At 48.3% G+C, this 230686-nt stretch carries 227 protein-coding genes, 1 tRNA gene and 1 pseudogene (2 of these 229 cut by a window edge); 117 read left to right on the top strand and 112 right to left on the bottom strand.

Annotation, left to right across the window (positions count from 1 at the left end; translation table 11 throughout):
- From cas4 to cas3, 7 genes are all read right to left on the bottom strand, one after another.
- Positions 1 to 432: the 5' portion of a CRISPR-associated protein Cas4 gene (gene cas4, locus KME11_05375; GenBank protein MBW4514638.1), read on the bottom strand. 183 nt of this gene lie to the left of the window's left edge; 432 of the gene's 615 nt are visible here — the first part of the coding sequence; its start codon is at positions 430 to 432; its stop codon lies off the left edge, out of view.
- A 29-nt stretch (positions 433 to 461) separates the two neighbouring features.
- Positions 462 to 941 carry a DUF29 domain-containing protein gene (locus tag KME11_05370; protein ID MBW4514637.1) on the bottom strand — a complete coding sequence of 160 codons (480 nt, stop codon included), beginning with the start codon at positions 939 to 941 and terminating at the stop codon, positions 462 to 464.
- Positions 942 to 981: 40 nt separating this feature from the next.
- Positions 982 to 2118 carry a type I-C CRISPR-associated protein Cas7/Csd2 gene (gene cas7c / locus KME11_05365; GenBank protein MBW4514636.1) on the bottom strand — a complete coding sequence of 379 codons (1137 nt, stop codon included), beginning with the start codon at positions 2116 to 2118 and terminating at the stop codon, positions 982 to 984.
- Between the two features lie 51 nt (positions 2119 to 2169).
- Positions 2170 to 3912, bottom strand: a complete 1743-nt coding sequence (gene cas8c, locus KME11_05360; protein MBW4514635.1) for a type I-C CRISPR-associated protein Cas8c/Csd1 — start codon at positions 3910 to 3912, stop codon at positions 2170 to 2172.
- Complete coding sequence (gene cas5c, locus KME11_05355) at positions 3909 to 4580, bottom strand: type I-C CRISPR-associated protein Cas5c (GenBank protein ID MBW4514634.1); 672 nt, start codon at positions 4578 to 4580, stop codon at positions 3909 to 3911. The genes cas8c and cas5c overlap by 4 nt, the downstream gene beginning before the upstream one ends.
- 151 nt (positions 4581 to 4731) lie before the next feature.
- Positions 4732 to 4962, bottom strand: coding sequence for a hypothetical protein (locus KME11_05350; protein ID MBW4514633.1), 231 nt, complete (start codon positions 4960 to 4962; stop codon positions 4732 to 4734).
- A 225-nt stretch (positions 4963 to 5187) separates the two neighbouring features.
- On the bottom strand, positions 5188 to 7401 hold the full coding sequence (gene cas3 / locus KME11_05345) for a CRISPR-associated helicase Cas3' (GenBank protein ID MBW4514632.1): 2214 nt from the start codon (positions 7399 to 7401) through the stop codon (positions 5188 to 5190).
- 350 nt (positions 7402 to 7751) lie between these two features.
- On the opposite strand from cas3, the gene KME11_05340 reads away from it, so the two are divergent.
- The 3 genes from KME11_05340 to KME11_05330 are packed head-to-tail and all read left to right on the top strand — an operon-like array spanning position 7752 to position 9133.
- The gene (locus KME11_05340; GenBank protein MBW4514631.1) at positions 7752 to 8732 is read left to right on the top strand and encodes a hypothetical protein; all 981 of its coding nucleotides are present in this window, start codon (positions 7752 to 7754) and stop codon (positions 8730 to 8732) included.
- A gap of 27 nt (positions 8733 to 8759) precedes the next feature.
- Complete coding sequence (locus tag KME11_05335; protein MBW4514630.1) at positions 8760 to 9014, top strand: hypothetical protein; 255 nt, start codon at positions 8760 to 8762, stop codon at positions 9012 to 9014.
- The gene (locus KME11_05330; GenBank protein MBW4514629.1) at positions 8990 to 9133 is read left to right on the top strand and encodes a hypothetical protein; all 144 of its coding nucleotides are present in this window, start codon (positions 8990 to 8992) and stop codon (positions 9131 to 9133) included. Before KME11_05335 ends, KME11_05330 begins: the two co-directional genes overlap by 25 nt.
- A gap of 319 nt (positions 9134 to 9452) precedes the next feature.
- On the opposite strand, the gene KME11_05325 is transcribed toward KME11_05330, so the two are convergent.
- The 8 genes from KME11_05325 to KME11_05290 all read right to left on the bottom strand — a co-directional run bounded on the left by KME11_05325 (position 9453) and on the right by KME11_05290 (position 19901).
- A complete protein-coding gene (locus tag KME11_05325; GenBank protein MBW4514628.1) occupies positions 9453 to 10289 on the bottom strand; it encodes a hypothetical protein in 837 nt (278 codons plus the stop codon).
- 73 nt (positions 10290 to 10362) lie between these two features.
- On the bottom strand, positions 10363 to 10557 hold the full coding sequence (locus KME11_05320) for a hypothetical protein (GenBank protein MBW4514627.1): 195 nt from the start codon (positions 10555 to 10557) through the stop codon (positions 10363 to 10365).
- A gap of 29 nt (positions 10558 to 10586) precedes the next feature.
- Positions 10587 to 12800, bottom strand: a complete 2214-nt coding sequence (locus KME11_05315; GenBank protein MBW4514626.1) for a nitrate reductase — start codon at positions 12798 to 12800, stop codon at positions 10587 to 10589.
- Between the two features lie 220 nt (positions 12801 to 13020).
- Positions 13021 to 13851, bottom strand: a complete 831-nt coding sequence (locus tag KME11_05310) for a nitrate ABC transporter ATP-binding protein (protein MBW4514625.1) — start codon at positions 13849 to 13851, stop codon at positions 13021 to 13023.
- A gap of 45 nt (positions 13852 to 13896) precedes the next feature.
- The gene (locus tag KME11_05305; GenBank protein ID MBW4514624.1) at positions 13897 to 15939 is read right to left on the bottom strand and encodes a nitrate ABC transporter ATP-binding protein; all 2043 of its coding nucleotides are present in this window, start codon (positions 15937 to 15939) and stop codon (positions 13897 to 13899) included.
- Between the two features lie 29 nt (positions 15940 to 15968).
- Positions 15969 to 16808: a nitrate ABC transporter permease gene (ntrB, locus tag KME11_05300; protein ID MBW4514623.1), complete on the bottom strand. Its 840-nt coding sequence runs from the start codon at positions 16806 to 16808 to the stop codon at positions 15969 to 15971.
- A 163-nt stretch (positions 16809 to 16971) separates the two neighbouring features.
- The gene (locus tag KME11_05295) at positions 16972 to 18300 is read right to left on the bottom strand and encodes an ABC transporter substrate-binding protein (GenBank protein ID MBW4514622.1); all 1329 of its coding nucleotides are present in this window, start codon (positions 18298 to 18300) and stop codon (positions 16972 to 16974) included.
- Between the two features lie 53 nt (positions 18301 to 18353).
- Complete coding sequence (locus tag KME11_05290; GenBank protein ID MBW4514621.1) at positions 18354 to 19901, bottom strand: ferredoxin--nitrite reductase; 1548 nt, start codon at positions 19899 to 19901, stop codon at positions 18354 to 18356.
- A 470-nt stretch (positions 19902 to 20371) separates the two neighbouring features.
- On the opposite strand from KME11_05290, the gene KME11_05285 reads away from it, so the two are divergent.
- Positions 20372 to 21913, top strand: coding sequence for a hypothetical protein (locus KME11_05285; protein MBW4514620.1), 1542 nt, complete (start codon positions 20372 to 20374; stop codon positions 21911 to 21913).
- A gap of 118 nt (positions 21914 to 22031) precedes the next feature.
- Here the strand turns inward: KME11_05285 and gatB are convergent, their stop codons facing one another.
- The 4 genes from gatB to KME11_05265 all read right to left on the bottom strand — a co-directional run bounded on the left by gatB (position 22032) and on the right by KME11_05265 (position 28759).
- Positions 22032 to 23516, bottom strand: coding sequence for an Asp-tRNA(Asn)/Glu-tRNA(Gln) amidotransferase subunit GatB (gene gatB, locus KME11_05280; protein MBW4514619.1), 1485 nt, complete (start codon positions 23514 to 23516; stop codon positions 22032 to 22034).
- 74 nt (positions 23517 to 23590) lie between these two features.
- Positions 23591 to 25327 (bottom strand): aminodeoxychorismate synthase component I, encoded by a 1737-nt coding sequence (gene pabB / locus KME11_05275; protein MBW4514618.1) that lies wholly within the window; start codon positions 25325 to 25327, stop codon positions 23591 to 23593.
- Position 25328: 1 nt separating this feature from the next.
- Positions 25329 to 26954: an alpha/beta hydrolase gene (locus KME11_05270; protein MBW4514617.1), complete on the bottom strand. Its 1626-nt coding sequence runs from the start codon at positions 26952 to 26954 to the stop codon at positions 25329 to 25331.
- Positions 26951 to 28759, bottom strand: coding sequence for a fatty acyl-AMP ligase (locus KME11_05265; GenBank protein ID MBW4514616.1), 1809 nt, complete (start codon positions 28757 to 28759; stop codon positions 26951 to 26953). The genes KME11_05270 and KME11_05265 overlap by 4 nt, the downstream gene beginning before the upstream one ends.
- Positions 28760 to 28887: 128 nt before the next feature.
- Between KME11_05265 and KME11_05260 the strand changes: the two genes are divergently transcribed.
- The 14 genes from KME11_05260 (at position 28888) to KME11_05195 (ending at position 41910) form a co-directional block, all read left to right on the top strand.
- On the top strand, positions 28888 to 30111 hold the full coding sequence (locus KME11_05260; GenBank protein MBW4514615.1) for a glycosyltransferase: 1224 nt from the start codon (positions 28888 to 28890) through the stop codon (positions 30109 to 30111).
- Between the two features lie 84 nt (positions 30112 to 30195).
- Positions 30196 to 32301: an AMP-binding protein gene (locus KME11_05255; protein MBW4514614.1), complete on the top strand. Its 2106-nt coding sequence runs from the start codon at positions 30196 to 30198 to the stop codon at positions 32299 to 32301.
- Positions 32302 to 32499: 198 nt separating this feature from the next.
- On the top strand, positions 32500 to 32841 hold the full coding sequence (locus KME11_05250; protein MBW4514613.1) for an RNA-binding protein: 342 nt from the start codon (positions 32500 to 32502) through the stop codon (positions 32839 to 32841).
- 124 nt (positions 32842 to 32965) lie between these two features.
- Positions 32966 to 33154 (top strand): 30S ribosomal protein S21, encoded by a 189-nt coding sequence (gene rpsU, locus KME11_05245; GenBank protein ID MBW4514612.1) that lies wholly within the window; start codon positions 32966 to 32968, stop codon positions 33152 to 33154.
- An 860-nt stretch (positions 33155 to 34014) separates the two neighbouring features.
- On the top strand, positions 34015 to 34233 hold the full coding sequence (locus KME11_05240; GenBank protein MBW4514611.1) for a ribbon-helix-helix domain-containing protein: 219 nt from the start codon (positions 34015 to 34017) through the stop codon (positions 34231 to 34233).
- A gap of 254 nt (positions 34234 to 34487) precedes the next feature.
- Positions 34488 to 36047 (top strand): hypothetical protein, encoded by a 1560-nt coding sequence (locus KME11_05235; protein MBW4514610.1) that lies wholly within the window; start codon positions 34488 to 34490, stop codon positions 36045 to 36047.
- Positions 36044 to 36805, top strand: a complete 762-nt coding sequence (locus tag KME11_05230; GenBank protein ID MBW4514609.1) for a hypothetical protein — start codon at positions 36044 to 36046, stop codon at positions 36803 to 36805. Before KME11_05235 ends, KME11_05230 begins: the two co-directional genes overlap by 4 nt.
- A gap of 39 nt (positions 36806 to 36844) precedes the next feature.
- On the top strand, positions 36845 to 37069 hold the full coding sequence (locus KME11_05225) for a hypothetical protein (protein MBW4514608.1): 225 nt from the start codon (positions 36845 to 36847) through the stop codon (positions 37067 to 37069).
- Positions 37059 to 37721 carry an alpha-ketoglutarate-dependent dioxygenase AlkB gene (locus KME11_05220; protein MBW4514607.1) on the top strand — a complete coding sequence of 221 codons (663 nt, stop codon included), beginning with the start codon at positions 37059 to 37061 and terminating at the stop codon, positions 37719 to 37721. The genes KME11_05225 and KME11_05220 overlap by 11 nt, the downstream gene beginning before the upstream one ends.
- The gene (locus KME11_05215) at positions 37718 to 38227 is read left to right on the top strand and encodes an ASCH domain-containing protein (protein MBW4514606.1); all 510 of its coding nucleotides are present in this window, start codon (positions 37718 to 37720) and stop codon (positions 38225 to 38227) included. The genes KME11_05220 and KME11_05215 overlap by 4 nt, the downstream gene beginning before the upstream one ends.
- A complete protein-coding gene (locus KME11_05210; protein ID MBW4514605.1) occupies positions 38224 to 40353 on the top strand; it encodes a hypothetical protein in 2130 nt (709 codons plus the stop codon). Before KME11_05215 ends, KME11_05210 begins: the two co-directional genes overlap by 4 nt.
- Entirely contained in the window at positions 40350 to 40565 is a 216-nt protein-coding gene (locus KME11_05205) for a hypothetical protein (GenBank protein ID MBW4514604.1), read from the top strand. The genes KME11_05210 and KME11_05205 overlap by 4 nt, the downstream gene beginning before the upstream one ends.
- 81 nt (positions 40566 to 40646) lie before the next feature.
- The gene (locus KME11_05200; protein ID MBW4514603.1) at positions 40647 to 41534 is read left to right on the top strand and encodes a hypothetical protein; all 888 of its coding nucleotides are present in this window, start codon (positions 40647 to 40649) and stop codon (positions 41532 to 41534) included.
- Between the two features lie 97 nt (positions 41535 to 41631).
- Positions 41632 to 41910, top strand: coding sequence for a hypothetical protein (locus tag KME11_05195; GenBank protein MBW4514602.1), 279 nt, complete (start codon positions 41632 to 41634; stop codon positions 41908 to 41910).
- On the opposite strand, the gene KME11_05190 is transcribed toward KME11_05195, so the two are convergent.
- Positions 41822 to 43360: a DUF882 domain-containing protein gene (locus KME11_05190; GenBank protein ID MBW4514601.1), complete on the bottom strand. Its 1539-nt coding sequence runs from the start codon at positions 43358 to 43360 to the stop codon at positions 41822 to 41824. The genes KME11_05195 and KME11_05190 overlap by 89 nt on opposite strands.
- A gap of 61 nt (positions 43361 to 43421) precedes the next feature.
- Between KME11_05190 and KME11_05185 the strand changes: the two genes are divergently transcribed.
- From KME11_05185 to KME11_05175, 3 genes are read left to right on the top strand one after another with little or no spacing between them, the layout of a single operon-like run.
- Positions 43422 to 43733 (top strand): hypothetical protein, encoded by a 312-nt coding sequence (locus KME11_05185; protein MBW4514600.1) that lies wholly within the window; start codon positions 43422 to 43424, stop codon positions 43731 to 43733.
- Positions 43734 to 43778: 45 nt separating this feature from the next.
- Positions 43779 to 44237 carry a hypothetical protein gene (locus KME11_05180; GenBank protein MBW4514599.1) on the top strand — a complete coding sequence of 153 codons (459 nt, stop codon included), beginning with the start codon at positions 43779 to 43781 and terminating at the stop codon, positions 44235 to 44237.
- Positions 44194 to 44697 carry a hypothetical protein gene (locus KME11_05175; GenBank protein ID MBW4514598.1) on the top strand — a complete coding sequence of 168 codons (504 nt, stop codon included), beginning with the start codon at positions 44194 to 44196 and terminating at the stop codon, positions 44695 to 44697. Before KME11_05180 ends, KME11_05175 begins: the two co-directional genes overlap by 44 nt.
- On the opposite strand, the gene KME11_05170 is transcribed toward KME11_05175, so the two are convergent.
- Positions 44685 to 47081 carry a hypothetical protein gene (locus KME11_05170; protein MBW4514597.1) on the bottom strand — a complete coding sequence of 799 codons (2397 nt, stop codon included), beginning with the start codon at positions 47079 to 47081 and terminating at the stop codon, positions 44685 to 44687. The two genes, KME11_05175 and KME11_05170, sit on opposite strands and share 13 nt — an antisense overlap.
- A gap of 58 nt (positions 47082 to 47139) precedes the next feature.
- On the opposite strand from KME11_05170, the gene KME11_05165 reads away from it, so the two are divergent.
- From KME11_05165 to KME11_05140, 6 genes are all read left to right on the top strand, one after another.
- Positions 47140 to 47610: a GPW/gp25 family protein gene (locus KME11_05165; GenBank protein MBW4514596.1), complete on the top strand. Its 471-nt coding sequence runs from the start codon at positions 47140 to 47142 to the stop codon at positions 47608 to 47610.
- Positions 47611 to 47721: 111 nt separating this feature from the next.
- On the top strand, positions 47722 to 48243 hold the full coding sequence (locus KME11_05160; GenBank protein ID MBW4514595.1) for a hypothetical protein: 522 nt from the start codon (positions 47722 to 47724) through the stop codon (positions 48241 to 48243).
- Positions 48244 to 48501 (top strand): hypothetical protein, encoded by a 258-nt coding sequence (locus KME11_05155; GenBank protein ID MBW4514594.1) that lies wholly within the window; start codon positions 48244 to 48246, stop codon positions 48499 to 48501.
- A gap of 185 nt (positions 48502 to 48686) precedes the next feature.
- Positions 48687 to 59675: a phage tail tape measure protein gene (locus KME11_05150; protein ID MBW4514593.1), complete on the top strand. Its 10989-nt coding sequence runs from the start codon at positions 48687 to 48689 to the stop codon at positions 59673 to 59675.
- A gap of 32 nt (positions 59676 to 59707) precedes the next feature.
- The gene (locus KME11_05145) at positions 59708 to 60358 is read left to right on the top strand and encodes a hypothetical protein (protein ID MBW4514592.1); all 651 of its coding nucleotides are present in this window, start codon (positions 59708 to 59710) and stop codon (positions 60356 to 60358) included.
- Entirely contained in the window at positions 60297 to 62273 is a 1977-nt protein-coding gene (locus tag KME11_05140; protein ID MBW4514591.1) for a phage terminase large subunit family protein, read from the top strand. Before KME11_05145 ends, KME11_05140 begins: the two co-directional genes overlap by 62 nt.
- A 113-nt stretch (positions 62274 to 62386) precedes the next feature.
- On the opposite strand, the gene KME11_05135 is transcribed toward KME11_05140, so the two are convergent.
- Positions 62387 to 62641 (bottom strand): hypothetical protein, encoded by a 255-nt coding sequence (locus tag KME11_05135; protein ID MBW4514590.1) that lies wholly within the window; start codon positions 62639 to 62641, stop codon positions 62387 to 62389.
- Positions 62642 to 62772: 131 nt separating this feature from the next.
- Here KME11_05135 and KME11_05130 point away from each other — a divergent pair, with 131 nt between their 5' ends.
- Positions 62773 to 63216, top strand: a complete 444-nt coding sequence (locus KME11_05130) for a hypothetical protein (protein ID MBW4514589.1) — start codon at positions 62773 to 62775, stop codon at positions 63214 to 63216.
- An 87-nt stretch (positions 63217 to 63303) separates the two neighbouring features.
- Here the strand turns inward: KME11_05130 and KME11_05125 are convergent, their stop codons facing one another.
- Together KME11_05125 and KME11_05120 are read right to left on the bottom strand one after the other, a co-directional pair.
- Positions 63304 to 63981: a hypothetical protein gene (locus KME11_05125; protein ID MBW4514588.1), complete on the bottom strand. Its 678-nt coding sequence runs from the start codon at positions 63979 to 63981 to the stop codon at positions 63304 to 63306.
- Entirely contained in the window at positions 63968 to 64255 is a 288-nt protein-coding gene (locus KME11_05120; protein MBW4514587.1) for a helix-turn-helix domain-containing protein, read from the bottom strand. Before KME11_05120 ends, KME11_05125 begins: the two co-directional genes overlap by 14 nt.
- A gap of 106 nt (positions 64256 to 64361) precedes the next feature.
- Here KME11_05120 and KME11_05115 point away from each other — a divergent pair, with 106 nt between their 5' ends.
- The 11 genes from KME11_05115 to KME11_05065 all read left to right on the top strand — a co-directional run bounded on the left by KME11_05115 (position 64362) and on the right by KME11_05065 (position 76848).
- Positions 64362 to 65837 (top strand): hypothetical protein, encoded by a 1476-nt coding sequence (locus KME11_05115; protein MBW4514586.1) that lies wholly within the window; start codon positions 64362 to 64364, stop codon positions 65835 to 65837.
- A gap of 193 nt (positions 65838 to 66030) precedes the next feature.
- Positions 66031 to 68298: a hypothetical protein gene (locus KME11_05110; protein MBW4514585.1), complete on the top strand. Its 2268-nt coding sequence runs from the start codon at positions 66031 to 66033 to the stop codon at positions 68296 to 68298.
- Positions 68299 to 68300: 2 nt separating this feature from the next.
- The gene (locus KME11_05105; GenBank protein ID MBW4514584.1) at positions 68301 to 68996 is read left to right on the top strand and encodes a hypothetical protein; all 696 of its coding nucleotides are present in this window, start codon (positions 68301 to 68303) and stop codon (positions 68994 to 68996) included.
- The gene (locus KME11_05100) at positions 68996 to 70009 is read left to right on the top strand and encodes a hypothetical protein (GenBank protein ID MBW4514583.1); all 1014 of its coding nucleotides are present in this window, start codon (positions 68996 to 68998) and stop codon (positions 70007 to 70009) included. Before KME11_05105 ends, KME11_05100 begins: the two co-directional genes overlap by 1 nt.
- Before the next feature lie 23 nt (positions 70010 to 70032).
- Positions 70033 to 71175 (top strand): hypothetical protein, encoded by a 1143-nt coding sequence (locus tag KME11_05095; protein MBW4514582.1) that lies wholly within the window; start codon positions 70033 to 70035, stop codon positions 71173 to 71175.
- Positions 71176 to 71206: 31 nt separating this feature from the next.
- Positions 71207 to 71956 (top strand): hypothetical protein, encoded by a 750-nt coding sequence (locus KME11_05090; protein MBW4514581.1) that lies wholly within the window; start codon positions 71207 to 71209, stop codon positions 71954 to 71956.
- The gene (locus KME11_05085) at positions 71949 to 74090 is read left to right on the top strand and encodes a hypothetical protein (GenBank protein MBW4514580.1); all 2142 of its coding nucleotides are present in this window, start codon (positions 71949 to 71951) and stop codon (positions 74088 to 74090) included. The genes KME11_05090 and KME11_05085 overlap by 8 nt, the downstream gene beginning before the upstream one ends.
- A 17-nt stretch (positions 74091 to 74107) precedes the next feature.
- Complete coding sequence (locus tag KME11_05080; protein ID MBW4514579.1) at positions 74108 to 74341, top strand: hypothetical protein; 234 nt, start codon at positions 74108 to 74110, stop codon at positions 74339 to 74341.
- Positions 74342 to 74435: 94 nt separating this feature from the next.
- Complete coding sequence (locus KME11_05075; GenBank protein ID MBW4514578.1) at positions 74436 to 74942, top strand: hypothetical protein; 507 nt, start codon at positions 74436 to 74438, stop codon at positions 74940 to 74942.
- Between the two features lie 58 nt (positions 74943 to 75000).
- Positions 75001 to 75294 (top strand): hypothetical protein, encoded by a 294-nt coding sequence (locus KME11_05070; GenBank protein MBW4514577.1) that lies wholly within the window; start codon positions 75001 to 75003, stop codon positions 75292 to 75294.
- 57 nt (positions 75295 to 75351) lie between these two features.
- Complete coding sequence (locus tag KME11_05065) at positions 75352 to 76848, top strand: M23 family metallopeptidase (protein MBW4514576.1); 1497 nt, start codon at positions 75352 to 75354, stop codon at positions 76846 to 76848.
- Between the two features lie 92 nt (positions 76849 to 76940).
- On the opposite strand, the gene KME11_05060 is transcribed toward KME11_05065, so the two are convergent.
- Complete coding sequence (locus tag KME11_05060; protein MBW4514575.1) at positions 76941 to 77117, bottom strand: NblA/ycf18 family protein; 177 nt, start codon at positions 77115 to 77117, stop codon at positions 76941 to 76943.
- A 49-nt stretch (positions 77118 to 77166) separates the two neighbouring features.
- Between KME11_05060 and KME11_05055 the strand changes: the two genes are divergently transcribed.
- Positions 77167 to 77526, top strand: a complete 360-nt coding sequence (locus KME11_05055) for a hypothetical protein (protein MBW4514574.1) — start codon at positions 77167 to 77169, stop codon at positions 77524 to 77526.
- 54 nt (positions 77527 to 77580) lie between these two features.
- Here KME11_05055 and KME11_05050 read toward each other — a convergent pair whose 3' ends face one another.
- Entirely contained in the window at positions 77581 to 78156 is a 576-nt protein-coding gene (locus KME11_05050; GenBank protein MBW4514573.1) for a C39 family peptidase, read from the bottom strand.
- A gap of 443 nt (positions 78157 to 78599) precedes the next feature.
- Here KME11_05050 and KME11_05045 point away from each other — a divergent pair, with 443 nt between their 5' ends.
- The 16 genes from KME11_05045 (at position 78600) to KME11_04970 (ending at position 92405) form a co-directional block, all read left to right on the top strand.
- On the top strand, positions 78600 to 79562 hold the full coding sequence (locus tag KME11_05045) for a hypothetical protein (GenBank protein MBW4514572.1): 963 nt from the start codon (positions 78600 to 78602) through the stop codon (positions 79560 to 79562).
- Between the two features lie 187 nt (positions 79563 to 79749).
- Complete coding sequence (locus KME11_05040) at positions 79750 to 80334, top strand: class I SAM-dependent methyltransferase (protein ID MBW4514571.1); 585 nt, start codon at positions 79750 to 79752, stop codon at positions 80332 to 80334.
- 4 nt (positions 80335 to 80338) lie between these two features.
- Positions 80339 to 81514 (top strand): hypothetical protein, encoded by a 1176-nt coding sequence (locus KME11_05035; protein MBW4514570.1) that lies wholly within the window; start codon positions 80339 to 80341, stop codon positions 81512 to 81514.
- Between the two features lie 35 nt (positions 81515 to 81549).
- Positions 81550 to 81969, top strand: coding sequence for a hypothetical protein (locus KME11_05030; protein ID MBW4514569.1), 420 nt, complete (start codon positions 81550 to 81552; stop codon positions 81967 to 81969).
- 3 nt (positions 81970 to 81972) lie between these two features.
- Positions 81973 to 84102: a hypothetical protein gene (locus KME11_05025; protein ID MBW4514568.1), complete on the top strand. Its 2130-nt coding sequence runs from the start codon at positions 81973 to 81975 to the stop codon at positions 84100 to 84102.
- Positions 84103 to 84108: 6 nt separating this feature from the next.
- Positions 84109 to 84342, top strand: coding sequence for a hypothetical protein (locus KME11_05020; GenBank protein ID MBW4514567.1), 234 nt, complete (start codon positions 84109 to 84111; stop codon positions 84340 to 84342).
- Positions 84342 to 85709, top strand: a complete 1368-nt coding sequence (locus KME11_05015; GenBank protein MBW4514566.1) for a hypothetical protein — start codon at positions 84342 to 84344, stop codon at positions 85707 to 85709. The genes KME11_05020 and KME11_05015 overlap by 1 nt, the downstream gene beginning before the upstream one ends.
- Positions 85709 to 86125, top strand: coding sequence for a hypothetical protein (locus tag KME11_05010; GenBank protein MBW4514565.1), 417 nt, complete (start codon positions 85709 to 85711; stop codon positions 86123 to 86125). Before KME11_05015 ends, KME11_05010 begins: the two co-directional genes overlap by 1 nt.
- A gap of 6 nt (positions 86126 to 86131) precedes the next feature.
- Positions 86132 to 86404 carry a hypothetical protein gene (locus KME11_05005; GenBank protein ID MBW4514564.1) on the top strand — a complete coding sequence of 91 codons (273 nt, stop codon included), beginning with the start codon at positions 86132 to 86134 and terminating at the stop codon, positions 86402 to 86404.
- A complete protein-coding gene (locus KME11_05000) occupies positions 86404 to 87633 on the top strand; it encodes a phage portal protein (GenBank protein ID MBW4514563.1) in 1230 nt (409 codons plus the stop codon). The genes KME11_05005 and KME11_05000 overlap by 1 nt, the downstream gene beginning before the upstream one ends.
- 151 nt (positions 87634 to 87784) lie before the next feature.
- Positions 87785 to 89284, top strand: coding sequence for a hypothetical protein (locus KME11_04995; GenBank protein ID MBW4514562.1), 1500 nt, complete (start codon positions 87785 to 87787; stop codon positions 89282 to 89284).
- Positions 89285 to 89317: 33 nt separating this feature from the next.
- On the top strand, positions 89318 to 90382 hold the full coding sequence (locus KME11_04990; GenBank protein MBW4514561.1) for a hypothetical protein: 1065 nt from the start codon (positions 89318 to 89320) through the stop codon (positions 90380 to 90382).
- Positions 90383 to 90421: 39 nt separating this feature from the next.
- Positions 90422 to 90766 (top strand): hypothetical protein, encoded by a 345-nt coding sequence (locus KME11_04985; GenBank protein MBW4514560.1) that lies wholly within the window; start codon positions 90422 to 90424, stop codon positions 90764 to 90766.
- Between the two features lie 9 nt (positions 90767 to 90775).
- Positions 90776 to 91405: a hypothetical protein gene (locus KME11_04980; GenBank protein ID MBW4514559.1), complete on the top strand. Its 630-nt coding sequence runs from the start codon at positions 90776 to 90778 to the stop codon at positions 91403 to 91405.
- Between the two features lie 17 nt (positions 91406 to 91422).
- Positions 91423 to 92022, top strand: a complete 600-nt coding sequence (locus KME11_04975) for an HD domain-containing protein (GenBank protein ID MBW4514558.1) — start codon at positions 91423 to 91425, stop codon at positions 92020 to 92022.
- Positions 92022 to 92405, top strand: a complete 384-nt coding sequence (locus KME11_04970; GenBank protein ID MBW4514557.1) for a hypothetical protein — start codon at positions 92022 to 92024, stop codon at positions 92403 to 92405. The genes KME11_04975 and KME11_04970 overlap by 1 nt, the downstream gene beginning before the upstream one ends.
- On the opposite strand, the gene KME11_04965 is transcribed toward KME11_04970, so the two are convergent.
- Complete coding sequence (locus KME11_04965) at positions 92406 to 93113, bottom strand: hypothetical protein (protein MBW4514556.1); 708 nt, start codon at positions 93111 to 93113, stop codon at positions 92406 to 92408.
- Between KME11_04965 and KME11_04960 the strand changes: the two genes are divergently transcribed.
- The 6 genes from KME11_04960 to KME11_04935 all read left to right on the top strand — a co-directional run bounded on the left by KME11_04960 (position 93112) and on the right by KME11_04935 (position 99190).
- Positions 93112 to 93621, top strand: a complete 510-nt coding sequence (locus KME11_04960) for a hypothetical protein (GenBank protein MBW4514555.1) — start codon at positions 93112 to 93114, stop codon at positions 93619 to 93621. The two genes, KME11_04965 and KME11_04960, sit on opposite strands and share 2 nt — an antisense overlap.
- A 5-nt stretch (positions 93622 to 93626) precedes the next feature.
- Positions 93627 to 94688, top strand: a complete 1062-nt coding sequence (locus KME11_04955) for a hypothetical protein (GenBank protein ID MBW4514554.1) — start codon at positions 93627 to 93629, stop codon at positions 94686 to 94688.
- Positions 94689 to 94707: 19 nt separating this feature from the next.
- A complete protein-coding gene (locus KME11_04950; protein ID MBW4514553.1) occupies positions 94708 to 94935 on the top strand; it encodes a hypothetical protein in 228 nt (75 codons plus the stop codon).
- Positions 94936 to 95154: 219 nt separating this feature from the next.
- On the top strand, positions 95155 to 95553 hold the full coding sequence (locus tag KME11_04945) for a hypothetical protein (protein MBW4514552.1): 399 nt from the start codon (positions 95155 to 95157) through the stop codon (positions 95551 to 95553).
- A gap of 58 nt (positions 95554 to 95611) precedes the next feature.
- On the top strand, positions 95612 to 98617 hold the full coding sequence (locus tag KME11_04940) for a hypothetical protein (GenBank protein MBW4514551.1): 3006 nt from the start codon (positions 95612 to 95614) through the stop codon (positions 98615 to 98617).
- Positions 98618 to 98698: 81 nt separating this feature from the next.
- Positions 98699 to 99190, top strand: coding sequence for a hypothetical protein (locus tag KME11_04935; GenBank protein ID MBW4514550.1), 492 nt, complete (start codon positions 98699 to 98701; stop codon positions 99188 to 99190).
- Here the strand turns inward: KME11_04935 and KME11_04930 are convergent.
- Positions 99177 to 99683, bottom strand: a complete 507-nt coding sequence (locus KME11_04930) for a hypothetical protein (GenBank protein MBW4514549.1) — start codon at positions 99681 to 99683, stop codon at positions 99177 to 99179. The genes KME11_04935 and KME11_04930 overlap by 14 nt on opposite strands.
- Before the next feature lie 67 nt (positions 99684 to 99750).
- Positions 99751 to 99948: an NblA/ycf18 family protein gene (locus tag KME11_04925; protein ID MBW4514548.1), complete on the bottom strand. Its 198-nt coding sequence runs from the start codon at positions 99946 to 99948 to the stop codon at positions 99751 to 99753.
- A 66-nt stretch (positions 99949 to 100014) separates the two neighbouring features.
- On the opposite strand from KME11_04925, the gene KME11_04920 reads away from it, so the two are divergent.
- From KME11_04920 to KME11_04905, 4 genes are read left to right on the top strand one after another with little or no spacing between them, the layout of a single operon-like run.
- A complete protein-coding gene (locus KME11_04920) occupies positions 100015 to 100647 on the top strand; it encodes a radical SAM protein (protein MBW4514547.1) in 633 nt (210 codons plus the stop codon).
- Positions 100647 to 101090, top strand: a complete 444-nt coding sequence (locus KME11_04915; GenBank protein ID MBW4514546.1) for a hypothetical protein — start codon at positions 100647 to 100649, stop codon at positions 101088 to 101090. The genes KME11_04920 and KME11_04915 overlap by 1 nt, the downstream gene beginning before the upstream one ends.
- A gap of 60 nt (positions 101091 to 101150) precedes the next feature.
- Entirely contained in the window at positions 101151 to 102020 is an 870-nt protein-coding gene (locus KME11_04910; GenBank protein MBW4514545.1) for a ParB/Srx family N-terminal domain-containing protein, read from the top strand.
- Positions 102004 to 102915 (top strand): hypothetical protein, encoded by a 912-nt coding sequence (locus KME11_04905; protein ID MBW4514544.1) that lies wholly within the window; start codon positions 102004 to 102006, stop codon positions 102913 to 102915. Before KME11_04910 ends, KME11_04905 begins: the two co-directional genes overlap by 17 nt.
- A gap of 125 nt (positions 102916 to 103040) precedes the next feature.
- On the opposite strand, the gene KME11_04900 is transcribed toward KME11_04905, so the two are convergent.
- Positions 103041 to 103238 (bottom strand): hypothetical protein, encoded by a 198-nt coding sequence (locus tag KME11_04900; protein ID MBW4514543.1) that lies wholly within the window; start codon positions 103236 to 103238, stop codon positions 103041 to 103043.
- Positions 103239 to 103260: 22 nt separating this feature from the next.
- On the opposite strand from KME11_04900, the gene KME11_04895 reads away from it, so the two are divergent.
- The gene (locus tag KME11_04895) at positions 103261 to 103602 is read left to right on the top strand and encodes a hypothetical protein (GenBank protein MBW4514542.1); all 342 of its coding nucleotides are present in this window, start codon (positions 103261 to 103263) and stop codon (positions 103600 to 103602) included.
- Here KME11_04895 and KME11_04890 read toward each other — a convergent pair.
- The 6 genes from KME11_04890 to KME11_04865 form a co-directional block, all read right to left on the bottom strand.
- Positions 103599 to 103994: a DUF488 domain-containing protein gene (locus KME11_04890; protein ID MBW4514541.1), complete on the bottom strand. Its 396-nt coding sequence runs from the start codon at positions 103992 to 103994 to the stop codon at positions 103599 to 103601. The two genes, KME11_04895 and KME11_04890, sit on opposite strands and share 4 nt — an antisense overlap.
- 2 nt (positions 103995 to 103996) lie before the next feature.
- The gene (locus tag KME11_04885) at positions 103997 to 104203 is read right to left on the bottom strand and encodes a hypothetical protein (protein ID MBW4514540.1); all 207 of its coding nucleotides are present in this window, start codon (positions 104201 to 104203) and stop codon (positions 103997 to 103999) included.
- Between the two features lie 96 nt (positions 104204 to 104299).
- Positions 104300 to 106063, bottom strand: a complete 1764-nt coding sequence (locus tag KME11_04880) for an AAA family ATPase (GenBank protein ID MBW4514539.1) — start codon at positions 106061 to 106063, stop codon at positions 104300 to 104302.
- Between the two features lie 64 nt (positions 106064 to 106127).
- Positions 106128 to 106325 (bottom strand): DUF2997 domain-containing protein, encoded by a 198-nt coding sequence (locus tag KME11_04875; GenBank protein ID MBW4514538.1) that lies wholly within the window; start codon positions 106323 to 106325, stop codon positions 106128 to 106130.
- Positions 106325 to 106780, bottom strand: coding sequence for a DUF1257 domain-containing protein (locus tag KME11_04870; GenBank protein MBW4514537.1), 456 nt, complete (start codon positions 106778 to 106780; stop codon positions 106325 to 106327). Before KME11_04870 ends, KME11_04875 begins: the two co-directional genes overlap by 1 nt.
- Positions 106767 to 108056: a hypothetical protein gene (locus tag KME11_04865; GenBank protein ID MBW4514536.1), complete on the bottom strand. Its 1290-nt coding sequence runs from the start codon at positions 108054 to 108056 to the stop codon at positions 106767 to 106769. Before KME11_04865 ends, KME11_04870 begins: the two co-directional genes overlap by 14 nt.
- Positions 108057 to 108259: 203 nt before the next feature.
- Here KME11_04865 and KME11_04860 point away from each other — a divergent pair, with 203 nt between their 5' ends.
- A complete protein-coding gene (locus KME11_04860; GenBank protein ID MBW4514535.1) occupies positions 108260 to 108625 on the top strand; it encodes a hypothetical protein in 366 nt (121 codons plus the stop codon).
- On the opposite strand, the gene KME11_04855 is transcribed toward KME11_04860, so the two are convergent.
- Together KME11_04855 and KME11_04850 are read right to left on the bottom strand one after the other, a co-directional pair.
- Positions 108576 to 109508 (bottom strand): hypothetical protein, encoded by a 933-nt coding sequence (locus KME11_04855; GenBank protein MBW4514534.1) that lies wholly within the window; start codon positions 109506 to 109508, stop codon positions 108576 to 108578. The genes KME11_04860 and KME11_04855 overlap by 50 nt on opposite strands.
- Positions 109509 to 109569: 61 nt before the next feature.
- The gene (locus tag KME11_04850; GenBank protein ID MBW4514533.1) at positions 109570 to 109719 is read right to left on the bottom strand and encodes a hypothetical protein; all 150 of its coding nucleotides are present in this window, start codon (positions 109717 to 109719) and stop codon (positions 109570 to 109572) included.
- A gap of 179 nt (positions 109720 to 109898) precedes the next feature.
- Here KME11_04850 and KME11_04845 point away from each other — a divergent pair, with 179 nt between their 5' ends.
- The 5 genes from KME11_04845 to KME11_04825 all read left to right on the top strand — a co-directional run bounded on the left by KME11_04845 (position 109899) and on the right by KME11_04825 (position 113634).
- On the top strand, positions 109899 to 110369 hold the full coding sequence (locus tag KME11_04845; protein MBW4514532.1) for a hypothetical protein: 471 nt from the start codon (positions 109899 to 109901) through the stop codon (positions 110367 to 110369).
- 121 nt (positions 110370 to 110490) lie between these two features.
- Complete coding sequence (locus KME11_04840) at positions 110491 to 111270, top strand: sigma-70 family RNA polymerase sigma factor (GenBank protein ID MBW4514531.1); 780 nt, start codon at positions 110491 to 110493, stop codon at positions 111268 to 111270.
- 29 nt (positions 111271 to 111299) lie between these two features.
- Positions 111300 to 112250, top strand: a complete 951-nt coding sequence (locus KME11_04835; protein MBW4514530.1) for a pGP6-D family virulence protein — start codon at positions 111300 to 111302, stop codon at positions 112248 to 112250.
- A 347-nt stretch (positions 112251 to 112597) separates the two neighbouring features.
- Positions 112598 to 113182, top strand: a complete 585-nt coding sequence (locus KME11_04830; protein MBW4514529.1) for a hypothetical protein — start codon at positions 112598 to 112600, stop codon at positions 113180 to 113182.
- A gap of 137 nt (positions 113183 to 113319) precedes the next feature.
- Complete coding sequence (locus KME11_04825; protein MBW4514528.1) at positions 113320 to 113634, top strand: hypothetical protein; 315 nt, start codon at positions 113320 to 113322, stop codon at positions 113632 to 113634.
- On the opposite strand, the gene KME11_04820 is transcribed toward KME11_04825, so the two are convergent.
- The 9 genes from KME11_04820 to KME11_04780 form a co-directional block, all read right to left on the bottom strand.
- A complete protein-coding gene (locus KME11_04820; protein ID MBW4514527.1) occupies positions 113620 to 113982 on the bottom strand; it encodes a hypothetical protein in 363 nt (120 codons plus the stop codon). The two genes, KME11_04825 and KME11_04820, sit on opposite strands and share 15 nt — an antisense overlap.
- Positions 113983 to 114118: 136 nt before the next feature.
- A complete protein-coding gene (locus tag KME11_04815) occupies positions 114119 to 114505 on the bottom strand; it encodes a hypothetical protein (protein ID MBW4514526.1) in 387 nt (128 codons plus the stop codon).
- Complete coding sequence (locus KME11_04810; protein ID MBW4514525.1) at positions 114498 to 116249, bottom strand: hypothetical protein; 1752 nt, start codon at positions 116247 to 116249, stop codon at positions 114498 to 114500. The genes KME11_04815 and KME11_04810 overlap by 8 nt, the downstream gene beginning before the upstream one ends.
- On the bottom strand, positions 116249 to 116590 hold the full coding sequence (locus tag KME11_04805; protein MBW4514524.1) for a hypothetical protein: 342 nt from the start codon (positions 116588 to 116590) through the stop codon (positions 116249 to 116251). The genes KME11_04810 and KME11_04805 overlap by 1 nt, the downstream gene beginning before the upstream one ends.
- Positions 116591 to 116606: 16 nt before the next feature.
- Positions 116607 to 116951, bottom strand: coding sequence for a hypothetical protein (locus KME11_04800; protein MBW4514523.1), 345 nt, complete (start codon positions 116949 to 116951; stop codon positions 116607 to 116609).
- Positions 116952 to 116954: 3 nt separating this feature from the next.
- Positions 116955 to 117248 carry a hypothetical protein gene (locus KME11_04795; protein MBW4514522.1) on the bottom strand — a complete coding sequence of 98 codons (294 nt, stop codon included), beginning with the start codon at positions 117246 to 117248 and terminating at the stop codon, positions 116955 to 116957.
- A 45-nt stretch (positions 117249 to 117293) separates the two neighbouring features.
- Complete coding sequence (locus KME11_04790) at positions 117294 to 117725, bottom strand: hypothetical protein (GenBank protein ID MBW4514521.1); 432 nt, start codon at positions 117723 to 117725, stop codon at positions 117294 to 117296.
- Between the two features lies 1 nt (position 117726).
- Positions 117727 to 118491, bottom strand: a complete 765-nt coding sequence (locus KME11_04785; protein MBW4514520.1) for an SH3 domain-containing protein — start codon at positions 118489 to 118491, stop codon at positions 117727 to 117729.
- A gap of 49 nt (positions 118492 to 118540) precedes the next feature.
- Entirely contained in the window at positions 118541 to 119158 is a 618-nt protein-coding gene (locus KME11_04780) for a hypothetical protein (protein MBW4514519.1), read from the bottom strand.
- Positions 119159 to 119913: 755 nt separating this feature from the next.
- Between KME11_04780 and KME11_04775 the strand changes: the two genes are divergently transcribed.
- The 5 genes from KME11_04775 (at position 119914) to KME11_04755 (ending at position 122354) form a co-directional block, all read left to right on the top strand.
- Positions 119914 to 120156: a hypothetical protein gene (locus tag KME11_04775; protein MBW4514518.1), complete on the top strand. Its 243-nt coding sequence runs from the start codon at positions 119914 to 119916 to the stop codon at positions 120154 to 120156.
- Positions 120153 to 120800 (top strand): hypothetical protein, encoded by a 648-nt coding sequence (locus KME11_04770; GenBank protein MBW4514517.1) that lies wholly within the window; start codon positions 120153 to 120155, stop codon positions 120798 to 120800. Before KME11_04775 ends, KME11_04770 begins: the two co-directional genes overlap by 4 nt.
- Positions 120751 to 121227: a hypothetical protein gene (locus KME11_04765; GenBank protein MBW4514516.1), complete on the top strand. Its 477-nt coding sequence runs from the start codon at positions 120751 to 120753 to the stop codon at positions 121225 to 121227. The genes KME11_04770 and KME11_04765 overlap by 50 nt, the downstream gene beginning before the upstream one ends.
- Complete coding sequence (locus tag KME11_04760) at positions 121187 to 121909, top strand: hypothetical protein (protein MBW4514515.1); 723 nt, start codon at positions 121187 to 121189, stop codon at positions 121907 to 121909. The genes KME11_04765 and KME11_04760 overlap by 41 nt, the downstream gene beginning before the upstream one ends.
- A gap of 223 nt (positions 121910 to 122132) precedes the next feature.
- Positions 122133 to 122354 (top strand): hypothetical protein, encoded by a 222-nt coding sequence (locus KME11_04755; protein MBW4514514.1) that lies wholly within the window; start codon positions 122133 to 122135, stop codon positions 122352 to 122354.
- Between the two features lie 151 nt (positions 122355 to 122505).
- Here the strand turns inward: KME11_04755 and KME11_04750 are convergent, their stop codons facing one another.
- Together KME11_04750 and KME11_04745 are read right to left on the bottom strand one after the other, a co-directional pair.
- On the bottom strand, positions 122506 to 122907 hold the full coding sequence (locus KME11_04750; GenBank protein ID MBW4514513.1) for a hypothetical protein: 402 nt from the start codon (positions 122905 to 122907) through the stop codon (positions 122506 to 122508).
- Positions 122904 to 123158, bottom strand: coding sequence for a helix-turn-helix transcriptional regulator (locus KME11_04745; protein ID MBW4514512.1), 255 nt, complete (start codon positions 123156 to 123158; stop codon positions 122904 to 122906). The genes KME11_04750 and KME11_04745 overlap by 4 nt, the downstream gene beginning before the upstream one ends.
- 207 nt (positions 123159 to 123365) lie before the next feature.
- On the opposite strand from KME11_04745, the gene KME11_04740 reads away from it, so the two are divergent.
- The 3 genes from KME11_04740 (at position 123366) to KME11_04730 (ending at position 124742) form a co-directional block, all read left to right on the top strand.
- Complete coding sequence (locus KME11_04740; GenBank protein ID MBW4514511.1) at positions 123366 to 123656, top strand: hypothetical protein; 291 nt, start codon at positions 123366 to 123368, stop codon at positions 123654 to 123656.
- A gap of 240 nt (positions 123657 to 123896) precedes the next feature.
- Positions 123897 to 124286 carry a hypothetical protein gene (locus tag KME11_04735; GenBank protein MBW4514510.1) on the top strand — a complete coding sequence of 130 codons (390 nt, stop codon included), beginning with the start codon at positions 123897 to 123899 and terminating at the stop codon, positions 124284 to 124286.
- 108 nt (positions 124287 to 124394) lie between these two features.
- Positions 124395 to 124742 (top strand): hypothetical protein, encoded by a 348-nt coding sequence (locus KME11_04730; protein MBW4514509.1) that lies wholly within the window; start codon positions 124395 to 124397, stop codon positions 124740 to 124742.
- 267 nt (positions 124743 to 125009) lie between these two features.
- On the opposite strand, the gene KME11_04725 is transcribed toward KME11_04730, so the two are convergent.
- The 8 genes from KME11_04725 to KME11_04690 all read right to left on the bottom strand — a co-directional run bounded on the left by KME11_04725 (position 125010) and on the right by KME11_04690 (position 130498).
- Entirely contained in the window at positions 125010 to 125213 is a 204-nt protein-coding gene (locus KME11_04725; protein ID MBW4514508.1) for a hypothetical protein, read from the bottom strand.
- Complete coding sequence (locus KME11_04720) at positions 125185 to 126240, bottom strand: phosphoadenosine phosphosulfate reductase family protein (protein ID MBW4514507.1); 1056 nt, start codon at positions 126238 to 126240, stop codon at positions 125185 to 125187. The genes KME11_04725 and KME11_04720 overlap by 29 nt, the downstream gene beginning before the upstream one ends.
- Positions 126149 to 127273: a hypothetical protein gene (locus tag KME11_04715; protein MBW4514506.1), complete on the bottom strand. Its 1125-nt coding sequence runs from the start codon at positions 127271 to 127273 to the stop codon at positions 126149 to 126151. The genes KME11_04720 and KME11_04715 overlap by 92 nt, the downstream gene beginning before the upstream one ends.
- Complete coding sequence (locus tag KME11_04710; protein MBW4514505.1) at positions 127270 to 127470, bottom strand: hypothetical protein; 201 nt, start codon at positions 127468 to 127470, stop codon at positions 127270 to 127272. The genes KME11_04715 and KME11_04710 overlap by 4 nt, the downstream gene beginning before the upstream one ends.
- Complete coding sequence (locus KME11_04705; GenBank protein ID MBW4514504.1) at positions 127463 to 127846, bottom strand: hypothetical protein; 384 nt, start codon at positions 127844 to 127846, stop codon at positions 127463 to 127465. The genes KME11_04710 and KME11_04705 overlap by 8 nt, the downstream gene beginning before the upstream one ends.
- A 142-nt stretch (positions 127847 to 127988) precedes the next feature.
- Positions 127989 to 128216 carry a hypothetical protein gene (locus KME11_04700; protein ID MBW4514503.1) on the bottom strand — a complete coding sequence of 76 codons (228 nt, stop codon included), beginning with the start codon at positions 128214 to 128216 and terminating at the stop codon, positions 127989 to 127991.
- Between the two features lie 73 nt (positions 128217 to 128289).
- Positions 128290 to 129735, bottom strand: coding sequence for a DEAD/DEAH box helicase (locus tag KME11_04695; protein MBW4514502.1), 1446 nt, complete (start codon positions 129733 to 129735; stop codon positions 128290 to 128292).
- Complete coding sequence (locus tag KME11_04690) at positions 129686 to 130498, bottom strand: hypothetical protein (protein ID MBW4514501.1); 813 nt, start codon at positions 130496 to 130498, stop codon at positions 129686 to 129688. Before KME11_04690 ends, KME11_04695 begins: the two co-directional genes overlap by 50 nt.
- Positions 130499 to 130657: 159 nt before the next feature.
- On the opposite strand from KME11_04690, the gene KME11_04685 reads away from it, so the two are divergent.
- Positions 130658 to 131683 (top strand): hypothetical protein, encoded by a 1026-nt coding sequence (locus KME11_04685; GenBank protein MBW4514500.1) that lies wholly within the window; start codon positions 130658 to 130660, stop codon positions 131681 to 131683.
- A 640-nt stretch (positions 131684 to 132323) separates the two neighbouring features.
- Here KME11_04685 and KME11_04680 read toward each other — a convergent pair.
- A complete protein-coding gene (locus KME11_04680) occupies positions 132324 to 132998 on the bottom strand; it encodes a hypothetical protein (protein ID MBW4514499.1) in 675 nt (224 codons plus the stop codon).
- Positions 132999 to 133105: 107 nt separating this feature from the next.
- On the opposite strand from KME11_04680, the gene KME11_04675 reads away from it, so the two are divergent.
- Positions 133106 to 133444, top strand: coding sequence for a hypothetical protein (locus tag KME11_04675; GenBank protein ID MBW4514498.1), 339 nt, complete (start codon positions 133106 to 133108; stop codon positions 133442 to 133444).
- Positions 133445 to 133458: 14 nt separating this feature from the next.
- On the opposite strand, the gene KME11_04670 is transcribed toward KME11_04675, so the two are convergent.
- Positions 133459 to 134577, bottom strand: a complete 1119-nt coding sequence (locus KME11_04670) for a hypothetical protein (GenBank protein MBW4514497.1) — start codon at positions 134575 to 134577, stop codon at positions 133459 to 133461.
- Positions 134578 to 134696: 119 nt separating this feature from the next.
- Positions 134697 to 134770 (bottom strand) — tRNA-Pro (locus tag KME11_04665).
- 194 nt (positions 134771 to 134964) lie between these two features.
- Here KME11_04665 and bioD point away from each other — a divergent pair.
- Together bioD and sir are read left to right on the top strand one after the other, a co-directional pair.
- Positions 134965 to 135675: a dethiobiotin synthase gene (gene bioD, locus KME11_04660; GenBank protein MBW4514496.1), complete on the top strand. Its 711-nt coding sequence runs from the start codon at positions 134965 to 134967 to the stop codon at positions 135673 to 135675.
- 145 nt (positions 135676 to 135820) lie between these two features.
- Complete coding sequence (gene sir, locus KME11_04655) at positions 135821 to 137734, top strand: sulfite reductase, ferredoxin dependent (GenBank protein MBW4514495.1); 1914 nt, start codon at positions 135821 to 135823, stop codon at positions 137732 to 137734.
- 31 nt (positions 137735 to 137765) lie between these two features.
- Here sir and KME11_04650 read toward each other — a convergent pair whose 3' ends face one another.
- Positions 137766 to 139160 carry a S8 family serine peptidase gene (locus KME11_04650; protein MBW4514494.1) on the bottom strand — a complete coding sequence of 465 codons (1395 nt, stop codon included), beginning with the start codon at positions 139158 to 139160 and terminating at the stop codon, positions 137766 to 137768.
- A 1133-nt stretch (positions 139161 to 140293) separates the two neighbouring features.
- Between KME11_04650 and KME11_04645 the strand changes: the two genes are divergently transcribed.
- The 4 genes from KME11_04645 to KME11_04630 all read left to right on the top strand — a co-directional run bounded on the left by KME11_04645 (position 140294) and on the right by KME11_04630 (position 145529).
- Positions 140294 to 141646 carry an ABC transporter substrate-binding protein gene (locus KME11_04645; GenBank protein MBW4514493.1) on the top strand — a complete coding sequence of 451 codons (1353 nt, stop codon included), beginning with the start codon at positions 140294 to 140296 and terminating at the stop codon, positions 141644 to 141646.
- A 68-nt stretch (positions 141647 to 141714) separates the two neighbouring features.
- Positions 141715 to 142551 (top strand): nitrate ABC transporter permease, encoded by an 837-nt coding sequence (ntrB, locus tag KME11_04640; GenBank protein ID MBW4514492.1) that lies wholly within the window; start codon positions 141715 to 141717, stop codon positions 142549 to 142551.
- A gap of 64 nt (positions 142552 to 142615) precedes the next feature.
- On the top strand, positions 142616 to 144619 hold the full coding sequence (locus tag KME11_04635; protein ID MBW4514491.1) for a nitrate ABC transporter ATP-binding protein: 2004 nt from the start codon (positions 142616 to 142618) through the stop codon (positions 144617 to 144619).
- Positions 144620 to 144680: 61 nt separating this feature from the next.
- Positions 144681 to 145529, top strand: a complete 849-nt coding sequence (locus tag KME11_04630; GenBank protein ID MBW4514490.1) for a nitrate ABC transporter ATP-binding protein — start codon at positions 144681 to 144683, stop codon at positions 145527 to 145529.
- Positions 145530 to 145620: 91 nt separating this feature from the next.
- Here KME11_04630 and KME11_04625 read toward each other — a convergent pair whose 3' ends face one another.
- Positions 145621 to 147333: a hypothetical protein gene (locus KME11_04625; GenBank protein MBW4514489.1), complete on the bottom strand. Its 1713-nt coding sequence runs from the start codon at positions 147331 to 147333 to the stop codon at positions 145621 to 145623.
- Between the two features lie 488 nt (positions 147334 to 147821).
- On the opposite strand from KME11_04625, the gene KME11_04620 reads away from it, so the two are divergent.
- Complete coding sequence (locus KME11_04620) at positions 147822 to 148139, top strand: hypothetical protein (GenBank protein ID MBW4514488.1); 318 nt, start codon at positions 147822 to 147824, stop codon at positions 148137 to 148139.
- On the opposite strand, the gene purE is transcribed toward KME11_04620, so the two are convergent.
- Positions 148136 to 148675, bottom strand: coding sequence for a 5-(carboxyamino)imidazole ribonucleotide mutase (gene purE, locus KME11_04615; protein ID MBW4514487.1), 540 nt, complete (start codon positions 148673 to 148675; stop codon positions 148136 to 148138). The genes KME11_04620 and purE overlap by 4 nt on opposite strands.
- Before the next feature lie 14 nt (positions 148676 to 148689).
- Here purE and nagA point away from each other — a divergent pair, with 14 nt between their 5' ends.
- The 3 genes from nagA to glgX all read left to right on the top strand — a co-directional run bounded on the left by nagA (position 148690) and on the right by glgX (position 152970).
- On the top strand, positions 148690 to 149898 hold the full coding sequence (nagA, locus tag KME11_04610; GenBank protein MBW4514486.1) for an N-acetylglucosamine-6-phosphate deacetylase: 1209 nt from the start codon (positions 148690 to 148692) through the stop codon (positions 149896 to 149898).
- Positions 149899 to 149980: 82 nt separating this feature from the next.
- On the top strand, positions 149981 to 150664 hold the full coding sequence (gene bchM, locus KME11_04605; GenBank protein MBW4514485.1) for a magnesium protoporphyrin IX methyltransferase: 684 nt from the start codon (positions 149981 to 149983) through the stop codon (positions 150662 to 150664).
- A gap of 179 nt (positions 150665 to 150843) precedes the next feature.
- Positions 150844 to 152970, top strand: coding sequence for a glycogen debranching protein GlgX (gene glgX / locus KME11_04600; GenBank protein ID MBW4514484.1), 2127 nt, complete (start codon positions 150844 to 150846; stop codon positions 152968 to 152970).
- On the opposite strand, the gene KME11_04595 is transcribed toward glgX, so the two are convergent.
- From KME11_04595 to KME11_04580, 4 genes are read right to left on the bottom strand one after another with little or no spacing between them, the layout of a single operon-like run.
- On the bottom strand, positions 152960 to 153406 hold the full coding sequence (locus KME11_04595; protein MBW4514483.1) for a DUF202 domain-containing protein: 447 nt from the start codon (positions 153404 to 153406) through the stop codon (positions 152960 to 152962). The two genes, glgX and KME11_04595, sit on opposite strands and share 11 nt — an antisense overlap.
- Positions 153393 to 154682: a bifunctional folylpolyglutamate synthase/dihydrofolate synthase gene (locus tag KME11_04590; GenBank protein ID MBW4514482.1), complete on the bottom strand. Its 1290-nt coding sequence runs from the start codon at positions 154680 to 154682 to the stop codon at positions 153393 to 153395. Before KME11_04590 ends, KME11_04595 begins: the two co-directional genes overlap by 14 nt.
- Positions 154683 to 155264: a metal-dependent hydrolase gene (locus KME11_04585; GenBank protein MBW4514481.1), complete on the bottom strand. Its 582-nt coding sequence runs from the start codon at positions 155262 to 155264 to the stop codon at positions 154683 to 154685.
- Between the two features lie 33 nt (positions 155265 to 155297).
- A complete protein-coding gene (locus KME11_04580) occupies positions 155298 to 156074 on the bottom strand; it encodes a proteasome-type protease (GenBank protein MBW4514480.1) in 777 nt (258 codons plus the stop codon).
- Positions 156075 to 156148: 74 nt separating this feature from the next.
- Here KME11_04580 and KME11_04575 point away from each other — a divergent pair, with 74 nt between their 5' ends.
- From KME11_04575 to KME11_04560, 4 genes are all read left to right on the top strand, one after another.
- Positions 156149 to 156355: an RNA-binding S4 domain-containing protein gene (locus tag KME11_04575; GenBank protein ID MBW4514479.1), complete on the top strand. Its 207-nt coding sequence runs from the start codon at positions 156149 to 156151 to the stop codon at positions 156353 to 156355.
- 125 nt (positions 156356 to 156480) lie between these two features.
- Entirely contained in the window at positions 156481 to 156885 is a 405-nt protein-coding gene (gene psbU / locus KME11_04570; protein MBW4514478.1) for a photosystem II complex extrinsic protein PsbU, read from the top strand.
- A gap of 276 nt (positions 156886 to 157161) precedes the next feature.
- On the top strand, positions 157162 to 158832 hold the full coding sequence (gene nadB, locus KME11_04565) for an L-aspartate oxidase (GenBank protein ID MBW4514477.1): 1671 nt from the start codon (positions 157162 to 157164) through the stop codon (positions 158830 to 158832).
- 642 nt (positions 158833 to 159474) lie between these two features.
- On the top strand, positions 159475 to 161592 hold the full coding sequence (locus tag KME11_04560; protein ID MBW4514476.1) for a response regulator: 2118 nt from the start codon (positions 159475 to 159477) through the stop codon (positions 161590 to 161592).
- On the opposite strand, the gene KME11_04555 is transcribed toward KME11_04560, so the two are convergent.
- Positions 161589 to 161825 carry a hypothetical protein gene (locus KME11_04555; protein ID MBW4514475.1) on the bottom strand — a complete coding sequence of 79 codons (237 nt, stop codon included), beginning with the start codon at positions 161823 to 161825 and terminating at the stop codon, positions 161589 to 161591. The genes KME11_04560 and KME11_04555 overlap by 4 nt on opposite strands.
- Positions 161826 to 162237: 412 nt before the next feature.
- Between KME11_04555 and cobO the strand changes: the two genes are divergently transcribed.
- Positions 162238 to 162915, top strand: a complete 678-nt coding sequence (cobO, locus tag KME11_04550; GenBank protein MBW4514474.1) for a cob(I)yrinic acid a,c-diamide adenosyltransferase — start codon at positions 162238 to 162240, stop codon at positions 162913 to 162915.
- 100 nt (positions 162916 to 163015) lie between these two features.
- Here cobO and KME11_04545 read toward each other — a convergent pair whose 3' ends face one another.
- The 4 genes from KME11_04545 to KME11_04530 form a co-directional block, all read right to left on the bottom strand.
- The gene (locus KME11_04545) at positions 163016 to 163219 is read right to left on the bottom strand and encodes a phycobilisome linker polypeptide (protein ID MBW4514473.1); all 204 of its coding nucleotides are present in this window, start codon (positions 163217 to 163219) and stop codon (positions 163016 to 163018) included.
- 205 nt (positions 163220 to 163424) lie between these two features.
- On the bottom strand, positions 163425 to 163910 hold the full coding sequence (apcB, locus tag KME11_04540) for an allophycocyanin subunit beta (GenBank protein ID MBW4514472.1): 486 nt from the start codon (positions 163908 to 163910) through the stop codon (positions 163425 to 163427).
- Positions 163911 to 164001: 91 nt separating this feature from the next.
- Positions 164002 to 164487: an allophycocyanin subunit alpha gene (gene apcA / locus KME11_04535; GenBank protein ID MBW4514471.1), complete on the bottom strand. Its 486-nt coding sequence runs from the start codon at positions 164485 to 164487 to the stop codon at positions 164002 to 164004.
- Between the two features lie 332 nt (positions 164488 to 164819).
- Positions 164820 to 166331, bottom strand: coding sequence for a UbiD family decarboxylase (locus tag KME11_04530; GenBank protein MBW4514470.1), 1512 nt, complete (start codon positions 166329 to 166331; stop codon positions 164820 to 164822).
- Positions 166332 to 166648: 317 nt separating this feature from the next.
- Here KME11_04530 and KME11_04525 point away from each other — a divergent pair, with 317 nt between their 5' ends.
- The 6 genes from KME11_04525 to KME11_04500 all read left to right on the top strand — a co-directional run bounded on the left by KME11_04525 (position 166649) and on the right by KME11_04500 (position 172876).
- Entirely contained in the window at positions 166649 to 168754 is a 2106-nt protein-coding gene (locus KME11_04525; GenBank protein MBW4514469.1) for a PAS domain-containing protein, read from the top strand.
- A 105-nt stretch (positions 168755 to 168859) separates the two neighbouring features.
- Positions 168860 to 170866 carry a GAF domain-containing protein gene (locus KME11_04520; GenBank protein MBW4514468.1) on the top strand — a complete coding sequence of 669 codons (2007 nt, stop codon included), beginning with the start codon at positions 168860 to 168862 and terminating at the stop codon, positions 170864 to 170866.
- 12 nt (positions 170867 to 170878) lie between these two features.
- Positions 170879 to 171271 (top strand): response regulator, encoded by a 393-nt coding sequence (locus KME11_04515; protein ID MBW4514467.1) that lies wholly within the window; start codon positions 170879 to 170881, stop codon positions 171269 to 171271.
- 6 nt (positions 171272 to 171277) lie between these two features.
- A complete protein-coding gene (locus tag KME11_04510) occupies positions 171278 to 171670 on the top strand; it encodes a response regulator (protein MBW4514466.1) in 393 nt (130 codons plus the stop codon).
- Between the two features lie 117 nt (positions 171671 to 171787).
- Entirely contained in the window at positions 171788 to 172270 is a 483-nt protein-coding gene (locus tag KME11_04505; protein MBW4514465.1) for an NYN domain-containing protein, read from the top strand.
- A 288-nt stretch (positions 172271 to 172558) separates the two neighbouring features.
- Positions 172559 to 172876, top strand: coding sequence for a hypothetical protein (locus tag KME11_04500; protein MBW4514464.1), 318 nt, complete (start codon positions 172559 to 172561; stop codon positions 172874 to 172876).
- 15 nt (positions 172877 to 172891) lie between these two features.
- Here KME11_04500 and argC read toward each other — a convergent pair whose 3' ends face one another.
- Entirely contained in the window at positions 172892 to 173950 is a 1059-nt protein-coding gene (gene argC, locus KME11_04495) for an N-acetyl-gamma-glutamyl-phosphate reductase (protein ID MBW4514463.1), read from the bottom strand.
- Positions 173951 to 174278: 328 nt separating this feature from the next.
- Between argC and ribA the strand changes: the two genes are divergently transcribed.
- Positions 174279 to 175994, top strand: a complete 1716-nt coding sequence (ribA, locus tag KME11_04490; GenBank protein ID MBW4514462.1) for a bifunctional 3,4-dihydroxy-2-butanone-4-phosphate synthase RibB/GTP cyclohydrolase II RibA — start codon at positions 174279 to 174281, stop codon at positions 175992 to 175994.
- A 19-nt stretch (positions 175995 to 176013) separates the two neighbouring features.
- Here ribA and KME11_04485 read toward each other — a convergent pair whose 3' ends face one another.
- Positions 176014 to 177138, bottom strand: a complete 1125-nt coding sequence (locus KME11_04485; GenBank protein MBW4514461.1) for a site-2 protease family protein — start codon at positions 177136 to 177138, stop codon at positions 176014 to 176016.
- A 660-nt stretch (positions 177139 to 177798) separates the two neighbouring features.
- Between KME11_04485 and KME11_04480 the strand changes: the two genes are divergently transcribed.
- A complete protein-coding gene (locus KME11_04480; protein ID MBW4514460.1) occupies positions 177799 to 178455 on the top strand; it encodes a Crp/Fnr family transcriptional regulator in 657 nt (218 codons plus the stop codon).
- 80 nt (positions 178456 to 178535) lie between these two features.
- On the opposite strand, the gene rlmN is transcribed toward KME11_04480, so the two are convergent.
- Positions 178536 to 179612: a 23S rRNA (adenine(2503)-C(2))-methyltransferase RlmN gene (rlmN, locus tag KME11_04475; GenBank protein MBW4514459.1), complete on the bottom strand. Its 1077-nt coding sequence runs from the start codon at positions 179610 to 179612 to the stop codon at positions 178536 to 178538.
- A gap of 71 nt (positions 179613 to 179683) precedes the next feature.
- Complete coding sequence (larE, locus tag KME11_04470) at positions 179684 to 180505, bottom strand: ATP-dependent sacrificial sulfur transferase LarE (protein MBW4514458.1); 822 nt, start codon at positions 180503 to 180505, stop codon at positions 179684 to 179686.
- Between the two features lie 128 nt (positions 180506 to 180633).
- On the opposite strand from larE, the gene KME11_04465 reads away from it, so the two are divergent.
- On the top strand, positions 180634 to 181197 hold the full coding sequence (locus KME11_04465) for a Uma2 family endonuclease (GenBank protein MBW4514457.1): 564 nt from the start codon (positions 180634 to 180636) through the stop codon (positions 181195 to 181197).
- Here KME11_04465 and aroQ read toward each other — a convergent pair whose 3' ends face one another.
- The 5 genes from aroQ to KME11_04440 form a co-directional block, all read right to left on the bottom strand.
- A complete protein-coding gene (gene aroQ, locus KME11_04460; GenBank protein ID MBW4514456.1) occupies positions 181198 to 181635 on the bottom strand; it encodes a type II 3-dehydroquinate dehydratase in 438 nt (145 codons plus the stop codon).
- Positions 181636 to 181780: 145 nt separating this feature from the next.
- Entirely contained in the window at positions 181781 to 181918 is a 138-nt protein-coding gene (locus KME11_04455) for a hypothetical protein (protein ID MBW4514455.1), read from the bottom strand.
- Between the two features lie 168 nt (positions 181919 to 182086).
- A complete protein-coding gene (mdh, locus tag KME11_04450) occupies positions 182087 to 183037 on the bottom strand; it encodes a malate dehydrogenase (GenBank protein ID MBW4514454.1) in 951 nt (316 codons plus the stop codon).
- 41 nt (positions 183038 to 183078) lie between these two features.
- Positions 183079 to 183291 carry an NAD(P)H-quinone oxidoreductase subunit O gene (locus KME11_04445; protein MBW4514453.1) on the bottom strand — a complete coding sequence of 71 codons (213 nt, stop codon included), beginning with the start codon at positions 183289 to 183291 and terminating at the stop codon, positions 183079 to 183081.
- Between the two features lie 79 nt (positions 183292 to 183370).
- Complete coding sequence (locus KME11_04440; protein ID MBW4514452.1) at positions 183371 to 184192, bottom strand: hypothetical protein; 822 nt, start codon at positions 184190 to 184192, stop codon at positions 183371 to 183373.
- Between the two features lie 303 nt (positions 184193 to 184495).
- Between KME11_04440 and KME11_04435 the strand changes: the two genes are divergently transcribed.
- A complete protein-coding gene (locus KME11_04435; protein ID MBW4514451.1) occupies positions 184496 to 186034 on the top strand; it encodes a SagB/ThcOx family dehydrogenase in 1539 nt (512 codons plus the stop codon).
- Between the two features lie 41 nt (positions 186035 to 186075).
- On the opposite strand, the gene KME11_04430 is transcribed toward KME11_04435, so the two are convergent.
- Positions 186076 to 186687 carry a pentapeptide repeat-containing protein gene (locus KME11_04430; GenBank protein ID MBW4514450.1) on the bottom strand — a complete coding sequence of 204 codons (612 nt, stop codon included), beginning with the start codon at positions 186685 to 186687 and terminating at the stop codon, positions 186076 to 186078.
- A gap of 173 nt (positions 186688 to 186860) precedes the next feature.
- Here KME11_04430 and KME11_04425 point away from each other — a divergent pair, with 173 nt between their 5' ends.
- A complete protein-coding gene (locus KME11_04425) occupies positions 186861 to 187424 on the top strand; it encodes a Uma2 family endonuclease (protein MBW4514449.1) in 564 nt (187 codons plus the stop codon).
- On the opposite strand, the gene KME11_04420 is transcribed toward KME11_04425, so the two are convergent.
- From KME11_04420 to hisF, 21 genes are all read right to left on the bottom strand, one after another.
- Positions 187405 to 188034: a helix-turn-helix transcriptional regulator gene (locus tag KME11_04420; GenBank protein MBW4514448.1), complete on the bottom strand. Its 630-nt coding sequence runs from the start codon at positions 188032 to 188034 to the stop codon at positions 187405 to 187407. The two genes, KME11_04425 and KME11_04420, sit on opposite strands and share 20 nt — an antisense overlap.
- Before the next feature lie 31 nt (positions 188035 to 188065).
- Positions 188066 to 188566 carry a pentapeptide repeat-containing protein gene (locus KME11_04415; protein MBW4514447.1) on the bottom strand — a complete coding sequence of 167 codons (501 nt, stop codon included), beginning with the start codon at positions 188564 to 188566 and terminating at the stop codon, positions 188066 to 188068.
- A 62-nt stretch (positions 188567 to 188628) separates the two neighbouring features.
- A complete protein-coding gene (locus KME11_04410; protein MBW4514446.1) occupies positions 188629 to 190032 on the bottom strand; it encodes a 16S rRNA (cytosine(967)-C(5))-methyltransferase in 1404 nt (467 codons plus the stop codon).
- Positions 190032 to 192326, bottom strand: a complete 2295-nt coding sequence (locus KME11_04405; GenBank protein ID MBW4514445.1) for an HDIG domain-containing protein — start codon at positions 192324 to 192326, stop codon at positions 190032 to 190034. The genes KME11_04410 and KME11_04405 overlap by 1 nt, the downstream gene beginning before the upstream one ends.
- A 381-nt stretch (positions 192327 to 192707) precedes the next feature.
- Positions 192708 to 193403 (bottom strand): hypothetical protein, encoded by a 696-nt coding sequence (locus tag KME11_04400; GenBank protein ID MBW4514444.1) that lies wholly within the window; start codon positions 193401 to 193403, stop codon positions 192708 to 192710.
- A 10-nt stretch (positions 193404 to 193413) separates the two neighbouring features.
- Entirely contained in the window at positions 193414 to 194211 is a 798-nt protein-coding gene (locus KME11_04395) for a creatininase family protein (protein MBW4514443.1), read from the bottom strand.
- A 100-nt stretch (positions 194212 to 194311) separates the two neighbouring features.
- Complete coding sequence (locus tag KME11_04390) at positions 194312 to 196681, bottom strand: PBP1A family penicillin-binding protein (GenBank protein ID MBW4514442.1); 2370 nt, start codon at positions 196679 to 196681, stop codon at positions 194312 to 194314.
- Between the two features lie 290 nt (positions 196682 to 196971).
- Positions 196972 to 197973 carry a chlorophyll synthase ChlG gene (chlG, locus tag KME11_04385; protein ID MBW4514441.1) on the bottom strand — a complete coding sequence of 334 codons (1002 nt, stop codon included), beginning with the start codon at positions 197971 to 197973 and terminating at the stop codon, positions 196972 to 196974.
- Positions 197974 to 198083: 110 nt separating this feature from the next.
- The gene (locus KME11_04380; protein MBW4514440.1) at positions 198084 to 198485 is read right to left on the bottom strand and encodes a transcriptional regulator; all 402 of its coding nucleotides are present in this window, start codon (positions 198483 to 198485) and stop codon (positions 198084 to 198086) included.
- Complete coding sequence (locus KME11_04375; GenBank protein MBW4514439.1) at positions 198469 to 198768, bottom strand: type II toxin-antitoxin system HigB family toxin; 300 nt, start codon at positions 198766 to 198768, stop codon at positions 198469 to 198471. The genes KME11_04380 and KME11_04375 overlap by 17 nt, the downstream gene beginning before the upstream one ends.
- A 97-nt stretch (positions 198769 to 198865) precedes the next feature.
- Complete coding sequence (locus KME11_04370; GenBank protein ID MBW4514438.1) at positions 198866 to 199021, bottom strand: hypothetical protein; 156 nt, start codon at positions 199019 to 199021, stop codon at positions 198866 to 198868.
- A 124-nt stretch (positions 199022 to 199145) separates the two neighbouring features.
- A complete protein-coding gene (locus tag KME11_04365; GenBank protein MBW4514437.1) occupies positions 199146 to 200504 on the bottom strand; it encodes a tetratricopeptide repeat protein in 1359 nt (452 codons plus the stop codon).
- Complete coding sequence (locus tag KME11_04360) at positions 200455 to 201816, bottom strand: ATP-binding protein (protein MBW4514436.1); 1362 nt, start codon at positions 201814 to 201816, stop codon at positions 200455 to 200457. Before KME11_04360 ends, KME11_04365 begins: the two co-directional genes overlap by 50 nt.
- Positions 201817 to 201889: 73 nt before the next feature.
- On the bottom strand, positions 201890 to 202351 hold the full coding sequence (locus KME11_04355; GenBank protein MBW4514435.1) for a hypothetical protein: 462 nt from the start codon (positions 202349 to 202351) through the stop codon (positions 201890 to 201892).
- Positions 202352 to 202485: 134 nt separating this feature from the next.
- The gene (locus tag KME11_04350) at positions 202486 to 203064 is read right to left on the bottom strand and encodes a Uma2 family endonuclease (protein MBW4514434.1); all 579 of its coding nucleotides are present in this window, start codon (positions 203062 to 203064) and stop codon (positions 202486 to 202488) included.
- A 77-nt stretch (positions 203065 to 203141) separates the two neighbouring features.
- Positions 203142 to 204242, bottom strand: coding sequence for an ArsA family ATPase (locus KME11_04345; GenBank protein MBW4514433.1), 1101 nt, complete (start codon positions 204240 to 204242; stop codon positions 203142 to 203144).
- A gap of 122 nt (positions 204243 to 204364) precedes the next feature.
- Positions 204365 to 204559 (bottom strand): DUF2862 domain-containing protein, encoded by a 195-nt coding sequence (locus KME11_04340; protein MBW4514432.1) that lies wholly within the window; start codon positions 204557 to 204559, stop codon positions 204365 to 204367.
- Between the two features lie 81 nt (positions 204560 to 204640).
- The gene (locus KME11_04335; protein MBW4514431.1) at positions 204641 to 205888 is read right to left on the bottom strand and encodes a competence/damage-inducible protein A; all 1248 of its coding nucleotides are present in this window, start codon (positions 205886 to 205888) and stop codon (positions 204641 to 204643) included.
- Between the two features lie 24 nt (positions 205889 to 205912).
- Positions 205913 to 206962 (bottom strand): undecaprenyl/decaprenyl-phosphate alpha-N-acetylglucosaminyl 1-phosphate transferase, encoded by a 1050-nt coding sequence (locus tag KME11_04330; GenBank protein ID MBW4514430.1) that lies wholly within the window; start codon positions 206960 to 206962, stop codon positions 205913 to 205915.
- Positions 206963 to 207184: 222 nt separating this feature from the next.
- A complete protein-coding gene (locus tag KME11_04325; GenBank protein ID MBW4514429.1) occupies positions 207185 to 207478 on the bottom strand; it encodes a hypothetical protein in 294 nt (97 codons plus the stop codon).
- Positions 207479 to 207639: 161 nt separating this feature from the next.
- Positions 207640 to 208437, bottom strand: a complete 798-nt coding sequence (gene hisF, locus KME11_04320) for an imidazole glycerol phosphate synthase subunit HisF (GenBank protein ID MBW4514428.1) — start codon at positions 208435 to 208437, stop codon at positions 207640 to 207642.
- Positions 208438 to 208756: 319 nt separating this feature from the next.
- Between hisF and KME11_04315 the strand changes: the two genes are divergently transcribed.
- Positions 208757 to 211546 (top strand): cation-translocating P-type ATPase, encoded by a 2790-nt coding sequence (locus KME11_04315; protein ID MBW4514427.1) that lies wholly within the window; start codon positions 208757 to 208759, stop codon positions 211544 to 211546.
- A 108-nt stretch (positions 211547 to 211654) separates the two neighbouring features.
- Here KME11_04315 and KME11_04310 read toward each other — a convergent pair whose 3' ends face one another.
- Positions 211655 to 212005: a zinc ribbon domain-containing protein gene (locus tag KME11_04310; protein MBW4514426.1), complete on the bottom strand. Its 351-nt coding sequence runs from the start codon at positions 212003 to 212005 to the stop codon at positions 211655 to 211657.
- Between the two features lie 12 nt (positions 212006 to 212017).
- Complete coding sequence (locus KME11_04305; GenBank protein ID MBW4514425.1) at positions 212018 to 212320, bottom strand: TIGR03792 family protein; 303 nt, start codon at positions 212318 to 212320, stop codon at positions 212018 to 212020.
- Between the two features lie 161 nt (positions 212321 to 212481).
- Between KME11_04305 and KME11_04300 the strand changes: the two genes are divergently transcribed.
- Together KME11_04300 and KME11_04295 are read left to right on the top strand one after the other, a co-directional pair.
- The gene (locus KME11_04300) at positions 212482 to 212805 is read left to right on the top strand and encodes a phasin family protein (GenBank protein MBW4514424.1); all 324 of its coding nucleotides are present in this window, start codon (positions 212482 to 212484) and stop codon (positions 212803 to 212805) included.
- A gap of 146 nt (positions 212806 to 212951) precedes the next feature.
- A complete protein-coding gene (locus KME11_04295; GenBank protein ID MBW4514423.1) occupies positions 212952 to 213452 on the top strand; it encodes an FKBP-type peptidyl-prolyl cis-trans isomerase in 501 nt (166 codons plus the stop codon).
- Positions 213453 to 214073: 621 nt separating this feature from the next.
- On the opposite strand, the gene sat is transcribed toward KME11_04295, so the two are convergent.
- Entirely contained in the window at positions 214074 to 215246 is a 1173-nt protein-coding gene (sat, locus tag KME11_04290; protein ID MBW4514422.1) for a sulfate adenylyltransferase, read from the bottom strand.
- Between the two features lie 461 nt (positions 215247 to 215707).
- On the opposite strand from sat, the pseudogene KME11_04285 reads away from it, so the two are divergent.
- Both KME11_04285 and KME11_04280 read left to right on the top strand, forming a co-directional pair.
- Positions 215708 to 217180: pseudogene (locus KME11_04285) on the top strand (Fic family protein).
- A 138-nt stretch (positions 217181 to 217318) separates the two neighbouring features.
- Positions 217319 to 217465, top strand: a complete 147-nt coding sequence (locus KME11_04280) for a DUF1272 domain-containing protein (GenBank protein ID MBW4514421.1) — start codon at positions 217319 to 217321, stop codon at positions 217463 to 217465.
- 41 nt (positions 217466 to 217506) lie between these two features.
- Here KME11_04280 and mnmA read toward each other — a convergent pair whose 3' ends face one another.
- The 4 genes from mnmA to KME11_04260 all read right to left on the bottom strand — a co-directional run bounded on the left by mnmA (position 217507) and on the right by KME11_04260 (position 225577).
- A complete protein-coding gene (mnmA, locus tag KME11_04275) occupies positions 217507 to 218553 on the bottom strand; it encodes a tRNA 2-thiouridine(34) synthase MnmA (protein ID MBW4514420.1) in 1047 nt (348 codons plus the stop codon).
- Positions 218554 to 218650: 97 nt separating this feature from the next.
- Positions 218651 to 224203, bottom strand: coding sequence for a DUF4347 domain-containing protein (locus KME11_04270; GenBank protein ID MBW4514419.1), 5553 nt, complete (start codon positions 224201 to 224203; stop codon positions 218651 to 218653).
- 378 nt (positions 224204 to 224581) lie between these two features.
- The gene (locus tag KME11_04265; GenBank protein ID MBW4514418.1) at positions 224582 to 224944 is read right to left on the bottom strand and encodes an endonuclease domain-containing protein; all 363 of its coding nucleotides are present in this window, start codon (positions 224942 to 224944) and stop codon (positions 224582 to 224584) included.
- 204 nt (positions 224945 to 225148) lie between these two features.
- Entirely contained in the window at positions 225149 to 225577 is a 429-nt protein-coding gene (locus tag KME11_04260) for a hypothetical protein (GenBank protein MBW4514417.1), read from the bottom strand.
- Between the two features lie 562 nt (positions 225578 to 226139).
- Here KME11_04260 and msrB point away from each other — a divergent pair.
- The 3 genes from msrB to KME11_04245 all read left to right on the top strand — a co-directional run bounded on the left by msrB (position 226140) and on the right by KME11_04245 (position 227277).
- Positions 226140 to 226634: a peptide-methionine (R)-S-oxide reductase MsrB gene (gene msrB / locus KME11_04255; protein ID MBW4514416.1), complete on the top strand. Its 495-nt coding sequence runs from the start codon at positions 226140 to 226142 to the stop codon at positions 226632 to 226634.
- A gap of 100 nt (positions 226635 to 226734) precedes the next feature.
- The gene (locus KME11_04250; GenBank protein ID MBW4514415.1) at positions 226735 to 226911 is read left to right on the top strand and encodes a hypothetical protein; all 177 of its coding nucleotides are present in this window, start codon (positions 226735 to 226737) and stop codon (positions 226909 to 226911) included.
- A gap of 78 nt (positions 226912 to 226989) precedes the next feature.
- On the top strand, positions 226990 to 227277 hold the full coding sequence (locus KME11_04245; GenBank protein MBW4514414.1) for a hypothetical protein: 288 nt from the start codon (positions 226990 to 226992) through the stop codon (positions 227275 to 227277).
- Between the two features lie 38 nt (positions 227278 to 227315).
- Here the strand turns inward: KME11_04245 and KME11_04240 are convergent, their stop codons facing one another.
- Both KME11_04240 and KME11_04235 read right to left on the bottom strand, forming a co-directional pair.
- The gene (locus KME11_04240) at positions 227316 to 227942 is read right to left on the bottom strand and encodes a chemotaxis protein CheW (GenBank protein ID MBW4514413.1); all 627 of its coding nucleotides are present in this window, start codon (positions 227940 to 227942) and stop codon (positions 227316 to 227318) included.
- A gap of 12 nt (positions 227943 to 227954) precedes the next feature.
- Positions 227955 to 230686 carry the 3' portion of a response regulator gene (locus tag KME11_04235; GenBank protein ID MBW4514412.1) on the bottom strand. The gene runs 355 nt beyond the window's last position, so only the last 2732 of its 3087 coding nucleotides appear in the window; its start codon lies beyond the right edge, outside the window; its stop codon occupies positions 227955 to 227957.

The raw sequence follows: 230686 nt of genomic DNA, 5'->3' as shown, positions 1-230686 counted from the left end.
CCGCAGCGCTAGCTCAAACTGCACCTCCCGCCGCCGCCGTGATCCGTGATGAAAAATTGCCCCAGCAGGAATTTCGCAGCCCATCATTTCTTCTAAACACAGCGCCTGGGCGCAAAGCTGGACATCATCGGCATCCCGTCCCTTTTTGGAACCCGCCTTATACTCCACCGGATAAGGTCTACCGTCTGGGGAAAACTCCACCACATCCGAAATCCCTTTCAGACCTAGCTTGTGAGAGTAGAGTGGTAGCGATCGCTCCACACGTATGCCCTCCTCGATCGCCTCATCCCCCGGCGTATGAACCTTCTCATGCACCCGCAATCCTCGCAGCGTATAAATATTTTCTGTCCAAGATTGTTCAATATGAATCAATGCACATTGCCGAGGACAAAACACAAAATGCTGAAGTGCACTCAGCATCACATACTCCATCTCATCGAAAGCCATAAATTATTTAGCCGTTATTGGGCAACATCGGGAGCATCAATCCAAAAATCTGAACGCAGCACATCTACCAAAGCATAGGGGCACTGTTCAGGAAAAGTAGCGATCGCCAGTTGGGTTTCATCCGCTGCTTTTACACGAGCTTGTTGATAGGCTCCCTCAAGCAGATCTGGAACGAGTCCTTTGAGACTGGGGCTATCTTCCAGAACCAACTCAAGCTGAATGCGTTGTTCGGTAATCGTCGATTGCCAGCTATGGCTGCGGCGCTCAGACTGAAACTGCCATTTCAGTAGATGAATCAGCAACACTCGTAAACGGCTAGCCAACTCACGTTTTTCCGATCGCCCCACACTCTCAATTTCCTCCGCCAAGTTTTCTATATCAAGCTGATCGAATCGCCCTTCTCGCAGGGCAGTCGCCATCTGCTGTGTCCATAGGAAGAAGTCTTGCTCATACAAATCAGTTGCTTCAACTTCAGAGAGCGATCGCTCTAACATGGCTCAATCTCCCAGACGACAACTGCCTCCATCATACTGCTTACACCAACTGCGTCAGACGCACACCGCTAGGCAGATTGACATCATCAATCGTCACCCCATAATCTCCAAACTGACGAGGAACCGTGCCTTCATGATTTAACGCTACAGCAATTCGCTCAAACAATTTGTGCGCCGGAGCATTGCCCAGTTTCGACTCATGACTAAACACATATAGCCCACGCGGAGCCATCATTCCCCGGCTGGCGGAGCGATCGAACTCCCACATTTTGACCAGCGCATCCCAGAACAGTTCGAGATCTTTAGCGGTTACACCCGTTTGATCAGCTAAGCACGGCGAATAAAAGCCGTAACCTTTGTACAAGCCATAAGGGATTAAAGTCTTACGCCCAATGGTTTGCAGCTTTTCTCGATCTTTCGCATCGGTTACTGCAACACGAGTCACCGCCAAATCAACTGGCTGCACCGGATCAAGCGATCGCGCAAACGTTAGCTGCATTGCGCCCCGAACCTGTCCCGCATTCAGCCCTGTAGACATTACCGCCCCAAACATCCGCACATCATAGAAGTTGGCACACATCCACTTTTTCGCCTTTTCAGCATTGGCACGATTTTTGTCGGGCTTACCCGCTTTTTTCACCAAGTCTTTAATAAACTTGCTCAGTGCCTTAGTTTGGGTGAACAATTCTGCAACCGTATCCAGTTCATAGAAAACTTTCAGCTCATCTTCTGAAAGTTCACCACTGTATTCCAGCGTTGCATCTACCTCACCCGATTCTTCATCGTTATCCACAAACTTAAACGCAGGCGGTAGATAGGGCTGCACTTCCCGCAACGCTGCCAGAACTTTATCGTCTACTTTTTCTTTAGCAGACTTTCCGATCGCAATACCCTCCGCCACATAAGCCCGACGGATTTGGTCATTCAAAACACCATGATGTTCCACAAAGATTTTCAACCGTTCTTTTTCTCCCTCAGCCGCCTCATATTCGGCATAGGTTGCAATGTAATTCCGCACCTTGCGTTTGAGAGAAACATCCGTCACTAAACCTTGAGAGGTTTCGACATCGGTACGAGGCATGTTGCCACCATCGGGATCACCGTTGGGATTACCATCGATAACATCAAACAAAAGAACAAAATCGTGACGGTAGCTGGGATTGAGATGGTGAGTCATGAGGAATATCTTACGGATGAGTTTGAAACAAAAATGAGAATAACCTTGCCGCTATTTTTCAGCTTTAGTCGCTTCAGCTTTGGCTTTTGCCGCTGCACGATCGCCCGCTCGTTGGTGGTAATACCCCAACCCAAATAGCCCCTGCTGCTGCAAATTCAGCGTCTTTGGGAACATGGGCAATCTCAGCGTAATGTCTTCAACTCTCTCTTCCAGAGCTTTGCAAGTTCCGGGTGTAGTTTTCCGCAGCTTAGAAAAGTGTGCCCTTGCGCCTCGTAGCAGCGGCGGAAAGGCAACGCTGGGCGTGCTAGATGCTGCCCCATAGTAGCGATCGGTCAACGATGCATTGACCGATCCGATCGCCGATCGCTGAATCGCTTCCAGTACTGCTAACAATCGCCCACAAGAGTAAGCTGCTAAGTCATTCCCCTGTAAATTAGGATTGGGATTTAACTGTTCCATATTCGTCATCATGTCTCTTCGTTTTAAATCACTTGAAAAAATCAGCTTCAGCAACACTGCACGCGGATAGTTAATTTTCTGTTCATCGACCCGGTTACGGCGAATCAATTTCATGAGCAAATCATCAGGGAGGCGATCGCCATGCAAAGCACAACGAATCAACGCCATCGGTGCAGAAGCCTGCATTTCCTTAGAAGCATCTCGGTAGACACTAGCCGCCAAAGTATAAACGCTGAACGGACGCGACTCTGCACCATAGGCATCAACTAACTGTTGATATTGAAACCATCGATGCAGGTTTTCCTGAACATTAGGAACCGTTGTTTCTAGCCAATCTCTTACTACTGCTCTCGCGTTACTAGCAGTGAGTGCCAACGCATAGAACTTGTTAACTTTCTCGTCATTTAAGCTCAAAGACTGTTGAGCGTTGAATGGTGACTTGAACAAGGCTTCTACTTCTTCAGCTTTAGGCTGACTTAAATAAGCTAGTGGGCTAAACGCCGTCTTCTCTCTAGTCCAGAAAACGTAAGCAGTTGAGCCAATATAAATCCGCGACTGTGGATCACTAATCAACCCATTTAACGCTTTAGCAAACTTTTCTGCCGCATCACGAGAGATCGGAGAAGTCAGTGAATTCTGCAAGCCATAAGACATAAAGGGGGCAGAGTTCGCTGAAACCAAAGCCGTTCCAGAAGGTTGCCCCCCAATTAAACCTTTCACCAGAAACGGCAATCGGGCTTCAACCACGCATTCCTCACCCGTAACCAAGCAAGTCATGATCGGATTTTTGCCCCCGGATTCGTCTCCACTGTCACTCGCCGTGTATTTCCCCCAAAACTCCTCCACCCGTTTTAGCCTGTAGTCAGCAGCAGCCGGAATAATCGCCCCTACCCGGAAGGTCACCACTTCACTAGGATCAAAATCTTTGTGCTTCAGTAATTCTGCTTTAACTGGCTCCAATTCATCAGAATTGAGAAATCGTAAAACAGCTTGAACGCTAGGTTCTTGAGTCACATCAACGCAAGTTTGCAGCAATTGCTTAAATTGCTCGTGACATTCCACCACGCGTTCAGGCTTAGACGTTGCTCGTCCAATCCCCAAAACATACTCGCCCGTATCTGCCAAAAGCTTAGGCTTTACGCCAACCGTCCGCCCAATGTGCGGTGCAATGGTCGGTGTCCCTCGCTTGGCTTCTTTCGTTTTGAGGCAGACAATGCCCTCATAATTACCTGCTTCGGTCAAGCTAATCCACCATGCCACCTTTGTTTCGCCATACATGGTCGGCGGCAAACTCATGCGATTTTCAGCGTAATCTTTGAGTTTAGAAAGAATCATGTCGGCACACTTAATACACCATTGTCCAACCGTGCTCGAAAAAACTTGGGCTGAGCTTTGCCCTTGGTCACTCTTGCACCTGATTCATCGTGAGTAAAATATTCTAGTGTTGGTGAATCAGTAGTGACCGTAAATTCTACGTCTAGCAGCATCAAGCCCAACTCATCGCTGTAGGAAATGGGATGATCATCCGGTTCGGGTTCGCCGAAGAAAGCGCTGAACTCGCGTGTTCCTAAATAGGGCTGATGGTGACACTGCCCTTTTTTGATTCGCCGCCGAAATTGATCTCGATATTTCGCCTCGTTCTCGTTGGCGTGAGCTTTGAGTTCAACATCAGCTTTAATTAGATATGCCACATCACGTAATCCTAACGTATGGCGTTGAGCGCGATCGTCATCCGCAAAATAGCGATAGTTTTCGCTCTTAGCAGAACTTGGACTTTGCCAACTATTAATCTCGTTCCGCACAATCGAAAAATGCTGAATCGGCTTCAGCACCTCAATTTCTCGTACCTTCCAACAAAATTCTGGCTTCCAAAACACTGCTTCCAAAACGCCTTTTGCTGCGCTCGGAGTCATGACCGGATAACTCACGCGCTCTGCCCCAAATTCTGGACGGGTGAAGCAAGCGTAGTCAGCCCAAACTTTCACCATTAACGGTGGACTCATTGATATCCTCTAAACAAGGGTACACGACATTCCCAGACGTAATATTGGTTCAGAGGTTATTGCGATCGCCTCAAGAGCTTGAAAAAACGTCGGTAGTAATTCTACGTATAGTAAACATGAACTCTGACCATCTACGAAATCGTAGATTCCTCTAGTCATAATTCCCAAAACTCTCACGTTGATTGCATATTGCCTCGCCATAATTAGAATATGGATTCACCAAGCTTTGCATCTCACAAATTTGATTTTCTTGAGTTGTCACAATTTGACTAACCAATGATTCAATGTCAGAAATATCTTGCTGGAGCGCTTCAGCCCTGCTCTGCAAAGCTCGTAATTGCCTAAAGAAATAGGTTGATTGGTTCTTCGATTCAATAGACACAGAATTTGCCTCTCCAGTAATTTAAGCTGCTGCCAGTATCATAACGTGAAAGTATCAAACTTACTATTTTTTTGGGGGCAAAAGCCCCCTACTATCAGCCAGTATCATGAACGTGTTCCAATCCTCATCTAAGCGAAACACACTTAGATGCCTATGCGATTTCACCTTATCACTATTGGGGATCTGTTAAAGCAGTTGCTTAAGGATCGTCCCATCCCGCATATTTTATTGCCAAATCAAATCCGCCGGATCACGAACGATCGCCTCATCCCCAATTGCAATCCCTTTTAACCGCCTGTCATAATGACCTAACCAAAGCCAAATTCCCGGCGCAATCTCCTCCCGCAATTCCTCTGTGGTCTTAAAGTCTCGGTTTCGCAAGCTAACTAAATAAGGCTGGAGCGATCGCACATCTCCTGCCCGCAAGCCGCGCCGCCGCACCTGCTGAACTATCTCACCAGCCCGATCATCATATTCCACCAATACGGCTGTCGTATCATCTGGAATCATCTGAAAACGCGCTGCCACCTCTGGAAAATCATACGCCGCCCGATATTTTTGTACCTCCTGCGCATCCGTATTTAACCCCTGATACAGCCGCCGAAAATAATCCTCAAAGATACTCGGATCATTCCAGTCAAGATTTTCACAATTCAGCAAAATCGAGGTTTCCTCAAAGGCTTTGCGATATTCTCCATGTGGCATTTTGCCATCTTGGGGATAAAACACAATAACCTGTCCTTTTTCCAGTCTGCGCCCTTCCCGATTACAACGTCCCGCTGCCTGGACAATCCGATCTAACGGCCCGATCGCCCGATATACTACTGGAAAATCTAGATCTACACCTGCCTCTACCACCTGTGTGGATACAAGGGTACAAGGCTGAGGATGACTAAAATTAAGGCGATCGCGCACCTGCTGTAACACTTTACGTCGATGTTGACCACACAACAATGTGGATAGATGAAATACCCCATCTGCCTCACCTGTATCCATAGCATCTAACACAGCCAACGCATCTTTGCGAGTATTCAAAATTACCAGCGCTTGCTCATGCTGCTGAACCTCTTGTGCGACATCTGCCCAACTCCACTTTACCGATGGCACCGCATATTCCACTCGGCTCAATGCCGTAAAATGATGCTTTGCCAGATTGACAGGTACAATGTCTCGCACTGTTCCCTCAGCAAATCCCTCTAAATAAGGCGTTTCACCTTCCAATGCGGGTTGAGTTGCGGTACATAGCACTACGCTGACATGATACTGCCGACACAGTTCTTTCAGAACGCTGAGAATTGGTTTTAGTAACCCAGCAGGTAACGTTTGCACTTCATCTAGAATAATGACACTGTTAACAATATTGTGAAGCTTACGGCAACGACTTGTGCGATTAGCAAATAAGCTCTCAAAGAGTTGCATTGTTGTGGTGACAATAAGTGGAGCATCCCAATTTTGTGTCGCCAATCGGGCTTGCGCTTGACGCGATCGCGCATCTTCTTCGTTCCCCTCATCCGGCTTCACAGCACTGTGATGCTCTAGCACTGCATTTTGTCCAAAAATGCCGCGATAAACATCTACAGTTTGTTCAATAATGCTGGTGTAAGGTACTGCTACAATGACGCGATCGAGATGGTGTTTTACTGCATGAGCCAAAGCAAACGCCAGACCGCTCCGGGTTTTACCACCGCCTGTAGGCACAGCTAAACGAAACACTCCTGGCTCCAGAGCGGCAGCCTCTAAACAAGTTTGGTACACCTGCGATCGCACTTGATTAACAGGCGTATTCTGAACATCTCTGAGCAATTTATTTTGATTAATTTGTAATGCTTTCCACAGATCTGCTGCCTTGGCGATCGATGCTCTTTGTCTTGTAGTTTCAGAATCAAAATGTGTTTCTGTATCCAAATAATCAGCATCTACCAAACAGGAAAAAAGTAGCCTGAGCAACAGTTCATACCCATACTCGTCTTGAACCAGTGCCAGTAATTGCTGGCTAGCTTCTGGTGACACCTCAAAGCTAATCTCTTCAGCCGCAGCGTTCTGCAAAATCTCTTGATAAGCAGTAGCATTTATTTGCGCCAGCCTGTTCTGCATATGAGTCACTTGCGGCAAACCACCATGATGTCCATAGATTAGCTGGGTAATCGGCTCAAACTTTTCTGCTGCTAGCTTTGCACCATAAATTGCATGGGGAATTCGGCTGAGCGGTGCTGGTACTCCTAAGCGAGACGCTACTTCACACTGTGATAAATAGGCTTGAAACTCAGAATTATATTTACCTAAGTCATGCCAAAGTCCTGCATAGTAACCCACTTCACCTGCCTGAAACTTAGCAGCTAACAATCTGGCTCTGATTGCTACTTTCTTGAGATGGGCGTTGAGTGGATGCCATTCCTGACTCTCGTTGGGTGTATGAGCAGAAAATATTGGCTTTGTCATGAGTTCCATCCTTGAAGCATAGTTAGCAAGTATAGAGCTTAGGAAATATTACTATCAAATAGCACCCATGGCTAATCAATCCTCATGTGATCAAAATCAGCTACTCCGCAATGTGAAGTGGGCAATGTAGAGTAAGCAATCAAAGCGCGTTTTATTAATTCTGCCTTCGAAGAAACATTGAGATTACAAAGCTTGAAACTCTCTAATCCATAGGCATCCTAGAGCTAATGGATATCTTGATAAAAACGTTCTAAAATTAATATTAATGCCGTTACTATCACCGCTACTCTCATCATTCCCTCTGGTATACAGGGTTAGGTATGCTACTCAACCTTATCTTGAGCCATCTAATGACTTCCCAACTCGATCGCATTGAACGTTTACTGCTTGAAACAAAACTGGGCTTCAGTAGTGGTAGCCAACGAGTGCCCGTCTATTGCAACCGTTCTAAAGGTGGGCTTTGGTACACCTTAGATAAAGTTGGCGATGACCTGGTGCCGAGAACCATTGAAGGCGATCGCCTCACTTGCTATCTCGAAGGCTTGTTAATTAAGTCTGTCACCCGCAAGAAGAAGGGTGAGTGCGATAAGTTCCGGCTTTATGTGCAGGGCGATCGCCCTTATGTCTTAGAGTCCGGCTGGTCAACTCTGCCCAAAGAACAATCTTTCGCTAAGAGCTTGGTCTGGACAATTGCGCACATGACTCAGCAGCAATTACAACAGCCGATCATCTTAAACCCGCATCCAGGAGAAGAGGATGGCGTGATGTTTTGCCGCATGATTCAAGAGGGCAAATCTATTTATGTTGAACGCCAGGGTGAACCAAATTGGGATGATGTGTTAGAACGAGCGATCGCAAATTTGGAACACGCTACAGGGCGCAGTTTCCGAGAGAAACCAGAAGAAGCACTGCTGGAAGAAACGCCCCCCGACCCTTTAGCTCAAGTGCCACCCTCAGAGATGCCGTTGATGGATAGAGTTAATCACCTGCTCAAGCGTCTGGATGACATTGAAAAATGCCGTCAGTTCTATCACTGGATCACCGATAGAGCGGTCTGGAAGCAAGTTAATGAGGTTCCGGCAACGGCATCCTCCGTCAAGCAAGAATTGGCAAAGGCGATCGCCAATCTCGCGCCTGACGATTTAAGCCCTGTCCGCGCCCTGACTGATGTTCAGCTTAACAGGCTGGGCTGGGAAGCCGAGAAGACTCAAAATACCTTGTTGCAGCGGTATGGCAAGCGATCGCGATCTGCATTAGGCGTGTCCGAGCTTTATTTGTTTCTTTGGTATTTAGAAGGGCAGCAGCAGGCAAGTTTGCAGAGAGTTGGGTAGGGAGAGAATGAACATGGCGATCGCATTTTGAGAGGGCGATCGCCTCTAGCGTTTAATGACACACGGGTGTTTGTGCCTGTCATAAGGTCGCGCACAAACATTTTAGGGAGTTTAGAACTGGGTCATCTCTGCGGGCGTTGGCGGCAGCTTTATCAGGCTCTCTATGCATACAAGGGTTGGCGGTTGCGATCGCCTCTGATCGCAATTGATGACGACGAGGATATTAGTCATATCTCTGAAGCAGAATTTAACAACCTTTGCCAGACATTCAAACCCATTTGAATGTCTGGTTGAATACACCTCAGTTTCGCCCCATCGATCGCCAACTGCGACAAAACCTGGAAAAACCTTTCACAGCCAGTAAGGCAAGCAGTTGGGACAAACGGTCTACGACTGGCTGATTCGTCCGTTAGAACCTGCGTTGCAGACACAGTCAATTACACGCTCACGTTTGTGCTTAATGGATCACTGCACAATGTTCCAATAGCAGCGCTGTACGTTGATCCTGCCTGTGTTCGCACTTTCACCTGCACCGCTACTTTTGCCAGACTTAGACTTCGGCTCCCTCAGTTACCTTCTCGATACGTTTTCACAGTAAACCACTACCAAGAGACGATCGTACTCAATCGCTTCGGTCATGAATCTATGGTGCTACAATTTAGCCGTCAGTTAGGTAGTTTGTACTGTATCAGAGTTAGTAGAAGAAGTATACGCTTTATCTTACCGATCGCCCACCATCAAATAAGCTGCATCCACCACCATTCCGACCAACGTTACCGAGTTGTTCGTTGGAGCCACCAAGCGATCGCGTCCTACCTGATCCAAATAATCAAATCGCCCCGATACAAACACAACGATCGCTGCCTGAACCATCATTGCTTTGACTAAATCGACTTGCCGTCGCACCTGCTGTTCCTTTTCCATTGGAGATGATTCAGCAAAGATACGCCCCTGACCATCTTGCCAATTATTCAAATCCACTACCACTACATCTATATCGCGTCCTCGCTGGGGCTGAGTGCAAAACTGCACCTGAAACCCTCGGGTTTCTAATAATGCTAACTCTCGCGGCTGCATTTGTGCGTCTAGCAACCAATACGCCACTTGCGCTCGATCGACCACACTTTCGCGTTCTAGCGATCGCCGCACAACATCAATGCGATGATCTGCGATCGCTGCCATTCTCTCCTCCACCTGTCGAGTCACTGCCGCCTTCGCTGTATCCTTTGCCTCCTTCAAACTCTTCCCAAATAAAAACGTCAAAATTCCGATGCCTAGCGCCGACAAAATCCCGACAAAATAAACGCCATCCTTCATGGCGCTAACAAAGGTCTTAAAGCTCTCACTCAACTTCTGATTTTCATCTGCCAACAGCTTCAGCTTCTCGGTAAACTCTGCCCCCTGCCGCGCATTTTCCCTCGCCAAAAACTCAAGCTGCTGTCGCAAAAACTCGACTTGTGAGGTTGCAGCCCCATCAGGCGTTTGCGCCAGCCCGTGCCAGCCGTGCAAACTGTGAAATCCATCTAAGATAGCTAGCCCGTTTACCAACCCATTCATATGCCACACTCACAATCTCTCCCCAAATAATACAGGGGTTAGCGAAGGGGGAGCCGCTAGAGGCGTACATTATTTAATAGAAACTAGAGCTTGCTACAGAGATTTTCTTGATACAAACAATGCCAATTAGCTTAAGTGTCCATTCCGCCGCAAAATAATTTATCACATCATAGATTGTGATGCGCGTGCCAGAAATCGTTAATTCATGTCCTGTACGTCCGATCGCAGCTTGTTCATCATTGAATGTTGGATTAGATGTTGAAGTCATACTCGTTCACTGCTCGGAGATTCACGTATTTATCTCACAGCCGTTAAACTTTCAGCCCGATCGCCACTCTTTTGAGGTTGCACTTTAACCAGTTGGACAGCACAAGCTTTAAGCTCCGGTTGCTTAGAAATAGGACAGCATTCTGGGTGCGTCATCGCATTTGCTTCAGCATGGTCTGCCCACAATTCGCCCCAGTGCATGGGCACAAAAACTGTCCCTGGACTAATGGCTTTCGTCAGCTTTACCGGGAACCGAGCTTTCCCCCGCCGCGATTTCACCTCGACCCAATCTTTGTCTTTAATGCCCAGCGCCCTTGCATCTTTAGGATGAACTTCGAGAAATGGGTGGGGGTGCATTTTTTGAAGTTTTTCAATCCGTCCAGTGCGGGTTAAGGTGTGCCAATGCCCGTACAGTCGTCCGTTGGTTAATACCAGCGGATAGCGTTCATCGGGGGGTTCTGCTAAGCCGCGCGAGTGGAAAGCCACAAACCGTGCTTTTTGATCGGGAGTATGAAACTTGAGGTCGGTGTATAAACGGCTGGAAGCAATGGCGACCGATGCAATATCCCATTTTTCTTGAGGGTCTTCTAGCGGGCAAGGCCATTGAATCGCCCCTTGTATTCGCAGGCGATCGTGGCTTAACCCTGTCATGTCGCAAGGGCGACCTGCGGTCATTTGCACAAACTCTTGGTAAACTTCAGCCGATCGCCAGAAGCTAAATTGTTTTTCAAACCCCAAGCGCCGCCCCACTTCGGCAAAGATTTCCCAGTCGGCTTTAGCTTCTCTGGGCGCAGAACGGAACGCCGGACAAAGGGTGACGCGGCGTTCGGAGTTGGTCATTGCGCCCGTTTTTTCGCTCCACTGCGTTGCAGGCAGCAGAATGTGGGCGTAGGCAGCGGTTTCTGCCGGATAGTATGCATCTTGGTAAATGGTGAGGGGCGATCGCTTTAATGCAGCTTTAGTGCGATCGATATCAGGCATACTGACGGCAGGGTTAGTTGCCGCTACCCAAAGAAACTGCACGGCTCCTGTTTCTAGCCCCGTGATCATTTCCCAGGCGGTTCGTCCTGGTTCGGGTGAAATATCTCCCTCTTGCAGTCCCCACAATTTTTCCACTTCAGCGCGATGTTCTGGATTTTTGACCAGGCGATATCCTGGCAAAAGATGAGACAATCCACCCGTTTCGCGTCCACCCATGGCATTCGGTTGTCCGGTTAGAGAAAAGGGCCCAGCGCCCGGTCTGCCGATTTGTCCGCTCATTAAATGGAGATTAATTAAAGAGCAGACTTTAGCGGTGCCTTCTGAAGATTGGTTGACACCCATCGACCACATTGACAGGACATTGTTGGCGTTTGCCCAATATTCTGCCGCCGTTTCCAACATCCGTGTCGAAATACCGCAGCGTTTTGCCACCAGTTCTGGTGGATAGAAGTTCGCAATTTTTTCAAATTCACGGAAGCCTGTGGTGTGAGCGTCAATGAATTGTTGGTCGAAGCAGCCCCAGCGTAAGAGCAAATTGCCAATGCCATTGAGCAAATCCACGTCAGTACCAGGACGAATGGCTAAGTGCAAATCAGCGGCTTCGGCGGTTGCCGTTTTGCGAGGGTCAACCACAATTAATTTAACGTTGCGATTTTTTTTGTGGTACTTCTCGAAGCGATTAAAAATAATGGGATGACAGTCAGCAGTATTTGTCCCTATTAAAAAAGCGCAGTCGGTTTTTTCCAGGTCGTCGTAACAGCAAGGGGGACCATCGGCACCAAAACTTTGAATGTAACCGGACACGGCGGAAGACATGCACAAGCGAGAGTTCGCGTCAAAATTATTGGTGCCCAAACAGCCTTTCATTAGCTTTTGTGCAAGGTAGTAATCTTCGGTTTGAAACTGCCCAGAACCGTACATGCAAAGCGCATCTGCACCATGGGTGTGCCGTACAGCCTGAATATGGCTGACGATGCGATTCAGGGCTTCATCCCAGCTAACCCGCCGAAAAGGTTGGTCTAACGACTCGCGCATCATGGGGTATTGGAGCCGATCTTTATTCAGTGATTCGGTAATGGTTGCGCCTTTAACGCAGACCATGCCTTCACTGGAGGGATGGGAGCGATCGCCCCGCACCTGCCACATGGGGTTACCTTCACTGTCTCGGCTTACCGGTTTACCGGGCTGGGCTGGCGGCAACACTTCCAACCCGCAGCCTACCCCACAATAAGGACATAATGTTTTAACTGAATCTGTTGCCATCGGAGTTGCCTCCAACCCTGAGAATATATTCTGCGATCACATCTGCACCATAGCGAGAAAAATGGGCAATATCCGCTACTTTTGCTACTAAACCTGCTCAGCCCACCGGAAACCGCCCAAAATGAATGCAACAACTGCATGACCTGATTACACGCAGTTATTGCATTCACAGGAATTGAACTTAGGACTCAAAATTATTGAGCAGAAAAGCGAAGAGGAACTACTCGCTATGGGCATAGCGGCTGAACAAGAAGTCTAGCGCCTGGTTGCGGAGTGCGTAGTAGCGTGGGTCATCCATAATTTGACTGCGATTACGAGGTCGAGCAAAAGGAACCGTCATGATTTCACCAATTTTTGCGCTAGGGCCGTTGGTCATCATGACGACGCGATCGGCAAGAAATAATGCCTCATCAATGTCGTGGGTAATCATCATGATAGTGACGCGATGATCAGTCCAAATTTGCAATAGTTCTTCTTGCAGTTCTTCTTTGGTGATGGCATCCAGGGCACCGAACGGTTCATCCAAAACTAATACCTCTGGATAGGTGGATAAAGCCCGGGCGATCGCTACTCGCTGCTTCATCCCACCCGAAATTTGACCCGGCTTTTTATTTGCCGCTTCCTCCAGTCCCACCATGGCTAAGTGCTTGTGAACTAGCTCAGTTTTCTCTGCTTTCGACTTATCAGGATGAACAGCTTTAACTGCCAAATACACATTCTCAAACACGGTTTTCCAGGGCAGCAAACAGTAGTTTTGAAACACTACCATGCGATCGGGCCCTGGGCGCTCAATCACCTCTCCCTTCAGCCTGACTTCGCCGCTAGAAGGTTGACGAAATCCAGAAACCATGTCGAGCAACGTTGATTTACCGCAACCCGAGTGACCAATGACGCAGACGAATTCGCCTTCATCGACCGTGAGACTGATGCCATCTAAGACGGTATAAGCGCCTTTGGGGGTGTCGTAAACCTTAGAGACGTTGTTGATGTCTAGGAAGGGTTGGGGCACGGTAGTCGGAGAATGAATCACAGTTTCTGAGTATGTTTGCATAAGGATTCAGGGGGATCTGACGAGGGTATGTTGATGAGTTGTAGGCTAAACAGCGGTCTTAACAGCAGCAGGAATGGGTTCGTCGATCAGAATTTCTTCGATTTGAATGTTTCCGTGGATGTCGAGGCTATTAAGATAATCGATCGGCCTATCGGGGTTAAAAACCTTGCCGTCAAATAGCTCAATTGGATGGCGATCGGGTTCTTGATCCGGTAAGTCGAGATCTCTAGCCGCCTGACTATAGATATCAACTCGCCGGACTCGCTCTAAGATTTCGACCCAGTTTTTAGGGAAGGAAGTAATGCCCCAGCGCGCCAATTGAGTCAACACCCACAGTCCTTCAAATCGACTGGGGCAAGCGCTCTTTTCGATGTAGAACTGATGGTATCGCGGGAGGATCTGCGGAAGCTCATCCGTACCGCGATTGAAAGGCCCGACCAAACCGGGGCGGATGTACTCGAGATTAGTGCCAATGTAATCAGGCTTGCTCAGCAGTTTGACAATTTCTTCCCGATTGCGAGGGTCGTCGCAATACATGCAGGCTTCCAGCAGGGCTGTCACTAAGGCGATATGGGTGCGAGGATGTTGGCTATCCCAATCTTCCCGCACACTCAGCATTTTCTCAGGATGCCCGGGCCAAACGTCTAAATCTGTGGCAATCACAAAACCATGCCCTTCCTGGACGGCGCGAGAGTTCCAGGGTTCGCCAGCGCAGAAGCCGTCAATGTTACCCGACAGTAGGTTGGAGACCATCTGCGGAGGGGGAAGGATGACTAAATTGACATCTTTATCCGGATCGATACCTGCGGATGCCAACCAGTAGCGCGTCATCAGATTCTGCATTGAGGCAGGGTGAACCACGCCCAGGGTATAGATTTTGTCAGGATCTTTGGCGATCGCTGCTTTAAAGTCCTGGAGCGATCGCACCCCCTGATCATAGAATCGCTTGTCTAGCGTAATAGCATTGCCGTTCCGGCTCAAAATTAAGCCACTGACCATCGGCATCGGCGGGTTGCCATCGCATCCTAGGGTCATGGCGAGGGGCATTCCTGCCACGACCTGCGCTGCATCTAATCGCTTATTGGCAAGACCATCTGCGATCGCTTTCCAACTCGGCTCCCGGCTCAGGGTGACTTGGGTTAACCCATGCTTCTCAAAAAAGCCTTTTTCCTTTGCCACGACTAAGGGCGCACAGTCATTCACAGCCGCAAACCCAATGTCTAGATTCACCTTCTCTAACCCATTGCCTGCAACCACCCCCACAGGTTGACTTTTGCGCTTTTTAGCGCGCTTTTGCTGGTTGAGGAAGTAAATCATTTCGCTGCGTAGAGCATAGTAGCTAGGATGATTAACGACCTCCATGCGGGTGCGCGGACGAGGAATTTTTACCTCTAGAATTTGACCGATATGCGCTTCTGGACCGTTCGTCAGCATGACCACCCGATCGGATAGAATCAACGCCTCGTCAATATCATGGGTCACCATTAAGCAGGTCATGCCGGTTTGCTCGGCAATGTGCATCAGCTGCTCTTGCAAGCCGCCTCGGGTTAAGGCATCTAGTGCGCCAAAAGGTTCGTCTAGCAGCATCACTTTGGGGCGAATGGCGAGGGCACGGGCGATCGCCACGCGCTGTTTCATCCCACCCGATAATTCGTGCGGACGTTTGTCTGCTGCCGGTTCCAAGCCTACTAGTTTAATGTGCTGCTCAACTAGGGCGTGTCGTTCGGCTGCCGGAAGATGCTTCAGGGCTGCATTAACGCCCAGGGCAATATTCTGGCGCACGGTTTTCCAGGGCAACAATGAATAGTTTTGAAACACCACCATGCGATCGGGCCCGGGTCGGGTAATTACCGAGCCTTCTAAAACAACGCCGCCTGTCGTGGCATTATCTAACCCGGCCACAATGTTGAGCAGGGTTGATTTGCCGCAGCCTGAGTGACCAATGAGAGTGACAAATTCGCCTTCTTTAATGGTCAGGTTGATGTTTGAAAGAGCGATATAGCGATCGGCTTCGCCGTTACCGCGAGGGTCGCCTCCAGGCAGAGGAAAAACTTTATCAACGTGGTCAATTTCTACAAATGCTGTCATGGCAAATAGGGAATAAGAGGACGATGAAATTAGTGCTGTTCACCCGGAGAGATCAAATGACCCACCCAACCGACTAATTTGTCTAACACCAAGCCAACCAGACCCATGTAAATGATTGCCAAAATAATCTGACTGTTGCCGTCGCTGCCGCTGCTATTGTACGCATCCCAAATAAAGAAACCAATACCACCATTCGCTTTCAGCATTTCGGCTGCAACGATCGCTAACCAAGCCAAACCCACACCAATTCGTAAGCCTGTGAACACATAGGGAACTGTAGCGGGAATGAGAACGCTAAAAATATATTCCTGAGGCGATAAACGTAAAACTTTTGCTACGTTTTTATAGTCTTGAGGAATTTGTTGAACGCCCATTGCCGTATTGATAATAATGGGCCAGACGGCAGTAATGAAGATGACAAAGATCGCTGCGGGATCACTGTTTTGAAATACGCCCAGGGCGATCGGTAACCATGCCAGGGGAGGAACGGTTCGTAAAACCTGAATGATGGGATCAGACCCTCGGCGAATCAACATATTGCTGCCAATGATTGCGCCAACTACAATGCCAACGACAGCAGCGATCGAATACCCCAGTGCGACACGCTGCAAGCTAATCAAAATTTGCCAGCCCAAGCCTTTGTCGGTGCCGCCATTGTCAAAAAATGGATCGATAATATAATTCCAGGTATCGCTAACCATGCGAATGGGCCCCGGAATCAGAGATGTCGGGCTCAGGCACAGCAGTTGCCATATCGCCAGAATCGCCAACGTGAAAACAATGGGCGGCAAAAGCTGTGCCCCCTGCTTATTGAGCCGCTCTGACCATTGAGAAGAAGCGTTAGGACGAAGGGAGGTATTAGTTGTCATGGTGAGGATTCCTGCTGAACCTTTTAAGGTTATGAGGTTTAGTGTTTCAGTTCTGAGTCTTTTGTTACCCAGGCGGTGATAGGACTGACGGTGAAAAACTTTGTTCTGAGATACTCTCGTTCCCAGGCAAATCCTAAAAACGAGAGTATCTGGCTAGAAGTTCTTAAGCCTTCTTAATCTTGAGTCCCTTCAGGTAAGCAGCCGGATCAGCCGGATCAAACTTGGTGCCATCAAAGAAAGTTTCTACCCCGCGTGAGGTGCTCTTAGGAATAGCAGCTTCCTGCCCGATCGTCTTTGCTGCTTCCTTCCAAATATCTTCTCGGTTAACCTGATCTACCAACTTGTTCACGTCAGTATCAGCAGGTAACTTACCCCAGCGAATATCTTCAGTTACAAACCAAGCATCGTGGCTCTTAAAGGGATAGGAAGAATCTTCCTTGAAAAACTTCATCAGCAAGTTGCTGTTTTCAAGTTTGCGACCATTGCCAAAATCAAAATTGCCCTTCGCCCGCTCTAAAATGTCTTCTGCAGGTGCCTTAATGTATTTATCAGCAGAAATGATCTCACACATTTCTTCTTTGTTAGCTGGCTCATCACACCAAATTTGCGCTTCTAGAATTGCCATCGTGATCGCTTTAGCAGCTTTAGGATTTTGTTCAACCCAGTCGGCACGCATGGTAAACGCTTTTTCAGGATGATTTTTCCACAGTTCCCCAGTAGTGACTGCTGTAAAACCTAGTCCTTTGCTGACTAACCGACCATTCCAGGGTTCGCCCACACAGAAAGCATCCATGGTTTTTGTTTCCATGTTGGCAACCATTTGTGGCGGTGGAATAACGACGATATCGACATCTTTTTCAGGATCAATGCCACCTGCCGCCAACCAGTAGCGCATCCAAATATCGTGGGTGCCGCCCGGAAAAGTGACTGCACACTTAAACTTCTTGCCTGCGGCAGCGGCAGCAGTAATTCTATCCTTAAGGACAGAGCTATCGGTGCCAACCTTAAGATCTTTATAATCGTTGGACAAAGAAATTCCCTGACCATCGGTATTGAGCCGAGCCAGGATGTTCATGGGCACTGGATTGTTGCCCTTGGTGATTTTGCCCGTGGTCATTAAGTAAGGGAGGGGACTGAGAATATGGGCTCCATCAATGCCGCCGCCTTTGGCACCCAGTTCTAAGTTGTCACGGGTCACTGCCCAAGAGGTTTGTTTCTCAACCGTCACATCCGTCATGCCGTACTTAGCAAACAGCCCTTTTTCTCTAGCGATCACTAGAGGAGCGCAGTCAGTTAGGGCAATGAAGCCCAGCTTGGCAGTGGTCACTTCCGGCGCATCACCTGCGGCAACGGGAGATGGCGACGCGCCAGAAGCGCTGCCTGTGGATGCAGCCGGATTTTCGGCAGTGGAGGTACAGCCATGAACCAATAAGGTAGCAGCAGTAGTGGCGCCTGCCGCGATCATAAATTTCCGTCTGGACAAGTTAGACATATTTACCTGGTGAAATTTCAGTTTGAGAGAGCAGTTTGTGTAATGAGGAACGATTAGGCTACAACCGCTTTGCTACGGGCACCGAAATGCTCGATGAGCAAATTGTGCAAGACGGGCTTCAAATCGTCGCAGGGAATTCCCTTAGTGACGCAAGCACCCAAATGAGCATCTTTGCCCACTTTGCCGCCCATGTAGATGTCTACTCCTTCGACCGTCTTGCCATCTTTACGGACTTTGGTACCCATTAAACCAATGTCGGCAACCTGCGGCTGACCACAAGAATTAGGGCAGCCCGTCCAGTGAATTCTCACGGGTTGGGGAGCTTCTATTTCTGTTTCCAATTCTTTGATCATTGCCAGTGCCCGATTTTTGGTTTCAATTAGGGCAAAATTGCAGAACTGTGACCCAGTACAGGATACGAGCGATCGCATCAGTGGACTGGGGTTAACTGCAAACTTTTCCAACACAGGCTCTTGCAAAAATGCTTCTAGCCGAGTGTTAGGGATGTTGGGAATAATCACATTCTGTTCAATGGTTAGCCGAAGCTCGCTGCTACCATAAACTTCAGCGATTCGCGCCAGTTCAAACAGGTCAGAGGCGTATAAACGCCCTACAGGAATTAATATTCCGACGTAGTTCAAGCCGGGTTGCTTCTGCGGATATATGCCAATGTGATCTCTTTTCTCCCAGTCAATTTCATCTTTCGCGGCAGCAAAGTGAAGCGTGTGTCCGATCTGTTGCTCAACAGCCGATCGAAACCGTTCTAGACCCCATTCATCAATGAGCCACATTAGCCGTGACTTCTGGCGATTTGCACGCAGTCCATGGTCGCGGTATACTTCCAGAATGGTGCGACAGAGAGCGACGACCTCACCAGGCAAGACCCAGACGTTCAGCGGAATTGCGGCTTCACAACGCTTTGCAGAGAAGAACCCGCCCACAACGACATTAAAGCCTAGTTGAGACTCGCCTTCAACGTCTTGAAATGCTGGAACGAAAGCAATATCATTAATTTCTGCATGAATTGAATTGTCGCGTCCGCCTTCGATCGCAATGTTAAATTTGCGGGGCAGATTCGTAAACTCAGGATTTCCCTGTCCACTGTTCGTAATCATGTCCTGGACTTGTTGCACCAAGTCTCTCACATCAATTAATTCATCGCCATCTAACCCTGCCACCGGAGACGCTGTGATATTTCGTACATTGTCCATGCCTGATTGCACGCTGGTCATTTCAACGCTGGCGAGCCGCTGAAAAATATCAGGTAAATCTTCAATCCGAATGCCTCGAAGCTGTAAGTTTTGCCGTGTAGTAATATCGGCATTGCCATCTTCTCCATAGCGCTGAACAATTTCGGCGAGGACTCGCATTTGAACACTGCTGATGATGCCGCTGGGCAAGCGCAGCCGCATCATGAACTTGCCCGGAGTCACTGGGCGAAAAAAGATACCTAACCACTTGAGGCGGTGATCCCGATCGGTTTCATCCATTGCTTCCCAGCCGACTTGGGCAAAGCTTTCTAAATCTGCCTTGACTGCCAAACCGTCTTTTTCGACCTTGAGTTTTTCAAACTTGTTTAAGCTAGGCGCTTGCTCAGTCATCATAGTAACCATGGGTTTATTGATTTGGGACGAACCCAACCGAATTGGAACCACTGAAAGCTAAGGTAGGGTGAATCAACCTCTAGTTTCGTGACTTCTGTTACAAAATCTTGCAAATTATGAAGGATCTGCGAGATTTCTATGCGTCTTTTGCATTGGCTAGAGTTTTTGAAGCTGTTGTGCCGTTTGAGATACCCGTAAGGGGTTGCTGTTGATCGCGAATTATAGAAGCGCATCTTACTGCAATCGCCCTATTGCATTGGTATAAGATGACTCTTTCTAATCAATGAATAGAGAATTAGTGGGCTTGATGAGTTGGAGAATTTATAAAACCTGCTTTGTAAACAATTCGGATGGGTTCTAAAACAACTGAATAGAATAAAATATTTACAAGGAGAATTACACAGTTAATTCGGCTCCCGTATGATGTGAACAGATAGCCCCCGTCTTGAAGATAGAGGAGAACCCAGGTGGATCAGGAAACTGCTAAGCAAGTCAGTCCTTTTGGAGAGGCAGACTGTGAATCTGAAGTGAAGCTCCTCAAGCAAGAGTACAGCGAATATTTCTTTTACGAAACCCGATTCAACAGCTTATCGCTCGATCCAAACGTGTTTCTTATTGTGGGCAGACGAGGATCGGGAAAAACTGCCCTGGCTCAATTCTTCTCCTTCCAAAAGCAGCTTCGTAATACGATCGCGATCGATGTAGATGAGCCTGTAGCCTTTGACCAAGTGCTGGAAAAAGTTTCCAAACTAACAATGCAGTCTCGGGAAGTGGCGATTCCTAAAATTGCAAAAATATGGAATTTTCTAATTTGGTTAATTATCTTTAGAGAGCTAAAAGATCAAGATATTCGGATTCGGGCTGCCTGTATTTTTGGTGACGAAAATGGCAAAGTTTCTAACTTCATTCGCCATACGCTTAGCGCTTTAGTCAATCACTTTTTAGAAACCGAAGGCGATTTATTGAGTGAATTAGAAGCCATTCTTTCAGATGAGAGAATTGCCGCAGGTAAAGCAGCCGTACTGGAACTGGCGTGCAAAAAACCAATTATTGTGGCGATCGATACGTTAGAAAATTATGCCATCCATGATGACATCATGATGCGAACGATCGCAGCGCTGATTCAGTGCGGTTCCGAGTTTAATCGAGATCACGCTAGAAATGGAGTTCATTTAAAGATCTTTTTGATGGCTGAAGTTTTTCCCTACCTGAAAGAAGAAGTCATTCTTAATACGCTGAAATTCATTCGGCATGAAATTTACTTGCACTGGCGACCTAGAGACTTGATGCGACTCATTAGCTGGCGATTTCATCACTATTTACAGGCGGTGGGTCAGCTTTCTAAAGAGTCTGCCAATATTAAATGGGATGACTACAACGAAGTCCGTGAGAAGATGTGGAATCCCTATTTTGGCAACAGCTTGCAGAATGACAGAGGACTATCTGAACTGTCTTTTCCTTACGTGTTGCGGCATACACAAATGCGTCCTCGGCAACTAATCGTGCTTTGTAACAAGATCGCAGATCGAGCGTTTCAAGAGAAAACATTTCCTCTTTTTCACCCCAAAATGATTGTCAAAGCAGTTGCAGAAGGTCAGTATGCCCTGGCAGAAGAGGTACTTAACTCCTATAGTTCTGTTTATCCTAAAGTTGGTAGAATTGTAGAAGCGCTCTCGGGTTTGCCGATGATCTTTAAAGGGAATGAACTAGATAAAAGAGCGCCGCTGACTGCATCGGAATGGCCGTCTGGTGAATATTCTCCTCTGGCGTTTCGGCAACTCATCGCCGAGCTTGGCATCATTGGGCGAACGCGACGAATTGATCAAAAATCAGGTTTTGTGGAAGCAGACTTTGAATATAGTTCAAAAGCAAGATTACCGCTGATGGTAACGGATTATTGTGTGGTTCATCCAATGTTTTATCAGCGGCTTAATATTAATCTTAGTCAGAATTTGCGGGTTTATCCTTTTCCTGAACATGATGAGTTCAAAGAACTTGCCTATCAGTGAGCGATCGCAGCCTTTAAATAAATGAGTCGCTGTGGGCATTGCTGAGTAGAAGTATGAATCTACTCAAAGCCGCGATCGCCCCATTAATGATCTAGCATCTAGATTCAATTCAAAAGAATTAACCTTCCAGCTTTTTCATCAACAACTGATTGGTTAGCTTCGGGTCTGCCTTTCCGCCCGTTTGCTTCATGACTTGTCCCACAAAGAAGCCTGCCATGTTTTTCTTCCCACCTCTATACTTTTCCAACTCATCTGGGTGAGCCGCTAACACTTTGTCGATCGCCTCTTCAATCACTGTTGGATCAGAGACTTGAACTAAACCTTTACTTTCTACTAACGCTTTTGCCGATCCGCCCTTCGTTAACAACTCCGGTAAAATATCCTTACCAATCTTGTTACTAATCGTGTTCGATTCAATTAACCCAACCATCTCTGCCAGCATCTCAGGCTTAAGCGCGATCGCCCCAATGGTTAGCTTTTCATTGTTAAGATAGGCACTGATATCACCCATAATCCAGTTCGCCGCCAGCTTCGCCCCAGCCCCAGCAGCAACGGTCGCCTCAAAATATTCTGCCATTGCTCGGTCATCCGTCATCACCCGCGCATCATAAGCCGACAAACCCATCTCTGTTTCATAGCGACGGCGTTTAGTTGCGGGCAGTTCTGGTAAATCAGCCTTCCAGCGCGTCAACTGTTCTGGAGTAACTTCAATGGGCCCCAAATCTGGTTCGGGAAAGTAGCGATAGTCGCTGGAGCCTTCCTTGACTCGCATACTGAACGTCCGCTGTGAGCTTTCATCCCACAGACGAGTTTCTTGAACGATTTTTTCGCCTGCGGCGATCGCTTCAATTTGCCGCTCAATTTCATAATCGATCGCCCGATGAATGGCATTAAACGAGTTCATATTCTTAATTTCGACCTTGGTGCCAAATTTCTCAGTCCCCACTGGGCGCACCGAAATATTGACATCACAGCGCAGCGAACCTTCTTGCATGTTGCCATCGCTTACGCCTAAATAACGCATAATTCGACGCATCTCTTGAGCATATTCTGCGGCTTCCTGCCCCGATCGCAAATCAGGTTCGGAGACAATTTCTACTAAAGGAACACCCGCGCGATTGTAATCCACTAAAGAATACGTTGAGCCAGCCAGGCGATCGCTGCCACCATGCACCAGTTTTCCTGCGTCTTCTTCCATGTGCAGCCGCGTCACCCCAATGCGCTTACGACGTGAACTCCCGTCTGCATCCACTAGCTCAATCTCTAGCCAACCATGCTCAGCGATCGGCAAGTCGTACTGCGAAATTTGATAGTTTTTGGGCAGGTCGGGGTAAAAATATTGTTTGCGATCGAACTTGCTGTAGGGCGCAATCTGAGCATTCAACGCCAGTCCTGCCTTAACTGCATACTCCAACACCTTTTGATTCAACACAGGCAGCGTCCCTGGTAGCCCCATACACACCGGATCGATGTTAGTGTTGGGGTCAGCGCCAAACTGAGCCGAACTGGTGGAAAAGATTTTGGTTTCGGTACTGAGTTGGCAATGGGTTTCTAGACCAATAATTGCCTCGTACTGGGTTTTGACGGGGGTTGCAGCAGTCATAGGGGCGATCGTAATTTTGAGCTAATTCTAAGCAGTATATCTATTTTACGACTAAACACTCATGACGAGTAATGTTAAATGCTGAAAGGTGGATCAATGATCGCTTCTCGTTTCTGCCGCACTGAGTTTACTAAGAAAACATGTGCACAATTTGCTAATTCTTTAACCCGAATGATCCGCTCTTGAATCATTCCTTGCTCTAAAAGCCAAGCCCGATACGTTCCTGGCAATAATCCACACTCAATCGGCGGCGTGTACCATTGTCCGTCCAGTTCAACGACCAGATTTCCAGTACAAAATTCGGTGAGTTCTCCGTTTTCATTCCATAAAATAACGTCGTCGTAACCAGGGCATTGCTGTTGTGCTTGCGCGTAAATTTGGCGATCGCTAGTTTTGTGGTAAAGGAAAACGTGGCTAGATTTTACTGGAGAGGGTGCAAGGCAAACTCGTAAGGGCGTGTGAGTTTGAACAAGTAGACTGGATTCGTGGGTTAAAGTACCTTGGCTGGAGAGAAGCAGACGGACTTTTTGAGGATGCGGTGGAAAGGTAAGGGCGATCGCTTTGAGGTAATTTTGTACCGTTGATTGATCAGTTGGAAAGGCAAAGTACTCGGCTGATGCGATGAGTCTTTCAAGGTGCAAATTTAGTAAAAAATAGTCTTTTTCAGGTGTCCAGAGCAGCGTTTCTAGCAGTGAAAATTCGGGTGGCTGGGCAGTCAGAATTTTGGCTTTTGTGCGACATTCTTCAAATTCTTCTCCTGCTTGAGAGTCCCAAACGATGCCACCGCCCACTCCATATTCTGCGGTTTGGTCGTTCTTATTAATGAGAACGGTGCGGATGGCAACATTGAATTGCGACGTTCTATCAGGCGTAATAAACCCGATAGTGCCCGTGTATATTTTGCGGGGCGTATTTTCTAATTCTGCAATAATTTTCATCGTTTGCCGTTTAGGTGCGCCTGTAATAGAAGCACAGGGGAAGAGAGCTTGAAAGATTTCACTGAGAGTGGTTTGGGTATGGCATTGAACCGAGGATGTCATTTGCCAAAGGGTAGGATACTGCTCAATGTTGAAGAGGCTATTGACTTTGACGGTGCCTACCTGCGCGATGCGTCCTAGATCGTTGCGAATCATGTCTACAATCATGATATTTTCAGCCTGGTTTTTTTTGGAGTTTTGCAGCCATTGAGCGAGGAGGCGATCGCCCTTATGGGTCAACCCGCGTGGAACAGTACCTTTCATGGGTCGGCAATGAATTTCGTGGTGGTTTTGGCGAAAAAAGAGTTCTGGCGAGGCACAGCAAATTGCCCAGTCTGGGGTTTCAATAAAAGCTCCATATTGGGCGTTTTGAGCAAGCTGGTTGAAGTAGTGCCAAGGGGATTGTGGAAACTGAGCGTTGAGGCGAAAAGATAAGTTGACTTGATAGGTAAGACCTTGGCAAATGTAGTGTTTGACCTGGTTAAAGGCTTCGTCATATTGAGCTCGGGTGATGTCGGGTATCCAGTTCAGGGGTTGGGACAAGGAGAGTGGAGGCAGGTTAATGACTTCGGGTTTGGAATAAAGTCCAAACCAGGCTAGGGGAAACAGAGTCGGTTTGACCGTAAAGGCAGGATCAAACGCGAGAGAAGCTTCGTAGCTTAGAAAACCTGCGGCGTACAAATGGTGTTGATCGATTTGTTGTTGAAGCGTTTCTAAGAGGGACAGAACTTGGTCGGGCGTGTGGGCTACGAGGATGGTTACAGGATCGTGGAAATCAAGCCAAGTCTGGCTTTGAACGTCGTGGATGATAACGGTAGGTGCAGTGGATGCCATGCTAATTTCTATTCACGAGGTGTTGCCCTGATTCAATTAAAGTGAGACTGTAGGGTTGCTGAGCAAAGGCTTTTGCGTAAGATGCAGTGAGATAGGTTTGATAGGTTTTATCCTGACTAATAAACGTTTTAAAGAATGCTGTGTTGAATGTTTTTAGATAATTTTGCGTAACATTAAAAAGTTCATCAGAAAGCATGGCACGGTTAGTGCCTGTAACGCGATCGAGTAACTGTAAAATAACACGGGTATGGGGCAGCTTTTGGGATACTGCCAGGTACTTCTTAGGAGATGGTAACGCATTAAACATAGGAACTTGTTCAAGCAGGAGAGGCGTAACGATATCTTCGTTCGTGGCTTGCCAGAAAACAGGAATACGAACCTGGTTAATGCCCTGGCTACCGTAGAGATGTTTGCTAGATGGAACGAATAAAAATATGGCTTTGATGCGATCGTCCTTTAACTGATACTTGTCACGAGGAAGTTCTAGGGCACGACATTGGTAGAGAACAGCAATGTTGATAATGTTAATTTGATTACCACAGTCCTGTTCTAGCTGATTAAAGTTGATCGTTGCACCTGCTAAAGCAAGGGCTGCGGTGCCGCCTAAGGAATAGCCAAACATTCCCACTTGGTGCAGGTTGAGTTGATTGTTAAATTCGTTGGCATTACGGCGGGTGAGTTCATCTAGCACAAAGGAAATATCTAGGGGGCGATCGATAAAGTCTTGGCTGTCAAAGTTTTCGCTATAGAGTCCTTTGAAGAAATCTCTCTGACGCTGGGCGTTGCTGCCGGGATGATCGAGAACTATGGCTGTGAAGCCCTGGGATGCTAGGTGTCGAGCCAGGTCTTTGAAGTGGCTACGTTCGCCACCTAAGCCGCCGGAAATGAAAATAACGGGAGTCGGGTTTGAAGTGTTGGGACGATAAAGATCGATCGTGAGGGGGCGACCTTCGGGGTATCTGCGAGGCAGCGCGCGTTTTTCATCTTTTAAGCTTAACGCTTGCGTGACTACCGCAAGTTTTCCAGGCTGTCGTAAATCAGGTATTTGAGTTGGATCTACTGGAGGGTTAGACTGAGCAATTTTTGTGGTTTCTTTTTCTAAATCTGCAACAAAAGTATCGGTTTCTTGAATTGTTGTTTTGAGTTGGTTGACAAATTTTAGGGTGCCTGTAAGATTTAGGCGGAGATCAGTCGGAAATTTTTGGAGGAAGTTGAGAAGGCTGAGTCCTTCAGGATCGGCAGCAGCTTGGAGGAGAGCAGCCCGGATAGCATAGAATCCGTTCTGGCGATCGCGGGTTTGAATTAGGTCGCCAAGGCGGGTAATCAACCGTTCGGCGGTGACAGTATAAGTGACACGGGAGAGAGTAACCGGGTTAACCTCGTTTTTAAGGCGAAGGAGTGTTCTAATTTGGTCTTGTCGTTCAGGGCTGAAGCGATTGAGGATGAACTTCAAATCGGGGGGAATGGTGCCCGTTTGAGCAAATTGGTCGAGGTCATCTACTGCAACAGAAAACTCGAAAGGACCATAGTTGAAATAGATGCGGTCGGCGGCTTTAGCAGGAGCAGCGATCGCGATGATAGCAGTGAGAATGAAAGTAGCGAGCCAAGCTTGGGGTTTGCAAATCATCGTTTAAGCAGTAGGGATAAACTTCTTTTAAGTTTGCTGCGTAGCAGAGAGAGATAACGTCGGACGTGGGTAGTCGGAGTCAGATATTTTTTGAGCAGGGTGGTGATGTCATGGGGTTGGGGCGATCGCCATTCTGCCACTAAATTTAGCTGCTGGGCGAGAAACTTTTCTTGACAGGTTTGGCGCTGAATTTTGCCGCTGGAGGTTTTAGGCAGGCTACCGGGTTTGAGGAAGGCGATCGCGTAGACATCAACAAAGTGTTGGTCAAATACTGCCCAGCGAATCGCCTCTACAGTAGTTTCTACGTCTAGGCTGTGGCGATAGTGGCGATCGACTTCTAGGGCAATCACGAGCTTTTCTTCGCCCTCTACGGGTACAGCAAAAGCAGCGCTGGCATTGGAACGGAGAGCCGGATGGCAGTTTTCGGCGGTTTGTTCAATGTGTTGGGGGTAGTGATTGAAGCCCCAGAAAACCAGGATTTCTTTAAGGCGACCTGTGATGTAAAGCTCCTGGTTTTTGAGAAAGCCGAGGTCGCCAGTGCGCAGAAAGGTTTGATCGGGATATTGGGTGAGGGTGGCTTGGAAAGTTTGCCGAGTTTGTTCAGGCAAATTCCAATAGCCTTTGCCAATCCCTGAGCCAGTCACCCAAATTTCTCCAATTTGGTCTGAGGGACAAGGCTTGAGAGCCTGGGGATCGACGATGACGATTTGAGTGTCTAGCCAAGGGCGACCACAGCTAATGATGGAGCGCTTTTCAGGATCGGCGGCACTGGTTTCGATCGCTCGGTTCTCTTTCAGGAAAACTGGGTTGAGGTCAATGATAGTGGGCGGCTCGGTTTTGATGCTGCCCGTAATCAAGAGGGTAGCTTCTGCCATGCCGTAGCAAGGATAAAAGGCGCGGGAGCGAAAGCCACATGGAGCAAAGGTCGCGGCAAATTGGCTCAGGGTTTGGGTGCGGATCGGTTCGGCTCCTGTGAAGGCGACTTCCCAATGGCTCAGGTCAAGGGTTTGCCGCTGTTGAGGGGTTGTTTGACGGCAGAGAAGATCGTAGGCAAAGTTGGGGGCACCGCTGGTAGTCGCTTGGTAATGAGAGAGGGCTTGGAGCCAGCGAACGGGTTTTTGAATAAAAGCAAGGGGAGACATGAGAATGCTAGGAATGCCCAAGTGCAAGGGCTGAAGGATATTGCCAATCAGTCCCATGTCATGAAAAAGAGGAAGCCAGCCGACGCTGATGGTTTGCGGGTTACTGCCAAAGGCAATTTCCAAGGTTTTTTGATTGCTGCGGATGCAAGCATGGGTGACCATTACGCCTTTAGGGATGCCTGTAGAGCCGGAGGTGTATTGCAAAAAGGCAAGATGCTCGGCTGTGATCAGAGGTAAGGGCGATCGCCCAACTGAGGCAAGTTGATTAGTGATGATCCACGATTGAGGAGTCAGCGGACGAAGTTTGGAGTGAAGAGCAGCTTCGGTGAGAATAATTTTGGCTTGGGCGGAAGTCAGACGTGCCTGAAGATCGGTAAAGTCTTGTTGGTTGCGAGGCGGGTGGCAAGGCACCGCAATGACTCCGGCGCAAAGACAGGCATAGAAGGCGGTAATGAACTCTAGTCCTGATTCATAGGAATAGATCAGAAGGGCTCTTTCAGTGGCATAGGGGGCGAGATGTGTGGCGATCGCCTCTGCTTTTCCTGCCAGTTCTGCGTAGGTAATAAGGGTAGGAGCGAGTTCGCCGTTCTTCAAAAATATGTAAGCGGTCTGATTTGCTTGAACTTGAGCCCGGTGGCGTAATAGGTCTACTACGGTTTGCATAGGTCTGGGCTTGCGTCTGGGCTTGCGTCTGGGCTCGCGTCTGGGCTTGCGTCTGGGCTTGCCAAATGAGTGGCGATCGTAACTTCAGATTATTATCAGGCTGGAGGAGTGATTCGTCAGGATTTTTTATGAAAATTGCGATTTTGAGTTCTGGGTTTTTGCCCGTAGTCGATGGAGTAACAGTGGCTCAAATGAATCGGCTACGGTGGTTGAGTCGATGGGGACACGAAGTGCTGTTATTTTGTCCTGATTACCAGTCTATTGAAAAGGTGTATCCAAATTGGCGGGAGTTCACGGGGCAAATTTTGCCAGGGGTGAGGATTGTGAACTTAGCAAGTACGCCCTACATGGGAATTGAGTTTGAACGAAATGTTAGCTCGAAATCTTATGAAACAGTGCTTCGAGAGCTAGTCTCGTTTCAGCCAGATGTCATTCATGTCGATGAGCCGGAGCGATTGGCGAATGGTTTACTCCGGTTCCCAGGCATAAAATTTGCTAAGAAGATAGGGATTCCTTGCGTAAGTTTTTTCCATACTAATTTTGTGGAATATGCAGAGGACTTTTTGAAGGTGCCAATGCCAATATTGCGCGGGTTGCAATTTATTTTGAGGCGGCTGTTTGCCTGGGTGTATAACGCCTATGATGTGACGCTGGTAGGAAGTCAGGATGCGTACGAAAAGGTAACGCAGATGGGAATTAGAAATGGATTGCGGGGGAATTTTTTGGGAGTTGATTTAGAGAGGTTTAAGGGGGAATTGCAGGAACAAAATTTTTTCGAGAAGCAATATGGATTAGAGAATTTAGCAGAAAAGGTGAAGTTGGTGTTTGTGGGACGGTTAACGCCAGATAAGGGTTGGAAGTTTGCAATGAACGCTCTGGAGAAGATGGCGCGACAGCAAGACATGAGTCAGATCGCGATTTTAATCGCAGGAGAGGGAGAGATGCGCGCTGAAATTGCGGAGCGGTTAGGGAAATTGGCACATTTCTTAGGACGGATTCCCCCAGACGATATCCCGGCTTTGTTGGCAAATTGTGATGTACTGGTCACGGCTTCGGAGAAGGAAACGCGAGGACTGACCATTCTGGAAGGGTTTGCAACAAGACTTCCGGCGATCGCGCCTCATGCAGGGGGAGTCACTGACAGTATTCAAGATGGTGTTAATGGATTTTTATTTGCTCCAGGCAATGTAGATGATTTTGCCAAGAAGTTGAATCACCTAATTAACGATTCTGATCTGCGTCGGGAAATGGGAAGGAAGGGAAAAGAATCAGTGCAGGCATACGATTGGGAGCAAACCATAGGGAATTTGGTGAAAGCTTGGGAGCAAGAGATCACGCGGAAGCGGCTCTAGAGTGTAGCTCGACAAACTGGCACAATTAACCTACGAAGGATGCGAGAGCATGGTTTATTGATCCCAAGCATTTAGGAGAAGGTGATGAGTGCTTCTGAGCGGGAGATGCAGCCAACTTTAGTCGATATCTTGCGCGATCGGGCGCTTCGTCAGCCAGAGCAGGTTGCTTATACGTTTTTGACAGATGGGGAAACTCAAGCCGTCAGTTTAACTTATAGGGCTTTAGCTCGTCGTGTAGGAGCGATCGCGGCGCGGTTGTCGGATTGCTGTCGAGGGGGCGATCGGGCATTGCTGCTGTATCCGCCTGGATTAGATTATGTCGCGGCTTTCTTAGGCTGTTTAAGTGCTGGAGTCGTTGCAGTTCCAGCTTATCCTCCTCGTCCAAACCGCTCTCTCAATCGGTTGCTGCATCTAGTAGAGGATGCTGAAGCGTCGGTGATGTTAACTACGCCTGAGATTTTGGCACAGTTAAAGCAATTACCAGAACTACAAGGCTTGAAAGGGTTAGCTGAAGAGGATTGGGGCGAGGGAGAACTACCGGATTTAGCATTAGGAAAGTTGGCGTTTTTGCAATATACCTCAGGTTCGACCGATGAGCCCAAAGGAGTAATGGTTTCGCATGACAATTTGCTGCACAATCTGGCGGCAATTCAAGAGCGATTTGGATATTCGGATGAGAGTTGTGGAGTCATTTGGCTGCCTCCTTATCACGATATGGGGTTGATTGGTGGCGTATTGCAACCGCTGTATGGCGGATTCCCAGTCGTGTTAATGTCGCCACTCATGTTTATGCAAAGCCCAGTCCGATGGCTGCGAGCGATCGCTTCCTACAGTGCAACCACAAGCGGAGGGCCAAGTTTTGCCTACGAGCAGTGCGTCCAAAAAATCAAGCCGGAGCAGATATCGGATTTAGACTTGAGCCAATGGCAGGTTGCATTCAATGGGGCTGAACCAATCCAGGCTGAGATATTAGATCAGTTTGCAGAGTTGCTCCAGCCCTGCGGCTTTCGGCAAGAGGCATTTTTTCCTTGTTATGGACTGGCGGAGGCAACCTTGATGGTGACGGGAAAAGTCAAGGGAACGCCAGGAGCAGTCAAGCATCTACAAAAGTCAGCATTAGAAAGACATGAGGCGATCGCTTTCAACCCGCAAGGAATGACAGGAGCGGCTCAAACTGATGGTTGTCAAGCTGATTGTAGTCAAGCTGATTGTAGTCAAGCTGATTGTAGTCAAGCTGATTATTGTCAGGTCGTTAGCTGTGGACAAGGCTTATCAGATCAGGAACTGCAAATCGTCCATCCCGAAACATTGCAGGTTTTACCAGATGGACAAGTGGGAGAAATTTGGGTAGCGGGAACAAGTGTAGCGATGGGGTATTGGAACCGGGAGGAAGAGACAAGCAAAACATTTAGGATGACTTTATTAAACAGTAAAGGATTAAACAATGGAGGGAAATCCTTCCTAAGGACAGGAGACTTAGGCTTTTTAGAGGGGAATGAATTATTTGTAACAGGTCGATTGAAAGATCTGCTAATTATCCGAGGAATGAATTATTATCCCCAGGATATCGAAAAAATTGTTAAGAATTGTCACCCATCAGTTTCCCTTAACTCTGGTGCAGCGTTTACGGTAAGAGTAGAAGGAGTTGAGCAACTTGTGGTGATGCAGGAGGTCAATCGGACGGCACTGAATGGTTTGAATGCGAATGAAGTCGTGGGATCAATTCGCCAAGCAATCTCAGAACATTATGATTTGCAGGTGTATGATGTCGTTTTGCTGAAGCCCGGAAAGATTCCCAGAACATCCAGCGGAAAAATTCAACGGTTTGTTTGTCGAACGAGTTTTATGGGTGGAACGCTTGAGGGAGTTTGTTATTGGACAAATTCTACCTCTCAGGAAGAGGCAAGGGAGGTGCGATCGCAGCTTGAAACGACAAAGTTTGAGCAACCAACCGAGCTAGAAATCCAGGATTGGTTGAGCCATAATCTAGCAATCTACCTAAAAGTGCACCCCGACGAAATTGATACTAGTCAGCCGTTTGCTTACTATGGGCTGGATTCGTCGGTTGCCGTTAGCCTGACAGGCGACTTAGCCAATTGGTTACATTTAAAAAAACTCGACCCCATGCTCTTTTGGGAGTATCCTAATATAGAGGCATTAGCTCAGCATCTGGTTAGCATCCATTTGTAGAACTTAAAGATTCGTCAAGATTCGTTAAAGGTCGCGATCGCGAGGATTAGTAAATTCTATCGATCGCTTTATCCCCAATGCATATCTTCCCATCCTGTGCTAATGTCCTCATAGGATTATTTTCGGCTGTGCACGTGGTTATTTACGTTTCTCCGAATCTAACTCTCTATACCCCCTCTGATTCTGGAGATTGATTTCATGTCGATTTATGTCGGTAACCTATCCTTTGAAGCAACACAGGATGACCTGACTCAAGTATTCGCTGAGTACGGAACCGTCAAGCGCGTTCAACTGCCCACCGATCGAGAAACAGGTCGGATGCGTGGCTTTGCATTTGTGGAAATGAGCACAGATGCTGAAGAAACTGCTGCTATTGAAGCGTTAGATGGTGCTGAATGGATGGGTCGTGACCTTAAGGTCAACAAAGCTAAGCCTCGTGAAGAGCGCGGTTCCTCTGGCGGAAGCTGGGGTGGCGGCGGTGGCGGTGGCGGTGGCAACCGCGGTGGCGGTGGCGGTGGCGGCGGCTCTCGCCGTTACTAAAATTCATTCCTAGGTTTTTTCTAAAAATCTAGTGTTGTGACGGTGCAGGTAGGTCAATGACCTACCTCATCTTTATTTGGGGCATTTTCATTGCTCTGGTTCGTTCATTTGGAGAGGCGATCGCATGGCTCAAATTATTCTCGGTGAAAATGAAGGGATTGAGTCAGCACTCCGTCGTTTCAAGCGTAAGGTTTCTAGGGCGGGAATTTTTCCTGATATGAGGAAATATCGCCATTTTGAAACCCCAATTGAGAAGCGTAAGCGTAAGGCAATGGCACGCAGCAAGCAACGCCGGAAGCATTTTAGTAGTTGAGCTTATTTTATAAAACCACCAGTGCATGATGTGTTGAGTGGTTTCTTTTTTAGTAAGTTTTATGCTCTTTATTTTTGCTATTACTTTTTCTGAAAATTATCCAATTACCGTTGCACTAAGATTGGATAATTGTAAACAAAGCCATTATTTAACTCATTGAACTATTTGCTGTTTGGTTCTGATATTCAGATTAGCCAAAGCGCATCTAATGAACTTATCAAAAGAACTATCTAGCTAAAGGGCTTTCACCTTCTCTTCTTCGCCAATTGCTTAACGGTATTCTCAATGGAATCCTAGCCTCGAAGCTAAAAGACTATGACACTCTGAATGGAGCGATCGCTTTTTATTTTTACTATCAAATCTACCTGACTAACTTGTGGTCAGGATGCTCTCTCCAATTTCTCTGAAACTAAATCAAGCTTAGAGGATGTCTGAGAAGTATCAAAGATTCTTACACTCGCCCCCCAACCCCCCATTCTGGGGGACTTCCGAACCAATGCTCCTTCAAAGTCCCCCAGAATGGGGGATTTAGGGGGCGGATCGGATAGCAATCTAGACTTCTCAGACATCCTCTTAAACTAAGTCGGGATGACAGGATTCGAACCTGCGACATCCTGCTCCCAAAGCAGGCGCGCTGAATTTTGAAATGGCTTTTAAGCAATGATCCTACGCTACAAATCAAGCTTAAAAACTTCATTCCTTAGAAATTCCTTAATCAAGCTTTTTCTCGCCTCAACCGTTGGCAGAGAACTTGCAAAAGACTAAAAACTTGAAACTCATTTTTGATTTATTAAAAATCATATTTGACTTTTTTAATTTAATAACTGAATATATAAATATCGAATTCAGGAAAACACAATATGAGTGGCAGAATTTCTACCTCTGTTCGGCTCCCCGAAAAGGATTTGTGGTTCATCGACGCGACTTCACGTGCTCTTGGATACAAGAACCGAGGCGATGCACTATTCGCAGGCTACCTCAGCTTCTTAGAAGAAGAACACGGGGATAACGCCATGATCCGAGCAGCCCTCAAGGCTCGGAGAGCCAAAGTTCAACCTGCTCAAACCAACGCAGCTTAAGTCTTTTATCCACAAAAAAAGAATTAGCTCCAGTCCCGCCAAAGACCCAAGAGCTAACCCTTTTTACTCGCGACGTTACACACGTAACGCCTAAATTTTATGCTTCAGTATAGCCTACCACATCGAGTAGCTAAAGTATTGCTGATTACAGTGATATTGCTTAACTCGCATACTTTTCAATTCAGCCCTATCTCTCCACAATCCGGAAGGTCAGGGCACTTCTACTTTAGTCGAATTGTCAGGGGGGCGGCAACATGATTGCTGCTGTTCCCCCCCTAACAAGCCCCCCTCGCAGCATCTCCGAAGGAGCGCGCCCGAATCGCCTTCCAGGAGCACCCATTATCCACACAGAGTTAGATGCGGCGGGCTTAACGATAGAAGCTTATCGGGTCTATTGCCACCTGAGCTGCCATGCTCGTCCGACGTTTGTAGATGGTGCTGTCCATTGGGCAGTGTGCCGATCGCTTAATCGAATTGCAACTGAATGTTTTGGAAGCAGTTACCCAAATACCACCGAACAAGTTCTACGGCGAAAAGTCGCGGATTCGGTCAAAGAACTGCTCGATCGAAAAATGATGGTGCGGCAAAGGCACCAGCCAGGAGTAACGTTGGCAAACCTCTATTTGCTTCTCCCAATGGAGTGCTGGCAGGTGCCGACAGCAGACTTTAAAAACTCAAATATTCGTAAGGGCAGGGGTAGCAGAAAACCTGCCACTGATCCTCCCACGATCGCCCCTAACCAGGCTACTGATCCTCCCAGGATCACCCTTATTCCCTCTATAGATCCTCCCACGATCTATCTTGATCGCACTCAAAAAGTAACTGCTGATACTTTGTTAGAGGCTCCCAGCACAATATATAGATCCTCCCAGGATCAGGATCTATATATTGTTAATAGAGGTATCTATACATCCTCTAAAGAGAGAGAGAGAGAAAGCCGAAAATACTTTTTTTCAAAAAATAAACAGCCTGAACAGGATGAGTATTCTGTTGCTGCAATTGTTAAAACGGCTCAAGCTGATGAAAAGTCGGCTGACCACCCTCAAACGCAAGAGCAAGACGCAAAATGTTCCGCCGCCGTCGGTGCTTCCGAAAAAGCAAATTTTCCAAATTTTGATGCCAGTGCCTACGACTGGACGCGCTACGACAGAGCTGGCGATGGCGGTAGTCATTCTAGCTTCTGGGAGTACGTGTTGCGGCGTACACAGAATTACAGCGATCGCCAGAAGAAAGCTGGCAGAAAACCCGTTCTCAATTTGTTTTCATTTGCTCTAGAGCGAGTTCACCTTGAGGGCGAGAGCCTGTATCACGACTTTGAGATTGAGCAAGGCTGGCGTGAGGCACCGCCTAAACCACCCAAACCTACACCTCAGCGATCGCAACCCGTTAAGCCGCCAGTCAGCCAGCCAGCCGACCCAATTGCCCAATGGCAGAAGATTAGCGATAACCTCAACCTCCGCCCTCCGGATATGCTCCTGTCAGCGCTTGAGCAAGAGCTAAGGCATATTTCTCCCAACACCACGGCTAAAGATGCTGTAGAGCGAATGCAGTGGCTTCTGAGCGCGAATCCGCAATGGGGCTATGTCTTGAAGGACGGTAAGATTTGTCCGCTCGTTTCGCTCGTTGAGGAACAAGCTGACCTGACTGACCTGTTGCTTGAGGTGAAGTGGCGATTTCAAGAACTGAGTTTTGATCGCTCTGCTCGATCGCAGTGGCTGCAAGAACGATACAACACCACCCTACAGGCAATGAGCGGTCAGCAGCTTGCAGAGTGTTTGGCTGATTTACAAACTTTCAACAGAGAGCAAACATGAACACACCCGACTTTGAATTAATTGCCAGCAGGCTGGCGATCGCTGAACCCATTGAGATATTTATTACGCCCGAACGAGCTTTCACACTGGTGGCGCTCCTCCAGCTTTGCCTAAGGCATCCAGGTATGGGAGCCGTACCTAACGCAGCAGAAACAGCCCATTCCATGGCAATTAATTTGATTGCCAGATTAAGCGCGATTGATCCGGCGATCGCTGAAGCCCTTAACCAGGGTTGGGATACTTCGCTGGACTGTACTCCACAAGAGTTTGATGCAATGCAGCAACAGCAGCGCGTTGTCGTGCATAACTGCTACACGCTGCATGAAGTTAACGAAGATGGCAGTCAGTCTGAGCATCCTCTTTTGTCTCTTGGTGAACGTCCGCAAGACTGGGGCGATCCACGCTGGCACTACCATCGGTGCAAGGTTGAGTTTGAATCAAACGGAAATTATTACGTTAATCATTGCCATGTCTGGCAAGGAGTTGAGCGATCGTCTTACGAAGCCTTTAAGACGATCGCCTCGGCTTTATTTATGGCGGCATATCCAGGACAACCTTGGCAACTATGCGGCAGAGAATTTCTTGAAGAAGAAGATTTTTGGCTAGACGAATGGGGTAAGCGCCCTCCCCTTTACCAGCCTAACGGCAATGTTGATTATGACCCAGTTGTTCTATGGGATGAAGAAGACGGTTCTATTCGAGATTCTCAGTTACGGCAAATCTGTGAAGACATGTTTGGGGATAGCGATCGCAGTTAATTAAAGTTGAGTTTCAGAATTATCAGGAGAAATTAAACCATGTTTTCGTTCGATTTCTTAACCATTCAACACGACATTAGCAACATCGTTAAATCAGTTGCCGCAAAACGCTGGGAACGCCTGTATCGACAGAATCCTAAGGCGATCGCCGTTTATATTCAACGAGTTGATTTGCAGCTTAAAGAGCAAGCTACTTTAATCAATTGGGAGAACCAAATTATTGATCAGCTTAAGGCTGATTTGGATCGTGCAAATGGCAAATAAAACGAAATCTGCAATAGGACAGCTTGATCTGATTCCTCGCCAAATCGCTGTTCTTGCTTCTGGCGTTATCCATCTCCCTAATTTTTTGCTGTTGAGTGAGCAGAGTGAGCTAGTTGTAGCACTACGAAAATGGACAGAGGGTGGATGGTATACCCCAGCAATGCCCAACGGTGTGTCAATGGTGCATCCCCTTGCCTGCCTGGGCTATCGCTGGAAGCCCTATGGATATTTTGCAGCCCGATCGCCTCTCCCCGGTGAGCTAATTAATTTAGCAGTGCTAGCACTGACGCAGGCTCGATCGGAGGAGTATTTACCTTATTTCCCGCAGACCGCGATCGTGAACTTCTTTCCTGTTGGTGCATCCCTCGGAATGCACCAGGACCGGAGTGAGGCAGAAGAATTAATTCAGCAAGGAAGACCGATCGTCACATTGAGCTTGGGGGATTCGGCGATCTTTCGGCTGGGCAATATCAACGACAAAGGACTGCCTTGGCAAGATATTGAACTGCGATCGGGTGATGCGCTGATTATGGCTGGGTATAGTCGCCTTGCCTACCACGGCGTGATGAAGATTCTGCCAGGAACTGCTCCGGCAGATTTAGACATGAAAACCGGACGAATTAGCGTGACGTTGCGAGAGGTGCATTCATGAAAGTTTTAACGCTCTGGCAGCCCTGGGCTTCTTTAGTTGCCTGTGGTACGAAAAGGATTGAAACCCGTAGGTGGGGGACAGAGTATAGAGGTTTAGTTGCCATTCATGCAGCTAAGCGCCAAGTGGAAAATGAAGTGATTGAAGCGATTTATACCTCACTTCAACATTCAACCGATCAACAAAAAACATTGAGCAAGAAACTCTCTGAGCCATTGCCGCTAGGTCAAGTGGTGGCGATCGCTAACCTCACTGACTGCCTATACATGATCGACCCAAAAGACCCGCGCCACACACAACACCGATGGATTGACATAGAGGCGCAAACCCCACTTGAGCGAGCTGTAGGGAATTGGCAGCACGGGCGATATGCCTGGATATTCAGCGACGTTCTCAAGCTTGCTCACCCTGTTGATTTTAGAGGAAAGCAGAGGTTGACAGCATTGCCAACTGAGATCGTTGAATTAATCGAAAACACGAACGGATTTTCTAAAGGAAACAAATCATGATTGCTCAAGTAAAAACCACTCAATCGACTCGCTCTAGAAGAGGGCAGAAGCAGGCGGGCAAGCCAGATTTTCAAGAGTATCTGAAAAAAGGTGCAACTCTTGCGGCAAATGCATCTACTACGGTTGTTGCAGTTGGAGCGCGTGTTATCTGTCGCAGGCATCCTCATGCTATGGATGATTGGATAGTAGAAAAGATCACAGCAAAACTTGTTCATGTTTTTTCGCCCTCTATTAATCAAAGGGCAAGGCTAAGGCTTGAGCAAATTGAGCTTTACGCCCCAGAAAAGGCGTTCCCAATATTTCAGAGCGGCGATCGCGTTAAAAATATTTCAGAGTTGGCATCTTCAACCCAGAAAGACATAATTTTTACGGTCACAGGACGGCATCAAAATGGCATGACCTCTTTAGAGGACGATGACGGAATTAGTTTCTCGTTGCATTGTTCGGAACTAGCATTGGCGACTCCTGAAGATATCGCCCCTCTAGCCCAGCAGACAGTTCAAGTGGAACCAGAAAAACCAGCATTCTTGTTTGTTAACGAGGGCGATCGCGTTCGGGGTCGAGGATTTAGGAGAGGCAAGCCCATCATTGAAGGCATCGTGGTCAGCCTGGGTAAAGAACTCGTTGAGCTAAATACGGGAAGAGTCTATTTGGCAGGCATCGAAATCATTGAACAGCTACAGGATCAAAGCGCCCTCTCCCAACTCACCGCTCTGTTGGCTGGGCATGGTTTCAACTCTTTAGGTCACTCGTCCCAGTCTGGGCACGCAGACGAAGATCTTGAAAGTTACGAGGATTGGGAGATTTTTGTAGATTTTCCCAATGGCGGGGCGATCGGGGTTGACCTAATCCATCGGGCGACCTGCGGCTGGTGGAGAATGTTTGACGAGGATAAATTTGACTACCGTGAAACCGAGGAAGCAACAGCCTGGGCAAAAACGGTTGTCGATCGCGTTGAACATAACCGCCGCGTCCTCTCTGGGCAATTAAGTTTACTCGAACCAGCTCCAGTAGAATCTGATCAATTCGAAAATAAATTAGCAGTTCAGCCCGCAGAGCAACTCACTGAATTAGCACCTGAATTGGCAATTGAATCAACTCTAGATCAAGATATCGATCGCCTTTACCGAGAGGCAACTGAATCTGAGGAGACGGCTTTCAATGCCGGAAAAGCAGCACTGCAACTCTACCGTGAGCTAGGGCAAAAGCTAGAGCAGCGAAAAGCTGAAACCAAGCATGGCGGTTGGCTGCCCTATCTTCAAGAACACAACATTCAAGAGCGCAAAGCCCAACGAGCCATGGCGATCGCCCGTAGCTGGGATGCTCTAATCAAATCCGACAGCGTGACGGATTTAACCCTAACTGAAGCGTTGGATAAAATCAGCATTAAAAAGCTGCCAACTGTTGATCAAGATGAACAGGATAAAAAATTCAAGCTGGTTTGTGTGGCATATGACAGCGTTTATCCGGGTGGCTTTAAAGAGAATAGCAGTGGTGGATTTCCATTCATTTTTGAGGCTCCAGGCTTCCGAAAAACTTTTTCTAGCCTGGATGACGCACTCAAGCAACATCTCAAGATTTGGCAGCAATACGATCGCTACACAAAATCAAATCCCTTACCTACCTCTGCTCCAACACTCGAAGAAATCAAAGATTACTATGCTCAAGTTGGCACAGTCAAAGATTGGGGAAAAGGCTTTTGTGTAGAGCGCGATGACGTTGGTCCTCCTTTCCCATTAGGATTCAACAACGCGAAAACTGCCTGGGCTTATTGGGAGCAGAATGGGGCTAGATTGCTGGAAATAGCCCAACGCAAACCCATGAGTTCAGAGGTGTATGAAGAAGCTCAAGAGGCTGAACTATCAGAGCTAGAAGCGGTAGATGCAGTTGCTACTGTCGTTCCAAATGTTCCATTTTCTGCTGCATATATTGCTTCTTCTGCTGGCGATCGATCTGGGTCTATTACTGCTCAACAAATCCACGCGATCGCCACCGATCAGGTTACTTCTACCTTTGAAAAGCTTTCCTCCATGGGTGTCGATGTGGCGGCGATCGTAGAAATGGCAGACGTTCTAGAGAACTCTATTCGAGAGATTCTAGAAGAAAACTTACTCAAGGATTCATGAAAAATACCATGCTTTTGCTGAATCGATTTGTTTTTAGTGTTGAGCTTAGCCGGGAGCTTTGGTGGATCAATGTTCCAAAATCCTTCAACCGCAACTATCAACTATTTTCCATAACATGGGTCGAGCATTGTGTGGATGGCGACCCTCTGCGTGTGTCAGGCTTCGAGATCTTCATTCTTTGGATGCACTTAATTGTGGGAATTGCCTACTAATTATGAACTGAAGAGTCTGCGCAAACAGTTGGAAATTTTGAAGGGGGAAGATCCTTGACCCTATCGGATATCAGAAAATACATGGAGCAGGGAAACAGCCCGACACTGAAGAAACTACGATCGCCCCCTCACGCTTACCGCATCCCAAAGACTCACGCATCATGGGAATTAATCAGTGCGATCGCTGCCATCTGCACTGACAATGAGCCTGTAAAGAACATTCACCTTGATCCCGCTGCCAACCTCCATCGACTAGCGTGGAAATGGTGGGTGCAAGATGAATTACCCACTTATTGCATTAGTCATAGTCTCCTGAAGGACTTTCAGGAGACAGATATTAACGGGCTGACAAAATTAATTGACGAATTTTGGACGGCACCATTACCGGGAATGCTACTTCTCCTTCCCAACTCTGCTTTATGTACTAGCGAAGGAAATCCGATCCCCTACCTGCTTGTCGTGATCAGCGATGGCATCAACAAAACTCCCTTTAGAGTGGAGCATAAAAGACAGATAAGTATATTCTTGTCGGATCAATCTGAGTCTACTTGGATGACAGGTTTTGGACTAGGTGATAATGAGATTTTATTCAAACCCAACCCCAAGATAGGAACTGAGGCTACAACCAAAGAGGACGAACTTTTTCTAGCTAAGCTTAGAACGATCGTCCTGCAAATTGTACTGTCTTTAAGCTATCTTCCAGAATTAATTGATTCTGAAATCTTGGTTGCATCGGATGAGCGGAAGGGCTTCGGTAAGCAGAAAAGCGATCGCCCATTGTACCGTGTTCCCCGTTGGATTGGGAAGGATTATCAGCGACAGAGCTTACCTAGGATTAACCCGCCGCAGGGCACTCATGCCAGCCCTCATGCTCATTGGAGGCGCGGACACTGGCGGCAGCAATCTCATGGGGTGGGGATGAAGGAAAGGAAGCTAATCTGGATTAAACCGATCTGGATTTCAGGTTAAAATTAATTCAAAAGAAGCATTGAAGCCGGAAGAGAAGCCGTCGTGAACGACGGGGCTTTAGACCCATTTTCTCGGTAATTTTGTGAAATATCTAATCATGACTTCTCCTAAATTGACGCGTTCCCAGAATCTAGAGTTGGCGATCGCCCAGATGCATTTGGCAATCAGTTCGGCTTCAGACATCTCCCACACTGAGGAGATTCGGAAGGCTTCGGTAGTCTGTAGAAAAATGGAGCAGCAGTTTTCTACAGTATCTCTAGAGCCTATTCTTCTGGTGGATGTGTTCCCTAATATTGCCACCGCCTTAGCTTGGGATAATGCTCCAGCCCTGGAAACACACCAAGCCCGTCCAGATGCACAAAACTTCCTGGACTGATGGCGACTCCCCCCTCCCACGATCGCTCATAATCAGCATGAATTTGATCCATGTTATCGGTGTAGAAATCTACCGCCGAACCCGTGGTATGCGGACCCGATCGCCCCGAACTGGAAACAGCCTCATTACTAGCCGGATCTCTGTACCAGCTAGTAATCTGCACCTTCTGACCACCCAGATATTTCTTGGATATCTCGTCCATCAAGCCAGCCGCTAGGACGATTCCTTGCATCACATCATTGCTTTCAGGGACACGCTCACCTTGGCGCGTGGCATCGCCCCAGGTATAGAGCGAACCTGGCGCGATCGCCTCTCCTAGCTTCACATTGCCCCACTCTGGCACCTGAATATTACCAGTCGGATGAACGCCCACAGGCGGCGTAGTGACTACCGTTGCCCCCATCATCGCCTTATCATTCGGACTCCAGCCCTGAACCGTCAATGCCCCGTAGCCGCTCTGTAGTTGCAACGGGGTTTTTTTCGTGATCACAGGATTGCCTACGAATGCCGATTGATGCTCAACCCAATCTAGAATCAATCCCGTTGTATCCCCTTTTCCCGCTGCTACCTGTTTGATCGTGTTGCCTGATGCAATCAGTACCTCACCCAGTAACCCCGCTTGCTGGCTTGCAGAGTTCAGGCTAGAGGATGCGATCGCCGCCGTCCCCTGTTCACTTGTCACCACACCCGATTGATCCACAAACCTCAATCCAGATTCTAGAGCGGCTTTCTCCACCAGCGGGCTAGTAGCGGGGCGGCTATTCTCCCCGGTTGTTTCTGTGGGGAGCGGTGTAATTCCACTGGAGGAATTCAAGCCCAGATCGATCCTTGCGGTCTCTCCGAAGGAGCGCACCTGTAGCTGCGCAGTTCCTAAATCCGTCTCATCAGCAACAGGTAAAAGGGTAAAGGCATCTGCCGACAAATCATCGGGCTTTAATTTGCTAATTACAGGCGTTTCCCCTTTCGCGTTCACCGAGCTCCTCGTTGTATTTGCCAGTTGCGCCGACTGATCCATTACTTCTAGAATTACGCCATCAGGCAATTTTCGCCCAATTCGATACAGCTTGCCGACTAAAACATTCTGAAGATGATCGGGCGCGTAGCCTAGCTCTACCTGCACCTCTGCCCCTTCGTTGGCTAAAATCTGTTCCCACAAATCCTCGCTTAATTGTTCCGGCGCTTGTTCCGTTACTGGTTCAGATGATGAGCGATCGCCTTCAGGAGTGATCTGATCCTCCTGCCTCTTTTTGTTATTTAGGGTAAATTCTATCTCTGAAAACTGACGAGTATTCAGGCTAATCACTGGCGTTCCAACAAAATCGCCCTTCAACCTGGAAAACTCCAGCGCTCCGATCTTGATCCGCAGCGAATAATGTGAGCGCACTCCTTCGGAGAGACCGCGAGGATCGCCGTCAGTGAGTGCCGCTATTTTTGTCGCAATTTCTGACAATTTTTCCCTCCCCTCAAAAGTCTATTTTGGGCACTCTGAACTGATTAATAAGGCGACCCTTATGGCAAACTCCTCTGACTCCTCTGACAATCTAGCTAATTCTAATCCAACCCCTCCCGCCTGGGTTTGCCCTCACTCTTGTCCCTATCAAGCCGACGACGGGCTATCTGCCCTGATTGGTCGGGTATCCCTGCCCATCCTCACGGGGTTGTGCATTATGTGGTTTTGGGCACCGATTATTCATCAGGAAAAGCGATCGCTGACTCAGCAAGAATTTGGCATTGGCTTAGTGGCTTTATTTTTAAGCTATCAGCCCACTCTATTTGGTGAGATTGCCAAGAAGTTTATTCCCAATCATACCGCTGAAAAATAGTTAAATAGGGCGCATCATGGATAGTCTTTTAAACGAGCCAGCACAATGCATTTACAAAATCGGGGGAATCTGTCCCGTCGCTGTCATTCTAAAGAAATCAAAGGAGTGCAGTTTGAGGTCACTTTTGAGCGTTGTAATTCACGCCTCTGTCCTGTCGTTCAGATTGACTCAGCAACGCATCAAATTGAGATCCGACAGGGAGTAACCCGATTATTTCTCGGACAAATAGACCTGCGAATGCCTTCTAATAGTCCTGATGATATTGCTCTTTTCGTGATCGATCGCATTGAAAAAAGATTGATCCGCTGCACACAAAAAGATTGTATTGGGCTATCAAAAACTACTTCATTATTCGATCAAAACAGGCTGGCTTCCATGTTCTGGGCATCTCAATTAATTGATATTACAAAGAGCGTATTGTATGAAATTTTACTTGAGAATAACATCCCTAGAACTGTTTATGCAAAGCATCGGGAAGTGTATTTACAGGCTTTTCCGCCCTAACAAGAGACAAGAGCGAATCCCGATTTTACGCATTGTTCGGATATTTAAATCTAGAAACTTTTGTGCTCTTGCTGTCGTCAATCGATTGCAGCCCAATGCCGTTGCCACCTTCAGAGCTATTCCCCGCTACCTGGAAGATACTAAGGTTGAATTTTGGATTTGGTGTGACGACTGCCGCGACTTTAAACGGGCAAATCAGAGGCAAAGTCACTTCATTGCTGTCGCTCAAATCCCCCAGGGTGCCACCTTACGAGCCGTTGATTTCTGGTCAAAGAAATCTAACTATCTGTGGAAGGATGAGTTCGACTTAATTGAACCCGCTACAAAAAGAGACTGCTCTTACTTGGTTACTCAAATTATTGCCACTAGCCTCATCTGGGCGCGACACGACGAGATTAATTGGGACAAGGTGGCGAAAAAGGCGATCGCCGTGGCAATGCTGCATGTTCAAGAAAGTTGATGTTCCTCGGCAATCCAAACCTCCATTAAGCCATCAGGAATCGGTGCGATCGCCCAGAACGTTAGCTCCAACCCATCTATTCCGGCTGCTCTAATCTCTGGCTCGGCTTGATTCTGCTGAGTGACATCTGTCGATCGCGTTTGAATTACGGCAAAGCGGTTATGTCCTAACCCTGTAGACACTTGGAAAACGGTTCGTGTCGTGCCAGGGAAAGCCGTAATAACGCCGCCCGTGAGAGCAAATCCCATAATACGAGCACCGCTGCGTTGTAGCTCATTTAATCGTTCTGAAACGATCGCCATTTCCGATCGGGTGGACAGTAATAAATCGCGCAAGGATTGAGCAGTCGGCGCGGGTTCTTCCTCTGGAATGAGTGGCATGATATTGGGTGCGGTAATCGGTGGAACCGTATCGGGTAATGCGATCGGGATAGTTACAGCAATTTCTTGAACTGCATCCCAAATCGAGACAAGGTAATCTGAAATGGCAATATCATCCTCTAGCGTCTCTGCTCCTGATTCGGTGATGAGAGCCACGTTAAACCGAATGCCAACCTGCTGATACTTTGAGAGCGCCAGCGGTACTACAAAGTCATGTCCCTGAAGGCTCTCATGATCTAGCAAAAGGTTGTAGCTGTATAGGTATCCATCTGTGTGCGGCGTGATCAGAAATTCTAAATACAAGCTAGTGGCGATCGCCGGATTATAAACGAGCGATCGCTGTTGCACGCCCTGTTCATCTTTGTATTGCCAAAACATTGTGCAAGGCTTCACCGTATAAATCTCATCATCAATCTCAAAGCTCAGTACCCAATTATCGCCCCGCAGCATTTTACCAAGAATCGGATAGACTTCAGCCAAAGGTATGACCACCTCTGGCAAGGGAATTCGGACAGTTTCGATCTCCACAAAGCGCAGGCTGTAATTATCCCTCAGGTTACACATTTGGACAGACTTGAATACCTCAATTTGCTCAGTGCGATCGGGTGTTGCCGCCTTGGCTCCACTATAGTACAAATGCCCTTCGTTCCACAGTTGCGCCTCGTAGAACTGAATGGCGATTGGTGGAGTTAACCATTGATACCGCGCTGGCTCAGCTAGCGTAATTTCTGGCAATTCCAAGGCTGGCAACAGGTCAACTTCGGCACCCCACAAATCAATAAATCCCACATCTGGCAGAAACAGCGTGTAGTCGTAGGCTGGGATCTGATCTAGTAGCTGATTGGGTGGCTCGGCGGGTAAACCGGGAATTAATTGATTTTCCAGGGTAACAATCTCAGCCATCATGCCTGGGGTGCAACTCGACACCACCGATCGCGTTACCGATTCGAGGCGGCTGCGGAAACCGTAGGGCACATAATAAAGGCGATCGCCCTGCGTTGGGGTTTCCTCTCCGTCCCAGTGATCCTCGTGCCCTTGCCCCGGAGCAATACCAAAGCTTTCCGTCACCACCTCTATCTCTGTCCACTCCGAAACCACCCCCGGTTCAAAATACCAGAGATCGCCATACTGAAACCCGTCCACATTCCAGATTTCTTCCGTTAAAAAATCTTCCTGTCCATCATTGGCAGCCGCCAACACTAGCGGTTCTCGCAGACGATAACTTAGCCAACCAAATACTTCCGGTTCGGCATGAGTGCCCCAAATTTCAGGATTGAGCGTGATGATATCGGGAAAAATCTTGTTCCACTCATGCTCCCTTAAAAAGAAATGCATCCAGGGGCGTTGTGTTCCCAATCCTGAACCGGATGATTCCAGAATGGGAGCTGCTACCTGTTCTAATACCCGATCGCTCCACAGGGTTTGATCGTATTGCTGCAAGGAATCACCCTGCAAACTAAACCAGTTCGGCTGGTAAAACTGCTCGTAATCGCCAGAGCCGAAGTACTGTCGCTCTACCCAGGTTTGGAGATGTGGCGCGGCGTAATCGGTGTGATAGTGAAACCATTGCGGCGGGTCGCTGGTCATCGTCTCACCGAAGGGCAATCTCAGAATTAATTGATTATTTTCGTGTGCCAAGTCCCATTGCAGCCACAGGGCGATCGCCTCCCGAATGCCCCATTCATTACCCTTATTGGCAAAGTATTTGATTGCCCGATAAATCACCCGACGCTTCTGTTCTGTCGTCCATTTTGGGTTTAATCCAGTGCCTAACCAATGTCCATCGATCGTTGCCAGCCCGACGAACTGCCCTAGCCAATCAAGCCATTCGGCAGGGGCGATCGAGGGGTTAAAGAATATTTCCCGTTGGTCAAGCCGATTAAGAATGCTGTCGTATTGCGGTTGAAATGCGTTTGCAATATGCTCTAGCGTCCCCGCCTCGTCCACCAGGCGAGCATAGAGGGGCAGGTTCTCGATGATTTGGGGCGAGGGTTTTGAAGACATACCGAGCCAGGTTGAGGATGATCAAGGGTAACTTAAACTATTCCCTCTACCCTTCACTATGCCTGCCTTAAATGCTGCTTTCATTGGATCTGCCTGGTCGCTTTGGTCGGCAACAGACGATCGCGGGGGCTTAAATATTGTGTCCGGTGATCGGAAAATTGCCGCCGATATTATTTCCGTGCTGTTGATTCGCAAAGGTGAAGATCCCGTGCATCCGCAGTATGGCTTGGCTCCAGATTTGTTTGAGCCGTTGTCTAATTATGCGCCTCAGTATTGGGTGCATAATGCTCAAAATGAAATCATGCGATGGGTGCCAGGGATTGAGAAAATTACTGTGAGCATTGACCAATTCCCCGATCGTGAAAATAAGTTGGGAGCTAATATCATCTTCGTTCCCAAAGGCAGAGCCGACCAAAACTTGCTTACGTTTGGTTGGTATGCCTATACAGGGGCTATTTGGAATCAGAGCCTGGACAAGTTTATGGATGATGTTTCTTTAAATGGAGCAAGATTCAATGGCTTCACCTAATATGTACTTACACTATTGTATTTACATATTAACTAAAAACTGCTTAGATAGAAGCAAGGGCAAGGGGTGCAACCCTCGCCCAACTCAAAACTAACTAAGAGGATTTTAGCAATGGGCGTGATCAAACACAAATTTTCTTTATTAGCCCCTGGCAAGGTCGCCCAACTTCTCAAGGAAGAGGTTGCTCAAGATTTGGCGGTTGCTGGAGTGAGCGATAAACAAATTGATATCCTCTGTCTCAAAATTACGCTCGCTGTCAAAGACAAAATGAAGGGCGAGTACACCGTGATGGGTGGCTATCCTCCCAACGAGCAGCTTTTAAGCGCAGCGCGAGCCTTGATGCATGAGATGGATGAACGAGATGAATTGGAAGCGCTGCTCGAGGAAAATGATACTCCAGTCGATGCACCTGTTTCTGAGCCTTCTGAGCCAGAGCTGGAAGATGCTTATCATGTTGCCGATTCAATTCAGTTTGTCGGAAGTGAAAAGCAGGTCAATTGGGCACGAAGCATTGCAACGAACAATAGCCGCGCGATCGCTCAATCTGGAAAATTCAAAAGCCTGCCCACCGCTGCTAAATGGTGGATTGAGAACCGTGACGACCTTTATTCTGCGCTAGCGGGGTTGCCATAAATGTCGCCACGAAAAAGGGATGCGGTAACGCTCGCCCTCTCGCCTGATGCAAAGCAAAACCTAGAGGCGATCGCCTTGTCTCTAGGGTGCAAATGGGGTGATCGGGGTAATGTTAGTCTGCTGCTAGAGAGGATTGCAGCAGGTGATCTGGTCGTAGTGGATGAGGCAAATCATGAGCTTAAGGTGGGGCGATCGTTAGTGGAAGCAGAACAGGCTTTGCAGTCGGCACTGAAGGCAATTAAAAAAGCGAAAAAATGAAAAGGGCGGGCTATGCTCAGGCGATCAGTCTGCCTGAACACACAGCATGAAGCGACGATCGCCCGCCTCTAAAGTATATTTCAGCATTAAAAGGGAATCATCAGAATGCTTGAGATAATATAGCGGCATACTCGAATTTATTCACTCCACAGAGCCACGCCTTCCAGCGGGGCTTTTTTGTTTTTATGGCAGATACCGATCGCTACGGTTTAACGGCTTACTACGCTTTTGAAGTACAAAACAACGCCTTCGCCACGATGGACAAGGTGGAACGTGGTTTGCACAATATCGAATCTGCTATTAGAAACCTGGAGAAAACGAGCGGAACGGCATTAGGACAAAAGCTCAATTCCACATTCGGAGCAGCTTCCAACAATGTCCGAGACTTGGCGAACGAAGTTAAAAAAACTAATAATGTCCTCACCAGTACAGCAAGCCATCTATCCCCGATTAAGCAGGAATTCCGAGCGCTCAGAGCAGAATCTAGGAATATTGATTTTGGCGATCTAAAAAATCCAGCCGTCTTTGATCAAGCTAAAAAATCGATTCATTCTTACATTGCCGAATTAGATAAGTTGGAAGCCCAGATAACGGGCACGACCGCCGCCGATCGCCAGTTCAAATCTGAGATTGTTAGAGCAAAGCAGGTTGCCCAGAACAAGGTAGACATCTCAGGGCAGCAACGGGTCGGCGCTAATGCTACCGAACGGGCTGGCATGGCAACAGGAGTGGCTACAGCCGGGGCAGCGATCGCTATGCCTCTAGCGATGATTGGCAAAAAATCAATTGATACTTACAAGGGGTTTGAGGATCAACTTTTTGCCGTGGAAGCGGTAATGGATGCGACCCAGAAAACCCAAGCCAATCTAGACAAGATTAGAGATAAATCTAAGCAATTAGGGGCGACAACTAAGTTTTCCGCTAGTGAAGCCGCAGGCGGTTTCGTCCTTTTGGCTCAGGCTGGATATACCGTCGATCAACAGTTAAGCGCGATCGACGGGACGTTAAAACTTGCCGCTGCTGGCAGTATGGGACTAGCTGAGGCAACAGGATATACCCTTAGTTCCATTGGTCAGTTCGGCTTGAAAGCCGCCGATTCTGCTCACGTTGCGGACGTGATGGCAAAGACCGCTAACTCTGCTCAACTTGATGTAAAAGACTTGGGTGAATCTCTAAAGTACGCAGGTGTGAACGCCAAAACCTACGGAGCAAGCCTAGAGCAAACCTCCGCCATGATTGGGGTTTTATCAGAAGCGGGACTAAAAGGATCTGAAGCTGGGACGGTAATGCGATCGGTGTTTACCCGCCTCTCTGCTCCTACGAGTGAAGCGAGAAGGGCGCTAGAGCAGTTAGGCGTTTCAGTGCTGGATTCATCGGGCAAAATGCGTCCTGTCAATCAAGTTTTGAAGGATATTCACGGCGGATTGGGACAGCTTAATGATGGTCAAAAAGCCGAAGCCATGAAAGCAATTTTCGGTACAGAAGCGATCGGCGGCGCTCAATACCTGATTAACAACACTGGGAAAATTAACGCCTACACCGACGCTAACTACAGAGCTAGTCAGGGGATGGGAGCTGCAACAGAAGCAGCGCTAACTCTAGAGAAGGGAATGGGCGGCTCTTTCCGAAATTTCTCCTCAGCTTGGGAGGGAGTTTTAATTGAAATCGGACAGGTTCTAGCCCCGGTCGTTAAAACGGCTGCGGACGCTCTATCTAAACTGATGACCGCCTTTATTGGCTTACCTCAACCCATGAAAACGGGAATTGTGATTGCAGGCGCACTCACCCTAGGATTGGCATCCCTGGCAGTCGTCGTGGGGACACTGGCGATCGCTTATTTCTCCCTACAGCAAGCGATGGCATCCACCGGAATCGCCTCCACACTGCTTAAGAATGGGACAATTCCATTAACGGGAGCAACCCAGAAAATTGCCCTCGCCTTCGGCACCCAAGGCTTTGCCGGAGTAATGACGGAGGCGGGTGTGACTCTCTCAGGTTTTGGGACGGCGATCGGCACTTTTGCCACCGGAGCGCTGGCGGCTCTCACCAGCCCGATCGCCCTGACGATTGCGGGGTTTGTGGCGCTGTATGCTGCGATTGAACTGTTAACCCCAAGCATTAACATTCTGGGCGTGATTCTCAGCGTTATAGCCGCCCCGATCGGTTTGGTCGTGGGATTGCTCAAAGGGTTAGCGACAGGCTTTATGGATGCCTTCAAACCCATCCTCACGACCCTGCAACCCGTAGCGGGACAATTTACCCTCGTGGGTGATGCTATCAAGCAAGCATCCGCCGCCTTCGGCTCATTCGCGGGGGCGGGTGAAAATGTTGGAAAAATCCTAGGATTTATCCTGGGTAACTTTATTGTGGTGCCCCTTAACGGCATCATTGCGATCGTCAAAATACTAGTCGGCGGCATACAAGCGATCGGCGCGGTAATTGATTTCTCAATCATCAAACCGATGCAATTTGTATTGGTCATCGCCAGCGCGATCGCATCCCCATTTGTCTATGCAGCGCAACGCATACAGACCGCATGGCAAGGGTTCGTCACCTGGTTTTTATCAATGCCGCTGGTACAGTTTGCGATCGATATGGGGCAAGGATTAATTAACGCTCTAAACCATTCACCCACCGTCAAAATTCCGATCGCTTGGGAAGGGGCGATCGCTAAAATTCAGGGTCTAATGAGCTTCCTAGTCAGTGCAGCGCAAGGCGTTGGCGTTTTGCTCACGGGTGTTTTTATCAGCCCATTTCAAGCAATTCTAGGAGCCGCCAGCACCACTCTTTCGGTCATGGGTGAGATGTGGCAAGGATTCGCCACCTGGCTAACTGAGATGCTTACCGCCGTCCCTAGAGGCGTGGGAAATGCGTTTGAGAAGCTGATTCCCCCGTTCCTGCGAGATAACGGTGGTAATGGGGGTAAAAAGCCATCCTCTCCAGCGGCAACCCCGCCGACTCAGAATATTAAGCCGCCGCCACCACTGGCGATAAGCCCCGTCCCCAACCTGGCAAACTTTACCCTCCCCCCTGTGAGTGCGCCTATTCCACCGCTTAGTCCACAAACTAGCCAGCTTGCCAACCCGAAAAATGATATTCAACCTTTTATCCGTCCTCAGCCTGCTTCTCAGTCTGTTCCTCAGCCTGTTCCTGGGTTACGCCCTGCTGCTCCCCTTGAGCCTTCATCAGCACTTGCAACGGTATCACCACAGGTTACAATTCCTGTCCAAGCTCGTGTTCAACTTGAAACGATCGCTGTATTTGAATCCGTCCTTCAGAGCGTTACGAATCAGATACCACAGGCTCAAAGTGCAGTCACTCAAGGCGTTTCGCAAGTTGAGCAAGCATATAACGATCGCGCTTCGCAAGCTAAATTTCTAGGTCTATCGGGGCTATTTGATCTCGATTTAGCGCCGATAAAACAGCAGTTTATTACCCTGACTCAACAGACGGTGCAGTTTGCCCAAGCAACCGGAACCGCGATCGCCACCCTTGACTTTAGCAAAGCTCAAACCGGACTCCAGGGCTACATCGGCAACCTAACCAGCGCGATCGCTAATATCTCGAATCACATCGGCGGCATGAGTTTAAGCGTTGCCGCTTTTGGCATTGCCTCTCTCGCCTCATTCTCCCCCGTCATCCTGATCATGAGCGGCGTGATCATCATTGCCGTCGCCATTTCCAGGAACTTCCTAGGCTTAAGAACCATTCTTAAAGGCGTGTTTCAAGTCGTCTCTGGAGTTGTCCAAGGATTCAGGCGATCGCTGGTTGGCATCATTCAAATTGTTCAAGGTATCGGCAAAATTTTCTCAGGCATGAGCTTGGCTGTGCGCGGTGATTTCTCCGTGATGGGAGAAGGGATTAAACTGGTATTTAAGGGTATCCAGAACATTGCTCAAAGCGTATCAATTGCCGTCAAGCAAACCTTCCAAGGCTCGGCTCAAATCCTGCGCGGCGTGTTCCAAGGAGTTGAGCAAGTCTTTTCAGCGGTCGGTCATTCTATGCGGGTTATCCTGCGAATGCTGCGGGGTGATTTTGGGCGGATAGGCGATGGAGCGCGATCGGCGTTTAACCTCGTGAGAACCGTCTCAACCTCAACGTTCAAAGGGGTGGGCGCGATCGCCTCATCTGTCCTACAGGCTGTTGGTAAGCTATTCTCAGGCGCAAAACTTCACCTTAATCTAGAATCCCTGCGGCAATCATTTTCTAGAATCAATCAATTATTTGAGCGAGCAAAGTCTGTGATCACGGGCGGCATCCGGGCGATCGCTTCTCTCCCAGTTGTCTTAAATCTCTCTAGAATTTCCCAACTGCCTAATATCCTCACCGGGATTACCGCTAGAGCAAAAGAATCAATTAATCTTTTTACTAATCATCTCGGCGCTGTCCCAATCTCGTTAAATCTGGCTAAGCTCTCCCGTCTACCCAGCATCATTACAGCCATCACCAGTCGAGCGGGTGATACGATGCGGAGCTTTACCGATCGCCTTAACTCTCATTCCATCCACCTGAAAACCGCCGTCTTTGAGCAGTTACCGGGGTTAGTGACAGCCACCCTAGAAAAGGTATCCCACGGCTGGCTCAGCTTCACTCAGCGCCTCGATCAAGTTCCTGTCCTGAATGAGTTTAAGGCTTTCATTCACACGATTCCGGCGCTATTTACCGCCGCCGTCGAGCGCGTCCAAGCTATCTGGAGCGGTCTAACTAGCTCGGTGGGCGGGTTTATGGATCGGATTACAGGTAAGAGCAAAAAGACAGGCAAGGAATTAGTCTCAAATCTTGCCGAAAATTCTCCGGGTCCGACTTTTCAAATTCGCCAAAAATGGAAGGCGCTGGCGATCGCCCTGACTGGGCAAATGGAGTATTTATCGGCTCATGCTCAATCGACAGGCGGCAAAATTAGCAGCAGTTTAAGCAAGGTCAAATTCGGGGATGTTTTGCGCGATCGCCTCAATAAGGTGGGCGGCGGCTTCTCTTCCCTCGGCTCCGTGGTAAGCAATTTCTCCCCCCAGCTTGCCGCCCCCCTCTTTATCGCTGGAGATTTAGTCAGCAGCTTTGATTCTCTCTCAGAATCAATTCCCGCTGCCAAAAAAATGTTTACTGAGTTTACCCCTAAATTAGCAGGCTTGGGAGATGCGGCAAAGAAAGGAATTGCCCCTCTAAAAGGTGCGGGTCTATCCATGCTCTCTAGCTTGCAGGGCTTATCTGGGCAGCTCATCCCTAAATTAAGCCTGATGGCTTCAACCGTCTTTCCCATGGTTGCAACCGCCGCCAGCGCCGCCTGGACTACCGTTATCGCTCCGTTGCTTCCCTTCATTGCAGGCGTAGCTCTAGCGGTAGGCGCGATCGCCCTCCTCACCTATGCTTTCCGCAGTAATTTTCTAGGAGTGAGAACCCTAGTAGAAGGGATTGCCAGCGTCCTTGGCTTCACCCTCCTGATGCCATTCCGGGTGATTGAGCGGGTGATTACCCTCATTTCCTCCGGTCTAAAATTCATGATCACTGCGATCGCCGGAGCAGGTACAGCCGTCCGAGAGATGTTGCTATCCCCCTTTACTCAACTCTCTGAACTGGGCGATAAAGTCAGCAATATTTTTGGGCGGAAGCCAAAGGTAGAACCCGCCTCACTCCCTCCGTCTAACGTCGCCGAATCCGTCCTTCAACCCGTTAAGCCGCCTGTTGTTAAACAGTCCCCGATCGAGCAACCTCTAGTTAATCAAGCCGTATTTGAGGCTCAGAAATCCAATGCCATTAATCAAATCCAGTCTGCTCCCTCTAGCCGTTCTAATCCTGTTCAACCCCAATCTCAACTGGTTGCCACCCCAGTTTCAAAGCCCGTCCTGCCCAGTAGCCCCGCCCAAGCTCAACCGATCCAAACCCAATCTCAACCCGCTCCCACCCTGCCTCAAAACCCCGTCCAAGCCGCCGCCCAATCGCCTGCCCAATCGCCTGCCCAATCCATTCCACCTCAGCCAATCTCAACCGCTATTAGTAACGAATCAAAATTAAAGAATCAATTGATTCCTGAGTTAGCGAATCAGACAATCACCCAGACAATTACTCAAGATACGGCCCCAGCGCGATCGCAATGGACGGCATTTTCTAACTGGTTTGCAGGCGCAGCGACTAAGATTGCTACTCTAGGTGCCCAATCTGGCACCGCGATCGCTCAATCTTGGGGACAGCTCACCAGGACGATTGCTCAAGCCTTGCAGATTGCCCCGGTAGAACGATTAAGAGAGGCGATCGGTGGGGCAGTGGGACAGTTTAACGCTGCCACATTCTCCGCTTTTGCCTTCGGTCTAGCCTCCCTCACTTCGCTCAGCCCCATCATTCTAATTGTGGCGGGGATTGCCTTGGGAGTACTGGCGATCGCCTCTAACTTCCTGGGCATCAGAACAATTATTCAGGGCTTAATTAAAACCGCCAGTGGCTTGTTTAATATCGTGCGTGGCGCGGTCGAATCGGTTGCCGCCCTGATTAAGACTACCTACGAACTAGCCAAAGGTCTAACTCAAATCCTGGGCGGTATCCCCGCAGCTCTGACGGGCGATTTCTTCAAGATTAGAGCAGGATTTACCACAGTTGTTACGGCATTCGAGTCAGGCGGTCAACAAATAAAGGCAGCATTTACCCGCATTGGTTCAGGAATTGGACAGACGTTTGAGGGCTTATTGCGGATTGCTCGTGGCGTGGGGCAAGGGATTGAGCAAGTATTCTCCTTAATCACAAACACGTTTAAGGGCATTGGTAAAACAGCCAGCCTCATCACTTCTGGCATTGAAAGCGCCTGGTCAGTGCTACCCCAATCGGCAGGCGCAATTTTTAATGCAGTGGGCGATCGCGTTCATAGCGCCCTTGCCCAAATTCAACAATTTTGGTCAGGCTTAACCCTAAAATTGCCTGATGTAAATTTGGCACATTTAGCAAATTTGCCTGCCAAAATTGGTCAAGTCATTGCCCAATTTGAAAACATTTTCAGCGCTGGAATCCAGAAGGCACAAGACATTTGGCACGGTTTAGCGTTCAAATTGCCCACTATAAATTTGGCAACATTGGAAATTTTGCCTGCCAAAGTTGGGGAAATTATTGCCAAAGTTGGGCAATCTGTTCACCAAATTGGGACAATTTTTACCACTGGCGTTCAGAAAATTAAAGAAGTTTGGACAGGGCTAACCAGTCTTAACCAAGTGCCAATTCTGGAAAGCTTCATGAGCTTTGTTCATACCATCCCCACCACTTTTGCCGCCGTAGTGGACAAAATTAAAGCACTGTGGGAAGGCGTTGGGGACAAACTTAGCAGCGTGTTTGGATTCCTCAAGGGCAAGAGCAAGCAGGCGGGACGCGATTTACAATCGAATTTAGCCGAGGCTTCACCGGGCCCGACCTTTCAGATCAGAATGAAATGGGCAATGACCGGGGATAAGATTCGCGCCGAAATGGACGGGATTAGGCAATCCGCCGGAGTTACGGGGCATCAGATTGGCGATCGCATTACCGCCGGAATGAATCACGCCGCGCAAAGCTCAAAGACAAAAATGGGAGCGATCGGGCAACATCTCAGGACGGCAGCAAAAGGTAAAGGAGCCGCCGCGCTGGGTAGCACCAGCAGCTCGATCGGCATGAGCTTGAGCAACTTTGCACCGCAGCTTGCGACACCATTATTCATGCTCTCTGACCTGACTGATACCGCCAGCACCCTCGCTGATTCTCTGCCAGAAGCCAAGAAATTCTTTACAGGTTTAGCCCCCGGAATTAAGGGGCTTGGGACAACTGCAAAGTCATTTATTCCCATGATTGGCAAGAGTTTCAGTTCGATCGCCCCTATCATTGCTGGCTTTGGCTCAACCGCAATAACTACGATTAGCGCCTTAATTCCGGTCATGAGTGGGTTTGCAACAACGGCGATCGCTTCCTTCTCAGCCATCATCCCAGTCGTGCTGCCATTCCTGCCTATCATTGCGGCGATCGCTGGCGGCGTTGCTCTGCTCTATTTTGGGTTCAAGAATAACTTCCTAGGCATCCGCTCGATCGTGCAAGCGGTCGGCTCAGCATTCATCGCCCTCGGTCAATTAATCTCCTACCTGCTCAATCCCTTCCGAGTTCTGGCAGATATGGCGCGGGTCGTGACCGGAGCATTGCAGTTAGCAGTTTCTACTATTAGCGGTGCATGGCAAGGGTTTTCCGGTTGGTTTGGTGGAATGTTGGGCGGGTTAGTTCAAGGTGGAGAGAACGCAGGGCAAGGATTAATTAATGCTCTAAATCATTCGCCTACCATCAAGATTCCGATCGCTTGGCAAAAGGCGGTCGGGGCGATCGGCGGGTTCCTGGGCGGGTTAGTTGATCACGGGGTTGGGGCTGGAAAACTTCTCTCAACTGCAATGTCAGGAATGGCAGCGATCGCGGGTCAAACCGTTGGAAAAGCGTTTAATCATCTCACTCTAGCGGCTGCATCCTTCGGCTTCTCTAGCTTGATTGCACTTGCCCCGGTTGGCTTAGCGCTTGCAGGCGTGGGGCTGGCTGTCTTCCTAGTCTCTAGAAATTTCCTAGGATTAAAGACAATTTTCACCGCCGTCGCTCAAATTATCCGAGGGTTAATTTCTGGCATCACTCAAGCCCTCTCAGGATTAATTAATATTCTGAAAGGTATCGGCAATATTATTGCTGGAGTCTTCACAGGCAACCTGAGCAGAATCGGCACTGGATTTAAGCAGGTATTCGGCGGCGCGGGTCAGGTAGTCAAAGCGATCGCCAGCACAATCAGTACGACACTGGGCGGCTCCGTTCAGATGGTGAGTGGATTACTGCAAGGCTTGAAGCAAATCTTCTCAGGCTTCGGGGTCGTCATCGGTTCTGCCTTCAGTTCTCCCAGAGCAATGCTGGAAAAGTTCATCGGCATCATTGCTCAGATTGAAGCCAAGGTTAAAGGTGTTGGAGCTGCGATCGCCAGTTCCCCAATCGGTAAACTAGCTCAAGCGGTCGGGATGAAAGCTCGGGGCAAAACCGCCACGATTCCAGAAGCTCAAGAGCTGGTCAATTTCGATCAAAAGCTTAAGAACGCCCCCGCTGCGGCAAATCAAACCAGCGTTAAATCAGCGGCGGGTATTTCTCAAGCTATTAATTTGCCTCAACCCCTTTCTATCCCAGAGCAAGCCCAATCAATTGCCTCGATTCAAACTAAAAGATTAATTGATTCTCAAAATACAAACACCCAACCGCAGGCAACGCCCAACCGCTTGCAACGCTTTATCGGTCAGCCTTCAAGCCTATTCAACTCGCGCTCAAATCCCGTCCAAAATATTGCCACCCCGATCGCTAATCCTATCCCGATCGCAACGCAGGAGCGCCCCCCTGTTCGTCCTCAATCGGGTATTTCCCAAGCTATTAAAACGAATAACGACGCGCCCGCGCTTGCTGTCACAACTGGACAAAAAGCGACCCAAAGCCTTTCTACTGCTACGGATGCGGCGGGTTCACTGGCGGCGGTTCTCAGCACGATCGCCCCTGGTTTAGCCGCGCCGATTAATGGATTCGCAACTCTAGCATCAGGCGTTATGGGCTTAATTGCCACAATGCCGCTAATGATCAGTTCATTTGCATCATTGAATCTAGGCACCCTGACCTGGGGCGGCGTTACCTCTTCCGTCTCTGGTTTCGTCTCAGCTAGTTTCGCAAGCGTTACTGCAACCGCGTCCTCAATGTGGGCGGGGCTAGTTGCAACCTATACGACCGCAGGCGGTATATCTGGTATTTGGGCGTTAATCACCTCGACAGCAAGCGGTATTGTTTCAAGCGGGTTTGCCTCCGTCACTGCGATCGCCTCTGGCATGGGATTAAATCTGTCCGCCATCTTTGGTGGCTTAAGTGTCTTTAGTGCGATTTGGGGAGCAGTTAGTACAACCGTTTCCGGTATCGTCGGAACGTCCTTCGCTGGAGTCGCTACCGCCGCATCTTCCATGTGGTTGGCGGTAACAGGTCCGATGCTGCCATTTGTCCTAGCATTCCTGGCGGCTGCATCCCTGGTCTTCGTTGCCTATCAAACTAACTTTATGGGCATTCGGCAGGTTATTAATGGCGCGTTTGGTTTCATCACTTCAGTTCTGGGCGGTATCTGGTCAATCATCTCTGGAACCGTAGGCGCGATCGCCAGCATTATTGGTTCTATTCTCATGCAACCGATTCAGGCGATCGGTGCAGCGTTTAACGACATTGGGGGAGCATTCGGAGATTTATTTAATGCTTTTATTACACCCCTACAGCCCATGATCCAAGCTGTGCAAGGGTTCTTCTCGATGTTCAATCAGAATACAAATCAGAGCGCTAGCACATTAAACGTCATAAAAGCCGCGCTTGAGTTGGCATTCTTGCCCATCCGAATCATCTTCTCTGTGATCTCGACGGGCATCCGAGTTGTGGGACTGGCGATCGCAGGTATCGTTCGCATCGTCGGTATTCTGGTTTCAGTTCTGATGATTCCCGTCCGCATTTTGGGCGTATTCGTTGGCATCTTTCAGGCGATCGGCACCGCATTCTACTCAGCATTAATCCAGCCCGTTCTGACCTTCGTGGGGTTAATCCAAGGCATTGCCTCATTCTTTATTAACCTACCAGGATTAGTCGCTAACGCGATTTCTGCACCCTTTAGAGCGATTCAATCCTTCATTCAAGGTATCGGGCAAGCGATCGCAGGTATCCCAATTCTCGGCTCCATCTTCACCGCAATCTCAGGCGTTCAGCCTCAGCCCCAGCAAAATCAAACGCCCGTCCAGCGCTTTGCTAAGGGTGGATTAGTTCAAGGCTCTGGAGGTACAGATAGTCAAAATGCATTAGTTACTCCTGGAGAATTCATTCTCAACCCGATCGCCTCCCAAATATTCAGACCGATTCTAGAGGGCATGAACGGCGGCGCGACCTCTTTAATGCAGCTCATCCCCCAACTTCCACCCATTCCTATTCCCCTACCCGTCCCGGTTCCCGTGGGCGATCGCGGCAATAGTTCTCTTCCCCCTATCTCTTTACAACTCAATTTTGGGGACATTGTAATTGGGCAGGGGGGCGATCGCTCTAATCAAGATTCTATGGCGATCGTGTCCGAGTTCATGGATAAAATTGCTCCCCTGCTAGAGCGTCAAGTCGTGGATATTCTGAGGGCAACCCTGGAAAAGGCGCGATAAAAGTTGGTTGATTCTGAAGCTGATAAAATTCCGTGAAAAAGCCTGTAAACCTTAGTGCAGAGTTAGTCGAACCCATTTGGGAGCGGCAGCCCAATGAGCCTACTGACTGGTTCAGAAGGTTTTGTGCTTATCGGAATCAGGTGGGCAAGCGATCGAAGCGATCGGTGTATTTGAACGAGATGGCTCTCAAGGATAAGGCATCAGAAAGCATCAAAAAGTGCTTTAAACCAGAAGCAAGGATACCGGGTAGCTGGTTTGCTCATATCGATCGCTGGCAGTGGGAAGAACGGGTTCAGGCATGGGATTTAGAGAAGCAACAGGATGAAGATCGAGAGTGGGATATTAAGATGCAGGTTCTGCGATCTAATCGCTGGAATCACTATGAGGCAATTCGGGCAAAGGCTGAAACCATGCTGAAAATGCCCATCGTGAATCAGACGACAACTCGCAATGAAGAGAACGGATTATTGGTCACGAATATCAAGGCTGCCGACTGGAAACAGTTTTTAAATGCTGCCAAGTTTCTGGCGATCGGGGACAAACTCGGCGAAGCTGCGGTCGGCAACCTCAACACAGCCGCCACACTATTACAAAAAGCAGGATTTAAAGTGGAGCCGCCGAATGCAATTGAGAACGCCTTGGGGTTTGAGTCCGACTACGCAGAGCCGGATGACGATCGCTGAAAACTCTAGCCAGATGGAGCTATTCAGCAAAGCCTTAATTGATGCTCGAAAAAAGGGCGTGGCTCGGTGGTACTCAGAGGGCAGCGCTTACCCGATCGCCTGGATTAAAAAACATTACCGCATGAGTGGGGGCGATCGCTTGAGATGGGACGAGCCTTTCATGGAGCAATACTACACAATTCTGGCGTGTCCATGGATTGAGCGCTTAATTGTGACGAAGCCTTCGCAGGTTGGGTTTACCGAATCATTGATTGCGATCGCCTCGTTCCTGGTTTGTGAAATCTGCATCCCTGCCGCTATGGGATTTGAGCAGGAAGGCAAGCTGCGGGGCACCGTTGCCCCAAGAATACAGCCCAGTTTTGACCACATTGACCCCATTAAAAAACGCAGACTGGCACGTTGGAATATCACGCGCCGGAAAGATGTAGATAAACAGGAAAAAATTACAGTAGGCGGCATTGAGCTAACCTTTTTTTCTGCACATTTACCAGCCGCCAATAAGGAGCAGCGGCGGGCATCTCCTAAAATGTCTTCTTTCACAGCGTTCGTGGTTCTGGCTGATGAAATTGAGCTATGGGCTGAAGGGGCGATCGATATTGCGACAGAACGCCAATCCGCTTGCACCATGCCCACTAAACCATTTAGAGCAGGTTCTACGCCAGGAGTTGAGGGCGGCATTGTGGACAGCCAAATTAAGCAATCTGGCATGATGTTTCAATGGTTTGTGACTTGTCCTCACTGCGGCACAAGACAAAACTTGGATGCTTTTGGAAACTTCTTAAAGCCTGTCATGGTGGAGAGTGAAGGCGAAGGGGAGGAGGAAAGATTTGTAGACATGACGGGCAGACCCTATGAATGGTTTTGCCATGACGAGAGCGATCGCCAGTCGATGATTGATACGGCATATATCGGCTGTAGGCACTGCGAACAGGAACTAACCTGGGAGGCAATTAAGGCAGGTATTTTTGAATCTGGGAATAAAACATTAACTGATTTTTGTCGTGAGATTACTCAGAATAAAACGCCAGTCATTAAGCCCGTGGCGATCGATTTGCCCCGATTAGCTTCGTCTTTATTTCGACCTTCAGAACGAATTTACAAACTCGTTTACACCTCTGATCCGGCTGACCAATTACAGCAAGGCTTGGGCAAAACTGTGTCACTGGGAGGGGGTAAGATTAGCCTCAAGAAATTAATGGACTGTGTGGGGAGAACGGCACCGGGCGATCGCCCCCATGACTTAATTGTGTTGGGATTAGACCAGGGCAAGGCGGCAAACTGGGTGCAGATTCAGAAGTGGTACTTAGGACGTGAAGGAGATTGGGAGCGCAAATGGCTAGAGGCTTTTAAGGAGGTCATCTGGACGGGGCAAATTCACGGGTTCCCTAGTGAAGACTTTTTGCGGGAACATCAGGTGAACTTAATCGGGATGGATAATGAGCCAGAGATTCAGCTTGCCGCCGACTATGCTCGGAAGCATCCTCACTGCAAGCTATCAATTGATTTATCCGGTGATTTGAAGTATCACGATATGCACATGGAATCAGGGTTGGGACAGACTTTTCTGTTTGACCAACTCAAGCTAAAAGGCGAAAAGTTTAAGATATCAGAACGGGATGTGCAGGGTGAAAAGGTGCCTGTTTATGCCCTGCACCGATCGTTTGGATTGGATTCTGTACGCACTCGGATTTACCGAGGACAACAGGGATTGCCCAGTGGCTCAACCTATGATCCAGGTGATGATCTCAATCTGATTTATCACTATTTGACAAGCGATCGTCGGATGGATGGACAGTGGGTGCAAGTTCCCGGAGCGCCTGATCACTTATTCCATGCCGATAACTTTGCAGAAATGGCAGTGCTGGCAGCGGGGTATGTCGAGGAGCCTAATTTTGCTTTTGGTTCTAGAGCTTGAACCAAATCCGACAGCGTGACGGATTTGACGGGTGCGAAAACCTGATATGCTATTTTGGCGTTCGCCCCGCGCCGTCCGATTAATTTGATTGGCGCTCATGCCTCACAAGTCCTTTAAATGTTCTCAATATCGGCAGCATTCCGTCCTGGCATAAAGTCAGGAGTAAACGTTGTCTCGTTGGCAGCATAGCGGAACATCAGTCCTGCGCCAGAAGATACCAGGAGCATCAACACTTGAAAAAGCTCTCCTGAAGTCGGCATTTTTGATTGACTTGCCCAATTATTTAAGGTGGGTGCGATCGCCATAATCAAGGTGGCATAGATGCTCAATGCCGTCCTAGATGTGAACAAATTCTTTTTAGTGGTCATGATTTCTCGTGAAAGATTGCTGTTCCAGAATGCCCAATCTTTACTTGATTAATTGAACTCAACCCACAAGTCAGGCTGTTCATCGGTTGTGGGTATCTTTGTATCTGTTACCTCAAAATCACCTCCGCAGCATGACAGCACCGACGATCGTTAGCGTAAATAAGGGTTCTAAGGCTAGGGCAAAATCTGATGAAATGAGCCTAAGTACCAGTCTTAAAAGCACTATTTGGGACACGGTAAAAACCAGTATTGAATCGCAGGAAGCGATCGCCCTCACCCTTACCCTCAGCCGCACGACAGGCAACGATTTGCAAATCACAGTCGAACGATTGAAGCGCCGAATTGTCATGTTGGGCTGTGCCATGGTCGATTCCAAATCAATTAATGTGCCTGATGAAACGGTGGAACGAAATCACTTACGAGCGCTGGGCGTAATTGAAAAGTATTTCCCTAAAATGCGATCGCAGCTCCTAGATTTCAAAGAAGTTTCTCTCATCGTCAAACTACAAAAGGGCTTAGTTTGCGAGATTGGCATTCAATCCTTTGAGCAGTTCGATATCGGCATTCCGGTTTAGCGCGATTGCCCTTGAAGCTGGGCATTCTCAAACAAGTTAAGGTTAACGGTAAAGGAGGCGATCGGGTGCATGGCTCGATCGCTTTTTCTATCGGTGGGGATGAGTTGCGGCATACTTGCGATCGGCGTTATCAGGCGGCTCACTTCTAAACTGAATTGAAACCTCACTCCAATTTTTAAGATTTAATCCAGAACGAGCGATCGCATCCCCCAACACTAGATCGCCCAGTAAAATCGGCTGTTCATTCCTAGGTTCCTCGGCATACCGAAAAGCTGAGTAACGAGGGTAACTATAGATTGATGCATCCTTGTATCTGTCATCGTTCAGAACGCTCTCAAGGAGCTTATCGATCGCCTGCCTAGAAAAGTACACACAGCCGCCCCTGGGGTAGAAAGCCTGAATCTTGTGGCTATAAGCGATCGTCCCCGCCACGTCCGCCGCCGGGAATTTCTTAAACCGCCGCCAGATTTGAGTATCCCCTTCGACTCGAATAATATGCTTAGCCTTCGTTTGAGTAGAAAGATTGATTAATCTTTTTACCCATTGCCCTCCATATTGGGGAAGCTTCAGGCGATCGCCCTGTTCATAATTCACGCCCTGAGTCATCGCAAACTCTGTAAAACTAGCATCCTCAGTCCCGTCGGAAATACAGAATAGCTCTGATTTAAGATAGTGCTGTCGGATTTGGCGAACCAACCTTTTCACTAATTCATAATCGTCATAAACCGGAAAAATAAAGGCGATTTCCTGATCAGATCCAATCATGATGATTCACTCCTAACGCTTGGGCGATCGCCTTAATCTCAGTAATAGAGGGCTGTCTGATGCCCGTTTCAATATTAGAAATTAGTTGCCGATAGAGCGTTTCACCGCCTGGAATAGAGACGGCGATCGCAATTAATTTTGCTTGACTTAACTTATTCGCTCGACGACAAAGCCGAATGGAACTGCCAATCTGTCGAGCGTCTCGTTCCCATTGAGAAATGTGTCTTATCTTCCGAACGCGATCGCTGCCCATTTTTGCAAGGATTCTTGACATAAGTAGTAGTACCCGCGCTATTACCTATGGATATCCTCAATCCTGCTCTTATTCTTGAAAAGGCGCACTACTGTGCTTTCAAGCCTTATCAAATCACTTCAAAATTATGTCTCAATACTCTGCTCCTGGCGTACAAAAACAGCATCAAGGTGCCGATTTTACGGGCACTCCTGGCTTACTTGTTCCCGTCTCCGGTGGCGTTGCAAATAAAGCGGTCGCCTACTCGGAACTGTCCGCAGCTCAAACGGCGATCGATGCCACGATCGCGGCTTTGGAAGCTTCCTTGAATGCCGTTGACACGAACCTTCAGTCCAGCATTGACAACCTTTCTCTAGGCTTATCCGAAGCCTCAGTTAATAGCTTGATTCAAGCCGCTCTAGTCGGTGGTGTTCGGTATCGTGGCGTGGCGCTTGCCGACGCAGTGGATGCCAACGCTGCAACCGGGCTAACCGCCTACCAAACAGGCGATATGTTCCGCATTACCTCCGGTGGCTCTAGCGCCTTCGGATTCGCTCTCAGTGTGGGCGATTTTGTGGTTCGCAACGCTGCCAACGGCTGGGATAAAATCGATTCTACTGATCCTTCTTTGTCTGCTGGCGACAGCTCGATTACTGTCACTCAAACAGGCGAAAATAGCTACACAGTGGCGATCGCCTCCACCATCACCGATCGCATTACGGCGGCTGAAAGTTCAATCACAGCTTTGACTTCCGGGTTGGCTGCGGCTGTTGCAGTGAACGCAACTCAGACTAGCGCGATCGCTGCAATTGAGAGCGTCAACACTGCTCAATCTACCGCAATCTCGGTGCTAGAAACTGATCTAGCTGCGGCTGTCAGCGTCAACGCAACTCAGACCAGCGCGATCTCAACTCTGACCTCTGGGCTGGCTGCGGCTGTTGCTATCAATACAACTCAATCAAGCGATATTGCAGGATTAGTATCTTACGCTTCCAATACCGCCAACGATCTGAATGCAGAAATTGCTAGAGCTACTGCGGCTGAAAGCTCAATCTTTGACGCGATCGACAGTCTCACTGGGGTTGTAGACAGTGTTTCTGAAATCAACGATATTCAGAATACTAATATTATAGCCCTACAGGGAGATCTCTCCAGCCTAGATAGCGCTGTCGATCAAGCTCTGATTGATATTGCGGCTCGTGCAACGGCTGACGCTGTTAAAACGGCAATGGCTGATTTCTACGCTTACACCCATCAAATGATTATTCTGAGTGCAGAGCAGAATGGTTATGTTACTCGCTATGTCACCAGCTCAGACGGCGTATTCCGAACTGATTTTTACTACGATATGCCTGACTCCTTAGCTTGGGCAGTTGTGGAAATCAATGAATCTAGCGCGCCTTATGATCAGGTTGCACCTCCGATGCATCAGAAGCTTGCCGTTGCTCCCGTTGGAACTGCTGGCGCTGACGTTTCCGGTAACTTCATGCGGTTCTCCTTCTTTGGAGGTGCCGCAACTGGCGTTGCAGCCGATACGATTCAGGTCTACCTAAATCGTTTCTTTGCGATCGGCAATACGACTGAGTCTGTTGAGCCTTATATCTCCATTGCGACCGGAAGCTAGGTCGTCCTCAAGTAAATAAAGCCCCCAGCCGACACGCGATCGACTGGGGGCTTTTGCCGTCCCAAAAGGGCGATCGCTTCGAGTTACCCGCAAGGGGGCGCTATATCAATCCTCCGTGTCGCGGGTAGTATAAAGCCCGTGGGCGGTTTTAATCGCTTGCGATCGTTCCCATGCCGCCTCTTGTGTTCTAACCATGCCAACCCCCGATAGTGCATTCCAAAGACAGTCCCATGATTTAGGCGTTCATTCCGTTCCCCCTCGGAGTAGAACCGATCCTAGAGTCCGTCTAGCAGAAGAGGATGCCCTGCAAGCTTGGATCTCTTCCTATGCAACCATTCAAGACAGAGTTACAGGCTGGGAATCCGTTAGTTTTTCTGTTTCCAATTCTAGAGATTTAACCCTGACCGGGACGTACCACAGCAAGATTTATCCATCGGGCGAACTAGCCCTAAACACCACGATCGCTATCCCTGCACTATCCAACTCCAGTTCCCTCGTGCGTCGTCAGGATCATCTTTACCTCATCGTCTTTGGTGCCATGGTCGGACAGGATCACGACCCCGCACTAGGACAAATCGCCTTTAGCTATCTGGACTCTACAGGCGGCGGTGTGCCCGTTCTCACCCCAACACAGAAGGAGAACGCGAAACGCGATCGCGCCTACTGGCTATTGGTTCTGAGTGAGGAAGAATTATCAATTGATTCTTTCCTGGCAAAGGTGCCGCTAGAGCCAATCCCCACCAATGGGAGCGCTAGATTGTCGGGCGATCGCCTCCTCCCCATTACTAACCTCACCGCAGCCGGGAACCTATTAAACGGACTGCAAATATATGCCTCTGATCCAAAATTGGTGGTCGGTGCGTACCCATTGTTGAACCGTGACTTTATCGAAATATCCGAAGTTTGCCAGGTGTTGAGACTGCAAAACTACACCGAGCGCGGATACACTTGGGGACGCAACGGGGAAGAGCCGTTAACTGCCGATTTGAACATCCTTCCGACTGCTGCCATGGTACGCCCCGAAATCACCGAAGCTGACATTCAGAGCCGTTTGCTGGAACTGTTTGAGGGCAGACCGGGAAAAGGTGCCTCTTACTCTCGGACGGTGCAAAACCTCACCGCTGGTTTAGTGGCTGGCAACCCCGGACGAGCTGGGGAATCAGCCGCGTCACCTAATCAATCCGTTTGTTTGCCGAATGGCGATCGCGTCACTTACACCAATCAGGAGAGCCTACAAACCACAGCGGTACAGGTTTTAATGGCGATTAACGATGGTAACGGGAACGCGATCGTCACTGCTCAATTAAATACGAATGCGCCCGCAGGTTCTCACTTCTCCGAGCAAGCGACCGACCATAAAATCTATGCTGCGAATGGCACCGAGCAATCAAGCCTCGGACAGTTCATTAACCTTGGTGGGACGGGTTCACTGATTTGGATTGGCACTCAGAACTCTTCGATCGCCCCAGGGCAGGAATGCTATTTTCAACCCGCGATCGTCTACCCGGCTGGCAGCGGGTTTTCCATCCCGTTCGAGCAAGCCGAATACGTTTGGCTCGATGGAGTCCCTTTAGATGCCCTCAATATTAGACGAGGACAAGACCAGGATTTAGACGGCTACATTGCCCCGCAAAATGGTAACTACATTGCGGTTTTAGGACAAGAGCGATCGGCGCTGCACTACATCTATAAGCACACTTCCGTAACCAGTGATGCTTCTGGCGTGTTACGAATTCCGGCAACCGAGCGAGGCTGTTTTGCCTACGTTAACGGCGTTCTGAATCGGGGTGATGCCAGCGATCCACATCGCATCGATCGCCCCATCATTACAGGCGTTGCACCCAATACAACCTATCAAGCCTGGGTCTATTACCCGCCCCGCAATACCGAATCTTGGCAAGTGCAATTCAAGTATTGCGCTTATCAGGGATTGGGAGATTTGGAGTTTTTAGAGGGAGCGGCGATCGCTTCTAAGCCTTACTGTTTTCTCAATACTCAAGGCAGCGGCAACTCAGTTTTCCGGTCTGATTCGGCGGTGCAGTTTTCGCCCATTTCGATGCACCTCCCCTCGACTAGCGACGGCATTCAGAGCTACGAAATTGACGCAGCCGTAAGACTCGCAAACGAGCTAAGACTAGGTGCAGAAGCCTTTAGAGAATTCGATTTGCTTCCCGGTTCAGGGCTGGCATTCCCTCGCCCTGGCATGAAGCTCTCGATCGCCCCACTCACCGGGCTAGGAACGGGGCGATCGTTGAATGCAGTGCTAAAAAGTGAGGGTCAAACGATCGGGTTTAAAACACCCATTCTTTATCGTCGCGCCATGTTTCAAATTATCGTGGCATTCCTGGCGGTTAAGGGCGATGAAAAGCGGCTCGTCATTGCCACCCATAACGGGATTGGTGGTGAGAATGTTAGCTTGAACGCCAGCATGAATACTGCATTTGATACCTTTAGGATTTAACAATGGCGCAAACTCGGAGCAATCCTATTAACGGCAATCTAGAGATTTGGCACGATATCCTAGAGGCGTGGGTGTCGGCTGTGGCTGATTTGCCTTCAGTAGGCGGTAAGCCTGTACAGCTTTCCTCGTCTGATTTTGCCATGATGGAGGCGATCGCTAATCATGCTGCAAACCTCTCCATCATTCAAAGCATTCTAGGCAATAATTTTTACCCAGAAATCCAGCAAATTAATTCTAAGCTAGGCGATATTTCTACGTTTAAGCTGCAAGCGATCGAGGGGAATATTGCTCTCTTGCAAACATCAATTGATTATTTGTCTACTCAAGCAACTGCTGTTGCCGCTGGTATTTCTAGTCAAACCCTAATCTTGCAATCTATGCGAGATACGGCGATCGCCACATCGCCAGCAATTACAAACCTCACTCTTGTCAATGCCAACACTCAATACGCTTACACGTTCCAGGCGGGGACAAAGCGTTACGCCTTTAAGTGCAGGGCTGATGCTGCTAAAAATGACCCGATCGCAGATGTGAGGTATAGCTGGTTTACCGGTATGGTGGCAACGGGAATTAATAGCTATGACGTACTTCCGGCAAGCTCAGAGGAACTCTCTCAGGATTACTTTGAGGATGATAAAGTGATTTATTTTTCCAGTGCGATCGCGGGTACTGTCCTCACGATTCGGGAGTGGCAATAATGGGACAAAGACAAGTTAGGAGCATGGCGATCGCTCCGACTGCAATCAATTTACCCAGTGTTGAAAATGTCATCTGGCAGAATGGATCGGGGGTAAGCATTAGCGGAAATACCCTAACCAAGAACACTGGCTCAATCTTATGGGATGCCGGAGCGGAATCTCAGCAACGGATTTTATTAGGTGATTGTTCGGTAGAAATGACGCTGTTAAATGCACCTTCGGGACTCCTCTCAAGCTGTGCGATCGGTTTCTCCGCAACGAACCCAGACAACGCTGTTGACACAATTGGCTGGGCAATTCGAGTCAATGCTTCAGGAGAATCTTACAGCTATGCGATCGCCAATGCGTCTTTTCCCTTCGGCGCTGCCGTGGCTGGAGATACAATAAAAGTATCCATTGAGGGATTAACTGTTAATTTCTACGTTAACGCCATTAAGGTTAAAAGCCTCGCTGTAGCCAGCATTCCGTATCCGCTCCTGATAGATTGCTCAATCCAATCTCCAGGTAGTGTGATCTCAAACGCTAGATTATTAAAGGGTGCAGGGTTAATCGTTCACTCTCCAATTAAGGGTAAAGGGATAGAGCGATCGGGATTACGGCTAATTCAAAATAAAGAACTTTCCAGAACTCAACCTATTTTGCATTCTGCGGCTACGTGGCTATCTGTCGCCTCTAATTCAATCCTAAAAACATCAAGTGATTCTTTGATTGAGGTGAGCATTGATGTTCCTGGTTTTGGCATTACAGGAGGAGCTAACTGTAACGCTAAGTTAGCTATTTTCAGAGATGATGATCTGTGGAAATCAGTAGGAGTTGCAATTATGAGCACGACGGTTTCAGAATCTTGCCAATGCATCTCAGGACATTGGTTGGATGAAGAAGCGACAATCAATTCAACTTACTCATTAAGAATTTGGTGCGATCGCTATGCCGTAACGAACGGGCAGGCTGCTATCACTGGCAACTCGGCTTCACCCTACACTCTAACCCTTAGAGAATGGTATCAAGATTAACTATAAACTTGGAGAATTAATTAATGCCTGCCAACCCTAGACTTTACCCGCTTGATTACCCAGCCGATGAACAAGACGGTGAACTGTTAGCGCTAGATACCGCCATTTTGACGCTACGAGTTCAGGCTAGGGATACTGCGCTCAAGCAATCTCACACTCGCAGGATTGGCGGACAGAACGCCATTCAGGTGCAGAATAAAATATCCAGGGCGCGTCCGGTGCCCATGCCCTTATCGCAAGTAGGAGCGCGATCGCTGCCTCTAACTGGCATTCAGGGCACGTTGGCAATACTCGCAGGCGGTCGGGGGCATGGAGTCAGCACTGAAACGATCGCCTTTTACTATTCCAACGAATCAGCTAAAGCTACGGGTGTAAGGCTCTCAGAGCTACGGAACTACATGGGGACGATCGGGGATGCTTCGGTCGGTATCTTTGCTGGGGGGATTGCTGCCAGCGGTTTGAGCATGGCAATGGATGAGATTTCTTACAAGAAAATGACGACGCGAAGATTAGGCTCAAACCTGTCTGTATCTCGGTTTGCGATCGCGGGAATTGGCAACAAAGATATCGGCGTGTTGATGGGTGGAGCCAAGCGATCGGACGGCGGCGTACTTGCGACTGGAGAGGTTTACACTTATGCCACTGGAACAATGCAGGCGACAAGCTTAATTACCGCGCGACAAGCTTCCCATAACGGCACCAGTAACCCAACGGACGGCTTTGTTTATGGTGGCTCGACTGATGTATTTGTCGGAGCGCAGCCGCTTACCTCGATCGAACGCTATAACTTTGCAACCCGAACGAGCAGTGCCGTGGGTGCAGCCTTAAGCACCCCTCATACTGTTCACTCCGCTTTTGGCAACAAGGTTAAGGGCTATGTAGCAGGTGGCTTAGGATTCGCTTCAACAATATCCAGACTGGTTTATTCAGGCTTAACCGTCTCGGTTGTGGGTAACATGACCGAGGGTAAAGTTTGCTCGGATGGAGCTAGTAATAACCAGTCAGGATACATGATTGGGGGCGATATGGCTTCTACGAGTTGGCGCGGTACTCGCACGATCGATAAGCTCAATTTTGCCAGTGAAGCGATCGCCCGTCTGGGTTCATTATTGCCAACTGAAATGGCAGATCAAGGCGCTGTTAGCGACTATGGTGCAGGCTTGTAAACGTGATTGGAAACTGAGGATTAATTAATTTATGACCGATATCATCCCGTTACCGCAGCTTACCTCGCACTCCATCAATAGCTTTGGTGCAGTGCTTTTGAATATTAGAAGAGAAGAAAATATTCACTGGTATTTTGGCTTAAAGCAAGCTGAAATCTATCACAAATCTCTTTCGGCAGCGCTCACTGAAACGCACTTACAAATGCGAAAACACGCTGTAGAAGTTGCGGAAATTGCTCAAACCCTGGAAGATATTGATGCTCAAGCCACTCCCAGAACAGTGGCAGCGGCAAATCTTCAAGAGGCAACTCGTGAACTGAATGAGTTCAAGCTAGCCCACTCAGAAGCAACCTTACTGGCACTCCGATCGCAGGAAAAGGATATCCTCACAGAGCTAGCCGTAGCCGCCGGAGAACGCGATCGCATTCTCAATCAATATCCTCAGCTTCAAGAATTAACCTACGACTCCATCCAGAGCTTCACGATCGAGGCGCAACTATGCCGAGAGAGCAAGTACATTGCAGCAAGAGCATGGGCGTGTCAGGCGGGTTTGCCAGAAGCGGTCGGAGTCGCGTTGTTTGATGTGCCCCAAGAGTTCCGATCGCAGGTATCAGCAAAAGAAATTGAGTATCGATCGCAGGTGCTTTTCCTCGATCGCGGTATGGAAAATGTTCAGGCTATTTTACAAGATTTAGACCCAGAAACCAGAGCGAAAGTTTTGCTGAATGCGGCTGAGTCAGTGGTTCGTCAATCCCAATTAGCAGGTAATCTCAGTGAGTGATAACGATTACGTTTTTTCGATCGGGGGTTCTCTGGTCAGCTTAAACAGCTCTGGCGATGTAGCGAACTTTAGCCGCCCCTCTCCCGTTAATTTGGAACGCACAGTAGACGGTTCCTTAAACCTTTATCCAGTACAATCCTACTATCCGGCTTTCCATTCCGAAGATGGGTCATTTTTGTTAGAGCCAGATTGCGCCAACCTGGTCACTTGGAACCTAGATCTAACTCAAAGCATCTGGCTGAAAGGCTCTAACGTGACGGTGCGAAAAGATTATGCACCTGCACCGGACGCTTCTTATTTGGGCGATCGCCTGCGGTGGGATGTCGGCAGCGGTGCCAGTCAAAGCTTAAAGCGAGATTTCTTGCTAGAGGCGGACACCGATTACACCCTCTCTATGATTTTGCGGCTAGCGGGTGGTGTTTTCGGTGCGAGTGATTTCTTGCAAATCACGGGAACGGGAACGTTTTTCTCTGTTGGATTGGGGGAATTAAATGATTCTCTCAATCGCTATAAGTTAATTGAGAAAACATTTAGGACGGCTGGACGGCAACCCGTTTTCCCTGGCAGTGTTCATCAGGTGCAGAACTATGCGATCGCGGCCCTGACTCAAAATACCCTCACCCTCACTATTCCCAGTGGCTACACCATCAATCCTGGCGATTGGATTGGTGGACAGATTCTTGTGAATAATCGGGCTTACGATATCACGAACAACACGATTACAGGGGGGACAAACGTCGTCACGGTTACGCCTGTAACATTGCTTGCAGATGGCGTTACCACTGCAATGAAAGCTGTACTAGGAGAAGCACCCGCCCAGCTTGTAACGATCGAGCTTTACTCTGAATCCACCGTTTCGATTGATTGGGGTGGAATGCAGCTAGAGAAACGCCCCTTCCGTACCAGCATGGTCTATCAGGATGGAGAGATTGAGATTAGGAACAAAGCCTTGCTGAGTTGGCGACATAGCCCGATCGCCGGGATGAAAACCTTCGGCTTTTTTGCCGAGCTGCGGGAATGGCGCGGGGACGGTTTGCTGTTTGATTTTGGCAATCTTAAAGCCAGCATTGTGGACGGTAAGCTCAATATGGTCGTCGGCAGTATTCCGGTTAACTTGCTCGATGATTTACCGACTGAGCATCTGAAGATATTTCTGCAAATATCTGAGGCAAACTCGCAAATGTCGCTGTATGTGAATGGCATTCTCAAAGCCAAGATCAACGCGCCCAACTTCAGAGCCGATACGCTGGCAGCATTGGATCTTACCTCGTCAGGGCTGAGGATTTGGCAATGGTTGATCGCTCTGGATAAAACCTTGCTGGAAGGGCAGGTGAACGTAGGGGATTCGGCTAAGGCAGCGATCGCGGATCTATTTAATAATCAAACATTAATTGATTCTGTGGCAATCTCTAGCCATGCCCCTCTGATTAACCTCAACCCTGTTACGGTTCCCGGTGTGCAAGCGCCGATCGCCCAGTCTGCGATCGTGGGGGTGGACACGGGTTTGAACCAAGTCACACTCGAAAGTCGGACGGGTTTTGTCGCTGGCACCCAAGTTAGTGTGATGCGAGGAAACTATGTTGTTTTGCAGACCATGCTAACTGGCTTACCAGGGGTGGCACAGGTGGTTCAACTCGCGTCTACTTATAACGCCCTCATTGATGACGTTTTAGTGTATGGGCGGGTGAATGTGCCGGGGACGGCTTCGGTTCGCTTCCCTTATGATCCGGTTGATCCTCAAACCATTATTTCAGTCACGGCAATGGCAACAGGAACACTGCCGAATCGTAAAAGGTTTACGATCGCCTCTGCTCTGACTTTTACCAAAACAAGGGCGTACATTAGGACGGCGCTTTATCAGGATGTTGAGGAAGTGATTATCTATGAGATTGATACGGTCAATAATTACCTTTATGGCGATTCTATCTCCGCTCTAGTTACGGCTGGCTGCACGATCGCCCAACCTCTAAATGAGCAACTGATTGATCCTGACAATTACTTTGCTGGCATTGTAGATCCGATCGCTGGGGTGAGCATTAGTTCTGAGACTGGCAAGTATTCCAACGGCGTAGTTGTGGAGAATTACAACTCTCAGCCCGTGATTGTGACACCTTATGCTATTCCTTATCTTTAACAAGTTGAGGTAAACGAATGAGAACGATGGTTTTTGAGGTCAGTTCTTGCGAGGAGGCACAGCTTCAGTATCGGATTTGTCCAGTGATTGACGGTACATATAGCAGCCCGATTTGCTGGGGTGACTCGCAGCAGATCATGATGTTTATCTGCAACGAACTCAACAGGACTTTGGTTGATCATCTCAGAGATGACAGCAACATTTCTCCTGAGATGATTTGTGAACTGATGGGAATTGTGCGATCGCCCTAGAGCCGTAAAATCAGCTCAACTCATCTTTAAAGTAGGGTGCTGAGTTGGGCATGATATTAAGCGTTACTTCACCGCTCCATTCACAAAGTAAATAATGACTGTAGTTGCCGCCAAAAAATACGCCGACCGAATTGAGATTGCAGCCGATTCAATCACCACTATCGGATCTCGAATCATGAGCGATCGCACGATCGCAAGCTCCAAGCTATTCCAACAAAACGGGATGATTATTGGTCTTACTGGGCTGACTTGTGAAGGCTCGCTGATGCAAATCTTTAGCCGTAATCATAAACCTGCTGCGGCAACGATGGATGGGGTGATGGATTTTCTTTTTGAGTTCGACGATTGGGTAAGGAAAAGAGATTCTAGCCTTAGACCTGAGAACCATTACCTTATCGCCCTTGATGGGCATTTATTCAGAAGCTATGGCGGTATCAATGTTTTTGAAGTATCAGAGTTTGCGGCAATTGGAGCGGGGGAAGAATTTGCAATAACGGCTATGCATCTTCACAAGACTCCTAGAGAAGCGGTAGTCGTTGCCTGTGAGCTATCTGTCTGGTGTGGTGAACCCATTGCCGAATTCAGTTGCCCTCACCCCTAGAACATGGTAGATACACAGCCAATACAAGCGATCGCCTCTACCACTTAAAAAGAAATTCATGAGCGCACAAGGTAAATTTTTAAGAAAATGCGACAACTTAATGATGGCTTACTGCCCTGGCTGCAAAACGGTGCATCCCTTTGACTTAAAGCGATGGAGCTTTGACGGGAATCTAGATGCGCCAACCTTTTCCCCGTCTTTGCTTTGCAACGCAAATGTTGACGAGGCACATCGTTGTCATTCGTTTGTCAGGGCTGGTAAATGGGAGTTTTTGAGCGATTGCTGGCATGAGTTGAAAAATCAAACTGTACCAATGCTGGAAATTAATGACGATTGGGAGCCGATTGACTAACGTTCACATTCACCGCAATTAAGCACGATTAGTTAAAAAATCAATTGATTTATTAAAGTGGAAAACACCCAACCCATCCAGCCGATCGCCCCCACTACCGGAGCCGCTTCCAGCACCGCTCAACCTGCACCTACAGTTACCAACGCCGCGCCTCCATCGCCCACAATTGAGGAGATATTGAAGGTTTGTCCTGATGCAAATCGGGGTGATGTTGAAAAGAATTTGCCCTACATTCTCAAGGCAATGGCGGCGAATGGACTGACGAGCAAGAATCAGTTAGTCGGCATCGTTGCCACGTTCTATGTGGAAACTTTACCCAAGTTCGTACCCCGCAGCGAGATAGAGGGCGGCAGCGCTCCCTACGCTCCTTATTATGGGCGGGGTTACTTCCAGCTCACTTGGGACTATAACTACAAATCAATGGGCGATTTGCTGGGCATTGATTTAGTGAACAACCCCGATAAGGCGAATGAACCGGAGATTGCCGCTCAGGTAGCAATCCTGTATTGGATGGGGAAACACAACCCCGATCAACGCTGCGTAGAACCTGCGGACGCTGGCGATTGGCACGAGGTCAGGCGACGAATTAACGGCTCTGCAACGGGCTATAACAACGATTATGGAGAGGTGTTTAAGCCTTGTGTCGATCGCGGTATTGAGGTATTCAAATCAGGGATTGACCCCAATGCGATCGCTTCTCTATCGCTCCCCGGCAACTATGGCTTGAACTGTGTGGACACGGGCAATGCTGGCAGTCGGGCGATCGCGGGTGGCAGCGTTAACCCGCCCACTCAAGGCGATGCCCTCGCCTATGCGCTAGGCTTACACTCCCTCGATCGGGAAAAAGTGATTCAATTGCACACTTGGCTAAACCCGGCTGAATATCCAGAATTGCTCACGTTTGCACCGACCAAGAAATTTCAGGGTAAAAACTTTGGGACGGGTTTAGACGGAGAAATGACGATCGAAACTGTGAAGCTGTACTGCGGTGGGACACTGGAAATGGAACTATTCGCCCATCAGCCCGACCCGAATGCACCCAAGCCTCAGATATTTAGGCATGATGCCAGCCAGCCGCCCGATCAAAATACAGCGGCGGCAGTGCGATCGTTTGCGGGGGGAGCTAGCCCCTCTAATTTACAGTGGGCAATGAACCCGAATGACTGCAATGTGGCAGGGGAGAAATGCGAGTTTGGAACGGCGCGAGGCAGGATGCATGAAGGGATTGACCTGGGCGGCTTCGGTAGTGATGACGTGTTTGCAGCGGGTGATGGGACGGTAGAATTTGCAGATTGGGACGGCAGCGGCTACGGTCGGATGATTGATATTAAGCACCCCACTGGATTCATGACCCGTTATGCTCACTTGCTTTCAATCAAGGTGAAGGTAGGACAGCAGGTGAAGGGGGGAGAAGCGATCGCGGTGCGGGGTGGCAGTGGGTTTGGGTCTGATAATGCCTATGCCATTCACCTGCATTTTGAGGTTCATGATCCCAACCAAGGCGCGGTTAATCCTAGAGATGTTTTACCGCAGCCACAGCCGCCGATGGTTTGATTCTGGAATATGATTGACTTGCACTCACCCGAAGTGCAACCTTTCACAAAATAACGACAAGCGCCCGACAAGATTCGTTTTGTCGGGTTTCCTCAAATTCTCCACTGTTTTTTCAGTTCAGCTTTGTACCTTGCATCGTTAAGCATCATCTGAGTATACGTTTCAATCAGCATCCGTTGAATTTGTTCTAGGGGTAGATGCTTTGATTTCTCTTCAAGCGATCGCAAGTTAAATTGCTGTTCCAAAGACAATGCAACGGGCTGTTCCATAGCTCTCCAAAATAAGAATTTGAATCAGGTTTCCCATCATTCAGACAATATGCTTCACCCTCGTTTCTTCACCACCCCGAACAATCTCAATCTTTTACCAGGGCAGAAATTCTCTATTCTCTGGTATTCACAAATCGGCAAATGGACGCTGGTTCGCTACAGGTTAACGTATCAAGAACTTAGCCCAAATGGAGCTTTTGAGGAATCCGAATGCTTGTACAAGGGCATGGAATTGGTAGAGTGCGATCGCCTACGGGGTGGCGTGCTGATTGGCGATGGCAGCAATATCGATCGGAACGCCAAAGACCCACGAAAGAAGATTGATCGGGCTACAGGCAAGCATGGGCTAGATCAGGCAACAGCAAAGCGATTAAGGAGTAGCGATCGGCGGGTTGTTTTCAGTGCATAAAAAAACCCAAATCCGACAGCGTGACGGATTTGGGAAATCAATTGATTTTTTGTTCTAAATCTTGGAGAACAAGCGACCCCAGCCCGTGCGATCGCCCTCTACCAACCAGCGACGATTCAGGACAGCGCGAGGGTAAACCACTGCACAGCCATTAGTCACATCACCCGTATACCCGCCAGCGGCATCCAGTAGGCTGCCGAATGGATCGTGGCAGATATAGTCTTTCTGGCTGGTTAATCCAATCACGACAATCATGTGTCCACCTTCGGGAGCATTCAGCGTCCCTCGATGTAAAATGCCAATGACTACGGGTAGACCCGCCGCGATCGCCCCATCTAGATCCGCGAAGTCTAAATCCGTCCGCCAAATCGATCGAATACCGACCGCCTTCAGTGCATAGGTCTGAGCCGTATGATCGGTCGTGTCGCCATACTTAATGACGTGCTGATAGTATTCGTCGTCGCTGGAGATTTTCGCGCCTAAAAATCGAGCTACCATGGCACAGCTAGAGGTGTTGCACGTCCGCATCGGTTCAAATTTATTGTCCACCTGCTGAAAATAAGGCACCTTCAGCCTAATATCTTGGCTGGGAGAATCAATTATTTTTTTCCATAACCTCTCTAGTTCCATGATGGTTCTTATCTGGCTGCTGCTCTCCAGCCACTTGAGGGCAGCATTCTGATGAGCGATAGCCTTGTAGCATCTAAAGGCATCGACAAAGCTAATTGCTCCCTTGTCCTCGCCATTGCGCCATTGCAGGGCGAATTCTTGCTGCTTCTGCTTCCCGGTTGAATCTTGGAACCACTGAATCGCTTGTTGCTGAGGTTCAGTGCTGCGAAAGGATTGGGCGATCGTAATCAAGCTTGACATTGGTTTTCCCTGCGGTGGTGATCAATCCTTAAGATTCCGTTTTCAGGGTTTGTTCGCTCTGCAATCTCTGGGTAATATCAGCGTTGTAGCGTGAGGCGGCAGGCTGTAATCTTTTAGCCGTAAAGTTTTTACCGATTCCTGCATTAATTTGCGACAAACTGATCAAGATTAAGAAACAACGACAAGAGGCTTGTGAGTGTTTTATGGTTAAGACCGCTGCTCAAGGATTTGCAACTGAAGAGGCGATCGCGTTAATTGACGAGAAGCCGACCACCCCGTATACCGACATTAAGACGGAGATGGTTTTACTAAAAGCCTTTCCTGGACAGCTTCCGATCGGTTGGTTTACCCCGGAAGGTGAGAAATTAACAACGTATACTGTCAAGCCTTATACCGGAGAAGATGAGCTGTTTTTATCGGGATTGACAACACGATTTAGAGACAAGGTTTCCGATATTCTGCCTCATTTTCTGGCACGGATGATTGATACTATTGGAGACATTCCTGTTCGGGAGGTAGCCCAACAAGCCAGTGTTAAACCCAACACATTATTCGAGAACTTTTACCTCGCGGACGCGCTCACGATGCTGCTTTCGCTTAGGTTGGAAAACTTCGGCAAAGAGATCCAAATTCAGGGTCAATGCCCTGCGTGTCAGACGGTCAATAAAGACCGAGAAGGCGAGTATTCAGATTTATCGTCTACCGAGATTGAAGTGGCTCAGGGTATGAATTGTCCTCATGTTGAGGTGTTTCTGCCAACAGGCGCGAAGGTGTTTGACGACATGATTAAGCGCGTTATTCTGCGCCCCATTCGCATGTACGACATGAAGCGGCTGGCAAAGCAGGATGACAAGAGGGCTAAACTTCGGCTCAACCATGAACTGCTCATGCATACCGTTGTCGGCATTCCTGAAAGCGAAGCCTATGGGAAAAGCCAGAACAGCGATCGCTCTGGGATCTCTGAATTAGGAGTCGAGTCTTTGTTTAAAGCCCTGAATGCCCGCGATCGGGATTACCTGTTGAAGGCGGTGGGCAAGCTTGGCTCATTCGGCCCCGGAATGCAGATGGACATGGGCTGTAGAAATTGCGGATTTGAATATAAGGCGGAGGTGCCCTGGCGCGATATCCCTTCGTTTCTCACTTTCGCTGATTCCGATAACGGATGACGATCGCCTCAATGATGAGACGTTTTTTCTAATTACTGGAGAGCAAGCGCCATTCAGTTCGGCTGAGGAGGTTTATCGACTCTCAATGCAGCGGCGACATTACTTCGTAAAAAAACTGAGTGAAACCTATCAAAAGCAACGTGAAGAGATGGAGAAAAACAGCAGGAAATAGATTAATTGATTTTTTATGGCTATAGAATCATTCCGTCAGTTGTTCCCTGAATTAGAGCCGAAGGATTTTACAAACTGGGCATTAAGCCTGAGATGCCTTGAATGGCTTAATGAATTAATTAAAGGGAATCAGATTGATTCTGTCCTAGAGTGTGGCTCCGGCTTGTCTACAGTATATTTAGAAGCTCTAAAGCAAAAGGGACTGATTTCTAAATCCCTTTCTTTAGAACATAGTCAAAAATGGCTGACGCAAGTTAGGGCTGTCCTATCTAAGAAACAGTTAGAGAGCAGTTCTCTGGTACATTGCCCTTTGATTAATGGATGGTTTAACCTTGATCCACTTCAACCAAAACAGCGGGGTTTTTATGATCTGATTTTAATCGATAGCCCACCTGCCAGAACGCAGCCGCAGGCTAGATATCCGGCTCTAGAGAAGTTGAAAGACTTCATGCATCAGAATACTTGGATTATCCTAGATGACTTTCGGAGAGACGACGAAAAGGCAATTGTAAAGCGATGGCTGAAAGAGTATCGGGACATTAGATTTATTGAAGAGGTGCCGATTGGCACCGGATTAGCTGTGTTGAGGAAATGGCGTTAGCATCATGCCCACTTACGATCGCTACTACGAGCTAGAGCAGAGCCTTCAGATTGATCCAAGCCTGATTCCTTCTCCGGAGTTGTATGGCTTTAGCGATGATCAGATCTATGCCGCAATCATGGATAGGTTGGCTCAGCCCTTGCCCACAGGAGAGCCTTCCCCGTTCTCTGCTAAAACTCCAGGCAGCGCTCACGCCATTCTCACAAGCGTTCTGGTGTATCTTCAGAGCTTAATTGCTCACGAGTTTAATCTTGTTCCTGATGCTGCGTTGCTGGAGTGGCTGCGGATGATGGGCACTCAGTTACGAGCCGCTGAATATTCTGTGTTGAATGTCCGGTTTACCCGTTCTCAAGACGCGATCGCCCGGAATATTGCCGTTGATATTCCGATTAACATTGAGATTCGCAGTCTCTACCAGCCGAACTTATCGGTCTACACGATTAGCAGCGCTCGAATGGAATTGGATCAAAATACCGTTCTGATTCCGTGCCGATTAAATCAGATTGGCAAACTGCCGAATATCAGACAAGGGGAGTTCTCGCAGATTCCCCGATCGCTGGCTTTTGTGGACACTGCTGCAAATGAGGGCGTAATTACAGAAGGACGCAGTTCTGAAAGATTAATTGATGCCGTGTATCGTACCCGCGACTGGTTGAGGACGGGCGATCGCTGTGTGACGGATAGGGATTTCCAGTTCTACGCCCTGAGAGTGGGAGCGCAAAAGGTGAATGTGATCAGGGGGCGAATGCCTGGGGTAGACGGGTTCTTTAGAGATTTAAGAGCGATCGCGGTTTACCCTTCCACTTATGTTTCTTTGGTTGAGGCTGAGATTAATCCCCGCAGAATGAAGGATGAGCGGCTGGCAGTATTCCCCGCTGAAATCATCCCGATCGATGGGCTAGTTCAGATTAAAGTCTTATCTGATATCTCTCAGGTGGAAGCGTTTAATCTAGCTGCAACGGCTATTACTGATAGCCTGAATCCCCCTCATGGTGTGTGGGGCGATCGGGAATACAATAAATCCCTAGCTGAGGCGTTGGAACGGGTGCGGGGCATTTATGCAGTGCCGTTGGTGCAGCTTAAACACGCTCAAACGAATGTGCCGTTAAAGGATTTAGATATCAAGCCTTGGCACCTTTTAGAGATTCAGCAGAGTATCAAAATTGAGGTGATGCCTTGAGATTAGCAAAACGGAGAAGAGAAATTAGCAGGGAAATGGATGTGCTTAAAAAGATGGATTTTGAGCGATCGCTCCTACTGCCTGAGTTCAGAGCAGGGCTGAGAAAAACATTCACTTCAGTGCGGACGCAATTTGAATATCCCTGCGTCGTCGTTTTTCCCAGTGTGGACAGTGCTGGGCGCGTGATTGGTCAGCGAATGATGGGTGTGAATGGAGAGTTGATTTTGCCTTTGCTAGATGAGATTCCGGCAAAAAATATTGCCCGTCGCATTATTTTTAGGAGCGATCGCTGTAAAACAACTCCAGTCGTCACAACATCTCGATTCCCGTTTGAGAACTTTGCTGGCGATCGTTTTCATCGCATGGCGTGGCAGTCGTTTTCAGTTATTGCTGAGAATGCTGATCCTTTGGTAATTTTCGATTCTAGAATTATCGATAAAACGACAAGGCGATAAAAAATGAGCATCGATCGCCTGCTACGCCCCAATCTAATTGAATCCCATACTCAGGAATGGAAAGACGGCACTGTCCCCGGCTGGATTCCTGGCATTTTGACAGGCATTGAAAATGATGATATTGACCCAGAGGGCTTGGGGCGAATTAAGGTAAAGTGCGATCTAATTTCTGCAACTGATAACCTGCCTAACGGTTGGGATGGATGGGTTTGGGTACTAGAAGACTTCGTTAATAATAGCGGCGTGGGCGGCTCCCATCGACTGCTGCAAGCGGGTACACAAATTGCTCTTTTACCAATGCTGGGCAATCCTCAACAGCTTCTTATGTTGGGTTGCTTGCATAGTAGAATCGATCGCCCTAACCCCATGTTTAATCGGGCAAAAGGCGTACATGGAACGCATACCCCCGGTGAGGTGATGAGCATTAAAGATGACGTTAACGCCGAACGGACGGACGGATATCCTAACGGGGTAATTCAGCAGGTATCTCGCGCTGGGGATGTGATTAACCAAACTCAGGGCGGGGCGCGATCGCATCTTCAAGCGGACGGCACGGTGAACATAGAAAATCCGTTAGCGAGTACGGTTCTGAGTGCTGAGGGCGATATCACCCAGCGATCGGCGGGGGATGCTGTCAGCATTTTGGGATCGGATGGGGCAGCGGTGATTCGCTCTGAAGCGTTCGGCTCTGAGCTAAATTTAGCGGCGATCGAATCGGTTTTGAGTGCCCCAATGCCTGCGATCGGGACACTCATTAATCAGGCAAAGCAGATCACGGGAAAGCTCGGTGAAGGGATGAACCTGATCTCTGAATTGAATCAGCGCTTTGAATTAGGGCTAGACAATCAATTGAGTCAAGTTTCTAACACACTTCAAAGGTTAGAGAAGGGCGTTGGAACGGCGGCGGCGCAGGGTGCGGACGTTTTAGATAAGCTGCAAGAATTCTCGGTGGATGATTTTGGCAAGCTGCTCTCTAGTCAGGTAGAACAAGCGCTTGATCCGGCGATCGCCAGTCTAGCCAGGGACTTACCCAGTCTTTTAGAAAACTTTGATTTTCCTAGAATTAATGAATTTTTGAAAACCGAAGGATTAAATATTTTACCGGACGAACTAGAAGCAACTTTGCGGGGATTAAGCCACCAGCCTACCTTACAAGCTGAGATGATTCTTAGCGAAGTGCTGCCTAATGGTTATGAGAGCTTTGCTAATTTATCGGCATTGGAACTGCACGGCACCATTAGTCAGGTTCAGGAATTAATTGATTCTCTGGTTTTATCTCAGGCTGTAGTAGAGAGGGACGCGACCCTTGCGGTATCTCCGAAGGAGCGCGCCATTACTCCTGATTTAGACTTGCAAGCAGGCATAGAGAAAGTGTGGAAGCTCCTGCCAGAAGGGATTCAGGCTCATTTAGAAAAGCCCAAATTTACAGAATTAGTGCGTGGCGTTGTGACGGGTGAGAGTGAGATTGGGGATTTATTTACGAACGTTTTAGGACAGAGAGCAAAAGGGGCGATCGCTAATGCCTCTCAAGCGTTGGGACGGGCGTTGCCCACGCTGAGGGAGATTCCCCAGCTTAGAGCTAGCCTTGCCGAAAACCCGCCCTCATTACCCGCACTAGAGCAAGTGATGAGCCAATTCTCAGAACAGCTAACGCCAGCCTTAGACGAGGCTTTGGGAGCGCTAAATCAATCCTTTCACTCTATCCCTAGCACCCTGCCCACGCCTCGTGTGGTGGCGAATGCGGTGATGTCTGAACTGCGATCGGCATCGGGCGTGAGCCAAGTGTTTGCCAGTGATGCGGGTGCGGGTCTGAGTACGCCGTGGGGGAGCTTTGGAATTGGTTCAGGTGGTTTTAGTTTTAAGGGGAAGAAGGGGAAAAATGGAAAGCAAGACCCCTTAATTTTCCCGGTTACAGGAGCGCATAACGCCCGTCTAAAAATTGATGAAAATCAGGGAATTTTAATCGAAGGTACAACGCCAGAAGGACAGGTTCTCTCTAAGATTTTGGTCGATGGGGCGAACATTACCATTACCGCTGGAGAACAAGCCACCATTGAGATTAACCCGACTGGGGTTTTTATTAATGGCGCTTTATGGACAGGGGCGATCGCTTTTCAACCTCTCAACGATTAACTAACAATGCCTACTCAAGTTATTGCTCCAGGTCAACTATTTGAAGTCACAATTCACGATCTAGAAGGCACTGCTAAGAGCGCTTTATTTTCCTCCCTAGAAGCCGCTGGCGAGTACAGTGACCGCGCTTGTTATGGTGGCTGCTTTGGTGCCTATTTGGGCGTGTGGAATGGTGCAATGAGTAACGATCGCCTGTGCTTCGATCGAGTTCCGTTTGATAGCGATCGAGAGGTGCAATAGTGGCAACAGAACCCGTTTCTACAGGCATGGCGACAGCCGCTCCCAAAGGCAGCTTAAACCCAGTGGGCATCACGTTTCTAACAGGGGCTTACAAAGGTCAACCTTTAGATATGGGCGTTGCTGTCGTCGAGGTAAACAGCGATCAAAGCTCTGAATGGACGACTCAAGACGGGCGATCGATTCGGGTAGGTTCTACCTTCAAAAGCGTTTCCCCGCGATCGTTTAGCGTCAAGCTTCAGTTCTACAGCCTGAGTGATGATGTTTCTACTCAGGCGGAAAATTGTGCCACGCTTCATGAAATTGATGAGGAAACCGGGACGGCTCCAATACTGTTGTACAACCAAGGAGCGATCGCTAATATTCCGGTTTATTGCGACACGTTTAGAATTCATTTTGAACACCCATTCCCTGACAAAAAAGGCTTTCATTTTGCAGAGGTAGATCTAGGTTTTAAGATGCTAGGCGGCAAGCTTTCAGACCATCGTTTTGCCAAGCCTTTGACTGAGACGGCGTTAACTAAACTGCGATCGCAATTAACAAAGGCGGAACGGGAACGCCAAGGCACGATTAATTTAACGCAACAGGTGTTTGCAGATTGCTTAACGGAGCCAGAGAACTCGCAAATTACTGCTCTAATGCAGGCGAATCAGATGGGTGATGCTAACGCTGTATCTGCCCTATCCCCAAGCACCTTAATTCAGGCAGCAACAGCGGGGCTGATTCCTAAAGAGGTTCTGACTCAGATTCTACCTAAACTCAAGCAGGCGATCGCCCTCCAACTTGCCACCAAAACAGATGGGGTAGGCGTAAACGCAGCGAATCTAGCCACCGCGATCATGGGTGGTGTGGCTGTGGGGTTGCCTCAAGATTTAGCCCTGATATTGCCGCAATTAAAGGGGGATTTAGAAGCCATTACAGCGGCGATCGCCAGTCAGGAACTTACAGAGCAGAGCGCCATTTTTGCTAAAGGTGCAACGGCTCGGAACCTCTACGGGATCGCTGGGTGCGGCTTGAAAATGCGGTTGCAGCAACCTTCTGGAGTGGGTTCAGACCCGCCGGAATGGAAAGCCTATTTTGACGACAAGCTGAAGGATAAAGCTGACGATACGGCAGCGCGAGAGGCTTTTGTGATTGAAGAAATCAATAAATTACTGGGCGACAAAAGGGTCAAGGACGGAGAATTGCAGGTTAAATTCGGCATGAATCCAGAGCAGGCGATCGCTCTGCGGAACGGCGCGCCCTATCAGAGCAAGAGCCAGTTTGTTGCTGGAGTGGGAGCATCGGGATTAGAGGGGAACAAAATATGGTCGGATTTTATTACGTCTGAAGTTGCCAAAGTTTCAGCAGATGGAGCGGCGGCACTCTGATGGAACAAACGCAGTGGGTTAAGATTTTGTACCCGATTCCGCCAGGGCTGAATGAACAGATTAGAGCCTGTCGATCGCATTGGTCAATCGGTGCAAAGATGAAGGCGCAATGGACAAATATTTGCGCGATCGAATCGGCTAATGCACCCAAGTTTGTAGGCGAGGTCTGGGTTTCGTTTCTGTGGGTGGTGAAGAACAGTGGGCGGGATTGGGACAACACTTCTGCTGCTGCTAAGTTCATTCTGGATGGCTTGGTTAAGGGCGGAATACTCTCGCAAGACAGCATGAAGATTATCCAACAGCCGTACATCCATTTTCGCCGGAAGCCCGATCGCAGGGAGAAAGAGGGCATTATCCTAACGATCGCCAATACCCCAATTTACGAAGTTAAATCATTAATTCCTGGAATCAATTGATTTTTTATGTCCTTAAACACGCTTCAACAACGATTAAAATCCACTATTCCGACTCCGGTTGCCAGTGCTGGGTACGCTCTCGATCGCAGTGAAGTTAAACAAGTTATCTACAATGGGACAACGTTACCCTACTTTTTGATGACCCAGAAGGCAAGCCCCAAGAGCTATAGAGCATTTCTCAAGCAAAACGCGATCGGGCGAGTTTTCACAGGGCTAGAATCAGGGCGAGTCGTTACGATTGAGAACCCATCCACATTCACTCGCCACCCCGATTACTAATGGCAAAGAACAACAAGCGGCTATCCACTCCCATCAAACAGAACTCGGCTCTTTCCAGTCTGCCGATCTATCCGTTTGCTCAGGAAAAGAGCTTACTGCGCCCCATCTCTAACGCCGATCGCATCCAGGCAGGTCAGCTCAGACGGTTCAGTAAGGTCGCTTTGGCGTTCTCTGCCATCAAGCAAATCACAGAGGGCGTTCTGAGGATGCCCTGGCACATTGAGCCGCCTGCCGACAAGAAAACCAATGAAGCCGCGATCGCCCTGGCTAGTAACGCGACACGCGCCATTAAGCGCCCCAACGCCGAGGCAACCCTGAACAACTACCGCCAGCTTACCTCAGCATTAATTGACGATTTGCTAACCCTCAACTATGCCGTTTGCGAACGCCAGCCGGGGGAGGTCGAGCGCCCCTTTTGGCTCTGGAGCTGTGATGCGGCATTCATTCGGATCAACCCTAAATGGAGTCCCTACGTTGAGGGCGTTGTGCCTAAGTTCTTAGATTACAAGTTAGGCGGCAACCCGCGATCGCTGCTTTCCGAAAATGCTTTTATGCTGCTCAACAATGTCAATTCCTACGAGCTAGTCCCCCCTAGTCCTCTAGAGGTTGCATACGGCTTTTTGAATGCCTGGCTGGGACTGTCCGACTACCAGCAAAAGACAACCAGCGAGGCGGCTCAGGAATGGCTTTTACACTTGGGGAATGTCAACGAAACCCAGCTAACGGCGTTCCGGTCTTACTGGGATTTGGAAGTGGTTCAGAAAAAGAAGAAACCCATTATGGGCGGGGTTGGGACGGCGACAGCGATCAAGATTGGAGCATCGGGGGATGATCAACTTTATCTGCAATACTCGCAGTTTTTAACGAATGTCGTCATGTTGGCTTTTTCCCTGACTAGCCGTGATGCCAATATCACGGAACACGATAACCGCGCGACCAGTGAAGCCTCTGCGGACACCACTTTTCAGCGCGCCATTATCCCGATCGCTCAAACAATGGATGAGGGCTATGACGGGGAGGTGATTGATTTTTTCCTGCCAGGGTTCAGATTTGTTAGAGATTACCGAGAGCCGCGATCGGAGGCTGTAAGAAATCAGGAGATTCGGGAAACCTACGATAGTGGATTGATCACACGGGATGAGGGACGGGTAAAGCTGGGGTTCGATCCGCTTGAGGATGAATCAGGGAAGGAGTTCGGCGGGAAGCCTAAAGCAGGGGCGATCGCTTGATTCTTACCCAATTTAACCCGTTTCAAAATGCTTGCTGTAGGATAAATCAACAATATAAAAACGACCGTTAGTATCCAAAATTTAACCCTCCTTTGAGCCACGCCTAGCCATCCGTGGCTTTTTTATTGTCAAAAGAACCCCACTAAACGCCATGCCACAACGTAGACCATTTAACGGATTCGGACACACAGATACTTCTGCCGTCTCCGCCGCAGGCAAAATGTTAAGCGGCAAAAACGCAAAGAAGCTTAAAGCAATTCAGAAGTCTATGGCTTCTTTTTTGGACGATATTGGATCGCTCTTAGAAGAGGCTGGAGCAACGGATGAAGATGGAGTTGAAGCCAGTCAAAGCAACTTGCTGAGCGCTGAATCGGACTATGTGCGGTACGTTCGCCGCTGCACCTGGTACAACCGCCTTGACCTTGCTCTCAATATGTTTTCCTACTATTTCACTGAGGAATGCTACGAGATGACCGAGGGTGAGGACGAAAGCGACCCCGCCGAAGTCGAGAGCATGATCACTGATTTGACGACGATTCTTAGAGATTTGGCAGCGACCTATAAAACCGCCATGACGGTGCAGGCGAACATTAAGGCTTCGACAGAAACCGATTTTATCCAGATGAAATGCAATGGGGTGGACTTCATTGAAGCCGCTGCTAATAACAACCGATGCCCGATCGAAATCAAACTGTTCGACTTAGACCAACCCTCTGAAGGAATCCCGTCGGTTGGTCCCGGTCGCCCTTTGTACGTTTCGACAGAAGTAGCGAAGGCAGCGATCGCCCAGGTTCCTTATCTACCTTTGGACGCTGACCCAACCTTAAGTAAGCACGCCGATGAAGAGATTGTTGGCGTGATGCTGAGCGCCCAAATTCGCAACGGCGGGTTCTGGGTCAAAGCCAATCTTTTCCCCTACAACAAGCCCGAACGGGTTGCTCAAATTCGCTTGGAAAAGGACAAGCTCGGAGCGTCTATCAATGCTCTGGCACCGGGTCATGTGGAGACGATCGACGGACGTGAGGTTCACGTTCTCGACAAGCTCACGTTGCTGGGCGCTTGTATCTTGTATGCGGATAAGGCGACTTATTCTAATACGCAGGTTGTAGCGGAAAAGAGACCGGAGTTAGTTCCGGCGATCGCCCAGATCGCGGCAGCAACTCAAGATGAAAATTTACCCGATTTAGGAGATGAGAACGTGGAAGAGATTACTAAGCAACTTGCAGCTTTGACCGAGACTTTAGGCACATTGGTTACGGCTCAAACCCAGTCCCAAGCAACGATCGATCGACTCACAACCAACGTTAATCAATTGACCGACGATCGCAATGCGGCAATTAAAGCCCAAGAATCAATTGATGCTGAGAACAAAGCAAAAACTCAGCGGGAAGAAATGCAGGCGATGATTCGCCAAACCACCCTGCAATCCGTTCGGGAAATGATGAACCCCAGCGGTCAACCTGCGCGGCTCAGCACCGCTATTTCTGCCGCTGCTAGTGGAGAGGCGATCGATCCTCAAGCGGCTCAAATCTACAAACTTGAAGGGCAGCTAGAGGAGCTACAAAGCCGTCGTGATCCGGCATCCCTCGCCCGTCGCGTTGCATTGCGCGATCAATTACACGCCTTGAAAGCCTCCACTGGAGTGGCTTAGTTCGATCGCTTTAACCAGTAGGAGAAATCTAAAATGTCTGCAACTTTTGTCAATGTTCAAGCTGCTGCTCAGGAGGTTCAAGACCTGATTCGGGGTGCCGCGACTAACCGGGGGAGCTTTACCTATCGCTCTGACTTTCAGCCAGAAATTACCGACTACCTGAACCGCGATGTCAGTCTATGGTCGCGCATTAAAAAAGTCGCTGCGACTGATGACGTAGTGAAGGAAATTGTTCGTACAGGTTTGCCGTCAACCGGATTTGCCAACAAGAACGCTCTGGAAACTTCGGTTTTAGATCAAACGGGTGTGCGTAACAACCTGAGTGATACGGGTCAAGAAGTTAAGGCGATTATGGGTCGCAAAGCTTGGGGGCATTACGAGCGATCGCTGTATGAACAACAAGGTCGTCCCTATGGCGATCAAGTGGCGATCGATACTGCCGATATGATTGCTAGTGCTACCAAGAATCTAGAGAGAGCGCTATTCGTCGGGAATGCCACAACAAACCCGCTAGAGTTTAACGGCATCTACAACCAAATCATTGCAGGGCGGACTCCCTACCTGATTGATATTACCGGGGCTGAGCCTGATAACGTGGGTTCTAAATTGGTGGAATATGTCACCCGCTCTACCACTAACCGCACTTACGATCGCAAGATTACAGCGGTCTATACATCTGGCTGTGGCTGGTATCAAATTCAAAAGCAGGTAGAAGATCGTCGCCTGATTCTGCAAGATATGGAATTCACCCCAGGCGTGATGGTGAAGGCGCTCATGACTCCCTACGGGTTAGTGCCGATCGTCATGTCGCCGTTCATTGATGACGAACCTGGCGCTACTGTAGACGATCCTGATATCCTGCCTTTTTGGTTGCTAGATGAAGATCAACTTGAATGGCATGGAGTTGTTCCTTTTGGTGGTGAAAATACATTCGAGCCACAGTTGTTTGAAGTGTCCACTTTTGTTTCAAACGTTCCCCTAACTGAGTCCCGTTTGTTAGTAGCTTACGGAACACTGAAGGCGAAAACAAAGGGCGATTGCATTTGGAGAGTGAATCTCCGCTGCGATCGCGGTACGGCTTGGTCGTACACAGCTTAAAGACACGGTTTGATTGAATTTTATCCTGAGCGCTAAGCGATGATTTTTGCAACAAGTAAATGGCGGCAACAGGTAATGATGGTGAGGGGCGTATCTTTGATGCGTCCTTTGTCTTCAAAATCTTTTACCCCAGATCAAGAGGAGTGGTTAATTGCCAAGGGTTATGCGATCGCCGTCAAACCCGATCGCATCGTGACTTCTCTTCCTGAAAATCCTCTCCCGACTTCAGAGGCTAGTACAAACTCAGCCAAAGAGGAGGATGAGACTATTGATGAAAATGATGACAAAAACATTGAAGAAGAGGACAATGAGCAGGATAATGAAGCTGAGATAACTAAATCCAAGCGATCGCCAGGTATCTCGAAGAGTGCGCGCAAAACTTGAGGAATCAGAATGCCACTGGCTTATCTGTCTGTGTTGGAAGCACAGAAACGACTATTGTTGTTAGGCTTTTTTACAGAAGAAACAATGCCTTCTACCGAGAAGCTTGAATTCTTTTTAGAGCAGATAGAAAGCCGAATGGATGAATGGATTGGGTATAGAGTAGCGTCAATGGAGTATTCGGAAACTGTCTGTAGTTCCGATTCGACTTTGGCGCTTTTGACGTATTATCCGCTCATTGCGGTAAACAGTGTTGAGAACGCGCCTGGGCAGCCTCCCCGATCGCTGCCCTTACTAGATAAAATGGCGATCGGGGATATTAGATTAATTGATTTACAATATCCCCATACTTGTTTCAAAGTCCTTTACAACGCGGGTTTGCAGCCTGTTCCAAAGATATTTACAGATGTCGCTTTCGAGATTCTGGCTAAGGTCTTTGAACTGTCTGCGGGAAGTTTAGCCATGCTCAGTCAGCCCGTGCGAGATACAGAAGAAATCTCGTTGCCGGGCGGACTCAAGAAAAAGTATAAAGTGGGTGGCAGCGATCGCCCTTCTGGGAATAATGGCGGCACCGAACTTGATCGCCTAATGCTACCCCTAGAACAATATAAAACCCAAATTTTTACAACAGGTTCAAGGTAAAACTCAAGATAAAACCCATGATTAATAAAGCAACGTTTTTGGCTTTAATTAGCCAGCAAATGATGGTAAAAAATCCGCCTGAGAAAATGAAGGATTTAGCTGATCTGGCGATCGCGTTTGGGGAGTATCTAGATTTATCTATGGAGCAGATAGAATCCCTAGAGATTGGCGCGTATATTCATGATATTGGCAAACTGCTTATTCCTGATGAAATTTTGCGTTATCCCGGTCGGCTGAGCGCATCCCAATGGGCGGTGATGCGGAACCACGTAACGCTGGGCTATGAAATGGTGCGGCAAATTCCAGAGATTGAATCCGCCTCGTTAATTACGCTGTACCACCATGAGCGCTGGAATGGATCGGGATATCCGAATGGGCTAAGGGGTGATCACATTCCGTTTATGGTGCGGGTGTTTAGCTTGTGCGATGTTTGGACAGCGTTTAGGAGCGATCGGACGTACAAGTCTAGTTTTACGGTTGAGGAATCCATTAATCTTTTGAGTTACGAGCGCGATACGGGTTTGTATGATCCTGAATTGGTTGAGATTTTTCTGAAGTTTGTAGAGGCTAGGGAAGCGCCCAAGTGCGAGGGTAAATCAAGGTATCGGGTGGCGTAATGACGTTGTTCTCTGAAGCTGAATTAATTGATTTAATTAACGAGGTGGGGCAAGTTTTTACCTTGGAGATTCCTGGCGTTCTGATTCCGGGCGATCGAGATTTGGGCGTGGCAGATAAGCTAGAGGCGATCGCTCGGCAGGTGCGGGGATATATTGTTCCACCTGTGACACCCAAGGGACATCAGGAAATTGCGGTTAAGGGCGGCAACAGTCAGGCAGGTGAGATGATCTGCTACCTTGCCGCTCACGATATGCCTCTAGAGGATTTTAAGCCGGGGTGTCGTTTGGTGCATGAAGGGAAGCGGTATTCTGTGGTGTATCAAATGGGGTTGAGAAGTAGAGGGGCAGTCGTGTTACACCAAGTCGTGATATTGCCGGATTGATCAATCTTTCTCCCATTCAAAACCGCAGCTTGGACAAGTGCAATTAGTTTTGCCTAATTTAGGTTCATTTATATTTTCATGATTTGGAGGCAGATCGTCGTCACCATTTCCAGCAGCGCGATCGCCCTCCAGCTTCCCTAGCAAAAGCTCTAAGTCCTCACCATCTAGCGTTAGGGGCAAAAATTGCTGCTGATCAAGCTCTTGAAGCATGGCGATGTAAGACTCGGCATCATAGGCACGGCTCATGTCTAGGGCGGAAAAGTTACCGCCTGCCATAACGAGATTATTGTGATCGATCGCATATCGTTTTGCTGCAATCTCAGAACGGGCATCGCAACCAAAAATAACAGGTGCCGCCCACAGGTTTTGCTCATTGACTGCAATGCCTCTAGGAATCTCTCGACCCTGCTCTTGCATCCATTTGAGGGCTTCCGATCGCCCGTTTCCTTCAATGATGCCGCCCGCGCCGCCGTTCAGCTTCGTATCCCATTTGGGCGGGTCAAGGAATCCATTTTCCACGATCGAATCTACCAGCTTGCCAATATCGTGCAGCTTGGGATTCTGATCTAGCAGAATGAGATCATCTACTAGCACGTAGCGGATTTCTAGCTGTTCTCTAAAGACCAGGTTCTTTGGGACTTCGAGATTAACGGGTTCCTTCTTTGCCATGGGTAAGCTGATAATACTGAGCAATAATTCTAGAATCATGCCCAATTTTTCACACCGATCGCAATGGGACAAGCTTTATCAAAAGCTGCAAAGCCTTAAAGCCCTTCCAGATAAGGGGGAGCAATGGGCAAGGGAGGGAGCTGAGCTGATGAATAACAATATGTTGGATCATTTGAGGACGCAGGGCAGAGGCAAGCATTCACCGAGATTGCGATCGCTCACCCTCCATCTTTATACCCTGCGGGGCAACCCCAACGGCTCAGGCATTCGCAAGCATATTCAGGTGCGACATAAGCGAATGGGGAACGCTTCTAAATCATTGCTGGGCATCCCTAACGGCAGACCGACGATGATTACTAAAGTTCAGAACTCTGGAGCAACGATTCAGATTACGCCGAGGATGCGGCGCTGGTTTGGACGGTATAAAGTTTATTTTAAGCCCAGTAAAACGACTATTAGAATTCCAGGGCGAGGCGTGTGGGATAAGTCTTTGAGGAACACGAATCGCGTTCAAAAAATCAAACTTAAGCAATTATTCAGGCGTTGACTCCCATGCATTTCTTCATCCACACGATCGCCCTCAAACCACCTCAAATTACTGAAAGTTCTGGGCTAGGCTACAACTACAGCAAGGGCAGATTAGAACTGACGGGCGATATGGGGACGCTGACCACGCCACCCTTTGAAGCGAAGTTAGCCCTAAAATATGCAGGTTTTGAGATTAAGCCGCAGGAAGAGGGTATCACGATCGCCCTGGTGGATGAGGGCAATCAGGAATGGAGTTTTCAGGCTGGCTCATGGCAGTTGGGCGGGTTCAGTACGCCGGAACAGATTAGAGAGGGAATGGCAACACTGGCGGCAAATTGGGCGAGTCCGCTGCGGTTTCGATTGAGGTTGGAACGATTGGGCGATCGCTCATCCCCTCCCCTCTCAGAGCTTAAATTTGGCTACTATGCACCGGGGAATTTGCTGGCTTATCTCATGGAATTCAGCATCCCTAAATTATTTTCTAGTCAGCCCGTCAACTTTAACCGCTGGCTAGATGGTTCAACGGGCGACCCGATTCCTGATGTTAACCCCGATCGCGTGGCACAGATTCAGACAGTTAACGTGCGGGGGCGATCGTTCATTATGTTTGAATACAATTTGCCTACCTTTGTCGCTCAAGGGAATCAGCCATTTCAAATTGAAGAAACACCCTGCGTAATTCTGAGACTGATGGATAGCCGCAATCATCGCAATATAGAAACTTACGAAAGCTTAAGGCTGCCAGCGAACCAGGCGCAACTACTGCAACACGCGCAGATCTGCGACCAACCGATCGAGGTCTGTGTTATGGGTCAAAACTTACAAGATACTAGAGCCGCCACAGAGCATTTAATTGGGTTAATCGCGGAGGTTAACAAGATTCACGCTCCCACCTATGGAACTGATACAGGCGTAATCGTTTCCAATCACATCAGGGCAGACGATTTAGATATGAGCATCATTGAAGCTCAACTGCCTTCTATGAGCTTCACCATGGTATTAATTAATCTTTCGATTGGCGATCGCGTTAAAGTTTCCGGGATTGTGACTGGAGTGGAGACACCAGAGATCAGCCCTACTATATAGAAAAAGGATCTCAGGCAGAATGGAAAACCCCAAAATAGAAGCAGAGTTGGACGACAGCATTATGTCGTTTGTGAAAAAAAGCCTTGGGCTGCGAGACGAAGAGCTGGCAGAGGCTCGGATCGCCATGATTGAAGACGGGGACTCAGTAGAGATAAGAGTCACCTTTCCTGGCGAAGGGTTGCAGGTAGAGGATCAGCACAGAGACGCGATCGCCCAACTACTGAGAATATCCGGCGACAGTGAATGATTTTGTGACAAGGCTAGGGTGGGATTTTGAGAATTTTATCCCCGACTGATGACTCCGCAGAATTACGGAAGTTTCATGAAATATGGAAACAGTCACATCACTATCAATAAAAGCTGACTAGAATGGCAACATCCTCAGAGTAATCTGAATCAAATCACAAGTTTTTGGAGAGCCACGCCGCAAGGTGTGGCTTTCTTTTGTCTATCTGTAGGAGAATTCATGCCCACACAACAGCAAGTTGCATTAAGGCTGGGAAGAGAGCCTTTGCAAATCCCAGTGCCAGAAGATTTTACGGGCGATCGCAGCACCGATGAATCTGAAATCTTTTTAGGCACTCAGTTTATCGCGCTTACCTTTGATGAAATCAATCTCTGTCAAATCTTCATTGGGACGCTTCCTTACAAGCAATCGCTAATGAAAGGCGCGATCATTCTGGACGAGGAAGATCCCTTGCTCGCAGCGGATCACGCCAAACTGAATGCGGTTGAGCTTGAGAACAATCTGCCTAACTCTGAGTTTGTGCTTCAAGGTGGCAAGCGATCGCCCTTTGAGCGGGTTCTCCTCATCCGAGAGCAGGGCGTTTTGAGCAGCGGCAACAAGCAATTAACCGCAGCCTAAACAAGCGCCAAATCAAGTTACTTCAAGAATCAATTGATTTTTTACCAGGACTAATATTATGCCAGTACAAGAAGCTGTGCGCGTATTTGGAGCAAGGCAAGGACAACCCGGCGTTCGTGTGATTGAACGAGCGGGAAGTAATGCACTGAGTGCTCCAAAATTCGGCTGCACCCAAATGACCGGAGTGATGAAACGTGCCCCTATGGGCGTGATGTTGCCATTCACTTCTAAGTCTAATTATCAGGAAGTTTGCGGCGATCCTCGTGATCCGAATTGGCACCTGTTTGCAGATGGTTCTCACCTGATGCCAGACGCGATCGAGGGCTTTTATGCAACAGGCGGCGGCGCGGGTCAACTCTGGTTAATCCGAGTGGAATTGCCCCATGCTCGGAAGGCTGAAATCATGCTGAAAAATGCTCTCGGTGCCGATGCCTTGAGAATTACGGCAGCCAACGAAGGACGCTGGGGTGGACGGAAAAACAAGCTAGGCGATCGCCCTGTTATTTACGCGACTGCCACCACTTTCACCCTAATTGCGCCTAACACTTGGGCAAATGAATTTGTCGGTGCAGAAGTCGAATTTACCAACGGCAGCGGCAAGCGATATCAGGTGATTGCCAACACGGAAGCCGCCGAGGTATCGGGTGAGGTCGTGTTCACGATCGCTTCTCAATACTCCTTAGTTGCGGATGGCGTATCGGGTCCGACTACCTTAAGCGGGACAGGTTCTTACGAGCGGTACGCCGATCTAACTGGAACAGCAACCTTTGCATTGTTCAAGAATGTTTCCGGCACTGTCACCGTTACCGATCGCGTCATTACAGGCGTTGGGACACAGTTCTCCACTCAGTTAGTCGTCGGCTCTAACGTGTACGTGAACGGGGAAGCTCGTGTAGTGGACTCGATTACGAGCAATACAACGGCAACAGTATCTGAAGCGTTTTCAGATAGTGGGGCAGTCACACTTCAGATCGACAACTTGGAAGTGATTGGAACTGGGACACAGTTTTTGAATGAACTGGCGATCGGTGATGCGATCTATACGATGGTGGGCGGCGATCGCCAATCTAGAGTTGTGACCGCCATTACCGACGCGACTCATCTGACTTTGGCTTCTGGTTTCACGATCGCATTAACAGCGGCGATCCTGGAAGTGGACAACCTGCTAGTAGAGGGAACGGATACTCTGTTTACCGCTGAACTACAGGCAGGTGCTTACATCGTCGATCCAGCCAGAGCGGGAGAAGCGGTCAAGGTTGTAGAAGTCGTTTCAACTACCTCTGTAAAGCTTGAAAAGCCTTTCCGTCATGACTTTACGGACGCGCAGCTAACCAAGCAAAGCCTATCGGCAATGATTGAGTTGAGCCAGGTTGGCAACGAAGGTCTGAGCATTGAGGTGGGACAGGGTACAAAGTATCCGCTCACTCACTTTTCCCTATCGGTGCGCTTCAATGGTTCGCAGGTTTATCAAGTGCCTGATGCCAGCCTTGACCCCAGCGATCCACTATTTGTTGAACCCTTGGTGAACGATGACGGCAACAATATTGCCTATCGAACTGGCAGCCAGAACTATCAGCGCTGGATTACGGCTGATGCGGTTTGGGACTCTGCTTATACCACGAGCGCGGGTGCAGACGTTCGCCCCTCTAACGGCTCTGGGGTCATCGTTGCGTTAAGCGATCGCCGTCTTTACAGTGTGGGTGAATTCAAGCATTTGGACACGGTTGGCAAGCTGCTATACCCTAGCCCTTATGAAGTGGCGCGATCGTATTTGCGAGTCACGGGCGCGGCTGAGCCGTTAACCCTGGAAGGCACAATCAGTTCGGCTGGCGTGACTGTAACAGGTACTAATAGCAACTTCCGATCGGTTCTAAAGAAGGGTGATTATCTCTATGATCCTGTCTCAAAGACCGCTCGTAAGGTTCGCGTCGTCGTCACTGATACTCAAGTTACGCTCGAAACTGCATTCCCATCTAACGTTCCAGCGCTGACTAAAGCGGTTAAAGCTGGCTACATGGAAGTAGGACAGGGTTATAACTTGCTCGGTATGACGCAGGTTAACAAGCGCTTTTTGGTTTCGTTCCCTCAGTTCTTAGAGCGGGGCTACGACGGCAACCTAGCAGGGCTGATTCCCTATAACTTCACTCGTTATGCCGACCTGGATAACAACGTGATTGAAGGCGCGTTATGGGGTAAGAATCTGGGCTTGGTCAAGTTGGCACTTCCTGGTATTTCTGATGTTGTGGTGCAGAAAGCATTCACGACCTACGCCGTGGAAAATGCCTATGAGTTCCGAGGTGAGATTCCCAGTAACTACACGTCCGCTTCGACTGCCGAAGTGTTTGTCAATCAGTACCTAGGGCGCAGTGATTCGCTGTCTGTGGCGTTTCCTAGCTATGGCTTTATCTCTTCTCCTTTAGGGAATGGCGATCGCCTGATTTCACTGACCGGGGAGATTCTTGGAGGCGAAGCTAACTATGCCTCGATCGCGGAAGGCTACCACGTACCTTTTGCAGGGGTGAGCGCCAAAATGTCGCGGGTGATTAAGCTACCTGTCGAGCTAAAGGCTCAAGACGAAGCGTTACTGAACATGACGGGCATTCAGAGCATTAAAGTAATGTTCGGCAACTCGGTGGTGTTTGGGGCGCGATCGCCGTCACTGTCGCCGCTGTATGAGTTCATTCATATCCGTCGCATTCAATCTAACTATGTGCGGGTGTTTCTGGAAGCGAAAGAACTTTTAGAGCAGATCTTCCGACCGAATCAGCCCGATCGTTTAGATCAAATCATTATGATCCTCAATAACTTTGCTGAGCAGGAATATAACCGGGGTGTTTTCTCCCGTTATTTAACCTTCCGGCAAGCGGTTGAGATTCAAGGTAGCTTGCCTCGTGGCGCGGTCACTCAAGATGGCTCGATCGGCTTGGTCGATATCATTAACGGCAAATTGCACATCTACATGAAATATATCCCGACCGGGATTGTCGAGGAGCTAGGCATCAACCTCAGCCCAGATATTCTCGTCAGCCAGTACGGAAATTCTTTGGCAGGTTCGCTGCTCTAATCACTTGTTAATTCTTGGATTGCGATAAAAAACAATCCAAGAATTAATTAATTTTTCTAAATTACTCACAGGTAAACAGTTATGCAGAAAGGTACGCTAGAACACAACATTTTACCCAAGGCTAAACAGCGAATGGTCGTTGCTGGTTTGCCAGAAGCGACACTAACGGGATCGCTTTTGCCCCTGACTCGTGACGCGATTTCTATGGAAATTGGCGTGATCAACCTGGCTGACCAGTCACGGGTTCCCGGTGGTCGGGTTCGAGCTGGAGATTACGCGCTGGAATGTCAGTTTGCACGGGCGACCGATCGGGATACCTATATCACCTGGTTTAACCAGTGCAAGGACGGAGCCAAAAATGACGGCGTTGATCCTGATTACAAGCGAAACGTTACCATCCATTATGAGCGCTTGCATGAGGGCACCGGGACAAACGAAATCAAGCTCATGCTCAAGGGTTGCTTCCCTAGCAAGATTGAATTTCCGGCCTATGATATGAACGCCGATAACGGGGATGAGGGCGATACCAAGCTCAAAATTACCGTGAATTACGACGACATTATTTACGGCTAGACTGGCAATTCCTCATCACGGCTGCTCCCCGTGATGGGGTTTCTTTTTTAGGGATGGCAAGCTGAATTCGAGAGGGGTCTTTACCTTTGCCCGCTAGCGACTGGGCAAAAAGCAGTTCAGGCTTGAAGAAGTTAAGTTGCCCTCGGCGCTCTTGTTTAGTTTGGCGGTTGAAGTGGAAGAATTGGCGATCGTAATTGAGATGGCAGAGCAGACAAAGGCAACGTAGATTGTCAGGTTGACTATTGCCAGGATCTTGATCCAAATGTGCCAACGAGAGCAAAAAATAGTAGGCGTTCTGGTCAATTTCGCAGTAGAGTTTAGTCGCCTGGTATAAGGGATACGCGTACCAGACGCGCAGTTTGAACTGTAACCAGGATTCTTGGGGCTGACGACAGGGGCGATCGCACCATTGGCACTGCCAACCTGCCTGTTGCTTTAGCCTATGAGAGAACCTTTTCCAGTCCTTAGGATAGCGAGATAACTCTAGTGGCATAACTAAAATTATCATGCCGAATTAGCAATAGAAAAATTGCTCAAGTATTTCGGTTCTGGGATTAGAGTTAGGGATTAATTTTAGGCTCTCCAATCCCCCATTCATGTTTAAGAAAATTTTTGTACATAGTTTCCCTGACCATCATTTGCTCGTAGAGCTTAACCAGGAAATCCTGCGCCTGTTCATGGCTCATTCGCTCTACCTGAGTCTCAAACGATCGCAGACTAAATTTCTGTTCTAGTGACAATTCAACGGGAGTATCCATAGGTTTATCCTGAACTTGTTTAAGAATGCACTAGGGAATGATCCACCATGCATCTATTAACGGTTTATGAAAAATTTGACTCTATTTACGCAGCAGACTACTCTGCCAATTCACGAGCAATTCTTTGAAACAATCCAGGGTGAGGGTTATTGGGCTGGCACTCCCGCTGATTTTATTCGGCTGGCAGGTTGCCCTGTTGCTTGCCCTTGGTGTGACACAGGTTATGCAGACGGCGGTAAAAGTACACCTCGAAGCGATCGCACCATCGCAGGATTAATCAACGAACTGCGATCGCCCCATGTTGTTATCTCTGGCGGGGAGCCGTTCATTCACAAAGAACTGCCGATGTTGGTAGAAGCGATCGCCGCGACTGGGCGACAAGTGCAGATTGAAACCTCTGGTGCTTTTTGGCAGAATATTCCAAATCCGACATGGGTGACGCTTTCTCCAAAGCAGCATTTATCTCCGAAGTATCCCGTTCATTCAGAGATGTGGCAGCGGGCTAATGAAATTAAGATTGTGATTTCATCCGGGCAAGAAGTTGATTTTTACTACAAGCACCTTGCGCTTCGGAATGCTTGTTTGCAACCTGAATGGAATGAGCGCGATCGCACTCTGCCACTTACTCTAGACCTGCTCAAACAGCATCCTAAGTTTAGATTAAGTCTGCAAACCCATAAGTTTATTGGGGTGCAGTAATGGAAAACTTCAAGCCAAGCTTTAAGGCGCGATCGCACTACCCAGAGGCATTGCGAGGGCTTTCCGTACCCTATTCTCAAGGCTGCGCCCATGAGTGCCCTGTGATATTTCACTATCAGATTAGCCACTCATTCAGGCGCAGGCACTTTAACCCGCCCATTTGGCAGGATGACCATTGGCATGATTTTCGGGTGACGCTGCATTTGCAAGCAGAAAGAAGCATCTCTGGTATGTATGGCTTAGACATGATTGAACAAGAAAACTTGCTCAAGTATTCTTGTTCTGAGCTACCTGAGTTAATTAATGATCATCAAGATTTGGCTGGCGGCACTACAGAAGATTTGTGCCTGTATTTTGCCAAAATTCAGCTTGACCCCCATATTAAATTACTGCGAGTAGATGTTTTCGAGTCGCCTGAACGGGTCACAAGCCTGGTTCGCTGAGGGAATTTTAGAGCGCATCTACGAGGTAAGAAATGAATACTCTAACTAGGAGGCTGCGGCATGGCTAAGCAGTTCTCTCCTGAAATTATTTGGGTGCCGATCGATAAGATTACGCCCTATCCTCTGAATAACAAACTCCATCCACCGAGCCAGATTGACGCGATCGCGGGGTCAATCATCGAATATGGTTTCGATGTGCCGATCGTTGTGGATGAGGACGGCGTAATCCTCAAAGGGCACGGTCGCCACCTGGCATCCCGCAAGCTGGATTTACTAGAAGTTCCGGTGATCATTCGGGATGACCTGACCCCGGCACAGAAGAAAGCCTGCCGCATTGCCGATAATAAGGTGGGCATTTCAGATTGGAATTACGAATCGCTCAAAGTGGAACTAGAAGCTCTACAGGAGCTTGATTTTGACTTAGATTTGACTGGGTTTTCTCTTGAGGAATGTGACAGCATTTTCAACTTGGGAGTTCTGAACTTTCAGGATAAACAAATATTTGGCGAGAATGGCACGCCCATGTCACCAGCAGGGGGCAATCACACCTCTCAAAACTCAGGATCACCTGAAGATGATGAATCAGCAGATCCCGACCATCAGGAATCAGGGCAGAAATCAGACGGCTCCTTGCTGGCACTGACAGAAATCACGATCGCCAACCCTCGCCACGAGGTTAATAAGGGCGATGTCTGGAACCTGGGTCGGCACATTATGGTTGTGGCTGATGTCATGACTGATTGGCAGAAGTGGACTGGCTATTTGAAAGAAGATGCGATTTTCGCACCCTATCCCGGTCCATTTGTCCCACTGACTCTCAAGGCAGAAGAGCGATCGCTGGTCATGGTGCAGCCTGACGAATACATTGCTGGGCACATCCTTGACCAATACGAGAACGTCAAGGGGGTGGGCAGTGTCCAACGTGCTTAAAACAGGCGGTGGCACCTTTGACCCATCTGAAGAAAATGTTTACTTCCTGGCATCAGGAACAGGGCGGCTGGCACTAGCTGAACCGCTCTATGATCATCTGCTGATTGCGGTGAATGAATTGCAAAATGCGGGTGCCGTCGATTTGATTGAACAATGGTGCGATCGGGGCAAAAAGGTTTTCATCGACTCCGGCATCTTCCACTTGACCCAGCAACACGCCAAGGCTCACGGCTGCAACATGGATCAAGCGCTGGCATTGCCACCAAATGAAATCGACGGATTTGATGAACTATTAGAACAGTACATCGCCATTTATCGACGGTTAGGCGATAAGTGCTGGGGCTTCATTGAACTAGACCAGGGCGGACGGGAGAACAAAATTAAAACCCGCGCGAAGCTGGAAGGAATGGGGCTGCGACCGATTCCTGTTTATCACCCGTTTAACGATGGGTGGGACTATTTTGATTACCTTGCCGAGCGCTACGATCGCATCTGCTTCGGCAACGTTGTACAGGCTGACCGAGCAACTCGCAAGCAACTGGTAGCCACAGCTTGGGAACGACATCGCAAATATCCGCATCTGTGGATTCATTTGCTGGGCTTAACGCCGAATGAGTGGCTAAACGCCATGCCTATTAACTCTGGTGACTCGTCGAGTTGGCTGGTGGGTATTCGTTGGGCAGATAGCCACAAAGCCCGGTGTGATGGCAAAACGTTCTCGCCCTATCCACTGGACTTTCGATATGAATTAGGCAGTGATCATGAGTCGGCAGTTGGTGCAGATAAGGCGGTACAGTTGGCAGCCTATGAAAGCCGGATGAATATGCTGAACTGGCGGCATCATATTCAGTCACTTAAAGCGTTGGGCTGCGAGCTGTACCCGACAAAAGCCTGACAAAAATAGCGCGACCCCTTGCGGGTATCTCGAAGAGCACGCCCTCTTCTCCAAATGAGACAACATCTTCTCCAAATAGGACTGCATTGGCTGTTCAGACGTGTTGCCAACTAGGGGCGATCGCCCTACTGGCTCACCACATATTGCCATCCATCTAGGGAGGGGATTAATTGCAGTCTAGTCGTTGAAAAATGACTAACGGGATTGACAGAACCTACGGGTTCTTTTGGCAATTCATGAATCAGTAAGCACTCTTGACCATGCTTGGTGATCGCATCCTGATAAGTCTTAAACCGCTCATTCAAAATGTTTTGGAGTTCCACTTACAATTTTTCTCCCTAAATTATGAAAACTCAATCTTCAGCTATTATCCGCTTTCAAGTCCCTGGCTTCCATCATTGGCAGGATGCAACGGGCGATCGCGCCTACCTTGCCCAACGCCATCGCCATCTCTTTCACGTCGAGGTGAAGCTAGAGCTGCATCATTCTTGCAGAGAAGTAGAGTTCCATGATTTCTTAGATTTCTGCCGCACCAACTTTCCTGGGGGAGAAATGGGCGGATTAAGTTGTGAACACATGGCAGAAAACCTGCTCAAACAAATCACCGATCGCTATCCGGGGCGATCGGTGCGGGTGGGAGTATTTGAGGATGGGGAGTGTGGGGCGGAGGTTCGCTGCCCCCCTTAAAATAACGAGATCTGTTTGATTGAAGACGGCTTTTCAAACTCAGGAATCTCTACATTCATTGCTGCACCAAGCCAATCGGCAACGATCCGCCGATGGCAGAATGAACCCGATCGCTCGTAGCACAACAGAATTGGCTCAACCTTGCCAAGTGGATCGGCGATTTGGTGCAGCACGTTCCAGACGGCGATCGGATCAAGTTCTGCTAACTGAGTACGATAAATTTTCGTGTAACCCTCCTCGTCTAGAAAATCGTATTTATATTCGCTGAGTAGGCGCTTGGTTGGAGCCAGACATTTGTATTGCTGGTAGCGAGTGTTGGGCGGTGGGTAAAGGCTGATGGCGATCGCGCCTAGTGTCGTGTCGGGCGTGATGGCATAGTAGCTAGTTTTCATAATTATTTCTGCTCTAAATGTTCTTTTCGTGCTGTATCAAACGCCTCATCAGTCGGCGCTTCAATCAATCTCTGAACAAACATGACTCGCAGCATTAAATCGCGCCCACCTCTGCAAATCATCTTATTTTCAACGCTGTGACACAAGTGCTGAGACTGTAGATTAACAATGCTTTTAACATACTGTTTGCTGAAGCTCTGTTGTTCCATTTTTTAGCCTTATGCTTTTCATTTCATTTTCCTCAGTGATATGACTTCAAAACCTTTTATTGGGGTCAGATTTTACTAACCCTGACCCCAATGATTTTAATCTTCGATCAACATCTGAGGCTTACCGCGCTTGCCGTTCATAGGCTGGGCGATCGCCTCCTGCACTGCTTCAGCCTTACTAGCAGGACGAGCCGCTGTCGTTGCCCATTCCCTCAGATTAGCCAACGTGTCAGCCTGCGATCGCGCCAATGGAACCGTCTGAGCGATCGCCTCTTCCATGTCGGACAAGAGAATCTCATCACGTCCAGCTTCGGCGGCAACGATCGCAGCTTCGTTGGTCACCTGCCCCAGTTCTGCCCCAACAAATTCGTCAGTGAGCTTGACGAGGATATCGAGGTGGCGATCGCTCATCTCCACACCATGCCGGGAGAGATGCACGGTCAGAATCTCGCGCCGCTCTGCCTGGTTAGGAGTGTCCACAAACCAGATTTCGTCAAAGCGTCCTTTACGCTTGAATTCGGGCGGCAGCGCTTCAATATTGTTGGCAGTTGCCACGACAAAGCATGGTGAGGTTTTATCGTTCATCCAGGTCAGCAATGAACCGAACAGTCGCTGGCTCACGCCACTGTCGTTACTTTGCCCGCCAACGCCAGCGAGCGCTTTTTCAACCTCATCCAGCAGTACAACACAAGGTCCAATGTGATCCACCATGCGCGTAAACCGCCTAAAGTTCGCCTCGGTTTCTCCTACCAGGCTGGAATAAAATGAACCAATATCGACTTGCAGAATGGGGATATTCCAACAGTTGCCCAAAGTTTTTGCTAATAGGCTCTTACCTGTTCCTGATGGCCCAACAATTAAACAACCTCTAGGAACGGGTAATTTCAGCTTGATCGGCTGCTTAGATACGACTGCATTGAACAATCTTTTTCGCTGTTGCACCCATGCTTTGAACTCCTGAACTCCACCTGGCACAACGTCTGGAGGATGAGAAAAGCGAATGTTCAGCTTCTCCAGTTTCTCAATCTTGAACAATGTTACGGCTGCTGCTGTGGCTCCATCGACACGACGGCGCGATCGCATATCAATTCGCAGTGCGTTCAATGCCTCCTCAATGCTTAACCCTCGACAGGCTGTAAAAATCGCCTCCCGTTCCTCGCCGTCGAGCTGCACCTTGAACTTATTTTTGCCCCCGATCGCCGTAAACTCCTGCTCCATATCGTTGATGCAAAGGTTGACTGCCTCTTGAATCTCTGCCAGTTCAGGCAACATATTATGCGCGTCGTAAACCAGCCCAGAGAAATCGGCATCTAGCCGAATATCGCTGCCTAGCAACACCACCCGCTTATGGGATTGTTTCAGTGCTGTGGCGAGGTGTTTGATGGAGCGACGGAACTCCCAAACGGTGCGATCGCCACTTAGAAAATGATGCAAATCGATTAGAACGAAGATCCCTTTTTTATCGAACTGCTCAATGTGTTTGCAGATATCGATTAACGGATTGCGGAACTGAGTGGCGATCGGTTTGAGGTCGATACCGCTAACGTTGCGGTTTTCTTGGCGAAGCTGCTTTTCCTCAAGACCGTTCTCAGGATCGCCCGTCCAAAACCCTGTAGAGTGCTGAAATACTTCGCCCTCAAACTCGCTACCATCTTCCAAAAAGTAGGTGGCTTCCTGAACCGAAACCACTTGGCGCAGTCCGGCTGCCAGGTCGAAGACATAGACGGGCAGCTTTAGCCGCTTGCCCACCTCGACATGAATTTTTTCAATGGTGGTCAGTTCTTCAGCGCTAGGAGAGTCCAGTGCGACGACGGGTAATGCTGCACCAAAGAAATCTCGAATACGATTGAAAGCAGTCATGGGTTAAAATCCTTGTTTGCTACATACAAAATCATTGGGGGAGGCTGAGTGACCTCCCTTTTTCTTACAAACGCACTTGAGTTTTAGTTGTGAGGGAAATCGCGTTCAACTGCGATGCCTCAGCTTTCATTTCTCGCTTGGGTTTATCGTCGCCAAGAGCTTCTTCGTAAGGCTTGGTGGCATCCAGGCAATTAGTACCATCGCCGCCTTCCACTTCGCTGGTAATGTTGCCCTGAGCATCGATGGTGAAAATAATCTGCATTAGTAAGACCCTCCGACAAATATTTGATTGGTCACGCTGGACTGCCCGATCGCCAGTTGGGGTGTTTTATCGACGGTGATGGTGTAGCCCTGAAGCTGGCTATTTACAAAGTTTGGGACAACGACATATTCATCTCCTAACTCTTCCGCCTGCTGAATAATCACCTGCTTGGCATAGTGCATCGGCAGCGACTGGGCGATCATCTGAATCTGGAAATACATCATGTCTCCAATCACCTCATAGGTGCCATCCTCAGTTTTGAGCAAGCCAAAATCAACGGCTGTTTCTCGAAGAATGATGTTTGCCTTCATTTTTTGCCGCCGTGCAGCCGAATATCGACTGTTGAGCTTCTTAGCGGTTTGATGAACCTCAACCTTGTAACCCATCTCTTCCAACGCCGCGACGATCGCCCGTTCATTGGTCATCTTGGTCTTGATTTGGCTAAAGTGTGACATCAGTTTCTTCCTCGTAAATTAACCATTTAGCAAGGGCTTTGTGCCCTCTTTTATCACTGGTAAAAACCTGCTCAAGCTCCTCGGTCATGCGCGATCGCAAGTCTTCTAGCCGTTCCTGCAACCGTTCTGGAGCAACCGCCGAAGTCGTTAAAACCTTGAGCTGTCGTACCTGCTCAGCAAAGCTTTGGAGGCTGGTATCCAGTCCACCTTCATTCACAGAAGCAACCTGATTGACGGCTGTTTCCAGGTCACGAAGTTTGCCGTCCAACCGTTTCTTGAGATTGCCGTTGACCCGCGCCGGATCATCAACCTGCTCGATCGCGCTCAACAGGTCAGCAATTAATCCATAAGCATCGTCCTGAGCATTGCGAATTCCCACGGCAAAGGATTCTTGAACTGATTTAATCCAGTAGGCTTGCAGCTCTGCGATCGCTGCCTGCTCTTTAACCTGAACGTTGACAGCTTGCTCAGTTTTCATTCGCTTCAACTGCGCCTGTTCTTCTCGTTCCAACTGCTCTGCCAGGTCAGCATTGCGAGTGGCTTCTTCCACCAGACTTGGAATCTTGATCGGACCTTCCAACACAACGTTGAAATTCTCTAGCACCTCTTGCCGGGTTGGGAATTGCTCGGCATAGCGTTCTAGCAGTTCATCAATGCGATCGCGGCTAAATGGACTTGCCTTCAGCAATACGGCTTCTAGCTCCGAAAGGAAATCAGCGAAAGCGTTGTCGTATCCTGCCATCGCCTCTGCTTTCAACTCATTCAAGAGTTGCAACATTCCCTTATCTTGATCACGATCGCTTTCAACGGTCTTGAAGATTTCGTCACGCACTGCAACCAGATCTTTTTTTGAAACGTACCAATAAGGGTTAGCAAACCGTAGAAACTTTTGAATCTTCCGGCGACGAGTTGCTAGCTTACTGCCCTTCTTCAGCAGGTCTTTGAAGATAGGTAAGGTAATGGTAAAACGTCCATTAGCAGACGCGATCGCCTCGCTCAGTTCGGGGTTAATCTCAATCTCACCACAGTCAATGGTGAGCCGTCCAACTCCAATATTTACCGAGATGCCGAATAGGTAAATCTCATCGGTTCGCAGTGGGTCTAAGTTCCGGTGAGCGGTTTGAATGTCGTCAAATTTTTCAAGCTGGGTTCGAGTGGCTGCGGTATCACTCGCTTCTCGATCGCTGATTAGCCTTCCAATCAGCGGGTTCTTTCGTGGATGGTCTGGCGGAGGTTTGACTTCCTCGCTCAGCCCTGTTTCAATTAAGTCTTGCATTTCTTTTCTGATTGAGTGTTAGAGGCGATCGCGGGGTTGGCAAAACTAGCGATCGCTTTTTGTTGAGCTAAAATCCTAAACCCGAATTCGACTTTTGATTTATCGAATTCGATTTTTAAACTATCACTGGTTTTGTATCAAGTGTCAATAGTGTTTCTTTTGTATCCTGTCGTGTTAGGTTGGATGAAAATTACACTAAAGCTATGGCTAAACCAAAACCAGTGAATCAGGTCAGCACCAAGACTCTGAGGGGCGATCTTAGGGCAATTCGTAAGCGGGTACAGTTTCAGGGGGAGTCTATCCCCGTGTACAACTATGGCGACTTGGTGGCGGGCATCGTGCCTGTAGCGATCGCTGACCAGTTGGAGCTACCTAAATCGCCCATCTGTCAATCGTCAGAGATTCGTCAAAAATTAACCCACTACTGCAATCTCTTGCAAAGTGGGGTTTTAGAGGTTGTATGGATTAACGTGCGAGATGAAAGGGCGATCGCGCTGGTGTCAGCGCGAGTTTGGCAGTCTATGCCGCCAGTTGAGCTTCAACCGATTCGAGAGTATCAGACTTCTTGAAGCGGAATGCCAGGTTGTACAGTTTTGTCCAGCCTAACTCACCCGCATCATAAGCATTACGAACGATCGCAGACTCCTGGTAGAGGGCGTAAGCCTGTGCCAGAACTTTGGTGTAATGGGGCGACTTGTCCAAATCAGCCGCCGCTAGTTTGACGGAGCCATGGATTTGGACTGCATCCCAACAGGTTTTGGCGATCGCCAGTTTGGCAGCAGGGTCATTTACACGAGCACCAGAGGGCTTGCGAGGTTTGATGGCTTTAGCAGATTTGGCGCTCAAAGATTGAATGTAATCGCCCAATCCAGCCAGCAGAACCTTGGCATCCTGATCATCGTGTTGAGCGCGATCGTACAGGTAAATCACCAAGCGTTCGTGGTAGCTGAGTTCAATTTGGTCTACATCGTCCTCATCCTCGATTTCAACCTCCACTTCACACTCAATCTCGTTCTCAACTTCAACTTGTTCCGAAGAATCCTCGTTCAAGTTTTCTTCCAGAACTTCTGGAGTTTCAGCAACTTCTACTTGCTCTTGAGCAAACAAGATCCAATCAACTAACTGAGCTTTGGTGCAGTCTGATTGGAACTCAATCTCTAAACCAGATGCGATCGCCTGTAGTTTAGGCTTGGTCATTTCGCGCACGGTCAGTTGTTCGCGGGTGTGTTGCGGTGTGGCAAGTTGAAACGCTTTTGGTTCAGAAGTATTAGGTTGAAATGCTTCAGCGGATAACGTAACTTGCAATTCAGGGTTATCTTGCACTTGTAAAATCAGGTTAATCAGTTGGGCTTTGGTTTTCTTAGCTCCATAAAGATTAAGGTTTAGGTCAATGGCGATCGCGTTCAGTTGTGCGGAGTTGAAGTTGTTGAGTTGTTTGATGGTGTAAGACATGGTTGTTTCCTGTATGTGTTTAGAACTGGATAGAAACGTGAAATAAAAGCGTGAGAGTGAACTAAATGCCTGCACCGCGCAAGATGTCTTCAATCAGCCAGTCCTTAACGATGAAATGTTTGTTCATCCGAGTGGAGCGCAGACCCATTTGAATGTAGATTTCAATCAGTTGTTCAACGGTCATGGCTTGAAGTTCTTGTTGGGTGTGCATTTCGTGTCTCCTTTGCTTGTTAAACTAATCCTCTCCAAGCATTCCGGTGAGCGGCAATGGTTTTGTGATGCGTGTTGCTGAACAGTGAGCGTGAGTCGTATCAGTGCCACGCATCACGATCGAAAAAACGGTTGTCTATATAACGACTAGAAGGATAGAAACGGCGTTGGGTGGCGATCGTGGGAATTTTCCGACAAGATCCGACACGGTGTCGGTTTTGGAACTCCTTGGCAAAATACAACTGGCAGAAGATTAAAGAGGAATACATCCACGCACCGGATGAAGCGTCTCGACCGACTCTTGAGCAGCTTGCAGAGACGCACGGTTGCGCACCGTCTTATTTGCGAGAAAAAGCGGCTTCAGAGAATTGGAAAGTTGAGGCAGAGCGATACCTCCAAACTGTTTCTAATAAGCGTCAAGAACAAAAATCAACCGCACTAGCAGGCGATTTAGCGGAGTGGGATGCAAGGTGCTACAACGCAGCTAAAGCAGGTTTAATACTGCTCTCGTCTCGACTACAAGGTCAAATTGAGGACGCAAGAAAGGGGAATGGGAGCGATGAAGAGAAAGCGATTAGCTACCAAACCCTAGACGATATGGCGAAGGCGTTGGAACGATTGCAAAAAATTGGAAGAACTGCTCTCGGTTAAATACCTTGAGTCTGCGGCGGAATTTGTTGAGGAAAATTTTTTTGCAATTCTGATAGAAAAGACAACTTTTTTTCCCATTTTAGAAGTAGTAAATTCCTGGACGCTTCGGCAAAACTCATCAATGGTAATTAAAAAAACGAACAATGCCGAAATGCTGGAGGCGTATCATCGAGCGAAGGGTACAGACTCGCCAAAGGTCAAGCATTTGAGAAGCAGCTTGATCAAGCAAAATAACGGGCTAGTGGTGACGATCGCCACCCAACTTAAAGATTGTTGTGGCGAAGACTTGGATGAGTTAATTCAGTGCGGTGTGATTGGGCTAGACAAAGCCATTCAACGCTTTGATCCCGCGCGTAACGTGGCATTTAGTTCATTTGCTGTGCTCTATATCAAAGGTGAGATATTGCACTTCCTGCGAGACAACTGGCGCGGTAGCTACAAAATTCCGCGCCGCTGGATTGAATTTCATGGCACGGTGGCGAAAATCCATCGTGAATTTATAGCTGCTGGTAGAAATCAATCCATTGACGAAATTGCGGTGTCCCTTCTCCTGAAGAAGCCGAGATGCTCCAGCGAGACGGAAGCCCGTAGGACGTGGGGGACGATTAAACAGGCAATGCACCGCAAGCCTGTTGTTTCTCTCGAAGAGAACACTCATCACTTTGCCGTCTGTGATGCGAGTGAGGCAGATGAGGCAAGCGATCGCATTAAAGCCCTACGCCAGCATCTCTCGTTATTATCCGAGCCTTACTATTCCTGCCTCATGAGCCGCTTTTTGGACAACTTGCCTGACGAGGCGATCGCCACTCAGCAAGGATTGTCTGTTGAGCAGACCCAAGAACTAATCCAGGAAGGAATCGACTGGCTGAGGTTTCGGATGATTGCGGCAGGGGCATTCTAGATGCGTTGTTGCAGAAAAATGGTAATGGAATGGCACACTCTTCGAGATACCCGCAAGGGGGCGCGGTTATTGAAACTCAGGACGCACAAGAGTTTGACTATGGAGCATTGGACGAGAAGACACGCAAATGGTTAGACAGGGTGGAAATAGAAATTACGGTACTGTTGCTTCAGGTCGAAGATTTGGGCAATCGCTACGTTAGCCAAGTGATTCAAGTGGGTGAACGTCTTGTGAACGTCCGCGATCGCCTTCGATATGTTCGCCCAGGCGGGTTTGATGGCTGGTGTGCGCTCAAGGGCTGGTGCCGTGCCCAGGCTTATAATTACATTTCTGCTTATGAGCGCTTTGGAAAGTGTCCAATCGTTGGACACTTTGATATTGCGCCTTCAGCCTTGTGGATGCTATCGGCGGCAACGGTGCCAGAGGAAGTGAGAGATCAGGCTCTAGCCTTGGCGCGGGAAGGGCGGGCGATCGATCGGGCTACAGCAAAAACGTTAATCTACAAAACTAAGCCAGTTTCTCAAGAGCGCTTAGAGATTGGAGCGGAAATTAATATTGCAGCCGGAGAGTTTCAAGGGCAAGCCGCCACAGTCCTTGAGGTAAAAAAGAATCATGTGGTGGTTGAACTTGCTGACTCGCAGCGCAAACTGCCCATGCTTTATTCCGAAGTGTTTGTGCAGCCAGAGAAACCGCCTACGCTTGAAAAACCTGCCCCTAAAGAGATGACAAAAGAGGTAGGCTGCTACGCAGATACCTCAAGGGTCGCGGTTTGTGAATCGAAACTGGCGATCGTGCAGGAACGCTGTAAACGATTGGAGGGAGAGCTAAGTGAACTCAAGCAGAAATGCTTCCAGACCGAAACTGGACTACGAGACAAAACGCAATACAGTGACGCACTATGCCGATTCATTGAATCAATTTTGACAATGCTGCCGACAGAGCTTCAAGCAAAAGGAAAACTGCTTTTAGAGAATGCTTAAGGGATTCTTTAGATCATGCGATCGTCAGTAGCTTTTTGCTACAAAAGAGGCTGACTCAACTCTAGCCGAGTCGTTAACAGGAAACACACGATTTACCGACAGTCTTCTAGTAAAGCTGTCGGTTTTTAATTTAATGGAGGAGGCAGAGGGAACCTTGCAGCATGAACAATGCTGAATCGCCACAGGCTGAAGAATTCTTTTGCGGCAGAGGCATGATGCGACTGGGTGCAGGGATGGGCGATCGGAATGCCGTTGCCAGGTTGGTAAATCCGTCAGTCTGACGGATTTGTGCCTCTGTCTTTCTAAAAGCTGCTATAGTTCTGAACGTTCACGAACGTTCACGAACGATGCAAACTATTGACTCTATCCCAGCACAAGTCGATCGCGTTCCTGTAGCCGATTTACTTCAGCAGCATAAAAAGACGACGCTTTACGTTGAGTACTTTAAAAGGCTCGGCATCACTCCCTTCAGAGATGGCTTAGAGGCTTATATCACTCCAGAGCAAGCTAACCTGGTCGCTCAATATCATCAGGCTAAAGGGCAGGGTAAAGAATACTTGAACAAGTTTTTAGCATCTCTAGTTCCTGATTTAGATTCAAATTCGTTTGTTCAGAACGTTCACGAACAAGTTCAGAACTTAAAATCTAATCGTTCTGAACGTTCTGAACTCGTTCTGGAACATTCTTTCGAGACTACTGTATTGGGGATGCTACAGGCGATCGCCCAGCGGTTTGTCCCACCTCTTGACCCACTTGCTCGTGCTGATGCTCTGGCTAAAGCCTGTCGGGAGAACTTGATATTGCGAACGAGTGAGGTAAAGCAGATGGTAGGGGTGGCTCCAAAGGGCGATCGCTTCTTGAGGGATGGATTTGCGTTTGTACGAGTGGGGCAGTGGGGGCGTGAGGTATCGTGGCGAGTGGAACGAATTTAATGTTGGTACCGTAATCAGTTACGGTACCAATTTTGGAGAACATGAACTTGCTGAGGAGGGCGATCGCGCCTTCAGCTTGATTTCTTGGATGCCAATGATAGGATGAGCATCAACGGCGATATCGGTTGAGGTTAAAGATGTTTGACCAGTGGTTAATGGATCAAATTTATGGACTGCCCCCTGAATTACAGTATGAGGCTTATGCCGCTATGGACAAGCGATCGCGGGTCAATGCCGCCAGGTTCATGGAGGAAGTAATGCAACTCCAAAACGACCTTGAAGAAATCGAACAAGCCACGATGAGAGTTGGTTTAACCGCTCGCTGGCTCGGCACAATTTACCCTTCTCTTCAGCCTGATATCGTCCGATCGGTTGTCGGTGGGCAGCAGGCATTTGAGCGAGGATTTAGGCGAGCTGCTGAACGGGGTGTGGATATTTCAAGGTTTCTTTAGCTGCCTGAATCGAGACTTCAGCAGCAGTTGATATTCTGGCAAGTTTTGATTTAACCAAACTGGATCAACTTTATCCCGATGCCATGTTGATGCCGAGTGTAGGATGCGATCGTGGCATGACTCACACACAGGAAAAATATCTCGCCCTATCACCTCCCGATCGACTAATGGCTTTCCTGCATCGTCAACATAACGAACGTGATGCAGAGTTTCACTTTTATTTTTGGCGCATAGACAGCAGATACCACCCGTCATTAGATGAGCCGATCGCTTCCACTTGCGATTGTATCGCCATCTTTTTCCATAGCGCACATCAAAGCGATCGTCTCTAGTAACTTGTTTGCTCACGCAGCCTCCTAGAAATAACTAAACCCTGCACCATCCTTAGCGAGGCGGGCAGGGTTCGTGCAACGGGAGGCTTCAATTTGCTAGAAATTAATTTCTTCACGCTACGGGTATATATTGGCATTTTTTGGCATCCATGTCAAACCCATTTACTAATATCTCCTTGGGTTAAGCCCTGCATTAATCCTGCATCCCGTCGCCGCCTTCCTGTATCTTCGATCGCTCTCAATTTTGCTTCAAACTGGGGAAAGTTTTGAAGGAACTGACCTCGAGCAACTTGGTACTCAGATTCCATCGTTACTAGCTCTTGCTGCTCCTTTAGAGCTTCTACTAAAAGCCTTGCTTGATGCTCTTTAGCTTCCTGAGATAGCTCCTCGCCGAACAAAAGAATATCCTGCTTTTCCTGCTCTGAGAACCCTTCAAGTGCTTGGTCGAAGCCAAGCATGATATTAAATGCCTGTTGTCTTTGCTGACGAGCGGTTGCATCATCAAAAGCTTGATTTTTTGAACTTTTCTTCCTACCCATCCATCTGCTCCTCTTGGCGCTTCATATTTTCAATTCGTTGATCAAACACCTCTTGACTTAACCCCATCACTCCGCGAATCTGAACCAGGGAATCTTTAGCGGCTGCGGCAGGGTCACCGCTAAACCGACTCCAAAGAATAACAACTTGCTCATCAGTAGGATTTCCCGGTTGAACATCCCACCATTGGCGCATTGCTACGAGCGCTTCTCTAAGGCGCTTCATGCTCTCCCGTGGCGATTCCTCGTCAGCTTCTTTGGAAATACCGCGATCGTCGCTCTCTTCTGCCGCTGGCGGTTCCTCTCCAACGGGTTGACCTGCTGCGCCCCACTTGAATTCCATCTCAATAGTATTGAGGGGAGAAGGCGGGATATAAGGCGATTCCCCTAGACTGGTAGCGAATCCTGTAAGTTTTAATCCTCTCAAGTTGCGATCGCTGACCTCCGCAACACCTGAGTCAAGTAGTTTGTGAGGAAGATTAGAGATTTGAGAACTATCCGTCAAAATCTTGTAGCCGACGATCGCCGCACAACCTCTGAGAACGACTCGATCTAGCCCAATTTCACCTTTGGTACAAGAGTGTCCGACGATCCAGTAGTTCACACCAAACTTCCTACTTTCGGTTCCCAATTTTCTGAAAATTTTGCCAATTTCTGCTTGCGTCTCAACCTCAAGCTCCATCATCAAATTGCTGAACTCGTCAATAACGGCGAGAATTGGCGGTCGCTCATCTGGCGCAAGATCGTTTTTCTTACGATACTCAAACTCATCTGCTACTAGTTGGAGAAATGGTAGTAGGGTTTCACTGCTCCCCTTAAACGCACAGTTTTCTAAATTTCGAGGCAACGCCTTAACGCGCGGCAGTCCGCACCAAGTTGAAAGAAATTTAACGTTGTTATTTCGTCCGTAGTGCGGGTCAAAGACAATGATCACAGGCGGACTAATCGCTCCATTCGATCCATGAGCAGTTAGTATTGCATCGTTGATATAGTTCCACAGCATGAAGTGAGCTGTCGATGTTTTGGCATCGCCCATGCCGCCTAAGAAAAAGAAGTTATTTCGCTCACCATGCTTGCCCAGGGCTTCTCGATAGATAGCACCTGCCGCTTGCACCGGATCAACATTGTTTCCGGGTAGTTCTAGTGATTGATTCGGCAACTCTCCTAAGAACTGAGGATTGCTCGATCGTGCCTGCACCGGAACCCACTTTTCAGGAACCCAACCCTCAAGCCCTAACTCCTGAAACAGAGCCATCCGCTGACCCACAGGCAACGTATTTCCTAGTGCAATTAAACGGTTGTAGGAACGAATATCAGCAATCTTGCGATCGAATACTTGCTGGTGGGTGGCGGCGTGTTGTCGTCTATCTTTGCGAAGCTCGGCAAGGTTAAAGAGCGATCGCCGTCGTTCGCGCAATCCCTGTGACTGCTCTTGAAGATAGAAGACTCCCGATAAGACGGTGGCACAAAATAGAGAAGCCGTCTTGAGGGAACCGGGAAAGCTTTGGGACAGAAACGTGGTGAATGTTAATGAACTGACGATCGCCAATTTGATCAACCAATTGCGGTTATCTCGTTCCTCTGTGGCGGTCAATTCGTCCAAGCTTGGCAGACCATACTGAGCCTCCCAGCCAGTGCCTCGACCGCCCATTCGTCCACCTGACTGATGCTCTCGTAGGGCTTTATTGTATTCCCGCATCTGGGGAGATATTAAGCCTTGAACAGTGTCAATAATGTTTCCTAACATTAACTAGCCTCATTCCTTGATTTGAAACTGCTGTTCATCAGACCCGCCTCAGCCAGTTCAATCTGCCGATAAGACCAAGACATTCCAAATCCACAGACTTTAGCAATACAAGTCCAGTCCTTAATCGTGAATTTTTGCGGCTCTAAAATCTCCTTAATTTTGTTGGCTTCGTAGCCATCGGCGTATCTATACAATTGGCGAATCAGCCAATAGCTTTTCAGATGTTCAACCAGCGATCGCCCCAGCGCCGGATCAACGTAATCGCACTCCAAATCTGCCGGGAAAACATCTTTCACATTAGCAATTTCGACCTTTTTCTCCGTCCCTTTCCAACCTGCCATAGCCCACTTTCCTCTTCTAAATAACGAACGATAAAACAGTAATTAGCAACAGAACAGCGGCAGGAACAGCACAAATTAATATTGCTAAACGCTGCTGATGTCCGTAAATGTATCCGCCTCGACTATTGGCAATTCGGGCATACCCAAACACGCCCCATATCACCGCTGCGATGAGTATCAACAGCAACAAGCTAACGCCTGTTTGTCGCCACTCTGGATACTTCAAAATTCGTCCTATTAGCATCACGCCACAGAACCCAGTGAAACCTAAGAAAACTTGCGATCGATAGTGCTTTTCAATCTGGGCAATGTTCGGTTGTCCCCGTTGATCTACTGGCTGCTCCCACTCTTGATTTCCCATGGGTTAAAACCTCAAAACATAGAGTGAAAGTTTGTCGATCAGTGTGATCGCCACATCCGAGAACTGCGATCGCTTTCCATTGCGGTGCAATTCGTTTTCTTCCTGGATAAATTCATCGACAGAGAATGTTGTGATCAACCTACCGGGAGTTTCTATCGTTATGGCTGTGCGGGAAGGGCTGAGATTCGCAGACAGCCCAACAACGTGGTAATAAGAGGCGATCGCGGTATTAAGCTCCAAAAGTTGATCGAAGTCAAACACATCAAGAACAGGCTCTATTTCTCTTAATTCAGGCATGGTAGTTTCCTTTGATTTGAGGCAAGTGAGGGCGATCGGATTTTGTTAAATTAATGTCCGTGTACCGGAAGCGGCAGCAGCGTATCCAGTCATTTGTCGCTGCTGCCCTCCGAGCATGATGTTGTGAGAGATCGCGGTTGTTTGATGCCGCAAATCTTGCTGTCCCATCGTCATTGCCGCGCGCATTTGCCCCGATTTATCTTGAAGGATCGCACCTCTAATCTGAGTGATACTAGACCGCTGAATCGCTCGACACTTCACATACTGCTTCATCAGTAGAGCCGACATAGAAAGCTCTCCGGTCTTCTGCTCCTCTGCCCAGTACTCCTCCTGAGAGATTGAGGACGGCATATTATTTAGCTGCCGTAACTCCTGATCGGTTCCTTGTGGCAGGCTGGCATTAACCCGCATTCCAATATCACTTTTTGGGGTTCCCCCGCTGAAAACCGTATCCAAAAAATTGTATATTCCTGCCATCTCATCCTCCTAAAAACGACGTTTTCATGTAGCCTGTGGCAGCACCCGCCGCTACTTTCGACCAGCCATCAGGCTCATATCGAAGAACCTCTACCGCTCCTCCGCAAGGGACTTGAGCCACGATCGCAAACTCCACGCCGCCGCCCGATCGCACATTCACAGGCGTTGCCGTCGCCATTGCATTGGCATCACAAATCAAAGCGATTTGCGCTGGAGCCTCAACTGCCTGTACCTGCATTTCTTTGGGCTGAGCAACAGGTTGATAGCTAGGTTCAGCCTGTTCCCCGCAACTTGTTACGATCAAGCCATAGCAACGAGGTTTGCCGTCTTCCGCTGCTTTAATAGCCTGAGAGGATAACTTCTGGTTGTCTGCCACCAGTTGCTCGATCGTCGCTCGGTAACTTGCCCCTTCCGCACTCTTGCCAGCCATCACCACTAACGAGGCAATTATCCCCAGTCCTGCGATCGCAAACAAGCCGATAACTCCAATGGCAGCGATCGCCCCAAAGTAATCCGTCTTACTCATTTCAGGACGCTTGGGCATCACTGAAGTCTGGTAATGATGAGGTTGAATCATGCTCATTGTAGGAACAGGCATTAATCCATCTGCTCGATGTTGATCGGACGGCTCAAACTGCCCTGATTGAATCTGTGCTAGACGGCGATCGAGATCGGGCGAGCCTGCTTCTGGTGGCTCTGCTGCTATGAGTTTTCTAGCTTCTGCCAATAAAAGCTGCATTTCCTGGGGGCTTAATTCAGCTTCCATGCTTCCTCCTTTTCAATCTATAAATGATTGATCGATGTAGAGCTGATATCTAGTTTTCTCCTTCTGGTAAAGCTGCTGTTTTTTCTGGCTCGACAAAGACCTCCCACCCTTGAGGAACCACGTAAGAGCTTGGAGTAGAAAAGCGAAATCCGCCTTTAGCGTCGCCTCCCATCAACGCAGCCATCGCACCGTGAAACCGATTAGATTCAGATTCTCGACGTTGCTGATATAGCGTTGCGCTAAAGCGATCGCCCATCACTTCATCCACCTTCGCCAGGGCTTGGTTCAACGTCGATTGAAACTGAAGGTTGCCAACGACCTTTGCTAGCAAAATATTTAACAGCATTAAATCTGCCGCAACCGATTCTTCCAGCGTTGCCCCTTGAGGTACAACGGGCTGAGGAATCTCAATTCCTAGTTTGGGCAAAATCGCAAACATTTCAGAGGAGCCATCGGGCATCTGGCTTAATGCGGTAGCTCGTACCATTTCGGCGGTGACAATTGCACCATTAGGAACCTCGTCAATCACTGGAGATTCTGGCTCTACTGCTGCGGGCAACGCTGCCACCGGATCAACTCCAGCAGCGCGCTCTTCGAGATACCCGCAAGGGGTCGCCTCGCCACCGACTTCATTCAAAATCTCCGTCAATTTCTTTCTTGCGACCATAAGACAAACCCTCCTTTATTTATTGGTATTTTTTGGATACCTAAAAAACAAAATAACACGTTTAATTGCTGCAAACTTTGATGTCTGTCATTCATTTGCAGAAATCTTGACGAGTTCAGTATTGACGGGTTAAAAATTGGTAGCCACTAGCACCAGAACAATTGCTTGAATCAGGATGCAAAAAAACCTAATCGCTGCGAAAAGATTTGCAAGGGCTGAATTCCTGCTAATCGCTTTGTAGAAAAAGGGTGTGGCGATCGCACTTCACCTCTAATAGTCGTGTCCTACTTTCGCAACTTTTATCTAAGCGATCGCCCCAAATAATTGCCTCGCTCAGAATTGCAGTATGCAGTCCGTTTTTCGCATCTTTTGATGAAGAAAATAGGCTTGAGAATCTTTTGGATAGCCGAAAAAAATAGGCGGCATTGGGCTTGAGCTGCTGACTTCTGGCAGAGCGGCGGACAGAAAATACTGATTTAATGTAGGACTTGTCCTCCTGTTTTTTGAGAAATGGCTAAGACGCTTGCAGTAATTCAATAAGGACTAAGGACAGGTAAAAATTGGACAAAAAAACGCCCAAAAACCAGGGCTTTTCCTAGATCTATTGCGATCGCCCCGCCGCCGCTACGGTCTAGGTATGAGTGAGAAATTTCCGGTCATCTCACCCCATATTCATCATGCGTATTTTTTGGTATCCAAAAAATACCGTATATTTAATTTGATAGCAATAGCACTTTTACAAAGCGGAGATTTAGATGGATTATCTCGATCGCTACAACATTGAATTCGATCGCTACTTAATCAATTCGGCTAGCGAATCCCTGCTCTTCTGGCTGGAAATGCAAGACGAATGGGAGCAGATGTATAAAAGTTCTCGTGACTGCCAGGACAGCGTTTTATATCGGCAGTGGGCAAGAAGCGCAAAACGTTCTGCTGCTAGGCGATCGAGGGTACTTGCTCGGTATTTGGAGCAGGCAGAAGCTCGGAGAGTAGCATGAGTACAAAAGCAATTTTGAAGTCTTTGCTAGAAGAAACCAGGGATGACAGAGAAGTTATTGCCAAGCTGCGATCGTTTCGCCGGGAGTGGGATGAGTACTCTGCTGAGCAGTGGAGCGGCGCTATTCTGAAAGCCTTTATGGAGCATACGGCAGGATTTGAAATCGACTACCGAACGTTTACCCGCTGGAAGAAGGTGGCGGGGATTTCTGCCGATAAGCAACGATATGGGCACGGCTCCTTTGTGTTGGCAACGGCGATCGCCCAGCTAAAAGGAGAGGAGCAGAAAATAGTTTTGCCCACGGACGTATTGGGGAGAGTCGAGAAGATTAACCCTAAACTAGGAATGGCGGTATGGGCAAGAGAGGTGATTGCCAATGAAGCCGCTGCACCTGACGGAGTTAGAGTCGGGGAAACAATTCCCGGTATCGACCTGCCAGAGAAGGTTCGGAGGATTAATGGGATTTCTCGCTCAGAGGACTTCTACTACCGAAATCTAGAGGGGTACAGCCGATTAAAGCGCTACACTTTATCTCAAGTTATGGCGATCGCCATCAGCGTCCAAAGATATGTAAGTTCTACAAACAACTCTGGCAATGGCTCCTATAAAAAAGCAACCGACACCCGCAAGCGAACCGGAACCTAATCCGAAAAAGGGGAGGGGACGACCATCCAAGGGTGATGGGTCGCGCTTCCGGGTATCGGTGACGCTTCCGACTGAGGAGATTGCGCTCTTTCAGCAGTGGGCAGAGCAAGAGAAGTTGGAACTTGCAACGCATCTGAGTCGGGTTATTCGCCTTGCGCTCCATGAGGCGATCGCTAGTGGCGAACTAAAACCTGCACCTAATTTAGGTAGAGTTAAAGAAGTCGAGTTGTTGAAGGGATTCCTTCGATGCTTGGCGGAAAATTGGGATACAGATGGGTATAGTGTGGCTGAAATTGGGCACTTGCTTGGTTTTAGCGGAAATGTTGAACTCGATCGATTGATCGAGGTATTGGAGAAAGCAAAAAACCAAACAGGGAGTCGAAAAAATGACCGCAACAACAAAAAGGACGCAGCTCCGGGTATTTAGCCTCAAAGAGGTTTGGCAGTCTGCTAAGACAGATGGCGCGGTGATCCAACTAGAATTCAAAAGTTACGAGGAAGCGGTTGCTAACCTGGTTCGATGGGAGCGATCGCTTCAGCATTTGGCAGCAATGTTTAAGTTTGAGGCGATCGCCATAAATACCCCAGGCTACGATCAAATTATCCTGCGCCCTAGATTGGTTAGCAACGTCCGCATCGACTTCCTACCGTTGCCTCCCCACGGAAGCGAGGAACGACTGAAGTATTTGGTTACTGCCCGCCGACAAATCCCCTCAGAACTTGTCGATGTGCTCACGGAGATTAAGAATAGCGATCGCGTTAAAGCTGTGGTCTGCTGGAAAGAACAGCGGCAAATTGTGATGAATGCTGCTTGCAACAATATCCCGATCGGCGAGAGCCTGGATGAGTGCATCAACTGGACTCGGCACGATTATTGGCTGCCAGAAGATTTCTCCAGCTTTGAGCAAAAATGTCGGCAAGAGAACGGAATGGTTGAGCATACTGTCAGAACTCTCGACCCAACCCTTCGCCATCTTCACCCCTCTAACCCAGAGCGGTGGGACTGGATATCGATCCGCAATCAATTCCGCTTCGTTAACTGCGGCGAGTTCGGGTTATACCAGATTGGTCAAAACTTGGAATACCAAAGCATCTCGTCACCTCTTTAAATGGAGCAGCGCGACCCCTTGCGAGTATCTCGAAGAGCACGCGGGTAGCAATCTGCTGTACCAACTTAGAAATAGGGAAGTTTAAACTATCACCAAAAGCTCTACGACAAATAAGTTAGTGGTGGGCGAATGGCGATCGCCATTCCTTGACCGGGGCGATCGCTTTTGGCAATTCACGGACTAGATTCGGGAAACTTAACGCTACAGATACCCGGTCAAGGTGATGAAAAAAAGAATTACTGGCGAACAAATTGGGCTGATTGCAGCTTGTCTAGTTGGGCTAATTTTTCTAGCAAACACTTTTGTACAAGCATCTTCAACCAGGTCAAGCACTAGCGATTTTGCCGATCGCTCTAGACAAGGTCTGCTGAAATATTTAAAGGATAGCTGCGACGGAGGCAACCCAAAAAGCTGCGAAAAATACAAGCAGCAGGGAGGACAGTAGTGAGCAATCCATTTTTTAGGAGATCAGATTTCCAAGCTCTGGGAGTTTTGGTTTGGTTCGTCTGGATTCCAATCCGCTGGGTCTGGCGGAAAATTAGAAAGAAAAAAGTGAAGTAGTGCATGAAGCCATCCCGCCTAGGGTGGTTTTTCCGTTAATGACCGTTGCTTGTAAATCGCTGAGTCAATACTTCAAGGATCTGCTGAACTGTTGCTCGAGTCTCAGCACGATCGACTTCTGCCTGCTCTGCCATTGTGCTAATCATGCTGACAACATCAGTAATATTGACCCTTAGCTCTTCACGTAGCTCAGTCACTGTGTTTGAGTTGGCAGCAATCGCCCTAGAACTGCTCTCTATAATTTGGCGAGTCTCAATCCATGCCTCGCGTTGCTCGGCAATAGATCTAGCATTGCTTTCAACAAGCCTACTAGTTTCAACCCATGCTTGTTGTTGGGCGGCGATCGCTTCAGCGTTGCCCTCGACGAGCTGTCGGGTTTGTGCGATCGCTTCCATCAGTTGCAGGAAGCGATCATCGGCAGATAGAGAATTAGTCATGATTCACTTACCTCAACCTTCAAAACGAATAAATCACTAATTCCACATTGGAAGTAGTCACAAATTTTTTCAATCGTGTCTGGATCGATTCGAGCCGTCAAAGGACGACCGTTATAGAGCTTATTTATGGTCGTCAGCGACAGGCTAAGCTCCCTTGACAAACGACGTTGAGAAAGCTGCTCGCCTCTCTCGGCAAGCTCTAGATTCCGTTGCGCTATTAGCACAGATAGTTGGCAGTACATTCTCCTCATTCCCTAATTATGGGGGCTGTATTACGATCGCATACTATCGATACTCTATCTTATTACATTGATATTTCAAATAAATTGATTGTTATTCTAAATGCTTGACATGTATCACTATCTGAGACACAATAAATACAAGAGAGGGCGATCGCCCAGTTACCACACCTAGCAATCGCCTCTCAGGAACCCTCAACAAATAAGGATTTGCACACAATGTTAACTCAAAATCAATCTCAACAGATTTACATCTCTGAAGCAGCTAGTGAAGGTTTAACGGAAGCGGCTCAAACTCTTCAGTCATGGTTAATGCAAGAAGAAGGAACTCACTATGCAGCTAATGACTTAAGAGCTTGTTTAGTGGAGTGGTTGGAGTCTTCGATCGAACAATTAGTGAGTGATGCACCGTTCCTAGCTGCTCAAAGCGATCGCACTCAAGGCTTTAACCAGCAAGCGTTCAAGCAGGCTCTTAAATCGGTTTCTTACACCGTGAAGGAATCGGCTTAAGTTTCACTAAGGCTGAAGGGCTAGGGATGAACTCACCCACCGTTGTGATCTCCCCTGCATGGATCAAGAGCTTTTGCCCTGTGCAAGCTGACAGCCTGAAATGCGGTGCTAATCCTCTCAATTCTAAAAGTCTGTGATTCCCAACTCGGCTGAGATTGGCAGTTAATTTCAAAAGCGATCGCCCCAACTTTGGACGGGAAGGGCGATCGCATTACCCACCTACACTCAGTGAGTTTTACTATGTTTGCACGTTTTTCTATTGTTTTAGCTTCCATCGTCTTTTCTGTTTCCCTTACTCTTCCCGTCTTTGCTGAGCGTGGCAGTGGCAGATCAATTCCCGAGTCCGATCGCCCCACCATCACGAAGCAAAACCCCGACATGGTCGGTAGAGAGGGCGTACCTCCTAGCGCTGGCTCCGGCAGTCGGGTTAAGCCCGCTCGACAAGCAACCAAATCAGAGGTAACTTACGACCTCTACATCCAAACCGATCGAGGCTTATCCTTCTACGGCACCTACGATCGCCATGGCGCATCGGCAACCGCCGATCGCCTACGCCTCGACGATGAAACTGTGGTTTGTATTCGGAGCGACGAAGCAGGCACCCTTAGTATTTGCCCCACTAACTTCTAAATAAAATCTTGGCACTCTAGCTTTTACGCGCTAGCTAGAGTGCCGCTCTCTTGGGTTAGGGCAAACTGTGAACGTTTAAGACCGACACAATATTAACGGAGAAAATCAATGCAATTACACGAATATCCACGAGCGATCGCTACGCAACAACTCGCAGTTCTTACCGCCGAAAAGTTTGTCCGCAATCATCAAGAGGAGGTTAATCGACTCACCGCTAAAATTGATACTGAGATTGCATTCAACGAAGTTTTAAAGAACGATACTCAGCGCAAAACGGTTCGCAAAACCATGATGGACGAGCAAGGCTATAGAGAGGCGGCTGAATGTTTGCAGGCTGCTGAAGATAAGTTGAAGGAGATGACGATCGATCTGCAACTGCTAATTAATCAATTCTCGATCGCCAAAATGATTGAGCGACGGGCGATCGCTGAGATTGAACTACGGGTTGCCGCCTAACGTTCTGGCTGGGGCAGAGCCATCCATCTGCCCATCAATCCTCACTCATACCTTAATCATGAATTGCTACACCTCGCCTCTTCCTACCAAGCCAATCGAGTACAAAAATTACGAGTACTGGATCGATGGTGATGTTGAATCAAAGCCTCCAAAGTATCACTACTTTGTACGGGGCGTTAGCAAAAAAACTTTTGTAACTGTTGCGAGTGATCAAACTTTTGACACAGTAGTTGCAGCCAATGGTGCAGCTAGAGTGGCGATCGATAGTTACGCAGCCGTTGCAACATCAGAGACTCCTATAGAGCCGACACCATCCAAACAACGCGCCACTCGCAGTAAAAAATGATGCAGAATGATTTGTTTGAACTTACTCCGCAGCCTCAAATTAACGACATGACTGAGGCGATCGCCATAACGATTAACCAGCAAAGATTGTTTAAACTCATTGGTCACATTCCGAGATGGAAACATTTGGCAGGTCTGCCAGACGAGATTTGTGAAACACTTTATGATTTGGCGATCGCCCTGAAAGGTGGAGCATGGGAGGCGATCGCACTTCTCTGGGCAGGGTCGAGAGCAAAAAATCTCGATAATCTAGCCAATTCTCAAACGCCTGTGGCAACTTTTTGGCACTAAACACGGTTTGTTCATCGGCATATCGGGCAGCAACGTGAATGCCCTTTAGTCGCTTGAGCAGGCGATCGTAGGTGTCTGGCTCAAACTCATGGAGCGTCGAGAGGCAGCGGAAAGCTTTTTCGTGAACGAGGTTGGAAACTCGCATCTCTGGGATATTAAAGCCCTTGACATACATCCAGTCGTAGACGCGGTTGTAGGGAATAGACTCATTGCCGATATATGTCCAAATGTCTTCAAATGTCCAATCGTAAATGGGGTAGCACTTAATCGCCTTTCCGCTCGATTTAGAAGTCCATTTAACATTCTCAATTCCTGGATTGCGGGTGACCGCACCATATCGATTCAACGACTCCTCGGAACGTAGCCCAATTAGCAGAGCAGTGCTTTCACCCCACTGAGCCTCGGCATACTCCACCATGTGGTAGAAGGTATCCCGGTTTTGTTCATGCTCCTTTAACGGAACTTTGGCTTGAAATGAATCCGATTCCTTTTCCCGCATCCATTCCTCCCCTTCTCCCCAGGCATAGAGCAGCGGCTCTTCATAGCTGGTAGCATTTGTCGTTTTGAAAGGAGATTGCCACCAGTGGGGGATTACACCAGGGCGATCGTAAATACTCCTCACGATGGCGATCGTACTTTGATACTCAGCCTCCTGATCGAGGAAAAACACATGAACTTCCCGCCCTAGCTCTTGCGCGTGTCGCCATGCCAGCTCGAAAGCTACGCTTGAATCTTTGCCGCCAGAGACACTAACCACGACTTCCTTAAAGTTAGAAAAGAGCCAACTGATTCTCTCTTGTGCCGCCTGAAGCACATTTTTTTGCAGGTAAATTTTGCGGGCTGGTTTGCCGTCTTTTTGCACGAGCCAACTCCTGAGTAAATTGGTCTATTTGGGTGATTTCGCTAAGTAGGTTGGTGTAGAGATACTGGTCAACCTTGGTATCTCCCACAATATGAAAAACCTTGCAGTCCATACTTAACCGCGATTCAGCATCCAGCATGAAGTAGGATTTTACGATCGGGCTTTCTAGATAAATGCAGTTATCAAAATTGCCTTGAAAGCCTAGCTGATAGGATGTAGCAGTAATCTCAAGCCCTGCATCTTTGGCTATCTTTTCGGCACGCTTAGCATAGTCTTTGAGATTGGTCAGCACAACTGTTTTGCCTTGCAGTTTTGCCACCAGATCGACCATTGCCCGTAGACGACTATCGAAAGCATGAGCCAAGTCCGCCAGCTTAGTGATAACAACTCTTGGGCTAAAGTCTTTGGCTGCGAAGCACTCATCTTTCAGCGCTTGATAATTCTCTAGTTCCTGTGGAGTTGATTTAACCTCGATCGCCTCTCTGTTTTGGCAAAGGAAGCGATCGTAATCAATCTCGGTGACTGGCGCTATCTTGTCAGCTAACAGATCAAAATCGTGCGACATCCGAACTGTGCCTGCTGCATCCATCTCGTGATAATTTTCTCGAAATGCGTAGTAGTGGGCATAGCCTAAAATCTCACGACCTAAATAGGAATAAGGCGTATAGAGATATTGAATAGCAAGGGTGAAAGGCACAATATCTACGATCGCCTTAACCTGACACATCTTTTCAATTCGTTCCAAGGCTAAAACTTTGGTAGATGTAATCTTGGGGTAACGGCTGGGGTTGTCTAGAATCAGCGCTGTATCCTTGCTGACTAGGGCATTGATCGTTAGCCATTCATCCGTCTTCAACATATCCTCGTAGGTGAAACAGTTAATGCTGCAACCTGGAACGACTGGAGGACTAAACTCTTTTTTTCGATTCTTGGGGTAAATGTAAATCGCTAGTGGGGACTTGGACTTAACCAAGAAACGCTCAATAAACTGACGACGGCGATCGTAGTCTTTTGAGATCAGGGCAGCTTTCAACTGCCCCAGTCAAAGCTGTGCCCTAGGCATCCCGCTACATTGTTTCTAGAGGCTTGCCAAACCTGCTGGATGATGACAGTATCAGGCACATTGCGAACCTCGAAGATCACCGCCCCTGATGGCGTTACCCCAAGGGGAGCATTTTGATCGGCGATCGTGATGGCAATTCCAGCTTTAAGCTTGACATTTCTAGTCATTTTTTAGTCCCCCTAAAATTCCAAAATTTTCGATGCAGTCCTGAATAATTTCGAGGAGCAAAGAGGATTGACTCTGCCCCTCGTAGGTTTTGTGGCGACACATAATCGTGATGCCATCAGCATGGATCATGGTGCTGATAATTCGACACCCTAGGGCATCAAGAATTTTGTAGAGTAGCAAGTAACCGTTTGCCTCGATCGCCTCACCCAAGGCGTAGGTTACTCCCCGTTCGATCGGGTTTTGGGCTTGACACAATGCTGCTACACGATCGGTTAGCCGCATCCGATATTGTTCTGCCGTCACGCCTTTGGGCACCTGTCGTGCTGCACGGGCAACGGCGATCGCTTCTACTTTAGAGAGCTTTTTAGAAGGCATGAACTGCCTCCTGCTCTATCGCCAGTGCGACCCGCCTTCTAACCTCTTCTGGGTCGCGGCAGATATTAAAAATACTGCTATCTGTTTTTTGTCCGTTCCTGTTTAACTCACTGCCATCCTTATAAAAAATCACGAATAACTCCTAATCTACAAAAGGCTGCAAAGACAGGCGCTTGACCCATCCGCTTAGACCCCATCTGAACTCAACTACGGGGCGAATGTTGTACTCCATAAAACCGATTCCGAGTTCAGCATCGCCAATAAACTCACTGCGAGTCTCCTTAATTTCGTTTAAAACGAGCCTCGCATATTGGGAGCGTTGCTCTGGGCTGGCTGGGTCGATCGCGTTATATTCTTGCCTGGAGATCATGTTCTTTCGATAAATCACTACCCTTTAAGATAGATACAATAAATCACTATGTCAACTGTTTGGGGTAATATGTTTAGAGCCTTTTTAATGCGGTCTTTCGATCGCCTTTCTTTAGTTTGTCCATCTCTTTTTTGAACGCCTGCACCAAGTTTTCTTTGTTGTTAAGAGCGACAAATATTCGGTTATCAATACTTTTCTCGCACACCAGATCAATATAGGTTGGCTTTCTCGTCTGCCCGATTCTGTGATTCCTGGCTTCAGCCTGTTCCCGAACTCGATAAGGAAAATCGTTGTTATAGAAAATGGTGTAGGCGCACTCATTCAGTGTTAGTCCTCGTCCACCGCACTTAGCAGATGCGATGAGGAATCGAGCATGATTACGCCAGTGGCTAATTTCGGCTTCCCGATCGCCCGTCCGTCCGTGATATTGGGCGATCGCCTGCTCTCCATATTCATCAGATAGCGCCGCTACAATCTGATCAACACAGTGGTGAAAATTCACCCAGATAATCACCTTTTCGTCTACTGGAATTTCACGAACGACTGATTGCAATAGCGCAACCCGATCGTGATCTGCGATTATTTTTTCTGGCTCAAACTGTTCTGCCCATCGGTGATTGGGGTTAGGGTCTGGCGTTCGATTCCAAAAACCCGATACGATTTCCCGCAATGCCGTAAACAATCGGAAAATGACATAGCTATCCATTTCTTCCTCAGCCACCATCAGAATCTCTTCCTTGGCTCTGACATAAAGGCTTTGCTGCGCTCTACTCATTGAAAAGTAGCGGCTGAGATATTGGCGATCGGGCAAATCTAAGCACTCACTTTTCTTGACCTGGTAGACGTATGGCTCAATTTTCCGAGCAATGACATCGGTATTCAGGCTACGAACAATTAACCCTTTATACTCCTCGCTGTATTCCAAATGATTGGCAGCAAAAGAATAGAAGGATTTGTAGCCTAAAATGTCAGGTGACAGAAAATACATCTGAGCATACAAATCGACAACGCCTTCCCCAACTGCTGTACCTGTGGCGATCGCCCTATATTTAGCGCGTGATGCCATTGCTGTAATTCGACGAGTCCGAATGGCGGCATGGTTTTTGCAGGTGTCTGACTCGTCTAGGACAACGAAGCTAGATTCAGTAATTAGTTCATTTGCTGCCAAGGTCATGCGATCGCTCTGTCCAATGGATTCAATGCCAATCACGTAGAAGAATGCTTTAGGGATACGTCCTTGTTTGGTGCGATCGTCAAAAATATACACACTAGGATTTTCGATGTGTTTTTCTAGCTCATAAACGACTGTACTCTTGAGATTGACTGGACAGAAGTAAATAACGTGGTCAATCTTGTGTTGCCGAAGCGCTACAAGCTCAATTAGGGTACGAGTTTTTCCCGTTCCCATCTCCATAAATAATCCAGCAACGCGCAGCCCTTTAAATTTGTCTACCGCTTCTTCTTGATGGTCAAGCAGTATCGTCTTTAAGATGATCTGGAACGGCTGTAACACCTGCATCTTTTTTGGAATTCCTTTTCTTTTGAGTTCGTTCTTTTAAAGGTGCAATTTCTAGGATTTGGGCAGAGTCAATCAAATGCCTAGCCTTATTTACAGCTTCTTGAGCTGCCTCACTAAACACAAATCCCTCTATCTCTGCAAAATCTTCAACTTCTGCAAAATTTTCGATGGGAACACGAATAGAGCCATTTGCATATTTTGCTGCTGTTATTCGCATAATGCGATCGTAAAAGTCTTCTCCCTTAGGGTAGGAGAAGCTTAGCCACCCTTTGTAAACACCGGATGTGCAAACTTTAATGACCCGTTGAGGCTCGATCTGAAACTTGCCAGATATTATTTTGCGGCAAACCTCCTCACAGTCCACCTGCACAGGGATGCCTAACTCCATAATTCGATATCCGATCTCAGCAGCTCGCTCAACCGCTACATCCTCCTCAACCGTTCGTCGCCAAGCAAAATCTATCCATTGATAGTGCAGTTTTTTGGCAAGCGATCGAAACTCTTCTATCTTTTCAGGCAAAAATATTAAAACCAAATCTTTATCGATTTTAATTCGAGCAATAGACTCTGTGACAACTTGCACAGGGCGCAAGATGACGCTGGGGACTGTCGTAATTTTTGACCCAGGCTTAATGGTGTCGAGGGCGATCGCCATGATCTGACTTAATTCATCAGAAGAATAAGCATCAAATATTGCTGCACTTCGAGGACTTAACCTTAGCTGAACTCTACGTTTTTCAGAGGTCTTAGGTTTTCTCCCCATATTTTGTGGCACGAAATTACGACTAGGGTATATTGTGCCACGAAACAGATAATTGTTTTTGCAGGTGATCGGAGAGCTATTGGACCTGTACAGGAAGCTGCGCCCCCTCAAAAGTGGGAATTTTAAGGCAGATCCTTCGCTCACTTATCAACTATAGATATGACCCGCCTTGAACCCGACCTCTTCGATCGCCTCAATTCTCAAATTTCTCATGCCCAGGTGCAGCAACTTTGCCAAGAATTTGCACCCTTGCTGACTGATCAAGTTTCATGGATGGTCGCTACGCTCAACAAAGGTAAAGAGCTAACTATCATCTGTAATCCCGATCGCGTTGCCGCCATTAATGCTCAGAGTCAAGCGATCGCCAGTAGAGCCTGGGAAATTGCATTCATCGCGTCCATTCGCCTCTATTGCGAAGATAAACACCTGTGGACGATTTCAAGGTCTAAATCCTGCCTTAAACTGGAAGCGACACGTTCGTTTGCACAGGAAGGCGAAACAATGACTGTAGAAGCTCCCGAAAAAACCGCAACCAGCACCGCAGCACCCAAGAAGTCACTAAAGCCATCGGCTCCGACCGCCTCACAGCTTGAGCAACAAATCACCACATTGGCTCAGAAAACGGGCAAGTCAGAAGCACAGATTTTTGCAGGCATTCTCAATGAAATTCCTGAAGCTCTGGTAATTAAAGGGTTAAAAAAGCTAATTGATCAAGAAATTGAGTCTGAAGTCGATGCGTTTCGTCAGTCAAAACGAAGTGAATTTTTAGGTGTTGCTTCTAACAGCACCCGTAACGGCAGCAATAATAATAAAAGAAAGAACACAAGCAGCGTCAAGGCTAAGTCCGCAGCAAAAACTTCTGCCGTCGATACCTCCACTACCAATCCTCGATTTCGCTCCTTCGTGAAAGGTGCGCGAATCAACCGTACCCTGATAAACTTCTTAGTCGCTCAAGGCTATGACACCGCTAAGCGGGAAGAAGTGGTACGGACGATTGCCAATTTGCCCGTCACCTCTCATCCTGAGATGGCAGAGAGTTTCCCTGAAAAATGCTTGAGTAAGATTTTGAAGATTCACCGAGGGGGCGATCGCGCTTCTGTCATTGCGGCGGCTCAAAAGCTGGGTGAGAAGTCTAAGGTTGACCAACCTAAATCAGAAACAGAGCCAGCCGAAGCTGCTACTTAGGGCACTCTGGGTTGGTAGATGCAACAACAATCGGGCTATAACTTCATCACAACGGAAGTTATAGCCTTTTTATTTTCGCCTATCTGAAATGCTGAAACCCTGAAACAGCGATACTCCAGTGATTTGAGGTTCTGTCAGGCTGAAAGACTGCCCTTTAGAATCAGCCTGATCAATGCCTACGCCAAGAAAACGCAAGCCCGGAAGACCTCCAGGAAAAAAGTCAGATCCAAACTATGTGCAAGTCACCGGATATGTGAAACGTGAAACCTATCGGGCGCTGAAGATACGATGTTTTCAGGAAGATCTAGAAATCTCTGAAGTTATGCAAATCTTGATAGATAAATGGCTAGAATCCCGAAATTTGCCCTAACTTGGCAAAAGCAGTTTACACCTAACTCCCATATGTCAGGATGCATCAGTCTTGTCAGTCAGGCGATCGCTGAGTGGTTCATCAGCGATCCCGAAAAAATTAAAATTATTGCCCAATGCAGTTTCTACTTAGATCCCGATTTAAAGGTATTAACCATCGACTGCTCAAGCTCCGCGCTTGCACTGGTAAAGCCCCTTACAGAAGAGATGGGACAGTCAATGCTTGAACTGGGCGTAACCTTGATAAGGCTAACCTGTGAAACAGAATTAATCAGTCAGTTTTCTCCCCACGATGCGATTTACGTGCAGCAGTTGCAGAAGTCGAAACTGTATCGCCAGGAAGTGGATACAGACTGATTAGAGGAGCTGGATTTTTATCATTAAACAATACCCTCCCCAGATTAATAAACTCAGTCCAAGTTGGAATTTCTCCCTGTAGGATCGCACTCATCCGATCCACAGGGATATCACAGAATCGAGCAAATGCCTCTGCATTTTTTTTCATTTCACGCATTTTGCCTCGAATTAGATTTACAGGTGCTGCATTGAGGGATTTTTCAGTCATGACTGAAAATATTTTTTCTGACTCAAGCCGTCCTGCCATCATCTCCAGTAACTCCTCGTGAGAGTATGGCTTACCTGTCGGATCTTTGAGAAACTCTAGTTTGGCGATCGCCCAAATTAATGCCGCTGATGGCTCTGATCGGACTCCGTTTCTGAGTCGAGCGAGCTTGGACACATCTACATCGTAGCCAATTGCAGCTAGTCGATTGGTTAATTCCTTAATGGTAACTTTGGGAAAATCATCTTCCATTTGCGATCGCAACAAATCTGCAAGCTTGCGAACACCGTCGTTTGTAAAGTTGTACTTTCCCATATTGAAAACTAGCGCGATCGATTCCTTGATACTAAATTCAATTGGTAGATCGCTTTTTGTTTTTTGCAAATATCAGATTTGATAAAACAAATATTAATTTTGCATATTGACTTTACAGATTCAATATTTAATAATCATCAGAGAACAGTTTTGAACGACTGTGAACACCTGCTGCAATGTCCGATCAACTCTTGGCTCAAGTTTTAATCACGCTCAAAAACATTGAAGCGCGGCTAGACCAAATTGAGTCTCCTCACTTTAGAGAAGACTTAACAGGTTGGCTGCGCCCCTATGAGGCGTGGGCGGCTCTGAAAACTGAAGGGGTGCGATCGCAGCAGCACCTTAAGAAATTACGCTTGGCGGGTGCCTTTAGCGAGATCAAAGGCGAAATTCGCAACGTCGGACTGAGCGATCGCCCAGTCTGGGAGTATAACGTTGAAGGTTGCCGGAAGGCTCTAGCGAAATACTTCAAAAAACTTGATGCAGCTCGGCAATCAATATCGTCATCGTCTTAGTGACGCTAAATTCATCATCTTTTTCGCTCAAAATTTAATACCATTTCGTCATACACTTGGTCGCCTACCATCTCTGAAATCCAACGGTGATAGGTGTTTGTGTGAACCTGGATGGAGTGCCCCATCGCCTTAGCCGTAATCGCATAGGGCAAGCGCATCACGACTGTTGCTCGAATCGCCCAAGCATGGCGTAAATCATAGGGCACAAATGGCACTTTATAACGCCAGAACTGGCAACTACAGCGCTGCCCATAATCCCGTAGCACACGCCCCTTCACATGAGGCAAAATAAACGCTTGCAGGTTCCACTTCTCTACCCACTCTGGATGAATAGCACGAGCAATTCTGCGATTAGTTTTGCCGCTCATGACCTCTAATTTATAATCATCCACAAAACGACAAAAGAACGCTTCATGAGGGCGAATTCCAAACGTTGCTAGCAGCCCAAAGACATCCCGCCAGCCCTTGTTGGGTATCTGGTCTCGCCACTTCAAAATTAATTCATCGCTCGGTAAAGTGCGAGGTTGAAGCGACTGCTGATTGTAGTTCCCCTGATAAGGCTTGATATCTAGCGGAAACTCCATAAATTTAATCAGCGCTTGCAGCCGCTGCACGGTCAATTCTCGCATCCGAGTATGGGGTTGAGTTTGCTCAATGACTGCCAGAATCGCGGCTTCACTGAGTTCGCACTGCTGAGGCAATTTCTCAAACGTGATTTGCCAGGTATCGTGCCAGGTGCGCTCTTGAATTTTGTAGCGCTGCATGTGGCTGCATTTAAAGGCTTCAATCCATTCGGCGATCGCTTTAGGAGAATCCTTTTGTACTTCTGGTTCTACCTCATCTAAATACAGGCTCCAAGAAAATCGCCCTAGTGTAATCAAGCTGCCTAAACGCTGTGCCTCGGCTTCAATTCGCCTCAGTCCATCAGCATTAGCTGCAAGTCCAAGGCTTAAACAATACTGTTTTTTCCCCTCTCCCTGCCCTGGTTTTTTGGGCAAAGTAGCTTGCAGAACCAGCGCATTGATCCCTTTCAGGTAAACTCGCACGGGGACAGCGCTTAGTTCAAGACGAGAATTAATTTGGGCGATCGCCTGCTCTTTGGCAAGGCGTGCCCGGTCTAAATTATTTGCCATTAATGCGTTCCTTACTTATTCCTTAAATCGCAGAACGATAAGGAACAATTTAGAACGACTTTGAACACCTATTTTTGATTTCAGAAATCTCAGACACTGCTGAAACCGCTGAAACCAAGTCGGGATGACAGGATTCGAACCTGCGACATCCTGCTCCCAAAGCAGGCGCGCTACCAAGCTGCGCTACATCCCGTTACAGTCAGTCTTTATTCTATGACACTTTGTCTCTTCGGTAACTAAATTAAAAAATTAAAGTAGTTGATTCAGAAAGTTTTCTAAAATCTGCACTTTTTCTTCTCAGAGCAGATGAAAAATATGAGTTGAAATGCGCGTTTCAGTATGCAATGGTTAAAAAACTGGACACGGCGTGACGGAATAATTTTAATCATGAGTACATTACTAATTGCTGGAACAGATGCAGGAGTGGGGAAGACAGTTTTAATGACTGCCCTTACTGCCTACTGGCATCGTTACTGCAATTCACAGACATTGGGACTGATGAAGCCTATTCAATGTGGCACTGGCGATCGCGAGCTATACACTCGTTTGTTTGCCTTAGACCAAACCCTTGAGGAAATTAACCCTGTTCACTTTTTAGCGCCTCTCTCACCGCCCAATGCAGCCGCCTACGAAGGGCGTAAGGTAGAACTAGATAAAGCTTGGAAGCAATTTGAAACCTTGACCCGACAGCGAGAGTTTGTACTAGTAGAAGGGCTAGGCGGGCTGGGCATGGCAATCGCCCGTGAGACAACAATGGCAGACTTAGCTTGGGACTGGCGAATTCCGACCGTGCTGGTGGTTGCTGTAAACCGGGGAGCGATCGCTCAATCTGTGGCTAATGTGGCTTTGGCAACGCAAGCCCGCGTTCACCTTAAAGGCATTGTGCTGAACTGTGTTGAGCCTTGTCATGCCCATGAGTTAGAAGAATGGGCATCGGTCGAAATGATTCAAAACTTGACTCAAAAGCCAATCTTGGGCTGCATTCCTCATCTGGCAGACCCTACAGATTTAAGCACGTTGGTTCAAGTGGCTTCAGAGTTAGCTTTAGAAAGGCTGATTCCGTTGGCTGATTCGATTGACAGTCTAAAGCAAGCCTAAAGCTTTTCTAAGGAGGGCGATCGCTTGGACAAAAGAGTGTAATGCTAGAATCTATATCTAAAACCTAATTCTACCTAAACCCGCTCGGGATACCGAAGAATCTGAGTTTGTTTGCCGAACCTTAAAATTTGTTGAGTTAGTTGCAATGGTTAGCACCCCTATATCACCCGTCGCCAAAATCTCCAAGATCGAAAATCTCAAAGAACGCAGTCATCGGCTGCGGGAACCAGTTGCGACTGAAATTCAACAAGATACGACGCATTTTAGCGAGGATGGCATTCAAATCCTCAAATATCACGGCTCGTATCAACAAGACAACCGAGATAATCGAGTTAAAGGTCAGGAAAAAGACTATCAGTTCATGCTGCGCACCCGTAATCCAGGGGGCTTTATTCCAGCCCAGCTTTATCTGACTCTCGATCGGCTTTCAGAAGAGTACGGCAATCATACGCTGAGGGTAACCACTCGCCAAGGCTTTCAAATTCACGGCATTCTGAAGAAAAACCTAAAAACAGCGATCGCGACTATTGTCCGCAGCATGGGTTCTACTCTAGGAGCCTGTGGTGATGTGAGCCGCAACGTCATGGCACCCCCAGCGGTCTACAAGAATCGTCCTGAGTATGTTTATGCCAGAGAGTACGCCGATAACATTGCTGACTTACTGACTCCGCAAACTGGAGCCTATTACGAAATTTGGCTAGATGGCGAAAAGGCAATTACTTCTGAACCAAATCCTGAAATGACTGCTGCGCTGCACCGCAACGGCAACGGCACCATTATTAAGGATTCTGAAGAGCCAATTTACGGCGATCATTATATGCCGCGCAAGTTTAAGTGTGCAGTCACGGTTCCTGGCGATAATTCCATTGATTTGTTCTCGCAGGATGTCAGCTTGGTGGTCATGACCAATGCACAAAGTGAGTTGGAAGGCTTCAACGTCTATGCTGGGGGCGGTTTAGGACGCACTCACAATAAAGAAGAGACGTTTGCGCGAATTGCAGACCCGATTGGCTATGTTGATAAAGCAGATGTTTACGACTTGCTCAAGGCGATCGTGGCAACTCAGCGAGACTACGGCGATCGCGTTAATCGTCGTCATGCCCGGATGAAGTACCTATTGCACGATTGGGGCGTGGAAAAATTCCGCACAACTGTTGAGGGCTACTTTGGTAAAGCGGTTCAGCCCTTTAAGCCGTTGCCTGCATTCAAGTATCTAGATTTTCTGGGTTGGGATGAGCAAGGGGACGGCAAGCTGTTCTTGGGTATTTCGATTGAAAATGGTCGAGTCAAGGATGAAGGCGCGTTTCAGCTAAAAACAGCACTCCGAGAAATTGCCGAAAAGTTTGCGCTGCCCATGCGCCTCACTCCTAGCCAAAACGTTGTCCTTTACGATATTGATCCGGAGCATAAAGCCGAGATTCAAGCCATTCTCGATCGCTGTGGGATTCAGAAAGAAAGCGCTCTTGATCCCTTAGTGCGCTACTCTATGGCTTGCCCAGCCCTGCCCACTTGCGGCTTGGCGACAACAGAATCGGAACGGGCGCTACCGGGCATTTTGGATCGAATTCGAGCCGTACTTGCTAAAGTTGGGTTACCCGAAGACCATTTTGTGATTCGGATGACAGGCTGCCCGAATGGTTGCGCTCGTCCGTACCTGGCAGAGATGGGATTTGTCGGACGATCGCCAGGAGTATATGAGTTTTGGTTAGGAGCCGACCCTCACCAAACTCGTTTAGCAGAGCCGTTTATTGCTAGCTTGCAAATCGACGATTTGGAGAAAACCCTTGAGCCGTTGTTTGTGACCTTTAAAAACGCTCGGCAGCTGGATGAAAGCTTTGGCGACTTCTGCCACCGAGTTGGCTTCGATGCACTGCGAGAATCGATCGCCACCTATCAGCCCGTCGTTGTGAAAGCCAATGGAAAATCTAAAGTTCGCCGTCGCATCGACATGGGCGATGGACTTTATGAACGGCTGAAGGCAGCGGCTGTTGCTCAGGGTAAGCCGATGACAGAAGTGGCAACTGCGGCGATCGAAGCCTACTTAGAAACGCTCAAATAATCTGCCCTTCAGCCCCAAGACTTGACCACCCCTATACGGCGTAGCTCAACCCGCCCGTTGTCGTGGTGGTCAGAATTTTTTCAACCTGTGTTGCTGTGAGACTGGGGTTTGCGCTAAGCATTAAAGCTACAATGCCAGCGACATGAGGCGTTGCCATGGAAGTTCCGCTAAACACAGTGTACTTCTCCTCTAAAGTGGTAGAGCGAATTCCTACACCCGGCGCTACCACAAAGTTGAGGGGACGATTACCTGCGGGATTAGAAAAATCTGCTAAAGCCCGTTTGCGATCGACAGCCCCCACTGCAATGCCCAGTCCTTGAACAGCATAGGAGGCTGGGTCAATGGGACTAGTGGCTCCTTCAAGGCGTTCGTTACCCGATGCCATGACGGCGATCGCCCCAAGCTGCCGCGCATACTTTAGCGCTAAGCGAGTCTGCACCAAAGGCGCATCGCCTGGATCATTACCCAAGCTAATATTCAGCACCCTCGCGCCATTATTAACGGCATAGCGAATCCCCGCTGCCAAGTTAGCATCAAAGCGTTCCGTCAATAAATCATCGCCGCCGCCAATGACTCGAATAGGCATAATCTTGGCATTGGGTGCGACTCCCGTGGTGCCAAAGTTATTGTTGAGAGCAGCGATCGTGCCTGCTACATGGGTGCCATGTCCAATATTGTCAGAGCCATCAAAATCCATGGGATCATTAGTGTCAGTATCGACAAAGCTCCAGCCCCGTGTGTCATCGGTAAAGCCATTGCCATCGTCGTCAATACCGTTGTTCGCAACTTCCCTGGCGTTTACCCAAATGTTGCTAGCCAGATCAGGATGGTTGTAATTTACGCCAGTATCCAGCACTGCAACAATGATGCCTTGTCCAGTGTGTCCTTGCGCCCAAACTGCGGGTGCATTAATGAGGTTAAGGTTCCAACTAGGGCTATTAGGGACATTAGCGAAGAGCTTTTGACCTGCGGCATGAGCCACGGCGGCAGAGGCATTGATTAAGCCATAGCCGTAGTTAGCGTCGAAGTTGCGCAAGTTAGGGGCGATCGCCTTAACGTTAGCTTGAAGCTTGTAGCGTCCCGTTTTGTCGCGTTCGTAACTGGTAACTCGCAAAATATACTGAGTGCCCTCACGGACATTGAAAGTCAACCGAGAATCACTGCTATGGGGATCAGCATCATCATTTTGAGCCAGAAGTTTTCCGGTACGGCTATCTATAAGTTGAAGGTAAGCATCGAAAGCATGGGACTGGAGATTAATTTGAACTCGCTGGTTGTCTCGCAGTCCGGTTAAAGCGTAGTCGTCTTTGAAACTGTGCCACTGCTTGTTCCGAGCATCAATTGGGCTGAGGTCGCCTTGCAACGGTCTGGCGCGGAGGGACTTAAAGTTAAGGACGGTTAGGGTGCCAACTTTGAATCTGCTCATACCAGGAGGGTTATAAAAGGTTAAATCGGGGTGCTGGCAGGGGGGAAAACAATACGGCTCAGAATCGATCGCTTCCAACCCTATCGGGCTTCCTGACCAAAGTAGCATTGAATATCAGTGTGTTTACTGAGATTACCAGGCTTAAGCTCATGTAGCAACTCAGCAAATTCACTTGATGGAATCTTTATGCGATCGCTAACTGACCCAAGCTTCGAGTGAGCCTCAAGAAATTAGCCTCGTTGAAAAAAATTATGTATAAATTATATGTTTAGTCATAGCCCCTTTCCTTCAATAAATTATGTGTTTAGTCATAGCCCCTTTCCTTTAGGAGAGGGGTTTGGGGAGAGGTCTCTCTAGCTGCGTTGGCAAATCAGGTAACTCTTGATGATTGCTATAGAGAGAACGTTGAAAGTTAATCATCTGGAGTAATTAAAACAGTGATCAAAACATGGTAGAAGCGCGCCTTCTATACTGATTTTTAAATAATTTATTACTGCGACAAAGAACAAAAGCATCTATTAGTTTTACTCTATGAACAACCAAAGATTCTAATTAAAACTTCCTAACTATTAAGAATCTATTCACTAAGAAGCGATCGCTGTGAGGACGTGAAAGCGATCGCTATTCATAGAACTATTGATATCAACTACCCTGGACTTTCCCTATGCTACAAGATCAGCCAAAACCGCGCAAAGTCCTTCCATTCCTCACTTATTTTTATTTTAAGTTGTTCTCAACAGGCAAGGTTCAGATGACTCTTCGAGCGAATTAAAGATTTACTTATTGATCTGATTTAGATTTTATTTAGAACTTATGTCTTTTCTTGTAGACAAGATTGGAGCGAAGACAGTAGTGTTATTGCAATGAGTAATTCGTTAACGAGTTTGTTCCAAGCATTGATGAGAAAATTGATGCAAATCATTATTTTTATCAATAGCTTTTAACCGTTATGGATTTCACAGCGATATTTCTAACAACTTTTGATGCGATCGGGCTGGAGATTTTGAGTTTTAGGCGCAATCTAGACTCTAAAATCTAAAGTCCAAAATTAATCAAAGATGATTGCAATATCTGTTTTTCCCGATCAGAGCAAAACTCTGGGGGGCAATTTTGTATAAGATAAGGAGAACATTATGAACCAGTTTTCAAACTTTTCTCGACGGCGGTTTTTAATCACTGCAACGACTTCTGCAACAGCTTCCCTATTCCTTAAAGGCTGTCTTGGTAATCCTCCTGATAGCATTACTGGCATCACATCTTCTGCTGCTGTGGCTGTAGTGAGTGCGGTAAAAGCAGGCGAAGAGCCAGAAGTTAAGACGGCAAGCTTAGGCTATATTCCAATTGTGGAAGCGGCTCCGTTAATTATTGCCAAGGAGAAAGGTTTCTTTGCTAAGTACGGCATGACCGAGGTTGAAGTTTCTGCACAAGCCAATTGGGGTGCTGCCAGAGATAACGTCAAAATTGGCTCAGGTGGTGGTGGAATTGATGGCGGGCAGTGGCAAATGCCTATGCCTTATCTCATTTCAGAAGGCATTATTACCGACAATACGAAGGTGCCAATGTACGTGCTTTGTCAACTCAATACTCAGGGTAATGGCATTGCATTGGCAAACAAACACAAGGGTAAAGGCATTGGTTTAAAGCTTCAGGGGAAAGCAGATTTTTTTAGCCAACTTAAATCATCGGGAACACGGTTTAAGGCGGCTTACACTTTTCCTAAAGCAAACCAGGAGCTTTGGATTCGTTATTGGTTAGCCGCAGGGGGCATTGACCCCGACACAGAAGTGGAACTTTTAACCGTTCCGGCTTCTCAAACCGTGGCAGACATGAAGCGAGGCGCAATGGATGCTTTTAGCACAGGTGACCCCTGGCCTTACCGGATTGTGTCAGAGGGGTCAGGATTCATGGCAGCTTTGACGGCTGAAATGTGGAAAGCCCATCCTGAAGAATACTTTGGCATGAGGAAGGACTGGGTAGACAAAAACCCCAAGGCAACCAAGGCATTGCTGAAAGGCATTATGGAAGCGCAGCAGTGGTGCGATGATTTTAGTAATCGTCAGGAATTAGCCGCCATTTTGGGACAGCGGAAGTACTTTAGCGTACCGGAGAAGGTGTTATTAGATCCGCTGATGGGTAAGTACGACATGGGCGATCGCACCATTGATGATCAATCCCTTGCGGTTCTGTACTGGAAAGATTCTAAGGGCAGTGTTTCCTACCCCTACAAGAGCCATGATCTGTGGTTTTTAACTGAAAGCGTCCGCTGGGGATTTTTGCCCAACGATACGCTCACTAATGCAAAGACGCTAATTGATGCCGTTAACCGGGAAGACATTTGGAAAGAAGCGGCGAAAGAAGCAGGTATTGCTGCTGCCGATATTCCTACCAGTTCATCCCGTGGCGTTGAAGAGTTTTTTGATGGTATCAAGTTTGATCCTGAAAATCCCCAGGCGTATTTAGACGGTTTGAAGATCAAAAAAGCTTAAATTCTTCAGGCTTAAATCGTTCGATTTGGCATTTCATCTGTAGTTATTCAGAATTAGGAGATTTTTCGATGACTGTTTCACAAAAACGTTCTAGTTCCAATTTTTTTCTATCTAACTCAAAATTTAGAGAGCGGTTAGATGACGTTTTAACTCCGTTGATTGCAATGATCATATTGCTGTTAATTTGGCAGCTATTTTCATCGTTGCCTGGGGCTAATTTGCCCAGTCCTGTGCGAGTAGTTCAAGAGACTTGGATACTCATTCTCTATCCATTCTACGATCGCGGCGGCACTGATAAAGGTCTATTCTGGCAGATCTGGAATAGCTTGCAGCGGGTAGCGATCGGGTATTCATTGGCGGCAGTAGTGGGCGTTACTCTTGGCGTTCTCGTCGGCATGAATCGTCGCATTGCAAAAGGGCTTGATCCAATTTTCCAAATTTTGCGGACTGTTCCGCCCTTAGCGTGGGTGCCGATCGCGTTAGCTGCACTGCAACAAAACCAGCCAGCGGCATTGTTTGTCATTTTCATCACTTCAATTTGGCCTATTTTGATTAATACAGCAGTCGGTGTTCGCCAAATTCCGCAGGATTACAATAATGTGGCGCAGGTGTTGCAATTGCCTCGGTCAGAGTACTTTTTCAAGATTTTGCTCCCGGCTGCGCTGCCTTACATTTTCACTGGATTGAGGATTGCGATCGGGCTGGCATGGTTGGCAATTATTGCGGCAGAAATCGTTATGTCGGGCATTGTGGGCATTGGGTTCTTTATTTGGAATGCCTATCAGAATGGTCAGGTCAGCGAAATTATTGTGGCGCTGGTTTACATCGGCTTGGTGGGCTGGGCGCTTGACAGCATGATGGTGAAAATTCAGAACTTGATTTTGCCTGAAAGCCAGCGGCAATAGCTAGGATTTTCGTCAATGCAAGATTATTACTTCCTTTTGCCCCTTACCCTTCACTCTTTTTCTTATGTCACCTTTTGTCACTGTCGATAATCTCGAAAAAACCTTTCCTTTGCCCAATGGCGATCGCTATATTGCGCTTAAAGGCATTGGTCTAGAAATTAAGCAAGGAGAATTTATTTCCCTCATTGGTCACTCAGGTTGTGGCAAATCAACGTTACTGAATATGATTGCCGGGCTGGACTTGCCCACCGAAGGCATTGTCATGTTAGAAGGCTCAGAAATTCTGCGTCCTGGCCCCGATCGCATGGTGGTATTTCAAAACTATTCCCTGTTGCCCTGGATGAGCGTCCGGCAAAATATTTCCTTAGCCGTGGACAACGTTTTATCGTACCTGTCTGTGGAAGAGCGCAAGGACATTGTTGAACAGCATATTAATATGGTGGGGCTGCATCATGCGGCAGATAAGCCACCAGATCAGCTTTCGGGCGGCATGAAGCAACGGGTGGCGATCGCCCGTGCCCTGGCAATCCGCCCGAAGCTGCTGCTGCTAGATGAACCGTTTGGAGCGCTGGATGCTTTAACACGGGGTAACCTGCAAGAACAGTTAATGCGCATTTGTGACGAGAATAAAGTCACTGGCGTAATGGTAACCCACGATGTTGATGAGGCAATTCTGCTCTCCGATCGCGTGGTAATGTTGACCAACGGACCTGAGTCAAAAATTGGTCAAATTTTAGAAGTCGATATTCCTCGTCCGCGTCGTCGAATGGAGGTAGTGAATCATCCCAATTACTACAGCTACCGCAGCGAGATCATTTATTTCCTCAACCAGCAGAAGCAGATTAAGCAACTGCGGGCGAGGAAGCAGGGCGTGGTCGCCCGTCATGGGTTGGAAAAGGTTAACCTGGAAGTTGGGTTTGTTCCTTTGATTGCTTGTGCGCCATTGGCGATCGCCAAGGAAAAAGGCTTTTTTACCCACCATGGTCTAGATGAAGTCAACCTGGTGCGGGAGTCGAGCTGGCGCGGCATTCAAGACGGTATTGCAGGCGGATATTTGGATGCAGCCCAAATGCCTTCGGGGATGCCAATTTGGCTAACGGCAGGCGCAATGGATGGCAATCCTTTACCGATCGTCAGTTCCCTCACCATGACGCGAAATGGCAACGCGATCACCCTGGATAAAAAATTCTATCAACAGGGAATTCATACCCTAAGCGATCTGCGCAGAATGTTATTGGAAACACCATCGAAGCGGCACACGTTTGGAATGGTACATCCCGCCTCAATGCATAATTTGTTGCTGCGCTACTGGCTAGCAGCAGGCGGCATTAATCCTGAAAAGGACGTTTCTATTACCACTATTCCTCCTGCTCAAATGATTGCTAATTTACAGGCAGGAAACATTGATGGTTACTGCGTCGGTGAACCCTGGAATATCCGGGCAGCCGTTGAAGGAATTGGCTATACGATCGCCACAGACCTAGAAGTATGGAACGGTCACCCTGGCAAAGTTTTGGGTGTACGCGAAGACTGGGCGCGGGCTTATCCCAACACCCACGTGGCTCTGGTCAAAGCGCTGTTAGAAGCCTGTCGCTACTGTGCAGATGAAAATAATCAGGAGGAGATCCGAGAGATTCTTTCTCGCCGCGAATACCTCAGCACAGAGATGGAATACATCTACTTGGGTAATCCGGATCAATACGTCTGTGGACTCCAATCTTCTCCCCAAGAATATGCTCACCACCAATTCTTTGGCGCAGGGGTGAATCGTCCTAGCCGGACAGAGCATCTTTGGCTGATGACACAAATGGCACGTTGGGGAGAAATTCCGTTCCCCCGCAACTGGGTAGAAGTTTTAGAACGGGTGTGTCAAGTTGGGGTATTTAGCACGGCAGCCAGAGAGCTAGGAATGGCAGATTTAACGAGCTATACTCGGCGATCGATTGATCTGTTTGATCATGCTAACTTTAGCGCCGATGACCCGATCGCCTACCTCAATAGCCTGGAGATTAAGCACGACATCTACATGGCAGAAGTGGCAATTAATACCACCAAACGCACTGCCTAAATGCCTTCTTGAAGATGATCCAGATACCCATTCAGTCCTCATTATTTTCTGTTCTTCACCTATGCAATCATTAATCAACACAGCAACTCAACCCAATCAGATACTCGCCAATCTTCCACAGGAATCTTTTCTAGAGATAGATGCCGTTGCCAAAATTTACCCAACTAAGACTGGAGGCTATACCGTTCTTGAGAACGTTAGCCTGAACGTTCGGAAAGGAGAATTTATTTGTTTAATCGGGCATTCAGGCTGTGGTAAAAGTACGCTGCTGAACATGGTCAGTGGATTTTCTAAACCGACCCATGGCGAAGTTCGACTTAAGGGGCAGCCTATTATTCAACCAGGACCCGATCGCATGGTGGTGTTTCAAGGCTATGCCCTCCTACCGTGGCTAACGGTCTTTGAGAATGTTTACTTGGCAGTGAACCGGGTGTATACCCAAAAATCTACTGCCGAGAAAACCAAGATTGTCAAAGAACATTTGGCAATGGTGGGCTTAACTGAAGCTGCCGACAAAAAGCCGCCTCAAATTTCGGGCGGCATGAAACAACGGGTGGCGATCGCCCGTGCCCTTTCCATTCGTCCTGAAGTGCTGATTTTAGACGAACCTTTTGGCGCTTTAGACGCTATCACAAAAGAAGAACTGCAAGAGGAACTACTAAAAATTTGGAACGATCATCGCTGCACCGTGCTGATGATTACCCACGACATCGACGAAGCCCTCTTTCTTGCCGATCGCCTGGTCATGATGACCAATGGCCCGGCGGCAACCATTGGCGAAGTCATGGAGATTCCCTTTCGTCGTCCGCGCGATCGGGCTCGGATTATGGAAATGCCGGAATACTACAAGCTGCGAAATCACGCGCTCGACTTCCTCTACAATCGCTTTGCTCACGACGATGTAGAGTAGCGGCGAGGTCTAGTGTGCTAAAGGTGGATGGGGATATCTTGGTCAAAGATATCCCTTGCCAACTCACTCTAATAATGGCGATCGCCTATTGTCATGCCTGACTGGGCAACACTTTTAACGCCGGAGGACGAGGAGCATCTGGCGATAACGGTCTAAGCTCACCCTTCGACGCATCGTAAGCAACCCTAAGCAAGTCAGTCATCCGAAACACTCCTGGTTTAGCGCCAAGCGAAGGCGTGAAAGACGGATCACGAATAATCGATATTTGACTGCCTTCTATGGCGCGATGGAAAACCTCCGCCACAATTCTGCCTCCAACCGCACCCAGCTTTCCCGTTCCTAGTTTTCCAGAATCTAGATTCAAAGACGCTTCTCGAAGGATGTAGAACCAAAGAGGGGTCGAAGTCGTCAGTTCCGTCTTCAAAGTTTCGCTTAATGCGTTGAGGTCATCGCCCAAAATTTCATCTTTTGATAAGACATGGGTGCCCGGAATTTTGTTGGCAATGTAGGCGGCAACTTCTTGCCCGCTGGCAAGCCCAACCATGCGCGCTCTGGCGAGATTCCGAAACGCCAGGTTTAGCTGAATTGGTGGCACTGTGCCCCCACCCCCGCGTGCATTGAAAGAACCAAGGGGCAGATTTTTTAGAGGATTAGTGAGACGGGTATCCAATGGGCGAGCAAAGTTAAGTGTGGTTTCGGGCGCAAGCTCAGGTGTGCCGTCTTCTACAAAGTTGTAAAGCCGTGTCCAGTCTGCAATCCAATTTGTGGGAAGGCGTTCAAAATTACCATCTAATGGGTTATTAACGTCGCTTGGACCACTACCGTCGCTGGCGGATGGAGACAAATTACCGCTTGTACCTGAAAACCTAAATAAATTTATTAGGGTGCCAAAATCACCAATTTGACCAACCGCTCCACCGTCGCTAAACACAGCGTTCCAGTCGTACTTTTCTCGAATCATAGAGTGCCCCAAGCGATAGGCTGCAACTGAGAACTCTATCGGCATGGTCGGAAATCCAGTCTCCTTAACTTCAAAGATTTTGCGACCATTGTGAAACACATCGTCCACAATTGCTGGATCAACAATCCGCGGTAAAAAATCAGTTTTCAGCATCCATTGGTAATGCTTAACGACTGCTTCACGGGCACGCTCAAAGAGCATAATGCTTGGCACCGAAGAGTTGGCAAGACGATCGCAAACTCGATTGTGAAATCGAATAAACGCCAGATGCGTTTGACCCACCGCCAGGTTTTCGTCGTTCCGTGGATCGGGTATCTGCGCCATCCGAACTTCTTCTGGCTCGGCAGCCGTCGCGCCTTTCCGGGGCAGATCAAAATCGTCAAGAGGTCGATCTGCGTTTGGAGGGGAAGACTCCTGAGTTTTCCCTGTATTGAGCCGAATTCCATCGGGTTGGTAAAACCCTGGTTCAACGGTAGGACCAATTCCGTAAACAGAGTCTAGATCCAATGCTGGGCTTCTGGCTTGCTTTAACTGGCTCGGGTCTGTGACAGGCGTTCCAAAGGGAACATCGGTTCGATCGCGCGTGAGATCATGGTCTACAAACTGGGCAAGGTACGTAAAGCCAGCGGGAATGTGGCTGTCTATATCATCACCGTCCTGCGTCATGACATCTGCGATCGCCTCCAACAGTTCGTCTGATGGTGCTGGGGTAGTTCCGCTGACGATCTCCGAGAAGCGAAAAGCACGTTCACATTCACTAGGCGTAGCGGGTCTATTCACTTCTCCACGCAGCTCTCCGGTAGAGGCAATGAAGAATAAGTTGCGATTATGGCGACGTGACATAGTTGCTCCTATTAATTTAGGCGCTCCATCAAAACTAAATGATTCCTTGAGCGCGATAGGAACCATTTGGTAGGTAAGCCAAAAACAGCATAGGTGCCGTCTGATTTTTTTATTGGAGAGAAATTTAGAGAGAAATCTTCTGCATCTCAGCTTTAATGGGGTAAGGTAGCAGAGATCTTCTGTATAGTATGACAACCTAGACGGATCAGCGAAAAAACTCTGTATATCTTCAAATAAGTACAGATAAATCTATAAGTGCTATATTTTGCTTCTAGCCTTTAGCTACTACAGCTAAAACTACGGGCAGGCAGGAAACGAGGGAAGAGGTTAGGAGTTAGGTCAATTCGGCTACGCAGCCAGAGAGACTTCTCCCCCAACCCCTCTCCTGAAGGAAAGGAGCTTAGTCTAAAAAGCTGCGATCGCCCCACTACAACTACAATGGTTCGTCAGTTCAACCTTTTAAACTATGTACAAACTATGTACAAATTATGTACAAATACGACTCTGAGAAAGGCTTTTCCACAGGATTAATGATGTGGCTATTGTGCCTCATCATTCTAGTAGTGTTGGGCATTCAACCCATACTTAGCGTGCTTTTTGGTGCAGCCGCAGGTGCAGCGACATGGCTCATTGTTGCCTACTGGAACTTCGAGCCAATTCCACCCGTAGAAGGCAAAGATCCCGTCAAAGACTCCGTCAATGAACCTACCCCTAGCGTTTTCAAGCGCCTCCGTTTGCCCCTATTGCCTTCAGAAGAAGGCAAAATGCGTAACCCTTTTGCCCGCAAACCTCGCAAACGCATCTAGCCCATCCCTTCCAAATAACCCCGATAACCGACTTCATCTAGCTGAGTCTGTTTTTTTATGACAGCATCCTTCAGGCTTTGGCGGTATTGCAGCACCTGCTCTAATAGTTTAGGCTGAGAGCTAGCCAATATTTGTATCGCCAACAATCCTGCATTTTGGGCATTGCCGATCGCCACTGTTGCAACGGGAATGCCAGCAGGCATTTGCACAATGGAATACAGCGAATCAATGCCTTGAAGATGACGGCTGGCAACCGGAACTCCAATCACAGGTAGTGGTGTTAAAGCCGCAACCATTCCAGGCAAATGCGCTGCGCCGCCTGCTCCAGCAATGATCACCTTGAGTCCTCGAAGATGCGCTTGTTGCGCATACTCAACCATGCGTTCTGGGGTGCGATGGGCAGACACGATCGCCACTTCATGGGCAATCTCAAACAATTCACAAATGGCGATCGCGGCTTGCATCGTCGGCAGGTCAGAATCGCTGCCCATAATAATGCCAATGAGAGGAGAAGACAGGGTATTAGGAGAAGACATAGTATTTTAAAATGATGAAAGAGAGCACTGGATTAGCAAAAATTGGGGTTCCGGTTGATCTTATCAACGGGCGGGTCTATGGTAGCAGCGGACTACAACGAATTTCGGTCGATCGGACTGGAATAGTGCAACAGGTTGTTCCGATGGATACGATGATGGATACGATGATGCGTTCCGTTGCAGATCTCTCAAAACCTACGGCTCAGCAATCTTTACAAGTTTGGGATTTGGCGGGAGATTGGGTTTCAATGGGCGGGATTGATTTGCAGATTAATGGTGCCTTGGGGTTGGCGTTTCCTGATTTGACAGAGAAAGATCAAGAGAAACTGCAAGAGATTTGTGAGTTTTTGTGGAATCAGGGAGTCGATGGATTTTTGCCGACGCTGGTCACGACTGCGGTAGAAAATGTGGGGCGATCGCTCTCAACAATTACCCATTTCATGACGCAGCAAAAAACGGGCGCAAAAATTTTGGGCGTTCATTTGGAGGGTCCGTTTCTCAATCCTCAAAAGCGAGGTGCGCACCCAACAGAGTATCTTTTGCCCTTAACGATCGCTGAAGTAAAGCGAGTTTTGGGCAATCATGCCACAACGGTCAAAATGATGACGCTTGCTCCTGAATTGGATCAGACAGGCGAAGTGATCCCTTATCTCACCTCATTAGGAATAAGTGTGAGTTTAGGGCATTCTCAAGCGACTGCGGCTCAGGCACAACAGGCATTTGAGCAAGGTGCAACTCTGGTGACTCATGCCTTCAATGCGATGCCAGGGCTGCATCATCGGCAGCCAGGATTGCTGGGCGCGGCGATCGCCCATCCTCAAGTGATGTGTGGGTTGATTGCCGATGGAGAGCATGTTGCACCACTAATGCTAGATATTTTATTAAGAGCCAGTCGGGGCAACGGTATTTTTTTAGTCAGTGATGCCTTATCGCCGTTGGGTCTACCCAATGGAATTTATCCGTGGGATAGTCGGCAAATTGAGGTGCAGCAAGGAACAGCGCGCTTAGCAGATGGAACGTTGGCGGGAACAACCTTGCCCTTGTTAGTAGGAGTCCAGAACTTAGCGCGGTGGAGCATTGTAGGCGTGGGAGAAGCGATCGCCCTGGCAACTGCTGCGCCTCGGCTGGCGATCGGGCTACCGTCCTCTCTGGTGGGGCAACCTGCAAATCTTTTACACTGGTCATGCTCTGAATTTAACGATCTAACGTGGCAACGCCTCTAAAAATGAAACTGCAAAACTGCAACAACCAGCGGAAAATCATAATAGGATGAGACACGTTGATTCAATACAAAAGCCCTTCGCCATGACTGCGACCACCGACGACAAAACAATTGTTAAAGACTATTTCAATGCCACTGGCTTCGATCGCTGGCGACGAATTTATGGCGATGGTGACGTTAACATCGTCCAACGAAACATTCGCAAAGGGCATCAACTCACGGTCGATACCGTTCTGAGTTGGCTGCAAGCGGATGGTAATTTGGCAGATTTAACCGTCTGTGATGCGGGCTGTGGAGTCGGGAGTCTCAGTATTCCTCTGGCTGAAGCAGGCGCAAAAGTTTATGCCAGTGATATTTCCGAAAAAATGGTAGAGGAAGGCAAAGAACGGGCGATCGCCCTAGATGTATGCGATCGACTCTCTTTTGCAGTCAGTGACCTGGAAGCCCTGAGCGGTCGCTACCACACTGTTGTCTGTCTCGACGTGCTGATCCACTATCCCCAAGACGAAGCAACTCGCATGGTCAACCATCTGAGCAGCCTAGCAGAATCGCGCCTCCTCCTCAGCTTTGCGCCTAAAACTGCCGCCTATAGCGTTCTCAAAAAAATTGGCAGCTTTTTTCCAGGGGCTAGCAAAGCCACAAGGGCTTACCTCCACCGAGAAGCTGATATTATCAAAATTTTAGACAATGCGGGCTGGAAAATCGATCGGCGAGCTTTGAACAAAGCGCCATTTTATTTTTCACAGCTATTAGAAGCAACTCGCTAAAGAAATCCACTAAAGCAGCCTGTTGAAGCAACCAATCCGCGTCTCAAGGTTTCACGTTCTGAGCTAGCTTCCAAAAAACTTGTGAAGATTCTGACCTTGTTTAGCAGTTTGTTAAGTAAAATGAAGGACATCGCTTTTTCCTCCAGAAATTGCCCTCACTTACCCCAAAAGCTAAGCATATGTACTCAATTTGGTCTGGTACGCCTTATTCCTTAGGCGCAGTCTGGGACGGTCAAGGCACAAACTTTGCCCTCTTCTCAGAAAACGCAACGGGCGTAGATCTGTGCCTCTTTGATGCAGAAAATCGTGAAACCCGTTTGCCCCTCACCGAAGTTACTAACTTTGTTTGGCATGGCTATGTACCGGGCATTTCTCCAGGACAGCGCTACGGTTTCCGGGTAGACGGCCCTAATGCGCCTGAAGAAGGGCATCGCTTCAACGTAAATAAACTTTTGATTGATCCTTACGCTAAGGCGATCGATGGCGAGATTAACTTTGGGAGAGAAATTTTTGGCTATTGCTGGGGCAATGAAGAAGAAGATCTGTCTTACTCTACTTTAGACAGCGCCCATCTGATCCCTAAAGGTGTCGTGATTGATGAATCTTTTGATTGGCAGGGCGACAAGCTGCTCCAAACTCCCTGGCACAAAACTGTGATTTACGAAGCCCATGTGCGAGGACTCACCAAACTCCATCCAGAAGTTCCGCCCCATCTCCAGGGCACCTACGCCGGACTCACCCACCCCGCCGTGATTCAACATCTACATTCGTTAGGCATTACGGCGATCGAGCTAATGCCCATTCACCAGTTTTTAGCTCATCCCGGACACTTAGAAGGGAAAGGGTTGAGGAACTACTGGGGATACGATTCCATTAACTACTTTGCACCCTATTCTGGGTACAGCGCAGGGAACGTGAATGGAGAACAGGTTGTAGAGTTTAAGGAAATGGTAAAGACCTTCCATCGCGAAGGCATTGAGGTGATTTTAGATGTGGTTTATAACCACACAGGGGAAGGCAATCACATGGGCCCCACCTTGTCTTTGCGCGGTATTGATAACGCTTCTTACTATCGCTTAGTCGAAGATGAACCTCAGTATTACATGGACTTTACAGGCTGCGGTAATTCGCTGAATGTTCGTCATCCCCAAGTGCTAAAGCTGATTATGGACAGCTTGCGCTATTGGGTTTTAGAAATGCACGTTGATGGCTTCCGGTTCGATCTAGCCTCGGCATTGGCGCGGGAGCTTTACGCGGTCGATCGCCTTGCTGCATTTTTCGACATTATCCATCAAGATCCAGTCCTCGCTAACGTCAAACTCATTGCCGAACCCTGGGATGTGGGTGAAGGAGGATACCAAGTGGGTGAATTTCCGCTGCTGTGGTCAGAATGGAATGGCAAATACAGAGATACGGTGCGCGACTTTTGGCGAGGTGAAAACCGCACTTTGGCAGAGTTTGCCTATCGATTTACAGGCAGTTCTGACTTGTATCAAACCAATGGTAGACGACCCCATGCCAGCATTAACTTTGTTACCGCTCATGACGGATTTACGCTGCGTGACTTAGTAAGTTACAACGAAAAACACAACCAAGCGAACGGCGAGAATGGCCGAGATGGAGACAGCCATAACCGATCTTGGAACTGCGGTGTAGAAGGCGAAACAGACAAACTTGAGATTCTGCAATTACGGCAGCAGCAACAGCGAAATTTCTTAGTGACACTTATGCTGTCTCAGGGTGTGCCTATGTTGTTAGCGGGTGATGAAATGGGGCGATCGCAAGGAGGCAACAACAACCCTTACTGCCAAGACAATGAAATTTCTTGGGTTAATTGGGATTTGCAAGATCATGCTCTGCTAGAATTTTCCCAAAAACTGATTAACTTTCGGCTTCAGCATCCTATTTTTCGGCGGCGCAAGTGGTTCCAAGGTCGAGCCATTCACGGTTCGGATGTGAGAGATATTGCTTGGTTTAACCCCAATGGCGGCGAAATGACCGATAAGCAATGGAATGATGGGTTAGCCAAGGCGATCGCCATTTTTCTTAATGGACAAGAAATTCCGACTCCGGGTTCTAAGGGCGAACGGGTTGTGGACGATGATTTTTTAATTGTTTTTAATGCACACTATGAGGCGATCGAGTTTACGCTGCCTAAGATGCTGCAACAATGGGAATGGAGCACGATTGTAGATACTACCAAACCAGAGTTTGTCGGACAGGGCTATCGATATAAAGAAGGTGAATCTTTAGTCATGACAAAGCGGATGAGTTTGGTGTTGCAAAAGGTTGAGTTTAGCGGATAGGCGAGGAACGCGGCGTAGGGGTGGGCGATTGCCCCCGCTCGTTGCGCCATACCTGATCGTTGCGCCATAAAAGTAAAGGCAAACTGAGCAACCCTATGGCAATTACAACCGCCGTCATGACTGCCACTAACCATCGGCTAGGACGATAGTCACTCCGTTCAATTTGCCAGAAAACGCGGTTATACTGCCACGCGGCTAAAGCAATTACTAAAACACCAAAGACGACTAACGTCACACCCAAATTTTTAGAGTTAAAGAGGGGATCAATTGAAACTTGCTGTTGCATGAGCGTGGCTTGAAGTTGCTGAACAAACAAACCAAAACGAGCGATCGCAAACCCAAAGCCAATTAAAGCAATGGAGGTGCGAAGCCATGCCAAAAAAGTTCGCTCATTAGCTTGATGCTCTCGTTGGCGATCGATCTTAGGATTTTTCATCAGGTTGAATCATAGAAAAGAAATGCCCAATCAGGTAAAGTGACCCACACAACACCGTTGTCGAATTTTGTTCAGTTAAGTCAGCCTCAAATGCTGCTTCTAACCCTTCAATGACATCTGCATAAACGCCACAATGCACCAAGCTTGGACAAGCGGTTTGAGCCACCTGTGCCAGCGCATCCATATCCGTAGGCAAATGCTCTGGCACGGGCACGAGATAGAGGCGATCGCCTGCTCTCAACAATTCTTGGAACACCTCCCCATGATCTTTATTAGCGATCATTCCCATTACCCAATGAATCGATCGCGTCACCTGATTAACATCCTGATTAACATTCTGGTTATCAAGGGACAAACTATCAATATAACGACGTAGCATCTTTGCTCCGGCAGGGTTATGCGCTCCATCGATTAATAGATTATGATGCCGCCACTGCATCCACTGTAACCGCCCTTGCCACTGAGCAGTCGCCAGCCCTTGTACAATATGATCTTCGGTAATTTTCCAACCCTGTTGTTGCAGAATGTGAAACGTAGCGATCGCCAACGCTGCATTAATCAGTTGATGCTCGCCGGGCAAAGATAATGAATAGCGGCGAGATGCTTCTGGATCAACCCAAGTGACCGGACAATTCAACTCAGATAACCTTGCTTGAAGAACGGCTTCAGCCTCGGCAGGCTGCGGCGCAATGACAGCCGGACAACGAGGTTTGAGAATGCCCGCTTTCTCGTAGCTAATCTTTGCCAAGGTATCACCCAACCGTTGCCAATGCTCGCGGCTGAGAGATGTGATGATGCTAACGAGAGGGCGATCGCACACATTTGTCGCATCCAGCCGTCCTCCTAGCCCCACCTCAACGACAGCAACATCCACTTGCTGCTGCGCAAAATATAGCCACGCCACTGCGGTAATAATCTCAAACTGCGTCGGCGATGAATAATCCAGATCAATAGCAGCAACAACCTTTAACAAAAGATGATGCAGTTCAGCAGGTGAAATATCTTGACCATTCAGGCTAATGCGCTCACACCAACTCACCAAATGGGGAGACGTATAACGCCCAACCCGATAGCCTGCGGCAGTCAGCACCGCCGAGAGAAATGCACAGGTAGACCCTTTGCCATTACTGCCTGCCACATGAATGATGGGGACTTGCCGCTGCGGATTACATAAATCATTTAACAAGCGTTCAATTCGCTCCAAGCCTAGCTCTACCCCAAAGTGAGTAAAGCGGTTGAGAATCGCGCTAGGTTGAGCATCAGAAGAGAACGGCATTTAGAGTTTTTGAACTAGTTTACGGAGATATTGATAAACGGGAGAATAGAGCAGATAGAGCAAGAAGAAGAGATTAAGCGATCGCTCAAACACACTAAATTCTCTCCCATAATACCGATGATCATAATAGCTAACAACGCTCTGAAATCGCGTCGTCCAATCAAACGGAAAGAAAATGAGCGAACCATCATCAACATGAGTCAAAACATCAATGACAGAATGCAGTAAGCACGCTAAAAAGAACCACAAAAACCACAGAGAAAGCTTATTCTCCTCTCCTCGGCGAGAGCTTTGCCAAGCCCACCCTAACCCTAACAGCAACAAGATTGGCGCATGAAGCAAATTGTGAGAAACGATCCAAAGCGGATGATGGAAATACAACTGATCGAACATGAGGGCAAATGCCTGTTTTGTACTCCATCCCAGCATGAAATGATAGTAAATCATGCCCCCAATAGATAGCCCCCATAACGCCAAATCTGGCGCGATCGCCCCCCAAAGAAAAGCGCGTTTAACGATGGCAACTTTGGGTAAGGCTTTTTCTAAAGTGGCGGTCATTAAAAAATGAGACGGGGTTTGCATCGGGTTTAACTTGGGGGAATTCAGAAAATTAGCTTAATCCAGCAACACATCCTCGTGGTTAGTCTCTGCATGATGATCATAGTCATCCCATTCTACATTCGGCATTTGCTCAAACGCCTGCCTCAAAGAACACTCCCACAAGTGCCGAATTTTTGCCAAATAAGGATCGCCCAACGGCAAGCGCAACTGATGGCGAATAAAAAAACTATCGGCTTCATACATTGCCAGATTGATGGGAGGTCCGACCGAAATGTTGGATTTCATGGTTGAGTCAATAGATAGCAACGCACATTTTGCTGCTTCTTCTAGAGAGGTTTCATAGGTGAGGGCACGATCTAAAATAGGTTTCCCATATTTGGTTTCACCAATTTGCAAGAACGGCGTTTCGGGCATGGCTTGAATAAAATTGCCCTGACTATAAATCATAAACAGCCCCGGAGCATCCCCCCGAATTTGCCCACCTAATAACAGCGTGCATTTAAAGTCAATATTATCTTTGGCGAGCCAAGGGCGCTCTTGCTCTTGAAGCCGACGAACTTTGCCGCCAATGTAACGGGCAACATCATAAAGCGTGGGCAAAGTATGGATGGTTTCTTCTTGAGACGCGTTTAGATCTTGCTGAAGGGCATTCATCACAGCTTGGGTAATTGAGAGGTTGCCTGCTGTACAAAGCATAATGACGCGTTCTCCGGGGTTGGAGAAGTCAAATAGCTTTTGGTAGGTTGAGATGTGGTCTACACCTGCGTTGGTGCGAGAGTCGGTGGCAAGGACTAGCCCGTAGCAGGTGAGAATGCCGAGGCAATAGGTCATAGAGGAGGGTGAGATATTAATATGAGAATGGCTTAGAGAACACTCTTCTGGATTTTATAGCGGGGATGGTAGAGATGGACAAGAGCGAGGAAACAATTAAGTTAGATCAGTTTTTGAAACTGATGTGTGTGGTACAAACGGGGGGCGAGGCAAAAATGCTGATTCAAAATGGCGATGTCAAGGTCAATGGAGCGGTTGAGGTACGGCGGGGGCGAAAACTGGTGCTGGGCGATCGCATCACCACATTTGGCGAAAACTATGTGGTCGAAGAGGCGGAATAATTGGTGCCTACGCTAGTCTGTCCTAAAAGCTGCCCTAAAAAGTGATAATCTCTACCTTATAAAGCTGTGTTTATTTTGGACTTAATATGATTTCCGACGCATTGAAACTGGGAGGAATTTCAAGAATGAAACGCTTGGTAGGGACGATAATGGCTTTGGGGCTAATGCTGATTAGTTGCCTGGGCATCTTCAGCTTTCCGCAACAGGCTGAAGCAGCCCACTCACCGCTCGTTGCAGAATTTCGCAACAGCATGGACGATAAGCTGGCAACTGATTTTGGCAAAAAAATTGATCTAAATAACACTAACGTGCGGGCATTTGCGCAGTTCCCTGGACTGTACCCCACGCTAGCTCGGATGATTTTGAGCAATGCACCTTTTGAAAGTGTTGATGAAATCTTCGAGATGCCCGATTTGACGGAGCGTCAGGCAGAAATTTTGAAGGCGAACCTTGATAAATTTACCCTCTCTTCCCCCGATTCTGCTCTGGTGGAAGGGGGCGATCGCTTTAACAACGGCATTTATCGTTAGATGAATGAGGCTAATTTTTTAAGCATTGCTGAATTGCATATGAAAATCCAGTTCCCCTGCCCTCTTAGGGAAGGGGCTAGGGGTTAGGTTGAGTTAGCAACGCAGCTAGATAAACCTCTCCCCCAACCCCTCTCCTGAAGGAAAGGGGCTTTGAGCAGATTCATACTTTCATTCAGTAACGACAATTTTTAAAGACTGACGGCTGAGACTCAAAACTTAGTCTTCGGTCTTTTTTCGTTATTGTGTTTTAAATAACCCTTACTTTGTTTCACTTCTGTGCCCCATCTAACCTTGCCCAATGCCTTCGATGTCCTCATTGTAGGAGGGGGAGCCGCAGGGCTATATACTGCCCTCTGCTTACCTAAAACGCTGCGAGTTGGGCTCATCACTAAAGATTCTCTTTCCATATCAGCAAGCGATTGGGCACAGGGAGGTATTGCAGCGGCGATCGCCCCAGAAGATTCTCTCCAGTTGCACGTTGAAGATACGTTAAAAGCTGGAGCCGGACTATGCAACCCCGCCGCCGTACAGCTTTTAGTCGAAAAAGCGCCTGAATGTGTACGATCGCTGGTAGAAATGGGAGTGGCGTTCGATCGTCAGGGGGACAACCTGGCACTGACCCTAGAAGCTGCCCATTCTCGCCGTCGTGTTCTTCATGCTGCCGATGCAACCGGACGAGCCATGGTTTCCACCTTAGCGGCGCAGGTGCTAAACCGCGACAACATTCAGGTGCTTTCCCAGGCGTTTGTCCTGAATTTATGGATGGCTGATCAAACCTGTCGAGGAGTCTGCCTATTGTACAAAGACCAACTGTGCTGGCTCCAGGCAAGGGCGATCGTCCTAGCCTCGGGTGGAGGCGGACAAGTATTTGCCCAAACCACCAATCCTAGTATCAGTACTGGCGACGGCGTAGCCATGGCGTGGCGCGCAGGCGCAGAACTCCGCGATTTAGAATTTGTCCAGTTCCATCCCACCGCATTAACCTACCCTGGCGCGCCCCGGTTCCTAATTAGCGAAGCCGTCCGGGGTGAAGGTGCACACTTAGTTGATGATCGGGGGCATCGCTTTGCTTTCGATTATCATCCTGCTGGAGAACTTGCCCCTAGAGATGTTGTCAGCCGCGCCATCTTCAGCCATCTTAAACAAAATACTGGCGGGTCTGCCCATGTCTGGCTCGATCTCAAACCCATTCCCGAAGACATCATTCGCCATCGCTTTCCCAATATTATTCAAGTGTGCCAGCGGTGGGGCATTGACCTCTTTAAGCAGCCTATTCCTGTTGCTCCGGCTGCTCACTATTGGATGGGCGGCATCCTTACGGATACCCAAAGCCGCACTTCGATCCACGGGTTGTACACGGTTGGCGAGTCTGCTAGCACTGGAGTCCATGGCGCAAATCGCCTTGCCAGCAATTCTCTGCTCGAATGTCTTGTCTTCGGCGCACAGCTTGCCAACATTACTCTGCGAGAAGATCCGATCGCCTATCCCATTTCTGAAGTCCAAGACCTTCCTCCCTTAAACCTCTCGTTAACGCCCCACATTCAAGAATGGCGACCCTTGCTTGCTCGGCTTATGTGGCAAAGCGCTGGTATTTGTCGGGATCAGCAAACCCTGGAACAGGCGATCGCCCAAGTTAAGACCTGGCAAGAAGAATTCGTGGCAACTAGCGAAACAGCGATCGCCTATATCGATCATCCCCCTGAGTGCGCTGCTGCGCAGATACCGCAAGGGTCGTTCTCACTCACAGCCTCCCAAGTCTCCGACCTCAGAATCTGGAGCGAAACCCGAAATTTGCTCGACCTATCTTACTTAATTCTAAAAAGTGCCCTATTTCGCACCGAAAGCCGAGGCGGACACTATCGCACCGATTACCCCCATACAGACAATTTCGACTGGCAAGTCCATACCCTCATCGTCGGGAACGTTTGGCAGAAATCGCAGGTATAGAAAAATGGGCATTGCTGAATGAAAATATGAATTCCTTCAAAGCCCCTTTCCGGCATTGCTGAATCAAAATATGAATCCTTCAAAGTCCCTTTCCTTTAGGAGAGGGATTTAGGGAGAGGTCTGTCTCGCTGCGTTGTAGAAACCTAACCCCTAGCCCCTGCCCTGCGAGGGCAGGGGAACATGATTTTCATATCGCAATTCAGCAGCGCCGAAAAACGTAACAGCAACACAATCCACGGATCTATTTCTCAGATCTGAGGAGGGAGAGAAATTGTAAAGATTTCAAGAAGACCTTCCAATTAAGCGCAGTTCTTATAGTTTCCTCTTTTCAAGTTAGAGGGAGGGCGGTACAGTTAGGGCAGCATTTACAAATCTTGTTTGCTAAGCTAAAAGTCAAAGTCGTTAGGAACTGAGTGGCATAGATCACATTCCAAGCGTGATGAGTGATCGCTGCTGTCATGACGACGTAGGTTCAACCCTCTCCTTGTCAACCCATTTATTGCATCAACAAAGGATTCAGAGTTTTGGCGAACGTCCGATCGCTTGGACTGTAGAGATAGGATCGCGAGTTAGCCTTAAAGAATTGTGAAGTTTCAAGAGTTTTGGGTAGAGTCGTCCTCTAAGAGGTAGTGCAAAGTCTCAATGGCTAAAATTTTAGTAGTCGAAGATGAGCGTGTTGCTACCTGGAGTATTCAAGAATCTTTAGAAGGTTTTGGGCACACTCTTGTTGCCCAAGTGCCTTCGGGGTCGGAAGCCATTCGGGCGGCTGGAGAAACTCAACCAGACCTGGTTTTGATGGATATTCAATCAAAAGGTAGGGTTGATGGTATTTCTATTGCGGAGCAAATTCGGAGTTTGTTGAAAATTCCTATTATTTATCTCACGGCACATGCCAACAGCCGCACTTTAAAGCGAGCGATCTCTTCTAGACATCCCCAGGGAACTCCCACAACAACGAGATATTTGATCAAGCCTTTTAATCAAACCGATTTACATACCACCATCGAAATTGCCCTGCTGCGTAATCAGTTTGAAAAGCGCTTGGCGGCGATCGAGTATCAGTTATCGACTCAAGCTAGCGATCGCCCCAGCCCCATTGAGTTTATGAATCCAGATACCGAAGTCTCAACCACCGGATCTCAGCCGTGGGAAGCAGCAGCACCCGCTCCTCATTCTGGTTTAGATTTAGTGAATGCGGAAAACAGTGAAACCCCAGAAACTCCTACCCCCTTACCCCCCAACCCACGACGGGTAACGCTACCAGAACAATGCCTATCCTCTGCTAAGCAGGGAACTGAACAATTCATTAGAAATGATACTGATACCCTTCAAGCGATCAGTGGGGCAGCAACGGGCAGCATGACGATATTTCCAGGCATTCACGATTTAAGACTGGTAGAAGCACATCTAGAGCAACAGGTTCAGGAACGGACAGCACAACTTCAGCAGGCACTTGATTTTGAAGCACTTCTAAAGCGGATTACTGAGAAGGTTCGAGATAGTCTTGATGAAAGCCAAATTTTGCAAACTGCTGTCGAAGAACTCACCACCGAGCTAAACACCACCTCCTGCGACACAGGACTGTATGATCTTAGTCTCGCCACTTCTACGATCGCCTACGAATCTGTTCAGGTAGGTGTGCCCTCTGCCCAGGGCAAAGTCGTTTACATGGAAGATGAAGAGGCAATTTACTCACGGCTCTTATCAGGGAAAGCGATACAGTTTTGCTGGATTAAATCAACAGAAAGAACCCTAAGACCTCGCTCAGAAGGCTCTACAACCCTGGCTTGCCCCATCATTGGTAAACCCAGCGTCATTGGCGATATCTGGCTTTATCGAGTGGGGAAAGATGGATTTGTAGCTGCCGAAGTCCGATTAGTGCAACAAGTTGCAAACCAATGTGCGATCGCCATTCGTCAAGCTCGCCTTTATACCGCCGTCCAGCAGCAAGTCACCGAACTCGAAAGCCTTAACCAGGTCAAAGACAATTTTCTCAACGCAGTTTCCCACGAACTCCGCACTCCCATTTGCAGCATTAAAATGGCGAGCCAACTTCTCGAAATTCGGCTGAATGGAGCGGGATTACTAGAACCTGACGGCGAACCCATCAAACGATATCTACAGATTTTGCAAAGTGAATGCGATCGAGAAATTAGCCTCATTAACAACATGCTCGATCTCTCTCGCCTAGATGCCCAAATGGAACCCGTTCACCGAACACCCATCAAGCTCCAGGATTGGATTCCCCATCTCCTTGAACCTTTTGCAGCCCAACGGCAAAAGCAGCAACAGCAGCTTGTCGTTGATATTCCGGTTGACTTATCTCCTGTCGTTTCAGATTTAGCCAGCCTAGGGCGTATCCTGAGCGAACTTCTGACTAATGCGTTTAAGTACACTCCTGCCCACGAAACTATCAAAGTTTCTGCTGGCATTGAATCTACAGAAGTCCCTCGCCTTTCGGAACCAAGGGCTCAAGAGCACAAAGCCCAGTTTCCGCCACACAATCCTAGAAATTTTCAGCCGACTCCAGCAGTTTTTGCGATTCGGATTAGCAACTCAGGTGTAAAAATTCTTCCTAGTGAGCAAACTCGCATCTTTGACAAATTTTACCGTATTCCTAACGCCGACCCCTGGAAACATGGAGGAACGGGATTAGGACTAGCGCTTGTCAAACGAATAGTGACTCATATTGGTGGAGAGATTCAAGTGCTTAGTCAACAAAGCTGGACAACTTTCACAGTCTATCTTCCCCTCAGCTAACGACTTCCAGAACCAGCGCTAGGAGGTACTCCCTCTCGACCACTCATGTCCGGACTATCGCCTTGAGCCTGAAGCACAGAATTCACTGAATTAGCTTTACTAACCCCCATCTGATTAGAAAAAGTCATGGCTGGCGGTATTGAGAATGCTAACAGTTGGACAGAAAGGATCAAGTGCATCCCGCCAATCACGCACACGATAGGGTTGAAACCAGGACTGAAAACAAGATTCATGTAGATAACCCACTAATGTACGGCAGTAGACACTCAGATCAAAGTCTTTCGCTCCACGGAGAACACTTTTACACCTAGAGAATCAGTACTTTTTCCCTGACAATAGTAGATATACCATACTAATCCCACCTTGCTTCATAAAAATTAACAACTGGTTTCGTTAAGTTCAGTAGTTTTTCTGAGTACATTCATATTTCATAACAATTACCAAGGAAACTTCAAGTTTCCTTGCGCTAGTTCATCTTTCTCAGAAGTAAAAAGCAGGATATTTGAAATTTTTATTAGCTCTTTAACCGATTTCAGGGTACGGACGACTCTACTAAAAGGTCTGGCTCTAGTAGAATCACTCCTCGTTTAGAGCACCTAGCCCCTGATATGCTGGATACTGCCTTTAAAACCTCAGCCCTGTCCTATGGATCCGACCCTTTCAAACGACCAAGAAGCCATTATCTTGAACGAAGAAGCTACATCATCAGCCCTTTCGACTGAGCAGTATCAACGAAAGATGCAACGACGGAAAGAGGTACAAGAGCAGCGCTTAGCAGAGCGATCGCATCAAAAAGGTTTAATTATCGTCAATACTGGGACTGGCAAAGGTAAAACCACGGCGGCGTTGGGTATGGTGTTGCGATCGCTGGGTCATGGCTATCAGGTGGCGATCGTCCAGTTTATTAAAGGAGCCTGGGAGCCAGCCGAAAAAACCGTGTTCGAGCCTTGGACAACTGGAGAAACTCCTCTCCTGGAATTTCATGCAATGGGCGAAGGCTTCACCTGGGAAACCCAGGATCGCGATCGCGACATTCAAAAGGCACAAGAAGCTTGGCAGAAGGCACTGAGCTTTATTAAGAACCCTGAGTTTAAGTTAGTTCTACTTGATGAAGTAAATATTGCCCTGAAGCTAGGATATTTGCAGGTTGAAGAAATCTTGGCAGGGCTAGAGCAGAAACCTGATGAGTCTCATGTGATTCTGACCGGACGAGGCGCACCCGCAGCGTTAATTGAACGGGCTGATCTAGTGACAGAAATGACGCTAGTGAAGCATCCCTTCCGAGAGCAGGGAGTTAAGGCACAAGCAGGAATTGAGTTTTGAGGCGCATTGTAAGCAAAATGCTGGGCACAGAATGTTAAGTTAAGAGCAATCGCCCATCAACCCCACACTCCATGCCCAACAAGAAGTCTGTCAAAGCTAACTAGCTTAAACCTGCATTCGCTCCAGGTTTTCCAGTTGCCAATTCCACCTTGACAATTTTGCCGCCCATCTTCATGATGCGCTGCTGCTCTTTGAACCAGTTGTCGTAAGGAACCAACTTGGTAAAAAAGGTATTCTGTAGTTCCCGCTGAGTACGAATCCGACTCTGGCTGGGAACACAGGCTGTAATTTTGAACATCCGCATTTTGTATATCGCTCCTGTGTAGGCTAAAAATTTTTGCGCCTAGTTTTTTGCGCCTAATACAGCAAGGCTGGGAGTTTGAGATCAATCTTAGACCGTCACAGCTAGCTCTCATGAACCGCCGTTGACCACCTAACACTCACCCCAAACTTCCCAGACCTCCAAAAATATTGAGTTTAAAATTGCCGAATTGACAATTTACTCACATTTAGCTCAAGCCAGAGCAGATGTAGTCGAAGTACACGCCCATTTCTTTACCAGCATCAGCACCGACTAAGCTAGCGGTGACTTCTTTCATCGCTTGGATAGCTTGGACGGTGGAAGAAACAGGTACACCTAGAGAGTTGTAGGTTTCTTTCAAGCCGTTCAAAACGCGCTCATCCAAGATGGAAGGGTCGCCAGCCAACATGGCATAGGTCGAGTAGCGGAGGTAGTAGTCGAGGTCACGAATGCAGGCTGCATAGCGACGGGTGGTGTACATATTGCCACCGGGACGGGTGACATCTGAGTACAACAATGACTTAGCTACAGCTTCTTTGACGATCGCAGCAGCATTAGCGCTGATGGATGTTGCGGCACGAACGCGAAGTTCGCCGCTAGAGAAGTAGCCTTTTAGCTTTTCTAGAGCAGACATATCCAGGTACTTGCCCTGAACGTCTGCGGAGTTGATGACAGAGGTAATTGCGTCTTGCATGATTTTGCTTCCTTAAATTAAATGAATGTCGATCAGGCTAAAAATGTTAAAAGATTTGAACAGTGGATGATTTACCCAGTTCAACCTTTTACTACTGCATAGCACCGATGACGTAATCGAAGTAAGCACCTGCCTCAGCAGCATCCTCACCCGACATCATTCCAACGGCTACGTTTTTCATTGCCGCAACACCCGAAGCGACTGCGTCGATGGGGGTGCCGAGAGACTTGTACATCTCACGAACGCCGACGATGCCGATTTCTTCGATGGAGGTCACATCACCTGAAACCACTCCGTAGGTCACAAGGCGCAGATAGTAGTCCAAGTCACGAAGGCAAGTTGCAGTCATTTCTTCGCCGTAAGCGTTGCCACCGGGGGAAACAACGTCAGGGCGCTTTTGGAACAGTTGGTCGCCTGCTTGCTTGACGATCCGCTCACGGGATTCGGTCAAAACTTGCGCAATCCGTACACGGCGTTCGCCAGAAGTGACAAAGCTTTTGATTTGGTCTAGTTCACCGGGGCTTAGGTAGCGAGCCTCAGCATCGGCGTTCACGATGGACTTCGTGATAATACTCATTAAGGGATTCCTCCGAAAAGCAAGATGTAACCGAGTTTGTTTAAACTAGCGTTCACGAATGAACGATTGAGTCTTGAACTGCAAGGCGGCTTCTGAACGCAGATTTCTTAAAGAAGAAATTCTTCTTCTCTGCGAACTTTTAACAACCTTTACTTGAGCATACTGATAAAGCGAACGCGATTCAAGGATGCTTAAGAAGTTCATTCTTCAGTCTCTATGCAGTAATTTTCCGGCATGGCGTTCCCCTTCTTAGGAGTGTGCAATATTTTGTAATACTTTCTTAGATCTGTAACGCTATCTCCATACGCCGCTGCGATACGAGAAGACAATCCTTAACGAATGTTATAGCCGAATAAGTTAGGATCTACTTCTTCAGTGCCTAAATTCCCTAGCCCATATTCTGCCCAGCGGCGATCGACCATTGCTGCTACTTCTGGATCGGATTCGAGGATAGCGGGGAAGGGGCGATCGGTTTCGGGATAAACCTTTGTGGTGGCATCCATGCCCATTCGTCCGCCTAGCCCTCGCTGCTCGGTGGCAAAGTCTAAGGAGTCGAAAGGATTGTTGGGCAAAATGAACACATCCCGCTGCGGATCGACCTTAGAGGCGATCGACCAGATAACTTGCCTCGGATCGCGGACGTTAATAGATTTATCGACCACAATTACAAACTTGGTGTAGCTGAATTGCGGTAAAGCGCTCCAAAATGCCAGTGCTGCCCGTTTCGCTTGTCCAGGATAGGTTTTATCAATGGAAATGATCGCAGCCTTGTAGCTGAGTGCCTCCATAGGTAGAAAGAAGTCGATGATTTCGGGGACTTGTTGGCGCAGAATGGGCGTGTAGATCCGGTTGAGGGCGATCGCCATCATTGCGTCTTCTTTGGGCGGACGACCACTAAACGCCGTCATGTAAATCGGATTTTTGCGATGGGTGAGGCAGTTGAAGCGGATCAGAGGCGCTTTCTCATTCACACCACCATAAAACCCCATGTGGTCGCCCGCTGGACCATCGATCGCCACTTCTCCCGGCATGATCGTTCCTTCTAACACAAACTCCGACTCAGCCGGAACTTCTAAATCCACCGTTTTACATTTAGCCAGTGGCAATCCAGACCCGCCATAAAGTCCAGCAAAGAGCCACTCCGACATATCAATCGGTAACGGCGTTGCAGCCGCTAGCACTACCAAAGGATGCACCCCGATCGCCACTGCCACTTCCAGGTTTTTCCCCCGCTCTGCCGCCTTCCGCAAATGCCGAGTTGCACCTCGGATCGACAGCCACTGCACCGTCATCGTATTTTTTGACTGCACCTGCAAACGGTACACTCCAACGTTAGGAATTTGGGTTTCGCAGTCTTTGGTAATCATTAGCCCCAACGTGAGTACCCGCCCCGCATCGCCAGGATAGACGCGCAGCATGGGAATTTGGGTTAAATCGACTTCATCCCCCTTCAGCACCACCTGCTGACAAGCCGGAAAGAAGTCTCGACTAGGCTTTGCCTTAACCACATCCAGCAGCACCTTGCCCAGATTCACGGTTTGGGAAAAGTTCTTGGGAGGCCGCAACTGGTAAATCGTCGCCAGTTTTTTGCCTAGCTCTTCTAGTTCCTCTGGGCGTTCCATTCCCATTGCCCAACAGATTCGTTCGACTGTTCCCATGACGTTAATAGCAACAGGAAAGGGAGAGTTTTTAACGTTTTCAAATAACAGTGCGGGGCCTGCCTGCTGCAACATGCGATCGGCAATCTCGGCAATTTCTAAATCAGAATCGACCAGCGCCGAAATCCGCCGAAGTTGCCCCCGCTGTTCTAGTTGTTTAAGGAATCCCTGCAAGTCTCTTGTCATAGCCAAAGAATGTAAAGCGTCTGTTTACATTATGGGGGCGATAGAGAGAATTCTTGTCTGGGTGAAAAGTTAGTTTGAGACTTAGATTCAGTAAGCTATGCCGCAATTTCTCGTATCTAACCCCCTGTCTAACGAAGTCAGGAGATTTTTATCTAGCTCAATCAGGCTCAAACATTTCTCTATCCTTTGAGACATGAACCTGTTTTATACCCTGTGGTAACGTGCTTGGAATATTAAGATGGTGCTAGGTGAGATGACAGACGGACAGGTTTACTAGAGCAGTACTTCCCCGCCGATCGCCAATAAAGGAGCACAGAGTGGCAAGGTCTACAATTCCAGAAAACGTTCTAGCCAGTGCCGGAGAAGTGGGAACACTCCTGCGATCGTTTGACTGGGAAACAACGGCGATCGGCGCGATCGAAACTTGGTCGCCTAGTTTGTTGACAGCCGTGCTGTTATGCTTGCCCTCTCGCTTTCCAATGGTCATTTTGTGGGGAACCAGTCTGACTCAAATTTATAACGATGGGTATCGAGTGATTTTAGGAGGAAAGCATCCTCAGTCAATGGGGCAACCGACCCAAGAGTGCTGGTCAGAAATTTGGCAGATCAACGAACCCATTTATCAGGCAGTTCTGACTGAGGAAAAGGTCACTTATCTAGAGGATCAACTCTACCCAATCAAGCGCGATGGGCACGTAGAGGAATGTTACTTCACGCTATGCTATAGCCCGATCTACGAAGGTAAAACCGTGGGCGGCATTTTGGTCACGGTGCTAGAAACCACGCAGAAGGTGCTAGAGCAACGTAGGCTGCTCACCCTTCAAGAAAGCGAACGGCGGCAAGCTCAAGCGGCTTTGCAGGAAAGCGAAAGGCAGTTGCGGCAATTGGCAGAAACGATTTCTAGCGTCTTCTGGTTAGTTGATCTGCACGCGTCTCAACTGCTCTATGTTAGTCCGGCTTTCGAGACAATTTGGGGACGTTCCTGCACCGACCTGCATCGTAACTTCGACCTTTGGATTGAATCTGTCCATGTGGACGATCGCCAACGGGTGAGGACGGCTCCAGCGCGATGTCTTGCCCAGGGCAGTTGTGAGGAGGAATATCGGGTGATACGTCCAGATGGGTCAATTCGATGGGTGCGCGATCGCGGGTTTTTGGTACGAGACGAGGCAGGACAGCCCTACCGATTAGCAGGCGTAGCTGAAGATGTGACGGAGCGCAATAACCTGGAAGCCGAGCGCGTTCAGATTCTCAGCCGAGAGCAAGCGGCTCGCGTTGAAGCCGAACGTGCCAACCGTCTTAAAGATGAGTTTCTAGCCGTGCTGTCCCACGAAATCCGTACGCCCCTGAACCCAATCTTGGGCTGGTCAAAAATATTGCGCCGCGGCAAGCTCAATCCAGGACGAACAGATGCCGCTTTGGAAACAATTGAGCGCAATGCCCAACTCCAGGCGCAGCTTATTGATGACTTGTTGGATATCTCCCGAATTTTGCAAGGCAAACTAAGCTTACGACCTGTACCGATTGATTTAAGTGCAGCGGTTGTTTCGGCGGTGGAAACCATTCGGCTGGCTGCTGAAACCAAAGAGTTAAATTTGCAAATTGACGCGCCCCTCGGTTGTTACTTTGTCATGGGCGATGTGACTCGGCTCCAGCAAGTTGTGTGGAACTTAGTCTCGAATGCAGTTAAATTTACACCGATCGGAGGCAAGATTCAGATCCAAGTCAGCCAGGTGGAAGAGAACGTGCAACTTCAAGTTCACGACACGGGTAAAGGTATTCATACTGATTTTTTGCCCTATATTTTTGAGTACTTTCGTCAACAAGATGGCTCTACAACTCGTCAGTTTGGGGGGTTGGGGCTGGGGCTGGCGATCGTGCGGCAGATTGTGGAACTGCATGGAGGCGCAGTAGTTGCCGAGAGTGCTGGAGAAGGACAAGGCGCAACTTTTAAGGTAACAATTCCTCTCCACAAAATCCTTTGCCAGAAAACCTGTATTCCAGATTCCAAGGCTCCTCATCCCAATTTCCTCCCGCTAGAAGGTCTGCGAATTTTGGTGGTTGATGATGATCCAGATTCGCAGCATCTAGTTACTTTTGCGGTGCAGCAAGCCGGAGCCGAAGTGGTAGCAGTTTCTTCTGCTAGTGAAGCGCTACAAAGCCTTCAGCGCGTTCAACCGGATATTTTGGTCAGTGATATTGGGATGCCGGATATGGATGGCTATGCGATGATGCGGGAGATTAAAGCCATGCCTCTTAATCTCTTTGTCACGATCGCCCTCACGGCATATGCCAGCGAAGCCGACAAACAGCAAGCGCTAGACGCTGGGTTTCAACGGCACTTTACCAAACCGATTGATCCTTTTGCCCTGATTAATGCCATTACTCAATTGGTCGATCGCCACGCTCTAGCAAATCGTTAGAATTGAAAACCCCCAGGAAAGTCTACCGTGACCAGTAATTATGAGTTTGGGTCTGCTCAAGATCTGCATCCGCTCAACCACAGCAAAGAGGCGCTACTCAGCCGCATGGCGAACCGGATTCGGCAGTCTTTGGATCTGCAAGAAATTTTGGATGCCACGGTCATTGAGCTACGGGCTTTTTTACAAACCGATCGCGTTAAAATCTATCGTTTTGACTCAGATGGTCATGGTCATGTGGCGGCAGAATCGAGCGCCAAAGACCGCTTGCCTTCGCTGCTGGGGTTGCACTATCCAGCCGATGACATCCCACCTCAGGCAAGAGCCTTATTTGTCAAAGCTCGGACGCGCACCATCATTGATGTATCGCAGCAGCGCATCTGGCTCAACTCAATTCCTGCCCCGAAATCAACTTCTATTCAAGACTTGAGCGTTGAAGCGGTTCTGCAAAACCCCCTCGAAGAAACCCTCAGCCGCCCAGTTGATCCCTGTCATGTGGAATATTTGACCGAGATGGGTGTGCAGTCGTCGCTGGTCGTCCCCATTCTGTACCAGCAAGACCTTTGGGGGCTGCTAATTTCCCACCATGCCGAACCCAGAGAGGTTGCTGAAGAAGATCTACAGGTGGTGCAGTTGTTGGCAGATCAGGTTTCCCTGGCGATTGCCCAGGCGAGTTTACTCAGTCAAGCACAAGAACGCTCCCAACGAGAGGCGATCGTCAATCAGATTGCGGCTCTGCTCCATGCAGCGCGTAGCCCCGAACAGATTCTTCAAACTGTTCTAGAACAAGCCGTTAAGACTTCTGGAAGCTCTGGGGGCAGACTTTATCTCACTTCGCCTGATGGGTCACTGCCTACGCATCTCTACACCTACGGCACCCAGCTCTCTACTACTGAGGATCAAACTTCAGAACTAGAGTCTCATCCGCTTTGGCAAGCCACCAAGGCTAGAGAGCCAGCTTTGGAGGAGTTAAGCCCTAGTGAAACCGTCTCCTCAGATCAGCCAGTGCGTGTAGTCGTCAATCTTCAGCAAGAGCCACAACTTCACCCGCTGTTGGAAGTCTTCCAAAGCACTGAAATTAGGGGATTGGTCATTCAACCCTTGTCCTATGGTAATGAGTTCTTGGGCTGCCTCACTTTGTTTCGAGATCAGATTGACACAGCTACCCTCTGGCTGGGCTATGAAACAACGGACGATCGCCAGCAGCGCCCCCGGCAGTCAATGGGGCAATGGCAAGCTCTGAAACGAGATCAGGCGTTGCCCTGGAGCCTGGAAGAAATGGAACTCATTCAGTCGCTTAACCTGCACCTGTCGATCGCCATCATGCAAAACTGGCTGCACCAACGAGAACAGCAGCAGCGCCTGGTGCTAGAAATGCACAACCAGCAGTTGACCCAAGCTCAAGCCGCCGCCGAAGAAGTTAACCGCCTGAAAACTAACTTTTTGGCAATGACCAGCCACGAACTACGAACGCCCTTAGCCTCAACGCTAAACTATCTGAAGCTGCTCAAAGATCGGCTCTACGAAGACGAAACAGAGTTGCGCCAATACATTGAAGGAGCCTATCAATCTACCCGTAATCTAGTCACCATCATTAACGATGTGCTCGACATTGCCAAAATTGAATCTCGCCACGTCATTCTGGATCTAGAAGTCTTGCACCTGCCTAAGCTCCTACAAGAACAGTGCTTTTTAGTCGATGCCGAAAGTCGTTCAACGCGAACGCCCCTTACCCTCGACTGCCAGGTTGACACTGTATTTGCCGACAGAATCAAAGTCCATCAGGTCATGACCAATCTGCTTAGCAACGCCTTCAAATTCACTCCACGGGGAGAAGTGATTATGCGAGTGAGGGAGGACAGTACGGGCACCATGGCAGAAATCTCGGTGATTGATTCTGGCATTGGCATTGACATGACGACTGCCGAACATCTGTTTGAACCGTTCATTCAGGCAGATGGATCTCCCCAACGCGATTACAAAGGAGCAGGACTGGGGCTAGCGATTTGCCGTAAGCTAGTAGAACTTATGGGCGGGCAAATTTGGCTCGAAAGTTTGGGCGTTGGACAAGGAACCACGGTTTCGTTTACCCTGCCGCTTCATCCACCTACCTAAGAGGTCAAGCCTTTGCAAGTCTTGTTGGTTGAAGATGATCATCTGCTGGCAGTCGGAACGGCTAGACTGCTGGAACGCCTGGGCGGGCATCAAGTAACGATTACCTGCGACCCTGCCGAAATTTTTCGTCGTTGCGAAGCCGAAACTGTAGACCTGGTGATTATGGATATCAACTTGCCTGGAGTTTCATGGAAAGGGCAAAAAGTTGATGGTGCTATGCTCTCATGCCATCTAAAGGCTTGGTGTCACGAACTCCCCATCATTGTGGTTACTGCTTACTGTCTGCCTACTGAGCAGAAGACACTGTTGATCCAATCTAAAGCCGACTATTGCTATCTCAAGCCTATTACAGACTATGAGGCTTTTTTAGAGATCATGTCCCAGCTTAAGCAGAGGAGAAATTGAGTCAAGATGTACAAGCTAGCTATCTTAGACGATGACCCGCACTGGTGTTTGACGGTAAAGCGCTTTCTCCGACAGGATTTTTCGGTGGTCGTTTATCAATCGATCGCCACATTCCTGTGGCAAGCCGAGATGCTAGATCAATATGATGCTTTGCTAATTGACCTCTCTCTTCCAACAGCCCGCCATGAAACATACGCAGATGGCATGGAGGTTGTGGCTCGCCTGAGAAAAATCCTGCCACAACCCCCTCTCATTGTTCTAGTTACAGCCTATATGAGTGCTAACGAGTTAGCCGTCAGCGGCAAGGAAATTTGCCCGGATGCAGATAGCTATTTTGCCAAAGATGCCGGACTAGAAGTTTTGGCTCACCAATTGAAGCATCTTCTAACTGCAAAATAAGTGCCGATCCAGCCCTAACGTTAAAGGGAACTGAATAGGGCTGCCTTTTTGAAAAGTTAGTTTGAGACTTGAATAGGGAATTCATAAGGACAACATCCTCATGAGGTTGTCCTAAACGTGTCGATTCTAAGAGTCATTCAACCTTCGATCGCCCCAGATGATTGGAATGTAGGACAAAGCCAGAGACAGGCGATCGCGATTCTACTGCTCGATCTCGAAAATATTAAGTTAGATCTAAATGAAGAAAGATTTCTTCAAACCTGCTGCAAGCATCCCCTCCAGATCAAAATTGCTTTTGCCAATTGGCGAACCATCAGCTGCCAACAAGATGCAGAATTGAACGATCGCGGGTATCAGATGATTCATGTACCTGCCGGAAAAAATAGTGCAGACATGAAAATGACGGCGATCGGCTCCTCGCTATTTGTCCCTTATCCCAACGTGAAAGAAGTACTGGTTTGTTCCTCAGATAGCGATCTTGCTCATCTCTGCAATACGCTTCGGATGCACGGATTAAGCGCTTATACAGTCCGTAGGCAACCAGAATCTCTGCATGTCACTAATCTTTCAACGGGTCAAACTTTTAATCACCAGCCCTAGCCGCCACAGCCCAATATTCTACCTTTAGAAGAATGCTTAAGCGGTATTAAAACTCTAATTCAGAAACACCAGCAGCTAACCTCAAATCAATGGGTTCAACTCTCATGGCTATCCAGAAAATTTCAAGAGACTTATGGGTTTACGCTAACTCAGTTAGTTAATCACCATCAGCTTGGGCAGCAAACCAGCGATCTATTCACTGACCATCCTGGAGAGTTTGTCATTCACCAATCGGCAGAAAAAAAGGAAGCTTATATTTGCCTTTTCATTCCTCCTAAACTCAGTTCAGTGTTCTCTAGTCCTTCACCTACCTGTCCATCTACGCCAAATGGGCAATCTGACCAAGCCGCTCCTAGTATTCGTTCTAGACAACAGTTAGAAAAAGCCCTACTAAAGATCCTCAAGACTCAGACATCCGAAACAGTAACCAGATATGCCGAGTTTACAAGTTTGCTGAATGAATTTCAGAAACAGTATGGAAAGCCACTTAAACACTTTTTAGATGTTCTCGGCATTCAGAATAAATCCCGCGTTTTTTTAGAAAGCTGTCAGGGATTTGAACTCAAGCAAGTTGGAAAAATTTGGCAAGTGTCCATAAAGCAATAGTTGGTAGAGCGATCGCTAAGGATAAAAGCCCATCTTCGGCAATCCTAGCGTTTCATCCCAGCCCATCATGATGTTCAAACACTGCACCGCCTGTCCTGCCTGTCCCTTCAGCAAATTGTCGATCGCCGAGATGACAATGACTCTGGCAGTCCGAGGATCAACCTCAATACCGATGTAGCAATTATTAGTCCCACAAGCCCATTTAGTCTGTGGAAAAGTGCCACTAGGCAACAGCTTCACCCAAGGCGAATTTCGGTAAAACGCCTGATAAATCGTTAGCAAATCATCCCGTACCAAGCCCGGATCGCGCAGATTAGCGTAGACAGTCGCTAAAATACCCCGCACCATCGGAATCATATGGGGCGTGAACTGCACCTGAACTTCATGTCCTGCTAAGTCGCTACAAACCTGCTCAATTTCGGGAGTATGACGATGGCGCGCTACGTTGTAAGCCCCCAAAGACTGATCCGCCTCTGCCAACAGCAAGTTAGTTTTCGCCTGCCGTCCGCCGCCCGATGCTCCTGATTTAGCATCAATAATCGCCGACTCTGAAAGAATTAAACCTTGCTTCAACAAAGGCGACAGCGCCAACAGGCTAGCAGTTGGGTAGCAGCCCGGACAACCAATGAGTTGCGCCTCGGCAATGCGGCTGCGATAGAGTTCGGGCAATCCATAAACCGCTGTTTCTGCCACTTCTCGATCGCTGCGGGTTTTGCTGTACCAGCTTTCATACGTCGAGAGATTTTCAAAGCGATAATCGGCGGATAGATCCAGCACTTTGCAGCCTTTTTTGAGCAAAGTTGGAGCCATATCGCAGGCGAGTCCGTTGGGCAAAGAGAGGAAAACTGCTTGACAACGATCGCCAATTTTCTCCAGGTCGATCGTCTCAACTGTTAGCTTTGTCTGCTGCGCCAAGTGGGGATAAATGTCTGTAAATGGCTTGCCCGCGCTCGATTCGCCTCCCAAATAAACAATCTCTACCTCCGGATGATCTAACAACAACCGCACCAGTTGCACACCGCCGTAACCCGATGCTCCTACAATTCCGACTGGCACGCGCGCCGAATCACCCATGATGCTTACTCACTTTAAGAATTAATTTCGTAACCACACGATAGATCATCTTGATCAAACCTATCCATCAAATTCATCAAATCCATCAAAATTATGGCGATCGCTGCTCCTTAGTGATGCAGATTGTAATCTCAAACTCTCTGGTGTAGAGGTAACAAATATAGCCACTTTCAGATCATCGCTCATCTTTATCCATCGTTCCTTCACCCCTTGCAAGCTACCATAAGAATCAAAGCATTAAGAAACTTTGCATCACTCTCAGAACTAACGTAGCCTGCTCCTCTCGACCTCTATTCCGTCTCTCTTCACCTCAATTCTCTTCACATTAATAACGAATCCCGTGGAATCCTCTCTCCCCTTTGAATTTGACTCTATTGAATCCGCACTGACAGACCTCAAAGCAGGGCGTGCCCTGGTTGTAGTGGATGATGAAAACCGCGAAAACGAAGGCGATGTAATTTGTGCAGCACAGTTTGCCACGCCAGACATGATTAACTTTATGGCAGTCGAAGCCAGAGGATTAATTTGCTTAGCCATGACAGGCGATCGTCTCGACGAGTTAGACCTGCCCCTCATGGTCAACAGCCGCGCCTTTGAAGATAGCAACGAAGAAACCGCCTTTACCGTCAGCATTGATGGCGCACTTCACCTGGGCGTTTCGACAGGCATCTCTGCCGACGATCGCTCCCGCACCATTCAACTCACCCTCAATCCCAATACCAAGCCCAGCGATTTACGTCGTCCAGGGCATATTTTTCCCCTCAGAGCCAAAGAGGGCGGCGTTCTAAAACGAGCCGGACACACAGAAGCAGGCGTTGATCTAGCGCGGCTAGCAGGGCTATATCCAGCAGGGGTCATTTGCGAAATCCAAAACCCCGATGGCTCTATGGCACGACTACCAGAATTGATGGTGTATGCCAAAACTCACAACCTCAAAATCATTAATATTGCCGACCTAATTCGCTATCGGCTCCAGCACGAGCGCTTTGTGCAGCGCGAAGCCGTGGCAAATCTGCCTTCTATGTTTGGGCACTTCCAGGTTTACGCCTACCGCAATTTGCTAGACAATTCTGAACATATCGCCATTGTTAAAGGCGACCCTACAACGTTTAACAACCAAAGTATTATGGTGCGAATGCACTCAGAGTGCCTGACCGGAGACGCGCTGGGTTCTCTGCGCTGTGATTGTCGAGGGCAGCTTCAGTCGGCTCTGAAAATGATTGAGAACGCGGGGCAGGGAGTCGTAGTTTATTTGCGGCAAGAGGGGCGTGGAATTGGCTTAGTTAACAAGCTCAAGGCATATTCGCTGCAAGATTTGGGGCTAGATACAGTCGAAGCGAACGAACGCCTCGGATTTCCGGCTGACCAACGCAACTATGGTATGGGCGCGCAGATTTTAATTGACCTGGGTGTGCGACAGTTTTGTCTGATCACTAATAATCCTCGCAAGATTGCAGGCTTAAAGGGCTATGGGCTAGACCTGGTCGATCGCGTCCCCTTGCTCATTGAAGCCACGGAATACAACGCCGAATATCTAACGACAAAAGCAGAAAAACTAGGTCATTTATTGCTCAGCACTTATCTGGTAACGATTGCCATTCAGTGGCAAGACGACCCGTTATCAGTGACCGATCGCTATGAGCGCTTAGAAAAGATTCGGCACTTGGGTAAGGCGCAGGGGTTCTGGTTGCAAGAGGAAGCGCGATCGCTTGCCGTTGCCCTGTTCGGCAAATCCTCTCTGACTTTTCATCTAGGGTTCGACTCATCCCAAGTCGTCTTGCCAAACTGGTATCGAGAGTTAGAGAATCCTCAGGTGATGGCGATCGCCCAAATTCTCGACACCCTAGCTTCATGGGATTCGGTGGCTCAAATCGAGTTTTTAATTTCCCCCGGTAGCGACCCTCTGACCAATTTACAGGTACAGCTCGATCGCCAGATTTTCCGGCTTGATCCCCATCCCAACTTCATCCGCCCTTCAGAAGTTTGTACTCACCTAGAAACCCAGCGCATCTACGTATTTTCTAGACATATGCTAGAAGATTAAGTGCTAGAAGATTAAGCACCTATGCCTCTGCTTTTTCCTCAAAGCGTTTCTGCAAGAGCTTGATAATCGAGTCTTTTTCCAGTAAACCCATCAAAACGTTATCTTTCAGTACCGCCAGATTTGGCACATGCTGTTCTTCTAGTAACGTCACCACTTCTAGTAACGGTAAGTCTGCGGCAACAGTCACCAGTTGTTCAGTTGGTTGAATTAACGTTTTAACCTGGACGTTCCACCAATCGTTTGTTGGGATCGCATTCATGGCATCTACAGCGATCTCTCCTAGCAACTTTCCATCAGCATCAGTCACCAGGTATTTTTTCCAGTTCATAGGATTCCCGATTACATGACCATTGGCAAACTCACGTAGCGACAGATCGGCAGACACCACTGGGCTATTAGGCGTTATGGCATCAACAGCGGTCAATCCACTCAACTGCTCTTGGACACTAGCAGCTTGAGCAGAGCGACCCGCATTTTGCAGCAAAAACCAACCTACAATCAGTGTCCAAAAGCTGCCTATGTTGCTTATGCCCAGCAAAGACAAAGAGCCTAGACCAATTCCAATCCAGCCTAAAAATTGCCCCGCCTTGCTAGCAAAAGCAAGACCCTTATAAGGTTTGCCCGTAACCTTCCAAACGATCGCCTTTAACGCATTGCCCCCATCCAACGGCAACCCCGGCAGCAAATTAAACAATGCCAACGCTAAGTTAATCGAAGCCACGAGGCTTACAATTGCCGCAGGTGCGCCTGTAATTCCTCCAAAAAGACTGACCAAAGTGAGGATACCAAAAAGGATAAGGCTGACCAAAGGACCGGCGATCGCCACCCAAAACGCATCACCCGGCGTTTTAGACTCCTCCCCCAAACTTGCCAATCCACCAAAAATAAATAGCGTAATAGAGTTTACTGGAATACCTTGCCGAATTGCCACAAAGCTATGCCCTAACTCATGGGCTAACACCGAGGCAAACAGCATTAAAGCCGCCGCCAAACCCAAAATCCATGCCGAGCCACCCAACTGAGGGAACGAAAACCCCAACTCGTTGCCATAGTCCCAAGTTACCAACCCCAGCACCAAGAACCAGGACAGATTGATATAAAAAGGAATCCCAAATAAGTTGCCGACTCGCAAATTACCATTCATACTCTCCATCTCCCTTTCCATCTCCCAAGCAATTTCATGTTCACTTTTGCTACTCCTATCGTAATAAAACTTAAACCGTTAATCCGATGCTCCTGAGGAGGGATACCCGCCAATTCTGCGTCAATTGTCTACATCACTTGAGGGAAACGTTTTTGATGAAAAAGCTCAAGAATTAAAAGACTTAAGAGCAGAAGTACAAACTCAGGCATTGCTGAATGAGAGTATGAATCTGCTCAAAGCCCCTTTCCTTCAGGAGAGGGGTTGGGGGAGAGGTCTATCTCGCTGCCGACTCAACCTAACCCCTAGCCCCTTCCCTAAGAGGGCAGGGGAACCGGATTTTCATACTACAATTCAGCAACGCCCAAACTCAAGCAACTTTTTCTAGGTTTTCCAAGAATTATCTTTGCATAGCGATTGGGCTGTGATATATTGCTGCGAGACTATTCACGGCTCATACTTTAAGTTCTTGATATTGTCCTATACCTTGGTGCTTTAAGTAGCATCTACTTGCCTAGGTTTATGCTGGAATGCTCCATTGCACTGCATCTAAGGTTTCTGGCGTTTAGGTCTACTCTATTTTTTTGATTTTAAGTTTTCTATTTATTATGAAGTTACTTGTAGACTGAACACCGAAGTCCTATCTCCACTAAACCTTCAGCAATGACAAGATACTGGCTCGAGTTATTAGACTGGGCACAGGAGCACTACCGCTACCGCACCTTTAGAAAAGATGAAAAGATTCCGGCAAGAACGGGGCTACTTTATCTTGTTCATCAGGGCTTTGTCAGGCTAGTTGGGGAAGCCCAAGTTAGTTCTAGTGGAAGTGCGCCTCGCCGCTCTCGGCTTAATTCAGAAGAAGCTTTTTTGGGATTCATTGGTTCTACTCAGCCCTTTGAAGTTATCGCCCAATACCCTTTCAATATTCAGAGTTTCGCGCACGTAGATAATACTGCGGTGATTTGGTTGTACTGGGAAGATTTAGAAAATCGGTCAGAAATTCGTGAAGAGGTGATGGCGGCATTCCGCTATCAGCATCAACGCAAGCTCTTATGGCTCAGTACTCTAGGGCAGCGTCGAACCAGCGATCGCCTCTTAGGATTTTTGACTCTGCTCATTGAAGAATCTGGTCAACCTTGTGAAGGAGGCTACTATCTTCCGTTCACCTTGACCCATGCCCAAATCGGCAGTGCGATCGGCTCAACCCGAGTCACCGTCACTCGGCTAATTGGCAAACTGCGACGGCAAGGACTGGTCAGAACCTATGGTGAGAATCTAATTTCCTTACCCTCTCAGCTTCTCCAGCAGGCACAATCTTAGAAAATGCCGAATTTTTCTAAAAGGGTCAGTCTTTAAGAGGAAGCAAGCTAGTAAATTGTTCCTTACTGACATTTACTTCTTTAAGATTCTCTCGATGCCCGAAGCTGGCCACAAGCTGCATCTGCTGCTAATCCCCGTGCTTGCCGAACGCTGACAGCGATATGGCGACTCTTTAACCCCTCGACAAACGCCCGAATCCGACGATCGCTCGGACATTGATAATCAACTTCAGAAATGGGGTTATAGGGAATCAAATTGACATGGCTTTGAAAGCCTTGCAGGTGTTCGGCGAGTTCAAGGGCGTGTTCCGGGCGATCGTTAATATCTGCCAACAAAACATATTCAAAGGTGACGCGCCGCCCTGTAATTTGTACATACTCACGGCATTCTGCCAGCAACGCTGTCAATGGATACTGCCGAGCGCTGGGGATCAACCGTTCGCGGAGAAGTTGGTTGGAGGCGTGCAGGCTAATAGCTAGGGTAACTTGAAGCTGATGCTGTGCCAATCGCTGGATGCGTCCTGGAATACCTACTGTAGAGATCGTCATGAGGCGCTGTCCAATCCCGACATCGGTGTTGAGCGATCGCACGGCGGCAAGGACGCTCTCGCTATTTAATAATGGTTCGCCCATGCCCATAAACACAATATTGCTGACTCGCTGCCCGAAGTCTTCTTGCACGGTCAGCACTTGATCGATGATTTCGTGTTGCGCCAAATTGCGGGTAAAGCCACCCTTACCCGTGGCGCAAAAATCGCAAGCCATCGGACAACCCACTTGCGATGAGACACACACCGTCAGACGTTTTTCGGTAGGAATGCCCACTGTCTCAATAATTTGACCATCTGCCAATTTCAGCAGAAACTTTACGGTGCCGTCCGGTGCCTCAGAGCGGTAGTGCAGGGTCGATCGCCCCACATTCACGTCGGCTAAATCTGCCCGCCACTGCTTAGGAAATACAGAAATATCAGCCAGCGATCGCCCACCCTGCTGATACAGCCATTGATGCAGTTGCTTGCCTCGGTAGGCTGGCTGTCCATGTTGTTGTACCCAATTGCTAAGTTCAGCCGTAGACATCCCTAGCAAGGGAGCTTGGGGCAAAGTTACAGAGCTATCAGCGATCGCCTGGATTTGTTCGAGAGAAATAGCGGCAGACATAAGCAAATGGAAAAGTAATCGCTTTCCCATCTTAGAGCGTTGTCAGGAATTCATCTTTTGAACTTTGCTGCTCATCGGCTAATTACACTGCCCTCAAGCACCTGATTAAGTTTACCGCTGCGGAATCCTTCTAAATCCAGCGTGACGTACATAAAGCCATAGGATTGCAAAGTCGCCACCAGAGTGGGCAAGTCCGTTGTCAAAACAAATTCTTTAATTTGTTCAGCAGGTAGCTCAATTCGGGCAGTTTCACCCGTCGATCGCACCCTTAAGTTACCCAATCCAAACGATCGCAAATAACGCTCGGCTTGCCCCACCCGCTGAAGCTTTGCCACCGTAATTTCTTCGCCATAGGGAAACCGCGAACTGAGGCAGGGTTGGGCAGGCTTGTCCCACCACGGTAAACCCATCAGCTTAGAGATTTGGCGCACTTCTAGCTTAGAAACCCCAACTTCGGCAAGGGGCGATCGCGCTCCCCGCTCCTTTGCAGCTTGAATCCCAGGGCGATAATCAGACAAATCATCAGCGTTCACCCCATCCACCACATAGGGATAACCCCGCTCTAGTGCCAACGGCTTTAACGTATCGTGTAGTTCGCTTTTGCAGAAGTAGCAGCGATTGACCGGATTGGACGTGTAGTTAGGATTATCCATTTCATGGGTTTGCACGACCTCATGAATAACCCCAATTTCTGCTGCCTGAATCCGTGCGTCCTCCAAGTCATCAGGCAGGAGGGAAGGAGAATTTGCGGTGATGGCAAGCGCACGATCGCCCAATACATCAAAGGCAATCTTAGCCACCAGGGTGCTATCAATCCCTCCAGAATAGGCAATTAACGCCCGATCCATGTCTGCAAATAAGGCTTTTAGCTGATCAAGTTTGTCTGTCGGCATTTTCGTAAAACTCGCATTACACCCTACCAAAATAACGAATTTTGCAAAGTTCTCGAATCAGAACAAGAGCTTCTGCCATACTTTAAACTCATAAACAGCAATTCTTTCTAGAATCCCAGAGCTAGACAATGACGATCGCTCTCTCCCCTGCTCTCACTCTCGAAGAGTTTCTCAACCTACCTGAGACAAAACCTGCCAGCGAATTTATAGAAGGACGGATCTATCAGAAGCCCATGCCCCAAGGTAAACATTCCCGCCTTCAGTTCAAGCTTTGCGAGACAGTCAATCAGGTTGCAGAATCTCCAAAGATAGCCTTAGCTTTTCCAGAACTACGCTGCACATTTGGCAATCGTTCGATCATTCCCGATGTAGCGGTTTTTTCTTGGGAACGAATTCCCTTTGATGGCGATCGAGAGATTGAAAATGTTTTTAACATGCCGCCAGATTGGGCAATTGAAATTCTTTCACCTGATCAGAACGCCACAAAAGTCATTGGCAATCTCCTCCATTGCCTTAACCATGGCACAAAACTAGGATGGTTCGTTGACCCGGGCGATCGCATCATCTTAGCTTTTCTTCCAGGGCAACAACCTATTGAATTGAGAGGCTTCCAAGCCTTACCTATGCTCCAGTCTGTAGTGCTAGAGTTAACGGCTGAACAGGTTTTCGGATGGTTGAGGGCAGGCGGGTAACTATATTCGTAAATGCTGCACTAACGCGCGTAATCCTAAGCGATAGCTCTCTGCTCCAAATCCGCTAATCTGCCCGATCGCCACCGGAGCAATGTAAGAATGATGGCGAAATTCTTCACGGCGATGGATATTGCTGAGATGGACTTCTACAGTTGGAATGGCAACCCCAGCAATCGCATCTCGAATTGCGACACTGGTATGAGTATAGGCTCCTGGATTAATTAAGATGCCCTGGTGGACAGCGATCGCGCCATGAATTGCATCAATCAAAACCCCTTCATGGTTAGACTGAAGCATCGCTACTTTCACCTGAAGCGCTTCTGCATCCGCTTCTAACAAGCCTTGGATATCGTTTAAGGTAATTACACCATAAACTCCAGGCTCTCGTTTGCCCAAGAGATTCAGGTTAGGGCCGTGTAAAACTAATATGCTTTCCAATTTACTAAAATACGGCTTGACAAGCCTTGCTTCAAGACCCAACCTCAGTCAAAAGACTGAGCCCAAAAGTACACAAAGAACTTCTAAGACACAAAGGATGGTCTTTTTTTAGGGTAAAAGCTTTATGTAAACCCAGCCGATCGCCTTACCGACGACGAGGATAGTCTTTGACAGGGACTGGGATTGGCTCTAGATCTGGCTGAACATCAGGCCCTAGCAAAGTTTCTACTAGCTTACGTGCCCACTCTTTTAGCTTTTCTAAAATTTGATCAATATAATCCATTAGTGGAATAGCTCCCGTAGTCAATTTAGGACTGCACCAAACCCGAAATTTAGGTTCAATAGCTTTCTATACGACCTCACTACCTGATCATAGCGAATCGTGGCAAATGATCAAGATCACAAAATATTTATTTAAGGATGAATATTGACAAAAATATAGAAATGTCCCTCAGAGGAACTCAATGACCCGATCTATATTTTGCCGAACCTTTTGTGCAGACAGGCTTAGAGCGTCTTTCTCACTTTCTGTTAAAGTTAGTTCAAAAATTTTTTCTATTCCGGCTCTGCCTAAACGAGTTGGCATTCCTAGAAATAGGTCGCTTAAGCCGTACTCTCCTTGCAAATAGGCAGTGACGGGTAAAATGCGAGGCTGGTTTAACAAAATTGTTTCTACCATTAGGCAAGCCGATGAGGCAGGCGCATAGTAAGCGCCTCCGGTTTGCAGCAGCCCGACAATTTCGGCACCGCCATTGCAGGTTCGTTCAATTAAGCGATCGATCGCCCCTTGATCCATCAACTCTGTAATGGGGATACCGCTGACGGTAGAATATGCCGGGAGCGGCACCATCAGGTCGCCGTGGCTCCCCAAAACCATGGCATTGACCGCTTGAGGAGAAATTCCTAGCTCCAGAGCAATAAAGGTTTGGAACCGGGCAGAATCTAAAATGCCTGCCATCCCCATGACTTGATAAGTGGGAAGCTGGGTTACTTGCCATGCCACGTAGGTCATGACATCTAAAGGATTGGTAACGACGATGATGAGAGCGTTTGGAGAATGGGCGATCGCCCCGATCGCAGCATCCCTGACAATTTGAGCGTTTGTTTTCAGTAAATCATCCCGGGTCATTCCAGGTTTACGCGGCAACCCGGCTGTAATCACAATAATGTCTGAATTGACAGTGTCAGCATAGTCGTTTGTTCCAGTCAGCTTGCGGCTATGTCCTTCAATGCCAGCAGCTTCCATTAAGTCAAGCGCTACCCCTTGGGGGCGACCTAAAACAATATCAAACAGCACAACATCAGCCAAATTCTTCTCGGCAACTCGCTGTGCCAAAGTGCTGCCTACATTACCCGCTCCAACAATAGAAACTTTGTGAGAATGGTGAAGCGAATCTGTCATACGCTCTAGCCTGACTTGAAATTTAGAAGTTAACTTGAAATTTAGATCGTCTCTAGCTGATCTGCCCTTAGCCAAATATTAGGCGCAGGCACATAGCCAAACTTTACTAAGACATAGTCGCCTTTTGCATCTAAAACTTCGCCTTTAGTCTCAAATAGATAGGGTGGGAAGCGAGTATCGCTGGCTTTTGCCTCCAGACTGTTTTCCAGTTTTTCTCGGATGGCACGAACAACATCGCCTTTTTTGACTGCCATAAAAATTTTCTGTTGAAGGATAGAGTGACCTGGGGGTGAAGCCGTTGGCTTCGTCCTGATTCTACTGGAGTTTTGGCGTTTAGTCTTTGGTTGGCGGCTGAATAGCAAAGGTGCCGTTAGGGTTTGGGATCACTTTGCCACCCAGCGCCTGAATTTTGGAAATGGCTGTATCGTGAGTTCGTTTGTCAGAGGCATTCATTAGCACCATTGCCCAAGCCGATACCTGGGCGGTTTTGCTCTCAGGATTGTTAGCCAGAAATGCTGCCGTTTGCTCAGATAGCGCTGCCACGCGATCGCTCCCTGGCGCTGAAGACTGCCTTGCCCAGCTTGCCGCCGTTTCAAAAGACTTCTTTGCCGCCTGAGCATCGCCTAAGAATAAAAGTTCGTCGATGCCCAGTTGCCGCCAAGCATAGTAGGACTCAGGAGGAACATTAGGCTGGAGAGAAGATAACCCTTGACGGGCGATCGCCACCGATCGTTCCGGCATCCCGGCATACAAAGCAGAACTGGTAGAAAGAAACGTGTAGGCATTTAAGAAATAAGGATCACGCCCTAAAACCACCTCAAAATAATCTGGGCTTAAGGTAAAGTCGGTTTTGGCGCGAGCAGGCGCATCGCCAAAATATTGCAGGAAGTTCAAAAACGTCCAGTCTGCCAGCACATTATCAAACCCAAAGGCAGGTAATTTTTTGAGCAGCGTCAATCGAACTTGCTCTTGCTCTACATGCTGCCGCAAGCTCTCGACAGTAGCAGTTTGGCTCTGAGTCTTCAACCGCTCTAGCTGAGGCATTTGAATCAAACCAATCAAAGTCAGGCACAGTAGAGCAATACCAGCAGGAATAAATTGTCTCTTGGCAGATTTTTCAGAATGAAGTCTTTCAGAAGGCGGTACTAACTGCATCTTGTCTACGCTCCATCGGGGTTTTGCTTGAACAGGACTTACACAGAGGAAATCCCCAAACCCATTCAAAAGTAGCTTTCGGGGTTCCCTCCTTACTTAGGGAAGGTTAGGGAGGATCTCAACTTGTAGTGACTAGTCCGTAAGTCTTGTTCCAATCATCAATAAATCATCAATATCTACAGTTCTTACATTTCCCTCAAAAAATCTGTAACTGCGCAAACTGTACCAATCCCTGAGCCAATCTGAGGCAAAAGTGTCAATATTTAAGCTGAAGGCGCAGCACCGCTCTTATCTTCTTACACCATGTCAGATCATTCTCTCTCCCTTGCCCAGCATTACCACGAACGCACAAAGTATCATCCTGGTGCTTTACCCAATCGGCAAATAGACTGGGCAAACCAGCCTAGCCCATTTAAAGAGTACAAAATCGGCACCCCGTTCGACCTCAAGCCTTATCTATCGGACAAATTAGACCTAACGACCGAAGAGTTGAACTGGCGGCGGCTCTCTCGCTTCCTGTTTTGCAGCTATGGCTTGACTATTAAAATGATGGCGCAGAATGGTGAACCTATTTATTTCAGGGCTGCTCCTTCTGCGGGCGGGCTGTATCCAGCAGAGATTTACTTGATTTCACGCGGTACTCCTATGATGCCTGCGGGACTCTATAATTATCAACCTCAGTTTCATTCATTGCTGCACTTTTGGGACAGCGAAGTTTGGTCGGCATTACAAAGCGCTTGCTTTTGGCACCCAACGTTAGAAGCCACTCAGTTTGCTTTGGTCACCACTGCTGTGTTCTATCGTTCGGCTTGGCGTTATGAAGACAGAGCTTATCGACGCATTCTTTTGGATACGGGGCATCTGCTGGGTAATTTTGAACTGGCGGGAGCATTAAACGATTATCGACCTTGCTTGATTGGGGGCTTTGCTGATGAGTCGATGAATCAGTTGCTTTATTTGGATACTGAGCAAGAGGGCACGACGACGGTGATGGCGATCGCAGATTTGTTAGATGTGCAGCAAAATCTGTCATTAGCGCCGACGGCTTTACCTTCTGCATCAGTGACCGATTATCCTAAAATTGCCGATGGTGATTTGTTGAAGTTTTGCCATGCTGCAAGCCAAATTCCTCAGGGCGAAAAATCGGTTACTGTCAAAGATTTGGCGATCGCTCCTGCTCTTGAAGTTACAGAAAACCCATCAACAGACAAGTACAATTTTCCTTTTTGCCTAAAAGTATCGACTCAAACTGTTCCAATAGACTGGGGCAAGAACTTAGAAGGCTTAGATAGCACTCTGCTCAAACGCCGTTCTACTCGGGCTTATCAAGGTACAAACCTAACTTCAGATGAACTCAAAGCTCTGCTCGACTTTACCTATCAACCCCAAAATTACATTGAGCAAAATCTCGATCGCACTCCCGACTATTTTAATTTGAGTTTGATCGAAACTTTCATTGCTGTGTCAGGAGTTGAAGGGTTAGAAGAAGGCTGCTATTATTACGCCCCCAAAGTTCAGGAACTCCGCCAAATTCGCTTCAAAAACTTTCGGCAAGAGCTACATATGCTCTGCTTAGGGCAAAACTTAGGACGAGATGCAGGGGCAGTGCTTTTCCATACCGCTGATTTACAAAGGGCGATCGCTCAGTATGGCGATCGGGCTTACCGTTACTTACACATGGATGCGGGGCATCTAGGGCAACGCCTCAACCTCGCGGCGGTTCGACTGGGCTTAGGCGTAAGCGGTATCGCTGGCTTTTTTGATGACCAAGTGAATGAGATTTTGGGAATTCCGGGAGATGAGGCGGTGCTGTACATTACAACATTAGGACGAGCGCAGTAAATAGATTCTAATGTGCAGATTTCGTCCTTTGACCCAGGCGGCTAAGCCCGAGCAGCTACCGATTCCACCATGGTTTGGAGAAGTTGGCTAAAGTCATTTGGGATCAAAGCTTGGCTAAAGCCCATAAGGTTAGGGTTTTGACGAGATGAGCCTAAGAATAGACAAGAGGCGATCGCCCCTTCCAAGTTAGTCGTTGCATCAATTTCTAAATTAGCAATGCAAGCGCCCGTCAGCACAGTGCTACTAAAGTTAGTCCCTAGGGCTTGAGCACGGCTAAAGTCTGTTCTACTGAGGTTGGCACGACTTAAATCAGCTTGGTTTAAGGTAGCTTCCACTAGCTTTGCCTTGCTCAGGTTCGCCCAACTCAGGTTTGCCCGACTCAAGTTTGCCTGAGTTAAGTTTGCGCCAATCAACTCGGCATCCCGCAGGTCAGTATCTTGAAGGTTAGCGCTTTTAAGATTTGCGCCCAAAAGGTTTGTTTTAAAGAGATGGGCACCCAATAGATTGGCATGACTAAGATTGATGCCAAACAGAAAAAATTCGCTTAGCTCAGCCATACTCAAATCAGGATAAATAGATGGATTTTGAATTCTCCAACGATTCCAAGTTCCTCTGCCTTGCCTTAATAAAGATAGATGTTCTTCGTTTGCCATTGCTGGTTTCCTGCCGTACCTGATATTTACTTATCTAGATTCTAGGAACAGTAATCAATGAAGCGAGTCGGTTGTTCTGGAATTGATGCGATCTTCATTGGAACGTTACGATCGCTTTGGTAGAAACACTGAGAGATAATCAATGCAAGTCGATCGCCTAGAGGAAACCACTTATGGTTCAAACTTCTGAGAAGACCTTAACCCTAGAGGAGTTTTTGGCATTACCCGAAACGAAACCTGCCAGTGAATACATTGATGGGCAAGTGAGCCAAAAACCCATGCCCCAAGGAAAACACAGCAGATTACAGAGCAAGTTAGTGCCCACCATTAATACCATTGTTGAACCCCAGCGACTTGCTGTTGCTTTTCCAGAACTAAGATGCACCTTTGGAGGGCGATCGACGGTTCCTGACATTTCAGTATTTACGTACGACAGAATTCCACTGGACGATCGCGGCAGAGTAGGAGACGTGTTCACAGCAGCGCCCGACTGGACAATTGAGATTCTTTCACCCGCTCAAAGTCAAAATCGCGTGACTCGAAATATTATTCACTGCCTTGATCAGGGCTGCCAGTTGGGCTGGCTGCTTGATCCAGAAGATGAAACGGTCTTGGCTTATCCGCCGGGCAAGTCGCCTGAGTTTTTTGAAGACCCAGCCGACTTGCTGCCTGTCCCAGACTTTGCCAAAGATCTGAAGCTTACTCTGGAAGAGTTGTTTAATTTTCTGCGGGTTTAACGGGGCTAACTTTGGCGCGATACAGCAATTTTTCGCCCTGCCGATATCCGGTGTAGCGCACTTTCACCCGATCGCCCACTTCAGCATGACCTTCCATTAATTGATGAAGCTGAGGATCGTAGTCGACCTCTGCACCGACCGGAGCGATCGCTGCCAGCCCCCAAGCTTCAATCAATTGCTCGATCGGACGCATCAGCGGCAATAGTCGGCTGGCAGAAACGTCCTTTTGCTGTGCTGCATAAGCTGCTGTTGGGTACTGAATTAGCCAAGATTCTAAAATTTGTAGGCTTGTGTTCTGAAACTCTTGTTGCAGGCTTTCTCGCTGCTGTTGAAGTTGAAGTTGGAGCCTTTGGTATTCTTGCTGAAAGTTAGAATCAGTGGGAGTGGCAATCGCCAGTTCAGAAAACTTTTCCACCAGTTCAACCATAGAAACTTGCAGCGCTTGGGCTAATTTATGCAACGACTCCACCCGCATTTTCGCTACTTGCCCTCGACGAAGCTGCCTGACTTGCCACTCAGAAACATTAGCCGCGTGGCTAAGAGCTTTGAGGCTGGGAATGTGCGCTTGTTGTAGGAGCGATCGCAACCGCTGCGGGTAGGAATCTTGCATGGATTACGTCTAGGAACAGCCTAATCTGCGTTTAGGAGCAGCCAAGAGACTCTCTCGTATCTACGCCAGTGATCGGATTCACACCACTCGCAGTTTGGCAAAGTTGCAGCGTTTGAGTGCGATCGAGGACAGCATCGGTAAAGTCAGCGCCAGTCACTTTTGCATCTCGAAAGCTTGTCTTTAGCATCATGGCAGAATTCAAGATCGCATCGGTCAAGTCTGCGCCCGACAAGTTGGTAATGTAGGCAATGCCATCGCTAAAATCGACGGCGTGGAGGTTGGCATTTTTTAGATCGGCTCCATTAAATACGGCTCCCCGCAGGTCTGCACCACTAAAGTTGGCTTCTTTGAGTTTGGCATCGCTAAATTCGGCTTGAATTAAACTTTGTCCTGAATAATCTTTACTAGTTGATTCAGCGTCATCATAGGCTCGAATTGCTGCTGAACTGGCGGCTTGAGCAGGAACAGGAAGTGCTGTCACCAGAATCAAGAACAAAATAACGATGCCAAGCAACTGCTGGAAAATACGCATGGTTAAAGGGAAAATCAAGGGCTTTGTCAAACTTAACATTTTCTGCCCCCTGGCTTTTTTGATTATGCTCGTCTCAAGCGAACCATAAAGAATCCGTCCATGTTCTGTTGATGAGGCAATACCTTGAGCCACCCTCGTTCTGTAACAAACTGTTCGGCTAGATGACCTGATTCAGGAGGGACAATCTGCCACTGAGGAAAGTCTTGTAGGAACCGTTCAATTACCGCTTCGTTTTCGGTAGCGTGTAGCGTACAAGTGGCATAGACCAGGGTGCCCTGGGGCTTGACCCAAGTAGCACTTTGATTAAGCAACTCAGTTTGGAGGTGAGCCAGCTTTTGAACAGATTCAGGAGTTTGTCGCCAGCGGGCATCGGCATGGCGATGGAGAGTGCCTAAGCCCGAACAGGGGGCATCTAAAAGGACGCGATCGCCTTTGCCAATAAACTGCGGTTGATTGCGGCTGTCTTCAGCATGAATTTGAATTGCGTGGATCTGAAGACGATCGGCGTTTTCTTGAAGCTTTTTAAGACGTGAGGCTTGGCGATCGCAGCCCCAAATCACGCCTTGGTCTTGCATCAGTTCAGCAATATGCGTGGTTTTTCCGCCAGGAGCGGCACAGGCATCAATGACTGTTTCTCCAGGCTGAGGATCGAGCAAATGTCCCACCAGTTGCGCGCTACAGTCTTGCACCGACCACCAGCCTTCAGCAAAGCCAGAAAGATTTTGAATGTTGCCAGTGCCCTGAGGCAGCCGGAGCGCTTGGGGCAAGGGCGGTACGCGCTGGACGGCTATCTCGGCGGATTGCATTGCTGCTTCGACTTGTTCGAGGGATGTTTTTAAGGGATTGATACGAAGATCAATATGGGGCGATCGATTAAACCAGGCACACAGTTCCTCGGTAGCTGCAATCCCAAACTGCTCTAACCAGACCTCGACAATCCAGTTAGGATAACTGTGAAAGATTCCTAGCCTTGTCGCCGGAGCATCTGGCAGCACCAAAGGATCGCCCTTTTCAGCGAGGCGAATGTACTGCCGCAGCAAGCCATTCGCAAACCCAGCCAGCCCCTTAAAGCCATTCTGTTTGATCATCTCTACCGTTGTATCGACGGCGGCAGAGGCGGGGATGTGGTCGAGATAGCGTAACTGATAAAGCCCCAGGTGCAGCATCAGCCGCAAATCTGTGGGCTGTCGGTCAATTGATTGAGTAGCAAATTGACCGACTAGGGCATCCAATGTTCTCTGTCGGCGAACGCTGCCATAAACCAACTCAGTCACTAAGCGGCGATCGGGCGCATTCAGAGAGGTTTGGCGCAGGACTTGATCGAGGGCAACATCGGCAAAAGCGCCGCTATGAACAGCGCGGAGAGCCAGAAAGGCGTATTCCCGGGCAGAACGATCACGGGTCGAACGATCACGGGTCGAACGATCGGGCGATCGAGAAGGTTGAGACGGGTGACGATCGCTCATTATGCGCTGACCTGGGGGCTTAACGCCGCCTTAGGGTAGGGAATGCGCTGATGATTAAACTGAAGCCAAACCTGAACAAAAATTTCGGCAATGCGGGTCATTTCTTCGCGGCTTAAACCCGACTCAAGTAGCTGATTATCTTGCCAGCGCGCCCGTAAAATGCGGTTGACCATCGCTAGAGCCTCCTCCGAAGATGCATCTTTTAGCGATCGTAATGCAGCTTCACACGAGTCTGCCAACATGACAATGCCTGTTTCTCGGCTCTGGGGAATCGGACCGTCATAGCGAAAATCCGCTTCATTCACCACGAGTCCGGGGTTTTCTTTAGCTTCTTGAAGCGCCTGATAGTAAAAATAAGAAATCAACATTGTCCCTTGGTGCTCAGGAATAAAAGATTGAATCGCTTTGGGCAACCGACAGCGGCGCGCCATGACAATTCCTTCTGTAACATGTTTTTTAATCAATGCTGCACTGAGCCAAGGATTATCAATTTCATCGTGCTTGTTAATTCCGCCCATTTGGTTTTCAATAAAACCCAGCGGGTCATGCATTTTGCCGATGTCATGATACAGTGTTCCGGCTCGTACTAGTTCTACGCTGCATCCTAAGGCGCGGGCAGCAGCCTCGGCAAGAGTTGCCACGAACAGGGTGTGCTGAAAGGTGCCAGGGGTAACCGAGGCAAGCCGTTCTAACAAAGGACGATTGGGGTTGGAAAGTTCTGAGAGGCGAATGGGGGTAACTAGGTCGAAAAGCTGCTCCAAGTAAGGGCTGATGCCGAGAGCAACGACGCTCCAGACAATCCCAATCAGGCTTTGGAGTGCGGCTGAAGTGAGGACAACATACCAGACGGCACTGGTCGCAGAACTACTGATTAAGGTCAGAATTAAATACACAATACCCTGGGTTAAGCCCACGATGCCGCCTAAGAGAGCCAGTTCTTCACGGGAACGCAGCTTTTCTGCCATAATAGCTCCCACTAAACTGCCTACTGCGCCCGCAACTAAGTTGATAGGAGCAATTTCCATGCCGATCGGCAAAATCACAGTCAATAGCCCAATGACGGTGATGCCTAAAGCCGAGCCGTAAAAGCTGCCTACCAGTAGACCAATTACAGGTAGGCTGGTGGCGGGCAAGCCGAGGGCAGAAATGACTGGAGCCGTTAGAGTGAGTAGCAAAATGAGGAGGCGATCGCGGCGGCGCAAGCCAGGGTGAAATTTACGCTCAATTACCAGGAAGACCGCAACCGTGCCACTTACTAACCCGCCAAAGCCAATTAGCCCTAGCCAATTAATTCGTCGTCGGCTCATCCCAAAATGGTCTAGTAGAACAAAATCTTCCTGAGAAATTTGTTCACCTTGCCGAACGATTGTATCTCCCCGACGAGCCGCCACCATTACATCTTTCACAGATAGGGCGGCTTGTTCGGCTTGGAACTTCGTCTGCTCAATGTCTTGAGTCAAGTTGGGTCTAACGATCGCTGCTAGTATTTTGCCAGCTTGGGGTTGAACATTGGCTGACACGTTGGCATCTAGCTGAACTTTAATTGCTTGGTCGAGCAAAGCAGGAGGAATGCCTGGCGCAATGCCTTGGGTCAACATTCGCTCAAGGGTTTGCCGAACAGTGGCTTTGGTTTGCGCCCATTCAGGATCAGTGAGATTGAAAAGAGTAGAGTCATAAAAATTTTCTTCATTGGCACTGCTGGGCAGCGAGAGCAATGCCGCAGCATATCGTTGACGAGCCAGCCCAATTACGCCCTTCAAAGCAGAGAAATCATCGGCAGTGGCAGCACGGCGATAGTTTTGAAGTTCTAAAATAGCCAGTTCTTGGGAGGAACTAGCTAAATCGGTCAGTGCCCGAGAACGAGGAGAATTGAGCAGGCTACTATTAGTTTCGTTGTCGTCTTTGCCCTCAGCCTTGCCTTCAATCTTGGCGATCGTGGCTTGCCATTGCCATTCAGGAGCCTGGCGAAGATAGCGTTGAGCAGTTGTGGAGAGCAGCGAGGGTTCGACAAAAGGCAATTTACCAACTTGCTGCCGTAAGTCGTCGCCTTCTTGCAACAGCGTTTGCAGGGTTTGATAAATTTCTTGATTGATTGGCTTATCAATCATCAGGACAGACACCCCCGCAGTTCGAGCAGCCTTGCGGTTGGCTTCAGTTGTGTACTGATCAATAATTCTCACCGTCGCAGGAGCTTTGAGAGTTTGGGGAGCGATGGTGCCGACTGCTAACTGAGGTTCGTCGTAGAAGCGATAGCCAATGGCACTGGTCAGCGAGAGGATGGCGATCGCCAGCACAAGGGGCGGCTGAGAGCGGCGGCGGCGCAAAAAACGATGCTGGGTTGCGCTGGGTCTGAGCAAGAAGGGAATAATTTGGCTAGGTCGCAGATGGGTTCGAGCCTGTTGGCTGTGCCGAATGACTTGCGCTACCCATTTTTCTAGGGTCTGCCTCAAAAGCGGCGCATCTATTTGACGCTCCTGCTTCCAACTGTGTAACTTCTGGGTCATTATCTGAAAGGGTTTCATTCAATACACCCAATGGCGATTAGCAAACGAGTCAACCTCTTGAAAAAGTAAAGCGACTCTAATCAGTTTTAATTTTTAATGAAGAAAGAAGGAGCGATTCATTCTGTGAGCACCTTGCAGAATTTTATCAGCCTCATGCCAGAACCGCTGTTGCTAACGACGAAACATTCGGGGAGCCGCAACCACTGGATTCTCTAGCCTTTGAGTAGGCTGGTAAACCCCTGACCATGCCGCTAGCAGATGATCGGCAACTTCTAACAGTTCTGCTTCAGATGTTAAACCCCAGAAGGAAGCATACCCTGCTCGGTTCAATCGCTGTCGCCAACTGGGAGGAATGCCTGTAATGCCATGGGCGGCTCCTGCCAATGCTCCGGCGATCGCACAGGGCACTTGAGGATGAGGCAACTTAGCGGCTTGTAAAAGAGTAAGCCGAAAGTTTGGGCGAGGGGTCGATTTCTCTTGCAAGGTCAGGGCGATCGTCTCTCCAATTTGCAAACAAGTTGCCAAAACTTGAGGGGAAGCACAGTCTAAAGCCGTCTCTAGGTGAAACTTCAAGAGGGTCAGATCTTCATGATAGAACAGAGCGATCGGGACAAGAGCAATCATCACGCTTTCATCCTCTGGGCTAGAAAATGTGCTAGAAAACGGGGTTCTACCTTTCCCATGAATGAGAAACTGTGCTTGCATAACCGCCATTTTGCCCCATGCCGACGGTTCAATAGGATTATAGAAACCCCAATGCTCTACCGATCGCCACGATTGGGGCTGCTGACAATTAGCTCCCAAAATTTCACCGATGGCAGTTCCTAAGAGTGCGCCTCGAAATCGGCTCAGCAGTGAATAGTGCATAGAGAATGTTTTATGTCCTAGGCGGCTCAAACTGATAAATATCTTGAATCACCTGCGTCCAACTTTCAACCAAAGAAGCCAAAATGCGATCGCCCTTGTCTTTCGTTGCCCCGGTTGGATCGCCTAATACGCCGCTGTCGCTCACATCCTTTGTCACCCAAGCAAACGGCAGCTTGCCCTCCATACTGAGCAGGCTATCGGGCAAGCCGCGAGGATACTCTTGCACAGCCGCAGCCATTTTTACGGTGTCGGGCAAAATCGACAGCAGTAAGCTGGTTTCAGCATCTCCGGCATGAATGCCCAGTTGGGCTTCTTTAGGAGTGAGTAAGTCAACTGCAACATTGGGGACATTCCAAATGAATAGGGGAAACACCTGAAAGTCTGGATATTTTTGATGCAGATCTCGCGCCACGATCTCTAGCACTTGAGGCTGTCCACCATGGGCATTAACCAAGACAAACTTGCGAAATCCGGATCGGTAAAGGCTCTCGGCAACTTCTGTTAACAACGCCATCAGGGTAGGAGCGCTGAGGGTAATGGTGCCCGGAAAGTTCCAGTGTTCGTTAGATTTGCCGTAGTAAAGAGGCGGCAGAGCGTATGCCGGAACGGTCGATTCGAGTTGGGCTAAAGCCTTGCCCAGAACAGAGGTGGCGATCGCGGCATCGACAATGAGTGGCAGATGAGGGCCATGCTGCTCGATCGCGCCCATTGGCTGAAGCACAACCACATTACCTTTATCAGGCATCTGCTGAATATCTGTCCAAGTTAGATACGGAAAAAACCGATCGGGAGGAACAAAACTGTGCATGGTAGGCGCTGTGCTGACTGAAAACATCCTCGGCTTCTCTAAAAACCGAGGATGTTGTGGACTATTTGAATTTGTGAATTATTTGAGAAAGTACTAAAAGCTAGGGAGTGTTTAAGACGGGCGCTGGAGCCACTGGCTCGATAGGCTCTAGGGGAACCACTGCCGGAGGAGGTTCAACAATGGGCACTGCGGGTGCAGTTTCGTCTCCTGTGGGAATCGGCTCAGCGATCGTAGGCTCTTCTGGCGCAGGGGCAAGATCAGCAGGATCAGGATCAACAGGGGCAAGGTCACTAGAGGCGCTGCCCAAACCACTATCCGCCGAATCATTCCCCGCAGGCACTGGATCTTCGTAATAGCCACCCGACGAAGAATCCGAAGGGTCACTCCAACTGCCGCTGTATCCGTCCTCTTCCTCCGCATCTGTATCAGAACCACCGTAGCTGCTTGCGGAAATTCTGCCTGGAGTCACAGGTTCCGCTTTAACCGTGCCGTCTCGTCCCTCAACATCAGGAATCTTGGGAAATTCCTCAACTTTCATTCCGTCTGTCGCTTCAATCATGAAGTCATACCAAGTGGCTGCTGCCGTGCTGCTAGCGCCATAGGTAGGACTACTGTCATCATTGCCCATCCACACTCCTGTTACAAGCTGGGGAATGTAGCCCACAAACCAGAGATCACGACGTTTTTCGGAGGTGCCAGTTTTTCCGGCGACACCGCGATCGGGCAATGCTGCCGCTCCACCTGTACCCTGATTCACCACGCCTTCCAGCATCCAGGTCATGATGGAGGCGCTGTCTGCATCAATAGCGCGATTCGGCTTAAACTTTGCTTCGTAAATCACCTTGCCATAGCGGTTAAGCACTCGCGTAATCCCATGTGCCTCAGAGCGATTACCCGCTGCGGCAAGCGTTCCGTAAGCGCTGGTTAACTCCAGAAGGTTAACCTCTGAAGAACCTAAAGCCAGGGAATAGGCACCCAGCAGCGGAGATTTGATCCCCATTCGTTTTGCCATCTCAATCACTGGGTCAAACCCTACGTCAATTAAGGTTTTAACGGCAACGACGTTGATGGATGAGGTCAGGGCATCTTTCATGGAAACCGAACCCCGGAAAGATTTACTAGAGTTGCGGGGTTCGTAGCCATCCACTACGAGCTTGCCGTCTACATATCCTCGGTACGGCGAAAACCCAGCGGCGATCGCCGTAGAATACACAAACGCCTTAAAGGTAGAACCCGGCTGGCGTTGTGCCTGCGTGGCGCGATTAAACTGACTTTTATTGAAATCATCGCCACCGACCAGCGCTTTGACTTCGCCTGTACGAGGGTCAATAGAAACCAGTGCCGCTTGCTCAAACCCCTGGTTATAGCCATAGTCGGCGATCGCGTTCTGAATCGTCGCCTGTGCTAACTTCTGCCACTTTAAGTTCATGGTAGTTTCTACCGTCAACCCACCCAGTTCCATTTCCTCTCTAGAAACGTACTTAGGCAACTCTTGCAATACGTAGGACGTGAAGTACGGCGTTTCGCTTGCCTGATATTTAGGGTTGCTGGGCTGAATGGCGATCGGAGTTGCCGCCGCCACTATGCGCTCCGACTCAGTTATAAACCCTGCCTTGACCATTCGTTGCAAAACAATGTTGCGTCGTTGCTTGGCTAGATCAGGGTTAACTTGAGGAGAATAGGTGCTGGGGGCAGGTGCCATCCCTGCAATCATTGCCATTTCCCCCAGAGATAGTTCTTCTACAGGCTTGCTGAAATAGATCCAGGAGGCATCCGCAACGCCATAAGCCCCTGAACCTAAGTAAACCAAATTAAGATAGCTCTCTAAGATTTGGTCTTTTGACAGTTCTCGCTCCATTTTCTGCGCCAACAGTGCTTCCCGTGCCTTCCGCGCCAAGCTCCGCTCTTGATCGAGAAACGCAATCCGAGAAAGCTGTTGAGTAATGGTACTGGCACCTTCGACGACCTTACCTGCAAACAGGTTAGCCAAGGAAGCCCGAGCGATCGCTTGATAGTCAATTCCACTGTGGCTATAAAAGTCGGTGTCTTCTGAAGAAATGAAGGCTTCTGCTAGCACTTTGGGCATTTTTGCGATCGAAACTTTGTCGCGGGTGGCAGGCCCAATCTGTTGAAGAACTGTGCCGTCTTCTGCCTTAATCGTCGTTGACCCAACGCGACTGTAGGTCAAAACGTCCTTGGGATTAGGCAAATCTTTCTCGATCGCCACGATCGTCGATCGCGCTGCCACAGCCCCCCCACAGGCTCCAATTCCGATCACTATCAGCGCCCAACTCCACCAACGTCTGGGCATGGGCACCTTGGGGAATGAAAGTTTGTAGCGATTCCGCCGCCGCCGAGGAGGAACTGCCCGACGTGGCTCTGCTCCATCGGGGTCAAACCTTGGCAAAATCGGCATCTCAGAATCATTGCTATTGGGATCGGTGTTGCCAGACATAGTGTTGTGGGTCATTTTTGTTGAGTTTTGACCGCTCCGTTGGCTTGACGCATCCCCGGAACCAGCTTGAAAATCTGTCACTTAGTAAGTCCTCACAAACCGCCAACACAGATTTGATGAACGATTCTCTTTTAAAGCCTACAGCCGTGTTGTCGCAAGTACTGCTTAACACTCACGCAACCTTCATTTAACTTCATCTAAACTTAGAGCCTTTTGGGATAAATCACAAGCGCGGCAAAATCTTAACGCATCTTTGCCAGCCTGACTATAACGATTTACCTAAACCAGCCATCTGCTCAAAACCGCTAGACCCCTGCCCGACCTAGCGCCAGTGCCGTCACCAACATTCCCAAAACCAAGAAGGGTTGAGCGCTTGCCTGATACTTCACATCATTTTTAAGGGGGTCGCGCAAAAAGTACATGTCTTGGAAAGTGATTTGGGGAATGATCAGCAGCACAAGCAGCACGGCAGAGAGATTCTGGTGAATACTCATGAGGTAAGCAGCAATTCCAGATTGGAAAACATCAATCATCAGCACGCAAATCCAAGCGGCGGTACCCACGCCAAACATGACGGGCAGGGAGTTCAAACCGAGTTGGCGATCGCCCTCCACGCTCTTAAAGTCATTGACAATGGCAATGCCTAGCCCTGACAAACTATAGAACAACGTCAGCAGCACGATCGTCCAGTTCAAATCGCCAAACAAAGCATGACCCGCCCACCAAGGCAGAGCGATGTAACTAGCGCCTAGGGCATAATTTCCTGCCCAGCCATTTTTCTTCAGCTTTAGCGGTGGCGCAGAGTAGATGTAGGAAACGAAAGAGCCACCGATCGCCAGAGCAGTAACAGTTGGGAAAGAATGCCCTGCCCAAGTATCTAGCGCATACGCTACGCCAATGCCTCCCAACAGCAATACCCAGACCTGCACTATGACTTGCGGGAGTGTAATAATCCCGGAAGGAATGGGGCGATAGGGTTCATTGATAGCGTCTAAATCGCGATCGTAGAAGTCGTTAATGGTTTGGGTGTAGCCTGCCAACAGCGGACCAGACATCAACATACAAGCCGCTGCGATCAAAACATTTTCTAGCGTCCAGGTGTAGTTACCAGAGGAGGCTGCCCCACAGACCACGCCCCAGATTAATGGAATCCAGGTGATCGGCTTCATCAACTGCAAACGAATTTTCCAGATGGAAGTTTCGCCAGCCTGCGCGCCTTTCATGCCTAAAAGCTGGCGGGTCTTGGCATTGCGATCGCTGGCAGCGTCAGATTCAGGGGAAGGAACGGGAGGAGTAGACTCTGACATAGGGGAAGCAATGGTTTTGTGCAGGATTCGCTCTCTAGCCTAGCGCTTGCTGTGAAGTGTTGTGAAGCTTGTGAGGAATGAACTTTGGAAATATTTTGCTGATGAGTATCTCAATGTTGAAACAGCTCAGGATCAACCTGAAAAAATCTGCCTAACAATTCGGCTTGCTGTGGGTTGATGGGAGCACTGCCTGTCATTATTGCTGTTGCTGCGGTGGTTGAACCGAGTGCATTGATAAGGTCACTGGGTTCAAGTTGTCGTTGTTCCATCAAAAAAAGCAGCATGGACTGGGGGCTAGTGGGTTGAGGGGAGTAGTGGCTTTGCTCAAACTTTTCGATTAGTGCAATCAAAAGCTGGTAGAGCGCATCTTCTTCAGGAGTGCGATCGCGCCGATGCATTAATTCTTCAACCACTGCCAAAGCTTTGTCATTCTCGGCTTCAGTGTTGATTAGTCTGGGCTGATGTTGGGCAAGTAAGTCTTTGTATTTTTCGGGGTTAAAAGTAAGGGTCATTCTTCCACTTCTCCTTGTCATATTCTGCATGGGTCAGAATGTACTTGATGTAAATCAACTGCCCTTTGTAGTCGATGCTGACAATTAACCGATAGTGATTTCCCTTGATATTAAAAACTGTGAAACCTCCTACTGCCTCAGCTTTTGGGAAAACAGTTTGAACTTCGATAAGAGTAGCCCAGTTTGCTTTGCTGGCAACTTTGAACCAATTGTCTAGCGCTTCAATGATATCGGCATGGCTTTCGCTGAACTCGCGGATGCGTCTGTAGCTAATCACATGCATGAATATTAATTTTTCTTGCTGATGACCCTATTTTAACGGATCTTGGTGCTTCATAGACTGCGCGATAGGGGATCTTAATCCAAATCTCGACTCGGATTCACCAGCTTCTCAAGTGCTGCTGCTTCACCTCGCCGATCGCCAATAATCCGCGCCAGATCCAAATCTTGTGCAATAGTATCGATCGCTTTTCGATGTTGCGATCGCTGGCAGCGTCAGATTCAGGGGAAGGAACGGGAGGAGTAGACTCTGACATAGGGGAAAGGGTAGTGATTGCAGGATTCGTCTAGCCTACCGCTTGCTGTGAAGCGTTATGAAGCTTTGGCGATGAACTTTTGTGGAAAATCGACGGAAAGGGATCTGAGGTTAAAGCGTGTAAATTAGTTCGATGATTCGAGGGATGCGATCGCATGCTCACAGTTTTTTACTTCTTCTTCTAAACCAATAGCCTGAAACAGTTGCCTAGCATCTTGATAATGCTGAATGGATTCTTGCTTGCGATCGAGTTTAGAAAAAGTGTGCGCTAGTTTAAATAACAAAATTGCTTCGTGATTACGAACGCCAATTTCCCGACTAATTTCCAGTGATGTTTGATAAGAAGCAATCGATTCTTCATAGCGTCCTAAGCTGTGGAGCGTTTTGCCTCGTCTGTACCAGGCATAACGATCGTCCGGCTTGATTTGTATCGATTGGTTGAAGCTGGCGATCGCTTCCTCATAACGTTCTAATAAGAAGTAAGCTGCGCCCTGAATCTTTAATGACTCTGCTTTACCCTGTGAATTGTCAAGCTGCTCTTGAATGTCCAATGCCTGCTGAACATAAGCGATCGCCTCTTCAAAGTATCGCAGCCGCAGATAAGCCTCACCCAAATCACTTTTCACCCTCGCCTGCAACGACAAATCCTCCCGTTGCTCTGCCAGTTTCAAAGCTTCAACTAAATATTCACCGGCTTTTCCAGAATTATTCTGACTGAGGTAAGCCACACCCAACTGATGCAAAATATCGCCACAAGTCCCCAAGTTGTCTGAAGCGATCGCCTGTCCCGAAGGATGATACTCCATCAATAATCGCTCTAATGTCTCAATGCGCTCTGGGCTAACAGGTCTGTCATAGCGCCGATCCACCATTTCTGGCTCTAGAAACTTCAGCGCATCATCACGGGTTTTAGGCGTGGTTTGAAACTGAAACACCCCCGATCGCCAAGCCCAAAAATCGGGCGCAAACTTTGCCAGTCGCGTCAAGGCATAGTCAGGCAAAATGAACAGCATCGGGTAAGGCACACTGGTCTTATAGGCATCTCGAATAAAATTGAGATCCTGTAACACAGGCGGATCATTCCCAGAGATGCCGATCGCCCGCTCCAACCCTCGTATCACCAACACCAATTTTTTGTTCTGATCACAGGGCACCGTTGCCAACCGCTGAATCAATTCATCGCGCAAAAACCGGAGTTCCGGCTGCTGCGAAAAATCAAACACCACAAACTGAATATCTTGACACTGAGGATGGTTCTGCAACGCCTCAATCAACGCATTCGCATCAGCAGGAAAGTTCATCTCTACGAAAGCGATCGCCAGATTTTCAGCAAAATCAATAAACGTCAACAACTCCGCCAACGACGATGAGTTAAGTGCTAAAAACTGCTGGGCTTCAGCTTGTTTACTCAGAAACAGGTTGCCCAATGATATTTTAGAGGGCTTGAAAGGCTTGGAAGGCTTCGAGGGATTGTTGGAAAGCATCGATTTTCTTCACCAACGGGTTGACATCATTCCAGCGGTTTGTGCCGTTATATTCCAACACCGACGTATTGAACAGCATCAATTGCCCCGTTTCATCCTTACTGACATTTTTGGTTACGCAGGTTTGCGCCAGCAACGGGTAGTGTTCAGCCGGAATTAACCGCTCAAACTCAAACTGGGCTTTGTTCACAGCATACAGCACATCATCTTTTTCAATCTTAGCGTGCCCTCTAGTGCTCGCCGTTAGACAAGACGTTTGCATAATCTGCATGAGTTGCCGCACGTGTCCCCCGCTCGATCGCGCCAGTCCCAGCAACGATTCCCGCTCCGCAAACACCGCCTCTACATCCACCCGCTGCTCAATCACACTCGCCATCTTTGCCAACACAGGTTCGTTATACGCCAAATCACAGCGATCGCGTTCAAACTGGTAGATGTTCACCATCGGCACAATATTGGGGCTACCAAAAGTATTGCTCATATTGCGCGGCGAATAGAGAGCCGCGAGAGGCACGGTATAAATTAACGTGCAGTGAAGCTCTTGTAACTGAGCCGCATAATCAAAAAATAAGTGATCAGAAACTCCTTTAGGAACGCGATCGAGATTATCAAAAATAATCAAAAAATCTTTGCAGTTCGGCAACTTGCGGCGAAGCTTATGTAGCCCATCGTCTAGCAACAAATTAATATCTGCCTTCAGCCGCGAAATATCCTGCTCCAAAGTCTGCCGAATTGTCGTTTTACGCTTATCGGAACCTTTAATTTGCGCCATCAGCTTCACCAACAGCTTGGCAATAAACGGAGGAATGATCCCCCCTGAACTCAGTGTCACTTCACCCGTCATACTCACCGACGACTCCACCGTTTTCTCAGTTTCGTCTGTCACCTCTTTAAACCAATCTTCAAAGCCTTTCAGCAGACCCGCATCAAAACCCAGCCCTAATTTCCGTAGCTCATACTCCACTTGCTTAATCACAATCAAGTACAAGTCAACATAGCGAGCATCGTTGATGTCCGTCTCCTCATTCGCTTCTAAATAAATGACATGAAAAGTCTTTTCCCACTGCCGCTGAAGGCGCTTTAGCTCAGTGCTTTTGCCACAGCCCCGATGCCCCGTAAACAAAATGGTGTTGTGTTCTCCAGCATCCTGGAAATCTAGAATAGTGCTGACTCCAGCGATCGCCTCACTTCTCCGCACCTCCGCCAAATCTACATAGTAAAGATCCAAGCCTTCTCCGTCCAAAGGCTCAGGAGTGCATATCCGGTATGCAGCTTTCAACGTTGTGGCACGGTTCGTAGGAAAAGCAGTCATGGAAAGCGGTTCAGTATAGGACGATATCCAGTTCGGGTTGAGAGCTTTGTGGGTTGGTCATGAAACTTCTTCGTTAATGACCGTTGCTTGTAAATCGCTGAGTCAGTACTTCAAGAATCTGCTGAACTGTTGCTCGGAATTCTGCGCGGTCGATTTCTGCCTGTTCCGCCTGAGTGGTAATCATGTTAACCAAATCAGTAATACTGGCTCTCATTTCTTCCCCCTGCTGTGCCGCCGTATCAGAATTAGCCGCGATCGCCCTGGTGTTGCTCTCTGTTAATTGTCGAATTTCGGCGATTGTCATACCGTGATTCTCTACAAACTGCCGGGTTTCTGCCCATACTTCTCGCTGCTCGGCGATCGCCCTGGCGTTGCTATCTACTATTCGGATGGTTGCTGCCCAACGCTCGGCTTCACCGTCCAGATCTTGACGCAGATCTAGCCGCCTCTCTCTTTCTTCAGCTAGGTTGGCGGCTAGGTTGTCTAAAACACGCTCAATGCGATCGAGGCGATCGGGCGGTTGGTTGCTGGTCATGGAAAGCCTGAAGTCGCTGGGTTACATCTTCAGAGTTTATCGTATTCCCTAGAACAAAATGATCAAATACCCATCCTGAAACTTCGCCCCACTCACTTGCCTCTTATCAGAAACTGCTGCTTTTCTATAACGCTCTATCTAACTGCAAAAACCTGATCTGCTGTTAGATTCAACTCTCTAAAGATCTCAGATTGAAGGCGATCGGCTCCGCTAAAGATTTTTTCTTCATACAGCCCTTCCACTAACGTCAGGATCATGACTTGGCTTTTGATAGGATCGATAATCCAATACTCAGCAACGCCTCTAGCAGCATACTCCGATCGCTTGTACCGATAATCTCGGTCTTCATTCCTTTTTCCTGGCGAAACGACTTCTACCACTAACAGTGGCGGCGGCATATCGAAGGTAATGGTTTCCCTGGTTTCAGCTTCAAGAATTGCAGCTAATTCTGGAGATAGCACGACAAGATCGGGGAGACGGCAAGTTGCACGGCTACCTCCAACAAAGATTTCAGCTTTGTTGGTGAGTTGATTGAGCAGTACAAAAGGCAAAAATTGAGTCAGGAGCCATAGCGCAATACGGCTATTTCGGGGGCTTTTGGGGGGCATTAGGGTCAGAACTCCTGCCTCTAGTTCATAGCGAGTATCAGTCCCATCGTCATAGGCACAGTACTCCTCAAAGGTTAGCAAGGTTTGGGATAGAGCTTGGGTCATCAAAACCTCCGAGAAACTCCGTCTTTTTAGAGCGGGCAGGATGTCAAAATTGCGCAGCGAGCAGTCTATCGTATTCTCTAGAACGAAATAATCAAATACCCATCCTGAAATTTCGCGCCTGTCACCTGCCGTCCGCTCAACTCAGACGGCAACAAGATATTACGCCGTTGGTCGCCTGCCTCAATCGTCACCTCTGGCCCATACTGAGTTAGCTTCACCTGCTTCTTATCAAAACCTGGCAAAAATAGCGATACCTTGCGTTCAGCCGTATTGATGGTAATCGGTCGAGGGGCTTGACTTGCCTGATGAAAATCGGGGAGCGCGTTCATTAAGGGCTGCCAATCGTCGCCCACCTTAGACGGAATGTGATTCACAGGCAACGGGTGAAACTCCGATCGCACCGCTTCGACTACGCCCGTTTCATTCAACAATACGCCGCCTACGGTCAAGCCCATCTGTTGCGCACTACCCCAAAGATACTTTGCCGATGCGATCGCCCCTTCATCGCCTGTTGTGACTAAATACGCCAAAACTCGGTTAGGGTCTGCCACCGCCGCCTTTCCTTGCTCCAGCATATTATTCATCTGCTGCCCAGCGGGTTGAGAAAATAAATCGCCTCCTGACCAGTTCACATTTAGCACCGCAGCGGCGATCGGTTGAATAAACGGCGAGAGCGTTTTACCCAAATCTGAATCTGCAAAAACCTGCCGAAACCGCCGAATGTACCAGCCCATGGTTTCTGGTAGTCCTAGAGTGCGAATGGTAGTTTGGTCGCCCGTGCTGTCAAACACAATTACGTCATACAAGCCGCTGGCATCGTACTCGCGGATCGCATTCATTGCCAGAGCGCTGTCCATGCCAGGTAAAACGCCCAACTCTTGCCCATAAACTGCCTTAAAAAACGGCGTTCGTAAATACTGCGCTTCTTGCTGCTTCAACTCTTCCCAGTTCTTTTCTAGCAGTGCCGTCATTTGCAACTGCACCGCCTGTAGATTAGGCGCAATTTCTTGAGGGTTGCCGCTAAGAGACGTACCGACCAGCATAGAAAAGGCAGGGGTTGGGTCTTGCCCTGCCAGGAGCACACGCTGACCCTGGGCTGCGAATTGCTTAGCAGCCGCGATCGCCAGGGTCGATCGACCCGTCCCACCTTTACCCAAAAACGTCAAAACCAGAGCCATGTTTTCAATATCCTAAACGTTGCGATCTCTTCTTCTATAGTAATGACGAAAAAAAGCAAGGAGCGGGTAAAAGAAATTTTAGAAACGAGACGACCCAGTGGATCGTCTCAGTGGTTTCTAGGTTAGGCTGCGGGTTCTAATTCATCTTCAAAAAACCAGGTCGTAAAACTATCATCAAATTTCACGACTCGCCCGACGGTGTTACCATCCATTACTTTGTAATCTTTAATAACGCCGTACTGCCCTAGATGATCAATAACTTCTTGAGAAGTCCGATCGCGTAACCGACGCACGCGCACTCTTTGTCCGATTTCCATCACCGCTCCAAATCAAAGTTCAATCCCAACCAGTTTATCAGTGTCTTGCTTTTGGCTAAAGCTTAAAGTGAGCCAAAATTCTTAACCAGCCAGCAGTTTCCGGCGCAGCAAATCGATCGCCGTACAAGCGCTGAGATAGCGGATAAAATCACGATCGCGGAAAGCGCCAAACAAGTACCGAAAGCTCTCTACTCCCGTCTTAGAAGCTACGCCAATGTAGACCAATCCTACAGGTTTTGCCTCCGTTCCACCTTCCGGACCCGCAATGCCAGTAATGCTCAACCCCCACGTTGTGTTAAGGCGATCGCGTACGCCAGTTGCCATTTGACAAGCCACTTCAGCGCTAACGGCTCCTTGCTGCTCCAATACTTCCGCGCCTACGCCTAACAGGTTTACCTTGACCTGATTGTCATAGGAAATCACGCCGCCCCAGAAATAAGCCGAACTCCCCGCAGTCGCGGTCAACAAATGCCCTAATCCGCCGCCCGTACAAGATTCGGCAACCGACACCGTTTGTTGAGATGCCTTAAGTAAATTGCCTGTCACCGAGGCGATCGTATCCTCATCGGCTCCATAGCAGTCGTCTCCAATCAGGTCACGAATTTTCTGGTCGATGGGATCGATGGCAGCTAGCGCCGCTGCTTCGGTAGTCGCTTTAGCCGAAATGCGCAGACGAGCCTCACCGTTTCCAGCATAGGGAGCCACTGTCGGATTTTCCAAAGCTAAGAAATCATCAACCTTTTCTGCCAACGTCGATTCAGGAATGCCCCAAAACCGCAAGGTGCGGCTATAGATCGTCTCTGCACCCCACCCTTGACTTCGCAAATAAGGGACGGCAGTCTGCTCCCACATAACGTGCATTTCCCTAGGTACGCCTGGAAATGTTAAAAGAGTCAGATCGGGACGGGGCTGCCAAATCATGCCAGGAGCGCTGCCTGTTGGGTTAGGCAAGAGGATTGCGCCTTTAGGAATTAATGCTTGCTTGCGGTTGCTAGGAGACATTTCTCGTCCGCGCCGCGCAAATTTTTGGCGAATGTCTTCCAGGACTTCGGGCTTTTCAATGAGGGGCGTGTTGAAAAACTGAGCGATCGCCTCTGTTGTCAAATCGTCAGGAGTGGGCCCTAACCCGCCTGTAAAGATCAAGATTTGCGATCGCCTACAAGCTAACTCCAACACCTGATGAATGCGAGGAACATTATCGCCCACCACGGTTTGATAGTAGTGAGGAATCCCTAGAATCGCCAACTGCTGTGCCAAGTACCGAGCATTCGAGTTAAGAATTTCTCCCAACAGCATCTCAGTGCCGATGCAAATAATTTCAGCACTCATAGCAGATTCCTCGCAGTTTGCAAATTAAGGACGGGCGTGCCGATGAACGTGCCAACCCGTATAGCTCAGTAGAGCAGTGGCAGCGATCGCAAATGCTACCCCATTAGGAATTCGAGAAAACGCCAGCGCCAAGCTACCCACCCACAGGGTAAGCGTGTAAATAAACAGCACCGCCAGCCGATGGGAAAGCCCTGCCTTCAACAATCGATGATGAAGATGGCTTTTATCAGCCGTAAACGGCGATTTGCCCCGACGCAATCGCTCAAAAATAACGGCAGACATATCAAAAATAGGAACGGCTAAAATTAAGGTAGGTAACAGAACCGCCAGAGTCGTAACGCTCTTAACCAGCCCAATCACTCCCACGCCTGCCAAAGTAAAGCCCATAAAATAGGCTCCCCCATCTCCCATAAAAATTTGTGCCGGGTTAAAGTTGTAGCGCAAAAAACCCAACGAGCCTCCTGCAAGTGCAGCCACTACTAAACCCGCAGCGGGTTGATTCATCGCCAAACAAACGATTAGCATAATCACCGCAGCAATCCCTGAAACGCCTGCGGCTAAACCATCTAAGCCATCAATCCAATTAATAGCATTTGCCATACCCACCAACCAAATAATAGTCACAGCAAAGCTGACCCAGAGCGGCAGCAAAACTGGAGCGGGCTGAAATGGGAAGGAGAGAAAATCAATGCTTACCCCTGCTTGCCAAGCAAAACCTGCAACGATCGACTGTAATAACAAGCGCAGTTGAGGCGACAAGCTAACCAAGTCATCGGCTAAGCCAATCAAGAAAAAAGCCAAGCCACCCAGGGTTACTCCCCAAATTTCATACTCTTTATCAGGCGGCAACACGCCAAACCCACCCGTCCCCCAAACAAACAGGAGGGCAATCAGCGTGCCCATAAAAATAGACACCCCTCCTAGGCGTACCATCGGATGCTTATGCACCTTACGCCCACCCGGAGGGTCAAAGCGTCCGCTCTTAAGTCCAATTTTTCTGACGGTGGGAGTGGTTAACAGAACCACTACAGCGGATATCAGAAATGCAGCCAGGTGAAAAATCTGAAAGGGCATCTGAAATCTTTGTAGGTGCAAGAATAAAACATGAATCAGGCAGAGTCTACAGGAAGTACTGCATCAAAGCTAGGATAAATAGCAAGAACTGCTTAACGCACTCTTGCACTCTATCGACAGTATTTGTAGCACAAGAACCAGGCTCAGGGTTAACTACACCAAAAAGTTTTGAAATCCGGATTTTGAGGAGTTTAGATATTAGAAATGTTTAGTTTACATTTCTTATCTCATCCGAGTTTCGCTCGTCTGACCAACCCATTCTTCAGCCCAGCTTTCAGTGAAAGGTAGGGTAGACACGTCGTAGGACTGATTGTAAAGAGCGACTCTCTGAGTCATCTCTGTCATGTAGCCTACATAGTGCCCCATAAGAAAATAGACACCGACCAGGGCAGCGGCAGCAGACGAGACTAGAAAACCTGCCAGCATGAGAGAAAACTCACGACGCTGAACGGCTTCTTGCATGAGGTGCAAAGCCCATGCTACTAGGCAGACTACGATAAAGAGAATAACGACCATTACTAAAGCAATCTATGAACTGTAATATTTATATATATTAACTGATTCTCAGAAACTGAGCTTGAAGAAAATTGGAAGACTACTCTCATCACGCTGCACCGATCGCCCTCAACTCACTTTCTAGCTCTCTTGCGTTTGACCCTATCGTTGCTCAACTCAGATCATTGACGAACTAAGACTTGATGGACTGCCAAGTGTTGCTTGATTTCAGCTACCGTTAAATGCCCATAGTGCAGCAGCGACGCAAGCAGGGCAGCTTCGGCTCTGCCCTCAGTCAGGGCATCGTAGATGTGTTCGCAGTTGCCCGCTCCGCCAGAGGCAATCACAGGAATTTGGACTTGTTCGGCAATGATGCGAGTCAGTGCCAAGTCGTAGCCTGCCTGAGTTCCATCAGCGTCCATACTAGTGATAAGGAGTTCACCTGCACCCCGCTCTGCCACTTCTTTTGCCCATGCGATCGCATCTATGCCTGTATTTTCGCGTCCACCCCGGACATATACGTCCCAGCCAGGATTCTCAAGATCAGTATTATTAGGGTCTGTATTATTAGGATCAGTGCGACGGCGGGCATCAATAGCAATGACAATACATGAGTTGCCAAAGCGATCGCTTGCCTGGTTAATCAAGTCTGGGTCTTTAACCGCAGCAGAATTGATACTAATCTTGTCTGCTCCAGCTCGTAACAATTTTTTAATAGTCTCTAAGGATTGAATCCCTCCACCCACTGTTAGCGGAATAAAAACTTGCTCGGCAGTCCGTTGAACCACGTCATAGATTACGCCTCGGTCTTCGTGGGTGGCAGTGATATCTAAAAACACTAGCTCGTCTGCTCCTGCCTGGTTATAGAGTTGCGCTAGTTCCACCGGATCACCCGCATCTCGCAGATTAACAAAGTTAATTCCTTTCACCACCCGTCCAGCTTTGACATCTAGACAGGGCAAGATTCGTTTTGCCAGCATTATTTCTCTCTTAATATTCTTGATCAGGGGAGAATTCAGCTTTTCTCCCCAGCCATGGTTTAAGTCTTTGCACAGTAAATTATAGATGGCATCCGACAGGCAATTTTTAAGGAGTTGCACCTGCGTACAAGTCACGCTTTACACACAGATGTATTCTTTAGTGACTGTCTTTAATGACTATGTTTAGCCGCTTTACCTGCCATTGTGTGCAGAAGCTATGACAAGCATTGCAAAAAAGTTAGACTGCCAACTATTAAGACTGGGTTACAGTACTACATGTTAACGTTTTACTCTTGTACCATTCTTCCTCTTCTCACCTATGAGTATCGATCATTTGATTTGGCATGAAATGGCTCCTGACGAAGCGGTGAGAGAGCTACAAAGCGATCGCCAGACAGGTCTGCGATCTGCCCAAGTCACCGAACGGCGGCAGCAATATGGATTGAACGAACTTCAGGAGTCGGGGGGAAGAAACGCCTGGATGATTCTGGTGGATCAGTTCAAGAACATTATGTTGGTCATGCTGATCGCCGTAGCTTTGATCAACGGTGGTCTGAATTTAATGGATTTGTTGCAGGGCAACTTGAAGCCTGGAGAAATTCCCTTTAAAGATACGATCGCAATTCTGGCGATCGTTATTTTGAACGGAGTCCTTGGTTACGTTCAAGAGAGCCGGGCAGAAAAGGCTTTAGCAGCACTTAAAAATATGTCTTCGCCCCAGGTACGGGTGCTACGCGACGGCAAGATGCAAGAGGTGGGTTCTAAGGAACTGGTGCCTGGAGACTTGATGTTGATGGAAGCGGGTGTCCAAATGTCGGCAGATGGTCGATTGCTAGATGCCGTCAACCTTCAGGTGCGGGAGTCGGCGCTGACCGGTGAGGCGCAAGCGGTGACCAAGCGGGTAGAGGGAGAACTGGCGGCTGATACGGCGTTGGGCGATCGCGTCAACATGGTATTTCAGGGAACTGAGGTCGTGCAAGGGCGAGGCATGGTGTTAGTCACCCATACTGGAATGAGTACAGAACTAGGAAAAATTGCGACGCTGCTTCAGTCAGTTGAGACAGAGGCAACGCCTTTGCAGAAACGCATGGATCAGCTGAGTAATACGTTGGTGACAGGCGCGCTAATTTTAGTGGCGATCGTGATTATCGGCGGCTTACTCGTATCGGGCTGGGGCAGCTTTAAAGACCTAGTAGAGGTGTCTTTAAGCATGGCAGTAGCGGTTGTTCCAGAGGGGCTACCAGCCGTCATCACGGTGACTCTGGCACTGGGCACGCAGCGAATGGTCAAACGACAAGCGCTGATTCGGAAACTCCCCGCAGTAGAAACCCTGGGTTCGGTAACCACGATTTGTTCAGATAAAACGGGAACTTTAACCCAGAATAAAATGGTGGTGCAGTCGATGCACACTACAGAAGAGGCGTTTCGGTTAACAGGGCATGGATACGTGCCTGAGGGACAATTTTATCGGTGGGGAGAAGATAACCAGAAGGCGATCGCACTTCAAAACGAGTCTGATCTTCAGTTGCTTCTACTTGCTTGTACGCTTTGTAATGATGCAGTCTTACAAAAAGAGAATGGTGAATGGGCAATTCTAGGCGACCCAACCGAAGGGGCTTTGTTAGTAGCATCTGGAAAGGCTGGAGTTTGGGCACACCAGACCTCCAATACACTGCCGCGCGTTGCAGAATTTCCTTTTTCTTCTGAGCGAAAGCGCATGAGTGTGATTGTGCAAGATGAGAAAGCTGGAGTCTACGTCTTAGTTTGTAAAGGTTCGCCTGAACTGGTTTTAGAGCGCTGTCATCAGTTCTATGCAGGCGGTGTTAAGTCGCTTACCCGGCAGCACCAAACCGAGATTTTGGAAAGAAATGATCAACTAGCGGCAAAAGGGCTACGGGTGTTAGGGTTTGCCTACAAGTTACTCAGCGAAATTCCAGCAGCAGGAACCGATGAGAGCACAGAGCAAGGAATGACTTGGCTAGGGCTGGTGGATATGCTTGATGCCCCTCGACCAGAGGTACGGGATGCCGTGGCTCGGTGTCGATCGGCGGGAATTCGTCCGGTGATGATCACGGGTGATCATCAACTAACAGCACGAGCGATCGCGGCACAACTGGGCATTGCAGGTGCCAACGATGAAGTGCTGATTGGACAACAACTCGAAAAATTAAGCCAATCAGAACTCCAAGACCAAGTTGAGCGCGTTAGCATTTATGCCCGAGTTGCCCCAGAGCATAAACTTCGCATTGTCCAAGCCTTGCAAACCCAAGGAGAGATTGTGGCAATGACCGGAGATGGGGTTAACGATGCGCCTGCGCTGAAGCAGTCGGCAATTGGAATTGCCATGGGGATCACAGGCACAGATGTGAGCAAAGAAGCCAGCGACATGGTGCTGCAAGATGACAACTTCGCCACCATTGTTTCGGCAGTCGAGGAAGGGCGAGTCGTTTATACTAACATTCGTCGCTTTATTAAATATATTTTGGGGTCAAATATTGGCGAAGTGTTGACCATTGCCGCTGCCCCAATTCTTTTGGCAACTGGCGGTTTGCCCTTAACACCGCTGCAAATTTTGTGGATGAACCTGGTTACTGATGGATTGCCCGCACTGGCACTGGCAGTTGAACCTGCGGAACCTAACGTGATGGATCGTCCACCCCACAGCCCAACAGAGAGTATTTTCTCACGGGGTTTAGGGTTTTACATGATCCGAGTTGGCGTAGTCCTGGCAGTCGTAACGATCGCCCTCATGCTTTGGTCATATCAATACACCCAGACTACAGGTGGCGATCCTGAGCGCTGGAAAACCATGGTATTTACCACGCTTTGCCTCTCGCAAATGGGTCATGCCCTAGCTGTTCGATCAAACAGTCGGTTAACGATCGAGCTAAATCCCTTTTCAAATCCCTTTCTTTTGTTGGCAGTTGGCGTGACCAGCCTTTTGCAACTCTTGCTAATCTATGTAGAACCATTACGGGTTTTCTTTGGAACCCATTATTTGAGCTTGACAGAGCTAATGATCTGTATCGGCACCAGCACATTGGTGTTTATTTGGGTAGAACTGGAAAAGCTGGTGACCCGCTACTGGGGTAAGAAGAAAAGACGCTAGAGACAAGATTTAGGTCATAGCTTCAGAGCCGATGTTTGCTCAAGGTATTCTTGGGCAAACATCTATGTCTGAGCAAATCTTGTCTTAAGCAAGCTTAAGCAAACATTGTCAATTCATCCGTAGAACATTTAGCATCACAAGGGCAAATAGCCCTAGTAGAATTAACCATCCAGCATTGCGCTTAACCCATAGTGCCAAAGAAGGCTGGCGTTTGACAGGCTTAGTAATCTGCTGCATTTGAGGATTGAGGTAAAGCGTGCATTCTTGGGCGTTAGGGCGCTGTGGAAAGTTGCAGGTATCGTCAGCATGGTAGATGCAGGTATTGCAGAGAGGTTCCGCGCTGGTAGCCCGGTAAAGAGGAATGCCGGGATGACCGTGGGCTTTGAGTGCTGTGCGACAAATGGGACAGGCGATCGCCTGAGCATCGACGAGATGGTGGCAGCGAGGACAAGTGGGCATGGGAGGAGGATTTTACGAGAACTTACGAACCTGGTATTTGCTGACTTCGACGAGCTTGTACGTATCGCCCATCGCTTCTAGGAATCGAGCTTCGGTGTCATCTAATACGGTAGTAGGAATTGCTTGCCATTGTTCTAGGCTTTGCCAACGAATCACGGCAATTACTTCGCCTAAGCGATCTGGGCTGATCCAAACTTCTTTATTCAGAAATCCAGGATATTTAGCCAGAACAGAAGTCCAAATTTCAGCATCCTTTTGGACGAATTGTTCGCGTAGTTCAGCTAAGACTGTAAACTTAAGCCACTCAATGACCATAGGTTAATTTTTGAAAAGAATCACTCTTTCTATATTCGGTTACCCGCCTATAAAAGGGCAACCGACCCTAACGTCATTAGTCTCTAAGTTTGCCAAAATATCACTGTAGGCTGAAGAGCGTTACATTAATTGGGCTTGCTTCTGACACTTCAGGAATTCTCATGGACAACAATAATTTACTCAATCAGCTTCTTATGTTTGGCATTGGCACCACCTCAATGGTGGCAGAAAAACTGCGTGATGCGACTGATCAGTTAGTCAAAGATGGCAAGCTTGATCCTGAGCAAGCGGCTAAGTTAGCCAATGATTTAATGCAGCAGGTGAAGTCTGAGCAGGGTAATTGGGAAGCCCAGATGCAGCGCCAAGTTCGCAACATTATGCAAGACTTGGGCGTGCCTCGGCAGAACGAAATGGATGAGCTACGGGGGCGGTTGGATCGCTTAGAGCGACAGGTTAGGGATTTAGAAAATAAGCTTTGGCGGTAGGTTCTGGGGGTGAGCTTTGGCGTTAAACTGGGGCTTGGGATTTTAATACCCTTGTTGAGAATCACAGGAGGATCGATATTTTGCGGGAAATTCTCATCAGTTTTGGAGTCATGGTGACTTGCATCTTGTTCTTGGTCGTGGCTCAGATGACCCAGAGGGGAGAAGCGATCGCCGCTGGGCTTTCTCAAACTGCTCCAGTGGCAGTTGAACAGTCTGCTGCCAAGCCCACCTTAGTGGCTCAAGCTAATTTACTTACCCAACCTGAGGCAACTCCTATGTCCCAAGCCGATCTCAGCCCAGAAGAAAATGTAACTACAACTGATTCTGGTCTAAAGTACGTCGAAATTGTTGAAGGGACAGGCGCAACCCCTCAGAAAGGGCAAACCGTCTCAGTTCATTACACTGGCACACTAGAGAATGGCACCAAGTTTGATAGTTCGCGCGATCGCGGTCAGCCGTTTCAGTTTCCCTTAGGTGCAGGTCGCGTTATCAAAGGTTGGGATGAAGGCATTGCTTCAATGAAAATTGGTGGTCAACGCCAGTTGATCATTCCCCCAGACTTAGGCTACGGTGCGCGGGGTGCAGGTGGTGTTATTCCCCCCAACGCAACCCTGCTTTTTGATGTGGAATTGCTAGGAGCAGAATAGGCTCAGATGTTTTCAGTTTAGTTTTTAATATTAAGAAAGAGACGGTCATCGGAGCGTCTCTTTCTTGTCTGGATTGCGCATCGACAATTAATCAGGCTACTGCACTGAACTACGTCCAGCATCTTCAATTTTCTTTTCCTGCTTCTCAAATTTCATCTCGAAGTCATGCTTATTTCTATTCGTATGACGTTCCAAAATTGAATCCAAGTAAGCAACTTTAATTGGTTTTAGTACAGGTCACAATTTAGTTAACTCGATTCACTAAAATCAGTACAGACGGTAAAACTCAACGTTAAGACAAACTACTAGATTGATTAATTCGACGAATGACTAAGGTGTAGAGAATTCCATAGCCCGAAATTAAAAGGATACCTGCGAGCATAATAAGGCGCTCCTGGTTGTTAATAGATTGATCTAATTAACACAATAGATCAAACATCTCAGAATGACATGACCCACGAGGGTACTTTTGAACCTAAAATGCCTGAACTTTAAATGTCGCCCTCACGCAGCAAGTTAGATCAGCGATCATCGCAGAATTTTTGAGCTACCGATTATCCAGATTAGCCAAGAAACAGACTCCCGGACGCTTAAAAAATCCAGGAGTCTAAAACGTTGTGCCTACTCGGCTCCTTTCATAACCCGCGCCAATTCTGCCGCCACTTCAGGACGGGAAAACTCTGGGGGTGGCAATTCACCACGCCGCAGCATTTCTCGAACCTTGGTTCCCGATAGATGCACCCGTTCTTCGGGGGTGCTAGGGCTAGTTTTAGTAGTCGCCATGGTTTCGGTGCGCTTGCAGTAGAAAGCGTGTTCAAACATCATGGGCATGATGCCTAATTCACCAGGGGCAAACTCGTTGAAGATGTGCTGGGCATCGTAGGTGCCGTAGTAGTCGCCTACGCCTGCATGGTCGCGCCCCACAATGAAGTGAGTACACCCATAGTTCTTCCGCACAAGGGCATGGAAAATAGCTTCACGGGGTCCTGCGTAGCGCATGGCGGCTGGGTTAATTGCCAAAATGACGCGATCGCTAGGATAGTAATGCTCCAGCAAAATCTCATAGCACCGCATCCGAACATCAGCCGGAATATCGTCTTCCTTCGTTGCGCCAACTAAGGGATGGAGAAACAGACCATCAACGGTTTCTAAGGCACACTTTTGAATATATTCGTGGGCGCGATGAATTGGGTTACGGGTCTGGAATCCGACGATTGTTTTCCAACCTTTCTCGCGGAACATTGATCGAGACGCAACAGGATCAATTTGGTAAGCCGGGAAGAGCGGATGAGGATCGCGCTGGAGCAACCAAACATCACCTGCTAAGTTGACTGCACCCTGGCTATAAACGACTTTTACACCGGGATGTTTTTCTTCATCGGTGCGATAAACGTTGATGGCTTCTTGGGTTTTATCGTAGCGATACTTCTGCGTCAGATTTAGAACACCCACAAATCGTCCATTCAGGTCATCTAAACGTACTAAGCTGCCTTCTTGAAGGGGAGCAGCAATCTCTTCAGTAACTGAGAGCGTGATCGGAATTGACCAGGGCAAGCCGTTCGCCAAGTGCATCTCTTTGACCACGCGATCGTAGTCTGCCTGTTCCATAAACCCAGTCAGAGGGCTAAATCCACCGATCGCAATCAGGACTAAATCTGAAAAAGCTCGCTCGTCAAGCTGAACCCTGGGGAGATGGTCGGCTTTGCTGAGGAACTCTTGCTGTTGGGTAGGGCTGGCGAACCGATTGATCAGTTGCCCACCGTGGGGAGCAATATTGTCCGGGTGTTGACTCAAAATAATTCTCTCTTTATAGTAATGGCAACAAATAGGAAAAATTTGCCGTTAGCCCTTCAGTAATCAATCCTTCAGAATATCCTATTGTGTCGATCAGGAAAAGCCTGTGATTGGTTTGCCCAGAGCGATCGCATCAAGAATTGAGTGCAGCAATCAAAGTCTGAGGAGCGGGGGGCGATCGTAGACAGCTTGACCAAATCTCAAAATATGCGGAAAGCTTCTTTCGCTCTACATGATATGGACGAACCACAATATAAGGAAAGTTTCTTGCTATCCACCCAATTTAGGATGGTGTACAGAAAGTTTCTCTCTGAAAAGAAGTTGTGCCGCTTAGTCATGGGTGAGGCATTGTTGAGTGTGGGTCTGTTAGGGCATAGATGCTTGAACATTGGAACATAGCGAACTTGAAGGTGCTGCGAAAACAGTAAGTGCTAAACTAACTTAAGAGCCAGTACGAAAAAATGTTTATGTTGTGGCGACCGATAGCAGATTTACCGTCAAATTGGAAAGATTTGGCAAGTTATGAGTTGCCGCCTCTAGTAACTGTCTGGTATGAGCAAGCAGATCGTTTACGTCAATCTGGAGAGTTTCAGTCTTTCAATGAGAAGCTACGCAGAGAAATAGCTATTGAAACTGGAATCATTGAGCGTTTGTACACGATCGATCGTGGTATTACTCGTTTATTGATTGAACAAGGGATCAAGGAGGCATTGATCCCCCATGGAGCGACAGATCGCCCTATCAGACAAGTAGTTTCGCTGATTAAGGATCAAGAAGCCGCAATTGAAGGATTATTCGATTTTGTAGGTGGACAAAGAACACTATCAACCTCTTATATAAAGCAGTTACATCAGCTTCTAACTCAGAGCCAGGACAGCACAGAAGCACTAGACCCACTTACAGAAAAGATATTCCGCGTCTCTTTGATTAAAGGTGACTGGAAACGTCAACCTAACAATCCTCTAAGATCAGATGGTACTGTTCATGAGTACTGTCCTCCTGAACAAGTTTCGTCTGAAATGGATACATTGATTGAGCTACATCATCAGCATTGCGACCAAAAAATTCCTCCTGAAATCGAATCAGCATAATTGCATCATCGGTTTACTCAAATTCACCCATTTCAGGATGGTAACGGTCGTGTCGCTCGTTGTTTAGCTAGTTTAGTTTTCATTCAATCTAGCTGGTTTCCTTTGGTTCTCACTCGCGATGACCGAGCAGTTTATATTGCAGCCCTAGAAGCAGCAGGTCAAGGTAGTTTATCAGATTTAATTAACCTCTTTGCAAAAAGCCAAAAGCAGGCTTTTCTGAGAAGCCTTGGTCTATCAGAGCAGGTTCTATCAGAGGCACGGCGAACTCAGGTTATCATTTCCTCTATTGCCGATAAATTGAGACAAAACCAGTCAGCATCTATTCAAGAGCGGTGTAAGAAGGCTGAAAGTTTTGCCACAAACTTATTTGATATAGCTTCTAGCCGATTACAGGATGTTGCTGATGAAATTAAATTATCTATTCAAAATTTTGTAAGCGACGCACAAGTTTTTACGATTTCTGCTACTGTTGGCGATCCCCGCTCTTATTATCATCGCTACCAAATTGTAGAGACAGCTAAACAATTAGGTTATTTTGCTAATCTTCGGAACTATCATACCTGGATTCAATTAGTTATTAATGTAGAAACATCAACAACACTTCTTATTTCGTTTCACGCTCTTGGACATGAATATCGAGGACTGCTTGTGTGTACTGCCTGTGCTTATCATAGAGACGATGCTGAAGAGGGAGAACGTAACATTAGCGATATTCAGTCTCTAGCTGATTCTCCGTTTCAATTTTCCTATGCAGATGATGAAGAGAATTTGGTGGAGCGATTTAAGCAGTGGCTAGAAAACATAATTTTGACTGGTTTAGAATACTGGAATAAAAGTATTTAGGCAGGTAATGCTTTGGTGATGTAGAGCGCGCGGTAAATAATCCCTTTGCACACCGACCGTATAGAGGTAGCAGGTGAGAACGAAAGGGTTACTAGCGGCGGGTGAAGCGAACCGTTAGCCGTCACAAGTAGTAGAAATATGCTCGAGATCAGACCAACCTGTGAGCATTGCAACAGAGCGTTGTCGCTGGACTCGGTTGAGGCACGGATCTGTACTTATGAATGCACCTTTTGCGCTACCTGTGTGGATACCGTTTTGGGCAATGATATTGGTCTGAATTTCTGAATTGTGGAGGTGACTTTGTTACAAGACTGATCAGACCATCCTTATTCAATAACGCCGCCACCCAGCAAAATATCGCCGTTGTACCAAACGGCTGCTTGTCCTGGAGTAACGCTGAATTGGGGTTCATCAAACACAACTTTTGCCCGATCGCCCTCTAACGGTACAATCGTTGCCCCAACAGCCGGCGATCGGTAGCGGATTTGGACTTCGGCATGAATGGGCGCGGTTGGTTCTGACATCGACACCCAGTTAATTTGCTTAACGGTGCAATCGGGGTTTTGCGCGTGGTGGCGATCGCCTACAATGACCTGATTTTTAGCTGCATCAATACCAATTACATACAGCGGATGGGCGGCGGCAATGCCAATGCCTTTGCGTTGCCCAATGGTGTAATGGTGAATGCCCTCATGCTGTCCCAGAACGATTCCAGCCGGGTCGATGATGTCTCCGGTTTTAGGAGCCAGGTATTTATCTAAAAAAATTTGCATGGAGCCGTGGGCTTCGATTAGGCATAAGTCTTGGCTTTCAGGTTTTTCGGCAGTGTGCAACCCAAACTCCGTTGCCATTTGGCGCGTTTCGACTTTGGTTTGTTCGCCTAAAGGAAAAACGACGTTCGCTAACACGTCTTGATTGAGGTCGTAGAGAAAGTAGGATTGGTCTTTGGTGCGATCGATCGCCCGAAGCAATTGGTGGCGATCGCTTTCTGGGTCGTAGTTCACTCGCGCATAGTGCCCTGTGGCGATTTGCTCAATGCCTAGCTCTTGACGAGCGTAGTGAAGCATGGGCGTAAATTTGACGGTTTTGTTGCACTGCGAACAAGGCAGCGGCGTAATGCCTGCCCCGTAGCCTTTAACCAAATAATCGACGATATATTTTTGAAATACCTCGCGGCTGTCAACGACATGATGGGGAATTGCTAGTTCTTCGCAGAGGCGAGCAGCATCAACCATGCCATCAGAGCAGCATTGCCCTTTGCCCTTCATCAGCCAAAGGGTTAGCCCCACCACTTCATAGCCCTGACGATGGAGCGTTGCCGCTGCCACCGAGCTATCGACCCCGCCTGAAAGACCAACAACAACCTTGTTCATGAACCTTTGAAGACACTCTGTAGAATGAACTGAACTAATTCTATGATTCATTCTACAGAATGTGCTTGAACATCGTGTGTTTTGAATGGACTAAGGATTAGCTAATGACAAAGTTGCGAGAACCCATTGCCCCTATCCCAATGTTGTTTAAGGTTGCCAGAGTGGTGAATGTATTGCCTACGCCGCTGCCATCCGCATCAATTTTGATTTCGGTGCTGGTTCCGACTTGAGTCATCTGCACATATTTGAGGTAGCGGACGTACGGCGTTGCTCCGGCAAATTGAGGTTGGGCAAAGAGGCTGCGGAGATCAATTAAATCTTCAGTAGGACTGAAATCGACGATCGCATCTTTCCCTTCATTGATATTCGCAAAGGCAAATATATCTCGACCATTACCGCCCGCCAGAATATCAGCCCCGCTACCGCCCACGAGAATATCGTCGCCATCACCTCCTAAAATTCTGTCATTGCCTTCACCTCCCAGCAGCAGATCACGCCCTCTACCACCTTTCAGAAAGTCATTGCCCTGACCGCCATCTACATAGTCATTGCCGCCGCCTGCTTTAAGGCGATCGTTGCCATTGAAGCCGTAGAGCTTGTCTTTGCCGTGACTATCGCTGCGTCTGCCGCTGTTGATGCGATCGTTCCCCTTAGTTCCTCTCAAAATGTCGCTCCGGTGAGTGCCGCGTAGAAGCTGCCCTTTCTTGGCTTTGCGAGTAACGCCTTTTTTGCCACCCGAAAAGTCAATTAACGCAGTCGATATGCCTGTAATACCAGTGGGATTGGCGATCGTAAACCTTACTAGCTGGCTTGTTCTTGACCCTTGAGCATCAGTGGCATTGACTTTCAGAGACAAATTACCGACTGATGGGAAGTCAGGAATACCACTAAATGATGCGGCTTTAGCGTCGAATACCAGCCACGGGGGAAGGGGCGCACCGCTCTCTAGGCTGGCGGAGAAGGTGAGGCTGTCGCCTGCATCGGGGTCGGTAAATGCGCCTGTAGGAATTTTGAGGGTGAAGGCTTGGGTCGCTGTGACCTGTTGAGGGACAGGAGTAATGGGGGTGCCAACCCCTGGGGGTTGGTTGACATTGGCAACTTTGACCACAAAGATATCTTCAGCTATTGCACCTGCTTTGTCTGTAACTTTGACTTTGAGGTCGAGGTTGCCAACGTTGGCGTTGCGGGGAGTGCCGCTGAAGGTGCGGCTGATGGGGTTAAAAGCAAGCCAGGTTGGGAGTGGAGAACTGTTGGCAAGGGTAGCGGTGTAGGTAAGGCTGTCGCCTGCATCGACATCGGTAAAGGTGTTGGTAGGAAGAGTGAAGGTAAAAGGTATGTCTTCGGTTGCAGATTGATCGGCGATCGCGTTCGTTACGGTTGGCGTGTCGTTGGTGTTGGCGATCGTCATCGTAAAGCTATCTTCAGCCGTTAAAAGCCCTGTATCTGTGGCTTTTACTTTGACGTTTAAGCTGCCGACTTGGGCATTGAGCGGTGTACCGCTGAAGGTTTGGGTGGTTGCATTGAAGGTGAGCCAACTGGGTAGCGGAGTGTCGTCTGCTTGGGTGGCGGTGTAGGTGAGAATATCGCCTGTATCAACATCACTAAAGGTGTTGGTAGGAACTGCGAAGGTAAAGAGAGTATCTTCAGTTGCAGGTTGATCGGCGATCGGATTGTCGAGGGTGGGAGCATCATTAACGCTATTAACGGTGAGGCTAAAGATATCTTCGACCGTAGCATTTGCGCTATCTTTAGCCGTTACTTTAATGTCGAAGTTACCGATATCACCATTGGCGGGCGTGCCGCTGAAAGTTTGGTTGGTTGCGTTAAAGGTGAGCCAAAGAGGTAGTGGAGCATTGTCTGATTGAGTGGCAGTGTAGGTAAGGGTATCACCTGCATCAATGTCAGTAAAGGAGTTGGGAGGAACTGCAAAAGTGAAAAGAGTATCTTCGGTAGCAGCTTGATCGACGATCGCAGTCGTTACTGTTGGCGCATCGTTGACGTTGGTCACGCCAAGATCGAATGGTGATAGAGCGACTGTAGTAGTGCCATCGCTAACGCTGATAATGATGCCAGTGGTCGTGCCAACATTGCCATTAACGGGTGTGCCGCTCAGTTCTCCAGTGGTAGAGTTAAAAGTTGCCCAGGTCGGTTTGTTGACGATGGAGAAGGCGAGCGTATCGCCTAAATCAACATCGGTAGCTGTGGGAATAAAGCTGTAAGGACTATCTTCGGCGATCGTTACTGCTGGAGTACCGCTGATCGTCGGAGCATCGTTGGTGTTAGTTACAGCCAGGTTAAATGCCGGGAGGTCAACAGGTGCAGCAATGCCATCACTGACACTAATGATGATGCCGTTGGTCGTGCCGACATCGCCATTAATAGGTGTGCCGCTCAGTTCTCCAGTGGCAGGATTAAAAGTTGCCCAAGATGGCTTGTTGACGATGGAGAAGGTCAGGGTATCGCCTGAGTCAATATCGATCGCAGTAGGAATAAAGCTATAAGAACTATCTTCGGCGATCGTGACGGCTGGAGTACCGCTGATGGTGGGAGCATCGTTGGTGTTCGTGACCGCTAAGTTAAATGCTGGCAGATCAACGGGTGCAGCAATGCCATCACTGACGCTAATGATGATGCCGTTGGTCGTGCCGACATCGCCATTAATAGGTGTGCCGCTCAGTTCTCCAGTGGCAGGGTTAAAAGTTGCCCAAGATGGCTTGTTGACGATGGAGAAGGTCAGGGTATCGCCTAAATCAACATCGATCGCAGTAGGAATAAAGCTATAAGGGCTATCTTCGGCGATCGTGACAGCAGGAGTACCACTGATCGTCGGAGCATCGTTGGTGTTTGTGACAGCTAAGTCAAATGCTGGCAGATCAACAGGTGGGGCAATACCATCGCTCACACTGATGATGATGCCAGTGGTTGTGCCCACATCGCCATTGATAGGTGTGCCGCTTAGTTCCCCAGTGGCAGAATTGAAGCTTGCCCAAGTCGGTTGGTTGGTGATGGAGAAAGTGAGCGAATCGCCTAAATCAACATCGATCGCACTAGGAATGAAGCTGTAGAGGCTGTCTTCAGCGATCGTGACGGCTGGAGTACCGCTGATGGTGGGAGCATCGTTGACCGCAGTGACGGCGATCGTTGCGGTTTCAGCGACAGCACTATAGGCGTTAATGCCTCCGTTCACAGAAGCGTCAACGATCGCCCCTGCACTCGCACCATCTGTTGTATCCCAAGCTCTAAAGTTAATCGTAGAGTTTCCGTTCTCATTGGCGTTTGGTACAAAGCGCACTCGGTTATCTGTTTGCACAACCACTTGGCTGAGGTTAAAGCTGCCCTGGGCAGAGGTGGAATCATCGCCTAAAAAGATGAAGTTTGGGGTTTCGTAGGGATCGATCGCGCCACTAAAGGCAGAGTAATCGCGTAAAGCTCCGGTCAGAATGGGAGCGTTGTTAGCAAACAGGGTGTAGCTATTGCCCAACACCTCTAAGCGATAATCGATGGATTGCTTGGTGTTGAATGTCACGCTCTCATCCGCTGTAAACCCAGCATCTTTTTGGGCAAAGATGTTGCCATCTTGGAAGCCCAGTTCGATCGCCTTAGTTTTGTCGTTGCTGACTACAATGATGCTGAACCCAGCCCGGTTGGAGTTGGTGTGAGATTCCGTCAACAGTTGTAGGTTAAAGGAGACGCTGTAACCCTCTACGTTATCGAGCTTGGGCAAGGGCGGATTAACCGGAGTCGCACCGGAGAAGTTACTGTAGCCAGCATAGATATTGCTATCAACATCGGTGTTCAGGATGGTACCGCTGCTGTCAAAGGTTTGCGTTCCCAGTTGGGCAGGCGTAACAGGGTTGAGATTGGTGAATGATAATTGCCCTTGAGCAGTCGGAGCAGTGCCCAAACTTGCTTGGTAGAAGGAGGTAGCACCCAGGACAGTTGCCGTACCATCAGAGGGGGTTGCGCTAAAGTTTGTCCAAATAGCGCCGCCATCGGTAGAATATTGCCAAACGCCCTTGGTGTTGTCTACGCCTGTAATGGCGATCGCTTTCGGATCACCATCTACGTCGGTAATCAGTCCGTTAATTAAAGCCGAAACTTTTGTGCCCGTATTTGCTACATCTAAAACGTCTTCATCAATGGCTGTCAGCGTTGCACTACCTGTTAAAACAGGAGCATCGTTAAGACCAGTTATGGTAATTTTGGCAGTTTGAGCAATACTGCCACCATTGCCATCAATGATGTTGTAGCTATAGTTAATAATTTCGCTTTGACCACTGCTCAGGAAGTTGTAGGCGCTAGGGCTAACGCTTAAATCGTTGCCAATGACAGTTACACCCGTAGCATTGCCACTTGCAAGGATCAGGTTACTGACATTTAAGGGATCTCCGTCAGGGTCTGTTGCATTGGCAAGCAAATTAATGTTGTAACTAACCGCATCTTCTGTTGCAGTGCTCCTTACCGCTGAACCTCCTATATACTCAAGAGCATTCCCCATGAGCAAGGCACCTTGGGTTGCAGCATTCCAAAAATCTCCTCTTACAGTTGATGAAGGCGGGTAAAAATTTAACCCCACAATTCCACCATTAAAGGTTTGCAAATCGACTGCAAGTAGTCTGTTGTCACTCCAATTCGCAACCACTGTCGCACTCGGATTTGCTGTCCCAGTGGCGCGATAACTACTTGTACCCCCGCTAAAACTGGAGACACCTTGCACAATGGGGTGAGCGGGATTAAATATGGTACCTAGAGTGGCTGTCCCAGTTGATGAACCGCCAATTACAACCGGGCTATAGCCTCCGGTATTCCATCGTCCGCCCAAGGTAGCACCACCCCCTAAAGCAAAGGTGCTAACCACAACCCCCCTGCCTGAGTCTACATAGTTTGCTAGCGTATCTCCTAGTAGGGTTGCGTTTTGAAAACCAGTATCACTGAAGACCAAAATACTGCCATAGTTTTGCAACTGTGCCAACGTTGGGGTGACAGCCCCCGTTCCTCCCACCTTGAATGAATCTACCAAGCTAAAGAGTCCTGTGGCTTGAACCTTGTTAACAACATCAGTGAGCCATGCTGGATCACCAGGAGCACCTAGAATAGCAGCCCTATCATTTCCACTTAGTTCAGGAGGTGCCAGCACAAATGGATAAGCTTCTAGCACCTCAGGCAAAAAAGCCTGGGGCATCAGCATGGACTTTGTTGTAATTTCTAATTCCCAGTCACCACCTAGTGCAGGGTTGCCTGTCGGTTGAGCAGAAGCTGCAATTTCAGCCCTTGTTAATTGTCGTACCTGCTGAATAAATGCTGCTCCAGTATCTCCAGCAGCGACGTTGCAACCATACAGCAAGATATCTGCATCCTCGGTCAACGCCGATCGCCACCCTTGTAGCTGTGCTTGATAGCGATCGATCGACTCCCCATTCAGCGTTGCCGCCCCCAGTTGTAGACTTCCCGAACTGCCGTGCGAGACAATATGCACGCTTTGAATGTCGCTCCGATTCGCCAGCGTTGCTGTCATTTGCTCAACCCCATCCTGAGCAGGGTCAAGCACGATCGCCTCAGTTCCAGGCACTAAACCATCAATCAAACTTTGGTAATCAACGACAGCGGCATCGATAAAAACAAGAGACTTAACAGGGGCGATCGCAGACATAAGTGAATAACCTAATTAGGAGGATGGGAAGGAAATGACTTGTCATATAAAGTGCCCAGCCCATACAAATCACTTCTCGGTAAATACTCTGATCAATACAAATAAAGACCAGATTCCTAAGCTGAAATCTGGTCTTTGTAGGCTAAAACCTGGTTTTTATGTGATTAATGAAGTCGAAGCAAGAAAGAATTAAGGGCGTTGCTGAATAGAAGAGATGAATTTGCCCTTATCCCCCGCCCTTTTCTCCAGGGAGAAGGGCACCAGATCTCTTGTCCCTCTCCTTTAGGCTATTGTGCACCCACGAGTGATCAAATCTAGCAAAGTCCCTAGCGAACCGCCCCCTAAATCCCCCATTCTGGGGGACTTTGAGCAGCAGAACTAAAACTCGATCGCCTCAGCAATCTGCTGAAGCACTTGACTTAAGTTTGAGATGACTTCTCGGTTGCGAAATCGCATTACTCGATAACCCAGGTGATGGAGTCTTTCAGTTCGAGTAGCATCATACTCGACTTGCTGATCATGAATACCACCATCCACTTCAATCACAAGTCGGTGCTGTGGACAATAAAAATCGACAATAAAAGACTCAACTGGATGCTGACAGCGAAACTTTAAGCCTTTGATCTGGCGTTTTCTTAAGGCTTCCCACAGCATCTTTTCAGCCGGAGTAAGATGCTGTCGAAGTTGTCGAGCCGCAGCAATTATATTAGGAGTAGTGCCCCGAATACGGTGAGAATCCATGCAGTTAATGGAGCGAAGATAACGACTAGAGTTTGCCCACACTCATTTGTAATCTTCCTGCTCAAAGTCCCCCAGAATGGGGGATTTAGGGGGCGAAAAAGACTGAAGCATATCCAGAGATTTATGTGTATATGGTAGCCCCCAAGGAGAGGGCTAGGGTGAGAGCAAACTTTTCTTTTCGTCCCTTAATTCAGCAACGCCGAATTAAGCTCTAGCAGTTACTCCATTCTGCCCCAAACCATTGGCTTCTGAAGCCAATGAAGTTGATAGCGGGACAGGCAAGGGTGTAGACGAAGCGATCGCCGTTTTGCGCTTAGAAGACTGCGGTCTTCCCCCTGCCTTCATGTATTCCACACTTTGTTTGCCATAGCGTGCGCCCACGCTTTGCAACAACCGCGTAGAAACGTCTGCGATCTGTTGCTCCAACGCTTCTAAATCCTGCTGCGCCTCATCCACCATCGACAACAGCGTATTGTATTTGGCGATCGCTTGTTGTCCTTGTTCAATGTATTCCGTGTAAGTTGACACCGATAGATTGTTGCCAAAATTTAAGAATGGATCAACCGATCGCAAAGACTCTAATCGGCGTTGTGCTTTTTCAATAACCTGAGAATTTCTTTTCCGGCGTGGCATCAGCCCTCTCCTACATGACAGTCTACCCACTGTAGTCAAGCAAGCCCTGCTCCGAGTACCGTAATTCCGAGGAGATTGTATCTTTTTTACAGAGATTTCCCGCTTTTCTCCGTACTTATATTGAATAGGTCGCTCCACCATCTAAAAAGGTCTACTCGCTCATAAGAAACCCTTGCCCATTGGTTACAAAGGCTTTGACAAACCTGATTAATGCCATCCTATCGATAAGATTCTGTTGTAAGAATGCTACATCGGTTACAAGCATTTTTATAAATGGGACGACCCCTGTAACAAATGGAACAAAGATTATTACACAAGCATTAGCAGAAGCCAATTCTCAGCTTTCTATCAGGCAACATTCAGGGCGATCGCTCATACTGTTTAAGGAGTTACAATTAAATAATGTCCCAAACCGCCCCCTAAATCCCCCATTCTGGGGCAAGACTTCCGAACTTTTCAAAGTCCCCCAGAATGGGAAATTTAGGGGGCTAAAAGTTAATGCATCTCACTGGTGTTATGTTTTCACGCAGATCCCTTAAGGGCCTCACCCAACTCTCTACCCATGAAAAAACGCTACTTTCTCCAATCTGGTGCCGCCTTAATTGGCATCGCTGCATTATTTCGCTACTTGCCCTGGAAACGAGACGCGATCGCCGCCCCCTTAGAAACCTTTGAAGTCACCAAAACCGAAGTCGAATGGCGAAAGACTTTAACACCAGAGCAGTTTCACGTACTGCGCCAAAAAGGCACCGAGCGATCGGGCACCAGTCCCCTCGATCACGAATTCAACAAAGGCACCTATAGCTGTGCCGCCTGTGCTTTGCCCGTATTCACCTCCGAGACAAAATTCGATAGCGGCACAGGCTGGCCCAGCTTTTATGCACCCATTAAAGGCGCGATCGAAACATCGGTCGATCAATCATTTTTTACCACTCGCACTGAAGTTCATTGCCATCGGTGTGGCGGGCATTTAGGACACGTCTTTAACGATGGCCCTGAACCTACAGGCGATCGCTATTGCATGAACGGTGTCGCCTTAAAATTCACAGCGAGTTAGCGATCGTTAACAGCAAAGTTCATACAGCAATGCATCAAAAATATGACTCTTCTGGAATTATGGTGAAAACCTAGGGCAGGCATCTTACCTGCATTGAGTCATGCCAACAGTCCTTTGCCATCATCGCTCCCTGTGCCAGCTTGTTCAAATTGGCACAGGCTTTCGTGGGCACGGCTCAACAGTCAATAGACAAAGTATTGTCTTTAAAGAATACAAATCTAGTCATCTCGTCGTTCTGACCCTCTTCGCTCCTGCTCAATACTTTAACCAAACCTAACAACTGTCTACTGGAAAGCACCCTTAAATTCCTGCGATCTATGGTTAGGAAGAACTAATTTTACTGGAGCCAGAAATAATGATCAATCGAGAACATTCTATGCCCCAAGCTCACAGCGCTGCCTGGATTATCCAAGCTTGGGCTTCCTTTATAGTTTCAATTTCAGCGACCGCGATCGGCATTACCTATTTGCCAGTAGATGGTTGGATTAAAGGGTATCTTGCTATGGGTTTAGCTTTCACGGTGGGTTCTACCATTAGCATCTCAAAAACAACGCGAGATACTCACGAAGCCCGCAGGCTCACTGCCCGCGTTGATGAAGCCCGCGTCGAAAAGCTCTTGAGTGAACATCATCCCCTTAACTAAATACCTCTCAATTAAATGATCAGGGAACGCTAAGGCTATCAACAATTGTTGTCAGCACTCTGTTGCAGCGATCGGGGTGCGCCCTCAGGTAAGTCTCTTGATGCGTTCCCTGGCTGGTGTGTCGGAGCGATCGCCCCCTGTTGCAACACCTGGTCAAGGTTCAACAAGAAGAACGGTGGCTCACTCTCAGATACGGTAATGAGTGCGCTGATGCACCGAATATTGCCTTCCGCTAAATAAATTGCAGGAACAGGTGAGAACGCAGATTTTGGAACTCGCCGTAGTAGGGGCGGTGAATTCATAGGAATTCCAACTAAGGAACCCTGCGCATCTTCCACAAGCATAAGGTGGCGCTGGCTTTCTAGAACTGCTTGAGGAGAGGCTTGTTTAGGCGAATGACTTGCCTCAGTTAACGCAGACGGTAACGATAAATTGATCACGTTACTAAATACCCGCCGCTCAATATCAATCACGGGAACCTCACGATCTTGATAATGGGTGAGATTGATGCCACCTTGAGGTGCGCCATAGACTAAGCCCAAAGGAACTACTTTGTGGGCAAATTGAATAAGAACGGCAAACCACTCATGACGAATCTGAAAGACAATCAGCTTCTGGAGAGGTTCAGCCCGCCGATTGGTAAGCCGTTGAGAGATTCGAGACATGGAAGAATGCTCCTATACCGCAATCAGTTGCTTCAAAGTTTGGAGCAACGCTTGCTCATTGTAGGGCTTAGAGAAGTAAGCAGTTGCACCTAAACTCATGGCTAGCTGCCGATGTTTTTCACCACTGCGGGAGGTCAACATCGTGACTGGGATTTGCTCGAAGGTGGAGTCGGCTTTGAAGCGGGCTAAAAAGCCAAATCCATCCAGGCGAGGCATTTCAATGTCACAGACGATCGCCTGGACGGTTAAGCCTGCCGACAGTTTATCTAGCGCATCTTGTCCATCTTTGGCTTGCGCCACCTGATACCCTGCTTTTTCTAAGGTGAGTGCCAAGAAGCGGCGGACGTTGATAGAATCATCGACCACAAGAATAGTCGGGTGGCGATCGCCATGCACCACGGACGGTCTAGGGCTAGAGGCAGGCGGTAAGTGAGAACGGGCTGGGCTGGAATCGACACGGGCACGCTCGGAGCTAGCAATCCAACGGAGCAGTTCTGAGATATCGACTAAGGGAACAATGCGCCCATCGCCTAGAATGGTGCAGTTGGAAAAGCCGGGTGGCATGGACAGCAGCCCCTCAACCTTGCGAATCGCGACTTCTTGTTCACCCCAAGAGCGATCGATTTCTAGCCCCACCACTTGGTTACCCTGATTCAACATCAACACAGTTGGCACATTGACCGAAGCTGCGGCTTCCATGCCATCCAGTTGACGCGGACAGTTAAACTCTAGCCATTCTGCCAGGCGAATTAGCTGCACAACCAGACCTTCCCAGTTAAACACTTCGCTGCCTGCCATCAGCATGACTTGCTCGGCGGGCAGCAGCACCATTTCTTCGATCAGGTCGATGGGGAATGCCAGCAGCATTCGGTTACTTTCGGCAATTAAAACGCGGCTAACGGTGAGGGTAAAGGGTACCGATAAGGTAAAGGTGGTACCCTTTCCAGGCTCGGTGGCAACGGTGATTTCGCCTTGAATTTGCTTGAGGCGATCGCGCACGACATCCATTCCCACGCCGCGCCCTGACAAAGCCGTGACTTGATCTGAGGTACTAAATCCGGGTTCAAAAATGAGTGACAGCAGATCTTCTTCACTGGCGGCTGCCAGCAAAACTTCATCCAAACCCATCTGTCGAGCTTTGGCGCGCACCTTGTTAAGGGGAATCCCGCCGCCATCATCTCGGACGGTAATAACGGTACGATTATTGCGGTGTGCGGCGCAAATTTCAATCAAACCTTCTTCCGGTTTACCTTGGGCAGCGCGTGTTTCTGCCGCTTCAATGCCATGATCAAAAGCATTCCGGAGAATATGCATTAAGGGATCATTTAACGCTTCTAGAATATTACGATCGACAAGGGTATTGCCACCGCCGACTTTAAGCTGAACGGGTTTACCGTGTTGCAAAGATAGTTCGCGGAGCGCTCTAGGGAAGCGATCGAGTACGTCTGATAAAGGGCGCATTCGCAGTTTGGTCAGTTTGTTCTGGAGTTGCCTGGAGGTTTTGTTGAGATTGCGAGCCGTTTGCTCAGAATCATCTAAGCTCAGTTCAATATCCGTCGTCACTTCTTGGATCTGAACGATCGTTTCCATCACTTCTTGAGAGAGCAAATGAAGATTGCTGTAGCGATCCATTTCCAGTGCATCAAACGGCTTACCTTGCAGGTCTTGCAACTGAGCCATCGCGTTTTGCAAATACTCATCTGAGGGCAATCGGTTGTCCGAGGCTCTGGTTTTGCCGTTGCTTTGGGTCGCTGGCATCTCAAGATTCTGGTTAGGTGCCACGGTATCGTAAGAATCGCGCAGCAACACATTGGATTGATCGAGAATTTGCACACGATGGCTTAAGGCTTGAACCAGGCTATGTAGCCGCCCCAAGTGGAGATCGAGGGCGTTGCGTTCAATCGTTAACTCGCCGAATAAATCGTTGAGTTGATCAAGCTGCTTACTTGGCACTCGCACGGTACTTTCTGGCGATTCTGTAGAGGCGTGTTGGGGCAAATCAGGAACGACTTCTGTAATCTGTAAATCTGGGATTCGGCGGCGGCGGCTTGTATGAGGCTGAAGCACAGTAGCAGCATTCACCGTATCTGCGAGGTCTATCTTTTTGGCGATCGGTTCACTAACTTGTTCATCAATGCGTTCACGAGCGGATTCATGGATTTGTTCAGAATACTCTTCTGCCTGGGTCTGTAGATTAAATGTAGACTCATGATGTGTTTCAACGGCTGCGTCCACCGAATCAAAAACAGGTTCTTCTGTTTCTTCAAAATCGATCCAATTGACGGCAGCAGATTCTTCTATAGGGGCAGCAATGGGGCGAGGCGCAACAGCAAAGCTGGCTTTAATGGCAGTGGGCAGGGTGTCTAAATGCTCGGTCAAAACAAGAGCCTGCGATCGCCGCCAAGCTGCCAATGCCAGTTCGGCAATTTCTTCGACTTGTTCGGGAGCCGCCACTAAGTGATCGGTCACAGATTCGCAGAGTCGAATAAACGGCTGTAGCTGAAGCATTTCGCCTAATCCGCCCAGTTCTTGCGCCAAGATTTCCACTTCTTCGCGCAGGCAAGGATCACGAGATTCTAAAACTGATTCTAAACGCTGTAAGCATCCGTCTACTTCAGTTTCAAACAACAGCCGCAGAACATCTTGTCCATCTTCGGGTGCCAGCATAGAACTGGCATCTTCAGCTTGCGGCTCGCCCAGGCGTTCGTAGAGTTGTTCAAAAATAGGAGCGGCGGCATCGCCAA

This window comes from Timaviella obliquedivisa GSE-PSE-MK23-08B (assembly GCA_019358855.1).
Taxonomy (GTDB): Bacteria; Cyanobacteriota; Cyanobacteriia; order Elainellales; family Elainellaceae; genus Timaviella; species Timaviella obliquedivisa.
Note: the sequence above shows the minus strand (reverse complement) of the source record. Positions and strands in the feature narration are given on the sequence as shown.

Bases quoted from the DNA above. Each gene is read 5' to 3' on its own strand.
- KME11_05370 (MBW4514637.1), bottom strand. From the start codon at position 941: ATGTTAGAGCGATCGCTCTCTGAAGTTGAAGCAACTGATTTGTATGAG.
- cas7c (MBW4514636.1), bottom strand. From the start codon at position 2,118: ATGACTCACCATCTCAATCCCAGCTACCGTCACGATTTTGTTCTTTTG.
- cas8c (MBW4514635.1), bottom strand. From the start codon at position 3,912: ATGATTCTTTCTAAACTCAAAGATTACGCTGAAAATCGCATGAGTTTG.
- cas5c (MBW4514634.1), bottom strand. From the start codon at position 4,580: ATGAGTCCACCGTTAATGGTGAAAGTTTGGGCTGACTACGCTTGCTTC.
- cas3 (MBW4514632.1), bottom strand. From the start codon at position 7,401: ATGACAAAGCCAATATTTTCTGCTCATACACCCAACGAGAGTCAGGAA.
- KME11_05340 (MBW4514631.1), top strand. From the start codon at position 7,752: ATGACTTCCCAACTCGATCGCATTGAACGTTTACTGCTTGAAACAAAA.
- KME11_05325 (MBW4514628.1), bottom strand. From the start codon at position 10,289: ATGAATGGGTTGGTAAACGGGCTAGCTATCTTAGATGGATTTCACAGT.
- KME11_05320 (MBW4514627.1), bottom strand. From the start codon at position 10,557: ATGACTTCAACATCTAATCCAACATTCAATGATGAACAAGCTGCGATC.
- KME11_05315 (MBW4514626.1), bottom strand. From the start codon at position 12,800: ATGGCAACAGATTCAGTTAAAACATTATGTCCTTATTGTGGGGTAGGC.
- KME11_05310 (MBW4514625.1), bottom strand. From the start codon at position 13,851: ATGCAAACATACTCAGAAACTGTGATTCATTCTCCGACTACCGTGCCC.
- KME11_05305 (MBW4514624.1), bottom strand. From the start codon at position 15,939: ATGACAGCATTTGTAGAAATTGACCACGTTGATAAAGTTTTTCCTCTG.
- ntrB (MBW4514623.1), bottom strand. From the start codon at position 16,808: ATGACAACTAATACCTCCCTTCGTCCTAACGCTTCTTCTCAATGGTCA.
- KME11_05295 (MBW4514622.1), bottom strand. From the start codon at position 18,300: ATGTCTAACTTGTCCAGACGGAAATTTATGATCGCGGCAGGCGCCACT.
- KME11_05290 (MBW4514621.1), bottom strand. From the start codon at position 19,901: ATGACTGAGCAAGCGCCTAGCTTAAACAAGTTTGAAAAACTCAAGGTC.
- gatB (MBW4514619.1), bottom strand. From the start codon at position 23,516: ATGACTGCTGCAACCCCCGTCAAAACCCAGTACGAGGCAATTATTGGT.
- pabB (MBW4514618.1), bottom strand. From the start codon at position 25,327: ATGGCATCCACTGCACCTACCGTTATCATCCACGACGTTCAAAGCCAG.
- KME11_05270 (MBW4514617.1), bottom strand. From the start codon at position 26,954: ATGATTTGCAAACCCCAAGCTTGGCTCGCTACTTTCATTCTCACTGCT.
- KME11_05265 (MBW4514616.1), bottom strand. From the start codon at position 28,759: ATGCAAACCGTAGTAGACCTATTACGCCACCGGGCTCAAGTTCAAGCA.
- KME11_05260 (MBW4514615.1), top strand. From the start codon at position 28,888: ATGAAAATTGCGATTTTGAGTTCTGGGTTTTTGCCCGTAGTCGATGGA.
- KME11_05255 (MBW4514614.1), top strand. From the start codon at position 30,196: ATGAGTGCTTCTGAGCGGGAGATGCAGCCAACTTTAGTCGATATCTTG.
- KME11_05250 (MBW4514613.1), top strand. From the start codon at position 32,500: ATGTCGATTTATGTCGGTAACCTATCCTTTGAAGCAACACAGGATGAC.
- rpsU (MBW4514612.1), top strand. From the start codon at position 32,966: ATGGCTCAAATTATTCTCGGTGAAAATGAAGGGATTGAGTCAGCACTC.
- KME11_05240 (MBW4514611.1), top strand. From the start codon at position 34,015: ATGAGTGGCAGAATTTCTACCTCTGTTCGGCTCCCCGAAAAGGATTTG.
- KME11_05235 (MBW4514610.1), top strand. From the start codon at position 34,488: ATGATTGCTGCTGTTCCCCCCCTAACAAGCCCCCCTCGCAGCATCTCC.
- KME11_05230 (MBW4514609.1), top strand. From the start codon at position 36,044: ATGAACACACCCGACTTTGAATTAATTGCCAGCAGGCTGGCGATCGCT.
- KME11_05225 (MBW4514608.1), top strand. From the start codon at position 36,845: ATGTTTTCGTTCGATTTCTTAACCATTCAACACGACATTAGCAACATC.
- KME11_05220 (MBW4514607.1), top strand. From the start codon at position 37,059: ATGGCAAATAAAACGAAATCTGCAATAGGACAGCTTGATCTGATTCCT.
- KME11_05215 (MBW4514606.1), top strand. From the start codon at position 37,718: ATGAAAGTTTTAACGCTCTGGCAGCCCTGGGCTTCTTTAGTTGCCTGT.
- KME11_05210 (MBW4514605.1), top strand. From the start codon at position 38,224: ATGATTGCTCAAGTAAAAACCACTCAATCGACTCGCTCTAGAAGAGGG.
- KME11_05205 (MBW4514604.1), top strand. From the start codon at position 40,350: ATGAAAAATACCATGCTTTTGCTGAATCGATTTGTTTTTAGTGTTGAG.
- KME11_05200 (MBW4514603.1), top strand. From the start codon at position 40,647: ATGGAGCAGGGAAACAGCCCGACACTGAAGAAACTACGATCGCCCCCT.
- KME11_05195 (MBW4514602.1), top strand. From the start codon at position 41,632: ATGACTTCTCCTAAATTGACGCGTTCCCAGAATCTAGAGTTGGCGATC.
- KME11_05185 (MBW4514600.1), top strand. From the start codon at position 43,422: ATGGCAAACTCCTCTGACTCCTCTGACAATCTAGCTAATTCTAATCCA.
- KME11_05180 (MBW4514599.1), top strand. From the start codon at position 43,779: ATGCATTTACAAAATCGGGGGAATCTGTCCCGTCGCTGTCATTCTAAA.
- KME11_05175 (MBW4514598.1), top strand. From the start codon at position 44,194: ATGCAAAGCATCGGGAAGTGTATTTACAGGCTTTTCCGCCCTAACAAG.
- KME11_05170 (MBW4514597.1), bottom strand. From the start codon at position 47,081: ATGTCTTCAAAACCCTCGCCCCAAATCATCGAGAACCTGCCCCTCTAT.
- KME11_05165 (MBW4514596.1), top strand. From the start codon at position 47,140: ATGCCTGCCTTAAATGCTGCTTTCATTGGATCTGCCTGGTCGCTTTGG.
- KME11_05160 (MBW4514595.1), top strand. From the start codon at position 47,722: ATGGGCGTGATCAAACACAAATTTTCTTTATTAGCCCCTGGCAAGGTC.
- KME11_05155 (MBW4514594.1), top strand. From the start codon at position 48,244: ATGTCGCCACGAAAAAGGGATGCGGTAACGCTCGCCCTCTCGCCTGAT.
- KME11_05150 (MBW4514593.1), top strand. From the start codon at position 48,687: ATGGCAGATACCGATCGCTACGGTTTAACGGCTTACTACGCTTTTGAA.
- KME11_05140 (MBW4514591.1), top strand. From the start codon at position 60,297: ATGCAATTGAGAACGCCTTGGGGTTTGAGTCCGACTACGCAGAGCCGG.
- KME11_05135 (MBW4514590.1), bottom strand. From the start codon at position 62,641: ATGACCACTAAAAAGAATTTGTTCACATCTAGGACGGCATTGAGCATC.
- KME11_05130 (MBW4514589.1), top strand. From the start codon at position 62,773: ATGACAGCACCGACGATCGTTAGCGTAAATAAGGGTTCTAAGGCTAGG.
- KME11_05125 (MBW4514588.1), bottom strand. From the start codon at position 63,981: ATGATTGGATCTGATCAGGAAATCGCCTTTATTTTTCCGGTTTATGAC.
- KME11_05120 (MBW4514587.1), bottom strand. From the start codon at position 64,255: ATGTCAAGAATCCTTGCAAAAATGGGCAGCGATCGCGTTCGGAAGATA.
- KME11_05115 (MBW4514586.1), top strand. From the start codon at position 64,362: ATGTCTCAATACTCTGCTCCTGGCGTACAAAAACAGCATCAAGGTGCC.
- KME11_05110 (MBW4514585.1), top strand. From the start codon at position 66,031: ATGCCAACCCCCGATAGTGCATTCCAAAGACAGTCCCATGATTTAGGC.
- KME11_05105 (MBW4514584.1), top strand. From the start codon at position 68,301: ATGGCGCAAACTCGGAGCAATCCTATTAACGGCAATCTAGAGATTTGG.
- KME11_05100 (MBW4514583.1), top strand. From the start codon at position 68,996: ATGGGACAAAGACAAGTTAGGAGCATGGCGATCGCTCCGACTGCAATC.
- KME11_05095 (MBW4514582.1), top strand. From the start codon at position 70,033: ATGCCTGCCAACCCTAGACTTTACCCGCTTGATTACCCAGCCGATGAA.
- KME11_05090 (MBW4514581.1), top strand. From the start codon at position 71,207: ATGACCGATATCATCCCGTTACCGCAGCTTACCTCGCACTCCATCAAT.
- KME11_05080 (MBW4514579.1), top strand. From the start codon at position 74,108: ATGAGAACGATGGTTTTTGAGGTCAGTTCTTGCGAGGAGGCACAGCTT.
- KME11_05075 (MBW4514578.1), top strand. From the start codon at position 74,436: ATGACTGTAGTTGCCGCCAAAAAATACGCCGACCGAATTGAGATTGCA.
- KME11_05070 (MBW4514577.1), top strand. From the start codon at position 75,001: ATGAGCGCACAAGGTAAATTTTTAAGAAAATGCGACAACTTAATGATG.
- KME11_05060 (MBW4514575.1), bottom strand. From the start codon at position 77,117: ATGGAACAGCCCGTTGCATTGTCTTTGGAACAGCAATTTAACTTGCGA.
- KME11_05055 (MBW4514574.1), top strand. From the start codon at position 77,167: ATGCTTCACCCTCGTTTCTTCACCACCCCGAACAATCTCAATCTTTTA.
- KME11_05050 (MBW4514573.1), bottom strand. From the start codon at position 78,156: ATGGAACTAGAGAGGTTATGGAAAAAAATAATTGATTCTCCCAGCCAA.
- KME11_05045 (MBW4514572.1), top strand. From the start codon at position 78,600: ATGGTTAAGACCGCTGCTCAAGGATTTGCAACTGAAGAGGCGATCGCG.
- KME11_05040 (MBW4514571.1), top strand. From the start codon at position 79,750: ATGGCTATAGAATCATTCCGTCAGTTGTTCCCTGAATTAGAGCCGAAG.
- KME11_05035 (MBW4514570.1), top strand. From the start codon at position 80,339: ATGCCCACTTACGATCGCTACTACGAGCTAGAGCAGAGCCTTCAGATT.
- KME11_05030 (MBW4514569.1), top strand. From the start codon at position 81,550: ATGGATGTGCTTAAAAAGATGGATTTTGAGCGATCGCTCCTACTGCCT.
- KME11_05025 (MBW4514568.1), top strand. From the start codon at position 81,973: ATGAGCATCGATCGCCTGCTACGCCCCAATCTAATTGAATCCCATACT.
- KME11_05020 (MBW4514567.1), top strand. From the start codon at position 84,109: ATGCCTACTCAAGTTATTGCTCCAGGTCAACTATTTGAAGTCACAATT.
- KME11_05010 (MBW4514565.1), top strand. From the start codon at position 85,709: ATGGAACAAACGCAGTGGGTTAAGATTTTGTACCCGATTCCGCCAGGG.
- KME11_05005 (MBW4514564.1), top strand. From the start codon at position 86,132: ATGTCCTTAAACACGCTTCAACAACGATTAAAATCCACTATTCCGACT.
- KME11_05000 (MBW4514563.1), top strand. From the start codon at position 86,404: ATGGCAAAGAACAACAAGCGGCTATCCACTCCCATCAAACAGAACTCG.
- KME11_04995 (MBW4514562.1), top strand. From the start codon at position 87,785: ATGCCACAACGTAGACCATTTAACGGATTCGGACACACAGATACTTCT.
- KME11_04990 (MBW4514561.1), top strand. From the start codon at position 89,318: ATGTCTGCAACTTTTGTCAATGTTCAAGCTGCTGCTCAGGAGGTTCAA.
- KME11_04985 (MBW4514560.1), top strand. From the start codon at position 90,422: ATGATTTTTGCAACAAGTAAATGGCGGCAACAGGTAATGATGGTGAGG.
- KME11_04980 (MBW4514559.1), top strand. From the start codon at position 90,776: ATGCCACTGGCTTATCTGTCTGTGTTGGAAGCACAGAAACGACTATTG.
- KME11_04975 (MBW4514558.1), top strand. From the start codon at position 91,423: ATGATTAATAAAGCAACGTTTTTGGCTTTAATTAGCCAGCAAATGATG.
- KME11_04970 (MBW4514557.1), top strand. From the start codon at position 92,022: ATGACGTTGTTCTCTGAAGCTGAATTAATTGATTTAATTAACGAGGTG.
- KME11_04960 (MBW4514555.1), top strand. From the start codon at position 93,112: ATGCCCAATTTTTCACACCGATCGCAATGGGACAAGCTTTATCAAAAG.
- KME11_04965 (MBW4514556.1), bottom strand. From the start codon at position 93,113: ATGATTCTAGAATTATTGCTCAGTATTATCAGCTTACCCATGGCAAAG.
- KME11_04955 (MBW4514554.1), top strand. From the start codon at position 93,627: ATGCATTTCTTCATCCACACGATCGCCCTCAAACCACCTCAAATTACT.
- KME11_04950 (MBW4514553.1), top strand. From the start codon at position 94,708: ATGGAAAACCCCAAAATAGAAGCAGAGTTGGACGACAGCATTATGTCG.
- KME11_04945 (MBW4514552.1), top strand. From the start codon at position 95,155: ATGCCCACACAACAGCAAGTTGCATTAAGGCTGGGAAGAGAGCCTTTG.
- KME11_04940 (MBW4514551.1), top strand. From the start codon at position 95,612: ATGCCAGTACAAGAAGCTGTGCGCGTATTTGGAGCAAGGCAAGGACAA.
- KME11_04935 (MBW4514550.1), top strand. From the start codon at position 98,699: ATGCAGAAAGGTACGCTAGAACACAACATTTTACCCAAGGCTAAACAG.
- KME11_04930 (MBW4514549.1), bottom strand. From the start codon at position 99,683: ATGCCACTAGAGTTATCTCGCTATCCTAAGGACTGGAAAAGGTTCTCT.
- KME11_04925 (MBW4514548.1), bottom strand. From the start codon at position 99,948: ATGGATACTCCCGTTGAATTGTCACTAGAACAGAAATTTAGTCTGCGA.
- KME11_04920 (MBW4514547.1), top strand. From the start codon at position 100,015: ATGAAAAATTTGACTCTATTTACGCAGCAGACTACTCTGCCAATTCAC.
- KME11_04915 (MBW4514546.1), top strand. From the start codon at position 100,647: ATGGAAAACTTCAAGCCAAGCTTTAAGGCGCGATCGCACTACCCAGAG.
- KME11_04910 (MBW4514545.1), top strand. From the start codon at position 101,151: ATGGCTAAGCAGTTCTCTCCTGAAATTATTTGGGTGCCGATCGATAAG.
- KME11_04895 (MBW4514542.1), top strand. From the start codon at position 103,261: ATGAAAACTCAATCTTCAGCTATTATCCGCTTTCAAGTCCCTGGCTTC.
- KME11_04890 (MBW4514541.1), bottom strand. From the start codon at position 103,994: ATGAAAACTAGCTACTATGCCATCACGCCCGACACGACACTAGGCGCG.
- KME11_04885 (MBW4514540.1), bottom strand. From the start codon at position 104,203: ATGGAACAACAGAGCTTCAGCAAACAGTATGTTAAAAGCATTGTTAAT.
- KME11_04880 (MBW4514539.1), bottom strand. From the start codon at position 106,063: ATGACTGCTTTCAATCGTATTCGAGATTTCTTTGGTGCAGCATTACCC.
- KME11_04875 (MBW4514538.1), bottom strand. From the start codon at position 106,325: ATGCAGATTATTTTCACCATCGATGCTCAGGGCAACATTACCAGCGAA.
- KME11_04870 (MBW4514537.1), bottom strand. From the start codon at position 106,780: ATGTCACACTTTAGCCAAATCAAGACCAAGATGACCAATGAACGGGCG.
- KME11_04865 (MBW4514536.1), bottom strand. From the start codon at position 108,056: ATGCAAGACTTAATTGAAACAGGGCTGAGCGAGGAAGTCAAACCTCCG.
- KME11_04860 (MBW4514535.1), top strand. From the start codon at position 108,260: ATGGCTAAACCAAAACCAGTGAATCAGGTCAGCACCAAGACTCTGAGG.
- KME11_04855 (MBW4514534.1), bottom strand. From the start codon at position 109,508: ATGTCTTACACCATCAAACAACTCAACAACTTCAACTCCGCACAACTG.
- KME11_04850 (MBW4514533.1), bottom strand. From the start codon at position 109,719: ATGCACACCCAACAAGAACTTCAAGCCATGACCGTTGAACAACTGATT.
- KME11_04840 (MBW4514531.1), top strand. From the start codon at position 110,491: ATGGTAATTAAAAAAACGAACAATGCCGAAATGCTGGAGGCGTATCAT.
- KME11_04835 (MBW4514530.1), top strand. From the start codon at position 111,300: ATGGCACACTCTTCGAGATACCCGCAAGGGGGCGCGGTTATTGAAACT.
- KME11_04830 (MBW4514529.1), top strand. From the start codon at position 112,598: ATGCAAACTATTGACTCTATCCCAGCACAAGTCGATCGCGTTCCTGTA.
- KME11_04825 (MBW4514528.1), top strand. From the start codon at position 113,320: ATGTTTGACCAGTGGTTAATGGATCAAATTTATGGACTGCCCCCTGAA.
- KME11_04815 (MBW4514526.1), bottom strand. From the start codon at position 114,505: ATGGGTAGGAAGAAAAGTTCAAAAAATCAAGCTTTTGATGATGCAACC.
- KME11_04810 (MBW4514525.1), bottom strand. From the start codon at position 116,249: ATGTTAGGAAACATTATTGACACTGTTCAAGGCTTAATATCTCCCCAG.
- KME11_04805 (MBW4514524.1), bottom strand. From the start codon at position 116,590: ATGGCAGGTTGGAAAGGGACGGAGAAAAAGGTCGAAATTGCTAATGTG.
- KME11_04800 (MBW4514523.1), bottom strand. From the start codon at position 116,951: ATGGGAAATCAAGAGTGGGAGCAGCCAGTAGATCAACGGGGACAACCG.
- KME11_04795 (MBW4514522.1), bottom strand. From the start codon at position 117,248: ATGCCTGAATTAAGAGAAATAGAGCCTGTTCTTGATGTGTTTGACTTC.
- KME11_04790 (MBW4514521.1), bottom strand. From the start codon at position 117,725: ATGGCAGGAATATACAATTTTTTGGATACGGTTTTCAGCGGGGGAACC.
- KME11_04785 (MBW4514520.1), bottom strand. From the start codon at position 118,491: ATGGAAGCTGAATTAAGCCCCCAGGAAATGCAGCTTTTATTGGCAGAA.
- KME11_04780 (MBW4514519.1), bottom strand. From the start codon at position 119,158: ATGGTCGCAAGAAAGAAATTGACGGAGATTTTGAATGAAGTCGGTGGC.
- KME11_04775 (MBW4514518.1), top strand. From the start codon at position 119,914: ATGGATTATCTCGATCGCTACAACATTGAATTCGATCGCTACTTAATC.
- KME11_04770 (MBW4514517.1), top strand. From the start codon at position 120,153: ATGAGTACAAAAGCAATTTTGAAGTCTTTGCTAGAAGAAACCAGGGAT.
- KME11_04765 (MBW4514516.1), top strand. From the start codon at position 120,751: ATGGCTCCTATAAAAAAGCAACCGACACCCGCAAGCGAACCGGAACCT.
- KME11_04760 (MBW4514515.1), top strand. From the start codon at position 121,187: ATGACCGCAACAACAAAAAGGACGCAGCTCCGGGTATTTAGCCTCAAA.
- KME11_04755 (MBW4514514.1), top strand. From the start codon at position 122,133: ATGAAAAAAAGAATTACTGGCGAACAAATTGGGCTGATTGCAGCTTGT.
- KME11_04750 (MBW4514513.1), bottom strand. From the start codon at position 122,907: ATGACTAATTCTCTATCTGCCGATGATCGCTTCCTGCAACTGATGGAA.
- KME11_04745 (MBW4514512.1), bottom strand. From the start codon at position 123,158: ATGAGGAGAATGTACTGCCAACTATCTGTGCTAATAGCGCAACGGAAT.
- KME11_04740 (MBW4514511.1), top strand. From the start codon at position 123,366: ATGTTAACTCAAAATCAATCTCAACAGATTTACATCTCTGAAGCAGCT.
- KME11_04735 (MBW4514510.1), top strand. From the start codon at position 123,897: ATGTTTGCACGTTTTTCTATTGTTTTAGCTTCCATCGTCTTTTCTGTT.
- KME11_04730 (MBW4514509.1), top strand. From the start codon at position 124,395: ATGCAATTACACGAATATCCACGAGCGATCGCTACGCAACAACTCGCA.
- KME11_04725 (MBW4514508.1), bottom strand. From the start codon at position 125,213: ATGTTTCCATCTCGGAATGTGACCAATGAGTTTAAACAATCTTTGCTG.
- KME11_04710 (MBW4514505.1), bottom strand. From the start codon at position 127,470: ATGACTAGAAATGTCAAGCTTAAAGCTGGAATTGCCATCACGATCGCC.
- KME11_04705 (MBW4514504.1), bottom strand. From the start codon at position 127,846: ATGCCTTCTAAAAAGCTCTCTAAAGTAGAAGCGATCGCCGTTGCCCGT.
- KME11_04700 (MBW4514503.1), bottom strand. From the start codon at position 128,216: ATGATCTCCAGGCAAGAATATAACGCGATCGACCCAGCCAGCCCAGAG.
- KME11_04695 (MBW4514502.1), bottom strand. From the start codon at position 129,735: ATGCAGGTGTTACAGCCGTTCCAGATCATCTTAAAGACGATACTGCTT.
- KME11_04690 (MBW4514501.1), bottom strand. From the start codon at position 130,498: ATGGGGAGAAAACCTAAGACCTCTGAAAAACGTAGAGTTCAGCTAAGG.
- KME11_04685 (MBW4514500.1), top strand. From the start codon at position 130,658: ATGACCCGCCTTGAACCCGACCTCTTCGATCGCCTCAATTCTCAAATT.
- KME11_04675 (MBW4514498.1), top strand. From the start codon at position 133,106: ATGTCCGATCAACTCTTGGCTCAAGTTTTAATCACGCTCAAAAACATT.
- KME11_04670 (MBW4514497.1), bottom strand. From the start codon at position 134,577: ATGGCAAATAATTTAGACCGGGCACGCCTTGCCAAAGAGCAGGCGATC.
- bioD (MBW4514496.1), top strand. From the start codon at position 134,965: ATGAGTACATTACTAATTGCTGGAACAGATGCAGGAGTGGGGAAGACA.
- sir (MBW4514495.1), top strand. From the start codon at position 135,821: ATGGTTAGCACCCCTATATCACCCGTCGCCAAAATCTCCAAGATCGAA.
- KME11_04650 (MBW4514494.1), bottom strand. From the start codon at position 139,160: ATGAGCAGATTCAAAGTTGGCACCCTAACCGTCCTTAACTTTAAGTCC.
- KME11_04645 (MBW4514493.1), top strand. From the start codon at position 140,294: ATGAACCAGTTTTCAAACTTTTCTCGACGGCGGTTTTTAATCACTGCA.
- ntrB (MBW4514492.1), top strand. From the start codon at position 141,715: ATGACTGTTTCACAAAAACGTTCTAGTTCCAATTTTTTTCTATCTAAC.
- KME11_04635 (MBW4514491.1), top strand. From the start codon at position 142,616: ATGTCACCTTTTGTCACTGTCGATAATCTCGAAAAAACCTTTCCTTTG.
- KME11_04630 (MBW4514490.1), top strand. From the start codon at position 144,681: ATGCAATCATTAATCAACACAGCAACTCAACCCAATCAGATACTCGCC.
- KME11_04625 (MBW4514489.1), bottom strand. From the start codon at position 147,333: ATGTCACGTCGCCATAATCGCAACTTATTCTTCATTGCCTCTACCGGA.
- KME11_04620 (MBW4514488.1), top strand. From the start codon at position 147,822: ATGTACAAATACGACTCTGAGAAAGGCTTTTCCACAGGATTAATGATG.
- purE (MBW4514487.1), bottom strand. From the start codon at position 148,675: ATGTCTTCTCCTAATACCCTGTCTTCTCCTCTCATTGGCATTATTATG.
- nagA (MBW4514486.1), top strand. From the start codon at position 148,690: ATGAAAGAGAGCACTGGATTAGCAAAAATTGGGGTTCCGGTTGATCTT.
- bchM (MBW4514485.1), top strand. From the start codon at position 149,981: ATGACTGCGACCACCGACGACAAAACAATTGTTAAAGACTATTTCAAT.
- glgX (MBW4514484.1), top strand. From the start codon at position 150,844: ATGTACTCAATTTGGTCTGGTACGCCTTATTCCTTAGGCGCAGTCTGG.
- KME11_04595 (MBW4514483.1), bottom strand. From the start codon at position 153,406: ATGAAAAATCCTAAGATCGATCGCCAACGAGAGCATCAAGCTAATGAG.
- KME11_04590 (MBW4514482.1), bottom strand. From the start codon at position 154,682: ATGCCGTTCTCTTCTGATGCTCAACCTAGCGCGATTCTCAACCGCTTT.
- KME11_04585 (MBW4514481.1), bottom strand. From the start codon at position 155,264: ATGCAAACCCCGTCTCATTTTTTAATGACCGCCACTTTAGAAAAAGCC.
- KME11_04580 (MBW4514480.1), bottom strand. From the start codon at position 156,074: ATGACCTATTGCCTCGGCATTCTCACCTGCTACGGGCTAGTCCTTGCC.
- KME11_04575 (MBW4514479.1), top strand. From the start codon at position 156,149: ATGGACAAGAGCGAGGAAACAATTAAGTTAGATCAGTTTTTGAAACTG.
- psbU (MBW4514478.1), top strand. From the start codon at position 156,481: ATGAAACGCTTGGTAGGGACGATAATGGCTTTGGGGCTAATGCTGATT.
- KME11_04560 (MBW4514476.1), top strand. From the start codon at position 159,475: ATGGCTAAAATTTTAGTAGTCGAAGATGAGCGTGTTGCTACCTGGAGT.
- KME11_04555 (MBW4514475.1), bottom strand. From the start codon at position 161,825: ATGAATCTTGTTTTCAGTCCTGGTTTCAACCCTATCGTGTGCGTGATT.
- cobO (MBW4514474.1), top strand. From the start codon at position 162,238: ATGGATCCGACCCTTTCAAACGACCAAGAAGCCATTATCTTGAACGAA.
- KME11_04545 (MBW4514473.1), bottom strand. From the start codon at position 163,219: ATGCGGATGTTCAAAATTACAGCCTGTGTTCCCAGCCAGAGTCGGATT.
- apcB (MBW4514472.1), bottom strand. From the start codon at position 163,910: ATGCAAGACGCAATTACCTCTGTCATCAACTCCGCAGACGTTCAGGGC.
- apcA (MBW4514471.1), bottom strand. From the start codon at position 164,487: ATGAGTATTATCACGAAGTCCATCGTGAACGCCGATGCTGAGGCTCGC.
- KME11_04530 (MBW4514470.1), bottom strand. From the start codon at position 166,331: ATGACAAGAGACTTGCAGGGATTCCTTAAACAACTAGAACAGCGGGGG.
- KME11_04520 (MBW4514468.1), top strand. From the start codon at position 168,860: ATGGCGAACCGGATTCGGCAGTCTTTGGATCTGCAAGAAATTTTGGAT.
- KME11_04510 (MBW4514466.1), top strand. From the start codon at position 171,278: ATGTACAAGCTAGCTATCTTAGACGATGACCCGCACTGGTGTTTGACG.
- argC (MBW4514463.1), bottom strand. From the start codon at position 173,950: ATGGGTGATTCGGCGCGCGTGCCAGTCGGAATTGTAGGAGCATCGGGT.
- KME11_04485 (MBW4514461.1), bottom strand. From the start codon at position 177,138: ATGAATGGTAATTTGCGAGTCGGCAACTTATTTGGGATTCCTTTTTAT.
- KME11_04480 (MBW4514460.1), top strand. From the start codon at position 177,799: ATGACAAGATACTGGCTCGAGTTATTAGACTGGGCACAGGAGCACTAC.
- rlmN (MBW4514459.1), bottom strand. From the start codon at position 179,612: ATGTCTGCCGCTATTTCTCTCGAACAAATCCAGGCGATCGCTGATAGC.
- larE (MBW4514458.1), bottom strand. From the start codon at position 180,505: ATGCCGACAGACAAACTTGATCAGCTAAAAGCCTTATTTGCAGACATG.
- KME11_04465 (MBW4514457.1), top strand. From the start codon at position 180,634: ATGACGATCGCTCTCTCCCCTGCTCTCACTCTCGAAGAGTTTCTCAAC.
- KME11_04455 (MBW4514455.1), bottom strand. From the start codon at position 181,918: ATGGATTATATTGATCAAATTTTAGAAAAGCTAAAAGAGTGGGCACGT.
- mdh (MBW4514454.1), bottom strand. From the start codon at position 183,037: ATGACAGATTCGCTTCACCATTCTCACAAAGTTTCTATTGTTGGAGCG.
- KME11_04445 (MBW4514453.1), bottom strand. From the start codon at position 183,291: ATGGCAGTCAAAAAAGGCGATGTTGTTCGTGCCATCCGAGAAAAACTG.
- KME11_04440 (MBW4514452.1), bottom strand. From the start codon at position 184,192: ATGCAGTTAGTACCGCCTTCTGAAAGACTTCATTCTGAAAAATCTGCC.
- KME11_04435 (MBW4514451.1), top strand. From the start codon at position 184,496: ATGTCAGATCATTCTCTCTCCCTTGCCCAGCATTACCACGAACGCACA.
- KME11_04430 (MBW4514450.1), bottom strand. From the start codon at position 186,687: ATGGCAAACGAAGAACATCTATCTTTATTAAGGCAAGGCAGAGGAACT.
- KME11_04425 (MBW4514449.1), top strand. From the start codon at position 186,861: ATGGTTCAAACTTCTGAGAAGACCTTAACCCTAGAGGAGTTTTTGGCA.
- KME11_04420 (MBW4514448.1), bottom strand. From the start codon at position 188,034: ATGCAAGATTCCTACCCGCAGCGGTTGCGATCGCTCCTACAACAAGCG.
- KME11_04415 (MBW4514447.1), bottom strand. From the start codon at position 188,566: ATGCGTATTTTCCAGCAGTTGCTTGGCATCGTTATTTTGTTCTTGATT.
- KME11_04410 (MBW4514446.1), bottom strand. From the start codon at position 190,032: ATGAGCGATCGTCACCCGTCTCAACCTTCTCGATCGCCCGATCGTTCG.
- KME11_04400 (MBW4514444.1), bottom strand. From the start codon at position 193,403: ATGCACTATTCACTGCTGAGCCGATTTCGAGGCGCACTCTTAGGAACT.
- KME11_04395 (MBW4514443.1), bottom strand. From the start codon at position 194,211: ATGCACAGTTTTGTTCCTCCCGATCGGTTTTTTCCGTATCTAACTTGG.
- KME11_04390 (MBW4514442.1), bottom strand. From the start codon at position 196,681: ATGACCCACAACACTATGTCTGGCAACACCGATCCCAATAGCAATGAT.
- chlG (MBW4514441.1), bottom strand. From the start codon at position 197,973: ATGTCAGAGTCTACTCCTCCCGTTCCTTCCCCTGAATCTGACGCTGCC.
- KME11_04380 (MBW4514440.1), bottom strand. From the start codon at position 198,485: ATGACCCTTACTTTTAACCCCGAAAAATACAAAGACTTACTTGCCCAA.
- KME11_04375 (MBW4514439.1), bottom strand. From the start codon at position 198,768: ATGCATGTGATTAGCTACAGACGCATCCGCGAGTTCAGCGAAAGCCAT.
- KME11_04370 (MBW4514438.1), bottom strand. From the start codon at position 199,021: ATGTCAGAGTCTACTCCTCCCGTTCCTTCCCCTGAATCTGACGCTGCC.
- KME11_04365 (MBW4514437.1), bottom strand. From the start codon at position 200,504: ATGCTTTCCAACAATCCCTCGAAGCCTTCCAAGCCTTTCAAGCCCTCT.
- KME11_04360 (MBW4514436.1), bottom strand. From the start codon at position 201,816: ATGACTGCTTTTCCTACGAACCGTGCCACAACGTTGAAAGCTGCATAC.
- KME11_04355 (MBW4514435.1), bottom strand. From the start codon at position 202,351: ATGACCAGCAACCAACCGCCCGATCGCCTCGATCGCATTGAGCGTGTT.
- KME11_04350 (MBW4514434.1), bottom strand. From the start codon at position 203,064: ATGACCCAAGCTCTATCCCAAACCTTGCTAACCTTTGAGGAGTACTGT.
- KME11_04345 (MBW4514433.1), bottom strand. From the start codon at position 204,242: ATGGCTCTGGTTTTGACGTTTTTGGGTAAAGGTGGGACGGGTCGATCG.
- KME11_04340 (MBW4514432.1), bottom strand. From the start codon at position 204,559: ATGGAAATCGGACAAAGAGTGCGCGTGCGTCGGTTACGCGATCGGACT.
- KME11_04335 (MBW4514431.1), bottom strand. From the start codon at position 205,888: ATGAGTGCTGAAATTATTTGCATCGGCACTGAGATGCTGTTGGGAGAA.
- KME11_04330 (MBW4514430.1), bottom strand. From the start codon at position 206,962: ATGCCCTTTCAGATTTTTCACCTGGCTGCATTTCTGATATCCGCTGTA.
- KME11_04325 (MBW4514429.1), bottom strand. From the start codon at position 207,478: ATGGTCGTTATTCTCTTTATCGTAGTCTGCCTAGTAGCATGGGCTTTG.
- hisF (MBW4514428.1), bottom strand. From the start codon at position 208,437: ATGCTGGCAAAACGAATCTTGCCCTGTCTAGATGTCAAAGCTGGACGG.
- KME11_04315 (MBW4514427.1), top strand. From the start codon at position 208,757: ATGAGTATCGATCATTTGATTTGGCATGAAATGGCTCCTGACGAAGCG.
- KME11_04310 (MBW4514426.1), bottom strand. From the start codon at position 212,005: ATGCCCACTTGTCCTCGCTGCCACCATCTCGTCGATGCTCAGGCGATC.
- KME11_04305 (MBW4514425.1), bottom strand. From the start codon at position 212,320: ATGGTCATTGAGTGGCTTAAGTTTACAGTCTTAGCTGAACTACGCGAA.
- KME11_04300 (MBW4514424.1), top strand. From the start codon at position 212,482: ATGGACAACAATAATTTACTCAATCAGCTTCTTATGTTTGGCATTGGC.
- KME11_04295 (MBW4514423.1), top strand. From the start codon at position 212,952: ATGACCCAGAGGGGAGAAGCGATCGCCGCTGGGCTTTCTCAAACTGCT.
- KME11_04280 (MBW4514421.1), top strand. From the start codon at position 217,319: ATGCTCGAGATCAGACCAACCTGTGAGCATTGCAACAGAGCGTTGTCG.
- mnmA (MBW4514420.1), bottom strand. From the start codon at position 218,553: ATGAACAAGGTTGTTGTTGGTCTTTCAGGCGGGGTCGATAGCTCGGTG.
- KME11_04270 (MBW4514419.1), bottom strand. From the start codon at position 224,203: ATGTCTGCGATCGCCCCTGTTAAGTCTCTTGTTTTTATCGATGCCGCT.
- KME11_04265 (MBW4514418.1), bottom strand. From the start codon at position 224,944: ATGGATTCTCACCGTATTCGGGGCACTACTCCTAATATAATTGCTGCG.
- KME11_04260 (MBW4514417.1), bottom strand. From the start codon at position 225,577: ATGCCACGCCGGAAAAGAAATTCTCAGGTTATTGAAAAAGCACAACGC.
- msrB (MBW4514416.1), top strand. From the start codon at position 226,140: ATGAAAAAACGCTACTTTCTCCAATCTGGTGCCGCCTTAATTGGCATC.
- KME11_04250 (MBW4514415.1), top strand. From the start codon at position 226,735: ATGCCAACAGTCCTTTGCCATCATCGCTCCCTGTGCCAGCTTGTTCAA.
- KME11_04245 (MBW4514414.1), top strand. From the start codon at position 226,990: ATGATCAATCGAGAACATTCTATGCCCCAAGCTCACAGCGCTGCCTGG.
- KME11_04240 (MBW4514413.1), bottom strand. From the start codon at position 227,942: ATGTCTCGAATCTCTCAACGGCTTACCAATCGGCGGGCTGAACCTCTC.